212 protein-coding genes, 2 tRNA genes and 1 pseudogene (1 of these 215 cut by a window edge) are annotated in these 225,889 nt (G+C 63.0%); 91 read left to right on the forward strand and 124 right to left on the reverse strand.

What is annotated here, in order from left to right:
- Positions 1–351: 351 nt before the first annotated feature.
- Positions 352–549: a hypothetical protein gene (locus RTQ46_RS02990; protein WP_312434509.1), complete on the reverse strand. Its 198-nt coding sequence runs from the start codon at positions 547–549 to the stop codon at positions 352–354.
- A gap of 285 nt (positions 550–834) precedes the next feature.
- On the opposite strand from RTQ46_RS02990, the gene argH reads away from it, so the two are divergent.
- Positions 835–2,232: an argininosuccinate lyase gene (gene argH / locus RTQ46_RS02995; protein ID WP_312434510.1), complete on the forward strand. Its 1,398-nt coding sequence runs from the start codon at positions 835–837 to the stop codon at positions 2,230–2,232.
- A 74-nt stretch (positions 2,233–2,306) separates the two neighbouring features.
- Positions 2,307–3,563, forward strand: coding sequence for a Xaa-Pro peptidase family protein (locus RTQ46_RS03000; protein WP_312434511.1), 1,257 nt, complete (start codon positions 2,307–2,309; stop codon positions 3,561–3,563).
- A gap of 67 nt (positions 3,564–3,630) precedes the next feature.
- Here RTQ46_RS03000 and RTQ46_RS03005 read toward each other — a convergent pair whose 3' ends face one another.
- From RTQ46_RS03005 to paaA, 20 genes are all read right to left on the reverse strand, one after another.
- Complete coding sequence (locus RTQ46_RS03005; RefSeq protein WP_312434513.1) at positions 3,631–5,205, reverse strand: methyl-accepting chemotaxis protein; 1,575 nt, start codon at positions 5,203–5,205, stop codon at positions 3,631–3,633.
- 59 nt (positions 5,206–5,264) lie between these two features.
- Positions 5,265–5,672 carry a hypothetical protein gene (locus RTQ46_RS03010; protein WP_312434514.1) on the reverse strand — a complete coding sequence of 136 codons (408 nt, stop codon included), beginning with the start codon at positions 5,670–5,672 and terminating at the stop codon, positions 5,265–5,267.
- 9 nt (positions 5,673–5,681) lie between these two features.
- Positions 5,682–6,944, reverse strand: coding sequence for a hypothetical protein (locus tag RTQ46_RS03015; RefSeq protein WP_312434515.1), 1,263 nt, complete (start codon positions 6,942–6,944; stop codon positions 5,682–5,684).
- 366 nt (positions 6,945–7,310) lie between these two features.
- A complete protein-coding gene (gene paaZ / locus RTQ46_RS03020) occupies positions 7,311–9,362 on the reverse strand; it encodes a phenylacetic acid degradation bifunctional protein PaaZ (protein WP_312434516.1) in 2,052 nt (683 codons plus the stop codon).
- An 89-nt stretch (positions 9,363–9,451) separates the two neighbouring features.
- Positions 9,452–10,066, reverse strand: a complete 615-nt coding sequence (gene paaY / locus RTQ46_RS03025; RefSeq protein WP_312434517.1) for a phenylacetic acid degradation protein PaaY — start codon at positions 10,064–10,066, stop codon at positions 9,452–9,454.
- 129 nt (positions 10,067–10,195) lie between these two features.
- Positions 10,196–10,927, reverse strand: coding sequence for an ABC transporter ATP-binding protein (locus RTQ46_RS03030; protein WP_312434772.1), 732 nt, complete (start codon positions 10,925–10,927; stop codon positions 10,196–10,198).
- The gene (locus RTQ46_RS03035) at positions 10,927–11,682 is read right to left on the reverse strand and encodes an ABC transporter ATP-binding protein (protein WP_312434519.1); all 756 of its coding nucleotides are present in this window, start codon (positions 11,680–11,682) and stop codon (positions 10,927–10,929) included. The genes RTQ46_RS03030 and RTQ46_RS03035 overlap by 1 nt, the downstream gene beginning before the upstream one ends.
- Position 11,683: 1 nt before the next feature.
- Complete coding sequence (locus RTQ46_RS03040; RefSeq protein ID WP_312434520.1) at positions 11,684–12,688, reverse strand: branched-chain amino acid ABC transporter permease; 1,005 nt, start codon at positions 12,686–12,688, stop codon at positions 11,684–11,686.
- Positions 12,685–13,563, reverse strand: coding sequence for a branched-chain amino acid ABC transporter permease (locus RTQ46_RS03045; protein WP_312434521.1), 879 nt, complete (start codon positions 13,561–13,563; stop codon positions 12,685–12,687). The genes RTQ46_RS03040 and RTQ46_RS03045 overlap by 4 nt, the downstream gene beginning before the upstream one ends.
- A 95-nt stretch (positions 13,564–13,658) precedes the next feature.
- The gene (locus tag RTQ46_RS03050) at positions 13,659–14,810 is read right to left on the reverse strand and encodes an ABC transporter substrate-binding protein (protein ID WP_312434522.1); all 1,152 of its coding nucleotides are present in this window, start codon (positions 14,808–14,810) and stop codon (positions 13,659–13,661) included.
- Positions 14,811–14,900: 90 nt separating this feature from the next.
- Complete coding sequence (gene pcaF / locus RTQ46_RS03055) at positions 14,901–16,106, reverse strand: 3-oxoadipyl-CoA thiolase (RefSeq protein WP_312434523.1); 1,206 nt, start codon at positions 16,104–16,106, stop codon at positions 14,901–14,903.
- Between the two features lie 22 nt (positions 16,107–16,128).
- Positions 16,129–17,457, reverse strand: coding sequence for a phenylacetate--CoA ligase PaaK (gene paaK / locus RTQ46_RS03060; RefSeq protein WP_312434525.1), 1,329 nt, complete (start codon positions 17,455–17,457; stop codon positions 16,129–16,131).
- Positions 17,458–17,505: 48 nt separating this feature from the next.
- The gene (gene paaI / locus RTQ46_RS03065) at positions 17,506–17,958 is read right to left on the reverse strand and encodes a hydroxyphenylacetyl-CoA thioesterase PaaI (RefSeq protein ID WP_312434527.1); all 453 of its coding nucleotides are present in this window, start codon (positions 17,956–17,958) and stop codon (positions 17,506–17,508) included.
- Positions 17,948–19,516, reverse strand: a complete 1,569-nt coding sequence (gene paaH / locus RTQ46_RS03070; protein WP_312434528.1) for a 3-hydroxyacyl-CoA dehydrogenase PaaH — start codon at positions 19,514–19,516, stop codon at positions 17,948–17,950. The genes paaI and paaH overlap by 11 nt, the downstream gene beginning before the upstream one ends.
- Positions 19,516–20,307 (reverse strand): 2-(1,2-epoxy-1,2-dihydrophenyl)acetyl-CoA isomerase PaaG, encoded by a 792-nt coding sequence (paaG, locus tag RTQ46_RS03075; protein WP_312434529.1) that lies wholly within the window; start codon positions 20,305–20,307, stop codon positions 19,516–19,518. Before paaG ends, paaH begins: the two co-directional genes overlap by 1 nt.
- Before the next feature lie 51 nt (positions 20,308–20,358).
- On the reverse strand, positions 20,359–21,438 hold the full coding sequence (paaE, locus tag RTQ46_RS03080) for a 1,2-phenylacetyl-CoA epoxidase subunit PaaE (RefSeq protein ID WP_312434530.1): 1,080 nt from the start codon (positions 21,436–21,438) through the stop codon (positions 20,359–20,361).
- Between the two features lie 36 nt (positions 21,439–21,474).
- The gene (gene paaD / locus RTQ46_RS03085; protein WP_312434531.1) at positions 21,475–22,002 is read right to left on the reverse strand and encodes a 1,2-phenylacetyl-CoA epoxidase subunit PaaD; all 528 of its coding nucleotides are present in this window, start codon (positions 22,000–22,002) and stop codon (positions 21,475–21,477) included.
- On the reverse strand, positions 22,002–22,754 hold the full coding sequence (gene paaC, locus RTQ46_RS03090) for a 1,2-phenylacetyl-CoA epoxidase subunit PaaC (RefSeq protein WP_312434532.1): 753 nt from the start codon (positions 22,752–22,754) through the stop codon (positions 22,002–22,004). The genes paaD and paaC overlap by 1 nt, the downstream gene beginning before the upstream one ends.
- A gap of 14 nt (positions 22,755–22,768) precedes the next feature.
- Complete coding sequence (gene paaB, locus RTQ46_RS03095; RefSeq protein WP_070224239.1) at positions 22,769–23,053, reverse strand: 1,2-phenylacetyl-CoA epoxidase subunit PaaB; 285 nt, start codon at positions 23,051–23,053, stop codon at positions 22,769–22,771.
- Positions 23,054–23,086: 33 nt separating this feature from the next.
- On the reverse strand, positions 23,087–24,076 hold the full coding sequence (paaA, locus tag RTQ46_RS03100; protein ID WP_312434536.1) for a 1,2-phenylacetyl-CoA epoxidase subunit PaaA: 990 nt from the start codon (positions 24,074–24,076) through the stop codon (positions 23,087–23,089).
- Positions 24,077–24,310: 234 nt separating this feature from the next.
- Between paaA and paaX the strand changes: the two genes are divergently transcribed.
- On the forward strand, positions 24,311–25,240 hold the full coding sequence (gene paaX, locus RTQ46_RS03105) for a phenylacetic acid degradation operon negative regulatory protein PaaX (protein ID WP_312434537.1): 930 nt from the start codon (positions 24,311–24,313) through the stop codon (positions 25,238–25,240).
- Positions 25,241–25,259: 19 nt separating this feature from the next.
- Here paaX and RTQ46_RS03110 read toward each other — a convergent pair whose 3' ends face one another.
- Positions 25,260–25,514 (reverse strand): hypothetical protein, encoded by a 255-nt coding sequence (locus RTQ46_RS03110; RefSeq protein ID WP_312434538.1) that lies wholly within the window; start codon positions 25,512–25,514, stop codon positions 25,260–25,262.
- 141 nt (positions 25,515–25,655) lie between these two features.
- On the opposite strand from RTQ46_RS03110, the gene RTQ46_RS03115 reads away from it, so the two are divergent.
- Positions 25,656–26,780 (forward strand): M14-type cytosolic carboxypeptidase, encoded by a 1,125-nt coding sequence (locus RTQ46_RS03115; RefSeq protein ID WP_312434540.1) that lies wholly within the window; start codon positions 25,656–25,658, stop codon positions 26,778–26,780.
- Between the two features lie 137 nt (positions 26,781–26,917).
- Here the strand turns inward: RTQ46_RS03115 and pmbA are convergent, their stop codons facing one another.
- A complete protein-coding gene (pmbA, locus tag RTQ46_RS03120) occupies positions 26,918–28,270 on the reverse strand; it encodes a metalloprotease PmbA (protein WP_312434541.1) in 1,353 nt (450 codons plus the stop codon).
- 92 nt (positions 28,271–28,362) lie between these two features.
- Here pmbA and yjgA point away from each other — a divergent pair, with 92 nt between their 5' ends.
- The 3 genes from yjgA to RTQ46_RS03135 all read left to right on the forward strand — a co-directional run bounded on the left by yjgA (position 28,363) and on the right by RTQ46_RS03135 (position 30,380).
- A complete protein-coding gene (gene yjgA, locus RTQ46_RS03125; protein WP_312434543.1) occupies positions 28,363–28,965 on the forward strand; it encodes a ribosome biogenesis factor YjgA in 603 nt (200 codons plus the stop codon).
- Between the two features lie 120 nt (positions 28,966–29,085).
- Positions 29,086–29,715, forward strand: coding sequence for a molybdopterin adenylyltransferase (mog, locus tag RTQ46_RS03130; protein WP_312434544.1), 630 nt, complete (start codon positions 29,086–29,088; stop codon positions 29,713–29,715).
- On the forward strand, positions 29,712–30,380 hold the full coding sequence (locus tag RTQ46_RS03135) for an alpha/beta hydrolase (RefSeq protein WP_312434546.1): 669 nt from the start codon (positions 29,712–29,714) through the stop codon (positions 30,378–30,380). Before mog ends, RTQ46_RS03135 begins: the two co-directional genes overlap by 4 nt.
- Positions 30,381–30,389: 9 nt before the next feature.
- Here RTQ46_RS03135 and RTQ46_RS03140 read toward each other — a convergent pair.
- The 6 genes and pseudogenes from RTQ46_RS03140 to RTQ46_RS03165 form a co-directional block, all read right to left on the reverse strand.
- A pseudogene (locus RTQ46_RS03140) lies at positions 30,390–30,929 on the reverse strand (IS1595 family transposase); the annotation flags it as partial.
- Positions 30,930–30,951: 22 nt separating this feature from the next.
- The gene (locus RTQ46_RS03145) at positions 30,952–32,508 is read right to left on the reverse strand and encodes a trypsin-like peptidase domain-containing protein (RefSeq protein ID WP_312434547.1); all 1,557 of its coding nucleotides are present in this window, start codon (positions 32,506–32,508) and stop codon (positions 30,952–30,954) included.
- Between the two features lie 97 nt (positions 32,509–32,605).
- The gene (locus RTQ46_RS03150) at positions 32,606–33,172 is read right to left on the reverse strand and encodes a carboxymuconolactone decarboxylase family protein (RefSeq protein WP_312434548.1); all 567 of its coding nucleotides are present in this window, start codon (positions 33,170–33,172) and stop codon (positions 32,606–32,608) included.
- Positions 33,172–34,020 (reverse strand): fumarylacetoacetate hydrolase family protein, encoded by an 849-nt coding sequence (locus tag RTQ46_RS03155; RefSeq protein WP_312434550.1) that lies wholly within the window; start codon positions 34,018–34,020, stop codon positions 33,172–33,174. The genes RTQ46_RS03150 and RTQ46_RS03155 overlap by 1 nt, the downstream gene beginning before the upstream one ends.
- Complete coding sequence (locus tag RTQ46_RS03160) at positions 33,965–35,305, reverse strand: MFS transporter (RefSeq protein ID WP_312434551.1); 1,341 nt, start codon at positions 35,303–35,305, stop codon at positions 33,965–33,967. The genes RTQ46_RS03155 and RTQ46_RS03160 overlap by 56 nt, the downstream gene beginning before the upstream one ends.
- Position 35,306: 1 nt before the next feature.
- Positions 35,307–36,677, reverse strand: coding sequence for a lysine 2,3-aminomutase (locus tag RTQ46_RS03165; RefSeq protein ID WP_312434552.1), 1,371 nt, complete (start codon positions 36,675–36,677; stop codon positions 35,307–35,309).
- Positions 36,678–36,921: 244 nt separating this feature from the next.
- Here RTQ46_RS03165 and RTQ46_RS03170 point away from each other — a divergent pair, with 244 nt between their 5' ends.
- Both RTQ46_RS03170 and RTQ46_RS03175 read left to right on the forward strand, forming a co-directional pair.
- Positions 36,922–37,383, forward strand: a complete 462-nt coding sequence (locus RTQ46_RS03170; protein ID WP_312434553.1) for a cache domain-containing protein — start codon at positions 36,922–36,924, stop codon at positions 37,381–37,383.
- Positions 37,384–37,437: 54 nt separating this feature from the next.
- Positions 37,438–39,120, forward strand: a complete 1,683-nt coding sequence (locus tag RTQ46_RS03175) for a methyl-accepting chemotaxis protein (protein WP_312434555.1) — start codon at positions 37,438–37,440, stop codon at positions 39,118–39,120.
- Here the strand turns inward: RTQ46_RS03175 and RTQ46_RS03180 are convergent, their stop codons facing one another.
- Positions 39,121–39,693, reverse strand: coding sequence for a DNA-3-methyladenine glycosylase (locus RTQ46_RS03180; protein WP_312434556.1), 573 nt, complete (start codon positions 39,691–39,693; stop codon positions 39,121–39,123).
- 239 nt (positions 39,694–39,932) lie between these two features.
- Here RTQ46_RS03180 and RTQ46_RS03185 point away from each other — a divergent pair, with 239 nt between their 5' ends.
- The 3 genes from RTQ46_RS03185 (at position 39,933) to RTQ46_RS03195 (ending at position 43,003) form a co-directional block, all read left to right on the forward strand.
- Positions 39,933–40,811 (forward strand): HDOD domain-containing protein, encoded by an 879-nt coding sequence (locus RTQ46_RS03185; RefSeq protein ID WP_312434773.1) that lies wholly within the window; start codon positions 39,933–39,935, stop codon positions 40,809–40,811.
- Between the two features lie 89 nt (positions 40,812–40,900).
- On the forward strand, positions 40,901–42,109 hold the full coding sequence (locus RTQ46_RS03190) for a hypothetical protein (RefSeq protein WP_312434557.1): 1,209 nt from the start codon (positions 40,901–40,903) through the stop codon (positions 42,107–42,109).
- Between the two features lie 231 nt (positions 42,110–42,340).
- Positions 42,341–43,003, forward strand: coding sequence for a hypothetical protein (locus RTQ46_RS03195; protein ID WP_312434559.1), 663 nt, complete (start codon positions 42,341–42,343; stop codon positions 43,001–43,003).
- A gap of 719 nt (positions 43,004–43,722) precedes the next feature.
- Here RTQ46_RS03195 and RTQ46_RS03200 read toward each other — a convergent pair.
- The 10 genes from RTQ46_RS03200 to uxaC form a co-directional block, all read right to left on the reverse strand.
- Entirely contained in the window at positions 43,723–44,163 is a 441-nt protein-coding gene (locus RTQ46_RS03200) for a GNAT family N-acetyltransferase (RefSeq protein WP_312434560.1), read from the reverse strand.
- 265 nt (positions 44,164–44,428) lie between these two features.
- Positions 44,429–45,973 (reverse strand): methyl-accepting chemotaxis protein, encoded by a 1,545-nt coding sequence (locus tag RTQ46_RS03205; RefSeq protein ID WP_312434561.1) that lies wholly within the window; start codon positions 45,971–45,973, stop codon positions 44,429–44,431.
- Positions 45,974–46,072: 99 nt separating this feature from the next.
- Positions 46,073–46,795, reverse strand: a complete 723-nt coding sequence (locus tag RTQ46_RS03210) for a GntR family transcriptional regulator (RefSeq protein ID WP_312434562.1) — start codon at positions 46,793–46,795, stop codon at positions 46,073–46,075.
- Between the two features lie 61 nt (positions 46,796–46,856).
- Positions 46,857–47,807 carry a sugar kinase gene (locus tag RTQ46_RS03215; protein WP_312434563.1) on the reverse strand — a complete coding sequence of 317 codons (951 nt, stop codon included), beginning with the start codon at positions 47,805–47,807 and terminating at the stop codon, positions 46,857–46,859.
- A 106-nt stretch (positions 47,808–47,913) separates the two neighbouring features.
- On the reverse strand, positions 47,914–49,980 hold the full coding sequence (locus tag RTQ46_RS03220; protein WP_312434774.1) for a glycosyl hydrolase family 28 protein: 2,067 nt from the start codon (positions 49,978–49,980) through the stop codon (positions 47,914–47,916).
- 144 nt (positions 49,981–50,124) lie between these two features.
- Complete coding sequence (locus RTQ46_RS03225) at positions 50,125–51,396, reverse strand: porin (RefSeq protein WP_312434565.1); 1,272 nt, start codon at positions 51,394–51,396, stop codon at positions 50,125–50,127.
- Between the two features lie 111 nt (positions 51,397–51,507).
- Positions 51,508–52,800, reverse strand: a complete 1,293-nt coding sequence (locus RTQ46_RS03230) for an MFS transporter (RefSeq protein WP_312434566.1) — start codon at positions 52,798–52,800, stop codon at positions 51,508–51,510.
- A gap of 129 nt (positions 52,801–52,929) precedes the next feature.
- Positions 52,930–54,372 carry a tagaturonate reductase gene (locus tag RTQ46_RS03235; protein WP_312434568.1) on the reverse strand — a complete coding sequence of 481 codons (1,443 nt, stop codon included), beginning with the start codon at positions 54,370–54,372 and terminating at the stop codon, positions 52,930–52,932.
- An 11-nt stretch (positions 54,373–54,383) separates the two neighbouring features.
- Positions 54,384–55,982: an altronate dehydratase family protein gene (locus RTQ46_RS03240; protein WP_312434569.1), complete on the reverse strand. Its 1,599-nt coding sequence runs from the start codon at positions 55,980–55,982 to the stop codon at positions 54,384–54,386.
- A 29-nt stretch (positions 55,983–56,011) separates the two neighbouring features.
- Complete coding sequence (gene uxaC, locus RTQ46_RS03245) at positions 56,012–57,406, reverse strand: glucuronate isomerase (protein ID WP_312434571.1); 1,395 nt, start codon at positions 57,404–57,406, stop codon at positions 56,012–56,014.
- A 129-nt stretch (positions 57,407–57,535) separates the two neighbouring features.
- Here uxaC and RTQ46_RS03250 point away from each other — a divergent pair, with 129 nt between their 5' ends.
- On the forward strand, positions 57,536–57,970 hold the full coding sequence (locus RTQ46_RS03250; RefSeq protein ID WP_312434572.1) for a transcriptional regulator: 435 nt from the start codon (positions 57,536–57,538) through the stop codon (positions 57,968–57,970).
- Positions 57,971–57,975: 5 nt separating this feature from the next.
- On the opposite strand, the gene RTQ46_RS03255 is transcribed toward RTQ46_RS03250, so the two are convergent.
- Positions 57,976–58,497 (reverse strand): DNA-deoxyinosine glycosylase, encoded by a 522-nt coding sequence (locus RTQ46_RS03255; protein ID WP_409518293.1) that lies wholly within the window; start codon positions 58,495–58,497, stop codon positions 57,976–57,978.
- A 92-nt stretch (positions 58,498–58,589) separates the two neighbouring features.
- On the opposite strand from RTQ46_RS03255, the gene RTQ46_RS03260 reads away from it, so the two are divergent.
- Positions 58,590–59,018 carry an Mpo1-like protein gene (locus tag RTQ46_RS03260; RefSeq protein WP_312434575.1) on the forward strand — a complete coding sequence of 143 codons (429 nt, stop codon included), beginning with the start codon at positions 58,590–58,592 and terminating at the stop codon, positions 59,016–59,018.
- Positions 59,019–59,141: 123 nt separating this feature from the next.
- Positions 59,142–59,600, forward strand: coding sequence for a glycine zipper 2TM domain-containing protein (locus tag RTQ46_RS03265; RefSeq protein WP_312434576.1), 459 nt, complete (start codon positions 59,142–59,144; stop codon positions 59,598–59,600).
- Between the two features lie 3 nt (positions 59,601–59,603).
- Here the strand turns inward: RTQ46_RS03265 and RTQ46_RS03270 are convergent, their stop codons facing one another.
- Positions 59,604–59,735: a hypothetical protein gene (locus RTQ46_RS03270; RefSeq protein WP_312434577.1), complete on the reverse strand. Its 132-nt coding sequence runs from the start codon at positions 59,733–59,735 to the stop codon at positions 59,604–59,606.
- A 162-nt stretch (positions 59,736–59,897) separates the two neighbouring features.
- Here RTQ46_RS03270 and RTQ46_RS03275 point away from each other — a divergent pair, with 162 nt between their 5' ends.
- Positions 59,898–60,851 (forward strand): EamA family transporter, encoded by a 954-nt coding sequence (locus RTQ46_RS03275; RefSeq protein ID WP_312434578.1) that lies wholly within the window; start codon positions 59,898–59,900, stop codon positions 60,849–60,851.
- Positions 60,848–61,345, forward strand: coding sequence for a GNAT family N-acetyltransferase (locus RTQ46_RS03280; RefSeq protein WP_312434580.1), 498 nt, complete (start codon positions 60,848–60,850; stop codon positions 61,343–61,345). Before RTQ46_RS03275 ends, RTQ46_RS03280 begins: the two co-directional genes overlap by 4 nt.
- 540 nt (positions 61,346–61,885) lie before the next feature.
- Here the strand turns inward: RTQ46_RS03280 and RTQ46_RS03285 are convergent.
- The 9 genes from RTQ46_RS03285 to RTQ46_RS03325 all read right to left on the reverse strand — a co-directional run bounded on the left by RTQ46_RS03285 (position 61,886) and on the right by RTQ46_RS03325 (position 73,085).
- On the reverse strand, positions 61,886–63,361 hold the full coding sequence (locus RTQ46_RS03285) for a glycine betaine ABC transporter substrate-binding protein (RefSeq protein WP_312434775.1): 1,476 nt from the start codon (positions 63,359–63,361) through the stop codon (positions 61,886–61,888).
- A gap of 39 nt (positions 63,362–63,400) precedes the next feature.
- Positions 63,401–64,627: an imidazolonepropionase gene (gene hutI / locus RTQ46_RS03290; RefSeq protein ID WP_312434581.1), complete on the reverse strand. Its 1,227-nt coding sequence runs from the start codon at positions 64,625–64,627 to the stop codon at positions 63,401–63,403.
- 10 nt (positions 64,628–64,637) lie between these two features.
- Positions 64,638–65,213 carry a HutD family protein gene (locus tag RTQ46_RS03295; protein ID WP_312434583.1) on the reverse strand — a complete coding sequence of 192 codons (576 nt, stop codon included), beginning with the start codon at positions 65,211–65,213 and terminating at the stop codon, positions 64,638–64,640.
- Positions 65,213–66,583 carry a formimidoylglutamate deiminase gene (locus RTQ46_RS03300; protein ID WP_312434584.1) on the reverse strand — a complete coding sequence of 457 codons (1,371 nt, stop codon included), beginning with the start codon at positions 66,581–66,583 and terminating at the stop codon, positions 65,213–65,215. Before RTQ46_RS03300 ends, RTQ46_RS03295 begins: the two co-directional genes overlap by 1 nt.
- A complete protein-coding gene (gene hutG, locus RTQ46_RS03305) occupies positions 66,568–67,356 on the reverse strand; it encodes an N-formylglutamate deformylase (RefSeq protein ID WP_312434585.1) in 789 nt (262 codons plus the stop codon). Before hutG ends, RTQ46_RS03300 begins: the two co-directional genes overlap by 16 nt.
- A 16-nt stretch (positions 67,357–67,372) precedes the next feature.
- Positions 67,373–68,932 carry a histidine ammonia-lyase gene (gene hutH / locus RTQ46_RS03310; protein ID WP_312434587.1) on the reverse strand — a complete coding sequence of 520 codons (1,560 nt, stop codon included), beginning with the start codon at positions 68,930–68,932 and terminating at the stop codon, positions 67,373–67,375.
- Between the two features lie 6 nt (positions 68,933–68,938).
- The gene (gene hutU / locus RTQ46_RS03315; protein ID WP_312434588.1) at positions 68,939–70,642 is read right to left on the reverse strand and encodes a urocanate hydratase; all 1,704 of its coding nucleotides are present in this window, start codon (positions 70,640–70,642) and stop codon (positions 68,939–68,941) included.
- 92 nt (positions 70,643–70,734) lie between these two features.
- Positions 70,735–72,408: an amidohydrolase gene (locus RTQ46_RS03320; protein WP_312434589.1), complete on the reverse strand. Its 1,674-nt coding sequence runs from the start codon at positions 72,406–72,408 to the stop codon at positions 70,735–70,737.
- Between the two features lie 53 nt (positions 72,409–72,461).
- Positions 72,462–73,085, reverse strand: coding sequence for a GNAT family N-acetyltransferase (locus RTQ46_RS03325; protein ID WP_312434590.1), 624 nt, complete (start codon positions 73,083–73,085; stop codon positions 72,462–72,464).
- 121 nt (positions 73,086–73,206) lie between these two features.
- Between RTQ46_RS03325 and RTQ46_RS03330 the strand changes: the two genes are divergently transcribed.
- Genes RTQ46_RS03330 through RTQ46_RS03345 form a run of 4 tightly spaced genes read left to right on the forward strand, consistent with a single transcriptional unit; the run spans position 73,207 to position 75,263 of the window.
- A complete protein-coding gene (locus RTQ46_RS03330; protein WP_312434591.1) occupies positions 73,207–73,857 on the forward strand; it encodes a hypothetical protein in 651 nt (216 codons plus the stop codon).
- Positions 73,858–73,859: 2 nt separating this feature from the next.
- Positions 73,860–74,273, forward strand: coding sequence for a hypothetical protein (locus RTQ46_RS03335; RefSeq protein ID WP_312434592.1), 414 nt, complete (start codon positions 73,860–73,862; stop codon positions 74,271–74,273).
- Between the two features lie 37 nt (positions 74,274–74,310).
- Positions 74,311–74,736: a hypothetical protein gene (locus tag RTQ46_RS03340; RefSeq protein WP_312434593.1), complete on the forward strand. Its 426-nt coding sequence runs from the start codon at positions 74,311–74,313 to the stop codon at positions 74,734–74,736.
- 8 nt (positions 74,737–74,744) lie between these two features.
- Entirely contained in the window at positions 74,745–75,263 is a 519-nt protein-coding gene (locus RTQ46_RS03345) for a hypothetical protein (protein ID WP_312434594.1), read from the forward strand.
- 6 nt (positions 75,264–75,269) lie between these two features.
- On the opposite strand, the gene RTQ46_RS03350 is transcribed toward RTQ46_RS03345, so the two are convergent.
- The 3 genes from RTQ46_RS03350 to ada are packed head-to-tail and all read right to left on the reverse strand — an operon-like array spanning position 75,270 to position 78,696.
- Positions 75,270–76,910 carry a mechanosensitive ion channel domain-containing protein gene (locus RTQ46_RS03350; protein WP_312434595.1) on the reverse strand — a complete coding sequence of 547 codons (1,641 nt, stop codon included), beginning with the start codon at positions 76,908–76,910 and terminating at the stop codon, positions 75,270–75,272.
- 47 nt (positions 76,911–76,957) lie between these two features.
- Positions 76,958–77,644 carry a 2OG-Fe(II) oxygenase gene (locus RTQ46_RS03355; RefSeq protein WP_312434596.1) on the reverse strand — a complete coding sequence of 229 codons (687 nt, stop codon included), beginning with the start codon at positions 77,642–77,644 and terminating at the stop codon, positions 76,958–76,960.
- Entirely contained in the window at positions 77,641–78,696 is a 1,056-nt protein-coding gene (ada, locus tag RTQ46_RS03360) for a bifunctional DNA-binding transcriptional regulator/O6-methylguanine-DNA methyltransferase Ada (RefSeq protein ID WP_312434598.1), read from the reverse strand. The genes RTQ46_RS03355 and ada overlap by 4 nt, the downstream gene beginning before the upstream one ends.
- A gap of 172 nt (positions 78,697–78,868) precedes the next feature.
- Between ada and hutC the strand changes: the two genes are divergently transcribed.
- The 8 genes from hutC (at position 78,869) to RTQ46_RS03400 (ending at position 90,289) form a co-directional block, all read left to right on the forward strand.
- A complete protein-coding gene (gene hutC / locus RTQ46_RS03365; RefSeq protein ID WP_312434776.1) occupies positions 78,869–79,588 on the forward strand; it encodes a histidine utilization repressor in 720 nt (239 codons plus the stop codon).
- A 322-nt stretch (positions 79,589–79,910) separates the two neighbouring features.
- Entirely contained in the window at positions 79,911–83,225 is a 3,315-nt protein-coding gene (locus RTQ46_RS03370; protein WP_312434599.1) for a PAS domain S-box protein, read from the forward strand.
- Positions 83,226–83,236: 11 nt separating this feature from the next.
- Positions 83,237–83,662: a response regulator gene (locus RTQ46_RS03375; RefSeq protein ID WP_312434601.1), complete on the forward strand. Its 426-nt coding sequence runs from the start codon at positions 83,237–83,239 to the stop codon at positions 83,660–83,662.
- A gap of 191 nt (positions 83,663–83,853) precedes the next feature.
- On the forward strand, positions 83,854–84,180 hold the full coding sequence (trxA, locus tag RTQ46_RS03380) for a thioredoxin TrxA (RefSeq protein WP_312434602.1): 327 nt from the start codon (positions 83,854–83,856) through the stop codon (positions 84,178–84,180).
- 154 nt (positions 84,181–84,334) lie between these two features.
- Positions 84,335–85,597 (forward strand): transcription termination factor Rho, encoded by a 1,263-nt coding sequence (gene rho, locus RTQ46_RS03385; RefSeq protein WP_010401543.1) that lies wholly within the window; start codon positions 84,335–84,337, stop codon positions 85,595–85,597.
- 345 nt (positions 85,598–85,942) lie between these two features.
- A complete protein-coding gene (locus RTQ46_RS03390) occupies positions 85,943–86,212 on the forward strand; it encodes a type B 50S ribosomal protein L31 (protein ID WP_065309606.1) in 270 nt (89 codons plus the stop codon).
- A gap of 155 nt (positions 86,213–86,367) precedes the next feature.
- Positions 86,368–88,092: a glycosyltransferase gene (locus RTQ46_RS03395; protein WP_312434606.1), complete on the forward strand. Its 1,725-nt coding sequence runs from the start codon at positions 86,368–86,370 to the stop codon at positions 88,090–88,092.
- A gap of 274 nt (positions 88,093–88,366) precedes the next feature.
- Positions 88,367–90,289: an AAA family ATPase gene (locus RTQ46_RS03400; protein ID WP_312434608.1), complete on the forward strand. Its 1,923-nt coding sequence runs from the start codon at positions 88,367–88,369 to the stop codon at positions 90,287–90,289.
- 180 nt (positions 90,290–90,469) lie between these two features.
- Here RTQ46_RS03400 and RTQ46_RS03405 read toward each other — a convergent pair whose 3' ends face one another.
- Positions 90,470–90,943, reverse strand: a complete 474-nt coding sequence (locus tag RTQ46_RS03405; RefSeq protein WP_312434609.1) for a prepilin-type N-terminal cleavage/methylation domain-containing protein — start codon at positions 90,941–90,943, stop codon at positions 90,470–90,472.
- 304 nt (positions 90,944–91,247) lie between these two features.
- A complete protein-coding gene (locus RTQ46_RS03410) occupies positions 91,248–92,930 on the reverse strand; it encodes an AMP-binding protein (protein ID WP_312434611.1) in 1,683 nt (560 codons plus the stop codon).
- A 202-nt stretch (positions 92,931–93,132) separates the two neighbouring features.
- On the opposite strand from RTQ46_RS03410, the gene RTQ46_RS03415 reads away from it, so the two are divergent.
- A complete protein-coding gene (locus RTQ46_RS03415) occupies positions 93,133–94,737 on the forward strand; it encodes a response regulator (RefSeq protein WP_312434613.1) in 1,605 nt (534 codons plus the stop codon).
- A 17-nt stretch (positions 94,738–94,754) separates the two neighbouring features.
- On the opposite strand, the gene RTQ46_RS03420 is transcribed toward RTQ46_RS03415, so the two are convergent.
- Both RTQ46_RS03420 and RTQ46_RS03425 read right to left on the reverse strand, forming a co-directional pair.
- Positions 94,755–95,213 carry a response regulator gene (locus RTQ46_RS03420; protein WP_312434614.1) on the reverse strand — a complete coding sequence of 153 codons (459 nt, stop codon included), beginning with the start codon at positions 95,211–95,213 and terminating at the stop codon, positions 94,755–94,757.
- 9 nt (positions 95,214–95,222) lie between these two features.
- Entirely contained in the window at positions 95,223–97,475 is a 2,253-nt protein-coding gene (locus tag RTQ46_RS03425; RefSeq protein WP_312434616.1) for an ATP-binding protein, read from the reverse strand.
- 175 nt (positions 97,476–97,650) lie between these two features.
- Between RTQ46_RS03425 and RTQ46_RS03430 the strand changes: the two genes are divergently transcribed.
- The 3 genes from RTQ46_RS03430 to RTQ46_RS03440 all read left to right on the forward strand — a co-directional run bounded on the left by RTQ46_RS03430 (position 97,651) and on the right by RTQ46_RS03440 (position 101,801).
- A complete protein-coding gene (locus RTQ46_RS03430) occupies positions 97,651–99,999 on the forward strand; it encodes a DNA polymerase II (RefSeq protein WP_312434617.1) in 2,349 nt (782 codons plus the stop codon).
- Between the two features lie 245 nt (positions 100,000–100,244).
- Positions 100,245–101,567 (forward strand): enoyl-acyl carrier protein reductase FabMG, encoded by a 1,323-nt coding sequence (locus RTQ46_RS03435; protein ID WP_312434619.1) that lies wholly within the window; start codon positions 100,245–100,247, stop codon positions 101,565–101,567.
- Between the two features lie 147 nt (positions 101,568–101,714).
- Positions 101,715–101,801, forward strand: a tRNA-Leu gene (locus RTQ46_RS03440).
- Positions 101,802–101,871: 70 nt separating this feature from the next.
- On the opposite strand, the gene RTQ46_RS03445 is transcribed toward RTQ46_RS03440, so the two are convergent.
- The 3 genes from RTQ46_RS03445 to RTQ46_RS03455 form a co-directional block, all read right to left on the reverse strand.
- A complete protein-coding gene (locus tag RTQ46_RS03445; RefSeq protein ID WP_312434777.1) occupies positions 101,872–102,294 on the reverse strand; it encodes an STY0301 family protein in 423 nt (140 codons plus the stop codon).
- A gap of 29 nt (positions 102,295–102,323) precedes the next feature.
- Positions 102,324–102,710, reverse strand: coding sequence for a BPSL0067 family protein (locus RTQ46_RS03450; RefSeq protein ID WP_312434620.1), 387 nt, complete (start codon positions 102,708–102,710; stop codon positions 102,324–102,326).
- Positions 102,711–102,919: 209 nt separating this feature from the next.
- The gene (locus RTQ46_RS03455; RefSeq protein WP_312434622.1) at positions 102,920–103,312 is read right to left on the reverse strand and encodes an Imm10 family immunity protein; all 393 of its coding nucleotides are present in this window, start codon (positions 103,310–103,312) and stop codon (positions 102,920–102,922) included.
- Positions 103,313–103,416: 104 nt separating this feature from the next.
- On the opposite strand from RTQ46_RS03455, the gene RTQ46_RS03460 reads away from it, so the two are divergent.
- From RTQ46_RS03460 to RTQ46_RS03470, 3 genes are all read left to right on the forward strand, one after another.
- On the forward strand, positions 103,417–103,827 hold the full coding sequence (locus RTQ46_RS03460) for a GNAT family N-acetyltransferase (RefSeq protein ID WP_312434623.1): 411 nt from the start codon (positions 103,417–103,419) through the stop codon (positions 103,825–103,827).
- 94 nt (positions 103,828–103,921) lie between these two features.
- Complete coding sequence (locus RTQ46_RS03465) at positions 103,922–104,422, forward strand: hypothetical protein (RefSeq protein ID WP_312434625.1); 501 nt, start codon at positions 103,922–103,924, stop codon at positions 104,420–104,422.
- A gap of 87 nt (positions 104,423–104,509) precedes the next feature.
- Complete coding sequence (locus tag RTQ46_RS03470; protein WP_312434626.1) at positions 104,510–105,385, forward strand: hypothetical protein; 876 nt, start codon at positions 104,510–104,512, stop codon at positions 105,383–105,385.
- 57 nt (positions 105,386–105,442) lie between these two features.
- Here RTQ46_RS03470 and RTQ46_RS03475 read toward each other — a convergent pair whose 3' ends face one another.
- The 4 genes from RTQ46_RS03475 to RTQ46_RS03490 form a co-directional block, all read right to left on the reverse strand.
- The gene (locus RTQ46_RS03475) at positions 105,443–107,758 is read right to left on the reverse strand and encodes an NADP-dependent malic enzyme (RefSeq protein ID WP_312434627.1); all 2,316 of its coding nucleotides are present in this window, start codon (positions 107,756–107,758) and stop codon (positions 105,443–105,445) included.
- Positions 107,759–107,968: 210 nt separating this feature from the next.
- Positions 107,969–108,583, reverse strand: a complete 615-nt coding sequence (locus RTQ46_RS03480) for an SMI1/KNR4 family protein (RefSeq protein ID WP_312434628.1) — start codon at positions 108,581–108,583, stop codon at positions 107,969–107,971.
- Positions 108,564–109,160, reverse strand: a complete 597-nt coding sequence (locus RTQ46_RS03485; protein ID WP_312434629.1) for an SMI1/KNR4 family protein — start codon at positions 109,158–109,160, stop codon at positions 108,564–108,566. Before RTQ46_RS03485 ends, RTQ46_RS03480 begins: the two co-directional genes overlap by 20 nt.
- Before the next feature lie 39 nt (positions 109,161–109,199).
- Positions 109,200–110,393 (reverse strand): MFS transporter, encoded by a 1,194-nt coding sequence (locus RTQ46_RS03490; RefSeq protein ID WP_312434630.1) that lies wholly within the window; start codon positions 110,391–110,393, stop codon positions 109,200–109,202.
- A gap of 120 nt (positions 110,394–110,513) precedes the next feature.
- Between RTQ46_RS03490 and RTQ46_RS03495 the strand changes: the two genes are divergently transcribed.
- A complete protein-coding gene (locus RTQ46_RS03495) occupies positions 110,514–111,032 on the forward strand; it encodes a MarR family transcriptional regulator (protein ID WP_312434632.1) in 519 nt (172 codons plus the stop codon).
- Here the strand turns inward: RTQ46_RS03495 and RTQ46_RS03500 are convergent.
- Entirely contained in the window at positions 111,029–111,634 is a 606-nt protein-coding gene (locus RTQ46_RS03500) for a hypothetical protein (protein ID WP_312434633.1), read from the reverse strand. The genes RTQ46_RS03495 and RTQ46_RS03500 overlap by 4 nt on opposite strands.
- Before the next feature lie 79 nt (positions 111,635–111,713).
- Here RTQ46_RS03500 and thiL point away from each other — a divergent pair, with 79 nt between their 5' ends.
- On the forward strand, positions 111,714–112,694 hold the full coding sequence (gene thiL, locus RTQ46_RS03505) for a thiamine-phosphate kinase (protein ID WP_312434634.1): 981 nt from the start codon (positions 111,714–111,716) through the stop codon (positions 112,692–112,694).
- Between the two features lie 13 nt (positions 112,695–112,707).
- Here the strand turns inward: thiL and RTQ46_RS03510 are convergent, their stop codons facing one another.
- Together RTQ46_RS03510 and RTQ46_RS03515 are read right to left on the reverse strand one after the other, a co-directional pair.
- Positions 112,708–115,281 carry an EAL domain-containing protein gene (locus RTQ46_RS03510; RefSeq protein WP_312434636.1) on the reverse strand — a complete coding sequence of 858 codons (2,574 nt, stop codon included), beginning with the start codon at positions 115,279–115,281 and terminating at the stop codon, positions 112,708–112,710.
- The gene (locus tag RTQ46_RS03515; protein ID WP_312434637.1) at positions 115,278–116,402 is read right to left on the reverse strand and encodes an ATP-binding protein; all 1,125 of its coding nucleotides are present in this window, start codon (positions 116,400–116,402) and stop codon (positions 115,278–115,280) included. Before RTQ46_RS03515 ends, RTQ46_RS03510 begins: the two co-directional genes overlap by 4 nt.
- Positions 116,403–116,656: 254 nt before the next feature.
- Here RTQ46_RS03515 and RTQ46_RS03520 point away from each other — a divergent pair, with 254 nt between their 5' ends.
- Entirely contained in the window at positions 116,657–117,139 is a 483-nt protein-coding gene (locus RTQ46_RS03520) for a CinA family protein (RefSeq protein WP_312434638.1), read from the forward strand.
- On the opposite strand, the gene RTQ46_RS03525 is transcribed toward RTQ46_RS03520, so the two are convergent.
- Complete coding sequence (locus RTQ46_RS03525) at positions 117,122–118,897, reverse strand: diguanylate cyclase (RefSeq protein WP_312434639.1); 1,776 nt, start codon at positions 118,895–118,897, stop codon at positions 117,122–117,124. The two genes, RTQ46_RS03520 and RTQ46_RS03525, sit on opposite strands and share 18 nt — an antisense overlap.
- A gap of 224 nt (positions 118,898–119,121) precedes the next feature.
- Here RTQ46_RS03525 and RTQ46_RS03530 point away from each other — a divergent pair, with 224 nt between their 5' ends.
- From RTQ46_RS03530 to RTQ46_RS03545, 4 genes are read left to right on the forward strand one after another with little or no spacing between them, the layout of a single operon-like run.
- Positions 119,122–120,048, forward strand: a complete 927-nt coding sequence (locus RTQ46_RS03530) for a metallophosphoesterase (RefSeq protein WP_312434640.1) — start codon at positions 119,122–119,124, stop codon at positions 120,046–120,048.
- Positions 120,049–120,093: 45 nt separating this feature from the next.
- Positions 120,094–120,822, forward strand: a complete 729-nt coding sequence (locus RTQ46_RS03535) for a hypothetical protein (protein WP_312434641.1) — start codon at positions 120,094–120,096, stop codon at positions 120,820–120,822.
- Positions 120,822–121,175, forward strand: a complete 354-nt coding sequence (locus tag RTQ46_RS03540) for a hypothetical protein (RefSeq protein ID WP_312434642.1) — start codon at positions 120,822–120,824, stop codon at positions 121,173–121,175. Before RTQ46_RS03535 ends, RTQ46_RS03540 begins: the two co-directional genes overlap by 1 nt.
- 37 nt (positions 121,176–121,212) lie before the next feature.
- Positions 121,213–124,038, forward strand: coding sequence for a pitrilysin family protein (locus tag RTQ46_RS03545; protein WP_312434643.1), 2,826 nt, complete (start codon positions 121,213–121,215; stop codon positions 124,036–124,038).
- Between the two features lie 44 nt (positions 124,039–124,082).
- Here RTQ46_RS03545 and RTQ46_RS03550 read toward each other — a convergent pair whose 3' ends face one another.
- On the reverse strand, positions 124,083–124,484 hold the full coding sequence (locus RTQ46_RS03550) for a DUF2809 domain-containing protein (protein ID WP_312434645.1): 402 nt from the start codon (positions 124,482–124,484) through the stop codon (positions 124,083–124,085).
- 81 nt (positions 124,485–124,565) lie between these two features.
- Complete coding sequence (locus tag RTQ46_RS03555; protein WP_312434646.1) at positions 124,566–125,477, reverse strand: LysR family transcriptional regulator; 912 nt, start codon at positions 125,475–125,477, stop codon at positions 124,566–124,568.
- A gap of 97 nt (positions 125,478–125,574) precedes the next feature.
- On the opposite strand from RTQ46_RS03555, the gene RTQ46_RS03560 reads away from it, so the two are divergent.
- Positions 125,575–126,837: an SGNH/GDSL hydrolase family protein gene (locus RTQ46_RS03560; RefSeq protein ID WP_312434647.1), complete on the forward strand. Its 1,263-nt coding sequence runs from the start codon at positions 125,575–125,577 to the stop codon at positions 126,835–126,837.
- Here the strand turns inward: RTQ46_RS03560 and cysK are convergent.
- Entirely contained in the window at positions 126,834–127,766 is a 933-nt protein-coding gene (cysK, locus tag RTQ46_RS03565) for a cysteine synthase A (protein ID WP_312434649.1), read from the reverse strand. The two genes, RTQ46_RS03560 and cysK, sit on opposite strands and share 4 nt — an antisense overlap.
- A gap of 83 nt (positions 127,767–127,849) precedes the next feature.
- Positions 127,850–128,314, reverse strand: coding sequence for an FKBP-type peptidyl-prolyl cis-trans isomerase (locus tag RTQ46_RS03570; protein ID WP_312434650.1), 465 nt, complete (start codon positions 128,312–128,314; stop codon positions 127,850–127,852).
- A 97-nt stretch (positions 128,315–128,411) separates the two neighbouring features.
- On the opposite strand from RTQ46_RS03570, the gene RTQ46_RS03575 reads away from it, so the two are divergent.
- Positions 128,412–128,930, forward strand: coding sequence for a 2'-5' RNA ligase family protein (locus RTQ46_RS03575; RefSeq protein WP_312434651.1), 519 nt, complete (start codon positions 128,412–128,414; stop codon positions 128,928–128,930).
- Here the strand turns inward: RTQ46_RS03575 and tcdA are convergent.
- Positions 128,927–129,772 carry a tRNA cyclic N6-threonylcarbamoyladenosine(37) synthase TcdA gene (gene tcdA / locus RTQ46_RS03580; protein ID WP_312434653.1) on the reverse strand — a complete coding sequence of 282 codons (846 nt, stop codon included), beginning with the start codon at positions 129,770–129,772 and terminating at the stop codon, positions 128,927–128,929. The two genes, RTQ46_RS03575 and tcdA, sit on opposite strands and share 4 nt — an antisense overlap.
- A gap of 113 nt (positions 129,773–129,885) precedes the next feature.
- Here tcdA and pdxH point away from each other — a divergent pair, with 113 nt between their 5' ends.
- Positions 129,886–131,103: a pyridoxamine 5'-phosphate oxidase gene (gene pdxH, locus RTQ46_RS03585; RefSeq protein WP_312434654.1), complete on the forward strand. Its 1,218-nt coding sequence runs from the start codon at positions 129,886–129,888 to the stop codon at positions 131,101–131,103.
- A 127-nt stretch (positions 131,104–131,230) separates the two neighbouring features.
- Positions 131,231–132,478: a cyclopropane-fatty-acyl-phospholipid synthase family protein gene (locus RTQ46_RS03590; protein ID WP_312434656.1), complete on the forward strand. Its 1,248-nt coding sequence runs from the start codon at positions 131,231–131,233 to the stop codon at positions 132,476–132,478.
- A 3-nt stretch (positions 132,479–132,481) separates the two neighbouring features.
- Here the strand turns inward: RTQ46_RS03590 and msrA are convergent, their stop codons facing one another.
- Entirely contained in the window at positions 132,482–133,021 is a 540-nt protein-coding gene (msrA, locus tag RTQ46_RS03595; RefSeq protein WP_312434657.1) for a peptide-methionine (S)-S-oxide reductase MsrA, read from the reverse strand.
- 1 nt (position 133,022) lies between these two features.
- Between msrA and RTQ46_RS03600 the strand changes: the two genes are divergently transcribed.
- The 3 genes from RTQ46_RS03600 to RTQ46_RS03610 all read left to right on the forward strand — a co-directional run bounded on the left by RTQ46_RS03600 (position 133,023) and on the right by RTQ46_RS03610 (position 134,242).
- The gene (locus RTQ46_RS03600) at positions 133,023–133,238 is read left to right on the forward strand and encodes a hypothetical protein (protein WP_312434658.1); all 216 of its coding nucleotides are present in this window, start codon (positions 133,023–133,025) and stop codon (positions 133,236–133,238) included.
- On the forward strand, positions 133,235–133,651 hold the full coding sequence (locus RTQ46_RS03605) for a hypothetical protein (RefSeq protein ID WP_312434659.1): 417 nt from the start codon (positions 133,235–133,237) through the stop codon (positions 133,649–133,651). Before RTQ46_RS03600 ends, RTQ46_RS03605 begins: the two co-directional genes overlap by 4 nt.
- A gap of 84 nt (positions 133,652–133,735) precedes the next feature.
- Positions 133,736–134,242: a flavin reductase family protein gene (locus RTQ46_RS03610; protein WP_312434661.1), complete on the forward strand. Its 507-nt coding sequence runs from the start codon at positions 133,736–133,738 to the stop codon at positions 134,240–134,242.
- A gap of 50 nt (positions 134,243–134,292) precedes the next feature.
- Here RTQ46_RS03610 and RTQ46_RS03615 read toward each other — a convergent pair whose 3' ends face one another.
- The 11 genes from RTQ46_RS03615 to RTQ46_RS03665 form a co-directional block, all read right to left on the reverse strand.
- Complete coding sequence (locus tag RTQ46_RS03615) at positions 134,293–134,976, reverse strand: OmpW family outer membrane protein (RefSeq protein WP_312434662.1); 684 nt, start codon at positions 134,974–134,976, stop codon at positions 134,293–134,295.
- An 84-nt stretch (positions 134,977–135,060) separates the two neighbouring features.
- A complete protein-coding gene (locus RTQ46_RS03620) occupies positions 135,061–136,434 on the reverse strand; it encodes an SGNH/GDSL hydrolase family protein (RefSeq protein WP_312434663.1) in 1,374 nt (457 codons plus the stop codon).
- A gap of 255 nt (positions 136,435–136,689) precedes the next feature.
- Entirely contained in the window at positions 136,690–137,700 is a 1,011-nt protein-coding gene (locus tag RTQ46_RS03625) for an L-threonylcarbamoyladenylate synthase (RefSeq protein ID WP_312434664.1), read from the reverse strand.
- Entirely contained in the window at positions 137,697–138,908 is a 1,212-nt protein-coding gene (locus RTQ46_RS03630) for a 5-(carboxyamino)imidazole ribonucleotide synthase (protein ID WP_312434666.1), read from the reverse strand. Before RTQ46_RS03630 ends, RTQ46_RS03625 begins: the two co-directional genes overlap by 4 nt.
- A complete protein-coding gene (gene purE, locus RTQ46_RS03635) occupies positions 138,909–139,409 on the reverse strand; it encodes a 5-(carboxyamino)imidazole ribonucleotide mutase (protein WP_312434667.1) in 501 nt (166 codons plus the stop codon).
- Between the two features lies 1 nt (position 139,410).
- A complete protein-coding gene (locus RTQ46_RS03640) occupies positions 139,411–140,304 on the reverse strand; it encodes a phosphoribosylaminoimidazolesuccinocarboxamide synthase (RefSeq protein ID WP_312434668.1) in 894 nt (297 codons plus the stop codon).
- A gap of 117 nt (positions 140,305–140,421) precedes the next feature.
- A complete protein-coding gene (fba, locus tag RTQ46_RS03645; protein ID WP_308924218.1) occupies positions 140,422–141,486 on the reverse strand; it encodes a class II fructose-bisphosphate aldolase in 1,065 nt (354 codons plus the stop codon).
- A gap of 88 nt (positions 141,487–141,574) precedes the next feature.
- The gene (gene pyk, locus RTQ46_RS03650) at positions 141,575–143,023 is read right to left on the reverse strand and encodes a pyruvate kinase (RefSeq protein ID WP_312434669.1); all 1,449 of its coding nucleotides are present in this window, start codon (positions 143,021–143,023) and stop codon (positions 141,575–141,577) included.
- 226 nt (positions 143,024–143,249) lie between these two features.
- Complete coding sequence (locus tag RTQ46_RS03655; protein ID WP_312434670.1) at positions 143,250–144,470, reverse strand: phosphoglycerate kinase; 1,221 nt, start codon at positions 144,468–144,470, stop codon at positions 143,250–143,252.
- A 77-nt stretch (positions 144,471–144,547) separates the two neighbouring features.
- A complete protein-coding gene (locus RTQ46_RS03660; protein ID WP_409518294.1) occupies positions 144,548–144,898 on the reverse strand; it encodes an AzlD domain-containing protein in 351 nt (116 codons plus the stop codon).
- On the reverse strand, positions 144,891–145,604 hold the full coding sequence (locus RTQ46_RS03665) for an AzlC family ABC transporter permease (RefSeq protein ID WP_312434671.1): 714 nt from the start codon (positions 145,602–145,604) through the stop codon (positions 144,891–144,893). The genes RTQ46_RS03660 and RTQ46_RS03665 overlap by 8 nt, the downstream gene beginning before the upstream one ends.
- Before the next feature lie 259 nt (positions 145,605–145,863).
- Between RTQ46_RS03665 and RTQ46_RS03670 the strand changes: the two genes are divergently transcribed.
- From RTQ46_RS03670 to RTQ46_RS03685, 4 genes are read left to right on the forward strand one after another with little or no spacing between them, the layout of a single operon-like run.
- Positions 145,864–146,058, forward strand: a complete 195-nt coding sequence (locus tag RTQ46_RS03670; protein ID WP_312434672.1) for a zinc-finger domain-containing protein — start codon at positions 145,864–145,866, stop codon at positions 146,056–146,058.
- Positions 146,059–146,088: 30 nt separating this feature from the next.
- Entirely contained in the window at positions 146,089–146,514 is a 426-nt protein-coding gene (locus RTQ46_RS03675) for a nuclear transport factor 2 family protein (protein ID WP_312434673.1), read from the forward strand.
- A gap of 5 nt (positions 146,515–146,519) precedes the next feature.
- Positions 146,520–147,521, forward strand: coding sequence for an alpha/beta fold hydrolase (locus tag RTQ46_RS03680; RefSeq protein ID WP_312434674.1), 1,002 nt, complete (start codon positions 146,520–146,522; stop codon positions 147,519–147,521).
- Positions 147,514–148,104, forward strand: coding sequence for a DUF2946 family protein (locus tag RTQ46_RS03685; protein ID WP_312434676.1), 591 nt, complete (start codon positions 147,514–147,516; stop codon positions 148,102–148,104). Before RTQ46_RS03680 ends, RTQ46_RS03685 begins: the two co-directional genes overlap by 8 nt.
- Here RTQ46_RS03685 and RTQ46_RS03690 read toward each other — a convergent pair whose 3' ends face one another.
- Entirely contained in the window at positions 148,105–149,715 is a 1,611-nt protein-coding gene (locus tag RTQ46_RS03690) for a M48 family metalloprotease (protein ID WP_312434779.1), read from the reverse strand. It abuts the gene before it with no gap.
- A gap of 119 nt (positions 149,716–149,834) precedes the next feature.
- Between RTQ46_RS03690 and moaC the strand changes: the two genes are divergently transcribed.
- Positions 149,835–150,341: a cyclic pyranopterin monophosphate synthase MoaC gene (moaC, locus tag RTQ46_RS03695; protein ID WP_312434678.1), complete on the forward strand. Its 507-nt coding sequence runs from the start codon at positions 149,835–149,837 to the stop codon at positions 150,339–150,341.
- Here moaC and RTQ46_RS03700 read toward each other — a convergent pair.
- Positions 150,315–150,722, reverse strand: coding sequence for a DUF6713 family protein (locus RTQ46_RS03700; protein ID WP_312434679.1), 408 nt, complete (start codon positions 150,720–150,722; stop codon positions 150,315–150,317). The genes moaC and RTQ46_RS03700 overlap by 27 nt on opposite strands.
- Positions 150,723–150,857: 135 nt before the next feature.
- Between RTQ46_RS03700 and RTQ46_RS03705 the strand changes: the two genes are divergently transcribed.
- Positions 150,858–151,559 carry a flagellar brake protein gene (locus RTQ46_RS03705; RefSeq protein ID WP_312434681.1) on the forward strand — a complete coding sequence of 234 codons (702 nt, stop codon included), beginning with the start codon at positions 150,858–150,860 and terminating at the stop codon, positions 151,557–151,559.
- A gap of 13 nt (positions 151,560–151,572) precedes the next feature.
- Here the strand turns inward: RTQ46_RS03705 and RTQ46_RS03710 are convergent, their stop codons facing one another.
- The 7 genes from RTQ46_RS03710 to recA form a co-directional block, all read right to left on the reverse strand.
- Complete coding sequence (locus RTQ46_RS03710; RefSeq protein WP_312434682.1) at positions 151,573–152,037, reverse strand: pilin; 465 nt, start codon at positions 152,035–152,037, stop codon at positions 151,573–151,575.
- Positions 152,038–152,253: 216 nt separating this feature from the next.
- Entirely contained in the window at positions 152,254–153,135 is an 882-nt protein-coding gene (gene sucD / locus RTQ46_RS03715) for a succinate--CoA ligase subunit alpha (protein WP_308924206.1), read from the reverse strand.
- A gap of 13 nt (positions 153,136–153,148) precedes the next feature.
- Positions 153,149–154,318, reverse strand: coding sequence for an ADP-forming succinate--CoA ligase subunit beta (gene sucC, locus RTQ46_RS03720; RefSeq protein WP_312434684.1), 1,170 nt, complete (start codon positions 154,316–154,318; stop codon positions 153,149–153,151).
- Positions 154,319–154,394: 76 nt separating this feature from the next.
- Positions 154,395–154,955: a DUF2889 domain-containing protein gene (locus RTQ46_RS03725; protein ID WP_312434685.1), complete on the reverse strand. Its 561-nt coding sequence runs from the start codon at positions 154,953–154,955 to the stop codon at positions 154,395–154,397.
- A 288-nt stretch (positions 154,956–155,243) separates the two neighbouring features.
- A complete protein-coding gene (locus tag RTQ46_RS03730; protein ID WP_312434686.1) occupies positions 155,244–156,782 on the reverse strand; it encodes a class I SAM-dependent methyltransferase in 1,539 nt (512 codons plus the stop codon).
- Between the two features lie 92 nt (positions 156,783–156,874).
- Complete coding sequence (recX, locus tag RTQ46_RS03735) at positions 156,875–157,333, reverse strand: recombination regulator RecX (RefSeq protein WP_312434687.1); 459 nt, start codon at positions 157,331–157,333, stop codon at positions 156,875–156,877.
- Positions 157,334–157,542: 209 nt separating this feature from the next.
- Positions 157,543–158,634, reverse strand: coding sequence for a recombinase RecA (recA, locus tag RTQ46_RS03740; protein ID WP_312434688.1), 1,092 nt, complete (start codon positions 158,632–158,634; stop codon positions 157,543–157,545).
- A 205-nt stretch (positions 158,635–158,839) separates the two neighbouring features.
- Between recA and RTQ46_RS03745 the strand changes: the two genes are divergently transcribed.
- The 6 genes from RTQ46_RS03745 to RTQ46_RS03770 are packed head-to-tail and all read left to right on the forward strand — an operon-like array spanning position 158,840 to position 166,762.
- Positions 158,840–159,547, forward strand: a complete 708-nt coding sequence (locus RTQ46_RS03745) for a response regulator transcription factor (RefSeq protein WP_312434689.1) — start codon at positions 158,840–158,842, stop codon at positions 159,545–159,547.
- Entirely contained in the window at positions 159,544–161,082 is a 1,539-nt protein-coding gene (locus RTQ46_RS03750) for a sensor histidine kinase N-terminal domain-containing protein (protein ID WP_312434691.1), read from the forward strand. The genes RTQ46_RS03745 and RTQ46_RS03750 overlap by 4 nt, the downstream gene beginning before the upstream one ends.
- Entirely contained in the window at positions 161,075–161,368 is a 294-nt protein-coding gene (locus RTQ46_RS03755) for a DUF4212 domain-containing protein (RefSeq protein ID WP_312434692.1), read from the forward strand. The genes RTQ46_RS03750 and RTQ46_RS03755 overlap by 8 nt, the downstream gene beginning before the upstream one ends.
- Positions 161,365–163,428 carry a sodium:solute symporter family protein gene (locus RTQ46_RS03760; protein ID WP_312434693.1) on the forward strand — a complete coding sequence of 688 codons (2,064 nt, stop codon included), beginning with the start codon at positions 161,365–161,367 and terminating at the stop codon, positions 163,426–163,428. The genes RTQ46_RS03755 and RTQ46_RS03760 overlap by 4 nt, the downstream gene beginning before the upstream one ends.
- 55 nt (positions 163,429–163,483) lie before the next feature.
- Positions 163,484–165,514, forward strand: coding sequence for an alpha/beta hydrolase family protein (locus tag RTQ46_RS03765; protein ID WP_312434696.1), 2,031 nt, complete (start codon positions 163,484–163,486; stop codon positions 165,512–165,514).
- Between the two features lie 33 nt (positions 165,515–165,547).
- On the forward strand, positions 165,548–166,762 hold the full coding sequence (locus RTQ46_RS03770; protein ID WP_312434697.1) for a 6-phosphofructokinase: 1,215 nt from the start codon (positions 165,548–165,550) through the stop codon (positions 166,760–166,762).
- A 65-nt stretch (positions 166,763–166,827) separates the two neighbouring features.
- Here RTQ46_RS03770 and purM read toward each other — a convergent pair whose 3' ends face one another.
- Positions 166,828–167,871, reverse strand: a complete 1,044-nt coding sequence (purM, locus tag RTQ46_RS03775; protein WP_312434698.1) for a phosphoribosylformylglycinamidine cyclo-ligase — start codon at positions 167,869–167,871, stop codon at positions 166,828–166,830.
- A gap of 370 nt (positions 167,872–168,241) precedes the next feature.
- Between purM and hda the strand changes: the two genes are divergently transcribed.
- The 5 genes from hda (at position 168,242) to panB (ending at position 172,411) form a co-directional block, all read left to right on the forward strand.
- Positions 168,242–168,910 (forward strand): DnaA regulatory inactivator Hda, encoded by a 669-nt coding sequence (gene hda, locus RTQ46_RS03780; protein WP_312434699.1) that lies wholly within the window; start codon positions 168,242–168,244, stop codon positions 168,908–168,910.
- Entirely contained in the window at positions 168,910–169,581 is a 672-nt protein-coding gene (locus RTQ46_RS03785; RefSeq protein WP_312434780.1) for an HAD family hydrolase, read from the forward strand. The genes hda and RTQ46_RS03785 overlap by 1 nt, the downstream gene beginning before the upstream one ends.
- Positions 169,574–170,944, forward strand: a complete 1,371-nt coding sequence (gene pcnB, locus RTQ46_RS03790; RefSeq protein ID WP_312434701.1) for a polynucleotide adenylyltransferase PcnB — start codon at positions 169,574–169,576, stop codon at positions 170,942–170,944. Before RTQ46_RS03785 ends, pcnB begins: the two co-directional genes overlap by 8 nt.
- 8 nt (positions 170,945–170,952) lie before the next feature.
- On the forward strand, positions 170,953–171,432 hold the full coding sequence (gene folK, locus RTQ46_RS03795; protein ID WP_312434702.1) for a 2-amino-4-hydroxy-6-hydroxymethyldihydropteridine diphosphokinase: 480 nt from the start codon (positions 170,953–170,955) through the stop codon (positions 171,430–171,432).
- Between the two features lie 97 nt (positions 171,433–171,529).
- Positions 171,530–172,411 (forward strand): 3-methyl-2-oxobutanoate hydroxymethyltransferase, encoded by an 882-nt coding sequence (panB, locus tag RTQ46_RS03800; RefSeq protein ID WP_312434703.1) that lies wholly within the window; start codon positions 171,530–171,532, stop codon positions 172,409–172,411.
- 150 nt (positions 172,412–172,561) lie between these two features.
- Here panB and RTQ46_RS03805 read toward each other — a convergent pair whose 3' ends face one another.
- From RTQ46_RS03805 to RTQ46_RS03830, 6 genes are all read right to left on the reverse strand, one after another.
- Positions 172,562–173,413, reverse strand: a complete 852-nt coding sequence (locus RTQ46_RS03805; RefSeq protein ID WP_312434704.1) for an ABC transporter permease subunit — start codon at positions 173,411–173,413, stop codon at positions 172,562–172,564.
- Positions 173,410–174,339: an ABC transporter permease subunit gene (locus RTQ46_RS03810; protein ID WP_312434705.1), complete on the reverse strand. Its 930-nt coding sequence runs from the start codon at positions 174,337–174,339 to the stop codon at positions 173,410–173,412. Before RTQ46_RS03810 ends, RTQ46_RS03805 begins: the two co-directional genes overlap by 4 nt.
- 7 nt (positions 174,340–174,346) lie before the next feature.
- Positions 174,347–175,495: a polyamine ABC transporter ATP-binding protein gene (locus tag RTQ46_RS03815; protein WP_312434706.1), complete on the reverse strand. Its 1,149-nt coding sequence runs from the start codon at positions 175,493–175,495 to the stop codon at positions 174,347–174,349.
- Positions 175,496–175,628: 133 nt separating this feature from the next.
- Positions 175,629–177,089, reverse strand: a complete 1,461-nt coding sequence (locus RTQ46_RS03820; protein ID WP_312434707.1) for an aspartate aminotransferase family protein — start codon at positions 177,087–177,089, stop codon at positions 175,629–175,631.
- A 10-nt stretch (positions 177,090–177,099) separates the two neighbouring features.
- On the reverse strand, positions 177,100–178,470 hold the full coding sequence (locus RTQ46_RS03825; RefSeq protein WP_308924180.1) for a glutamine synthetase family protein: 1,371 nt from the start codon (positions 178,468–178,470) through the stop codon (positions 177,100–177,102).
- Positions 178,471–178,540: 70 nt separating this feature from the next.
- Positions 178,541–179,308, reverse strand: coding sequence for a gamma-glutamyl-gamma-aminobutyrate hydrolase family protein (locus RTQ46_RS03830; protein ID WP_312434708.1), 768 nt, complete (start codon positions 179,306–179,308; stop codon positions 178,541–178,543).
- 217 nt (positions 179,309–179,525) lie between these two features.
- Between RTQ46_RS03830 and RTQ46_RS03835 the strand changes: the two genes are divergently transcribed.
- Positions 179,526–180,677, forward strand: coding sequence for an MFS transporter (locus RTQ46_RS03835; RefSeq protein ID WP_312434709.1), 1,152 nt, complete (start codon positions 179,526–179,528; stop codon positions 180,675–180,677).
- A gap of 128 nt (positions 180,678–180,805) precedes the next feature.
- Here RTQ46_RS03835 and RTQ46_RS03840 read toward each other — a convergent pair whose 3' ends face one another.
- Genes RTQ46_RS03840 through RTQ46_RS03850 form a run of 3 tightly spaced genes read right to left on the reverse strand, consistent with a single transcriptional unit; the run spans position 180,806 to position 183,980 of the window.
- On the reverse strand, positions 180,806–181,435 hold the full coding sequence (locus RTQ46_RS03840; protein WP_312434711.1) for a hypothetical protein: 630 nt from the start codon (positions 181,433–181,435) through the stop codon (positions 180,806–180,808).
- Positions 181,432–182,001 (reverse strand): sigma-70 family RNA polymerase sigma factor, encoded by a 570-nt coding sequence (locus tag RTQ46_RS03845; protein WP_312434712.1) that lies wholly within the window; start codon positions 181,999–182,001, stop codon positions 181,432–181,434. The genes RTQ46_RS03840 and RTQ46_RS03845 overlap by 4 nt, the downstream gene beginning before the upstream one ends.
- 59 nt (positions 182,002–182,060) lie before the next feature.
- Positions 182,061–183,980, reverse strand: a complete 1,920-nt coding sequence (locus tag RTQ46_RS03850; protein ID WP_312434713.1) for a beta-propeller domain-containing protein — start codon at positions 183,978–183,980, stop codon at positions 182,061–182,063.
- 176 nt (positions 183,981–184,156) lie between these two features.
- Here RTQ46_RS03850 and gabD point away from each other — a divergent pair, with 176 nt between their 5' ends.
- A complete protein-coding gene (gabD, locus tag RTQ46_RS03855) occupies positions 184,157–185,635 on the forward strand; it encodes an NADP-dependent succinate-semialdehyde dehydrogenase (RefSeq protein ID WP_312434715.1) in 1,479 nt (492 codons plus the stop codon).
- A 58-nt stretch (positions 185,636–185,693) separates the two neighbouring features.
- Here the strand turns inward: gabD and RTQ46_RS03860 are convergent, their stop codons facing one another.
- Positions 185,694–186,311: a trimeric intracellular cation channel family protein gene (locus tag RTQ46_RS03860; protein WP_312434781.1), complete on the reverse strand. Its 618-nt coding sequence runs from the start codon at positions 186,309–186,311 to the stop codon at positions 185,694–185,696.
- Positions 186,312–186,452: 141 nt separating this feature from the next.
- On the opposite strand from RTQ46_RS03860, the gene RTQ46_RS03865 reads away from it, so the two are divergent.
- Positions 186,453–187,340: an HTH-type transcriptional regulator ArgP gene (locus tag RTQ46_RS03865; RefSeq protein ID WP_312434716.1), complete on the forward strand. Its 888-nt coding sequence runs from the start codon at positions 186,453–186,455 to the stop codon at positions 187,338–187,340.
- A gap of 51 nt (positions 187,341–187,391) precedes the next feature.
- Here RTQ46_RS03865 and can read toward each other — a convergent pair whose 3' ends face one another.
- From can to RTQ46_RS03900, 7 genes are all read right to left on the reverse strand, one after another.
- Positions 187,392–188,060, reverse strand: a complete 669-nt coding sequence (gene can, locus RTQ46_RS03870; RefSeq protein WP_312434717.1) for a carbonate dehydratase — start codon at positions 188,058–188,060, stop codon at positions 187,392–187,394.
- Positions 188,061–188,122: 62 nt separating this feature from the next.
- Complete coding sequence (gene dnaJ, locus RTQ46_RS03875) at positions 188,123–189,256, reverse strand: molecular chaperone DnaJ (RefSeq protein ID WP_312434718.1); 1,134 nt, start codon at positions 189,254–189,256, stop codon at positions 188,123–188,125.
- A gap of 160 nt (positions 189,257–189,416) precedes the next feature.
- Positions 189,417–191,363, reverse strand: a complete 1,947-nt coding sequence (gene dnaK / locus RTQ46_RS03880; RefSeq protein WP_312434720.1) for a molecular chaperone DnaK — start codon at positions 191,361–191,363, stop codon at positions 189,417–189,419.
- Between the two features lie 91 nt (positions 191,364–191,454).
- On the reverse strand, positions 191,455–191,991 hold the full coding sequence (grpE, locus tag RTQ46_RS03885) for a nucleotide exchange factor GrpE (protein ID WP_312434721.1): 537 nt from the start codon (positions 191,989–191,991) through the stop codon (positions 191,455–191,457).
- 324 nt (positions 191,992–192,315) lie between these two features.
- On the reverse strand, positions 192,316–193,425 hold the full coding sequence (gene hemH / locus RTQ46_RS03890; RefSeq protein ID WP_312434723.1) for a ferrochelatase: 1,110 nt from the start codon (positions 193,423–193,425) through the stop codon (positions 192,316–192,318).
- A 154-nt stretch (positions 193,426–193,579) separates the two neighbouring features.
- Positions 193,580–195,247: a DNA repair protein RecN gene (gene recN, locus RTQ46_RS03895; RefSeq protein ID WP_312434724.1), complete on the reverse strand. Its 1,668-nt coding sequence runs from the start codon at positions 195,245–195,247 to the stop codon at positions 193,580–193,582.
- 60 nt (positions 195,248–195,307) lie between these two features.
- The gene (locus RTQ46_RS03900; RefSeq protein WP_312434725.1) at positions 195,308–196,270 is read right to left on the reverse strand and encodes an NAD kinase; all 963 of its coding nucleotides are present in this window, start codon (positions 196,268–196,270) and stop codon (positions 195,308–195,310) included.
- Positions 196,271–196,559: 289 nt separating this feature from the next.
- Here RTQ46_RS03900 and RTQ46_RS03905 point away from each other — a divergent pair, with 289 nt between their 5' ends.
- The 4 genes from RTQ46_RS03905 (at position 196,560) to gloA (ending at position 199,230) form a co-directional block, all read left to right on the forward strand.
- Positions 196,560–196,832, forward strand: a complete 273-nt coding sequence (locus RTQ46_RS03905) for a hypothetical protein (RefSeq protein WP_312434726.1) — start codon at positions 196,560–196,562, stop codon at positions 196,830–196,832.
- Between the two features lie 15 nt (positions 196,833–196,847).
- On the forward strand, positions 196,848–198,182 hold the full coding sequence (locus RTQ46_RS03910; protein WP_312434727.1) for a sorbosone dehydrogenase family protein: 1,335 nt from the start codon (positions 196,848–196,850) through the stop codon (positions 198,180–198,182).
- Between the two features lie 105 nt (positions 198,183–198,287).
- Positions 198,288–198,710, forward strand: coding sequence for an OsmC family protein (locus tag RTQ46_RS03915; RefSeq protein ID WP_312434728.1), 423 nt, complete (start codon positions 198,288–198,290; stop codon positions 198,708–198,710).
- 112 nt (positions 198,711–198,822) lie between these two features.
- A complete protein-coding gene (gene gloA / locus RTQ46_RS03920) occupies positions 198,823–199,230 on the forward strand; it encodes a lactoylglutathione lyase (RefSeq protein WP_312434729.1) in 408 nt (135 codons plus the stop codon).
- A 5-nt stretch (positions 199,231–199,235) separates the two neighbouring features.
- Here gloA and RTQ46_RS03925 read toward each other — a convergent pair whose 3' ends face one another.
- Positions 199,236–200,147, reverse strand: a complete 912-nt coding sequence (locus RTQ46_RS03925) for a LysR substrate-binding domain-containing protein (RefSeq protein WP_312434730.1) — start codon at positions 200,145–200,147, stop codon at positions 199,236–199,238.
- Between the two features lie 89 nt (positions 200,148–200,236).
- On the opposite strand from RTQ46_RS03925, the gene RTQ46_RS03930 reads away from it, so the two are divergent.
- The gene (locus RTQ46_RS03930; RefSeq protein ID WP_312434731.1) at positions 200,237–200,704 is read left to right on the forward strand and encodes a DMT family transporter; all 468 of its coding nucleotides are present in this window, start codon (positions 200,237–200,239) and stop codon (positions 200,702–200,704) included.
- A 48-nt stretch (positions 200,705–200,752) separates the two neighbouring features.
- Here RTQ46_RS03930 and RTQ46_RS03935 read toward each other — a convergent pair whose 3' ends face one another.
- The 7 genes from RTQ46_RS03935 to RTQ46_RS03965 all read right to left on the reverse strand — a co-directional run bounded on the left by RTQ46_RS03935 (position 200,753) and on the right by RTQ46_RS03965 (position 206,753).
- Positions 200,753–202,093: a TolC family outer membrane protein gene (locus RTQ46_RS03935; RefSeq protein ID WP_312434732.1), complete on the reverse strand. Its 1,341-nt coding sequence runs from the start codon at positions 202,091–202,093 to the stop codon at positions 200,753–200,755.
- A 140-nt stretch (positions 202,094–202,233) separates the two neighbouring features.
- A complete protein-coding gene (locus RTQ46_RS03940; RefSeq protein WP_312434733.1) occupies positions 202,234–202,557 on the reverse strand; it encodes a rhodanese-like domain-containing protein in 324 nt (107 codons plus the stop codon).
- A 15-nt stretch (positions 202,558–202,572) separates the two neighbouring features.
- Entirely contained in the window at positions 202,573–203,223 is a 651-nt protein-coding gene (locus tag RTQ46_RS03945) for a protein-L-isoaspartate O-methyltransferase (RefSeq protein ID WP_312434734.1), read from the reverse strand.
- A gap of 179 nt (positions 203,224–203,402) precedes the next feature.
- A complete protein-coding gene (locus tag RTQ46_RS03950; RefSeq protein ID WP_312434735.1) occupies positions 203,403–204,053 on the reverse strand; it encodes a TetR/AcrR family transcriptional regulator in 651 nt (216 codons plus the stop codon).
- A 166-nt stretch (positions 204,054–204,219) separates the two neighbouring features.
- A complete protein-coding gene (locus RTQ46_RS03955) occupies positions 204,220–204,780 on the reverse strand; it encodes a TetR/AcrR family transcriptional regulator (RefSeq protein WP_312434736.1) in 561 nt (186 codons plus the stop codon).
- Positions 204,781–204,788: 8 nt separating this feature from the next.
- Positions 204,789–205,259 (reverse strand): nuclear transport factor 2 family protein, encoded by a 471-nt coding sequence (locus RTQ46_RS03960; RefSeq protein ID WP_312434737.1) that lies wholly within the window; start codon positions 205,257–205,259, stop codon positions 204,789–204,791.
- 456 nt (positions 205,260–205,715) lie between these two features.
- Complete coding sequence (locus RTQ46_RS03965; protein WP_312434738.1) at positions 205,716–206,753, reverse strand: alpha/beta hydrolase; 1,038 nt, start codon at positions 206,751–206,753, stop codon at positions 205,716–205,718.
- Positions 206,754–207,005: 252 nt separating this feature from the next.
- Here RTQ46_RS03965 and RTQ46_RS03970 point away from each other — a divergent pair, with 252 nt between their 5' ends.
- The 11 genes from RTQ46_RS03970 (at position 207,006) to rfbD (ending at position 218,968) form a co-directional block, all read left to right on the forward strand.
- A complete protein-coding gene (locus RTQ46_RS03970) occupies positions 207,006–208,511 on the forward strand; it encodes a DASS family sodium-coupled anion symporter (RefSeq protein WP_312434739.1) in 1,506 nt (501 codons plus the stop codon).
- A 142-nt stretch (positions 208,512–208,653) separates the two neighbouring features.
- Entirely contained in the window at positions 208,654–209,526 is an 873-nt protein-coding gene (locus tag RTQ46_RS03975; protein ID WP_312434740.1) for a GIN domain-containing protein, read from the forward strand.
- Between the two features lie 78 nt (positions 209,527–209,604).
- Entirely contained in the window at positions 209,605–209,877 is a 273-nt protein-coding gene (locus RTQ46_RS03980; protein WP_312434741.1) for a YkgJ family cysteine cluster protein, read from the forward strand.
- A gap of 67 nt (positions 209,878–209,944) precedes the next feature.
- Positions 209,945–210,718, forward strand: coding sequence for a DeoR/GlpR family DNA-binding transcription regulator (locus RTQ46_RS03985; protein ID WP_312434742.1), 774 nt, complete (start codon positions 209,945–209,947; stop codon positions 210,716–210,718).
- 33 nt (positions 210,719–210,751) lie between these two features.
- The gene (locus RTQ46_RS03990; protein ID WP_312434743.1) at positions 210,752–211,912 is read left to right on the forward strand and encodes an MFS transporter; all 1,161 of its coding nucleotides are present in this window, start codon (positions 210,752–210,754) and stop codon (positions 211,910–211,912) included.
- A gap of 170 nt (positions 211,913–212,082) precedes the next feature.
- Positions 212,083–212,928 carry an undecaprenyl-diphosphate phosphatase gene (locus tag RTQ46_RS03995; RefSeq protein ID WP_312434744.1) on the forward strand — a complete coding sequence of 282 codons (846 nt, stop codon included), beginning with the start codon at positions 212,083–212,085 and terminating at the stop codon, positions 212,926–212,928.
- 6 nt (positions 212,929–212,934) lie between these two features.
- Positions 212,935–214,758, forward strand: coding sequence for a DNA helicase RecQ (gene recQ / locus RTQ46_RS04000; RefSeq protein ID WP_312434745.1), 1,824 nt, complete (start codon positions 212,935–212,937; stop codon positions 214,756–214,758).
- Complete coding sequence (locus RTQ46_RS04005) at positions 214,758–215,222, forward strand: hypothetical protein (protein ID WP_312434746.1); 465 nt, start codon at positions 214,758–214,760, stop codon at positions 215,220–215,222. The genes recQ and RTQ46_RS04005 overlap by 1 nt, the downstream gene beginning before the upstream one ends.
- 68 nt (positions 215,223–215,290) lie before the next feature.
- Complete coding sequence (locus RTQ46_RS04010; RefSeq protein ID WP_312434747.1) at positions 215,291–216,259, forward strand: LysR family transcriptional regulator; 969 nt, start codon at positions 215,291–215,293, stop codon at positions 216,257–216,259.
- 385 nt (positions 216,260–216,644) lie between these two features.
- Complete coding sequence (locus RTQ46_RS04015; protein ID WP_312434748.1) at positions 216,645–217,931, forward strand: Glu/Leu/Phe/Val dehydrogenase; 1,287 nt, start codon at positions 216,645–216,647, stop codon at positions 217,929–217,931.
- Between the two features lie 164 nt (positions 217,932–218,095).
- The gene (gene rfbD / locus RTQ46_RS04020) at positions 218,096–218,968 is read left to right on the forward strand and encodes a dTDP-4-dehydrorhamnose reductase (protein ID WP_312434782.1); all 873 of its coding nucleotides are present in this window, start codon (positions 218,096–218,098) and stop codon (positions 218,966–218,968) included.
- On the opposite strand, the gene galE is transcribed toward rfbD, so the two are convergent.
- From galE to RTQ46_RS04035, 3 genes are all read right to left on the reverse strand, one after another.
- Entirely contained in the window at positions 218,965–219,984 is a 1,020-nt protein-coding gene (gene galE, locus RTQ46_RS04025) for a UDP-glucose 4-epimerase GalE (RefSeq protein ID WP_312434749.1), read from the reverse strand. The genes rfbD and galE overlap by 4 nt on opposite strands.
- A gap of 78 nt (positions 219,985–220,062) precedes the next feature.
- Positions 220,063–220,782 (reverse strand): tRNA (guanosine(46)-N7)-methyltransferase TrmB, encoded by a 720-nt coding sequence (gene trmB / locus RTQ46_RS04030; RefSeq protein WP_409518295.1) that lies wholly within the window; start codon positions 220,780–220,782, stop codon positions 220,063–220,065.
- 52 nt (positions 220,783–220,834) lie between these two features.
- Positions 220,835–220,908, reverse strand: a tRNA-Gly gene (locus RTQ46_RS04035).
- Between the two features lie 268 nt (positions 220,909–221,176).
- Here RTQ46_RS04035 and RTQ46_RS04040 point away from each other — a divergent pair.
- The 5 genes from RTQ46_RS04040 to rfbB form a co-directional block, all read left to right on the forward strand.
- Positions 221,177–221,437, forward strand: coding sequence for a hypothetical protein (locus tag RTQ46_RS04040; RefSeq protein ID WP_312434750.1), 261 nt, complete (start codon positions 221,177–221,179; stop codon positions 221,435–221,437).
- Positions 221,438–221,762: 325 nt separating this feature from the next.
- Positions 221,763–222,092 (forward strand): diacylglycerol kinase, encoded by a 330-nt coding sequence (locus RTQ46_RS04045; RefSeq protein WP_312434751.1) that lies wholly within the window; start codon positions 221,763–221,765, stop codon positions 222,090–222,092.
- Between the two features lie 253 nt (positions 222,093–222,345).
- A complete protein-coding gene (locus tag RTQ46_RS04050; RefSeq protein ID WP_312434753.1) occupies positions 222,346–223,764 on the forward strand; it encodes a mannose-1-phosphate guanylyltransferase/mannose-6-phosphate isomerase in 1,419 nt (472 codons plus the stop codon).
- A 78-nt stretch (positions 223,765–223,842) separates the two neighbouring features.
- The gene (wbaP, locus tag RTQ46_RS04055) at positions 223,843–225,306 is read left to right on the forward strand and encodes an undecaprenyl-phosphate galactose phosphotransferase WbaP (RefSeq protein ID WP_312434754.1); all 1,464 of its coding nucleotides are present in this window, start codon (positions 223,843–223,845) and stop codon (positions 225,304–225,306) included.
- Positions 225,307–225,430: 124 nt separating this feature from the next.
- Positions 225,431–225,889, forward strand: the beginning of a protein-coding gene (rfbB, locus tag RTQ46_RS04060; protein WP_312434756.1) for a dTDP-glucose 4,6-dehydratase. Its footprint extends 621 nt past the window's final position; 459 of the gene's 1,080 nt are visible here — the first part of the coding sequence; its start codon is at positions 225,431–225,433; its stop codon lies beyond the right edge, outside the window.

A 225,889-nucleotide genomic window follows, 5' to 3' on the forward strand; every position in this document is an offset into this window, starting at 1 on the left:
CACGATGGCGACAATGAAGAGTTCCATGTTTTTGGTGAGGTCCATGATGATGTCCTTGGTATCAGTGGTTTGTCTGCTGCGATGATGGAACTGTAAGCTTGCCTGCCCTTCATCGCCACCGGATTGCGACCAAACGCCGGAATGGCGGCACAAAATACGAACTGGCCGGACGGAACGGCGCACGTGTAGCCGATCGGGAAAGCGGTACTGGATATCGGTGCTGAAAAAACGGCGGTTCGTCAGGAAAATACCGGAACCGTGACTGCTGCCAGGGCTGGAGAGAACCGGGGGCGCCGCCCGTTCCGACTGCCTGTGGTGGATTGCTGCTCCTGCTGCTTGCTGGCGCCGGGCTTACAGCGCGGCTTTTTCTTCGGCGTTCAGGCGCTTGGCGCTGACATACACCACGTGCGTCGTGACAGCGTCGGCGCTGGCGACGACAGGGGCCGGTGCGGCGCGCAATTTCGGTACGGCGGCAGTGGACAGGCTGGTGGCGGCGGCGATGGCGATAATGGCGACGACGATGGCTTCCATGTGTTTGGCGATGTTCATGATGATGTCCTTTAAGTGAGTGGCTGGTGGTTTGTGTCCTGCGATGATAGAACTGTAGACCTGGGCACCTGCCGTCGCCACCGGATTGCGACCAAACGCACAAATCGCGGAACAGAATACAAACGGGCCGCGATGGAACGCAGAAATGGCGGATGAAGCGCATTTTGATGCAGATACGCGCCATTCCAGTCCCATTCCAGGCCCTTTCAGCAGCGTCCCGCCCCCTAAAAGCCCTGATGCCGGCCAACCTTGTTTATAATCGCCGTACACTAAAGGACCTCTTTCATGACTGATCAATTCTCCAAAAAGGGCGAAGCCTGGTCGGCCCGGTTTTCCGAACCGGTCTCGGACCTCGTCAAGCGCTATACCGCATCTGTATTTTTTGACAAGCGCCTGGCGCTGTTCGATATCGAAGGTTCGCTGGCCCATGCGGAAATGCTGCATGCGCAGGCCATCATCAGCCCGGCCGACTACGCTGAAATCCAGCGCGGCATGGCGCAGATTTCGCAGGAAATCGCCGCCGGCCAGTTCGAATGGCTGCTGGACCTGGAAGACGTCCACCTGAATATTGAAAAACGCCTGACCGAACTGGTAGGCGACGCCGGCAAGCGGCTGCATACGGGCCGTTCGCGCAACGACCAGGTCGCGACCGACATCCGCCTGTACGTGCGCGCCGCCATCGACGACATCACCGCCCTGCTGGGCACCCTGCGCGGCGCCCTGACGGATCTCGCCGAGCAGCACGCCGACACCATCATGCCGGGCTTTACCCACATGCAGGTGGCGCAGCCGATCACCTTCGGCCACCATATGCTGGCGTATGTCGAGATGTTCGGCCGCGATGCCGAGCGCATGGCGGACACCCGCAAGCGCGTCAACCGCCTGCCGCTGGGCGCCGCCGCACTGGCCGGCACCACCTTCCCGATCGACCGCCTGCGCGTGGCAAAAACGCTGGGCTTCGACGACGTCTGCCACAACTCGCTCGACGCTGTTTCGGACCGCGATTTCGCCATCGAATTCTGCGCCGCCTCCGCCGTGCTGATGATGCACGTGTCGCGCATGGCCGAAGAACTGGTGATCTGGATGAGCCCGCGCATCGGCTTCATCGACATCGCCGACCGCTTCTGCACCGGCTCGTCGATCATGCCGCAAAAGAAAAACCCGGACGTGCCGGAACTGGCGCGCGGCAAGACCGGCCGCGTCTACGGCCACCTGATCGGCCTGCTGACCCTGATGAAAGGCCAGCCGCTGGCCTACAACAAGGACAACCAGGAAGACAAGGAGCCGCTGTTCGATACGGTCGACACCGTCATCGACACCCTGCGCATCTTCGCCGACATGGCCGGCGGCATCACCGTCAAACCGGAAGCGATGCGCGCGGCCGCCCTGCAAGGCTACGCCACCGCCACCGACCTGGCCGACTACCTGGTCAAGAAGGGCCTGCCGTTCCGCGACGCCCATGAAGCGGTGGCACTGGCCGTGCGCGCCTGCGTCGACGCCGGCTGCGACCTGGCCGACCTGTCCTTGGCCCAGCTGCAGGCATTCTCGCCCTTGACGGGCGAAGACGTGTTCGAGGTGCTGACGCTGGAAGGCTCGGTCGCCGCGCGCGACCACGTCGGCGGCACCGCGCCGCGCCAGGTACGTGAAGCGATTGCGCGCGTGCGCACGCAGCTGGAAAAGTAATCCCCCTCCGCCGCCCCCTCTCCCGGGGCGGCTGCTATCATGCCTGCCTTCAAAACCATCTTTTGGGAGCAGGCATGGGTAGCGTCATGAACGTCGGCGGCATCGGTATCGGCGGCACATCAATCGAAGCAGCATTGTCCACATTGACGGACATGACGGCCGGCATGGCCGCCATCGGCAGGGACGAACACGCGCAGCGCATCGCCAGGGCGCAGACCTGCATGCGCGAGCAGGGCATCGCCGCCATCTACCTGAACGCGGGCGCCAACCTCACCTATTTCACGGGCACCAAATGGCATGCCAGCGAACGGATGGTGGGCGCCATCCTGCCGGCCAAAGGCGCGCTCGAATATATCGCTCCCGCATTTGAAGAAAGCACGCTGCAAGGTTTCATGCTGGTCGAGGGCAAGGTCAACTGCTGGGAAGAGCATGAAAGCCCGTACCAGCTGTTTGTCGACGTGCTGGCGCGCATGGGAATCAAGCAGGACGACGCCAAGCCGCCGCGCGTGGGCATTTGCGAAAGCGCCGCCTTCTTTATCTACGACGGCATCAAGCCGCTGGCATCGGGCTACGCGCTGGAAAACGCGCGCGCCGTCACGGCCTACTGCCGCAGCCGCAAGTCGCCGGCCGAAATCGCCCTGATGCAGCGCGTGATGGACATGACGCTGGCCGTGCATGTGGCCACGGCCAGCATCCTGCATGAAGGCATCACGACGCTGGAAGTGGAGGAATTCATCCAGCGCGCGCACCGCAAGGTGGGAGCGCCGCGCTCATATTTCTGCATCGTGCTGTTCGGCGAGGCCACCGCCTACCCGCATGGCGTGAACTATGTGCAGACGCTGAAGGCAGGCGACACGGTGCTGATCGACACGGGCTGCCAGGTGATGAACTATATTTCCGACATCACGCGCACCTATGTGTTTGGCGCCATCAGCGAGCGCCAGCGCAGCGTGTGGAACAGCGAGAAGAAAGCCCAGGCGGCGGCGTTTGCGGCAGCGCGGCTGGGCGTGCCCTGCGGCGACGTCGACCGCGCCGCGCGCGTGTCGCTGGAAGAAGACGGCTTTGGCCCCGGCTACAAGCTGCCCGGCCTGCCGCACCGCACCGGCCACGGCATCGGCCTCGATATCCACGAGTGGCCCTACCTGGTCGGCAGCGACAGCACGCCGCTCGATGCGGGCATGTGCTTTTCGAACGAGCCGATGATCTGCATCCCCGGCGAATTCGGCATCCGGCATGAAGACCATTTCTACATGACGAACGACGGGCCGCGCTGGTTCACGCAGCCGGCGCACAGCATCGATGATCCGTTTGGATTGCGCGTCCAGGCCTGATCCGACCTGCGCAGCGGCCGCAGGCCGGAATGGCGGGCCGCCAGGGTGCGGCCCGCGCCATCGCCCATCACCGCAACGCCAGATAGGCCGCAGGAACGCCTCGCGCGTCATCCGGCGCCATGCCACCCTGCGCCAGCTTGAATACCGCCAGCGCCGTACCCAGTTGCAGCGCCTGTTCCTGCAGCGATTCGGCGGCCGCCGACGCTTCTTCCACCAGTGCGGAATTTTGCTGCGTCATCTGGTCCATGCTGCCAATGGCAACGCCGATATCGCCAATGCCGGCGCTCTGCGCCTGGCTGGCCGCGCTGATATCGGCCATGATGTCGGCCACTTTTTTCACCGATGCGACGATCTGGCCCATGGTCAGTCCCGCCTCGTCGACCAGCTTCGAACCGATCTGCACTTTCGACACGGAGTCGTCGATCAGTTGCTTGATTTCCTTGGCCGCGCCGGCTGAGCGTTGTGCCAGGTTGCGCACTTCCGACGCCACCACGGCAAAACCGCGTCCCTGTTCGCCTGCCCTCGCCGCTTCCACGGCCGCGTTCAGCGCCAGGATGTTGGTCTGGAAGGCGATGCCGTCGATGACGCCGATAATGTCGACGATGCGCCGCGACGAGTTGTTGATCTCGCCCATGGTGGTGACCACCTGACTGACCACCTGCCCGCCCTTGACGGCCACCGACGACGCCGACACCACCAGTTCGTGCGCCTGGCCCGCGTTGGCCGCGTTATCGCGCACGGTGCCCGTCAGGCTGTCCATGGCGCGCGCCGTCTGGTCCAGGCTGCCCGCCTGCGACTCGGTCCGCGCAGCCAGGTCCGCATTGCCCTGCGCGATTTCCGCGCTGGCTACCTGGATCGTTTCGGCCGACGCCTTGATGCCGGACACCATGGCGCCGAGCTTGCCGCGCATGTCCTTCAGCGCCGCCAGCAAGCTGTCCTGGTCGCCGGCTTCGGTAGCGATCTGCATCGACAGGTCGCCATCGGCCACGGCACGCGCGATCTGGCGCGCATATTCGGGTTCGCCGCCCAGCTGCTGCCAGATCGCGCGTACGACAAAATGCGACACGGCCGCCAGGCAAATGATGACGGCCAGCGCCACCGCGATGCTGGTATTGAGCGCATGGCGCACGTTGGCCGCGCTGCGCGCGATGCCATCCTTGAACTGCCGCTGCGCCTGCTCATTGGTTTTGGCAAGATCCGTGTTCAGGATCGCCAGCGCACCCTGCATGCGCGTCACGGTGGCCTGAGGATCGCCTTGTTCCACTTCCAGCATGATGCGCGCCGCGCTCAGCGCCGGCGCATAGTAGGCATCGAATTCCCTGGCCAGGCGCTGGCCATGCTCGCGCTGTCCTTCGAGCGCAGCAAAGGCGGCCAGTTTGGCGCGCAGCTTGACAGCCTGGCCGTCGACCTGCGCGATACGCTCCTTGTCGCCCTCGCTGACAGCGTCGCGCAAGGCGTCGCCGACGGCGCCCACGTCCAGCACCAGCGACTTGACCATATCGAGCGCGGGATAGTCGGCACTCTCGGTGGCATGGATGGAATTGAGCGCGGCGGTGGACAGATAAGCACTGATCGCCAGTCCAAGGCCGAAAATCACGGCCGAGACGACGGGCAGCGCCCATATCTTGCGTTTGATACTCATGGGTGTCTCCTGATGGGAATACAGGCGGACCATGGTCTTGCGCATGGCCCGCCGCGAGCTTATGGCGCGGTCAGCACCACTTTCACGGTGCTGTCGACAGCGCTTTTCTCGATATAGCCGATGGCTTTCGGATCGGCGGCCACGGCCTTTTTCACGTCGGCGCTGCTGGCAACTTCGCGCGGCAAGGTCGCCTTGCCCGTAAAGACCAGCTTGGACCACAGCGCTTTCGCCTGCGATGGCTCCTTGTCCGTCACTTTTTTGTAGAACTCGGCCCTGACAGGCGCGCTTTCGGACTGGTCGATCGGCGTCATGGCCGTCGATTTACCAAGGAAAAACTGCGCCACCTGGTCATTCGTCATGGCGCTGGCAGCGCTCTTCGGATTGACCACCACGACCACTTCGGCCATGGCCGGCATGGCGAGCGACAGGGCCAGCAGGACGGCCGCATTGCGAAAAAATGAGTGCATGGTCGCTCCTTAGAAAACGAAATCGATGGCGGCGGCAGCGACCGTCACGGGGCCACGGAAACCGGTCTGCGCCTGCAGGAACAGGCCCTGGCCATTTTTTGGCTTGACGCGGTCGATTTGCACTTTCAGCGCGGCCGAGCGGTGGAAGTCCCAGCGCACGCCGATGCTGTCGGTCGATTGTTCAAGCTGGTTGCGGGTCGTGGCCATGGTATTGACGCCTGCCGACAGTGCGCGCAATGTTGGCGTGCAAGCGGCCGGGTAGCCCACCGGGCACGATGCCGGCACCGTGTTGTTGACGCGGCTGTCAGGCTTCAAACTGGCGTGGCTGTAGTAAGGCAAAAAGGCGCCGAAGCGATAGCCTGCCATCACGTACCAGGAAGTGCTGTCGCTCAGATAGCTGTCCGTCTTGCGCTTGGCGTACTCGGACTGCACCAGGATGCTGTTCCAGTCCAGGCCCAGGCCCACCGAGGTAAACGACGCCTTCTTGTCGTGCACCGCCAGTTCGTCGGCCAGCGCATTCAACTGGGTAAAGCGGTAGCCGGTTCCGGCTGCGCGCAGTGCGGCAAACAGGGTATTCTGACTGGTCGAATCGTTGATGGTCAGCTTGGTCTCGGCACGGCCGAAGCGCACCGTCACGGGACCGTTTTCTGCCACCACGTTCAGCGCGACGATCGACTTGCCTTCCACGTGCACGATCGAATCAGGACCGGTGGCCACTTTTGCCTTGGTCTCGCCCAGCGCCAGTTGCGTGGTCAGGCTGGTCTCGCCCAGGCTCATTTGATAGGTACCGTCGATACCGTCGATGCTGTTGAGCGGCACTTGCGAATACATTTCGCCGGGAGGACGCAGCAGGGTATTGGCATATCCGAGGTTGCGGTAATCGGAGATCATGAAGACGGGCAGGCCCATGCGGCCGACGCGCACGCTGAAGTTGTCCGAGACCTTGGCCTTGGCGAACGCCCACGCCAGTTCGGCGCCGAAATCGTCTTCGCCATCCTTGCGCGCCAGGCCCTGCACGGTGGCCGACAGCCAGGGATTGACGACCACGTCCGCCTGCAGGCCAAGATTGGAATCGACGCCGGTGCGCGCGGTCTTGCGCGCGCCGCTGGCCTGGTTCGGACGCGCAAACTGGGCGCTGTCGGTATCGGTGACGGTCAGCGCCGCCGTGCCGTAGCCGCTGATCTTGACGGTGGGGCCGGTGCTGTCCTGTGCATAGGCATGGCTGATTGCCAGCGGCATGGCCAGCAATAAAGTGAAGACGTGTTTGTTCATAGTAAATAAATACCCGTAACGTTAATTTGAGCGTTGATCGTGGAATGAGGCTTGCAGTCGGTAGCCGACGTGCCGTGAGGGAACGGGATGCGTTTGTTTGGCATCACCGAGCTGCAACAGATGCACAGGAGGTGGGCGTAACCAGTCAGTCAAACCATGCTACAGAGAAAAAGTTGGGAGTTGGAAAGTTTTTTTGAGGCAATGAATATTTTTGCCGTTTTCCAGGAAAAAACGCCGTTTTTAGAAAAAATTCTCTAAAAACGGCGTTTCAAAAACAACACAGTCGTTATGTTTTTAACACACTTGGCAAGGCCATCATTGCAGCCTGCAGGGACTGCCTGATTGACGTCAACGCCCGCGCCAGCCTTATTCGCGCTTCGACACCAAGGTCAGGATGTCATAGCTGGCCACCAGCTCATCGTGCTGGTTGGTCACCTGCACGTCCCACGCCACCACGCCCTGCCCGACGCCAAACACGTCCTTGCGGTTGCGGTCGACCTTGCGCTTGCAGGTCAGGCGCGCGCGGATGGTGTCGCCGATCGCCACCGGCGCCACGAAGCGCAGGTTGTCCAGGCCGTAGTTGGCCAGCACCGGACCCACGCCGGGCGAAACGAACAGGCCGGCGGCAGCCGACAGCACGAAGTAGCCGTGGGCGATGCGCTTGCCGAACTGCGATTCCTTCGCCGCGATTTCGTCGAAGTGCATGTAGAAGAAGTCGCCCGAAATGCCGCCAAAGGCGACGATGTCCGCTTCGCTGACGGTGCGGCGGTGCGTGAGCAGCGAGTCGCCGGTTTTCAGGTCTTCGAAATGCTTGCGGAACGGGTGGATCGGGCTTTCGTTGACTGCCGCGCCACGCACGTATTCACCGGTGACGGCTGCCAGCATGGTAGGCGAACCCTGCACCGCCGCGCGCTGCAGGTAGTGGCGCACGGCGCGCACGCCGCCCAGCTCTTCGCCGCCGCCGGCGCGGCCAGGACCGCCGTGCTTCAGCTGCGGCAGGGGCGAGCCGTGGCCGGTCGAGTCGACCGACGCCTCGCGTTCCAGGATATGTACGCGGCCATGGGTGGCGGCCACGCGTGGCACCACGCGCGCCGCCAGTTTCGCGTCGCGCGTGACCAAGGTGCTGACCAGGCTGCCCTTGCCGCGCGCGGCAAGCAGCAAAGCTTCGTCGATATCGTGATAGCCCATCATGGTGCTGACGGGGCCGAACGCTTCCACGTCATGCACGGCGTCGTTGCCAAACGCATCGCGGCACATCAGCAGGGTCGGCGAGAAGAAGCTGCCGTCCGATGCTCCATCGCCGAGCGGATTGAAGCCGTCGGCCGCACCGAACACCACTTCGTTCCCCTGCGACAGCGTGGCGACCCGTTCGGCCACATCGTTCTGCTGCTCTTTCGAGGCCAGCGCGCCCATGCGCACGCCTTCGATCGAGGGATCGCCCACTACCACCTTGGCCAGGCGTTCGCGCAGTCGCGTGCCGACCGCGTCGAGCAGGTGATCGGGCACGATCACGCGGCGGATCGCGGTGCACTTCTGGCCCGATTTGCCGGTCATTTCACGCACCACTTCCTTGACGAACAGGTCGAATTCCACGTCGTCGGGCGTCACATCCGGCGCCAGGATGGCGCAGTTGAGCGAATCGGCTTCGCCATTGAACGGCACCGAATTGGCGATCAGGTTCGGGTTGGTGCGCAGCTTGGCGGCGGTGGCAGCCGATCCCGTGAACGTGACCACATCCTGGCCGTTCAGGCGATCGAGCAGGTCGCCGGTCGAGCCGATCACCAGCTGCAGGCTGCCTTCGGGCAGCAGGCCCGATTCGTGCATCATGCGCACCACGGCCTGGGTCAGGTAGCTGGTGGCGGTGGCCGGCTTCGCGATGCACGGCATGGCGGCCAGAAAACTGGGCGCGAATTTTTCCAGCAGACCCCAGATCGGGAAGTTGAATGCATTGATATGCACGGCCAGCCCGCCGCGCGGCACCAGGATATGGGTGCCGGCAAAGCCGCCTTTTTTGCCCAAGGCGATGGCCGGGCCTTCGTGCAGCACGTTCGACGACGGCAGCTCGTTGCTGCCCATGCTGGCATAGGCAAACAGGGTGCCGGTGCCGCCTTCGATATCGACCCAGCTGTCGGCGCGGGTGGCGCCCGACAGGTGCGAGATCACATACAGTTCTTCCTTGCGCTCGACCAGGTACAGCGCCAGCGCTTTCAGGCGCGCAGCGCGCTGCTGGAAGTCCAGCGCCATCAGGCCAGGCACGCCCGTCCTGCGGGCATAGGTCACGGCTTCGTCGAAGTCGATCTTCTCGGCGTGCGTGTGATAGATGACGTTGTTGTTCAGGGCGCTGTGCAGCGGCACGGCGGCCGATTCGCCCAGCCAGCGGCCGGCGATCAGGCTTTGCAAGGTTGAAACATGAGCCATTGAGTTCTCCATAAATAGGTTGGCGGTGGCGCCGGATTACGCGGGGCGCGGCCCCGCTGATCCGACCTACGCCGAGCTGGTGGTGTTGGTTATTGCGCAGCCGCGTTCTTGTGCAGATGCAGCGGCAGCGCCGATTCAAAATTGAGGCGCTGGCGGTTCGCTTCGACTTGCGTCAGCGCCTCGACTTCGCGCATCGTGTGCATCGAGCGCACGGCCAGTTCGTGGTACTGGCTGGTGCCCGAGCTTTTCCATTTGATCTCGTCTTCGGTCAGCGAGCGGATGATTTTTGCCGGCGTGCCGACCACCATGCTGCGCGGCGCGACGATCATGCCGGCTTTTACAAAACTCATGGCGGCGACGATGGACTCTTCGCCGATGACGGCGTTGTCCATCACCACCGCATTCATTCCGACCAGCGCATTGCGGCCGATGCGGCAGCCATGCAGCACCGCGCCGTGGCCCACATGGCCGTCGGCTTCGACCACCGTGTCGCAGCCGGGAAAGCCGTGCATCACGCAGGTGTCCTGCAGGTTGGCGCCCTCTTCCAGGATCAGGCGCCCGAAGTCGCCGCGGATCGACGCCAGCGGGCCGATATAGCAGCGCGGACCGACGATCACGTCGCCGATCAGTACCGCGCTCGGGTGCACATAGGCGGACGGGTGGACCACGGGGGTGACGCCGTTGATTTCGTAGACTTTGACCATGGTATTTTCCTTTTAACTATCGTGCCATGTGCGCAGGTCGGATTAGCCGGAACGGCGTAATCCGACAAACACCTGTAGCGCCAACAATATTGTCGGATTACGCGCTACGCGCTAATCCGACCTACGTCCTTACATCCCCAGGTAGGCGCTCTGCACCTGCTCGTTATGCAGCAATTCCGGCCCGGGACCGGACAGGGTAATGGCGCCCGTCTCGATCACATAGCCGACATCGGCAATCGACAGCGCCGCGTGGGCGTTCTGCTCGACCAGGAAAATCGTGATGCCCTGGTCGCGCAGTTCGGCCACGATGCGGAAGATTTCGGCGATCAGGAGCGGCGCCAGGCCCATGCTGGGCTCGTCGAGCAGCAGCAGCTGCGGGCGGCCCATCAGCGCGCGCGCCATGGCCAGCATCTGCTGCTGTCCGCCGGACAGGGTGCCGGCCAGCAGCAGGCGCTTTTCCTTCAGGATCGGGAACAGGCCATACATGCGCTCCATGTCGCCGGCCACATCGGCAGGCGGGCGCGTAAAGGCGCCCAGGCGCAGGTTGTCTTCGACCGTCATCGGGCCGAAGACCTGGCGCCCTTCCGGCACCTGGCAGATACCGGCGCGCACGCGCCTGTCGGCGCTGCTGCGGCTGATGTCCTGGCCGGCAAACTGTATCGTGCCGGCGCTGACCGGCTGCACGCCCGAAATCGCGCGCAGCAAGGTGGTCTTGCCGGCGCCATTGGCGCCCACCAGCGCCACCAGCTGGCCCTGGCGCACCTGCAGGTCGATGCCGTGCAGGGCCTGGATGCGGCCATAGTGGCTGGTGAGGCCCTTGATATCGAGCACCAGCGGTGTCTGAGGTTTTTCCATCTTCATCATGCCGCCACTCCCAGATACGCCGCCACCACGTCGGGATTCGCGCGCACTTCGGCGGCGGTCCCTTCGGCCAGCTTCTTGCCATAGTCGAGCACCAGGATATGGTCCGACAGATTCATCACCAGTTTCATGTCATGCTCGACCAGCACCACCGTCACGCCCGATTGCGCCACCTTGCGGATCAAGGCTTCGATTTCGCCCGTCTCGGTGTGGTTCAGGCCTGCGGCCGGCTCATCGAGCAGCAGCACTTTCGGCTTGGCCGCCAGCGCGCGCGCGATCTCCAGGCGTTTTAACGCGCCATACGACATCTGCCCCGCTTCGTCGTCGACATGGCGGCCCACGCCGACAAATTCCATCAACTGCGCAGCTTCATCGCGGCAGGCCGCATCGGCCCGGCGCACCGACGGCAGGCGCAGCATGGAGGCGAACAGGTTCTGGTTCAGGCGCAGGTGCGCGCCCACCATCACGTTGTCGATCGCCGTCATGTTCATGCATACCTGCAGATTCTGGAAAGTACGGCTCATGCCGCGCCGCGCCAGCGCATCGGGCGGCATGGCGGCCACGTTCTCGCCATTGAGCAGGATCTCGCCTTTGGTCGGCGTATACACGCCCGTGATCAGGTTGAACAGCGTGGTCTTGCCGGCGCCGTTCGGGCCGATCACGGAATGGATATTGCCTTCCTTGACGGTAAAGCTGACATCCTGCACCGCGTGCACGCCGCCAAAGCTCTTGCTCAGGTTATTAATCGTCAGCATCTCAAGCCTCCTGTACCGGTGGTTTTGTCGATGTAGCCGGCGCCTGTGGCGCAGTTGGCGTGCTTGCCCGCTTGCGCGAACGGCTGGCCAGGCTCGGCACCAGGCCCTTGGGCATGAAAATCATGGTCGCCATCAGGATCACGCCGAACACCACCGTTTCCCAGCCCTCAAAGCTGGACAGCAGCTGCGGCAGTATCGTCAGCAGCGCCGCGCCGATGATCGAGCCGAAGATCGACGCCATGCCGCCCACCACCACCATCGTCACCAGCTCGATCGAGTGGAAGAAGCCGGCCAGGTTGGGCGTGATGAAGCCGATGTAATGGGCGCTGATGCTGCCCGCGATGCTGGCAATCACGGCCGACAGCACGAACACGCGCACCTTGAAGCGGGTGGTGTCGACGCCGACCACGCGCGCCGCCACTTCCGAGCCATGGATCGCCTGCAGTGCGCGGCCGACCGGTGAATCGATCAGGTTCAGCGCCAGCCAGGTCACCAGCAGCAGCAGCACGGCGCATACCAGGTACCACGATTTCTCGCCGGCGATTTCCAGCCCGGCCAAGCTGAAGGCGGACACGCCGATGCCGTCCGGGCCACCGGTCCATTGCGTTTCGTTGTTGATCACGATGGAGATGATGATGCCCAGGCCCAGCGTGGCCATGGCCAGCGTATGGCCCTTGAGTTTCAGGACCGGACGCGCCAGCAGCAGCGCCAGCAAGCCGGTCGCTACCGCGCCGGCAGCCAGCGCGGCCAGCGGCGGCCAGTTGTAATGCGTGGTCAGCACGGCCGACGCATACGCGCCCAGGCCATAGAAGCCCGCGTGGCCGAGGCTGATCTGGCCCGTGTAGCCCATCAGGAGATTGAGGCCGATGACGACGATGGCGTTCAATGCAATGCGGATCGCCACGTCATAGTAGAACGCGTTGGTCAGAAACAGCGGCAGGATGGCCAGCACCAGCGCCAGCACCAGCAGGCCGCCGTGGCGCGAACGTGTGAAGAAGTTGGTCATACACGCTCCGAATTTTTAGCGCCGAACAGGCCTTGCGGCAGGAAGAACAGGATCAGCAGGATCAGCACGAACGGTACCGCGTCCTTGTACGCCGACGAGATGTAACCGGCCGTCATGGCTTCGGCGATGCCGAGGATCAGGCCACCGGCAATCGCGCCCGCGCCGCCACCGAGGCCGCCCAGCACGGCCGCCACAAAGCCTTTCAGGCCCAGCATGATGCCCGCGTCATACGAGGTATAGGTGATCGGTGCGACCAGGATGCCGCCGGCGGCGCCCAGCAGGGCCGACAGGCCGAACGAGAACAGCAGCACCTTGCGGGTATTGATGCCCACCAGTTGCGCGGCCAGTTTGTTGTGCGAAGTGGCCAGCATGGCCTTGCCCATCAGGGTGCGGCCGAAGAACCAGCCCAGCACCAGCACGATCACCACCGTCACGCCCAGCACCCACAGGCTTTGCGGCAGCAGGCTGGCGCCGAGGAATTGAATCGATGTGTCGCCGGAAAACGCCGGCAGCGAATGCGTGTCCTTGCCCAGCCAGATCTGCACCAGGCCGCGCAGCACCAGCGAGGCGCCGATGGTGATGATCAGCAGCGTGATGACCTGCGCGTTCTGCGCCGGTTCGATCACGGTTTTTTCCATCAGCAGGCCCACCAGGCCCGTGGCGATGACGGCCAAAAAAATGGCCAGCGGCAGCGGCACGCCGGCGGCCGACATCACGGCGGCCAGCATCCCGCCCAGCATGATGAATTCGCCCTGCGCAAAGTTGATCACGCCGCTGGTGTTGTAGATGATGGTAAAGCCCAGCGCCGCCAGCGCATAGGCGGAACCGACCGTCATCCCGGAATACAGAAATTGTAGAAATTGTGCGACTTCCATGGTGTCTCCAATATGTTCGGCTGCACGCGGGCCGCCCTCGAGAGCGGCCCGCGCGGATACTTCTGGCTTACATTATTTCGAACTTATTGCGAACATTATTTCGACAATTGCCATTCGCCGTTCTTCACTTCGACCATGCGGAAAGCCGACAGATCCAGGCCCATATGGTCCTTGGCCGACATATTGAATACGCCAGTCGTTCCCACGAAGCCCTTGGTCGTTTCCAGCGCCGCGCGCACTTTTTCGCGGTCCGTGCCGCCGGCGCGCTTGATGGCGTCAACCGACAGGTTCAGCGCATCCAGCGCATAGCCGCCGAAGGTCGACGGATCGATCTTGTAGCGGTCCTTGTAGGTCTTGTCGTAGCCGACCACGATGGCTTTCTGTGCATCGGCGTCCGGCAGCATCGCGCCGATCAGGAGCGCCGGCGTCGGCAGGCGCACGCCTTCGGCAGCCTTGCCCGACAATTTGAGGTATTCATCCGATGCCACGCCGTGCGACTGGTACAGCGGCAGCGCCGTCATGCCCAGCTGGCCGTAGTTCTTGGTGACGACCGCAGGCCCTTGTCCCAGCCCGAACACGAACACGGCCTGCACGCCGGCGGTGTTCTTGATGCGCGTGAGCTGCGCCGTGATGTCGGTGTCTTTCGGGCCGTAGGTTTCATCGGACACCAGCGTGATGCCGTACTTGGAGGCGACGATCTGCGACTCCTTGCGTCCCGACGCGCCAAAGCCGCTGGTTTCCGACAGCAGGCCCACCTTGGTGATGCCGCGCTTTTTCATGTCCTCGAATACCTTCTCGGCCGCCATGCGGTCGGTATGCGGCGTCTTGAACACCCATTTCTTGACCGGGTCGATCACCACCACGGCGCCGGCCAGCGAAATGAACGGCAGGCTGGCGCGTTCCACCAGCGGCGCCATCGCCATCGTCGCGCCGGTAGTGGTGCCGCCGATCAGCACATCGACCTTGTCGGACTCGATCAGGCGCTTGGTAAAGCCGTTGGCCTTGGCCGCATCGCTGCCGTCGTCGTAGTGCACCAGTTCCAGCTTGCGGCCCAGCACGCCGCCGGCCGCATTGATTTTCTCGATATACAGCTGCAGGGTTTTCAGTTCCGGGTCGCCCAGAAAGGCGGCCGGCCCCGTGACGGACAGCACGGAGCCGATCTTGATATTGTCGGCCGCATAGGCGCCGGCGGCAGACATGGCCAGCACGCCGGCGATCAGGGTTTTCTTGAAGATATTGGCAATCATTTGAGTCTCCACCAGGTTGGCACTACGGTCAATTGTTGGTCGGCGCTTTTAACCAGCCTGCGCCTTTTTTTGTTATTACGTTTTATACGCTCAGACGCGTTCAATCACCACGGCAATACCCTGCCCCACGCCGATACACATGGTGCACAGCGCATAGCGCCCACCCGTGCGTTCGAGCTGGTTCAGCGCGGCCATCACCAGGCGCGCACCGGAAGCACCAAGCGGATGGCCGATGGCGATCGCGCCGCCGTTCGGGTTCACGTGCGCCGCGTCGTCCGCCAGGCCCAGGTCGCGCGTGACGGCGAGCGCCTGCGCGGCAAATGCTTCATTGAGTTCAATTACATCCATCTGTTCGATGGTCAGACCGGTCTGCGCCAGCACCTTGCGCGTGGCCGGCGACGGACCGAAGCCCATGATGCGCGGCGCCAGGCCGGCAGTGGCCATGCCCAGCACTTTTGCGCGCGGCGTCAATTTGTATTTGTCCACCGCCGCGCTGGAAGCCAGCAAGATCGCGCAGGCGCCATCGTTGAGGCCCGAGGCATTGCCGGCCGTGACGGTGCCGTCAACCTTGACCACGCCTTTCAGTTTCGCCAGCATCTCGATCGAGGTGTCCGGCCGCGGATGTTCGTCGGTGGTGACCATTTTCGGGTCGCCTTTTTTTTGCGGCACGGCCACCGGCACGATCTCGCGTTCGAACACGCCGGCCGCGTGGGCCGCCGCCCAGCGCTGCTGGCTGCGCAAGGCCAGCGCGTCCTGGTCGGCGCGGCTGATGCCAAATTCCACCGCCACGTTTTCCGCCGTTTCCGGCATGGTATCGATGCCGTACTGCGCCTTCATCTTGCCGTTCACGAAACGCCAGCCCAGGGTGGTGTCTTCGATTTTCGCCGCGCGCGAGAACGCGCTGTCGGCCTTGCCCATCACGAACGGCGCGCGCGTCATGCTTTCCACGCCGCCGGCGATGATCAGGTGCGCTTCGCCCGCCTTGATCGAGCGGGCGGCCAGCCCGACCGCATCGAGGCTGGAGCCGCACAGGCGGTTGATGGTATTGGCCGGCACGTCGACCGGCAGGCCGGCCAGCAGCGCGGCCATGCGGCCCACATTGCGGTTGTCTTCGCCGGCCTGGTTGGCGCAGCCATAAAATACATCGTCGATGGCGGACCAGTCGACGGTCGGGTTGCGGGCGATCAGCGCGGCGATCGGCAGCGCGCCCAGGTCATCGGCGCGCACGGTCGCCAGGGCGCCGCCATAGCGGCCAAATGGCGTGCGTACCGCGTCACAGATAAAAGCGTCGTTCATGTGTGTTTCCTTGTTCGGTATGTCAGGAGAAGATCTTCGGGCGCTGGTCGACCACGCGGCGGGCCTTGCCCGTCAGCGTGCGTTCGATGCCGGACGCGGCCACCAGGCGCACGCGCGTGCTCACGCCCACATGCGTCTTGATGCGGTGTTCCAGCTCGCGCGCCAGGCCGTCCGTTTCGCTGGCCGAGATGGTCGAGTTCAGGTCGATGCGCAGTTCGGCGATCACTTCCAGCTTGTCCAGGTGGCCGTCGCGCGTCACCACCAGTTGATACTGCGGCGCCAGTTTCGGCATTTTCAGGATCAGCTCTTCGATCTGCGTCGGGAACACGTTCACGCCGCGGATGATCAGCATGTCGTCCGAGCGGCCCGTGATCTTGCCGATGCGGCGCATCGAACGCGAGGTCGGCGGCAGCAGGCGGGTCAGGTCACGCGTACGGTAGCGGATGATCGGCAGCGCCTCTTTCGACAGCGACGTAAATACCAGCTCGCCCTCTTCGCCGTCCGGCAGCACTTCGCCCGTTTCAGGGTCGATGATCTCCGGGTAGAAATGGTCTTCCCAGATGACCGGGCCGTCCTTGCTCTCGATGCATTCGGAGGCCACGCCAGGACCCATCACTTCGGACAGGCCATAGATATCGACCGCGTCGATGCCGGCGCGCGCTTCGATTTCCGAGCGCATGGCGTCGGTCCACGGCTCGGCGCCGAAAATGCCGACCTTCAGCGACGAATCGGCCGCGTCCAGGCCCTGGCGCGTGAATTCCTCGATGATGTTGAGCATGTACGACGGCGTGACCATGATGATCGAAGGCTTGAAATCCTGGATCAATTGCACCTGCTTTTCGGTCTGCCCGCCCGACATCGGGATCACCGTGCAGCCCAGGCGCTCGGCGCCGTAGTGGGCACCCAAGCCGCCCGTGAACAGGCCGTAGCCATACGAGATATGCACCATGTCGCCCGCGCGGCCACCACCGGCGCGGATCGAACGGGCCACCACATTGGCCCAGGTGTCGATATCGTTCTGCGTGTAGCCAACCACCGTGGCCTTGCCCGTGGTGCCGCTCGACGCGTGGATGCGCACGACTTGTTCGCGCGGCACGGCAAACAGGCCGAACGGATAATTGTCGCGCAAGACTTTTTTATCGGTGAACGGGAATTTGGCCAGGTCCGACAGCGATTTCAGGTCGTCCGGATGCACGCCCGCTTCGTCAAAGGCGGCGCGGTAATGAGGCACGTTGTCATAGGCGTGCTTGAGCGTCCATTTCATGCGTTCGAGCTGCAGCGCCTGCAGTTCATCCTTGCTGGCGCGCTCGATCGGTTCGAGGTCATTCGGGGAAGGCGTACGTTGGACCATTTCTGTCTCCTAAATCGGTTCTATAACTTTGTAATTCCTACCGGCAGTTCAAACCTGCTCTTGGATCACTTCACCCGCCACGCGGATCGACTTGCCGCGGAACAGCGCGATGATGCGGCCTTCCTGGTTGCTGACCTTGACGTCGTACACGCCGCTTTTTCCCGCCAGCGCCTGCTCGACTGCATCGGCCGTCAGCACGTCGCCTTCGCGGCCCGGCGCCAGGTAGTCGATGGTGCAGCCGGCGCCGACCGTGTTCAGGTTGTAGCTGTTGCAGGCAAACGCAAACGCGCTGTCGGCCAGGGCGAAGATAAAGCCGCCGTGGCAGGTCAGGTGGCCGTTGAGCATGTCGCCACGCACGGTCATGGTCATGCGCGCATGGCCGGGGCCGACATCGACGAGGGCGATGCCCAGGGCGGCGGTGGCGCTGTCGCGCGACAGCATGGAAGCGGCGGCCGCTTCGGCCAAAGCCTGGGCACTCAGGTTGTGGTCTTCATTCGGCATGAAACTTGGCTCCATTGGCGAGTTTGCGGCGCAGCAGCGGCGAGACGCGGTAGCGGTCTTCGCCATAGCCTTGCGCCAGATGGTGCAGCACGGTCACGACATGACCGATGCCGACCGCATCGGCCCAGGCCAGCGGTCCGCGCGGATAGTTGACGCCCTTCTGCATGGCGATATCGACGGCGGCCGCCGTGCACACGCCCTGGTTGACGGCGTCGGCCGCTTCATTGGCCAGCATGGCGACGGTGCGCATCACGGCCAGGCCAGGCACATCGTCCAGGCGCGTGACCGTCAAGCCGGCCGCCTGGAACAGGCCGACGGCGGCGTGGTACGCTTCATCGCTGCACTGGTCGGCGCGCGCCAGCGCCACGCGCTTGGCAGTGGCGTAGTCGAGCGCCAGGTCGAACAGCACCGTGTCGGCATGCTGGTTGTCCTGCGCGCGCTCGGTGGCAGTGCGGCCGTCCGTCAGGTAGATCGCGGCGCCATTGCAATGCAGGGCCGGCGCCGTGTCGCTGACCTGGCCTTCGAGCGTAACGCGGCTGGTGACACTGATGCCGGACGCTTCCAGGCGCTGCACCAGTGCGTGCACGATGCCGCTGTGGCCACGGCCGTCGCTGCCGACAGCGCTGGACAAGGCCACCACGTCGGGGCGCACTTGCGGGCCTTCCTGCTGTGCTGCGGGAATGCTGGCGCCTTCGCCATACTGATAGAAGCCACGGCCCGACTTGCGGCCCAGGAAACCCGCGTTGACCATTTCCTGCTGCAGCACGGACGGCGTGAAGCGCGGGTCGTTGAAATAGGCGCCGAATACCGATTGCGTGACGGAGAAATTCACGTCGTGGCCGATCAGGTCCATCAGTTCGAAGGGGCCCATGCGGAAACCGCCCGCTTCGCGCAGCACCGCATCGATGGTGGCGGCGTCGCCGGCCTGTTCGTTCAGCAGGCGCCAGCCTTCCGCATAGAACGGACGCGCCACGCGGTTGACGATAAAGCCCGGCGTCGATTTCGCATGCACGGGCATCTTGCCCCAGGCGATCGAGGTGTCGTAGACGGTGGCCGCGACTTCTTCGCTGGTGGCCAGCCCACTGATGACTTCTACCAGCGCCATCAGCGGCACCGGGTTAAAGAAGTGCATGCCGACCAGGCGTTCCGGGCGGCGCAGTCTGGCGGCAATCGCGGTAACGGAGATCGACGAAGTATTGGTGGCCAGGATGCAGCCGTCGTCCACCAGCGCTTCCAGGTCGGCAAACAGGGTACGCTTGACGTCGAGGTTTTCCACGATGGCTTCGACCACCAGCGAGGCGTCGGCCACGTCACCGAGGCTGGCGGCCGCCTGCAGGCGCGCGGTGGCATCCTGGGCCTCTTGCGCCGTCATGCGGCCCTTCTCGGCCAGCTTCGAATACATCTTGCCGATATCCTGCAAGGCCTTGCTGACGGCTTCAGGACGCGTGTCGTACAGTTTCACGCGGTAGCCGGCGGCGGCGGCCACCTGCGCGATACCGGCGCCCATGGCGCCGCTGCCGATCACGGCGACGATACTGTTGTGTGCCAGAGCAGTCATTATTGTCCCTTGAATTGCGGTGCGCGTTTTTCCATGAAGGCGGCGACGCCTTCGCGGTAGTCTTCGCTGTTACCGAGTTCGCTCATCATGCGCGCTTCCAGCGCCAGTTGCTGCGGCAGGGTATTGGCGCCACTGAGAGCCAGCGCCTGCTTGGTGAACGCCAGGCCCTTGGTCGGCGCGGTGGAAAAATGCACGGCCAGCTTGCGGGTTTCTGCAGCCAGCTCGGCGTCGTCCACGCACTTCCAGATCAGGCCCCAGTCTTCGGCTTTTTCGGCCGACAGTTTTTCACCGAGCAGGGCCAGGCCCATGGCGCGCGCCGAACCGATCAGGCGCGGCAAAAAGAAAGTGCCGCCCGTGTCGGGAATCAGTCCCAGCTTGCAGAACACTTCGACAAAGCTGGCCGAGCGGCCGGCAATCACGATATCGCAGGCCAGCGCCAGGTTGGCGCCCGCACCGGCGGCCACGCCGTTGACGGCGCAGATCACCGGCATCGGCAGGGCCTTCAGGGCCAGCACCAGCGGCGCATAGTTTTTTTCCACCGATTCGCCCAGGTCCACGCCTTTCGAACCCGGTTCGACGGCGCGGTCGGACAGGTCCTGGCCGGCGCAGAAACCGCGGCCGGCACCGGTCAGCACGAACACGCGCACGGCGCTGTCGGCGTTGACCCTGGCAATCGCATCGCGCACTTCCTCGTGCATGGCCTGGGTGAAGCTGTTGAGCTTGTCCGGACGGTTCAGGGTGAGCGTGGCGATGCCCTGCTCGATGGTGAAGAGGATGTTCTGGTAGGTCATGGCGTCTCGCTTTTTTAATTGGTATCGCTGGGCGTCAGTGTGCGACCAGCGTTATTCGGCCTGGTCGAAATCGACAACCACCTTGTCGGTGACAGGAAAACTCTGGCAGCTGAGCACAAAGCCGCGCGCCACTTCGTAGTCCTCCAGTGCGTAGTTGACGTCCATCTCGACCTTGCCATCGAGGACCTTGCAGCGGCAGGTGGAGCACACGCCGCCCTTGCAGGAATAGCGCATGTCGATGCCCTGCCGCAGGCCGGCGTCGAGGATGGATTCCTTGTCCTTGTCCATCGTGAAAGTGGTGTGGTTGCCGTCCAGGATGACGGTCACTTCCGTCTCCTTGACAGCGGCCGCGTCGAGCTGGGCGCGCGGCTTGTGCGCGTTTTTCGGAATGCTGGCAGCGAACAGTTCGATCTTGATATTCTGCTTGGGCATGCCGGCCGCCTGCAGGGCGGCCGAGACGCCCAGCATCATGTCTTCCGGGCCGCAGATAAAGGCGTTGTCGTAGTCTTCGACCTTGATCCAGTGCTGCAAAAACTGCTCGCATTTTTCCTGCGTGATGCGGCCGTTGAACAGTTCGATGTCCTGCTGCTCGCGGCTCATCACGTAGACCAGGTTCAGCCGCTCCAGGTACACGTCCTTCAGGTCCGTCAGTTCTTCCTTGAAGATCACGGACGACGAGGCGCGGTTACCGTAGAACAGCGTGAAGCGGCTCAGGGGTTCCGTCAGCAGGGTGGTCTTGATGATCGACAGGATCGGCGTGATGCCGCTGCCCGAGGCGAAGGCCAGGTAGTGCTTGCGGTTGACGCAGTCGAGCGGCACGTTGAAGTGGCCCATCGGCGGCATCACTTCGATGGTAGTGCCGGCCTTCAAGGTATCGTTGGCCCAGGTGGAAAATGCGCCGCCGGGCGTGCGCTTGATCGCCACGCGCAGGGTGCCGTCCTGCACCGCCGAACAGATCGAATACGAGCGGCGCACGTCTTCGGCATTGATATTGGCGCGCAGGGTCAGGTGCTGGCCCTGCTGGAAGCGGAACTGCTGCTGCAACTCGGCCGGCACGTCGAACGTGACGGCGATGGTGTCGCGCGTTTCATTGCGCACGTGCGACACGGACAGCGGATAAAATTTACTCATGCTTCATCTCCAGTTTCTTCGGACTTCGTGCTTTTTTTAGTGGCACTTGAAGTAATCAAACGGTTCGCGGCAATCGATGCATTTGTACAGCGCCTTGCAGGGCGTGGAGCCGAACTGGCTGGTCAGCTGCGTGTGGCTGGAACCGCAGTTCGGGCAGATCACTTCCAGCTTCGGCATGGCCACGCGCTTGACGCCACCTTTCAGGCCGCTGATATCGATCACCTGCTGCTGCGGCGGGGCGATGCCATAGCCTTTCAGCTTGGCCTTGCCCTCGTCGCTCATCCAGTCCGTGGTCCAGGCGGGCGACAGCTGGTTCACCAGCGTCACCTTGCTCACGCCATGCTCGCGCAGCGCGTCCGTCACGGCATCGGCGATCACCTGCATCGCCGGGCAGCCGGAATAAGTGGGCGTGATCGTCACCACACAGGCATCTTCGCCCGTCACTTCGACGTCGCGCACGATGCCCAGGTCCACCACCGAAATGACAGGGATTTCCGGGTCCGGCACGTCGCCGAGCCAGGCCCAGACCTGCGCCGCATCGAGTGCGCCTGCCTGCGTGTTCATTACCACTCCGACCCGGGATAGGCGCGCTGCAGGAACTGCATCTCGGCCAGGATGAAACCCAGGTGTTCCGAGTGCGTGCCCTGCTTGCCGCCCTTTTGCATCCAGGCGTCCGGCGCCGGCATGGCCAGCGTGGCTTCGGCAAAGATCTCGGCCACGTGTTCCAGGAAACTGGCGCGCAGCAGTTCCGCAGGCGGCGCGATGCCGGCGGCGACCATGGCGTTGTCGACCGCGTCGTAGTTGAACATCTCGCCCGTGTACATCCACAGCGCGTCGGCGGCAGCCTGGGTTTTCCTGTGGCTTTCCGCGGTGCCGTCACCGAGGCGCACGATCAGGTCGCCGCTGCGGCGCAGGTGGTACGTGACTTCCTTGATGGATTTTTGTGCCACTTCGACGATGCGCGGGTCACTGGCCTTGGTCAGCTCGAGCAGCTGGAAGTAATGCCAGGTGTCGAAGAAGAACTGGCGCATCATGGTGTCGGCATAATTGCCGTTCGGCTGTTCGACCAGCAGGCAGTTCTTGAAATCATGGGCGTCGCGCAGATAGGCGATATCGTCCTCGTCGCGGCCCGCGCCTTCCAGTTCGCCCGCATGGCTGAACCACAGACGCGTCTGGCCCAGCAGGTCCAGCGCGACGTTGGTCAGCGCCATGTCTTCTTCCAGCGCCGGACCCTTGCCGCACAACTGCGACAGCTGCTGGCTCAGGATCAGGGCATTGTCGCCCAGGCGCAGAAGGTAATTGACTTTATCGTCCATTGCGATCGCTCCCGTCACAGGTTCTTGACTTCTTCCGGCATCGGGAAGAAGGTGGGATGGCGGTACACCTTGCTGTTCGACGGCTCGAACAGCGCGCCCTTGTCGCCGGGGCTGCTGGCGACGATATCGGCGGCGCGCACCACCCAGATGCTCACGCCTTCATTGCGGCGCGTGTAGACGTCGCGCGCATGATTGACGGCCATGGCGGCGTCGGAGGCGTGCAGGCTGCCCACATGCTTGTGCGCCAGGCCATGCTGGCTGCGGATGAAAACTTCCCACAAAGGCCATTCTTTGCTCATGATGCTGTCCCCTTACTGTTTTTATGTAGATTCTCAGGCTGCCGCTTTGACCGCGGTCTGCTTGTCGGCATAGGCGACCAGTGCATCGCGGAACCATTCGCCATCCTCGTACGCTTTCACGCGCGTCTGCAGGCGTTCGCGGTTGCACGGACCATTGCCCTTCAATACATTGTTGAACTCGGACCAGTCGATCTCGCCGAATTCATAGTGGCCGGTCTCGGCATTGAACTTCAGGTCGGGATCGGGCACGGTCAAGCCCAGGTATTCGATCTGCGGCACGGTCTGGTCGACCATGCGCTGGCGCAGTTCATCGTTCGAGAACAGCTTGATGCGCCATTGCGCCGATTGTGCGCTGTTGACGGAGGCCGCGTCGGACGGGCCGAACATCATCAGCGACGGCCACCACCAGCGGTTCAGCGCGTCCTGGGCCATGGCTTTCTGTTCGGGCGTGCCCTTGCACAGCGACATCATGATGTCGTAGCCCTGGCGCGCATGGAAAGATTCCTCCTTGCAGACGCGGATCATGGCGCGCGCATACGGACCATACGAGCAGCGGCACAGGGGGATCTGGTTGATGATGGCCGAGCCGTCGACCAGCCAGCCGATGGCGCCCATGTCGGCCCACGACAGGGTCGGATAGTTGAAGATGCTCGAATACTTGGCTTTGCCCGAGTGCAAGGCGGCCAGCAGCTCGTCGCGCGACACGCCCAGCGTTTCGGCCGCGCTGTACAGGTACAGGCCATGGCCCGCTTCATCCTGGATCTTGGCCAGCAGGATCGATTTGCGTTTCAGGGTCGGCGCGCGCGTCACCCAATTGCCTTCTGGCAATTGACCGACGATTTCCGAGTGGGCGTGCTGCGAAATCTGGCGGATCAGGGTCTTGCGGTAAGCGTCCGGCATCCAGTCCTTGGCTTCGATCTTGATGCCTTCGTCGATGCGTGCCTGGAATGCCTGCTCGTCCGCGCCCATGTCGTCGATGGAGCGAACGTTCTTGAGGCCGGTTTCAACCATTTGTGCGTACATGATGAGTCTCCCATGTCTGTGTTCTGCGCTGCTGCGCAAAGCGATCAACACATAATACGATACATAAAACTATTTGCATACACTTGATTTGAATCATTTGTAAAATCCGTATCTTATGTTCCTTTGGCAAGGGTATGATATGAAAAATAGTCCGTGCACCCGCGCGGGGCAAACGCTGCGTCAAGTAGACTGCTGCCTTTATCAAAATGACCGCTACGGCCAGACCAGGAACACATGAAGAACACCGCTTGCACCGCATGGATAGCCGATTTCCTCGCCAATGATCCGCCTCGTTCGAAGTCGCTGGTGATGACCATCTTTGGCGACGCCATCGTGCCGCGCGGCGGCGCCATCTGGCTGGGCAGCCTGATCGAGCTGCTGGCGCCGTTCGGCGTCAACGACCGGCTGCTGCGCACCAGCGTGTTCCGGCTGGCCCAGGAAGGCTGGCTCAGTTCGCAACGCGACGGACGCCGCAGCGCCTATACCATCCGTCCGGAAGCGCTGGCCCGCTTCGAGCGCGCCTACCGGCGCATCTACGCGCCGCTGGTAAAACACTGGGATGGCAGCTGGACGCTGGTGATCGGCGCGGCCGGCAATATCAATGCCAGCGAACGGGGCGCGCTGCGCAAGGAATTGCTGTGGGCAGGTTATGGACTGGTGGCGCCCGGCATCTTCGGCCATCCGGCCAGCAATGCCGATGCGCTGGAAGACATCCTGGTGCGCAACGAGGTGCAGGGCAAGCTGTATGTCTGCCACAGCACGGAGCTGCCTGGCGTGAGCGGGCGCCCGCTGCGCGAGATGGTGGCCGAATGCTGGGAATTGTCGGAAGTGATGGCCGGCTACGAAAAATTCATCGCCAGCTTCCAGCCCCTGCTGGCCATGCTGCAGGCGCAGCCGGCGATCGATGCGGAACAGGCCTTCGTGATCCGCTCACTGCTGACGCACGCGTATCGCCGGGTGCAGCTGCACGACCCGCAATTGCCGGTCGAGCTGCTGCCCGAACCGTGGCCCGGCTCGCAGGCCTACGCGCTGGCGCGCGCGCTGTACCGCATCACGTATGCGGCGGCCGAAGAGCATATCGTGGCCACCTTGCGGCGCGAGGATGAGCAGGTGCCGCAACTTGAGGCCTGGTTCTATGAACGGTTTGGCGGCCTGAATACCTGAAGGGGTTCGGTAAATATGACTACTGCTTCGACCCCACCTGCTTCGCCCCCGCCACCAGATCCTGTCCCAGCTTGTCGAGCGCATTGACCTGCAACTGCATGGTGTCGAGAATGGCATGGTTGAAGGTCAGTTCGGCCGGTGTGGTGTAGCCGGGATTGCGCAGCAGGCGCAGGAATTCCTCCAGGGTGGTGCCCTTGCCCAGGTGCGCCAGCGCGTCACTGAGGGCGCTGACTTTCTTTTCCAGTTCGCGGATATGTTTGCCGTTGTCGTCCATGATCTTCTCCCGGTAGTGGAGCTATCACGTTAGCAAAGCAATCCACACCGGGTTTGCGCCGGCACAAAGGCCCGGGCAAAACGGGTATCATCGCGCCATTGCACACGATGCAAACCCTCTTTGTTTTTACCAGGAACAATCATGACCATTAAAATCAGCCAGCAGTTCGACGCCGGCGCGATCGAGGTGCTGCGCGCCGACGATGCCCAATCCATCGAACTGAACATCCGCAAGGATTCCCACGCCGACATCACGCAATGGTTTTATTTCCGCCTGCAAGGCGCGCAGGGCGAAGCGTGCACGATCCGCTTTCTGAACGCCGGCAAGTCCGCCTACCCGGACGGCTGGAAAGACTACCAGGCCGTGGCCAGCTACGACCGCGAAACCTGGTTCCGCGTGCCGACCAGCTTTGACGGCAGCGTGATGACGATCGCACACACGCCGGAAGAAGAAAGCGTGTATTACGCCTACTTCGAGCCATATCCATGGGACCGCCACCTGGCGCTGATCGACAGCGCACAAGCCTCGCCGCTGGTGCGTTTGATCGACCTGGGCAGCACGGTGGAAGGGCGCGACATGAACCTGCTGGTGGTCGGCGACGCCGATGCCGAGAAAAAAGTCTGGGTCATCGCGCGCCAGCATCCCGGTGAAACGATGGCCGAATGGTTTGTCGAAGGCATGCTCGAAGCGCTGCTGGACCAGGCCAACCCGTTTGCCCGCCAGTGCCTGCAGGACGCCGTGTTCTACGTGGTGCCGAACATGAATCCGGACGGCTCGGTACGCGGCAACCTGCGCACCAACGCGGCCGGCGCCAACCTGAACCGCGAGTGGATGACGCCCACCATGGAGCGCAGCCCGGAAGTGTTCCTGGTCAAGCAGAAGATGCATGAAATCGGCTGCGACCTGTTCCTCGACGTGCATGGCGACGAAGGCCTGCCGTACGTGTTTGTGGCCGGCAGCGATGCGCTGGAAAACTTCACGCCGGCACAAAAAGCCGAGCAGGACCGCTTTATCGCCGACTTCAAGGTGGCCAGCCCCGACTTCCAGGACCAGCACGGCTACGAAGACGGCCCGTTCACGCCGGAAGTGCTGACCATGGGTTCGCCCCATATCACGCACGCCTTCGGCTGCCTGTCGCTGACGCTGGAACTGCCGTTCAAGGACAATGCCAACGACCCTGACCAGCAGACTGGCTGGAGCGGCGCCCGCAGCGCCGCCCTGGGTGCTGCTGTGTTGCAACCGATTTTGTCGACGCTGCGCGCTTGATAGCGGGGTCGCGGGTGTTGGGTTTTGTCGGGTTACGCTGTTCCAGCTAACCCGACCTACCCGACCTACGCGACCTGGGCCATCTGACGCAAGGCTGCCACCAGCTTTTTCGACAAGAAAATCAGGATGATGCCGTCTCAGCCGCCCGCCACCACCATGCTCTCGATCAGGATCGATCCCGTCTGCTTGGTGCCGCGGCGCAGCACGTCGGCGCCGATGGCGACGATATGGCGCAGCATGTCCTTCATGTTGCCGGCAATGGTGATCTCTTCCACCGGGTATTGAATCACGCCATTTTCCACCCAGAAGCCGGAAGCGCCGCGCGAATAGTCGCCGGTCACGTAGTTCGTGCCCTGTCCCATCAGTTCCGTTACCAGCAATCCGGTTCCCAGCTTCTTCAGCATCGCCACGAAATCATCGGTGGGCGCTGTCAGGCTGGACGTCAGGTACAGATTGTGCGAGCCGCCCGCATTGCCGGTGGTCTGCATGCCCAGCTTGCGCGCCGTATAGCTCGACAGGAAATAGCCTTGCACCACGCCATCCTTGACCACGTCGCGGCTGAAGGTCTTCACGCCTTCCTCGTCGAACGGCGCCGAACCGACGCCGCCGATCACGTGCGGGTCCTCAAAAATCTGCAGGTGATCGGGCAATACCTGCGTGCCCAGGGAATCGTTGAGGAAAGTGGATTTGCGGTACAGCGCCCCGCCCGAGGTCGCTTGCACATAGGTACCCAGCAGGCCGGCTGCCAGCGGCGCCTCGAACAGCACCGGGCAGGTGCGCGTGCCGAGCTTGCGCGCGTTCAGGCGCGACAAGGCGCGCTCGGCGGCGTAGCGGCCGATGGCTTCGGGCGAGGACATGGTGGCCGCGTCGCGCACCGACGAATACCAGTCGTCGCGCTGCATTTTGGCGCCCTTGCCGGCGATCGGCGCGACAGATAACGTGTGGCGCGAGAACGGATAGCCGCCGATAAAGCCGCGCGAATTGGCCGACACGAAGTGCGACTGCTGCACATGCACGCTGGCGCCTTCGCTGTTGGTGATGCGCGGATCGACGGCAAACGCGGCCGCTTCGGCGCGCTGCGCCAGCACCACGGCTTCTTCGGTGGAGATCAGCCACGGGTAATACAGCTGCAGGTCGCGCGGCGACATTTCCAGCATGTCGGCGTCGGCCAGGCCCGCACAATCGTCCTCGGCCGTAAAGCGGGCGATGTTGTAGGCGGCGTCCACCGTGGCGCGCAGCGCGGCCGGCGAGAAGTCCGAAGTGCTGGCATTGCCGCGTTTCTTGCCGACAAATACCGTCACGCCCATGCCCTTGTCGCGGTTCTGCTCGATCGTTTCGATCTTGCCTTTTCGTACAGAAACAGACAGCCCGCCGCCTTCGCTGACCTCGGCCACGGCATCGGTACCGCCGGCCTCGCGCGCAAAAGACAACACATCACGGGCAAGTTGCTGCAATTGCTCTTGACTATGGGTAAATACGGAGTCGTTCATGCTCTGTTTTCTTCGGAAAGCCGCTAAAAAGGTTATCATAGCAGTCGTTTACAGTTTACAGGTGCGGCCAACGAGGCCAATCCCGCCTTATCATGCCAAATCCAAACCGGGGAGCTTGCGGCTTCCAATCGTCCGAATTCGAACAGGAATATGAACGTCCGTCGAAGTCGGAACTCAAGCGCCAGATGACCGTCCTGCAAAAGCTGGGCGAAGAATTAGTCAATGAAGCACGCGACCGCGTCAAGCGCGTTCCGATGCCGGAAGACGTGCGCGACGCCATCCTCGAATGCCAGCTGATCAAGGATCACGAAGGCCGCCGCCGCCAGCTGCAATATGTCGGCAAGAAAATGCGCACGCTCGACGAAGACGAAGTGGCCGCCATCCAGCGCACCATCGACAGCTGGAAAGGCTTGTCGAAAGCCGACACCGCCGCCATGCACGCGATGGAACGCCGCCGCGACAAGCTGCTGACGGACGACAAGGCGCTGACCGTGTTGCTGTCGGAAAACCCGGAACTGGACGTGCAGCACCTGCGCACCCTGATCCGCAATGCCCGCAAGGAACAGGCCGAGAACAAGCCGCCGAAAGCCTACCGCGAAATCTTCCAGATCCTCAAGCAGATTGCCAAGAAGAACAATGGTGGCAAGGATGATGATGCGGATGAAGATGGCGTGGAAGCAGACGAAGACGAATAAACCCCAATTGCAAAAGCCGGGGTCGGTCCTTGAGGATCCGACCCCAGACTTTGCTTGGGGTTGGGAAAAAACCGGGAACCAACCCGGTTTTTTGGTTTTTACGACACTCACAGGCGCCCCATGACCACTCTTGAAGACGAACTGATTATCGGCCTCGTGTCGATCTCCGACCGCGCCAGCGGCGGCGTATATGAAGACCAGGGCATTCCCGCGCTGGAAAGCTGGCTGGCGGCTGCCCTGCGCACGCCGTACCGGCTGGAAAAGCGCCTGATTCCCGACGAGCGCTCGCAGATTGAAAACACGCTGATCGACATGGTCGACCTCAATCACTGCCACCTGATCCTGACCACCGGCGGCACCGGGCCGGCGCGGCGCGATGTCACGCCCGATGCCACCCTGTCGGTGGGCACCAAGGAGATGCCGGGTTTTGGCGAACAGATGCGCCAGATCAGCCTGCAATTCGTGCCGACCGCGATCCTGTCGCGCCAGGTGGCGGTGATCCGCGAAACGCCCGAGCGCGCCTGCCTGATCATGAATCTGCCGGGCCAGCCGAAAGCCATCAAGGAAACGCTGGAAGGGCTGAAAGACGCCGATGGCAGGCAGCTGGTCAGCGGCATCTTTGCCGCCGTGCCCTACTGCATCGACCTGATCAAAGGACCATATATGGAAACCGACCCGGCCGTGTGCAAGGCATTCCGTCCCAAATCGGCGCTGCGTCCGGCGCAACCTTTACCTGAGGAAAACACATGAGCACTTTGCTGGAAACCATCGAACTCGACAGCGCACCGAACCCGACCGTCTCCATTATCTGGATGCACGGCCTGGGCGCCGACAACACTGATTTCGTGCCGCTGGTGAAAGAACTGGACCTGCGCGGCTGTCCTGCCATCCGCTTCATCTTCCCGAACGCCGGCACCATGCCCGTTACCATCAACAACGGCTATGTGATGCGTTCGTGGTACGACATCGTGACGAGCGACCTGGTACGCCGCGAAGACGAAGGCGGCCTGCGTGCGTCGCAGGCACAGATCGAAGCGCTGATCGCGCGCGAGAAAGCACGCGGCATCCCCGCCAGCCGCATTATCCTGGCCGGTTTCTCGCAAGGCTGCGCCATGACCCTGCAGACGGGCTTGCGCCATCCGGAGACACTGGCCGGCCTGATGTGCCTGTCGGGCTACCTGCCGCTGGCCGACAAGACGGCGGCCGAGCGCACGCCCGCCAGCCTGGCCACGCCGGTCTTCATGGCGCACGGCACGGCCGACCCGGTAGTGCCGGTCGCCCGCGCCGAACAGTCGCGCGACCTGCTGGCCGGCATGGGTTACCAGGTGGAATGGCACGCTTACCGCATGCAGCATTCGCTGTGCCAGGAAGAGATCGATGCGATCGGCGCGTGGCTGAAAAAAGTGCTGGCTTAAAATAAAAGGCTATGTCACCGACAGATGGGGGAACATGCCCAAGGTAGCCCTGAGCAAGCTTTCTGGCGACATTATTCTCCTGGCGTCGAGTATCCAGCGCCAGCCGAGGTAGTTGGGCAGGTAGCGTGTCGCCACGCCATGAAACGGGCGCAGCCACTGCCGCAGACGGCTGTGGTAGGCGTTCACGTTTTGCACGTGAATCGCACCCCGCACCCGGATGCCGGCGCGCAGGTTTACTGCCTGATGCAAAATGCCGGCCTCCCTTGCAAACACGGGATAGGCCGGATGGCCATCGCTGACCAGCAGGATGTCGCGGTCGCTGAGGGGCGGCAGGCAACTGTGCAATTTTGCCTTGGTCAGCTGCCCCGCGCCGGTCACGAAGTCGACGGTTTGCCCGGTGCGGTCGCGCGCCACCAGCACGCAGATGTGATCGTTTGAAATGCCGCGTTGCCTCGCTTTGCCGCCACGCCGGCGCGCCGGCCGCGTCAGGTGCCGCGATCCTTTTTGCGACTCCAGCACATACATTTCATCGGCTTCGGCGATGCCATGCCTGCTGCATGACGACGGCAACTTACCGGTTGGCCGTCGTTTTTTCATTCCAGACTTTCAGCATGTCGGCCGACGCTTCCGAGCGGATGCCGTTGTCGCTCAATATCGCTTCCGTCGCCGCCAGCATCTCCTTGCGTGGCACCACCACCAGTTCCGCATCGCGCTGCTGGAAGCGGAACGTCAGCAGCTCATCGGTCTGGTCGCGCAGCAGAGTGACCAGATGCGCCAGGCTGCGTACCGGCACGCCATTGACGGAATCGACGACCGACAAGAAGCGGGTGTTGTAGCCACTCATCAGTTTATGGGGAAAAAATGGCGCGGCCACCACCACCAGTTCTTCGCGCTCGGCATCGGGCGCATCGCCGCGCCGCGTGGCCAGCGGATTGGCCGCAAAACTCATGCCCGCCAAGGTGGCGGCGTTGCCGCTCGGGCCTGCCATGAACTCGGTGGTGGCGCGTGAAAACACCATCGGGCCAAAGATGAAATAGGACGGATAATTGCCCTGCAGGCTGGGGATCAGCATCGGATGCTCGGCCGAGACGGGCAGGCTGACTGTCATGGGCGCACCCTGGCGCACCACCGTCAGCGGCAGCAGGCCGTTTTTCGCCAGCTGCTGCACGCGGTACTGGAAGCGCACGCGGCTGTTGGCATTGAGCTTGACCATGCCCTGATTGTCGACCGGATACTCGCCGATCTTCGTGATCACATCCCATTCCTTCAGTGGATAGCTTGCGTCCGTGCTGGCCGGCGTCATCACCACCGCACCTTCGATTCCCTTGGGCAGCTTCAGATAGGTACGCAGGGCCGGATTTTCCAGCGTCTGCGTCACGTCGCGCATGGCCGGCTTGCCTTTCGGCGCACCGCTGTCCTGGTCGCGCAGGAACAGTTCAATTTCCTCGTTGGGAATGATGTAGCCGATATTTTGCGCATTGAGCGCGCCGGCAAACGCCAGGCCGATCATCTTGTCGCCGGCGATCACGGGGCCGCCGCTGTTGCCCGGATTGATGGCGGCATCGATCTGGATGCGCAAGCCGGATACGGGGAAGTTGTAGCGCACAAATTCGATGCGCGACACGATGCCCTTGGTGATCGACAGCGAGGTGCCGCCGGTCGGATAGCCATACGCCAGCACAGCGTCGCGCACGTCGGGCATGACATTGGCGCGCGGCACCGGCTTGTGGTTGTCGAAGAAACTGTCGTCGTCCAGTTTCAGCAGGGCCAGGTCCATGCCCCGCGAAATGGCCAGCACGGTGGCCGGTATCTTGTCGCCGGCGCCATTGGCCTGCACCTGCACCTGGCTGGCGTAACCGACCACATGCGCATTGGTGAGGATGCGGCGGCCTTCGATGACGACGCCGGAGCCGGTCACGGACTGCGGCGCGGCCTTGCTCCACGGCTTGTAGGGATCGGGTCCGCGCAAGGTCGAGAACACCTTGACGACGGAGTTTTCCAGCGCCGGCGCGTTCGCCGTGCCAGTGGTCTCGGCGGCCATCGCCGGCACCGTCACCAATGCATAAAAAGAAAGGGCCAGCGCCAGCAAGGCGCGGCCCGTCAGGGACTGGCAAAGTCGAGTTTTCATGGGCAACCGGGCAATGGACAATGGGAAATAAAGTATATATTGCGCAACATCGACAAAAATTACAGTTTGTCCATCATCCAGGCCCGGCGCCCGAACACTACTCCGGCAACGGCGCCACTCCCAGCGACGGCACCGCCGTCTGCGCCCCGTTCATCACCATGGCCAGAAACGTGTAATAGCCGTTGATGCCCATCAGGTCGACCACGCCGTGCTCGCCGAACAGCGCCAGCGCGCGCGCATAAGTAGCGTCGCTGACGCGTTTTGACTGCTGCAGCTCGATGCAGAAATCATGCACGGCCTGCTCGTCGTCAAGCAGCGCGTCCGGCGCGCGCCGCTGCGCAATCGCCTCGATGGCCAACTGCGCGATGCCGTTCTGCGCCGCCAGCGGTGCGTGGATGGCCCACTCGACCTGCTGGTCCCACTGGCGCGCCGTCACCAGGATCGCCAGCTCGGACAGGCGCGTGCCGATGGCGCTGCGGTAGCGCAGGTACTCGCCCATGCGCTGCGCTGTTTCCATCAGCTCGGGGCTGCGGATCAGCGGCACGAAGGGGCCGTACAGCGCCCCGCGCGGGCCGTCGATAATCGCCTGTGCGGCAGCGCGCTGCTGGCTGTCGAGACGCTCCAGCGGCAGCGGCGGCAGGCGGTCGTGAGCTGACCCCGGCATCAGGCAGCCCAGGCAACCACGTCCTGTTGCTGCTCGCCAAGGCCGGCGATGCCCAGGCGCATGCTGTCGCCTTTTTTCAGGAAGCGCTGCGGCTTGCGGCCCTGGCCCACGCCAGGCGGGGTACCGGTGGCGATCACATCGCCCGGTTCCAGCGTCATGAATTGCGACAGGTAGCTGACGATCTGCGCCACCGTGAAAATCATGGTTTGCGTATTGCCGGTTTGCATGCGCTTGCCGTTCACTTCCAGGTACAGGTCCAGGTCCTGCTCGTCGATTACTTCATCGCGCGTGACCAGCCATGGGCCGACCGGGCCGAAAGTATCGCAGCCCTTGCCCTTGTCCCAGGTGCCGCCCCGTTCGAGCTGGTACGAGCGCTCGGAAATATCGTTGACGACGCAGTAGCCGGCCACGTATTGCAAGGCATCTGCTTCGCTCACGTATTGGGTGCGGGTGCCGATGATCACGCCCAGTTCCACTTCCCAGTCGGTCTTTTTCGAGCCCTTCGGCAGCACCACGTTATCGTCCGGGCCGTTCAGGCAGGTGATCGCCTTCATGAACACGATCGGTTCGGCCGGGATCGGCATGTTCGATTCGGCCGCATGGTCGGCGTAGTTCAGGCCGATGCCGATGAATTTGCCGACTTTGGCGACCGGCACGCCGAAGCGCGGGTTGCCGCGCACCAGGGGCAGCGTTTTTTCGTCGAGCCTGGCCAGCTTGCGCAATGCCTTGTCGGACAGCTGCGCGCCATCGATATCGGCAATGATGCCGGAGAGGTCGCGCAGTTTGCCTTCTTCATCGATCAGGCCCGGTTTTTCCTTGCCGGGACGACCATAACGAACGAGTTTCATATTCTTCCTTGGAGTTGATCATTGCCGCTGTGCAGGCCACCATTTTACCGGATGGCCCGGCACGCCTGTGGCGGCCGATGAAAAACATCGCAAGTCCCGGCAGTTGCAACGCTGCCAGCAAGCCGAATGCAGCCTGGTAGGCCTGCGCCGGATACTGATGGTGGACGTTGGCCGGCCAGCAGCCCAGCACCAGCCCGAATCCGGCCTGCACCATGAACGCGCCGGTAAAGATCAGCAAGTTCAGGCAGGTGGCGGCGCGCCCCGTCAGGCCTGCGGGCACGCTTTGCGCGACGATCGCGTATTCGAGTCCGGCCACCGTGCCCAGCAGGGTGAACAGCACCGACAGCAGCGGCAGGCCGGGCCGTGGATTGGCGGCCATGCCGAACTGCACCAGCACGAACAGCGCCACGCCGCAGGCCGCCACCTGCATCGGAGCGATGCCGCGCCGGCCGGCCCACTCCGTCAGCATGCCCATGCCGATGGCGCCAAAGATCACGGCCGCCATGCCCAAGTACAGCAGGTAGGCGACCGCATGGTCCGGCATGCCGCCCACGTCGCCGAGCCAGCGGCCTACCCACAGTCCCTGCACGCCGAAAAACACGCTGTGCGGCAACAGCAGCAGCGAGATGGTGCGGCGAAATGCCGGGTCGCGGTAGACATCGAGAATGCCGGTTTTCTGCACCTTCGCTGGCGCAACCGGCGGCGCTGGCGACAGCATGCGGATCAGCAACCCCACCGCCAGCACGGCCAGCGCCAGCCACAGGAACAGGCCGCGCCAGTCCGTGTAGTCGAGCGCCAGCTTGACCGGCATGGTGGCGCTGGCCGCGCCGAGTCCGCCAACGGCGATCAGATAGCCGTGCACGGACGGCAGGCGCGCCGGCGCCACGACGCCCGAGATGGCTTTCACGGCGGCCATGAAACAGCCGCCCAGGCCCGCCCCCATCACGGCCCGTGCGCACATCAGGTCGGCAAAGCCCTGCCCCCGGCTGAACAGCCACACGCCGAGCGCCGCCACGCTCATCAGCACCAGCTGGACCTTGCGCGGACCATGGCGGTCCAGCGCCATGCCGACCGGCAGCTGCACCACCGCAAAGGCCAGGAAGAAGGCGCTGGTCAGCAGGCCCAGCTGCGTGGCGTTCAGGTGCACCGAGGCCAGCAGTTCGGCCGTCAGCACGGCATTGACTCCGCGCAACAGGCACGACAGATAATGGCCGAGCGCGAACGGCAAAAATACCAGGCAGAAGATGGCCAGCGGACTGCGGCCGGCGCCAGCGTCGGCAGGCATGTCAGGCAGCCTGCGCCAGCTGGATCACGCGATGCGGCGTGTGCGGCACGGCTGCATCGTCACCCAGCTCAAAGAAGAATTTATCTTCGCCAAACGCCGGCTTCAGGTGGTCGAGCCAGGTCGCGTGCTCATCGAACTGGGCATAGAACGGCCGGCGCACCCAGTCGGGATTGCGCGCCTGCAGGAACTGCAGCGCAAACAGTTTTTCGCCATGGATGGTGACCACGCCATCGATCACGATCTTGCCCGGAAACGCGCTCATCGACGGCCCCCGTACCGTGCGCGACAGGCCCGATACCTGCCGATAGGCGGCCTGGAAAATCTCGTGCGCGCGCGCCAGAGGCAACTCGAAATAGCCGCGCGGCCCCGTGTCGCGCTCGACAAACATGTAATACGGAATCGCCCCCAGCCGCGTGCCCGTCTGCCACAGCTCGGCCCAGCTGTTCGGGTCTTCATTGATATGGCGGATCAGCGGCCCCTGCATGCGCAAGGTGGCGCCGGTGCCGACGATGCGCTTGACGGCCTGCCGCGCGATCTCGGGGCGCAGCTCGACCGCATGGTTGTAGTGGCCCATGATGGCCAGGTTCTTGCCGGCTTGCACGATGCGCTCGAACAGGCGCAACAGGTCGTCCGCATCGCGGTCGGACACAAAACGCTGCGGCCAATATGCCACCGACTTGGTGCCGATGCGAATGTTCTGGATATGCCCGAGCGCCGGGTCCAGCAGCGGCTCCAGGTAGGCCGCCAGCTGCCGCGTATTCATGATCATCGGGTCGCCGCCCGTGATCAGCACGTCGGTCACTTCGCGGTGCAGTTTCAGATACGCCACCAGCTCGTTCGATTCGCGCGCGTCGAACTTCATGTCGTCCATGCCGACAAACTGCGGCCAGCGGAAACAGAAGGTGCAATACGCGTGGCAGGTCTGGCCGGCGCTGGGAAAGAACAGCACCGTCTGCCCGTATTTGTGCTGCAGGCCGCGCACCGGCACGCCGTCCATGGTGGGCACGTTGTGCGTCAGCTGGCCGGCCGGATGGGGATTCATGCCCAGGCGTATGGTGCGCACATAGGCGTCGATGGCGGCCTGGTCCTGGCGCTCGAGCACCAGCTCGCGCAAGTGGGCGTACTGCTCGGGCGGCAGCATGTCACGGTGCGGAAACACCAGCCGGTAGATGGGGTCGTCGGGAATATTGTTCCAGTCGATCAGCTGGTCCAGCACATATTCATTGGTGCGAAATGGCAAGACAGTGGAGACCACCTGCACCGCTTCGCGCTGCTCTTCCGGCATCCACTCCCATTGCCGGGCCTGGCGGATGGTTTGCCGCGTATATGGCTTGAATTTGACTGGTAGCAAAGACGTCTGGGTAGTGGACATGGTTTCTCCGTCAGGGTGGATAGTTGGTGGCTTGAAAGATTCATCATAGGTTTTGCCTGAATGCATGAAATTGCAGTACATCAACAACGCCACCACAAGTCACGCGCGATGCTGTTGCCATCAATAAACCTTCATTGAGGCAAGAAAAACCTTGTGCTACCGCAATTTACAAAAGTCTTGCTCGAAGTAAATTGTGACTTGGCAACCTCGCCGCAACGCAGCACTCCCTCCCGAAGGAAACATCATGAAACGTGTACTGACCGGCACCATGCTGTGCCTGCTGTTTGCCCAAGCCGGCCTTGCCGGCGCCGCCGTGGAACCGACGGAAAAAGATGCGATCGCCATGGCCGAACGGGGCGCCGCCTTTATCAAGGCGCATGGCGAAAAAGAGATGATGAAAAAGCTCAGCGCGAAAGACCCCGAATTCGTGCAGGGCGAGCTGTATGTCGACATGCGCGACATCAAGACCGGCATCGTGCTGGCCCATCCGATCAATCCGTCCATCGTCGGCAAGGACCTGACCGACGTGCCCGATGCGAATGGCAAGAAATACCGCCGCGAGATCATCGAGCTGGCGCAAAAGCAGGGCAAGGGCTGGGTCGATTACCAGTATAAAAATCCCGTCAGCGGCAAGATCGAGCCGAAGACCACCTACATCCTGCGCGTCAACGATGTGGTGCTGGAAGCGGGCATCTATAAAAAGTAGACCGGGGCGTGCCGGCCCTGCGCCGGTCCCTTTCCATCACAGGCCGGAGGACATATGCTCGACAAATTACGCATCGGACCGAAGCTGCTGCTGGCGCCCACGCTGGTGCTGCTGCTGCTGATACTGAGTTCCGCCAGCGCCTGGTATGGCATGGTGCGCCAGAATGCCTCGATGGAAAACATGGTGCAGGTCCGCATGGCGCACCTGAAAGCGGCGCTCGACGTGGCCGGCGACGCGCGCTATGCGCACGGCAATATGTACCAGCTGCTGTCGTGGACCAACGGCAGCTTTGCCCGGGCCCGGCTCGACGCGCTGGAGCAGCAGATCAAGCAGCGCCACGGCGATATCGCCAAGCAATTGAGCACCCTGCGCGCCACCTCGACCGGTGCGGAGCTGAGCATGATCGACGGCGCCACCAGCGCGCTGGCGGCCTACCGCAAGGCGGTGCTGGAAACCATGGAAATGGCGCAGATGGACCTGTCGATCGCGGCCAACTCGATGATCAAGGCGGAAAGCCAGTTTGGCCAGCTCAATACGCAGCTGGGCAAGCTGGCGGCGCTGGAAACCGCCCTCAGTACGCAGGCGCACGCGGCTGCCGTCGAGCAGTTTCACAGCCTGGGCTGGACACTGCTGGTGACGGTGCTGCTGTCGATTGCCGTCTCGGTGCTGGCGACCTTCCTGGTGCGGCGCGCCATGCTGACGGAAATCCGTGGCATCGCCGAAGCGGTGCAGCAACTGGCGGCCGGCCAGCTCACGCCCGGCAAACCGAAACAGGGCAGTGATGAAATTGCCGCCACCTCGCGCGTGCTGGACCAGAGCATCGCCAAGCTGAACCAGACCTTGCGCACCATCCAGTCGGCCGTGCAATCGATCGATACCGCCTCGCATGAAATTGCGGTCGGCAATATGGACCTGTCGGCGCGCACGGAAATGCAGGCCAGCTCGCTGGAGCAAACGTCCAGTGCGATGGAAACCCTGACCGAAGCCGTCAACGACAATGCGGGCAACGCGCGCCGCGCCTGCGAACTGGCGGCGCAGGCGTCGAGCCTGGCGGTGCAGGGTGGCGTAGCGATGCAGCAGGCAGTCTCCACCATGGCTACCATCCGCGGCAACTCGCGCCAGATCGTCGATATCATCGGCGTGATCGACGGCCTGTCGTTCCAGACCAATATCCTGGCCCTGAACGCGGCGGTCGAGGCGGCGCGCGCCGGCGAACAGGGACGCGGCTTTGCCGTGGTGGCGGCTGAAGTGCGCACGCTGGCGCACCGCTCGGCACAGGCGGCAAAAGAGATCAAGACCCTGATCGCCACCTCGGTGGCCACCATCGACGGCGGCAGCGTGGCGGTGCAGCAGGCCGGCGACAGCATGGGCGCCATCGTCGCCTCGGTGCAGCAGGTCAACGACATCATCCAGCGCGTGGAACAGGCCAGCGCCGAGCAGGCCTCGGGCATTACGGAAGTGAACCAGGCGGTGGCGCAGATGGATGATGTCACGCAGCAGAATGCGGCGCTGGTGGAACAGGCGGCAGCGGCGGCGGCCAGCCTGCAGGAGCAGGCCGTGACCCTGTCGGCGGCGGTGACGGTATTTACGCTAGACCAGTCGCAGGCGGTGTCGACTGCGCTGGCGCTCGTGGCCGAGCCGGAAGCGTTCCAGGATCCGGCCGGCCATGCGGAGCGGCGTGCCGCAAACAGTCCGCTGCGCGGCAAGGGCCAGCCGGCGCGCCGGCGCAGTGCCTGATCAGCTTGCGCGCATCGGCTTGCTGAGAAACCTCGAGCCGCCCTCGACAAAGCGCCACGGCACCTCCATCGCCTTGGAGATGCCGATGCGGGGGCCGGCCAGCACCGCCACGTCTTCTTCCCTGGCCAGCAGCACGAACGGCGGCGCATCGAGCGGCAGGCCGTTGTGCGCATGCGTGACGCCGAGCGCCTGGCATACCTTGCCCGGTCCCGAGCACAGCAGCCGCTCATCGTCGACGCCGCGCCGCGCGCGCATGGCGTCCACGCCGAACAGCGGCTCGATGGCGCGGATCAGCACGCCCGCGCCGTGCTCCACCTCGCGGCAGACAAAATTGAGGCACCAGTGGATGCCGTACGAACGATACACATAGGCATGCGCGGGCGGGCCGAACATCGCGGCATTGCGCGGCGTCATGCCGCCAAACGTGTGCGAGGCCGGATCGAGCCGGTCATACGCTTCCGTTTCCACGATGCGGCCACCAACGCCGTCGATCAGCAGCGTCACGCCGATCAGCTCGCGTGCCACCACGCTGGAATCTCTGGAAAAATCGATATCGGCAAGAATGCTTTTCATCAGACAATTGTAGCGTGCCGGTCCTGGCGCACGTTTCACATTGATGTCTTGAAAACAAATAAAAATTGCACAGAAGGCCATGAAAACATGGCCTTGCGGCGTGTGAAAAATACCAATAAATCCGCTTGCCAGGAAAGAATCGCCGTTTTTTGCCAGAAATAAGCGCAGAGATGAACTATTGCCTTGGATAAACAGCGATAATCTTTCGCGAGTGAGCAACCAGCGATAGTGATGACATGATGATGAAAGCGGCATTGAAAACGGCAGAGCCGGCAAAGGCAGCAGACGGCGATCCGGTCGATGCATTGATGCGTTCCATCCGCATACCGCCGCGCCCCAGCCTGCTGGTCGACCTGCAGCGCGAACTGGCCGAGCCGGATCCGTCGCCGCGCAGGATCGCGCGCATTATCGCCGACGATGTCGGCATGTCGGGCGCCCTGCTGAAACTGGCCAATTCGCCGTTCTATGGCGCCGCGCGCAAGGCCAAGTCGGTCGAGCAAGGCATCAATTTCCTCGGCATCAACCAGTGCAGCGCCCTGATGACGGGCCTGCTGGCGCGCCAGGCGCTGGAAGCGGAAGGCGTGGAACTGAACAACTTCTGGGACGTGTCGGCCAAGCGCGCACGCGCCGTGGTATTTACCTCGCGCAAGCTGCGCATCGCCCCGCCCGACATCGCCCATACCTTCGGCCTGTTCTGCGATATCGGCGTGCCGCTGCTGATGAACCGCTTTCCCGACTACGTGAATACCTACGCGGCGGCCGCCAACGACGCGCACAACAGCTTTACCGACGTGGAAGACGCGCGCCACCAGACCAACCACGCGGCCATCGGCTGCCTGCTGGCACGCAACTGGGGCCTGTCGTCCGACGTGGCCTGGGCGATTTTGCACCACCACGACTACAGCGTGCTGGGCGATCCGTCCACCGACGACGCGATCCGCTCGCTGATCGCGCTGTCGCTACTGGCCGAAAAGGGCATACAGCGCTACCATGGCAACAGCAGCTCGCTGGAGTGGGACAAAGGCGGTGAACTGGCCTGCCAGCATCTCGGCCTGTCGGCCGAAGAAGCGGCCGATCTGCTCGACGAGCTGCACGAAATGTTCGACACAGATCACTAAGACCTTCGCAACCTGTATCATCGCGATGGGCGCCAGGCTTATGCCAAGGCGCCCTTTTTCCATTTTTCACTTGAAATCAATTACTCACCATGCCCAAGAACAAGCGCCCTGCCCCCCGCAAATCGTCCAACTCGCCCGAAGAGAAGGACGAAGCCGTCGCGCGCATGCTGAGCACGATGGCGCTCAACCTGGCGGAGCAGGAAGACAGCGAGTCGCAAGGCACGGTGCTGGCCGAGCAGGCCGTCGAGTTCGGCCGCCTGATCCGCAAGAGCCTGAACCAGAAGAAAGACGAAGTGCTGTACGACGCCATCGAGCGGGCCAAGTACGAAGACGTGGGCGCCTACCAGTACCTGCGCAGCCAGATCGAGGAAGCCTCGTCGGTGGTGGTAATCCGCCGCGAGAACGCGCCGGCGATGGAAATCAACGCCTTCGTGGTGCCGCTGCTGGTGCAAAGCACGGGCGGCCTGAAGGAAGCGGACGGTTTCCAGGACCAGGACGCGTTCGAGGCGCTGGTGAAAAGCTTCCAGGAGTCGGAACTGGAAAGCGCCAGGGCCAAGGTGGTGCTGATGAGCCATGCGTACGATCTCGACGAAATCGACCGCATTACCTACAGCCACCTGCACGAAATGGTGCGCGACGCCTACACCTCGATGACGGACAAGAAGATCGTGATCGCCGCTGGCCTGGAGCGCAGCATCGCCGGCTGGAGCGCCACCGAATTCGGCGCCGACGACACCGCCGTCGAACTGCGCTTCCTGCTGGGCTTTGCCCTCAAGCGCGTTGACGACCCGTTCTATGCGGAACCGAAAGACGAAGCAGCGCTCGACGCCTGGTTCGACGCGCGCATGGCGCGCTACCAGCAGTGGACGGCCAAGGTCGCCCCGCTGGTGCAGCGCTGCCTGGCGCCGGCCGGCAGCGCATTGGAAGTCAGTTTCCTGTACCAGGACCTGTTCCACGGCGGCAAGGAACAAGGCATGGCCGAATACGCGATGCTGCAGATGATGTCCGGCATCAACCACGCGCTGGCGGAAAACAATGCCGACGCCGGCGACGTGTCGGTGGTGGTCGGCCCGGCCGACGAGCACGGCGACATGCTGCTGCGCGTCAATGTCTACGCGGCTGGCGGCGCAGTCCTGCACAGCGCCGACAAGCCGCTGGACCTGGCGGCCGACCTGCAGGACGAAGTCAACGACGTGTGCGATGCGCTGGCAATCATTGGCGTGACGAACCTGTCGGTGGCGCTGAAGTTCGACGCCCAGGGCCAGCCACAGGAAGTGCACGCTTACGCGCCGGCGTAAATCGCCAGCATCTGCTGCCATACCCCCTGTTGTCATCTTTTTTTACCCCAAAAGCAAGATCTGGGGTCGGACCCTGAGGGTCCGACCCCGGCACTTTCGCCGTGCGGGTTCAGTGCAAACTATTCCGGGTCGCCTGGTTTTATCGCATAAACCAAGGACATAATCCGCTTGTTATGTGCAAACAGTAATTATCAAGTTACTATCTCCAGGCACCATTGCTTGGAGATACGCATGTCCCAGCCGCACCTGTTCAACCTTGCTGTACACATCCTGGCCGGCAGCCTCGCCATCGTGCTGGGCCTGTATCTGCTGGCAGTTGCCAAAGGCACGCCCCAGCATCGCCGCCGTGGCCGCTGCTTTGCCTGGCTGACGCTGGTCGTCTGCGCCACGGCCGCGCTCGGCAACCTGCTGTTCGGCTATCGCCCCGTATTTGCCGTGCTGACGGTGCTGGTGCTGTACCAGTTGCTGAGCGGCTGGCGTGCCGTCCATACCCGCGACACAGGCCCGGAAGCCATCGACGGCACCATGACGGCAATCGCGCTGGCGTGCGGACTGCTGATCCTGGCCAGCCTGCGGCAGGACCGCTCGGGCCAGCAAGTCATCGTGGTGCTGTCGTCACTGGGCGGCCTGGCCACCATCCTTATCTACGACAGCGCGCGCTGGCTGTTTCCCCACCGCTGGCACGGCGCGCTGTGGCGCTACGAACATATCTACAAACTGCTCGCCTCGCTGTTCGCCATGCTGTCGGCGGCCGCCGGCAACCTGATGCGCGTAGGCCAGCCATGGACTCAGCTGGCGCCTTCGGTGCTGGGGTTGCTATGCATTGTGTGGTGCTGGCGGCGGCAGTATGAAAGGGAGCGACAGTTGGCTGGTGGCCGAGCCAGAGCAGGCTGACCAGTCTCACGGCTTGTCGCTGCCTCGCCTGCGCACCGGCGGCGCGGTAGGCACAGGGAACGGATTTGACCTAGCTGGAGTGGCATGGGCGACTGGCCGCTGATTTGCCATCCTGCCGCACAGCATGGCAGGTGGCTGCATTCGCCCCAGAGCGGACTTTGGCGAACTCCAGCTTCTAAAGCCCTGCACACATGATCTGAGGCATATCGACTCGCTCCACGCCGGCCTGTTTGCTTGCAGGCATAAGGTTGACCCGCTCGATACATGTGTAAGGAAGAATTCCTTGACGTGTCTTTGTACAAGTAGTCCAAGGTGCAGCACTGACCGAGTCACAGGAAAATCCAATGGCTTCAAGGTTTCTTGTTGCACTTGCCATATCGAATCCAGGTTCGAGAAGCTTATGGATGTCAGCGGCAAACCGTTCATTGTTCACGGTATAGCATCCCCCCAGCAACAACAGACAACTCGTAATAAGCACGTATCGATACATGCAGTTGACCTCATCATGGAAATTCGCCGTAAAAAGTCCGCTTTTGGCCGCACCCGGCCGCTCGGCGCGTCCTCGGTTGTCAACCATTTCTGCGACCGCAATGTATCATCTTCGGCCACGGCACCAATAATTGCCCATCAACATGCTGTCACGTCCATCCCGATTCATACGTCAAGGCCTCCGCTGAATGCAGTCTTCCGCAGCTTGCACATCCATGCCGCAGTTTGCATTACATTTTCGGTGCAAATTGTGTATTTTTAAAGTTAGTTAAATCCAGAACCATTTCCCATTGGTCGAGTCCAGGTCCATATCCTTCCGGAATGATGCGTTCAGGTAAGAAGCCGAACTGCGCATAAAAACCTTCCGTATGCTGGCTGGTGTCGAGCCGGACTGTCGCTATGCCATGCAAGGCACTTGCCGCCTTCAGGCGAGCCAAAGTCAGCATCTTGCCGAGCCCAGTACCATGAAAGTTGCTTGCGACCATTCCCCAGCAGAAATTGACAGATTTAGCATCGCTGTCGATGGCATGTCCGCCACAAGCGACCAGCCTGCCGTTGCGTTCGATTACCTGGTATTCCCAAGCGACCGCATACTTAGTCAAAAACTGTTCAAATTCTGCACGCTCTGCAGGAGAGAAAAATTTCGGGGTATTTCCGTCGAAGATATCCAAACAGGCCTTCATGTCAGAAGGGCGATAAGGCCGAGTCATATCCATCAATTATATTTGTCAAAAATTGGATCGATGCGCCGTTGCGTTGAATAATCCCGGCCCTGATTCCTGGCGCCAGGAAAATTCAATGTTACGTCGTTTAAAAAACGTCTAATGTAAACCGATTCTGGCCGAGCGCTGTCGGTTTGCATCTCGCTTGGTTTATGCGAGAAATGACGGCATTTTATCTCGAAGGTCGTTACCCCTCTGTACAAGCAGGCGATGCTCAGGCATCCGCACCCTTCCCCTCCAGCCTGAACAACCCCACCACCTGCGCCAGCTGCCTCGCCTGCTCCTGCATCGCCTGCGCGGCAGCTGCCGCCTGCTCGACCAGCGCCGCATTTTGCTGCGTCACGTCGTCCATGCCGATAATCGCCTGGTTGACCTGCGCGATGCCGGTGTTCTGCTCGTGCGTGGCGGCGCTGATGTCGTGCATGTAGGCGCTCACCTTTGCGATGCCGTCGACCACGTGGCGCATGGCGTCGCCCGCTTCGCCGGCCAGTTCGCCGCCTTGCGCCACCTGGGCGCTGGAGACGCCGATCAGGTCCTTGATTTCCCTGGCGGCGGCGGCGGAGCGCTGGGCCAGGCTGCGCACTTCGCCGGCCACCACGGCAAAGCCGCGCCCCTGTTCACCGGCGCGCGCCGCTTCCACTGCCGCATTCAAGGCCAGGATATTGGTCTGGAAGGCGATCGCGTCGATCACGCCGGTAATGTCGGCGATGCGGTCCGATGACTGGCCGATGGCGCCCATGGTGTCGACCATGCGCGCGACCACGGCGCCGCCCTGCTGCGCCAGGTGCGAGGCGTCGGCCGCCAGCGTGCTGGCCTGGCGCGCGTTGACGGCGTTCTGGCTGACGGTGCCGGTCAGTTCCTCCATCGAGGCGGCTGTCTGTTCCAGCGCGGACGCCTGCGCTTCGGTGCGGGCCGACAGGTCCATATTGCCGTGGGCGATCTGCTGCGAGGCCGAGGCGATCGCCACCGCGTTGCCGTGGATCTGGCGCACGGTGGCGGCCAGGTCCTGCTGCATGCGGGCGATGCTGTGCAGCAGGCTGGCGCCATCGCCGGCGCGCACGGCCACCGGCTGCGACAGGTCGCGCCCGGCGATGCGGCGCGTGACGTCGACCGCATACGCCGGCTCGCCGCCGAGCGCACCGAGCACGCGCAAGATTACCTGCCAGCCCAGCGCCAGCAACACGGCCAGGGCGGCGAGAAAAAACCACAGGAACTGCAGCGCCGCGTCCCGGAAGGCGCGCTCGATATCGTCGCCGAAAAAGCCGGTGCCGATCCACCAGCCCCAGGGCTTGAAGGCGATGATGCCATTGAGCTTGGCCACCAGCTGGCCGTCGCGCCGGCTCTTGACCGACACCAGGCCCACTTCGCTGTTTGCCAGCGCTTCGAGATAGGCTTGCGAGTCGGGTCGGCCATCCATGGTTTCGCCCTGGGCGATCACGCCGATATTCTTCGGATTCGGATGCACCAGGTTCAGGCCGTCGGGCAGGCGCGCCCAATAATAACTCTTGCCGTCGTTGTTCAACTGGGTCAGCGCGGCCCTGGCGCTGGCCTGCGCCTGTTCGCGCGTCAGGCGGCCATCGACTTCCTGGCCGTGGTAGTACGCGACCAGGTGTTCGCCCATCTTGAGCATGTTGACGATCTGCGCTTCACGTTCGTGCAGCATGGTCTGGTGCAGGGTGCGCAGGCTGTAGGCGCCCAGCATGGCCATGGCCAGCAAGGCGGCGCCGACCAGCAGGGTCAGGCGGTGTGACACTTTCATGATGTTCCTTCAAAAGGCGCAGCGCATCTGCCATGGGCGTGACTGTCCCTGGCCGCGCGCGTGAGGAGGCCGATCAGGGACTGGCTGGCAGATTGGTGGCTAGCGCGGAGGTTTGGTAGCGAGGTGCGGCATGAAGTATTCAGGCCGCAGTTTGCGGGTAATTTCCAGCACCGGCAGCACGTGGTCGAGGTGGCTGCGCATGGCGGCGACGGCATGCTGCGGATTGCCCGAGGCCAGCGCCTCGATCACTTCGCTGTGTTCGTGCATCACGTCGCTCATGCGTCCGGCCAGCGGCAAAGTTAATTGGCGGTAGCGGTCCATCTGCGTCTTTGCCTGCAAGATCATCGGCCACACGCCCGGATAGCCGGACAGTTCGGCCAGCGCCGCATGAAAACTTTCATCGGTACGGTGAAAGCCGCGGATGTCGTCGTTGGCGATGCAGTCGGCCTGCGTGGCGAGAATGGCGCGCAGGCGGGCGATGCCTTCCGGCGTGGCCCGCTCGGTGGCTTTTTCGATGATCGCCGTTTCCAGCGCACAGCGCACCAGCATGGCTTCTTCGAGCGAGTCGAGCGGAATGCGCGCGACAAAGGTGCCGACCCTGGGCAGCACCTCGATCAGGCCTTCCTCGGCCAGGCGCTGCACCGCTTCATGCACGGGCGTGCGGCTGGTGCCCAGTTCTTCGGCCAGTTCCTTTTCCACGATGCGGGTGCCGGGCAGCATGCTCATCTCGACGATGCGCTGGCGCAGCAGTCCATACACGCGGCGCGCCGCGCTGATGCCCGTTTCGCCATCGGCAGGAGGAAGGGAAGACGTCAGGTTCATAGGCTAGGCAAAGTTAAACGGATAAACAACGGGGCAAGCGATCATACCCTGTCCAATCTCTTCAGGACGGCATCAGCGCGCGCGCAATGATGGCGCCGCGATGGCCGATCACGCAGCCGGCCAGGCGATGCCCTGCCCGCGCGGCGTCCACCGGCGGCTGGCCCGCCAGGCGCGCCGCAAAATAAGCCGCGCCGAACGAGTCGCCGGCAGCCGTGGTATCGACCACCCTGGCCACCGGCGGCGCCGCCACTTCTTCCACTACACCGTCGCGCCAGACGATGCAGGGCTGGCCGCCGCGCTTGAGCACGATCTCGGCCACGCCCAGCGCGCTGGTGCGCGCGATCACCTGTTCGATCGATGCCGGGCCGTACAGCGCCTCTTCATCGTCCAGCGTCAGCAAGGCCAGCGAAGACAGCTGCAATACGCGATGATAAACCTCGGCAGCCACTTGCGCCTCCCCCCAAAGGCGGGGTCGGTAGTTATTGTCGAACACGATCTGGCCGCCGTTGGCCTTGCATTGCGCCAGCGTGGCCAGCAGCAGGTCGCGGTCGCCGGGCGACAGGATCGCCAGGCTGATGCCGGACAAGTACACGTAAGGCGCTTGTGCCAGCTGTGCCAGGATGGCTGGCGCCTGCGCGCCGCGCAGCCAGTGGCGCGCGGCCGAATCGCCGCGCCAGTAGTGGAAGCGCCGTTCGCCGTCGGCATCGGTCTCGATCAGGTACATGCCGGGCAGCTTGTCGGCCAGGCGCTGCACGCAAGACGTATCGATGCCTTCGGCCTGCCAGCTGGCGGCCATGTCGTCGGACAGGCCGTCGGTGCCGAGCGCCGTCACATAGGCAATGCAGTGGCGGCTGGCGTCCGCCAGGCGCGCCAGGTACACGGCCGCGTTCAAGGTATCGCCGCCAAAGCGGTAGTCCATCGCCTGCGCGGTGCTGTCGCCTTGCGCGCGCTGCAGTTCGATCATGCATTCGCCGATCACGAAGACCGTCCCGGCGTTGTTGTTTGCATCCATTGCACTCTTCTCCAGTCAGGAAAGCCAGCGTGACACCGCGCCGGCATCCGTGAGGATGGCCGGCGCGGCGCGCTGTACATAAAGCTTACAGATTACAGCTTGCTGCTTACTTCTTGTCCCAGGTCGAACCGAACAGGTTGGACTGGCCGATGGCCGGGAAGTCGACGAAAGCACGGCTGCAATCGACTACCTTGTCCACGTCAATCGCCTGCGTGGCCGTACCGTTGACCGTCACGCGCTCGGCCGCATTGGCGAAGATCGGCAGGTTGGTGCCCTTGATCGTCAGGTTGGCATCCGACGAGATCATGGTGGTGCTGTTCGGCGCATCGGTTACCACGTTGTTCAGGTTCATCACCAAAGGATACTGCGGGTTGTCAAAACCGCCCGTATTGGCCTTGAAGCCCTGCAGCTTGATGGCAGTGTTACCCAGGATGCGCACATTGTCCAGCGTGATATCGTGGAAGTTCGGGTACAGCGGACCGGCCGCCGGCAGCGCCTTGGTGCTGTAGTAGGTGGTAAACAACAGCGCGTTCAGGGCGTCGCGGATGCAGATATTGCGGTAGTGGATATTGCTCACTTCGCCGCCGCGTGCATAGTCGGACTTGATGCGCAGCGCTTCTTCCGAGTGCGTAAACGAGTTGTCATACACTTCGACGTTGGTCACGCCCGCATTCGTTTCGCTGCCGACCGAAATGCCATGGCCCCAGTAGATATGGTTGTGGGCGATCACGATGCCGTGCTTGCGGTCCGAACGCACGTCGCGCTTGCCGTCGATGGCGAACAGGCCGGAACCGGCTGGCGATGGATTCGCGCTGCCTTTCAGTGCCACGTCGTCGTCGCCGGTGCTGACAAAGTTATAGGCAAACACGAAGTTTTTCAGGTAGCCGTCGAACGACATGGCGCCCGCCGAGGTGGTGCTGCTGCCGGTTGCCAGCTTGCCCGAAATCGCCTTGCCGGCCGCACCCGGGTCGAACGCGTCGGTGTTCTTGACGTTGTCCGCGTTGTAGGTTTCGCCGTTGTACAGCGGGTTGCCGTTACCGGCCGGATTGGCGAACGCCGCCAGGGTCGGGGTCTGCACTTTCACGCCCCATACGGTCAGGCCATCGACGCCGCTCGGCACGACGTGGAAGTTGGCGCTGTTGTTGAGCGAGATGCGGTACAGCGTCAGGTTTTTCGCGTAGTTAAACACCATCATGCGGAAGTTCGACTGCGAACCCGTGCCCGTCACGCCGTTCTGCACCATGTTGCCCAGGAACGCCAGGTCCCACCAGCTCATGTTGCGCGCCGACGATTTCGAGTCGACCGTGGTGCCGCCGTTATCGCACGACACGCCGTCCGCCGCCTGCTTGCCGGTGGCATAGGCTGCGTAGGTGTTCGAGCAGGTCATGTCGACCTTCATCAGCGGGTACAGCTTGTTGGTGGTGACGATTTCCGCATAGGCGCGGCTGTCGATCGAACCGTCGCCCATGACGGCCGAGTTGACCAGGTTGGAGCCGTTGATGAGTGCCGTGCAGTTGCCCGAACTGCCGGCCTTGGTCGAGCTGACGGCCGTATTGCCGCAGTAAGGACCGGCAGGGTTTGGCGAATAGGTGGTGACGTCGCGCGACGCGTACAGGGTCACGCCCTTGTCGATCCACAGGGTCACGCCCGATGGCAGGGTCAATGGGCCGCTGATAAAGCCGTCGCCCACGCCGGACTTGTTGACCACCAGGCGCACGGCGTACTTGGTGCCACGGTATTCGGGCTTGGCCAGCTCTTCGCCCGAGACGCCGGCGATATTGACGTTCTTGACGTTGGCGGTTTTCTGCGCGGCGGTGGCGGCGGCATCGGCGGCGGCGATCTTCGCGCCCACTTCGGCGTCGACGGCGGCGCCGCAGGCGTCGAGCGCGGCCTGGATGCGGGCCTGGTCAGGGTTGGCGGTGGCGGTGGTCACGGCCACGCCGACGCCGGCTTTCGACGGGTCGGCTTCCGGTGGCAGCGAGCCGTCCGGACGGCGCACCAGGTTGGTCGACGCTTCGAGCGTGGCGCACACCTGGGTGTCTGTCGGCAGCTTCGGTTCGGCCGGCAGGTCCGGATCGAACGAGGTGGTGCCGACCTGGAACACGCTGCCCGGCGTGTAGCTGGTGGCCGTGTCGCCCTTGGTGTCGCCACCGCCGCCGCACGCGGCCAGCATGACGGCCAGCGGCAGCGCGACGCATGCCTGCGTCCAGCCGGTATTGATTTGTTTGATACCTGATTTCATTGTGTGCATCTCCTGATAAAGCTGCGCTCTGGGGCGCGCTGATTGCCGGCTCGCGCCGGCTCTTTTACAAAATAGTTAGAAACGGGCGATCAGGCCGATGCCGAACGCGCGTGGCGAATTGCCCGGCGCGAGGAAGGCGTCGTCGGTGCCGGCCTTGTTGCTGTGCAGCGGCGACTGGCCCAGGTTGACGTTCTGCTGGCCCTTGTTGTTGATGCGCGTGAAGTACACATACGGCATGAACTGTTCGTCGATCTTGTAGGTCGCACCCAGCGACACTTGCGTGGCGCCGAAGTCGTCGGCACGGCCGAAGGTGGTGTTGTCCAGCTTGCCCAGCTTGCCGGCAGCCAGCATGACGTTCACGTCGTAGCCCACTTCCTGGGTCACGGACGCCATCACCGAGCGCTGCTTCATGCTGCCCGTCTGCAGCGCCGTGTAGATATTGCCGGGGGTCGGCAGCGCCTGCACCGCGTAGCCATAGCTGCCCGATTCAAAGCCCAGGCCGATGCTGGTCTTGGTCGGGAATTTGTAGGTGGCCAGCACCTTGTAGAACGAGGTGTTCACGCCGCTGACGGAAGTGTTGCGGAAGCCGAAGCCTTTCGACAGGTTTTCCACGTCGACGCCCGTATTCTGCTGGCGGTCGTAGCCAGCGCCGATCGAGAAGGCGCCGATGCTGTACTTGGCGGCCAGCGAATAGCGCGCGCGGTCGTCGCCGGTGTCGCGCACTTCGTCGAAGCCGTACGAGGCGCCAGCCTGGAAACCGTTCCATTCCGGCGACAGGTAGTGGGCCGAATTCTTGTAGCGCGCTTCGCCGCGGCCGAACAGGCTGTCGGCATTGCCGCTCAACTGGGCCGAGGTGTTGTTCCACACGTCCAGGCCCTGCACCGACAGGCCCAGGTTGCCGCCCAGGGCGCCGCCGGAGCCGACCAGGCTGCGGTAGACCGAGTCGTTGTTACCGATCACGAAGCGGCCGAAGCGCTTGCTTTCGATACCGACAAAGGTATTGCGCGATTCGATGGTCGACGATTTGCCCTGGCCATTGATGCCGCCTTCGTCGAAGTTGTTCAGGCTGCCTTCGATCTGCCACAGGCCGCGCACGTCGCCCTTGATGCCGATCGAGCCGGCAAAGCCGATGCGCGAATTGCCGTCCGAGACGCGGCCACGGCTGGCGTACGGGGTCGGGCCGCCTTCGGCCTTGACCGATTCGATCTCGCCGTTCAGGAAACCGTAGATGCGGGTTTCGACCTTGCGGCCTTCCAGGATACCGTCGGCCAGCACGCTGCCCGACAGGGCTGCCAGCACGGCTGCCGCCAGCACGCGGCGGGTCAATTTGTTGTTCAGTTGTTGCATGTCTTTCTCCTCTGGTCGCGCCTTAGGGTGGCGCTTTATTAACATCATTGAAAATGGTGATCCCTCCGCATTGCGCGGATACGAACAAGCGGAAGGATGAATGGGCTGGCGTCAGCCGAATGCCGGTTTGCCCAGCGAGACCGATGGCGCGATTTTTTCGCGGATCAGGATGCACACCACGGCGGCGGCCACCAGGTCGAACACGGCCAGCAGCATGAACAGCGGGCTGTAGCCGACCAGCGTCACCAGCACGCCGAACAGCAGCGTGAAGATGGTGGCGCCCAGGTAGCCGGACATGCCGGCCAGGCCAGTGGCAGTGGCCACTTCGTTCTTGCCGAAGACGTCCGAGGTGATCGAGTACAGCGCGCCGGACAGGGTCTGGTGGGCAAAGCCGCCCACGCACAGCAGGGCAATCGCCGCATACGGACTGGCGACCAGGCCGATGCAGGCCGGGCCGATCATGCAGACGGCGCCGACGATGACGACCAGCTTGCGCGAAGTGAACAGCGACACTTTCCAGTATTTGTGGAACCACGGGCTCAGGTAGCCGCCCAGCACGCAGCCGATATCGGCGGCCAGGAACGGCAGCCAGGCGAACATGGCGATTTCCTTGATGTTCATGTGGCGCTCGGTGGCCATGTACAGGGGAATCCAGGCATTGAAGGTCTGCCAGGCCGGTTCGGACAGGAAGCGCGGAATCGCGATCGCCCAGAAATTACGGCTGCGCACGATCTGGTGCCAGCGCGCCTTGGGCGCCACGCCGACGCCGTTCGCATCGCTCTGCTCCTGGCCTTCGAGGATGAAGTCGCGTTCCTTGTCGGACAGCAGTTTCTGGTCGCGCGGGTGCTTGTAGAACGCCAGCCACAGGCCGGTCCAGACGATGCCGATGGCGCCGACGATGACGAACGACATCTGCCAGCTGCCGTGCAAAATGGTCCACACCACCAGCGGCGGCGCGCACAGGGCGCCGATCGAGGAGCCGATATTGAACCAGCCGATGGCGATCGAGCGCTCCTTGGCCGGGAACCACTCGGTGGTGGCTTTCACGCCGGCGGGGATGCCGGCCGCTTCGGTCAGGCCCAGCATGCCGCGGAACAGCGCCATGCTTTGCCAGCCGGTCGCCATGGCGGCGCAGGCGCAGGCCACCGACCAGGCCAGCGCGAACATGGCAAAACCGAGCTTGGTGCCAACCGCGTCGATCACATAGCCGGCGATCGGCTGCATCAGCGCGTAGCAGACCTGCCAGGCCACCACGATATAGGAATACTGCTGGGTGGTGATATTCAACTCGCTCATCATCGTTGGCGCCGCCACCGACAAGGTATTGCGCGCCAAATAATTCACGATCAGTCCGGCCGTGACCAGCCCGACCATCCACCAGCGCATGCCGCGTATTTTAGTCATTTTGTCTCCCTCTATCATCCACGGCGGCGCAGTTGCGCCGCCACTTTGCGGGCCGTTCAGCCTTCCTTCTGGAAGTGCCTTCGGCCTCGGTTTTTATTGGTGCTGCGGTATTACTGAACTACTCAATCCTTACAAGGCCTGCAGCGCGCCGCGCATGCCATCGGCCGTGATGCGCACCAGCGCGTTGGTGACCGCCTGCGCCAGGCCCGGCACCGCATTCATGTCGCGGCCCCATAATTTTTCATTCGCCAGCCAGCCTTGCGCCAGCTGCGCCAGGCTTTGCTTGCCGCTGTCGACGTCGGCCCAGGCTGACGCAAACCAGTCCAGCGTGGCCGCATCGTCGGACAGCGCAATCACGTCGCCGCGGTACAGGCGGATGGTGGCGGCCAGGGCCAGCACCAGCCGTGGCGGCAGCTGGCCTTTCAGCTCTGCATAGCGCAGCAGTTGCGGCGCGATGCGGGCGGCAAACTTGCTCCAGCTGTTGAGGGCAATCGAGGCCAGGCGGTGCTGGATATACGGGTTGCGAAAACGCAGCAGCACGTCGCGCGCAAACTGCCGCAGCTCGTCCTGCGGCAGCGGCAGGGCGGGGATGATTTCCTGTTCCAGCGTGTCGGCCAGGTAGCCGCCAACCTGTTCGTCGTTGACGGCTTCGCCCACGGTTTCCAGCCCGGCCAGCAGCGCCACCGGCACCAGCGCGGTATGGCCGCCGTTCAGGATGCCGACCTTGCGCTTCTTGTACGGCGTGATGTCGTCAACCAGCTGGATATTCAGGTTGGCGCCGGCCAGTTTCAGTTCGTCGGCCAGCCATGCAGGGCCTTCGATCACGAACAGGTAGTAATACTCGGCGGCCACCAGGAACTGGTCGCGGTAGCCGAGACCTGCTTCGATGTCGGCCTCCTCGCCTTGCGGATAGCCGGTGACGATGCGGTCGACCAGGGTCGAGCAGAATACGCAGGCCGACTCGATCCACGCGGCAAAGCCGGCGTCGAGCTGCCACAGGCGCGCGAAGTGCAGCACGGCGGCTTTCAATGCCGGGCCGTTCTGCTCGATCAGTTCGCACGGCAGCAGCACCACGCCCTTGTCGGCGCTGCCATTGAAATGCGTGTAGCGGTCGAACATCAGGCGCGCCAGCTTGGCGGGGAAGGTCGAGGGCGGCGCGTCATCAAAGGCGTCGGTGTCGTTCACGGCGATCCCTGCTTCGGTGGTGTTCGAGACGATAAAGCGCAGCTCCGGCAATTGCGCCAGCGCCAGGTAGTCGACGTACATGGTGGCCGGATTGATCTCGCGCTGCACGCAGGCAATGGTGCGGCATTCGCTGACGGGCGTGCCGTTTTCATCGAGGCCGCGCACCACGGTGGTAAACAGGCCGTCCTGCACGTCGAGCAGCGGCGAGCCGCTGCCGCCGCGCGGACGCACGACCACCACGCCGGCGTTCAGGCCGCTGCGCTCGTTCAACAGGTCGATCTGCCAGTCGAAAAAGCCGCGCATGAAGTTGCCCTGGCCGAACTGCAGGAATTTGATCGGCAGCGCGAATGGCGCGCTGCGTTTCAACGCTGATACCGGTGCTTGCATGGGAGTGTGGCTCACAGTGAAATGTCGCGTTTCCAGAAAATGAAGTCGTACTGCTGCAGGCGGTCGGCCTTGGCCGTGTACTGGCCGCCGGCGGTGGCCACCACCATATCGAACAGGCCGTTGGCCACTTCCGGCAACGGCGTGCCTTCGATCACGGGGCCGCAGTCATAGTCGATCAGGTCCGACAGTTTTTTGGCGACGCGGGTGTTGCTGGAGATTTTCAATACCGGCACGATCGGGTTGCCGGTTGGCGTGCCCAGGCCGGTGGAAAACAGCACCACGTTGGCGCCCGAGGCAACGATGCCGGTCACCGACTCGACGTCGCCGCCCGGCGTGCACAGCAGCGACAGGCCGGCTTTCGGGCTTTGTTCGCCGTAGTCGAGCACCGAGACGATGGGCGAGGTGCCGCCCTTCTTGGCCGCGCCGGCCGACTTCATCGCGTCGGTAATCAGGCCATCGCGGATATTGCCAGGGCTCGGGTTGTCGGCGAAGTGCGTGCCGACCGCTTCGGCGCGCGCTTCGAAGTCGCGCATCAGGCCCAGGAAGCGGCGCTTGTCGTCGTCGTTTTCGCAGCGCTCGATCAGGTTCGCTTCCACGCCGCACAGCTCGGGGAATTCGGCCAGGATGGACGAGCCGCCAACGGCCACCACCATGTCCGATACCAGGCCCATGGCCGGGTTGGCGGAAATGCCGGAAAAGCCGTCGGAGCCGCCGCACTTGACGCCGATTTTCAGGTGTGACAGCGGCACCGGCTGGCGCGTGACCTTGTTCGCTTCCTTCAGCTGCGCCAGCGTGTCGGTCAGCACGGCCTTCATCATGGCGTCTTCGCTGTCCCACTTCTGCTGTTCGTAGATCAGGCAGGGCTTGTCGAAGTTCGGGTTCTGCGTGGCCAGTGCTTCCTTGAACATGGAAATCTGCGCGTTCTGGCAGCCCAGGCTGAAGACGGTGATGCCGGCCACGTTCGGATGGTCGGCATACGCCGACAGAATCTTGCACAGCGAGCGCGCATCGGCGCGCGTGCCGCCGCAGCCACCGTTGTGCGTGATGATGCGCACGCCATCAAGGTTAGGGAACGGGCGCACCACCGGCTTTGGCGCTTCCATGTCTTCGCCCAGCAGCGACAGCGTGAACGACGCCAGGTCGTTGCGCGTGTAGCCGAGCGGCGCTTCGAGCGCATTGCGCAGATGCTCGACGTTGCGGTTTTCGCAGAACACCAGCGGGAACACCAGCCAGTAATTGGCGGTGCCCACGCGGCCGTCCGGGCGCACCACGCCGGGGAAGGTGGCGCCATCGAGACGGGCCACGTCGGGCGGGGTCCAGGTGTACGGCGCTTGCGGCTCCAGCTCCACTTCCGCCGCATAGTGATGCAGGTTTTCGGTGGTGACGGCCTCGCCGCGGCGGATATCGACCGTGGCCTTGCCGACCGGCACGCCGTACAGGCGCAGGATCTCGCCGGCCGCAAACGCGCGCCTGGCCAGCTTGTGCTTGGTCTTGACGGCGCTGCTGATCAGGATGGATTCACCCTCCCAGTTGACGACTTCGCCGGCGGCCAGGTCGGACAGCGCGACCAGCATGTCGTCGTCGGGGTGAATACACAATACTTTTTGCATGACTGTTGTTCCTGGCGGCGGCTGAGGGATTAGAGCTGGAAGTATTTGCGGGCGTTGTCGTAGCAGATGCCGCGCACGATGGTCGACAGCGCCTCGAAGTCGTTCGGGTATTCGCCGCCGTGCACCCATTCGCCGATCTGGCGGCATACCAGGCGGCGGAAATAGTCGTGGCGCGGGTAGGACGCGAAGCTGCGCGAATCGGTCACCATGCCGACGAACACGCCCAGCACGCTGTGATTGCCGAAGCCGACCAGCTGCTGCAGGTTGCCTTCCTTATGATCGTTGAACCACCAGGCCGGGCCGAACTGCAGCTTGCCGGCGACGGTGCCGTCCTGGAAGTTGCCGACCATGGTCGACAGCACTTCGTTCATGTTCGGGTTCAGGCAGAACAGCATGGTTTTCGGCAGGCGGTCGTCCAGGTCCAGGGCGTTCAGCAAGGACGCCAGGCCGGCGCTGCAGCCCATGTCCGAGATCGAGTCGTAGCCGGTATCCGGGCCCAGTTTCGCGCGCATGCGGTCATTGTTGTTGCGCTGCGCGCCGATGTGCAGGCACATGGTCCAGCCGTAGTTGGCGTACACGCGGCCGATCGCCTCTAACAAACCGCGCAGATACAGGCCGTTTTCCGCGTCGGACAGCAAAGTGCCCTGCAGGCGCTTGGCGAACAGCGCTTCGAGTTCTTCCGGCGTGGCGCCGGCTACCGGCAAGGTGACGTCAACCGCGTGATCCGAGATGCGCGCGCCACGCGAGTGGAAGAATTCCACGCGCACGGCCAGCGCCGCGATCAGCGAGGCAAACGAGGTGACCGGCACCTGCGCCACGTCGCCCAGGCGTTTCAGGTATTCCACGAAGCGCGGCTGGTTGATGCGCATCGCCTTGTCGGGACGGTAGGCCGGCAGCACGCGCGTTTTCAGCTCGGAGCTGGCGATTTCCGCGTGCTGCAGCAGGTCGTCGGCCGGGTCATCGGTGGTGCAGGCGATTTCCACGCCGGCCTGCTGCAGCAGCGACCAGGTGTCCATCGTGGCCAGCTTGGCGTTGGCCTGTTCCCAGATCGCGTCGGCATTCGCTTCGTTGATGATCAGGTCGATATTGAAGATGCGGCGCAGTTCCAGGTGGCTCCAGTGATGAATCGGATTGCCGATCGCCAGCGGCAGCACCTTGCAGAAGGCGCGGAATTTTTCCTGGTCCGAGCGCTCGCCGGTGATGAATTCCTCGGCCACGCCCGAGGTGCGCATCAAACGCCATTTGTAGTGGTCGCCCGCCAGCCACAGCTCGGCGATATTGCGGAAGGTCTTGCGCGCGGCGATTTCGCCTTGTTGCAGGTGCGAGTGGTAATCGATGATCGGCAGGTCCGCCGCCACTTCGTGATACAGCTTGCGGGCTGTTTCCGTGGTGAGTAGAAAATCCTGATTCATGAACTCGGTCATCGTAGCCATCTCCTTGCTTGCGTGTTTTGTCGTGGCACCAACTTGGCGCACTCTGATATATCAGGATATTAAACGTAATATATCAGCGTAAGCAAGGGCAAAAGTGAAGAGGGAACAAAACAGATTGGCGTGGATACAACAGGCAAGGTGAGCAAACAGCCAGGATGCGCAAGCAGCTGGCGGGCTGGCAGCAAGGGAGCTTGTAAAAAAGTAATGAAACCGATTTTTATTGGCATCATGCCGCAAGAGAAAATTCGCGAGCGTGTGCTGGCGATCGCCAGTGGCACCTACCAGCCACAGCCTGACGAACCGAAAGTCTGGTTCGTCTCGATGAAGTCGCTGGCCGAAGTGCTCAGCGACGAGAACCGGGCGCTGTTGCACGTGATGATGGAGATGCAGCCGGAATCGATCTCCGCCTTGGCCGAGGTGACCGGGCGCAAGCAAAGCAATTTGTCACGCACGCTGAAAACCATGTCGCCTTACGGCATCGTGGAATTGAAGCGGGAGCGCAATCAAGTACGTCCCGTGGCCAAAGCCACCGAGTTCCGGATCGTGGCGCAATGATGCATCTATGAAGATGCTTGCAGGGTTTTCCATTGCTGCAATTTGGCCTCATATGCCAAAGTGTACGCCGGGCTGCTCGACGGCAGGCTGACGATACGGTAGCGCTGCGCGTGCTCACCGAGCACCTTCACTCCCAGTTTGGCCGCCGTGCCGCCATTGAACGCAATGGTGTGCAAATGTGGCAGGCCGGCAATCAACGCCACAAGGTCGTTGTCGTCGCGCTCGCGGATATTGCTGTCCAGGCTGCCTAAACGGTGCGCCTGCGCCACCACGTCCCACAGCCCGACGCCCTGCGCCAGCAACGTGGCCAGGCGTTCCTCGTACGGCTGGCTTTTCAGGTCGATGCCCAGCACCGCGCCCAGCAGCAGCCAGAATTTATTTTGCGGATGCGCGTAGTACTGGCTGTGCGCCAGCGATTTTTCGCCGGGCAGGCTGCCCAGTATCAGCAGCCGGGTGTCGAGGTTGACGACGGGATCGAAGCAGCGCTTGCGGGTGTCAAGTGTAGCGAGGGGGAAAGTCAACGGCATTCCTGCATGGGATAAGGAAGCCACCATTCTACGCGCTCGGTGCATGCACAATACGGTGTAGAATTTCCGGATAATTAATAACAGAGACTGCCATGCGTACCATCGACTCCCTGCTGGCGCAGTACGGCGACAGCCACCGCAATTGCGTCAACGAATGGGTGCATATTGTCTGCGTGCCGCTGATCGTGTTCAGCGTGCTGGGCTTGCTGTGGAGCCTGCACCCGGGCGTGGCGCTGGCAGGCTGCATGGCAGCATTGGCGTACTATATGAAGCTGTCGCGGCCGTTCGCGCTTGGCATGCTGGCGATGCTGGCCGTGATGCTGGCGGCGCTGGCGGCGATGCAGCCGATCGTGATCCTGCCGATGTCGCTGGTGCTGTTCGTGCTGGCCTGGATCGGCCAGTTCATCGGCCACCAGATCGAGGGCAAGAAGCCGTCGTTTCTCGACGATCTGCGTTTTTTGCTGATCGGGCCGCTGTTTGTCCTGGGCTTTCTGTACCGCCGCCTGCGGCTGGCGTATTAGGCAGGACGTAACAGATTATTACGATTTCCAGGCTATTTATCAGATGCAACTTGTCTTATCATCAAGGGGCAGCCGATGCCAAGCGACGCGATCGGCGCACCACCACTATCTCGGGAGTTGAACATGAACCCATCGATTATCGCCGTAGCCCTGGCCGCCACCCTGGCTACCCTGGCCGGCTGCGCCGTACAGCCGAATTCGGCCAGTGTCTACAAGGCGCGCCAGGCGCAAAATGAACAGTCCGTGCGCATGGGCACCGTGGAATCGGTACGCCAGGTGACCATCGACAAGGGTGAAAGCGGTACCGGCGTGCTGGCCGGCGCGGCGCTGGGCGGCGTGGCCGGTTCGGCCGTGGGCGGCGGCAAGGGCGCCATTGCGGCCAGCATCCTTGGCGCGGTGGCGGGCGGCATCGCCGGCCAGAGCATCGAAGCGAACTCGGCCAACAAGCCCGGCTTTGAAATCACCGTGCGCCTCGACAATGGCGACATGCGCGCCATCGTGCAGGATGCGGACGAGCAGTTCCGTCCGGGCGAGCGCGTGCGCTTGCTGTCGGATGGCCGCACCACGCGCGTCACCCATTAAGAGTCAGCCAAAGGTTCCGGTCGCCATCAAGCCGGCGGCCGGCGCCAGGCCTTCATGCAGCCAGATGGCAACCAGCGTCATCACCGCTACATACACGATCACGCTCCATACTTTGAGATGCAGCGAGGCTGGCATGATGGGCTCCCTGAAGCGTTGAAGTCGGAAAATATTTATTTAATAATAATACAAATATTTTCATAAATTCAACATTTCTCATGCACGCTGCGCTGCCTCAAGGCTGGTGTGTCGCCATTGCCACTGCTAGGCAAGCCACCGGCGACACCGTATACTGTCGCGATGCCTTCTTCCCTCCTCTTTATTACCGCCTGCCTGATCTGGGGCTCCACCTTCTGGGCCATTACCTTGCAACTGGGCGATGTCGCGCCTGCTGTTTCCGTGGTCTACCGTTTCGGCCTGGCGTCCGCCACGCTGTTTGCCTGGTGCGCCATCCGCGGCGACACCTTGCGCCTGCCGTGGCGCGCGCAAAAATGGATGATGCTGCAGGGCCTGGCCTCGTTCGCGCTCAGCTATGTGTGCACCTACAGCTCGGAGCAATACCTGGTGTCGGCGCTGGTCAGCGTGCTGTTTGCACTGATGGTGTTCTGGACGCCGCTCTTGAACCGCTTTGCCTTCGGAACAAAAATTACCCTCAGCACCTGCTTTGCAGGCGCGGTGGCGGTCTGCGGCATCGTGCTGCTGTTTTACCAGTCGATCGGCGCGGCCTTGAAGGAAATCCTCGGCGGCGGCAATGGCCACTTCCTGCTCGGCTTCATGCTGGCGCTGGTGGCCACCATGGCCAGCACGGTGGGCAATGCACTGGTCATGAAAGTGCGCGCGCATTCGAGCAACGTGATGCTGACCATGGCCTGGACCATGCTGTGGGGCACGTCGATGGTAGCCGTGTGGGCGCTGGCCACCGGCCAGGCGTGGAGCTTGCCGACGCGCGCCAGCTACTGGATGGGCCTGGTCTACCTGGCCCTGTTCGGCTCGGTCATCGCCTTCAGCGCCTATTTCACCCTGATCGCCCGCATCGGCACGCAGAAGACCGTGTATATCGGCGTGGTCACGCCCGTCATTTCCGTGCTGCTGTCGATCCAGTTCGAACACTACCGCCCGGCCGCCATCGAATGGCTCGGCATGGCGCTGTGCCTGGCCAGCGTGGCCTGGGCATTGACCTCCGGCGCGCGCAAGACCCGCATCGCTTCCTCGCTTTCCAGCGCACCTGCAGCACCTACAGCAAAGGCATCATGAGCAGCTCCCCTACCCTCGCCATCCGTCCTGCGCAAGCGTCCGACGTGGCCGCCATCTTCGGCATGATCCATGAACTGGCCGTGTTTGAAAAACTCGAACACATGATGATCGCCACGCCGGACATGCTGCACGACAGCCTGTTCGGCGCGCATCCCGCCTGCGAAGCGCTGGTGGGCGAGGAGAACGGCGAGACGGTTACTTTCGCCCTGTTCTTCCACAATTTTTCCACCTTCCTGTGCCGCAAGGGCCTGTACCTGGAAGACCTGTACGTGAAACAGGCCGCGCGCGGCAAGGGCTACGGCAAGCAGATGCTGGTCGCCCTGGCGCAACTGGCCGTCGAACGCAACTGCGGCCGCTTCGAATGGTCGGTACTGGACTGGAACGAAAACGCGATCAATTTCTACCAGGGCATGGGCGCCGACGTGATGCCGGACTGGCGCATCTGCCGGGTAACGGGAGAAGCGCTGATGAAATTGTCAGCAGGAACACCTTGATCTGCGCAATGACAGCTCACCTGTAACGTCTCGACGCATGACCAGACCGTTGCGAGCGGCAGGAAGAGGCGGCTAAGAAGCGCAACCGTGCTGATGCACGGTGAGCATCGCAGGCTGCCTATTACAACGCGCAGCAGGTATGGTCAGCGTCCACCCCTCAAAAAAAAACCTCACGGGCTAGCGGCACCGTGAGGTAGAACCCATTGTCAAGTGGGAGGGGGAGAATGCAATCAACGGATATGAATATAAACGTTGCACAATTGATTCAGGGCTTCCCTTACATTTGCTTACCGGCTCTTACATTTCCGTCGATGTTGGTTACTATTTCCTCGGTTCAATCAATGTACCGTGCAGGCCGATATGCTGTTGCCTTGCAGGGGTGTAGTTGTGCAATTTGTTATAAACGAACGCGAGACAGTGGGCAACAAAATGGCGAGCCATGCGAGATCTCCTTGACGTGTGAGGCCGGCATGCAACGTAGACGAATGCAGCGCGGAAGATTCAGTGTGGCATCTTCAAGCGCTGCGGCTTTGTGCACGATCAAGCTCCCAGCTTGCCTTTCACTGCCCAGCGCTCCACCAGTTCAAAGACCCCCTGCGTCAGCAGCGCCAGCACGGCGGCGGGAATCGCGCCGGCCAGCAGCATGTCGTTGTCGTTCAGCGCCAGGCCGATGGTGATGCGCTCGCCATAACCGCCCGCGCCGATAAACGCGGCAATGGTCGCCGTGCCCACGCTCATCACCGCGGCAGTTTTCACCCCTGCCAGGATCACGGGCAGGGCCAGCGGCAAGTCCACATGCAGCAGGCGCTGGCGGCCGGTGAGTCCCAGCGCCAGCGCCGCCATGCGCAGGCCGTGCGGTATCTGCAGGATGCCGGTGCAGGTATTGCGCACGATGGGCAGCAGTGCATACACGAACAGCGCCACCAGCGCCGGCACCATGCCGATCATGCCCAGCAGCGGAATCAGCATCGCCAGCAGCGCCAGCGACGGCACCGTCTGCAGAACGCCCACCACCGCCAGCACGCTCTGGCGCAGCGGCGCATAAAACGCCGCCAGCACGCCCAGCGGCACGCCGACCAGGCAGGCCAGCGCCACCGACAGCAGCACCAGCAGCAAATGCTGGCGCGTCAGCGTCCACAGATCGTCGCCGATGATCTTGTCGAGCAGCCCCGCGCGCGCGCCGCCTGCTGCCGGCTTGCCGCCGGACGACGCCAGAAACTGGCTGGCCACAGTGGCAAAGCTCTTGCCGTCGATTTCCACCGCCGCATTCATGCCGATCATGGCCTGCTCGCTGATGCGTCCTTCCAGCTTGTGCAGCGCCTGCCAGGCGGCGGGAAAGCGCGCAGGCATATCCAGGCGATACAGCAGCATGGCGTCGTAGCGGGGAAAATACTGATCGCTGTCGGCCAGCACGCGCAGGCCGTACTGGCGGATCTTGGCGTCGGTCGAATAGATATCGATCACGTCCACCTGCTGCTGCGCCAGCGCTTCATAGGCGATGCCATGATCGAGTCCGCGCGGGCGCTGCGGCAGGCCATAGCGCGCAGCCAGTCCGGGCCAGCCATCGACGCGGCCGATGAATTCATGCGACAGGCCGAATTTCAGCGCAGGATGCGCAGCCAGATCCGCCAGGCTGGCGATGGTTTTCTCATTTCCGCGCATGGCCAGCGCATAGGTGTTGTTGAAGCCCAGCGGCACGGCCACGCCCAGGCCCAGCGGCGCCAGCTCGTGCCGTATCTGCTCCACGCTGACCGGTTTGTCGTGCTTCAGCACTTCGCTGGCGATCGTGCCCGTGTATTCCGCATACACGTCGATGCTGCCCGCCTGCAGCGCAGCGAGCACGATGGCGGTATTGCCCAGGCCCTGGCGGTGCTCGGCCCTGACCTGGGGCGCGGCGGTTTGCCGCACGATCTCGCCGAGGATATACGATTCCGTAAAGCGCTTGGAGCCGACTTTCAGGGTGCCGCTGTCCCCCGCATGGGCCAGCGGCGTGGTGCAGAAAACAAGAAAAACCAGAAAATGAATGACGCGCACGCGGCGCTCCCGGACGAATGATCAATCCGGCAAGCTTACCACCGGCGTGCGCCATGCGCCGCCGTGCACCACGCCCACGCAGGGATTCAAACCCATCGCATACGACAGGTCGGCCGGACGCGCGATGCGCCACAGCGCAAAGTCGGCACGCTTGCCCACCGCCAGGCTGCCTGTCTCGTGCTGCAGACCCAGCGCGCGCGCCGCATGGATGGTGGCGCCGGCCAGCGCTTCCTGCGGCGTCAGGCGCCACAAGGTACAAGCCATGTTCATCGCCAGCAGCAATGAGGTCAGCGGCGAGGTGCCGGGATTGCAGTCGGTCGACACCGCTATCGGCACGCCCGCCGCGCGCAGGGCGGCAATCGGCGGCGCCTGCGTCTCGCGCAAAAAAAAGTATGCACCGGGCAGCAGCACGGCCACCGTGCCGTGGCGCGCCATGTGCTCTATTCCCTCTTGCGACAGGAACTCCAGATGGTCGGCAGACAGGCCGCCAAAGCGCGCCACCAGCGCCGCGCCGCCCTGGTCGGACAGCTGCTCCGCATGCAGCTTGACGGGCAGGCCCAGCGCCTGCGCCGCCTCGAACACCTGCTGCGTCTGCGCCGGCGTAAAGCCGATGCGCTCGCAAAAGGCATCGACCGCGTCGACCAGGCCATCGACCGCCAGCGCGGGCAGCATCTGCCGGCATATGGCATCGATATAATCATCGGCACGGCCCGCATACTCGGGCGGCAGCGCATGGGCGCCGAGAAAGCTGGTGCGCACCGTCACCGGCAAGCGTGCGCCGATCGTTCTCGCCACGCGCAGCATCTTCGCTTCGGATGGCTGGTCCAGTCCATAGCCGGACTTGATCTCCAGCGTGGTCACGCCTTCGGCCAACAGCGCCTGCACGCGCGGCAGGCTTTGCCGCAGCAGTTCGGCGTCGCTGGCCGCGCGCGTGGCGCGCACGGTGGACATGATGCCGCCACCGGCGCGGCTGATGGCTTCATAGCTGGCGCCATTCAGGCGTGCCTCGAATTCATCGCTGCGGTTGCCCGCGTGGACGATATGCGTATGGCAGTCGATCAGGCCCGGCGTCAGCCAGCATCCCTTGCCATCGATGGTGACAGCGCTGCTGGCCGGCAGCGCAGCGCCTGAGCCGATCCAGGCGATGCGGCAGTCCTTGACGGCAATCGCCGCGTCCGGCACTTCGCCGTAGCCATCTTCCATGGTGGCCAGATGGACGTTGTGCAGTACCAGGTCCCAGTCGTGCATGCGCCCTCCTTCAGGTAAACAGGTCGACGAGAAACACCGACGCCGCATCCGTTGCATCGAGCTGCCAGTGCGGTGCGTCATCGGCATCGAGCAGCAGGGCATCGTGGCGGCCCAAGGTGAACGCCTGCCGGCCGCCGCGCGCCAGCAGCGGGCCGTCGCCGGCCACGAACAACAGCGTGCTGGTGCTGCGGCGCACCAGCTGGCATGGCGCGGCAAGGGTCTCCAGCTGATGGCGGCAGCGGCTGCGGCGCGTCATCACATTGAAGTCCAGGGTGGCGCCGCTCACCTGCGCATCGACCTGCGCTTCGCCGGGAAACCACAGCATGGGATTTGCCGCATCGAGCAGCACCGTGCGCGCGCCGTCCAGCGTCAGGCGCACGCACTCGCCTTCGAGCAGCAGCAAGCTGCGGTCGATGCCGGGGAAGACTGAAAACGCGCCATCGGCGGTGATCGCCGCCACGCTGATGCGCCAGTCGAAATTGTCCAGCTGCGCGCCGGGCGGCGACACGGCCAGCTCGCGCGTGCTGCCGCCGCCGTTTTTCCACGGCGCCGCCACGAGGCTGGCATAGGCGATCAGGGTGGCCATCAGAGCGCCCGCAAGCGCGCCAGCGTGCGCTTGTAGGAAGCGGCAATCGCGTCCTGCGCCAGATGGCGCTTGTTACGCACCTGCCACCGTCCGCCGCACAGCACGTCGCGCACCAGATTGTCGTTGCCGCAAAACAGAAAGCTGCCCAGCACATCGCTGACCGCCACGCCGCACAGGTTCGGGTGCGCATCGTCAAGCACCAGCAGGTCGGCGCGGCAGCCGGCTGCCAGCGCCCCCAGCTTGCGCCCCGACGCCTGCGCGCCACCCTGCAGGGCCGTCTGCCACAGATAGTCGCCCACATGGCGCTGCTGCGGCGTGGCCGCGATATTGCGCTGCTGGCGCTGCAGGCGCTGGCCGTATTCGAGCCAGCGCAATTCCTCGACCGGCGACTGCGATACATGGCTGTCGCTGCCGATGCCGAAGCGCCCGCCGGCGGCAATGAATTCAGGCAGGGGAAACAGCCCGTCGCCGAGGTTCGCTTCCGTGGTCGGGCACAGTCCCGCCACGGCGCCGCTGTTGGCGATCAGCGCGATTTCATCGGCGGCCAGATGCGTCGCATGCACCAGGCACCAGCGCGCATCGACATCGAGTTGATCGTACAGATACTGCACCGGACGCCGGCCCGTCGCCGCCAGGCACTGCGCCACCTCGGCCTGCTGCTCGGCGATATGCATGTGCACCGGGCGCTCCGATGGCAAGGCCGCCAGCACCGCTGTTATCTGCTCGATGGAGGCCGCGCGCAGCGAGTGCGGCGCACAGCCCACCTCGACCTGGCCATCGCGCTGGGCTGCCAACGCTTCGACAATGCGCAGTACATCGTCGGCATCGGTGCGAAAGCGCGCCTGTTCCGGCTTCAAAGGCTGCGCGCCAAAACCGGCATGGCTGTACAGCACCGGCAGCATGGTGATACCGATGCCGGACAGGCGCGCCGCCTGCACCACGCGTTCGGCCGTTTCGGCCGGCCGCGCATACAGGCTGCCTGCCGCGTCGCGCTGCAGATAGTGGAATTCGCACACGGCCGTATAGCCGTGGCGCAGGCATTCGGCAAACAGCTGGGCGGCGATGGCTTCGATCTGTTCGGGCGTGATGCGGCCGGCAAAACGGTACATCAGCTCGCGCCAGGTCCAGAAGCTGTCAGGGCCAGATCCCGCCTTTTCCGCCATGCCGCCCAGCGCCCGCTGGAACGCATGCGAATGCAGGTTGACCATCCCCGGCAGCACATATTCGGCCAGCTCCACGCCATCGGGCGGCGCCGCATTGTCCGTCACGCTGGTCAGCTCGCCGGCCGCGTCCCAGCAGATCAGCACATCGCGGCGCCAGCCTTGCGGCAGCAGCGCGTGGCGCGCAAACAGGCTCACCGCCGCACCCACGCCACCGCCGCTTCCATCATGTTCTGCAGCAGCGGCTGCACCTGCGCCGCCAGATCCGGCCGGAACGCAAACGGCGCCGCTTCGTCCATATACAGGCACTGGCACATTTCAAGCTGGATCGCATGCACGCGCTGCTGCGGCTGGCCGTAGTGGCGCGTGATATGGCCGCCCTTGAAGCGGCCGTTCAGCGCCACCGTGAACTGATGTTGCGCACGCGCCAGATCCACCACGGCGCAGGTCAGGCCCGGATCGCAGCTGGCGCCATCGGCCGTGCCAAAGTTCAGGTCGGGCAGCTTGCCGTCGAAAAAACGCGGCACATGCGAGGCGATCGAATGCGCTTCCCACAGCACCACGGCGCCATGCGCGCGCAGCATGCGCGCCAGCTCCTGTTCCAGCTGGCGGTGATACGGCGCCCAGTAGCGCTCCAGGCGCTGGCGCACATCGTGCGCATCGGGTTCGCGGCCCGGCAGATACAAAGGCTCGCGGTGAAAAGTGTCGGCCGGCAGCAGGCCGGTGGTGTCCTGGCCCGGATACAGATTGGTGTCTTCCTGCGGCCGGTTCAGATCGATCGTGTAGCGCGACCAGCGCGCCGACAGCACCGACGCATCCATCTGCTGCAGGTAGCCATGCAGCTCGCGCAAATGCCAGTCCGTATCGGCCTTGAGCAGCGCCTGCGGCGTCATGCGCGCGGCGATCTCGTCGGGAATGTCGGTACCCACATGCGGCATCGACACCAGCAGCGGAATGCTGCCTGCATCAAATTGATAATCCATGATGGTCTCCTGGCGTTCAGGCGTACAGCGGCGCGAACAGCTGTTTGCAGGTCAGGCTCAAGTCGCCGGCAAGCACCATCTGCCGCGCCGCTTCGATATCGGGCGCAAAGTAGCGGTCGGCGTCGAAGAACGGCACCTTCTGGCGCAGCTGGTGGTGCACGTGTTCGAGCTGCGGCGAAGTTTTCAGCGGCCGGTGGAAATCGATGCCCTGCGCCGCGGCCAGCAGCTCGATGCCGATGATCACCGCCGTGTTGTGCGCCATGTCGTCGAGCCGCCGTCCGGCAAAGGTGGCCATGCTCACATGGTCTTCCTGGTTGGCGGAAGTGGGCAGGCTGTCGATGCTGGCCGGATGGGCGAGCGATTTGTTTTCCGACGCCAGCGCGGCGGCCGTCACGTGCGCGATCATGAAGCCGGAATTGATGCCCGGTTCGCGCACCAGGAACGGCGGCAGGCCGGAAAGCGTGGCGTCGATCAATAGCGCGATGCGGCGCTCGGCCAGCGCGCCGATTTCGGCGATCGCCAGCGCCAGCGTGTCGGCCGCAAACGCCACCGGCTCGGCATGGAAATTGCCGCCCGAGACGATTTCGGCCAGCTCGCCGGGACCGTCCTGGAACAGCAGCGGATTGTCGGTGACGGCATTGGCTTCGATCAGCAGCGTGCGGCGCGCATTGACGATCAGGTCCAGGCAGGCGCCCATCACCTGCGGCTGGCAGCGCAGGCTGTACGGGTCCTGCACCCGTTCGTCGCCTTCCAGGTGCGAAGCGCGAATGGTGCTGTGCGCCACCAACTGGCGGTACATCTGCGCCGCCAAAATCTGCCCCGGCTGGCCGCGCACCGCATGCACGCGCGCGTCGAACGGCGCATCGCTGCCCTTGGCCGCGTCGAGCGACAGGGCGCCCGTGACCATCGCCGCCTCCAGCAGCCGCTCGGCCATGAACAGGCCATGCAGCGCCAGCGCGGTCGATACCTGCGTGCCGTTGATCAGCGCCAGCCCCTCCTTGGCCGCCAGCACCACCGGCGCGATGCCGGCCTGCTGCAGCGCTTCCTGCGCCGGCACCAGCACGCCGTTGACGCGCACCTCGCCCACGCCCAGCATGGCCAGCGTCATGTGCGACAGCGGCGCCAGGTCGCCCGAGGCGCCCACTGAGCCCTTGGCGGGAATCGCCGGCATGATGCCCGCGTTGTACAGCGCGATCAGGGTATCGACGATCAGCGCACGCACGCCCGAATAGCCGCGCGCCAGGCTGCCGATTTTCATCAGCATGATCAACCGCACCACGGCGTCGGACAGCAGTGCGCCGGTACCGACCGAGTGCGACAAAATCAGGTTGCGCTGCAATTGCTCCAGCTTGTCGTCGGGGATGCGGGTTTTCGCCAGCAGGCCGAAGCCGGTGTTGATGCCATACGCCGCATCGCCCTTGGCGACGATCGCCTGCACGGCGGCGGCCGAACTTTCGATCACGCCATAGGCTTCGGCGGCGAGATTCAGGGTGGCCGGCGCGGCCCACACGGCGCGCAGGTCGGCCAGGGTCATCGCGCCCGGTTTCAGGGTCCAGCTTTTCATCGGTGGTGTCATGTTTTTTCAATCGATCATGGGCAGGTTCAAACCATTGCGCCTGGCGCAGGCGGCAGCCGTTTCATAGCCGGCATCGGCGTGGCGCATTACGCCCGAGCCGCTGTCATTGACCAGCACGCGCGCCAGGCGTTTTGCCGCGCTTTCCGTGCCATCGGCCACGATCACCATGCCCGCATGCTGAGAATACCCCATGCCGACGCCGCCGCCATGATGCAGCGAGACCCAGGTGGCGCCGCCGGCCGTATTGAGCAGGGCGTTCAGGAGCGGCCAGTCGGACACGGCGTCGGTGCCGTCCTTCATGCTTTCCGTTTCACGGTTCGGACTGGCCACCGAGCCCGTGTCGAGATGGTCGCGGCCGATCACGATGGGCGCCTTCAGCTCGCCCGTGCGCACCATCTCGTTGAAGGCCAGGCCGGCGAGATGGCGCTCGCCCAGGCCCAGCCAGCAAATGCGCGCCGGCAGGCCCTGGAAGGCGATGCGCTCGCGCGCCATGTCCAGCCAGTGGTGCACCTGCGCATGCTGCGGGAACAATTCCTTGATCTTCGCATCGGTCTTGTAGATATCTTCCGGGTCGCCCGACAGCGCCACCCAGCGGAATGGCCCGCGCCCTTCGCAGAACTGCGGGCGGATATACGCCGGCACGAAGCCGGGAAAATCAAACGCATTCTGCACGCCCTGGTCGAGCGCCACCTGGCGGATATTGTTGCCGTAATCGACCGTGTGCACGCCCATCGCATGAAAGTCCAGCATGGCCTGCACATGGGCCGCGCACGAGTCGGCGGCGGCTTGCACCAGCCGCGCATGGCGCTGCGGGTCCTGCTGCGCCGCCTTCCAGTCCGACACACTCCAGCCGCGCGGCAAATAGCCGTTGACCAGGTCATGCGCCGAGGTCTGGTCGGTGACCAGGTCCGGCACCGGGGCGCCCGCTTTCGCGCGCTTGACCAGTTCCGGCAGCACTTCGGCCGCATTGCCCAAGAGGCCGATGGAAATGGCTTGCCTGCGTTCGATGTGATGCGCTATCAGCGCCAGCGCGTCATCGAGGTTGGCCGCCTGCTTGTCCAGGTAGCGCGTGCGCAAGCGAAAATCGATGCTGCTCTGCTGGCACTCGATGGTCAGCGACACGGCGCCGGCCATGGTGGCGGCCAGCGGCTGCGCGCCGCCCATGCCGCCCAGGCCCGCCGTCAGTATCCAGCGCCCGGCCCAGTCGCCGCCGAAATGCTGGCGGCCTGCTTCGGCGAAGGTTTCATAGGTGCCCTGCACGATGCCCTGCGTGCCGATATAGATCCAGCTGCCGGCCGTCATCTGGCCGTACATGAACAGGCCCTGGCGATCGAGTTCGTTGAAGTGTTCCCAGTTGGCCCATTTGGGCACCAGGTTGGAATTGGCGATCAGCACGCGCGGCGCGTCCACATGCGTGCGGAACACGCCGACCGGTTTGCCGGACTGGATCAGCAGCGTCTGGTCTTCTTCCAGTTCGCGCAAAGACACCAGGATCTGGTCGAAACAAGCCCAGTTGCGCGCCGCGCGGCCGATGCCGCCGTACACCACCAGGTGCTGCGGATTTTCCGCCACCTCGGCATCGAGATTATTCTGCACCATGCGGTAGGCCGCTTCGATCTGCCAGTTCCTGCAGGCCAGTTCGGTGCCGCGCGGGGCGCGGATGCTGCGGCTGGCGTCGAAGCGCGGATCGCTGTCCATATCGTTCTTCATGCTGTCTCCTCACAGGGCCAAGCGGGCATGCGTGGCCCGCTCTTGTGTGACAAGCATAGGTTGTCTATACAAGCAAGTCAACCGCTTTTGGCTTACTTTTTCTCAAACACCCGCTTGCCCGCCAGCCACGTCTGCAGCACCTGCGTCTTGCCGATCACCGCCGGCGCCACGGTAAACAAATCCTGGTCCACCACGATAAAGTCGGCCCATTTGCCCCTCTCCAGGGTACCGATCACTTTTTCCTGGTGCCCCGCCCATGCCGCGTCGAGCGTAAAGCAGCGCAGCGCTTCGGTGACCGTCATCGCCTGCTGCGGATACCAGCCGCCAGCCGGCAGGCCTTCATTGTTCTGCCGCGTGACGGCCGCGTGGATGCCCTCGAACGGATTGGGCGACTCGATCGGAAAATCGGAGCCGCAGGCGATGCGCGAGCCCTGCTGGAGAAAGGTGCGCCAGGCATACGCGCCCTTGATGCGTTCGGGACCGACGCGCTGCTCGGCCATGTTCTGGTCGGACGTCGCATGCGTGGGCTGCATCGACGGCACGATGCCCAGGCTCCTGAAGCGGGGAATGTCGGCCAGCTGCACCACCTGCGCATGCTCGATGCGGTGGCGCAGTCCCACATTGTTGTACTGTTTGATCAGCGCCTGGTAGCCGTCGAGCAGCTGGCGGTTGCCGGCGTCGCCGATGGCGTGCACATTGACCTGGTAGCCGGCGCGCATGGCCTTGTCCATCCGCGCGCGCATGGCGGCGTCGTCATGAAACAGCAGGCCGCGCGTCTCGGGCGCGTCGCTGTACGGTTCGATCAGGGCCGCGCCGCGGCTGCCCAGCGCGCCGTCCGACAGCAGCTTCACGGCGCGCAGCGCATACAGGTCGTGCGCGTAGCTGTTCAGGGGGCCGTTCTGCGACAGCGCATCGAAGTCCGCCGTGGTGTCGAAGATCATGCCGTACACGCGCACCGTCAGCTTGCCGTGGTCGGCATAGTCGCGGTAGAGGCGGTCCTGCGCCACGTCGATGCCGGCGTCGTGCACGCTGGTCAGGCCCGCTTGCGCCAGCTGCGCCAATGCGCCGTCCAATGCCGCGCGATTGTCCGCCTCGCCCGGCTTCGGCAGCACCTTGTCCATCAGCTCCATCGCGTTATCGACCAGGATGCCGGTGGCATTGCCTTGACCGTCGCGCACGATCTTGCCGCCGGCCGGGTCTGGCGTGTCGCGCGTGATGCCGGCCAGCGCCAGCGCGCGGCTGTTGGCCCAGCCGGCGTGACCGTCGACGCGGCGCAGCCAGACGGGCCGCGCGCTTTCCGCCGCATCGAGTTCCAGGGCCGTGGGAAAACGGCCCAGCTTCCAGATTTCCTGGTTCCAGCCGTTGCCGATCACCCAGCCGCGTTCGGGATGCGCGCGCGCAAAGTCGCCGACTGACTTGACGGCGGCATCGAGCGACGAAGAACCGTACAGCATCACGCCGCTGGCAATCGCGCCCAGGCCAAATACGTGGCCATGCGCGTCGATCAGTCCCGGCAGCACGGTCTTGCCCTGCACGTCGATATGCGTGGCGCCTTTGGCCGCCTTGCGCGCCACCTGCGCACCAGTACCGACGGCAACGATCCTGCCGGCGTCGTCAAACGCCAGAGCACTGAAGCGCTGCAGCTTGCCGGCAGCAGTCAAGGTATAGCCGTTGGCGTTGTCGATCACGGTATCGGCGCGCGCGGCGCCAAAGGCGGCCAGGCAGGCCACCGCGATCAGGCTACGGTGCAGTTGCGGGACGGGCATGTCATCTCCAGGTCGTCAAAGAAAAGACGAGTGTATAGAAATGCACAAAATGGTCAATCAGGCATGGCAGCGCGCACGGGCTGGCGCAGCATCAGCCAGTAGTCTGCGCCCGTGATGGCTTCCGTATGGCGCCCCGCTACCTCGAAACCGAGCCGGCCGTAGAACGGCAGGCTGCGCTCATTATAGGTTTCCAGGAAACACACGGCGCCGGCCTGGTCGACGGCCGCCAGGCCGGGCGCCAGCACCGAGGCGCCCAGCCCCCTGCCCTGCGCCTCTGGCGCAATGCCGGCTATCGACAGGTACCAGGCGTGCTGCAGATCATGCTGCGCCAGCGCGTGCTCCATGTTCTCGACGATGGCCGCAAAGTTGGCGAAGCCCTGTGGTCCCAGCAGCTCGCGCAAGGCCGTTTCGCGCTGCGCATAGGCGGCCTGGCGCAGCGGCAGCGGCGTATTGGTGGTCCAGATGGCGGCACCATTGCCGGCACTGTCGGCCAGGTCGACGCGGCCAGCCTCGAACCCTTCGACCAGCGCCAGCTCGAAATAAGTGGTCAGCATGGCCAGGCGCGCCGCTGCGTCGTCACCGCACGCCACCGTCACGCTGCGGTAAAACGGGTCGCTGATCAGGGCTTGGGCCAAGCTGTTGGTGGCGGCATGGGTTTGCCGTGAGGTATCGGGCATGGACTGTCTCTTTCGTGTGGAGTGATGGCATCCATCTTAACGCAGCGCCTGGCCGCTTGCGCTGTATCAATGAGCCCTTGCCCTGCCCCGCCTACGCTGGCGTTTTACCACGGGGCACGCCATGACCCGGCACCACGTGATCAGTACCACCGGCTGCGATGTGTTTTACGCACTCGTCACGCACTACCGCGACAGCTTGGGCGCGCGCTTCGACAGCATGGTCGTCACGTATTCCGACGGCGGCAAGCCGGTGCTGGGCGCCGCCCTGCGCGATGCCACAAGCGGCTGCGAAATGCACCGGCGCGCCGGCCAGGCCGGTGAATGCTGGTGCTGCGGCCACGACGAGCAGCTGGAATTCGTGTCGCAAACGGGCGTGCCGCTGGCGCATGCCGATTACAGGATCAGCGTCAGCAATGGGGAGACGTGGACGGGAACGACGGATGCCAGGGGCCGCACGGAGCGCATTACGAGCAAGCAGGAAGAAAAAATTACGGCAGTAGAATTCTTTCCACCAGAAGACAGTTTTCAGTGCTGCGCCTCCTCGGCTAGCCAAGTGAAACCGGCGAGCGTCAAAGTAGAGTTGCAAGACATGATAACGACGGACACCGAGGTCGGAACATCAGTAAAAAAGATCAAAATCGACAGCAAGACCAGGTTACTGACTCAAGACGAGATCGACATGGCATGGATGATCTTCGAAGATGCTGTTGACTATAGCAAGGTCAAGATCATAGCAGACCATATTTATGGCTGTTTCAACCGGAAAACATAGTCATGACCCCGAATGGAGAAATGTATTTTCATGAGTCGCGTTCCCAGGAAGATTTTTCTATCACAGAGAACAAACTGCGTCATTTATTCATTCATGAAATGGTTCATGTTTGGCAATATCAAATGGGTTATCTGGTAAAAATGCGCGGTGCAATCCGGCTTGGACTGGACTACAACTACAAACTCTCGTCCAAAAACAAACTTGCTGACTACAACATGGAGGCACAAGGAGATTTATTAGCTGATTACTATGCGTTGAAATACTTGAAAGATCCTCCAACTATGCGCCAGGAGCAATATGCTAATGACCAAGCACTTTATGAAGAAGTTCTTAGTGATTTTTTTGTCGATAGGAAAAGTAAAAAAAACCTACCTGGTGGCAATATCGAGCGTCCTCCTATGGTCGATATCCCTTGATGCGCCAGCGAGATCTCGCATCGCTGATGCAGAAGTAATGTCGGTTGATGGCCTGCCATGCTTCACCATCTCCCGCGCAGAAGAAAGCCGCAATGGCCAGCCATTGTTGGGAGCATTAAGTATTTCAGATCTGTCGGGCAAACCAGCCAGGGATATATGGAGCTTTTTCATGACCGGTGGCAGAAAAATCCCCCTCTCATCGAAAAGCTGTCTGCGGTATGGCGAACTTCCCGAGGGAGCAACCACAGCGGCCGGCATGCCTGCGCCTGAATTGCACACTGGAAGGGTCTACAGCATCTTTCTCAATGGCAGACCAAATGATCCTTCCGATCCCACCTATGGCTACAGGGGAAAATTTTGCATTGCAACTAAGGCCGACGGCGGACAGCAAGTTATCATGATCACCAGCGATATGCAGGCGTGGCGAGACGAAGTCTGCCCAAATCCCACACCATTAAAATAAGGCCACCCATGCCCCTGCGTCCATCCCTGTTATTGACCCTCTTTTTCCTGGCCAGCATGAACGCCGGCGCCACCTCGCGCATGGGCGAAGCGGCAGTCGTCACCGAGGAAGGGCTGCCCTGCTTCAAGATTGCTGACGAGGAAGAACGAAAGCGCGGCAGAACCAGTCTGAAGATGCTGATCATCAGTGAAAAGTCGGTCGACGGCTGGCAGGATATCTGGACCGTCATGTTTCCGAACGAATCGTTTGGCGATCCGGCCTACCGCCTGCCCAAGAACGCCTGCCTACGCTACGGCCAGGCGCCGGCCGGGGTCGAGGCGAGCGATGCCAGGCCGCTACAGCCAGGCAGGAGCTACGATGTTTTCTTCATGGGACGACCACCTTCCGCCTCCGACCCCACCTCGCGTTATGGTACACAATTTTGTGTACTTGCCACCGCCACAGATGGCCTGCGCGCGGTACAGTTGACACACGATACGAGCACCAGCATGGACCCGGACTGCGCAAGGCACGCGGCGCCCAAATAAGCCGCGCTATTCGCTCTCCTGTTTCGCTGGCGCCCTGAACCACTCCTCCGGCGGCACCACCTGCGACTGCTGCGGGTCGGCCATATAGTGCGGCGACACCATCTGCACGCCGAATTCGTTGAACACATCGATGATATTCTGGTGCAGCTGGTTCAGCACTTCGGCGCGCTGGCGCGGCACCTCGGCGCTGGCACAAGCGACCAGCCGGTATTGCACATAGTAGTCGTGCAGCGCCAGCTGCATCACATAAGGTTTCGGCGTGCTGGACAATTCGGTGGTGCGGGCGGCGGCCAGCTCCAGCATGGCGTGCACCTGGCGCCAGGGCGTGGCGTAGCCGATGGTGACACTGGCGTCGAGCACGAAGCCGCCGCCGGGCTGGGCGCGCGAGAAATTTTTCGTCGTCTGCGACATGATCCAGGCGTTCGGCAGCGCCACTTCTTCGCCCAGGCCCGTGCGCAGGCGCGTCTCGAACATGCCGACCTCGACCACCGTGCCTTCGCTCTCGCCCACGCGCACGTATTCTCCCTTGCGCAGCGCGCGCGTGTACATGAGGATCAGGCCGCTCGCGCCCTGGCCGACGATGCTCGACGCGCCGATCGACACCATCAGGCCGACCAGCACCGACAGGCCCTGGAAGGCGGCCGTGTGCGAACCGGGCAGATACGGATACGCCATCGCCAGCGCGAACAGCCAGATCACCACGCTGGCGATGCGGCGCGTCGGCAGGGCCGTGTCCTGGTCCAGCCAGCCGATCTGCAATTGCCCGCTTTCCACGCGCTTGAACAGCGACGCGGCGGTGGCCGCCACCAGGCGCGCGATGGCGAAGATCACGCATACCAGCACCAGGCCCGGCAAGGCGCCGAAGATGGCCTGGGCCACATCGCCGGCCACCTCCAGCAGATAGCCACTGAGGCGCTCGCCCCAGGCGCGCGTGTACGGAATGCTGCCCAGCACGAAGGCCAGCCACAGGTAGATCGCCATCAGGCGCAGGCCCCACAGCACGGCGCTCAGCAGCTGGTAGGCAAACGCAATGTAATGTTCGGCGTCGAGCACGCGCACGTTTTTCAGGCGCACGTCGCGCAGGCGCGAAGCGAGCAATACGCCGCTGCGGCGCCGGGCCCAGCGGTGCAAGCGGGTCAGGCCCAGCCAGACCAGCCAGAACGCCACGGTGGCGGCCAGGCAGATGCCGGCGGCGATCGCCAGATAATGCCAGCTGTTCTGCTCGCGGTGATCCTGCACCGCCTTGGCCAGCTCGCCGGCAGCCGCCATGGCCACGCTTTCGGTGCTGTCGCCGGCCAGCTGGTTGATATCGCCGGGCAGCACCACAAACAGCTGCACGCCGTCGAGCAGCACTTGCGTGCCTTCGGGAATCATGTGGGTGGTGGCCTTGTAGGCGCCGTGCCTGGCTAGCACGCCGGCCAGCCTGCGCTGCGCACCGGCCGCCCGCTCTTCGGGCAGATAGCCGGCCAGGGTGGCGCGAAACACGAATACCTTGCGGTTGGCAAACATCAACGGCGCGGTTTTTTCCACCTTGGCTTCCGCCTTGCCGGCGGCCAGCGCCAGTGCCGGCGTCGACGACTCCTCGGCATGGACGCAAGGCAAAAGAAAAATGGTCAGTAAACACAGCAGGCGGAAAAACGCGGACATGGCAGGCAAAAAAATCAATACAGGGAAGCAGCCATCATGCCACGCCTTCAGCTGGCGTCATGAAAAATGACGCCCAGTGTATGGCGCAGTCCGCTGCGCACGCGCGACACGCCATGGCGCATGCTGACGCGGTAACTGCCGCGCACGCCATTGACGGGACGTTGCGCGACGGGAAAGATGACGGCGTCGCCCTGCTGCAAGGGCACCACTTCCACGCGCGACTGCATGCGCGGGCGCTGTTCCGTCAGCACGAACTCGCCGCCCGTAAAATCCTCGTGCGGGCGCGACAGCAGCACGGCCAGTTGCAGCGGAAACACATGCTCGCCGTACAGGTCCTGATGCAGGCAGTTGTAGTCATCGGCCCGGTAGCGCAGCAGCAAGGGCGTGGGCCGTGTTTGCCCCGCCGCATGGCAGCGCGCGAGGAATGCGTCATGCTCAAGCGGAAAACGCAGATCAAGGCCCAGGCCGGCCTGCCAGCGATTGGCGATCGCCGCCAGCGGCCCATACAGCAGCGTGCGCAGGGCGGCCACCGGCTCGGGCAGCGGATAGGCAAAATACTGATATTCTCCGCGCCCGTAGCCATGGCGCTCCATCACCACGCGGCTGCGAAAATGTTGTGGCTCGTCATACTGCGCCGCCAGTGCCGCACAGGCGGCCGGCGCCAGCAGATCCGGCACCACGGCGCAGCCATGGCGGTTCATGTCGTCTTCGATGCGCGGCCAGTCCAGTGTCATTTGCCCGCCTCGCGGTCGAGCAGCTGCTGCTTGCGCTCCACGCCCCAGCGGTAGCCGGACAGCGCGCCATCGTTGCGCACCACGCGGTGGCAGGGAATCGCCACCGCCAGTGGATTGGCGGCGCAGGCGCCGGCCACGGCACGCGCACCGGTGGGCACGCCGATGCGCCGCGCCAGTTCCGCATAGCTGACGGTGCTGCCGGCGGGAATCTCGCGCAGCGCCTGCCACACGCGCTGCTGGAACGCCGTGCCGCGCACGTCGAGCGGCAGGTCCAGTCCCAGGCCCGGCGCTTCGACCAGGCCGATCACCCTGGCGACCGTTTCTTCATAGTCCAGTTCGGCGCCGCGCAGTTCGGCCTGCGGAAAGCGGTCCTGCAGGTCGCGCAGCAATGCTTCCGGATCGTCGCCGAGCAGGATGGCGCACACGCCCCTGTCGCTGCTGGCCACCAGAATCGCGCCCAGCGAACATTCGGCAAGCGCAAAGCGGATCACGGCGCCGCTGCCGCCGGCGCGAAACGCACCCGGCGTCATGCCCAAGAGGCCCCGCGTGGCGGCATAGAAGCGGCCGCTGGAATTGAAGCCGGCCGCATACAGCGTGTCGGTGACGGAACCTGGCTGCGCCAGGCCCGCCTTGACCCGTTCGCCGCGGCGCGCCGCCGCGTAGGCTTTCGGCGTGATGCCCGTGTGCGCCTTGAAGATGCGGTGAAAATGAAAGCGGCTGATGCCGGCCGCCTGCGCCAGCGTGTCGAGATCCGGCATGGCGTCGCTGGCATCGATCAGGCGGCAGATGTTCGCCACCATGGCCGCCTGGCGCTCGGCCAGCGGTGGCTGGTCGGGCTTGCAGCGCAGGCAGGGGCGAAAGCCGGCCGCTTCGGCCTCGGCGCAACTGGCATGGAAGGCCACGTTGGCGCGCAGGGCCGGACGCGCCGCGCAGGAGGGGCGGCAATACACGCCGGTGCTGCGCACCGAGTAATAAAACCGGCCGTCGGCGCCGGCATCGCGCTGCTGCACCGCGGCCCAGCGCGTTTCGTCGTTCATATAAGGATGGTCCATGATGCGCTCCCTGCTTTATCGATGACTGGCCGCCATCATAGCCAGCGGCGCGCTGCGCCACACTCCGCCGCTTGCTTTTGAATTCCGGGGGCAGCGGCAAGGCGCGCCGGCGGTGCTAAAATCGGCCATCGCGCCGCCATGGGGCCACGCGGTGCGCTTCGGAGAGACAGCATTGGACGACCAGATTACACAAGAACATACGCCCATTTTCCAGCGCATCAAGGATTTTCTGCTGGCCGGCATCGCCGCAGGCCGCTGGAAGGAAGGCGACGTGATTCCTTCCGAACAGGCGCTGGTGAAACAGTTTGGCGTGTCGCGCATGACGGTCAACCGCGCCGTGCGCGAACTGACCAGCGAACAGGTGCTCACGCGCCGCCAGGGTTCCGGCACCTATGTGGCGCAGCAAAAATACCAGGCCACGCTGCTGGAAATCAAGAGCATCGCCGATGAGGTGCGTGCGCGCGGCCATGTCCACCGCAGCAACCTGCAACTATTGGAACGCGTCAAGGCGTCCGACCTGATGGCCAAGCAGTTCGGCCTGGCACCCGAGCAGCCGCTGTTCCACTCGCTGATCGTGCACTTTGAAAACGGCGTGCCGATCCAGGTGGAAGACCGCTGGGTCAATCCGGCCTGCGCGCCGGACTACATGACGCAGGATTTTTCCGTCATCACGCCGAACGAATACCTGATGGCGGCCGCGCCGCTGCAAGGCGCCAACTACAGCATCGAGGCGCTGTCGGCGCCACGCGATATTGCCGAGATGCTGGCGATCGACATGAAACAGCCCTGCCTGGTGCTGCGCCGCCAGACCCGCTCGGATGGCAAGATTGCCTCGATTGCCACCATGTGGCATCCGGGACACCGCTATCAGTTTGCCGGCTCGTTCACCTGAACTGGCGCTGTCAATACCATGAGTTGCCCTGTTTCTTTCTCTCCGAATCTCACCAAGGCATAAAAATTTGATGATTCCGTGAGGAAAAAAACGCCTTTCCCGCATTGTGTGAAGTTAAATAGTCGGCATAAATTTTCAGTGCTATAGTTGCCGCCAGAACGGCAGGCAGGCATGGCGCCATCCCGCCCTGAAGCACGATCCCGTCCAATCCAAGCCGCTGAAAGGGATGCATTTGCCGCATCGCAGCCTCACGAGATCCAGCGCACAACGCCTCTGCCGGCTTGCGCTGCGTCCGTTCGCCCGTACGCTGCTGGCGTGTGGCTTGCCGCTGCCGGCGCTGGCGAGCCCGGCGGGCGCGGCCGCAGCTGATGCACGGTTGTGGCCGTATGTGGCGGCCAGCGCCACGGCCCTGGCCGGCATCGCTTGCTGGCAAGCATGGCGGCTGCGCCGGCAACTGCAGGGCGCGCATGTCCAAGGCGCCGGCACGCAGGCGGCGCAAGCCTTGCAGGGCGCCGCGCTGGCCGGCTGGTCCTGGCAGCGCGACGGCGACCGGCTCAGCCTGTCCAGCCTGTACCGCACCATGCTGGGCGACAAGAAGGCCGGCCTCGAACATACCCTGGCCGACTGGCTGGCCGAAGTGCACCGCGACGACCGCACGCGCCTCGGCAACGCCTTCCGCCAGCATTTCGATGGCCAGGCAAGCGCGCCCATCAGTTGTGAATTCCGCCTGCGCCACAGCGACGGGCAATGGCGCTGGCTGCTGCTGCGCGGCGCGGTGCTGGTGCGCGCCTCGGACGGCACGCCGGTGCAGGCCAGCGGCATCGTCTGCGACATAGCCGAACGCAAGCTCGACGAACAGGCACGCATGCGCTGCATGCTGGAAGCGGCGCCCGAAGCGATGCTGATTGCCGATATCGACGGGCGCGTGCACTACGCCAACCAGATCGGCGCGCGCTGCTTCGGCTATCCGCTGGCCGACATCGTCGGCCTGTCGCTGGAACAGCTGGTACCGGAAGGCACGCACAGCCACGCGGCGGGCGATCCGCATTCGCGCTACAGCCTGCCCGGCCGGGTGATGATGGCGCGCCGCCGCGACGGCTCGCACTTCCCGGCCAAGGTCAGCCTGTCGCCGCTGCAGATGGCCGGCCATCAATATTCCATCGTCTCGCTGCGCGACATGACCCAGCGCCAGCGCGCCGAGGAAGCGCTGCACGCCAGTTCCGAACGCTACCGCCTGATCGTGCAGACGGCCGCCGAAGGCATCTGGATGACCAACAGCAGCGGCCTGACCACCTTTGTCAATCCGAAGATGGCGCACATGCTGGGCTATACGGTGCAGGAGATGCTGGGCCGCCCGCTGCTCGACTTCATGGACCGCGACAGCCAGTTGCTGATGCAGCGCCGCCTCGACAGCCTCGGCAACCTGTCCAGCCAGCCGGACCAGGTCGATTTCCGTTTCTTTCGCAAGGACGGCTCCAGCATGTGGGGTTTGCTGGCCAGCAGCAGCATCCAGTCGGACAATGGCGAGCCGGGCGGCACGCTGGCGATGATTACCGACATTACCGAGCGGCGCCAGGCGTCGATCGCGCTATCCAACTCCAGCCAGCGCATGGCTTCCGTATTCGGCGCCGTTACCAATGGCCTGGTGGTGCAGAACAGCGACGGCCATATTCTGGAAAGCAATGCGGCCGCCGAACGCATGCTGGCCGCCAGCCGCGCCGGCAGCAGCCTGTGGCAAGCCTGCCGCGAAGACGGCTCGCCGTTCGATCAGCGCAGCCATCCGGTGCATATCACCCTGTCGACCGGCCAGGCGATGCGCGATGTGGTAATGGGCGTGCAGCAGCTGGACGGCAATCTGTGCTGGCTGTCGGTGAATACCGAAGCCATCCGCGACGAATACGGCAAGGTGGGCATGATGGTGGCCAGCCTGACCGATATTACCTATCACAAGCGCAGCGAGAGCACCTTGCGCGAACTCAATGAACACCTGGAAGAGCGCGTGGCGCAGCGCACCAAGCAGCTGGACCAGGCCAAGCAGGTGGCCGAGGAAGCCAGCCTGGCCAAGGGCCAGTTCCTGGCCAATATGAGCCATGAAATCCGCACGCCGATGAATGGCGTGATCGGCATGGCCTACCTGGCCCTGAAAACCGATTTGGAGCCGCGCCAGCGCGATTATCTGGAAAAAATCCGCTTTGCCGGCGAGCACCTGCTGGGCATCATCGACGACATCCTCGACATTTCCAAGATCGAGGCGGGCAAGCTGAAGATCGAGCATGTCAACTTCAGTTTCGACCACGTCATGCAAACCCTCACTACCGTGGTGGCGCCGCGCGCGGCCGGCAAGAACCTGGAACTGGTGTTCGATATCGACCCGCAATTGCCGCCGATCCTGGTGGGCGACCCCCTGCGCCTGGGCCAGGTGCTGATCAACTACGCCAATAACGCCATCAAGTTCAGCGAAAAAGGCAGCATCACCGTGATCGTCAAAAAAGTGATCGGCGACGACAGGCACTGCCTGGTGCGCTTCGAAGTATGCGACCACGGCATCGGCCTGTCGCAGGACGAGATGAGCAGATTGTTCCAGTCGTTCCAGCAGGCCGACACCTCGACCACGCGCGAATATGGCGGCACCGGCCTGGGCCTGGCGATCAGCAAGCAGCTGGCCCAGCTGATGGGGGGCGAAGTGGGGGTCGACAGCCGTCCTGGCCTGGGCAGCACCTTCTGGTTTACGGCCCGCCTGGGCATCTCGACCCAGAGCGCGCCGGCCCTGCTCGACACCATGCTGCAGACGGCGCAGGCGATGCGCGCCAGCGCCGACGCGGCCCTGGTGATGAGCGCACTCAAGCATGCGCGCATCCTGCTGGTGGAAGACAATACCTTCAACCAGCAGGTGGCGCTGGAGCTGCTGGAAGAAGCGGGCGCCTCGGTATGCCTGGCCAACAATGGCGTGGAAGCACTGGACCTGCTGCGCCAGGCGCAGTTCGACTGCGTGCTGATGGACGTGCAGATGCCGCTGATGGATGGCCTGGAAGCCACCCGCCTGATCCGCGCCGATCCGCGCCTGGCCCAGCTGCGCGTGCTGGCCATGACGGCCACCGCCACCAGCGAAGACCGTGTACGCTGTCTCGACGCGGGCATGGACGACTTCATTTCCAAACCGATCCAGCCAGCCATGATGTACCAGACCATTGCCGGCTGGCTGCCCACGCGCGAGGCGCCGCCGGCGCCGGTGCGCCCACGCAGCGCGCCCGCGTTCAAGACCACGCTGGCCGGCGACCCGCAGGTGGTCGACCTGTCCATCCTGGCCAAGTTGCTTGGCTACAACCCGCAAAAAGTGCGCAAGTTTGCCTTCAAGTTCCTGCAGACCACGCAGGACGGCTTTGCCGACATCGAGGCGGCGCTGGCGCGCGGCGACGTGGCCCAGGCGCGCGAACTGGGCCACCGCATCAAGTCGTCGGCGCGCACGGTGGGCGCACTGGGCATGGCGGACCTGTGCCACAGCCTGGAAACGCTGCCGCCAGGCGAGCCAGCCGACGAAGCTGAACAGGCCGGCCAGATCGTCAGGCGCCTGTGGCCGCTGCTGGAGCAGATTACCGAGCAGATCATGAATAACACCAGCTTTGCCAACGACGACTGAAGGATAGTGCGATGAACGATGGTTCCCTGCCGACCTCACACACGCCGCTGCGCGTGATGCTGCTCGACGACGATATCTTCATGCTCGAGGTGCTGGGCGAGATGCTGGGCCAGCTGGGCCGGTTCGACGTGCGCTGCGAGCCGGACAGCGCGCAGGCGCTGGCCACCTTGCGCCAGCACCGGCCCGACCTGCTGATCTGCGACCTGTCGATGCCCGACATGGATGGCATCGAATTTTTGCGCCTGGCGGCGGAGGGTGGTTTCCACGGTGGCGTGGTGCTGGTATCGGGCCTGCATTCGGCGATCCGCCAGGCGGCCGAACGGCTGGCGCTGGCCAACGGCCTGCATATCCTCGGCTCCTTCCGCAAGCCGCTGGCCGCGGCCGAACTGCGGCAAATGATTGCCTTACAGCTACAGCGCCAAGTTTTTCCGCAATAATCGCCACGTTTTGAAAAAATGGGTTATTATTTCAGCCATCCCCGCCTGCATACCCCTGGTCGCACCTTCCAAGAAGATTGAATTTGTGCCCATCGCCCCCACCTGCCAGATGTACTTCAGGAAGCGTGGATGGCGAACCAGCGTATGGTTAATTCCAGGCATTATTGATCCCACCCTCATTTGAGGAAAATATGAGCGAAAATATCAAACACATTAGCGATGCTTCTTTTGAAGCAGACGTCCTGAAATCCGAATTGCCGGTCCTGGTTGATTTCTGGGCCGAGTGGTGCGGTCCATGCAAGGCCATCGCGCCGATCCTGGAAGAAGTGGCCAAGGAATATGCCGGCCGCATCCAGATCGCCAAGATGGACGTGGACGCGAACCAGGCAGTACCTGCCAAGTTCGGCATCCGCGGCATTCCGACCCTGATCCTGTTCAAGAACGGTGAAGCAGCGGCGCAGAAAGTCGGCGCCATGGCCAAAGGCCAGCTGACGGCTTTCGTCGAAAGCAACATTTAATGTATGATAGGCAGCGCTGCGCCCGCAGCGCCGCCTGATTGGATAGACCGGGAAGCGGCTTTCGTACCATACGCTGACCCTTCCCTGATAATTAATCAACGCCACGCAGTTCCCTCCCCTACCTTTACCTCCCGTCTCGGGACACTCAACATATATGCATTTATCCGAACTAAAGGCCCTACACGTATCCGCCCTGCTTGAAATGGCGATCGGTCTTGACATTGACAACGCAGCCCGCTTGCGCAAACAGGAGCTGATGTTTGCTATCCTGAAAAAGCGCGCCAAGTCCGGCGAACAGATTTTTGGCGACGGCGCCCTGGAAGTGCTGCCTGACGGCTTCGGCTTCCTGCGCTCGCCTGACGCCAGCTACATGGCGTCCACCGACGACATTTACATCTCCCCTTCGCAAATCCGCCGCTTCAATCTGCACACCGGCGATTCGATCGAGGGCGAGGTACGGACCCCGAAAGATGGCGAACGCTATTTCGCATTGGTCAAAGTCGACAAGGTCAACGGCGAATCGCCGGAAGCCTCGAAACACCGCATCCTGTTTGAAAACCTGACGCCGCTGCACCCGAACGAGCCGCTGCGCCTGGAACGTGAAATGAATGGCCAGGAAAACATCACCGGCCGCATCATCGACCTGATCGCGCCGATCGGCAAAGGCCAGCGCGGCCTGCTGGTGGCGTCGCCGAAATCGGGCAAGTCCGTGATCCTGCAGCACATCGCGCATGCGATCACGGCCAACCACCCCGATATCACCCTGATCGTGCTCCTGATCGACGAACGTCCGGAAGAAGTGACCGAGATGCAGCGTTCGGTACGCGGCGAAGTGGTCGCCTCGACCTTCGACGAGCCGGCCACCCGCCACGTGCAAGTGGCCGAGATGGTGCTGGAAAAAGCCAAGCGCCTGGTCGAAATGAAAAAAGACGTGGTGATCCTGCTCGACTCGATCACCCGCCTGGCGCGTGCCTACAACACCGTGATCCCGGCGTCGGGCAAGGTGCTGACCGGTGGTGTTGACGCCAATGCGCTGCAACGCCCGAAACGCTTCTTCGGCGCCGCGCGCAATATCGAAGAAGGTGGCTCGCTGACCATCATCGCCACCGCGCTGATCGAAACGGGTTCGCGCATGGATGACGTGATCTTTGAAGAATTCAAGGGTACCGGCAACATGGAAGTCCACCTGGAACGCCGCCTGGCCGAAAAACGCGTCTACCCGGCCATCAATCTGAACAAATCGGGTACCCGCCGCGAAGAACTGCTGATCAAGCCGAACGAGCTGCAAAAAATCTGGATCCTGCGCAAGTTGCTGTACTCGATGGACGAGATCGAAGCGATGGAGTTCATTCTCGACAAGATGAAAGCGACCAAAAACAACGCTGAATTCTTCGACATGATGCGTAGAGGCGGCTAAAACCTACTGCGCGGCCGTATTTGCGATCTCCGTTGCTCACCGTACTCTCGTACGGTTCCGCTACTCGATCGCAACTCCGGCCTGCTCGCTACGGTTTTATTCCGCCTCTCGCGCTAGCCGAAGAGCGTAGGTCGGATTAGGCCACAGGTCGTAATCCGACAACACCGCCGCCGCACGCAATCATGCAAAGCCGCTCCATGAGCGGCTTTTTTATTGCCCTCACCCGCAAAGCGCTATATAATCTGCGGTTGCATTTATTTAAACCCTGGCAAGTGATCGGCAATCGGGTCAAGAAGCAAGACGACCGACGAAGTGCTGTTTGGCTACCAAACCAGAGAGAAGACCATGAAAGTCGATACCCATCCAGATTACCGCGAAGTTGTTTTCCACGATCTGTCGTGCGATTTCAAATTCGTTACCCGTTCGACCATCCAGACCCGCGAAAAAATCACCCATGACGGTAAAGAATACCCACTGGTGAAAATCGAGGTGTCGGCTGAATCGCACCCATTCTTCACGGGCAAGCACAAAATCGTCGACACGGCTGGCCGCGTCGAGAAGTTCCGTCAGAAGTTCGGTTCGGTTGGTTCGAAAACCGCAGTCGCAGCAGGCTGATTTTTGCCGCTGTGCGGCAAAAGCAGGCAGCTTCGGCTACCAACAAAAAAGGCAGCCACGGCTGCCTTTTTTGTCTTTTACCGCTTTACTTTATACTGCCGCATACCCGACGCCATACGCATGCGTCTCACTATTTTTACTGATACCCACCATCGATGAAGCCAGTCCGCCTTCCCGCCGCTGCCACACTCGCGCTGCCACGATGGGCCTTGTTTGCGCTTGGCCTGCTGTACATCCTGCCTGGCCTGATCGGCCGCGAACCGTGGAAGAACGATGACGCCGCCAGTTTCGGCATCATGTGGACCATGGCGCATGGCGGCCTGACCGACTGGCTGTGGCCGAATATCGCCGGCCTGTCGATGCCCGACGAAGGTCCGCTGGCGTTCTGGCTGGGCGCCATCTTCATCAAGCTGTTCGGCTGGATCGGCAACGAAGTGTTTGCCGCGCGCATGTCGACCATCGGCATTTTCGTCATCAGCGCGTTATCTGTCTGGTACACCGCCTTCAACCTGGGCCGTCGTCCCGACGCCCAGCCGCTGCGCCTGGCCTTTGGCGGCCAGCCCGAGCCGGACGACTTCGGCCGCACCCTGGCCGACGCGGCCGTCCTGATCTATTTGGGCTGCCTGGGCCTGCTGCAGCACAGCCATGACATCACCGCCGAGGCGCTGTATGTGTCGCTGATGGCCTATATGCTGTACCGCGCCGTGCGCTATGTGGAACGCGCCTCGCTGCGCAACGCCGTCCTGCTGGGCCTGGCAATGGGCGGCCTGACCCTCACGCGCGGCTGGGTTGCGCCGGCGGCGCTGACCGTCTCGCTGGTACTGTGCTCGGTATTTTTGCGCCTGCCGCTGCTGCGCAGCCTGGGCCACCTGGCACTGGCCGTGCTGGTCGGCACGCTGCTGACCCTGGTCTGGCTGCTGCCGGGCGAACTGCTGCAGCCCTATGGCCACTCGCCGCTGCAAGCCTGGATGAACTGGAACTGCCGCCAGCTCAGCCTGCCGGACCGCCAGAGCATCGTGTATTTCTTCCGCGTCGGCATCTGGTTCTTCTGGCCCGCCTGGCCGTTCGCCGCCTGGGCCGTGTACGCCTGGCGCCGCCAACACCATGTGCTGCATATCGTGGTGCCGATGACCTTTGTCGCGATGCTGTCCATCCTGGCCATCTTCCATCCCGATCCCGATCCGGCGCAGCTGCTGCCGCTGCTGCCGCCGCTGGCCGTGATGGCCGCATTCGGCCTGCTGACCATGAAGCGCGGCGCCATCAACGCGATCGACTGGTTCTCGGTCATGGTGCTGACGATTTGCGCTTTTGTCTTGTGGCTGTTCTGGTTCGCCGCCCTGACCGGCTGGCCGGCCAAGCTGGCTCACAATGCGCTGAAACTGTTGCCAGGCTACAAACCTGAACTGGGCCTGATCGCCTTCTTTGTTGCCGCCTGCGCCACCGCCGGCTGGGTCGCGCTGGTGCACTGGCGCATCTCGCGCCAGCCAGCCGTGCTGTGGCGCGCCGTGGTGCTGTCCTCTGGCGGCCTGATCCTGATCTGGGTGCTGATCATGACCTTGTTCCTGCCGGAGCTGAACTACAGCAAGAGCTACGCCGGCGTGGCGCACCAGATCTCGGTGAACCTGCCGGCCGGCAATGCCTGCATCAACACCAATATCGGAGCAGCCCAGCGCGCCTCGTTTGCCTATTATGGCCAGCTGCCGTTTGCCGGTGTCGAGCACCAGCGCTGCGACTTGCTGCTGCTGCAAGACAACAGCAAGCGGCGCGACGGCAAGGACGCCATGCCGGAACACCACGGCGCCGACTGGATCAAGCTGTGGGAGGGCCGGCGCGCCACCGACGACGCCGAGCGCTTCAGGCTGTACCAGCGGGTGAAATAATCACCCCACATAACCCGGGAATTTCCCGGGTTTTTTTATGTCCTGCAACTCGTTGACAGACCGGCATTGGCACATCGCCAAGCTGTTGTTTAGCCTGCCTTTTTTTTCAGCAGCTCTGCCACAAAGCGTCTTGACGGCGCTATAGTCATGCGTAGTATGTTGCCTCGCAGCATGTCTTTTCGACACGCTGCCGCGACCTGCGCTTCGCACCAAACAACTGTCTGACGCTGCCGCTGCCTTGACCCGCCAGCCTGGCTTACCATCCGAGTCCTTCATGCCCTTTCTGTATCAACTCCGGCTTGCGCTCCGGAATACCTATGTCCGCCTGGCCCTGGCAGTCTGCCTGGTGGCCGGCGTCGGCGCCGCCCTGTACGTGTCCAATACCGTCGTGCAAGACGCCAGTCCCTTGCTGCGCTCGCAAAATATCGGCGAGATCACGGCCCTGCCCGCGCAGCGCGCGCGCCTGGAATATCTGCTGCTGGCCAGGCCGCTGTCGGAAACGCCGCGCTATGTGTTCAAGTTCAAGGATGCGCCGGCTATCCATGTGGTCAAGGTGCCGGCCACCTCGCACCTGAGCCTGGAGCGCGAGGTGCTGCTGAAGAATGGCTTGCCGTATGCGATCGCCACCGATGCGTTCCTGGCGTCGCACAAGGCGGTGCTGCAGGATGGCGACGACGGCGCCATGGCCGAGGCCGGTGCTTTCGTACAGCGCCATGCGGTCGATATCCTGCTGGTCGTGCTGCTGCTGTGCGTGCTGAAATTCGGCATTCCCGGCATGGGCTTGAACGCCAGCGTGATCGCGCCGGGCAAGCTCAAGGGCAGCCTGGACGACCTGATCGGCATGGACGACATCAAGCAGGAAGTGCTGCATCTGGAAGACATGATCCGCAACCGCAGCGTCTATAAATCGCACAATATCGACAAGCCGTTCAATGTCATGCTGACCGGCCCGGCCGGTACCGGCAAGACCAAGCTGGCCGGCTACCTGGCCAAGCGGCTCGACATTCCCCTGATCCAGGCCTCGGGCTCGGCGCTGGAATCGGGCTATGTGGGCGGCGGCGCCAAGGCCTTGAATGCCCTGTACCGCAAGGCCTGTGCGCGTGGCAACTGCATCATCTTTCTGGACGAAGCGCAGTCGCTGTTCATGCCGCGCGGACGCAGCGAACGCAAGTGGGACGACGATACGGCCAACACCTTGCTGGGTCTGCTCGATGGCGTAAAAAGCAGCGAAGGCGCGGGCGTGATCTGGATCGTGGCCTCGAACTTCGACGATGCATCGAGCCAGATGGACGAAGCCATGCTGCGCCGCTTCCCCGTGAAGATCAATTTCCGTTTGCCCAACAAGGCCGAGCGCGGCGCCCTGCTCAAGCATTTCCTGTCGCAAAAAGCCGACGGCTGCGTCGACTGGCCGAATCTGGAGGTGGCGCAGGTGGCCGAAGTGACGGCCAACCTCAGCCCGGCCCTGCTGGAAACCGTGGTCGAGCGCGCCAGCATGCTGGCGATCCAGGAAAAAGTGCTGATCGACACCGGCCTGCTGTTCCGCGCCTTCGAGCGCGCCACCATCGGCCTGGCCGACCGCGCCGCCACGGCGGAAAAACATTTGCAGCGCGAGCGCATCGCCTTGCACGAGCTGGGCCACTTCTTCATGCAGATCGACCCGTACCTGCGCACCGGCATGTCGCTGGAGCAGGTCAAGCTGAAGTCGCATCTGTTGAAAATCAGTACCGAAGCGGTGTCGAAGATCGGCGCGCTCGGCTATGTGCTGTCGTCGGGCGACGATCTGTCGCTGCGTACCCTGGAAGAGCTGGAACGCGACGTGATCGGCCTGTACGGCGGCGTGGCGGCCGAAGAACTGTTTTATGGCGCACGCGGCATTTCGGTGGGCAGCCAGAACGATATCGAAAAGGCCACCACCCTGCTCGACACCATGGTCAACAAGCTGTCGATGTATTCGCGCTCCAAGCTCGACTACCGCCAGCTGAAACACGACCACGGCGACGAGCGCACGCTGGCCATGGTGGAGGCCAAGGCGGATGAGCTGTACAGCTACACCTTGAACGCGATCGGCGACTACCGCAGCGCCATCGAAGCGATCAAGGTGGTGCTGCTGGAGCGTTATGTGCTTTCCAAGGATGAGGTATTCGTGCTGCTGGAAGAACATTTGCAGCCGATGCCGGTACAACTGCACGCGGCGTAATTGCCTGATCCGACACCATCACGGCGTTGCCAACAATGTTGTCGGATTACGCGGTGTTGCCGCTAATCCGACCCATGGGACTGCTGGCCGAGCATGTGCAGCCCACATTGCCGCAATTGCAGGCAGCATAACGGCATAGGTCGGGTCAGGCCGCAGGCCGTAACCCGACAACCTGCCGCTTCAGCAACCGCTATCGACGATATTCACCGCTGAAGGCGTCAGCACGGCGTTGTCAACCACGGCCTCGGAGTAGGTCGCCCTGCAACTGGCCGGTGTGCGGGCGCTTTTGGAGCGGATGTGCAGGTCGCGGCCGTTGACGACGATGGCCCAGTCGTCCGCCGTCAGGCCGGCTGCCGTGGCAGTGGTGGCGGCGGACGAGGGATAACCGTTGACGATGGCCACGCTGGTACCTTCCATATCGACGGTCCTGCTCGTTGAACCGGTGAGCAGCCACTTTGCATGGGTCATGACACTGACGCTGGCCAACGCACCGCCCGCCGCCCTGACGGTGGCCTTGCGGGCATCGCCGCCCAGATCGATAAACTTTGGCAATGCGGTTGCTGCCAGGATGCCCAGCACGACGAGGACCACCACCAGTTCGATCAGCGTGAAGCCGCCCTGGGCGGGAGTAATACGGAATTGCGATGCAGGCATGGAGGTTTTTCGACAAGAAAAATAAATGCAGTAAGCAATTTTACTGCATAAAAATGTTGCAAATTAGGAATGATTGATAGCCAGCGCGTAGGTCGGATTAACGGAGCCGCCGAGGCGCGAAGCCGCGTAATCCGACACCACCGGCGGCGCCAACAATGTTGTCGGATTACGGCCTGCGGCCTAATCCGACCTACGGTACTGCTGGAGCAGCATTTGCAGCCGATGCCGGCACATACACGCGACGTCGTTGCGTCATTGCGTCGGTCGGACTAGCGCGCGAGCGCGTCATCCGACGCCCCCAACCTCACTCCGATCCCAGCCCCAGATCCGTTGCCACCTGCTTGCGCAACACATACTTCTGGATCTTGCCCGTCACGGTCATCGGGAATTCCTCGACAAAGCGCACGTAGCGGGGAATCTTGTAATGGGCGATCTGGCCGTTGCAAAAAGCCCGGATATCCTCGGCCGTGGTGGCCTGCGAACCGGGGCGCAGGATGATGCAGGCGCACAGCTCTTCGCCGTATTTCGCGTCCGGCACGCCCACGCACTGCACGTCGAGCACGCCAGGGTGGCGGTACAGGAATTCCTCCACTTCGCGCGGGTAGATGTTTTCGCCACCGCGTATCACCATGTCCTTCGAGCGGCCGACGATGCTGCAAAAGCCGTTGGCGTCGATTACGGCCAGGTCGCCCGTGTGCATCCAGCGCGCCGCGTCGATCGCCTCGGCGGTCTTTTCCGGGTCGCCCCAGTAGCCCTGCATCACCGAATAGCCGCGCGTGAGCAATTCGCCCTTTTCGCCGCGCGGCACGATGCGCCCTTCGCCATCGATGATTTTCACTTCCAGGTGCGGATGCACGCGGCCGATCGACGAGACGCGCATCTCGCGCGGGTCTTCGATCGCTGTCTGGAAGCTGACGGGCGAGGTCTCCGTCATGCCATAGGCGATCGTGATTTCTTCCATGTGCATCAGCTCGATCACGCGCGTCATCACTTCCATCGGGCATGGCGAGCCGGCCATGATGCCGGTGCGCAAATTCGACAGATCGTATTGCTTGAAATCAGGATGGTCGAGAATGGCAATGAACATGGTCGGCACGCCGTGCAAGCCGGTGCAGCGCTCGGCCTGCACGGTGTCGAGCACGGCTTTCGGATCGAACCCTTCGCCCGGAAACACCATCGCCGCGCCATGCGTGACGCAGGCCAGGTTGCCCAGCACCATGCCGAAGCAGTGGTACAGCGGCACCGGGATGCACAGCCGGTCGTGTTCGGTCAGGCGCATGGCTTCGCCGATAAAGAAGCCGTTGTTCAGGATGTTGTGGTGCGTCAGGGTGGCGCCTTTCGGCGCGCCGGTGGTGCCGGAGGTGAACTGGATATTGACGGCGTCGTCGAACTGCAGTGTGCTGCTCACATCTTCCAGGTGCGCCAGGTCGGCTTCGGTAATGCCGTCCATCAATTGATCAAAATTGTGCATGCCGGGCGTGGCGTCCTGCCCCAGGCGGATCACATGGCGCAGCTGCGGCAGGCGATCCGAACGCAGCTGGCCGGCGCGGCTGGCGGCGATGTCCGGCACCACGTCCTGCACGATGGCCAGATAGTCGCTGGACTTGAAGCTCGGCGACAGGATCAGCGCGCTGCAGGTCACCTTGTCGAGCACGTATTCGAGTTCCGAGCGGCGATACGCCGGGTTGATATTGACCATGATCAGCCCCGCCTTGGCGGTGGCAAACTGCGTCAGCACCCATTCGGCGCAGTTTTGCGACCAGATGCCGACGCGCTCGCCCGGCTGCAGGCCCAGCTTCAGCAGGCCAGCGGCCAGGCGGTGCACGCGCTGCTGGAACTGGCCATAGGTCCAGCGCACGTTCTGGTGCGCCACGATCAGGGCGTCGCGCTCGCTGTAGCGCGCCGCGATGCCGTCCAGCCAGGCGCCGATGGTCGCGCCGATCAGCGGCGTCTCGTGGGCGCCGTGTACATAACTCATGTCTTGCATACCGTCTCCAGGTAGTGGGCGCTTCTGCGCTCTCAGGCTGAAAATTATAGCCGCATACCGCTCTGGCGCGCATCGACGTTGTCAAGCGGTCAAAAAGCGGCGCACCGCAGCATCAGTTGCCAGAACAATCAGTCACAGTCAGGTAAAATATTTATGCGCCGGCTTCGCAAGCTGGACATTGTCCTTTTACCCTGGCTGGCTTATGACCCAAGAATTCCCGCGCGTGTCCGTTTTGTTGATTGATGACGAGGCCATCGCGCTCGACCTGATTTCCCATGGCTTCGAACGTGAACCCGACGTCAGCCTGCATTACGACCCCCGTTCGGAAATGGCAGTGGCGCTGGCGGTCCAGGTGGCGGCCACCATCGTGGTGGTCGATCTGCGCATGCCGGGCGCCGACGGATTTGACGTGATCCGCATGCTGCGCGCCGACCCCGCTACCGAGCATATTCCGGTGGTGCTGCTGTCGTCCGAGGACGATCCGGCGATCAAGGTCAAGGCGTTTGCCCTTGGCGCCAATGATTACCTGGTGAAATGGCCCGATACGCGCGAGCTGCTGGCGCGCGTGCGCTATCACAGCGCCGGCTATATCGCGCGCCAGCAGCGCGACGCCGCCTTTGTCTCGCTGCGCCTGAGCCAGGAAGAGCTGGCCCTGAGCCAGTCCGCGCTGCACCAGGCGCAAAAGATGGAAGCGATCGGCCAGCTGACCGGCGGCGTGGCCCACGATTTCAACAATGTGCTGCAGATCATCGGCGGCAACCTGCAGCTGATCAAGCTCCTGGGTGGCGTCAGCGAAAAAGCCCATAGCCGCATCGAGATCGCGCTGGCGGGCGTGGAACGGGGCGCCAAGCTGTCGGCCCATCTGCTGGCCTTTGCGCGGCGCCAGCCGCTGCAGGCGCAACTGATCAATCCGGGCCGGGTGCTGCGCGACATGGGCGACATGATCCGCCGCCTGCTCGACCCGCGCGCCACCATCGTCACCGATATCGAAGACGGCCTGTGGAGCACCATGGTCGACGCCAACCAGCTCAACAATGTGCTGCTGAACCTGGCCATCAATGCGCGCGACGCCATGGCAAGCGGCGGCACGCTGACCATGCGCGCGCACAATATCGCCGCCGGTTCGCCGCTGCTGGCCGAAGTCGGCAATGACAACTATGTGATGCTGGAAATTGCGGACACCGGCATCGGCATGGACGAGGCGGTGCTGCAACGGGCGTTCGAGCCGTTTTTTACCACCAAGCCGACCGGCCAGGGCACGGGCCTGGGCCTGAGCATGGCGTATGGCTTCGTCAAACAGTCCGGTGGCGAGATCATCCTGAAAAGCCAGCCGGGGGTGGGCACCAGCGTGAAGATATTCCTGCTGCGCAATGAACAGCAGGCATTGGCGGCCGAGGAAACAGCCGCCATACCGCTCAGCCGTGGGCTGGAAACCATTCTGGTGGTGGAAGATGAGGAAGAGGTACGGCGCTCGACCGTCGAGCTGCTGTCGGCGCTGGGCTACCGGGTGCTGCAGGCCGCCCATGCGGGTGCGGCACTGAACCTGGTGCGCTCGGGCGTGCCGATCGACCTGGTGTTTACGGATGTGATCATGCCGGGCGAGATCAGCAGCCTGCAACTGAGCGAGGCCGTGCGCGAGCAGCTGCCCGACACGCAAATCCTGTTTACCTCGGGCTATGCGGAAGGCGTGCTGGCCCACGAAGGGCGGCTCGATCCGGGCGTCAACCTGCTGCAGAAACCGTACACCCCCGACGTGCTCAGCAGCCGTATCCGGCATCTGCTGCAGCGGCGCAAGGGCATCAACTAGCGCTGTTGCTGCGGCGTCTACTGCTGCGGCTTGATATAGCGGTGCGACCCGGGCGGCGGCTCATTGAGCACGGCCCAGAAGATGCCCAGGTCGGCAATCGCGCGCACGAATTCCTCGAAATCGACGGGCTTGACGACATAGGCGTTTACGCCCAGCTCATAGCTGCGCAGCAAATCCTGTTCTTCTTTTGACGACGTCAGCATCACCACCGGGATGCTGCGCAGCGCCTGCGTGCTGCGGATCTCCGCCAGCACTTCCAGGCCATCGACTTTCGGCAGCTTCAGGTCCAGCAGCACCACGGCCGGATTGCCAGCTTCACGGCCGGAGTACTGCTCACGGCACAGCAGGTAGTCGAGCGCCTCGGCGCCGTCGCGGGCAATGATGACTTCATTGGCCAGCTGGCTTTTGGCCAGGGCGATCAGGGTCAGTTCCAGGTCATGCGGATTATCTTCGACCAGTAAAATGGGTTTTAACATAGGCTTGCCTTACATATCAATGTCTTTGGGAATGCTGAACGAGAACGTGGCGCCCAGGCCGGGCCTGGACTCGGCCCACACCCGGCCGCCATGGCGCTCGATAATGCGGCGCACATTGGCCAGGCCGATGCCGGTGCCGGGAAAGTCTTCCATGCGGTGCAGGCGCTGGAACACGCCGAACAGCTTGTGCACGTAATCCATGTTGAAGCCGGCGCCATTGTCGGCCACGTGGAATACCACTTCGTCCGCATCTTCGGTAGCGGTAACGGCGATATGCGCCACTTCTTTATTGCTGGTAAATTTGACGGCATTCGACAGCAGGTTGTACAGCGCCAGCTGGATGAAGGTGGGGTCGGCCCGCACCGACGGCATGGCGTCGATCTGCCACTCCACCTGGCGCTCGCGGATATCGAGCGCCAGCTTCTGGATGCAGCTGCGCGCCAGTTCCGTCATGTTGACCGGACTCGGATGCAGGGCGGCGCGGCCCATCTGCGAAAAACTCAGCAGATCGTCGACCAGCTTGCCGGCCAGGCGTGCCGAGTCCTTGATATTTTTCAAAAAGCGGCGCCGCTTGTCCGGGTCTTCCGCACCCGCCGTTTCCATCAGCAGGTCGGCGAAGCCGGCGATATGGCGCAGCGGCGCGCGCAGGTCGTGCGACACCGAATATGAAAACGCTTCGAGTTCCTTGTTGATGCGGCCCAGCTCCTCGGCCAGCTCCGCCATCTGCTCGGCCCGTTCCAGCACGATGCCCAGCAAGGCGCCACGGAACTCGACCGCCAGTTCGATCTCGCCGTCGTGCCACGGTGCGCTGATGCCGTGGATGGTTTCGCGCCAGCTGTCGAAACTGCTGCGCGGCGTCAGCTGGCCCGGCCCCGTCTTGTTCTGCGGCTGGCCGGCCCAGTCGACCGTCTGCACTACCTCGGGCCGGAACCACAGCAGATAATGCGGATGGATGCGCGAGATCGACATCGACAGCAAGCCGCTGGCGTTGCGCGCATAGGCTTGCGCCGGCGGATAGACGCTGCCCAGATGATCGGTATGGAACACCTCGCCATGGCCATTGGCTTCCAGCCACTGCACCAGTTCGCCCAGTTCCTGTTCATTGGGCGTATTGCCATAGGTCGTGATGCGGTCGCCAACGACGATGGCGGCGCCGCTGGCGCGGGCAAAACTGAGCAGTTCGGGAAACACGCTGCCCAGGCTGTCGACAAAGTCGACGTTCTGCTGCGTCAGGCCGGCCAGCATGCTGACCATGGTGCGCCGCACTTCCAGCCGGAACTGCAGCTCGCCCGCATCGCCGCGCGACTCGATGCACAGCGCCAGAATCTGTCCCAGCTGTTCGCACACGGTGCGCTGCTCGAACGCCACCGGCAACGACGTTGCGTGATGGCAGGAAATCAGGCCCCACAACTGCCCCTTGACGATCAGCGACACCGACATCGACGCCAGCGTGCCCATGTTGCGCATGTATTGCAAGTGGATCGGCGACACGCTGCGCAGGGCCGCGTATGACAGGTCGTTCGGCACGCCCGTCACGGGATTCATGGCCGGCAGCAGACGCGCCGGCGTGTAATCGGCATCCTGGATCAGGCGGATGCGGTTGAGCATGTACAGCTCGCGCGCCTGGCGCGGAATGTCGGTGGCGGGAAAGCGCAGCCCCAGGTAGGAGTCATAGCCCTCTTCCCGGCTCTCGGCCAGCACCTGGCCATGGCCATCCCGGTCGAACTGATACACCATCACGCGGCCAAAACCGCTCACCTCGCGGATCTGCCGGGCCGCCAGTGTACTCATCTCGACAATATCCTGTATATCGTTGATTTTCAGCAGGAAACTGCCCACCTTCGGATACAGGTGGCGGAAATCGGGCGGCGTGGCGCGCGTCACTACTTCGAACTCGAGCAGCAGCAACTGGTCGAACACATGGGCCAGCACATCGAAATAGCGCGCGTTGCCGGCACGGACCGTGCCCAGATGGGTAGGCTGGGTGCCAAGCTCGGCACTGGCCAGTTCCGCTTCCAGCTGCGCCGCAGCCTGTTCGCCCAGCACGCATGACAAATCCTGGCCGACGACCTGTTCGGCAGCGGCACCGGTCAGCTGTGCCAGGTTGGCCGATGCCTGCAGGATACGGCGCTCGCCTTCATGCGGCAGCGTCAGCAAAAAGCCGTGCGGCTGGATGCTGCCGGGAATGCGGATCGGTTCCTGGTCGCAGGACGTGAGGTTCAGTTGTGGCGGGGCAGGCGTATCGGTAGCGGCTGGCATCATGGCGGGTATGTCGGCAACGCGGGCCGGTCAGGCGGTGAAAGTACCGCTATTTTACTAGAGGCCGGTGGCCTGTGCCGCACCGCATGGGCCTTGAGGCCATATTCACCACTACGCATTTGCATTACCATGCAGCCCAACGCCACGGCGCGCAGTCAATCAGGGAGCAAGGTCAACGGTGCATTCATTACAACAGGGTTTTATTTTGACCCGCCACTGGCGCGACACCAGTGCCGGCACGCAGGTCGATTTCTGGCTGGCGACCGACGCCGGTCCGCGCCTGGTGCGTTTGCCGCCGCAGACCTCGGTGGCATTTATTCCCGTCGAGCAAAAGGAACGGGCCGAACTGCTGCTGCGCGGCGAGCGTGATGCCGAACTGCGGCCCTTGGCCCTGTGCGACTTTCACCACCGCCCCGTGCTGGGCTTGTACTGCAAGCAATACCGGCACTTGCTGAAACTGGAAAAAGAACTGCGCGCGCACGGCGTCGATGTGTACGAAGCCGATATCCGCCCGCACGAGCGCTACCTGATGGAGCGCTTCATCACGGCGCCGGTAATGTTCAACGCCAGAACCCCGGACCAGGCACAGCTCAAACCGGCGCCCGGCTACCGGCCCAGTTTGAGGCTGGCCTCGCTCGATATCGAAACCACGGCCCATGGCGAGCTGTACTCGATCGCGCTGGAAGGCTGCGGCCAGCGCCAGGTGTATATGCTGGGGCCAAAGAACGGCGGCGACGAGGCGCTCGATTTCGACCTCGAATACTGCGCCAGCCGCGGCCAGCTGATCGAACGCCTGAACAGCTGGATGGAACGCCACGACCCGGACGCCATCATCGGCTGGAACGTGGTGCAGTTCGACCTGCGCGTGCTGCGCGAGCAGGCCCAGCGCCACCGCGTGCCATTAAAACTGGGGCGTGGCGGCGCGGAACTCGAATGGCGAGAACACGGCGGCAAGCAGGAACACTATTTTGCGGCCGCCGCCGGGCGCCTGATCATCGACGGCATCGAGGCATTGAAGTCGGCGACCTGGAATTTCCCGTCGTTCAGCCTGGAAAACGTGTCGCAAACCCTGCTCGGCGAGGGCAAGGCTATCGACAATCCGTACCAGCGCATGGCCGAGATCGACCGCCGCTTCCGCGAGGACAAGCCGGCCCTGGCGCGCTACAACCTCAAGGACTGCGAACTGGTCACGCGCATCTTTGCGAAAACCGAACTGCTGACTTTTCTGCTGGAGCGGGCCAGCGTGACCGGCCTGGCGGCCGACCGCAGCGGCGGCTCGGTGGCCGCCTTCGAACACCTGTACCTGCCGATGATGCACCGGCAAGGCTTTGTCGCGCCCAATCTGGGCGACGTCGCTGGCGAAAACAGCCCGGGCGGCTTCGTGATGGATTCGCGCTCGGGGCTGTACGACTCGGTGCTGGTGCTCGACTACAAGAGCCTGTACCCGTCGATTATCCGCACCTTCCTGATCGACCCGGTCGGGCTGGTGGTCGGCACGCAAGAGGGCGAGATCAACCCCGTGCCCGGCTACCGCGGCGCCCTGTTTTCGCGTGAAAAACACTGCCTGCCCGCCATCGTCAACCAGGTATGGCAAGGGCGCGAAGCGGCCAAGCGCGAGCGCAATGCGCCGCTGTCGCAGGCGCTGAAAATCATCATGAATGCGTTCTATGGCGTGCTGGGCGCGACTGGCTGCCGCTTCTTCGATCCGCGCCTGGCCTCGTCGATCACCTTGCGCGGCCACGACATCATGCACCGCACGCGCGAGCTGATTACCGAACAGGGCTACCAGGTAATTTATGGCGACACGGACTCGACTTTCGTCTGGCTGAAAACGGCGCACGACGAGGAAGCGGCCGCCACCATCGGCCGCGCACTGGTGGCACAGGTCAACCAGTGGTGGCAGCAGTATCTGCGCGAGGAATTCGGCCTCGACAGTGCGCTGGAGCTGCAATTTGAAACGCACTACCGGCGTTTCCTGATGCCCACCATCCGCGGCTCGGAAGAAGGCAGCAAGAAACGCTATGCCGGGCTGGTCGGCAAGAGCGACGGCAGCGAACAGATGGTCTACAAGGGCCTGGAAACCGTGCGCAGCGACTGGACCCCGCTGGCCCAGCAATTCCAGCAGGCCCTGTACCTGCGCATCTTCCAGCGCGCGCCCTACCAGGCTTATGTGCGCGACTACGTGCAGCGTACCCTGGCCGGCGAATTCGACGCGCTGCTGGTGTACCGCAAGCGATTGCGCCGGCCGCTGGACGACTACCAGCGCAACGTGCCGCCGCATGTGCGCGCGGCGCGCACGGCCGACGCCTACAACCTGGCGCAGGGGCGGCCGCTGCAGTACCAGAATGGCGGCTGGATCAGCTATGTGATCACGGTGGCCGGCCCGGAACCGCTGGAGACGCAGCGTTCGCACATCGACTATCAACATTATCTCGAGAAGCAGCTGCAGCCGGTGGCCGACGCGATACTGCCCTTCCTGGGCGACGATTTTTCCAGGCTGGTGTCGCCGCAACACGACCTGTTCTGACACGATTCTGCTTACCTGCGCCGCCAAGCTGAGGTAATATCGGCGCCTGTCCGGCCTCGGCCGCAGGCGCAAGCCGCAGCGCAGGCGTAAAATACGCCATGGCGAAAGAATAAGAGCTGTACCAGTTACAAGACGATGCGGCTGCAGTCACGAGTTTCCTGACTGAAGTGCACCCACTGTTGAACCAGCAACCAATGCGGCCGCTGCCTGCCGATTGTTTGCCATTTTTAGAATGAATTGACACCATGACCGAGATCACCTCCTTAAGAGACATTCCGCAAAAAAACATCTTCCGCAAAGGCGATACCTTTGTGCTGTTTGGCGAGCTGTTCGGCCGGGGCTATGTCAATGGCCTGCTGGACGAGGCGCGCAAGGCGGGCATGAATATCGTCGGCATGACGGTCGGTCGCCGCGATGAAAACCTGGCGCTGCGCCCGCTGAACGCGGAAGAGCTGGCCGAAGCCGAAGCCAACCTGGGCGGGCGCATCATCAACGTGCCGCTGATGGCCGGTTTCGACCTGGACGCACCGGAAGGCGAACCGACCCCGACCGCACTGCTGTCGGACCTGACGCTGAAAAGCTGGCAGGACGACAAGCTGGACTGGGAAAAGATCAATCGCTCGCGCGAAGCCGGCACCGCCCGCTTCACGGCCTCCGTGGCGAAAGCCATGGCCGAGCTCGACACGCTGATTCCTGACGGCAGCAATGTGTATTTCGCCCACACCATGGCCGGCGGCATTCCGAAGGTCAAGGTCTTCCTGGCGATCGCCAACCGCATCTACAAGGGACGCGGCGAGCGCTTCATGTCTTCGCGCGCCCTGCTCGACAGCGACCTGGGCAAGCTGATCCTGATGAACTTCGACGAAGTCACCGCCAACACCCTGCAGCACCTGATCGACGGCAGCGCCGCCATCCGCAACCGCATCGAGCAAGCCGGCGGCCAGGTACGCTACAGCGCCTACGGCTACCACGGTACCGAGATCCTGATCGACGGCAAGTACCAGTGGCAAACCTACAGCAACTACACCCAGGGCCTGGCCAAGATGCGCCTGGAAAACGTGGCCAAGGCCGCGTGGGACAAAGGCATCAAGGCCACCGTCTTCAACTGCCCGGAAATCCGCACCAATTCGTCCGACATTTTCGTCGGCGTGGAACTGTCGCTGTTCCCCCTGCTCGACGCGCTGAAAAAAGAAGGCGGCGGCGCCTGGGCCGAACAGCAATGGGAAACCTGCCAGGCCCTGCTGGAAGACGGCACCTCGCTGCAGGACCTGCTCGACCGCATCGCTGCCTACAACGGCGACGCCACCAGCGTGCACTTCCGCAACTTCGCCGCCTGGCCGATGGACAACACGCCGGAACTGGCCGAAGTGATGATCGGCACCTCCGACGACATCACCAAGCTGCACAAGGACCGCAAGGAACTGATCACCGACCACCTGAGTTCGCTGGTACTGGAAGGCACCGGTCCGCTGATGTTCCATGAAATGTCGGACCCGCAAGCACCGGTCATCTGGCTCAACCACGACATCATCGCGCGTCAACTGAGCTCGGTACATAACCCGGCCTAAGCTGCAGCGCCCACGACGCCGCCCCGGGTTCGCGCCTGCGGCGGCGTTTTTCATGGCCGGCAGGGCTGGCGCGCAAACGATATAAATGATAGGCAAAGCAAAAAACTTGCCGGATCATGATAAATCAGTGATAATGCGTCTCGCGTTGCCGGGATGGCGGAATAGGTAGACGCACGGGACTCAAAATCCCGCGCTGGAAACAGCGTGCCGGTTCGATTCCGGCTCCCGGCACCACGCAACATATTTTGGCAGCACCGCCTAGACCCGCCCATCGCCAGATGACGGCGGGTTTTTTGTTTCTGCGCTAGCGGCAATCAATGCCGATCTCGTTCTGTCCCGCCTTGCTGCCCTTCTTGTAGCTGACCTCACAGCGCCTGACACTGTCCTCCATTCTTTTCGACAGCGTCACCTGGCCATATTCGCCGTAGCTGCACTGCAACCATTTCCCATCCGGAAAAGCCCCCTCCAGCTGCCAGACAAAAATAGTCTGTCCTTTTGCCTTGCGCTCTGCCGTGGGAACCAGTTCCCCCTTGCGTTGCGGCGGTCCGTCGATTGGCGCAGCCGAGTTCAGGTAAAGCGGGCCGGCGATATACGCAGTCCAGCCGGCAGGCACGGGATCGAGCTTGATGGAGGTGTCAGCAATACTGCTTGGGCAGATGGCTAATGACATGGCGCCAGCGAGTACGGGAATGAAGCAGCAGGCGCCAGCAAGGATGGCCTTGCGCACGTGCAAGCAATGATTCTGCATCGCGGCCCCTATTCGATAACGAAAAAGGCGTCAGCATTATTGCTGGGATCGATATACAAGCCATTTTTGTGTTTCCCTTTGGCCCGCAAGGTGCGAGAAGAAATAACCCCTTGCCGTTTTCCTGCCCATTGATCCATGACGAGTATGCCCGAAGGTATCTGGCCCATGTAAATCGCGGCGTGATTGCCGTATGAGCGATTGGCATATCGGCCGTCCACGAAGGTGGCGATGGCAGTCCCTTTCCTGATCAGGCTACTGCCCAGTACTGCCTCGCCCTGCCGCCATGCCAGCGTATGCGGCGCACCGGCATATTCCCTGACCAGTGCCACGCATTGGTGGTTACCAACCATTGTGGCTTTTTCAAGCTCATCGACTCGCGTATAGATGTAAGGCATCTTGCTCTCCCTGTCATGAAGAAGTGCCTTACGGTACAGCCCGGTAACGAAGTCTCGTTTGAAGAAAAACAAACTACCGGTGATTTGCCGGCCTGCGCCATGCCCTCCCTCACCGCCGCCTGCGCCGTATCGATGAACGCCAGGGACGCAGCTCGACCAGCGTACCTGTCAGGGTCGGTTGCGGTATCGGCGCATCCATGCGGACTTCCTCAGCGCTCTTCGCGGTAATACTCGCAGCCCTCGAACGTCGTGCGCAGCGCCTGTTGCAGCTGGGCATAGCGCTCCGGCGCGAGGTTGAAGCGCACGTCGATCTGGCCGTCGTCGTCCATCTGCATGGCGGCCTCGGCGTCCATCTGCACCGACAGGCGGTTGGCGTGCAGGATCACGGCGTGCATATGGCCGTACCACGAGAATTCCTGGCCGCAGTATTCGATATACGGCTCGTCCATGCCGAGCGCCACGTCCTGCTCGTCGTACTCGTCGGCGCGCTGGAACATCAGATAGACGGTCTCGCCGTTGGCGGCCGGGGCGGCCAGGGTGGTGATCAGGGCGTCGTCCTCGGCGAGGACGGAGAGGTCGGTGGCGGTAAATCCTGCGGACATGGCGTGCTTTCAAAGAATCGATGCCGCCACCATAGCGCAATTGGCAGCGCGAGAACAGGCAGATTTATAATTGCCTGTCATCCACCCACCTCCAGGAGCCTGCCTTGTCCACGCCTTACACCACTGTTCTCGCCATTCCCGATGCCGCCACCTATTGCCATCTGCGCAGTGCTTCCGGACTCAGTCCGAAGACGGCGGAAGCGGCGGCCAGGGGATTGCCGAACTCGCTGTTTGCGGTGCAGGTGCTGCAGGGCGACGAGATCGTCGGCATGGGCCGCATCATCGGCGACGGCGGCTGCTTTTACCAGGTGGTCGATATCGCCGTGCTGCCGGCGCACCAGGGGCGGGGACTGGGCAAGCTGATCATGCGCGAGATCATGCGCTATATCGAAGAACAGGTACCGGCCAGCGCTTACGTCAGCCTGATCGCCGACGGCCAGGCGCAAAATCTGTACGCGCAGTTCGGTTTCACGCACACGGCACCAAAGTCGGTGGGCATGGCGATGAAGCGCTAGCCATTCAGGCATGGCGGCCGGGGAGGCGGCTTGCTATAGTGTCGGCAGCGCGTGCCGCCAGCGGCAACGTCCCCTTCGAATTCAGAGAGATACCATGCTTTACCTGCTTGCCATCGCGACCGTGATCGCCCTGCTGTATTACGTTTTCAGCGGCCGTACGCCCGTCAAGCCGCTGGACAAGGCGCTGCTGTCGATCCGCCAGTATGTGCCGGCGATCCCGCCCGGCGCACCAGCGCACCACTGGACCGATGGCGGCCGCTATGCGTCCGAAGTGGACAACGATTCGATGTACCAGCCGGCCATCGCGAAACTGGCCGGCGAACATGGCCCGGGCAACGCCGATGAGCAATGCCTGGCGCTGCTGGTGTGCGACGACGCCAATCCGTTCCAGGACAAGGCCGTGGCCGTTTTTATCGACGGCCAGCTGGTTGGTTTCCTGGCGCACAACGATGCGCTGAAGCTGCACCGCAACCTGGGCCATCTGGACCTGGCCGGCCAATTGACCTCGTGCGATGCGGTGATTCGTGGCGGCGGGCTGTGGAATGGCAAGCGCCTGTCCTATGCCGTCTGGCTGGACCTGTCACCGTTCAATTAATCGCGTTTCACGCGCCTCTTCAAGCGTGCAGATGTTGCATTGCGAAAAGGTTATACTTGCCTGATTATTCACAATCAAGGCAAAGCGATGAATGCACAACTGCTCAACTGGGGCAGCAGCCTGGCGCCATTCGGCAGCGACCTGCTGTGGACCGCCCTGCCATGGATGCTGCTGTATGGCGTGCTCGGGTTTGTCATCGCCGCGATCATCTGCTACCAGCTGGCCAGGAAATGCCTGCTGGTACGCCGTCCGCGCGCCTGGCATGTGGCGGCCAAGCTCAGCTATGTTCTGATCCTGCTGGCGCTGCCGGTGCTCGGCGGCGCGTTTGGCGCCGTGCACAGCGTGCACCGCGTGGTCAACCAGGCGCTGGTGCGCGACCTGCAGCCGGTGTTCGAAGCGCAGGCGCCGGTGCTGCGCCGCTACCTGGAAACACAGGCCAGGCTGATCGCGCCGGGCCAGCCGGTCAGCATGCGCAGCCTGATCGAACCGTATGTCAAAGGCATGTATTACCAGCCGACCTCAAGCAGCTACTGGGAACGCAGCAAGGCGCGCTGGATCAACGACTTCATCCTGCGCCGCGGCAGCGTGCTGCTGACCGATGTGCTGCAGGAGCAGCTGATCAGCAAGGCCAGCGTGCTGGGCGAGGCGCTGAAGGGTTCCGACTTCCGTGGCCAGCCCACCAGCGAACTGGCCAAGCTGGGCACCGACCTGGCCGTGCGCGTGACTACCGATGTCACGCGCCAGGCCGACTTCAGCAAGCTCGACAAGTCCTTGCCGATGATCTTTATCGACGCCATCAAGCACCAGGCCAGCGCCTACTTCAATTCGCTCAAGATCACGATCGGCCTGTTCGCGCTGGCAGCGCTGCTGCTGGTATGGGGCGAGATCATGCTGTACCGTCACTATTACCTGCGCCGCTATCCGCTCGCCACGGCCATGCCCGTCACCATGCCGCCCCTGTAAAAAAGCCGCCCCTCCTTGCGGATGGGGCGGCTTTCGCTCAGCGCGAACACTCAGCCATTACAGCCGTTGTGCCACTGCATCGACCACGCACAGCGCCGTCATGTTGACGATGCGGCGCACGGTGGCCGATGGCGTCAGGATGTGCACCGGCTTGGCGCAGCCGAGCAGGATCGGGCCCACCGCGATGCCGTTGCCGGCAGCCGTTTTCACCAGGTTGTAGGCGATATTGGCGGACTCGATGTTCGGCATCACCAGCAGGTTGGCGTCGTGTTTCAGATCCGAATTCGGCATCAGCTTGTGGCGCAGCTTGCTGTCGAGCGCCGTGTCGCCGTGCATTTCGCCGTCGATTTCCAGCTCCGGCGCGCGTTCCTTGATGATGGCCAGCGCGGCGCGCATCTTCTGCGCCGAGGCGCTGTCGCTGGAACCGAAGTTCGAGTGCGACAGCAGGGCCGCGCGCGGCGACAGGCCGAAACGCGTCATCTCTTCGGCTGCCATGATGGTGATTTCGGCCAGCTGATCCGCGTCCGGGTTTTCATTGACGTGGGTGTCGACCATCACCAGCTGGCGCTCGGGCATGATCAGCACGTTCATGGCCGCATATACATTGCTGCCGGCGCGCTTGCCCAGCACCTGGTCGATATATTTCAGGTGCAGCTGCGTGGTGCCGAAGGTGCCGCAGATCATGCCATCGGCGTGGCCCTTGTGGATCATCATCGAGCCGATCAGGCTGTGGCGGCGGCGCATTTCCAGCTTCGCGTATTCCTCGGTGACGCCCTTGCGGCTGGTCATCTCGTAGTACGTGGTCCAGTAGTCGCGGTAACGCTCGTCGAAGTCCGGATTGATGATGTCGAAGTCGACGCCCTGTTTCAGGCGCAGGCCGAACTTCTGGATGCGTGCTTCCAGCACGGCCGGGCGGCCCACCAGGATAGGACGCGCCAGTTTCTCGTCGACCACTACCTGCACCGCGCGCAGCACGCGCTCTTCTTCGCCTTCGGCGTAGACGATGCGTTTGAGTTCGTTTGCGGTTTTCTTGGCCACCTGGAACAGCGGCTTCATGAAGGTGCCGCTGCGGTACACGAATTGCTGCAGGCTGTCGGCGTACGCTTGCAGGTCGGCGATCGGACGCGTCGCCACGCCGGAATCTTCGGCCGCCTTGGCCACTGCCGGCGCGATCTTGATCAGCAGGCGCGGATCGAACGGCATCGGGATCAGGTATTCCGGACCGAACGACAGGCTGGTGAAACCGTAGGTGGTGGCGACGATGTCGGACTGCTCGGCGTGCGCCAGTTCGGCGATCGCGTGCACCACCGCGATCTCCATTTCGCGCGTGATGGTGGTCGCGCCGCAATCGAGGGCGCCGCGGAAGATGTACGGGAAGCACAGTACGTTGTTGACCTGGTTCGGGTAGTCCGAGCGGCCGGTGCAGATGATGGCGTCGCCGCGCACTGCTTTCACGTCGTCGGGCAGGATTTCCGGATTCGGATTGGCCAGCGCCAGGATCAGCGGGTTCTTGGCCATGGTCTTGACCATGTCCTGTTTCAGCACGCCGCCGGCCGACAGGCCGAGGAAGATGTCGGCGTCCGGGATCACTTCGGCCAGGGTGCGGGCGTCGGTGTCGCGCGCGAAGCGTTCCTTGTCCGGATCCATCAGTTCGGTGCGGCCCTTGTAGACCACGCCGGCCAGGTCGGTGACGAAGATGTTTTCGAGCGGGAAGCCCAGGTCGACGATCAGGTCCAGGCAGGCCAGCGCGGCGGCACCGGCACCCGACACCACCAGTTTGCAGTTCTTGATGTCCTTGCCGACATACTGGATGCCGTTCAGGATGGCGGCGCCGACGATGATGGCGGTGCCGTGCTGGTCGTCATGGAAGACGGGAATCTTCATGCGCTCGCGCAACTGGCGTTCGATATAGAAGCACTCGGGCGCCTTGATGTCTTCCAGGTTCACGCCGCCGAAGGTCGGTTCCAGCGCGGCGATGATGTCGACCAGCTTGTCCGGATCGAGCTCGTTGATTTCAATATCGAACACGTCGATGCCGGCGAACTTCTTGAACAGCACGCCCTTGCCTTCCATCACCGGCTTGGCCGCCAGCGGACCGATATTGCCCAGGCCCAGCACGGCGGTGCCGTTGGTAATCACGGCCACCAGGTTGCCGCGCGCCGTGTATTTGTAGGCGTTGGCAGGGTCGATGACGATTTCTTCGCAGGGAGCGGCCACGCCGGGTGAGTAGGCCAGCGCCAGGTCGCGCTGGTTGGTCAGTGTCTTGGTAGGCGTCACGCTGATCTTGCCGGGGCGCGGGAACTCGTGATATTCGAGTGCGGCCGAGCGCAATTGTTGACGCAATTCTTCTTTTTTATCAGATGACGAATCCATGCTGTGCTGCCTTCCTGTTTGGTCGATCGGGGTGTTCGCGATTTTATCAGACCGCTACTTTCAAGCCGCTAGGTATTTTCCGCAAGCATAGTCTGTTATCACGAAACCGCATAACCCACCATTGTAAAGGCGTGCGACGGCGCAAACCGAAACGATGCAAAAAACTATCGATTTTTTAATATCAATAATTTTTTTCGATCAAAAACGGCCTTATTCAAAGTTGTCTTCGATCAGAAAGCCGTAGTCTTCATCGATCAGCATCTGCAGGTACTCGTCAAAACTGTTGGCGATCACCTGGTAATTGTCGGGGTCATGCAGGAAGCGCACGATCTGGCCGCTCTTGCCGGCGGCCGTCGGCGAGAAATCGACATACAGCTTCGAGCTGCCGCCATTGTTCATGCAGTGGGAGAAACACAGGCGCTGCCCCTGCCTGACCGTCGCATCGATGCGCGCATCGACGATGCCGGGGTCCTCCTCAAGATAATGGCCATAGATGTCGGCGATGCTGCGCTGATCGGCTTCCTTGTCTTCGAGTATCTGTTTGACCGAGCTCAGGTAATACGGATACTCGAAAACATCCGAGCCCAGCAGGTACACCAGCACCATGCCGCCAGGATATGCGTCGTAATACGTGCCGTTATAGGTGGCCAGCAGGCGCAACAGGCTGTCCGGGCATAGCGGATAAGCCTGGCGCAGCTGATCGAGCTGCTGCGCACTGGCGCCGCTGGCCAGCGCCAGCTCGTCCAGGCTTTCCTGCGGCAAGCGCTCACGCACGCCGGCGAGGTAGGTTTCAAGAAGGGGGGATTTATTGCTCGGGGTCGACAAACGCATACTCCTGGTTGATCTGCAGTTGCAGGTAATCGTCAAAACTGGCGGCAATCACGCGGTACTCGTCCGGGTCGTGCACAAAACGGATCACCTGTCCCGCCACGCCGCCAGAGCCTGGCGCAAAATCCAGGTACAGCATCGAGGTGCCGCCATTGTTCATGCAGTGCGCAAAGCACAGCCGTTCCTTGCCGCTGGCCTGCGCATCGATGCCGCTGTCCAGCACGACGCTATCGTCGTCCGCCAGCTCGCCATATATCTCGACTATGCTGTCGGGATACAGTTGCCTGTCTTCCAGTATCTGCTCGACCGAGCGCAGGAAATACGGATAGCTGCCCATGCCCGGATCGGCGCCCAGCACCAGCACGGCCGTGCCGACGCCGTCTTCGTCATCGTCCCAGTGCGTGCCGTTGAGCTGGCTCAGCAGGGCAAGCAGGCTGGCCGGGCAAGCGGGAAACGCCTGCAGCAAGGTCTGCAATTGCGCCGCGCTGGCGCCACCGGCAACAGCCAGCCGTGCCAGCGGGGTGGGCGGCAAAACCTGGCGCAGTCCTGCGAGATAGTGATTGACGATATCCATGCGTGCGTGGCTTCCGGGATGTCAAGACGGCAAAATATATCAGCTTGCGGCGCGCAGCCGGCGCACGCCAGCACCGGGCGCAAAACGCAGTGTGATCAGCAGCAACACCACCACCCCGCCCGCCATCACCATCCACGCCTGCGCCAGGCTGGCCGAATGCTGGCGGATCAGGCCGGCGATAAACGGCATGGCGCTGGCGATGATATAGCCGCCGCCCTGCACAAAGCCGAGCAAGGCGCCCGCGCCGGCCGGTTCCGTCACATGGTCCATGCTGACAATCAGCGATAGCGGAAACAGCGCGCCGATGCCGCAGCCGAGCAGGATCACGGCGGGAATCGCCAGCGGCACGGGCGCGACAATCAGGCAGGCCAGCCCCGCCAGCACGGACAGCAGCACCGACAGCAGCAGAGGACGGCGGTCCGGGAAGCGGTGGAGGATGCTTGAGACCACCAGACCGGCTGCCACCTCCACCAGGGTCAGCGCGCCCAGCAGCAGGCCGCTGCGCGCGGCGCTCCAGCCCAGCTCGGTGTAGAACGGCGGCAGCCAGGCCAGCACCAGCGTGTAGGCGCCGGTGCCGATGCCGAAGAACACCATCAACAGCCAGGCACGCGGCGCGCGCACGGGCAGGCTGGCGTTGCTGCCGCCCGCCACATCAACGCGTGCGGCGGTCGCGCGGCGCCACAGCAGCAGCGCGGCGGCGGCCGGCAGCGCCCACAGCGCCAGCAGCGTTTGCCAGCCCAGGAGTTGCCCCAGCGGCGACGCGGAGGCGGCCGCCAGCGCCGCGCCACCCATGATGCCGGTGGTATACAAGCCCATCAGCTGGCCGGCGCGCTCGGGGAAGTGGCGCTTGATAAACGCCGGCAGCAAGGCCTGCACCAGCGCGATGCCGAGGCCGCCGAGCGCGGCGGTGGCGATCAGGCCGGCGCTGCCGTGCAGCGGCCAGCGCAAGGAACAGGCCAGCGCGATGATGCCAATGCCCAGGCCGACACCGCGCACCACGCCCAGGCGCCGCTGCAACTGCGCGCCGGCCAGCGCGCACAGTCCCATGGCAAACACGGGCACGGTGGTCAGCAGGCCAGCGTCCGCGCTGCTGATGCCGGTGCCAGTCTGGATGGCGTCCAGCAGAGGCCCAATGGCGGCCAGGATCGGACGCAGGTTAAGGCCCAGCAAAAGTATGGCGGCCACCAGCAGGGCGGAGGAAGGAGAACGCAATGTGTCGCTTTTCGATGGCATGGATAGTCCTTGCCCCGCAAGGAGGCACATGGTTTAATACTTCAAGGAGAAATAACTCGATGAAAAGTATCTTAACATGAAGATATAAAATCGTCTCGACGTCAAGATAAAAGGATTGCCATGACCGATACGCCCGACGAACATCAGCGCGCTCAATTTGCAGCGGAACAATGGCAGCGCGAACTGCCGCAACTCGATACCAAAGCCATGCAGCTGGTGGGGCAGCTGGGCACCGTGGCGCAGCTGATGGCGCGCGACTGGCTCAACCCGCTGTTTGCCGAACACGGCCTGCAGCCCGGCGAATTCGACGTGCTGGCGACCCTGCGCCGCTCGGGCGCGCCGTATGCCTTGACGCCGACCGCGCTGTACGAGGCGGCCATGCTGTCCTCGGGCGGCATGACCAATCGCATCGACCGGCTGGAGATGGCCGGCCTGATCGAACGGCAGAAACACCCGACCGACCGGCGCGGCGTGCTGGTGGCGCTGACGGGCGCCGGGCGCGAACTGATCGACAGGCTGGTGCTGCTGCATGTGGACAACGAACGCAAGATGCTGGGGTCATTGACCGCGCGCGAACAAACCCAGCTGGGCCAGTTGCTGGGCAAGCTGCTGCAGGGCATGGCGCAGGCGAAAAACTAGCGCAAGCTGCGCAACTCACGGATCAGCTCGCGCAGCGGCGCATGGCCGCGATGCGCCAGGCGCTGCAGTTCGGCCGGCGCATAGGTCGCATACAGCACGTCGGCATGCGCCTGGCTGGCGGCGCGCAGGTCCAGTTCGCTATCAGGCGGCGCCGGCACGCTCCCTTCGACGATCGTCAGGAAATAATGGCGCGGCGTGCCGCGCAGGTTGGCGGCAAAATGCAGTACCAGGCCGTTGTCGAACAGCAGCGCGCCCCAGCTTGCATCGCGCCGCAGCAGCACCTTGAACGGCGGCAGCGCCTGGCCGCGCGCGGCGCGCAGCACGCCCGCCAGCCGCAGCTGATAGCCCAGATCGAGCCCGTTGCCATGGAAATGGCCCTGTTCCAGAAACACCTTGAACGACCCCTGCACCACCCTGCCCGCGCGGCGAAAGCGGCGCTGCTCTTCATACAGGGCCAGCCCCTGCGGCGGGCCGATGATGTCAAACCCGCGCACGGCCAGTTCGGCGTGCTCGAAGCTGCGCAGGCCGGCCATCGCGGGGTCGCGCAGCCAGCCATCGGCAAGATACGCCAGCACCACGGCGTGCAAATCGGGAAGCAACATGGCAAAACCTCGTCCAGGCAAAGACGGCCATTGTAGGCCAGCCTATAATCGAGGCCCGGCACAACTCACGCACCCCACCATGGCCTTGCCCGACACCCTTTCCGAATTCGACCTGATCAAACAATACTTCGTGCGCCAGCGCCCGGGACGCGCCACCTTGGGCATCGGCGACGACTGCGCGCTGCTGACACCCACGGCCGGCAAACAGATCGCCATCTCGTCGGACATGCTGGTGGAGGACCGGCATTTCTTTGCCGGTGCCGATGCGCGCAAACTGGGCCACAAAAGCTTGGCCGTCAATCTGTCCGACCTGGCCACGATGGGCGCCCGCCCGGTGGCATTTACGCTGGCGCTGGCGCTGCCGCAAGCCGAACGGGCCTGGCTGGCCGGCTTTGCCGAAGGCCTGTTTGCGCTGGCCGATGCGCATGGCTGCGAGCTGATCGGCGGCGACACCACCAAGGGCCCGCTGAACATCTGCATCACCGTGTTTGGCGAACTGGCCCCGGGCCAGGCGCTGCGCCGCAGCCGCGCCGTGGCTGGCGACGATATCTGGATCAGCGGCACCCTGGGCGACGCGCGCCTGGCGCTGGCCGGCTACCGCATGGAGCAGTCGCTGTCGGCCGAGCAACTGGCCAGCGCGGCGGTGCGCATGCATACGCCGACGCCGCGCGTGGCGCTCGGCTGTGCCTTGGCCGAATCGAACCTGGCGCACGCCGCCATCGATATCTCGGATGGCCTGGTGGGCGACCTGGGCCATATCCTGGCAGCCTCGCAGGTGGGCGCCACCCTGAACGTGGACGCGCTGCCGGCCGGCCCCATCCTGGCGCAGCAGGAAACCGGCCTGCGCCGCCGCTACACGGCCGCCGGCGGCGATGATTATGAATTGTGCTTTACGGCGCCGGCCTCGTCGCGCGGGGCGATTGCCGCGCTGGCCGGTCAATGCCGCACGCCCGTCACGCGCGTGGGCCGCATCGAGGCCGGGGCAGGCCTGCGCCTGGCCGATGCGGCAGGCGCGGCGCTGGATTTGCAGCTCAGTTCATTCGATCATTTCAGCGATTAGCTGACGAAGCCGCCTAGCGCACAACCGCCCTTGCCAGTCCCGGCTGATTGACCATCCAGTAATGCTGGAATGCCAGCCGGATATTGTCGCGCAGCGTGGTGTCGTCCCACGGTTTCGTGTAAAACCGGTAGATGGCGCCGCGGTTGATCGAGTCGAGCACGGCTTCGAGGCCCGTGTAGCCGGACAGGATGATGCGGATGGTTTCCGGGTACAGTTCCTTGACCTTGCTGAGGAACTCGGTGCCGCTCATGCCGGGCATGCGCTGGTCGCAGACGATCACGTGCACGCGGTGCAGGGCCAGCATTTCAAAGCCCTCGGCCGGCGTGCTGGCCGTCAGGATCTGGTAGCCGTCGGGACGGAACAAACGGTGCAGGGACGACAGCACGTTGACGTCGTCGTCGACGATCAGCAGGGTCTGCGCCGGCTGCGCGGCCGGATCGTGGCCCGGCGGCAGGCCGGCGCCGGCGGTGATGATCTGGCCCAGTTCCAGCGCCGGCAGGGCACGGCTGAAATAAAAGCCCTGGATTTCGTCGCAGCGGTTGCGGCGCAGGTATTCGAGCTGCGGGCGCGACTCGACGCCCTCGGCCACCACGCTCAATTTCAGGCTGTGCGCCATGCTGATGATGGCCAGCGCGATGGCCGCGTCGTTGGGGCTGCTGGTAATGTTGCGCACAAAAGCGATATCGATCTTCAGCTTGTCGATCGGGAAGCGCTGCAGATAGGCCAGGCTGGAGTAGCCGGTGCCGAAGTCGTCGATCGCCACCTTGACGCCGATTTTCTTCAGTTTGCCCAGCACGACGATGGTGCGCTCGGCGTTCGACATCAGCGCCGTTTCCGTCAGTTCCAGCTCCAGCAGTTCGGCCGGCACCTGATGCTGCGCCAGCGCGCGCGTCACCTCGCCTTCCAGGTCGCCTTCGGCAAACTGGCGGCTCGACACATTGACGGCCACGCGCACCGGTCCCACGCCCTCGTCGCGCCACTGCGCGATCTGGCGGCAGGCGGCGCCGATCACCCACGAGCCGACGCGCCCGATCAGGCCCGTGTCTTCCAGCACCGGCACGAATTCGGCCGGCGCCACCAGGCCATAGCCGGGACGGCGCCAGCGCAGCAGCGCTTCCACGCCGCTGATGCGGCCGGTGCGCAGGTCGACCTTGGGCTGGTAGTGCAAAATGAATTGCTCGTGCTCCAGCGCATGGCGCAGCGCCAGTTCCAGGTCCAGCCGCGCCAGCACCTGCACGTTCATGCCGGCCGTGAAAAAACGGTAGCCGTCGCGCCCGGCCTGCTTGGCGCCGCCCATCGCCGTGTTGGCGTAGCGAATCAGGGTTTCCGGGTCGAGCGCGTCGTCGGGATACATGGCGATGCCGATGCTGGCCGTCAGCGTGGCCGCATGGCCGCGCAGGTCGAATGGCGCGCGCAGGGCGTCGCGCACCTGGTTGGCCACCGCCACCGCTTCCTGCTGGTTGCGGCTCATGGTGAGGATCAGCGCAAACTCATCGTCGCCCAGGCGCCCGACCGTGTCGCGCAGGCGCACACAGGCGACCAGGCGGTTGCTGAACTGGCGCAGCAATTCGTCGCCCAGCGCCGCGCCCAGCGTGTCGTTGATGCTCTTGAAGCGGTCGAGCGCAATGAACAGCACCACGATGCGCCAGGATTTTTCCTGCGCCAGCTCGACCGCCTGCGCCAGCGTCTGGTAGAACAGGCTGCGGTTGGGCAGTCCCGTCAGGCTGTCGTAATGGGCCAGGTGTTTCAGCCGCTCCTGCGCCTGGCGCCGCTCGCTGATGTCGCGCGCCACCGCGATCAGCAGCGGCGCGCCGGTACCGGCAGTGGCGTCTTCGGGCGCTTGCGCATACCAGTGCGAGCCCAGTTCCACCGGCACCGTCGACAGGTCGCGCCGCAGCAGGTCGCATTCGCCCGCTTCGAGCGCCAGATGCGTGGCGCCCTCGGGCAGCGTCGTCAATGGCAGGACCGGCGAAGGCAGCACGCTGCCGGGCGGCAGCGCCAGCAGTTCCTGGCGCGTATGGCCGAGCAAGCGGCAGGCGCCGTCGTTGACATCGACCAGCGCCATGTCCGGCATGTCGACCAGGAAGATGGCGTCGCTGGTGGCGTCCATGGCGCCGCGAAAGCGCCGCAGCTCGGCCGTGCGCTGGCTGACCATCGTTTCGAGACGCGCGCTGTAGTTGCGCGCGGCCCGGTGCAGCAGCCGCACTTCGAGCATGTTGTGGATGCGCGTGAGCACTTCCAGTGCATCGAACGGCTTGCTGATGAAGTCGCGCGCACCCGACGCCAGCGCCGCCAGCCTGGCGTCGGGGTCGGCGGCGATCACCAGCACCGGCAGGTAGCCTTCCAGTTCCAGCGGGCGCAGCGCATCCATGACCGCATAGCCGCTCATGGCCGGCATCACCAGGTCGAGAATGATCAGGTCATATTGATGCTGCTGGTGCAGCGCGGCCACGGCATGCGCATCGAGGGTACTGGTGAGCGAGGTATAGCCGCCGCTTTCGAGCAGGTGCTCGAGCAGCTGCAGATTGACTTGCTGATCGTCGACGATCAGGATGCGCGCGCCATAGATGTCGGCCTGGCTGATCATGGCGCCGCATCCAGTTCGATCCAGAAGGTGCTGCCCACGCCTGCGCTGCTGTCCACGCCGATGCTGCCCTCCATTAATTCGGCCAGCCGCTTGCTGACCACCAGGCCGATGCCGCTGCCCTCCTGCGCCCCCCTTTCCTGGCCCAGGCGGTTGAACGGCTGGAACAGCTGCGCCTGGCGCGCGCTGTCGAGACCCGTGCCGGTATCGCTGACGCTGATGCGCACCCGTCCGCCAGGCTGCACGCTGCAGCCGACGTTCACGCTGCCCTGGTCGCGGTTGTATTTGAGGGCGTTCGAGAGCAGGTTGAGCAGGATCTGTTTCAAGCGCGTGCGGTCGGCCAGCACCTGCAGCCGGCAATCATCGGCAAACGCCATGCTGATGCCGCGCCCGGCGGCCAGCGGCGCCGTCATGTCGCGGCACTCGTGCAGCAGCATCTGCAGGCTGACCGCTTCGAGCGACAGGCTGACGGCGCCCGCTTCGATCCTGGCCAGGTCGAGGATGTCATTGATCAGGGTCAGCAGGTGGCGGCCCGACTTCAGGATATGGCCGGCAAACTCTTTTTTCTGTTCCAGCGTCGAGGGCAGGCGGTCGGAGCTGAGGATTTGCGAAAAGCCGAGGATGGCGTTGAGGGGCGTGCGCAATTCATGGCTCATCGATGACAGAAAGGCCGACTTGGCCTGGTTGGCGCTGCGCGCCTCTTCCATCGCCAGCGCCAGTTCGCCATTGCGCAGTTCCAGCTGCATCGTGCGTTCATGCACGCGTGCTTCCAGCTCCCGATTCAGGCGCATCACTTCCTGCTGCGCCTGCGTGCGCTGCTCGACGTCCGACTGCATCCGCGTGAACGCCTCGGCGAGGATGGGGTCGATGATCACCTGCCGCAGGCGGCGCAGCAGCAGCCAGGCCAACAGCAGCGCCAGCAACGTCACGCCCAGCGCAATTGCCAGGTAGTCCGCCCCCGGCTTGCGCTGGCCGCCGTACCAGTCATGGACAACGACGGCACCCATGGCAATGCCCAGCGTTGCCATGGTGCTCAGCAGGCCCAACAGGGCCAGCTTGTGGCGGATGGCACGCAGCCTGGCCTGATTGATCTGCTCGTCATCGTGCTGATTGAAAAGTGCCATGACAGCCAATGCGAAAGAAAGGTTGATTCAAAGGTTGATTCAAAGGTCGATCCGGATCGATACCAGAATATTGCCGAGCTGCACTAGCAGCCACTGCAACAATTGTGCAGCTCAATTGCTGGCAAATACACAAATAAGTGTACGCAGTTTTCGCTATCAAAGGGGAAACTTTCATCTATCGCGCGCGCCTGCCAGCCTGCCCGTCCGCACTGCGCCATGCTACAGTCGGCACTTGAACTTTCCACGGTCATACCATGAACGACGACATTTTTGAATTGGCACGCCAGGTGGGCCAGGCCCTGCATGCCAGGAGCCGGTTGCTGGCCACGGCGGAATCGTGCACGGGCGGCGGCGTGGCGCAAGCCATCACCGACGTTGCCGGCTCGAGCGCCTGGTTCGAGCGGGGCTTTGTCACCTACACCAACGTGTCGAAGACGCAGATGCTGGGCGTGCCGGCGCCGCTGATTGCGGAACGCGGCGCCGTCAGCGAGGAGGTGGCGGCCGCCATGGCGCGCGGCGCGCTGGCGCACAGCGAGGCGCAGGTTGCCGTCGCCACCACCGGCATCGCCGGTCCGGGTGGCGCCGTGCCCGGCAAGCCGGTCGGCACCGTCTGCTTCGGCTGGGCCACGCCTGACGGCGTGCAGACGGAACGCTGCGTGTTCGCCGGCGACCGCCAGGCCGTGCGCGCGCAGGCGGTGGCGCATGCCTTGCAGGGCTTGCTACGCTTGCTCGTGTAGCGCGATCACGGCGCGGTCGCGTCCGGCCTGCTTGGCCGCATACAGGGCGCTGTCGGCGCGCATCAGCAGTTCATGGCGGCCGGCGCCATGCAGCGGATACTCGGCTATGCCGGCCGAAAACGTGCAGCCCGACAGGCTGTGCGGCGCCTGCTTGATCAGCAGCTGGCGATAGCGCGCGGCGATATCGTCGATCTTGTGCGCGGCCACCACGCTGTCGGCCTCGCGCAGCAGCAGGCAGAACTCCTCGCCGCCGTAGCGGCACACCATGTCGCTGCCGCGCAGCTGGCCTTCGACCAGGCGCGCGAACTGGATCAGCACTTCGTCGCCAAAGTTATGGCCATAGGTGTCGTTGATGCGCTTGAAAAAATCGAGGTCGATGATGATGATGGCGACCGGCTCGTCGGCATTGGCCTCGTGCAGGATGGCGTTCAAACAGGTTTCGAAATGGCGGCGGTTGTACAGGCCGGTCAGGTGGTCGCGCATGGCCTGCTCCTTCAGGCTGTCCTGCAGCGAATTGACATGCATGATCTGGTGCGCCAGCTCGCGGTTCAGGTGTTCGAGCTTGACGTTTTCCGACTCGCGCGCGGCCTGCAATTCCAGCGCCTTGTCGCGCTCGGCCTTCAGGTTGCGCATTTCCTTTTCCAGGTTGCGCATCAGCACGCGCGAGGCGCGCGCCGAGCGGCTGCTGGCCTCGAAGGCGGTGTGATACTGCTGCAGGAAACCATACGCCTGCTGCCAGTGGCCCAGCTGCGCGTTGATGTCGGACAGCCCGCGCAGGATCTGCTGCTGGTGGAACGGATTGCGCGTCCAGCTGAGCAGGCTGTGCGCCTGCGTCAGCGACACCAGTGCCGTGGCCGGGTCGCCCGCATGCAGGTCGAGCTTGCCGCGCACCAGCCACACATGCATCTGCTCTTCCAGGTCCTGCGCCTGGTTCGCATAGTCGCTGGCACGCTGCAGCAGCTGCAGGGCGCTGTCGGGCTGTCCCAGCGAGATGGCGGCATGGGCGGCAATGCAGAACAGGAAGGCGCGGATCGCCAGGTCGTCTTCGGGCCACTCGTAGAATGGCTCGACCAGCGCCAGCGCTTCGGCCGGCTTGCCGGTGGCCAGCAAACACATGGCCAGGTTGGCCGAGACGATGGTGTGCTGGTACTTGAGTTTTTGCGTGCCGATGATGTCGAGCGCTTCGTACAGCAGCGGAATGGCGTCTTCGTCATTGCCCAGGTCATGCTGCGACGAGGCCAGGTTCGACAGGCTGTTGACGCGGTGCGCGGGCGTGCCGAAGCGCTCGGCGATATCGAGCGCCAGCAGGAAATTGCGCGGTCCTTCCTGCGTGTCGCCGCGGTTCAGCGCATCGACACCGAGGCGCGCATACAGCATGAATTTATGCAGGGAATCGGGGATCTGTGCGGCGAGCTTGCGCGCCAGGAAGAAAAACTGCTCGGCTTCGGCAAACTCGCCGCGCCGGCTGGCGTACGCGCCCTGCAGCGCGGCCACTTCCATCCCGCCTTCGAGGTCATAGCCTTGATGAAAATACTGCTGCAGCCCGGCACAGGTCGGCTCCGCTTCGCCGCCGTAATAGGCCAGCCAGCACTGGTTCAGTTCGGCATACGCGCGCCCGCGCGCATAATCGAGGCGTTCGGCGGCCGCCAGCGCCAGCTGCGTCAGGCGCCGGGCCTGGCGGCGGTTGCCGACCAGGCAGGACAAGCCGTGCAGGTTCAGGCGGTCTATGTCGGCTTTGTCGAGACTGGAGAGCGGCACGGCATCCTTATTCACACTCTGGGGTGGATTCTTCACACAAAAATTGCTTTGCATCAATGATATTCTTTCCCATCATCATAACCAGATTTGGCCATCAACATGGCATCTTTGCAAAGCATTGTGGTAAAAATGCCAGTCAACATGCCGCACCCGGCCAGTCATGGGCGGTTGCCTATCGGGCAAAAAAGAACTATTCTCAACAATCGCCAGCCGCCGCCCCTTCCATGACCCTGTCTTCGCCGTTTACCGCCCTTGCCTGCCCCACGCTGCTGCTGTTGTCCGCTTGCACCGGCACGCCGTACACGGCTGCGCTGGCGCCCGCCGACCTCGATGGCCCGGCCTACACCGTGTATGCGGCGGGCGATATCGCCGACTGCCGCCAGCGCGGCTGGCAATATACGGGGGCGGCGCTGACGGCCGAACTGATTGCCGGCGAACTGAAGGACAAGCCCGATGCAGCCGTGCTGAGCCTGGGCGACCATACCTATCCGGTGGGTCTGGCGGCCGAGTTTCGCGACTGCTACGCCCCGACCTGGGGCCGCTTCAAGCAGCGCACCTACCCTACCCCCGGCAACCACGAATACTATGGCTCGAAAGCGGCCAGCGGCTACTTCGATTACTTCGGCCGGCCCGACTACTACAGTTTTCAACTGGGCAGCTGGCATGTGATCTCGCTCAACAGCCATCTGCCGGCCGCGCGGCGCGGCGAACAGCTGGCGTGGCTGAAGGACGACCTGGCGCGCCACCCTGCGCGCTGCACGCTGGCCTACTGGCATGCGCCCTTGTACAGCTCGGGCGGGCACCGCGCGCCGAACACCATGCAGCCAGCCTGGCAGGCGCTGCATGACGCCGGCGCCGAGCTGGTGCTGTCGGGCCACGACCACGATTACGAGCGCTTCGCGCCGCAGGACGCCAACGGCAACGTCGACGAAGCGCGCGGCCTGCGCCAGTTCGTGATCGGCACCGGCGGCGCCTTCCTGACGCCGTTCTTTTATTTCATGCCGCACAGCGCAATGCGCGACAACAGCAGCCATGGCGTGCTCAAGCTGCGCCTGCATGAGGCCGGATACAGCTGGCAATACCTGGCAGTGCCGGACGACGGCAGCGTGCCGCGGCCAGCGACCGACAGCGGTGCGGCCGCTTGCCACTGATCTTTTTTTTACCTGTCACAGACGCAATCACTTGGAGTAGTCGCAATGCAAAACACGGTACATTTCATCCTGCAGGGCAAGGGCGGCATCGGCAAGACGCTGGTCTCGACCCTGCTGGCGCAATGGATGGGCGGCAAGGACGATATTCCCCTGCGCTGCTATGACACCGACCAGGAAAACGCCACCTTCTCGCGCTACAAGGCGATGAACGTCAAGCATGTGCCGGTCATGACGGAAGGCCGCATGATCGACCCCAAGCGTTTTGATGCGCTGATGATCGATATCCTGGAAGCGGACGGCAACTGCGTGATCGACAACGGCGCCAATACTTTTTCGCCGCTGATGGGCTACCTGCTGGAAAACGACTGCTTTGCGCTGCTGGAGGAGTCGGGCCGCAAGGTGTATATCCACACCATCGTCGGCGGCGGCGACACCCTGCACGACACGGCCACCGGCTTTGTTGCCACGGCGCAGTCGACCAGGGTGCCGCTGGTGCTGTGGCAGAACGAACACTTTGGCCTGCTGCAATCGGCCTCGGGCAAGCAGTTCATCGAGTCGCAGTCGTACAGCGATCACCGCGCGCGCGTCAAGGGCAGCATCACCCTGTCGCAGCGCAATCCGGACACCTTCGGCGCCGATGTGAAAAAGATGAACACGGCGCGCCTGACGATGCAGGAAGTGCTGCAGAACGACAAGTTCAACATCATGGAAAAACAGCGCATCAAGGTGGTGTACCGCGATATTTTCGAACAACTCGACAAGGTGCAATGGTAGTGGACCAGCATAAACTGCGCAGCCATGTCTTTGACAAGACCGGCATCAAAATCGACACCGACGACCCCATCTTCGCCCTGGTGGCCCTGAACGAAGCGGTACTGGCCGAGACCATCGAGCGCCAGCTCGCCTTGCTGCATGCCGCCACCGACGCGCTGGCGGCGCAGGCCTGTGCGGCGGGCGGCCTGCCGCCGCCGGCTGCACCCATCCCCTTGCCGGCAGCACCGCCCGCCAGCGCTGCCGCCAGCAACGGCTTGACGCCGCGCGAATGGCGCTTGCTGGGCGCGGCCGCCATCGTCTCGCTGGCCTCGTCGCTGCTGGTGCTCGGCGGCGCCGCGCTGCTGTGGCGCTGACCCGACAATTCCTTACCACTCTCAACCGGAAGCACGCATGAAACCGATCAAACTGCTGGCCATACCTGCCCTGATGCTGTCGCTGTACGGCGCCCCGCTGACGCTTGCCCATGCTGCCGAGGCAGCGGCCGCCACGCCTGCGGGCGCCACCGCCGTGCCGAATATCGCCTACGAAAAATACACGCTGCCCAACGGCCTGGAAGTGATCCTGGTCGAAGACCATAAATTGCCCGTGACCGCCGTCAATATCTGGTACCACGTGGGACCGGCCAATGAAGCGCCGGGCCTGACCGGTTTTGCCCACCTGTTCGAACACATGATGTTTGCCGCCACCAAGCACGTGCCGCGCGGCCTGGCCGACCAGCTGCTCGAAGGCGCCGGCGCCACCGACTCGAACGGCAGCACCGATTTCGACCGCACCAACTATTTCGACACGGTGCCGTCGAACCAGCTGGAACTGGCGCTGTGGACCCATTCCGACCGCATGGGCTACCTGCTCGACGTGCTGGACCAGACGGCGCTGACCAACCAGCAGGACGTGGTGCGCAACGAGCGCCGCCAGAGCGTGGAAAACGCGCCGTACGGCATCGTGCAGGAAGCGCTGTTCCACCAGCTGTTCCCGAAGAACCACCCGTACTACGCCAGCGTGATCGGCTCGCATGCCGACATCCAGAACGCCAAGCTGGACGACATCAAGGAATTCTTCACCAAATATTACGGCCCCAACAATGCCAGCCTGGTGATCGCCGGCGATATCGACAAGGCGAAAACCAAGGAGCTGGTCAACCAATACTTCGGCAGCTTCAAGAGCGGCCCGGCGGTGGAAAAGCCGAACGTGGTGACGCCGGCGATTACAGAAGAGCGCCGCGTGGTGGTGCAGGACCGCGTCGAATTGCCGCGCGTGTATTTCGGCTGGCTGACGCCTCCGGCCTACACGAAAGACGATGCGGAGCTGAAGATCGCCGCGCAAATTTTGGCTGGCGGCAAATCGAGCCGCCTGTACAAGTCCCTGGTGTACGACAAGCAGATCGCCCAGGACGTGGGCGCCGACCAGGGTTCGGCCGCCTTGACCTCGATGTTTACCATCGACGCCACGGCCCGCCCGGGCCAGACACCGGAAGCCATCGAGCAGGCCTTGAATGCGGAACTGGAAAAACTGCGCGTTGAAGGTCCGACCGCGAAGGAAATCGAGCGCGCCCGCAACAGCATCGAAACCGTCATGCTGAGCCAGCTGGAAAAAGTCGGCGGGCGCGGCGTGGCCAACCTGCTCAACGAATACAACCAGTACACGGGCGACCCCGGCTACCTGGCGAAAGATATCGAACGCTACCGCCAGGTAACGGCAGCCGGCGTGCAGCGCGCGGTCGACACCTATCTGAAAACGCAGGCGCGCGTGGTGGTGTACGGCGTGCCGGGCAAGCCCGACCTGGGTCCGGAAGTGGCCACGCCCGCGCCGGGCAAGGTCAAGCCCGCACCGGGCACGGCCATCAATGCGGACGAGCCATGGCGCAGCAAGGTGCCGGGCGCCGGCCCCGCGCCGGCCATCAACCTGCCGCAGGGCAAATCGTTCACCCTGGCCAATGGCCTGACCGTGATCCACAACTACAACCCGGCCGTGCCGCTGGTGTCGAGCCAGCTGGTGGTGAAAAGCGGTTCCGGCGCCAACCCGCTGGCGCAACCGGGACTGTCGAGCTTTACGGCGCAGTTGCTGCAGGAAGGCACGGCCACGCGCAGCGCGCCGCAGATCGCCGATGAAGTGGCGCAGCTGGGTGCGTTTCTCGGCACCGGCTCCGGCGCCGACAGCTCGTTTGCGCAGATGACGTCCTTGAAAACCACCTTCCCGCAGGCGCTGGACCTCTTGGCCGACGTGGTGCAGCATCCGCAGTTTCCCCAGGAAGAAGTCGAACGCCAGCGCGCCAGCCGCATCGGTAACCTGGCGCAGCAGCGCGAGAATGCGGGCGCGGTTGCCGCCCGCGTCGAAGCGGCCGCGCTGTACGGCCCGAAGCACCCGTACGGCTATATCCAGCTCGGTACCGAAGCGGCCCTGAAAGCGACCACGCGCGCCGACCTGCAGCGCTTCTGGCAGCAGCATTACGTGCCGAACAATGCGGCGCTGATCGTCTCGGGCGATATCACCGAAAGCGAACTCAAAGCCCTGGCCGAAGCGAAATTCGGCGCCTGGAAAGCGGGCGAGGTGGCGCCGTCAGTCACGGCCCTGCCTGCCACCAGCAAGGCCAGACTGATTTTGGTCGACAAGCCCGGCGCGCCGCAGACGGCGCTGCGCCTGTCCACCATCGCGGTGGACCGCAAGACGCCGGACTACGCGCCGCTGCAGGTGATGAACGCGGCGCTGGGCGGCCTGTTTACCAGCCGGCTGAACACCAACCTGCGCGAGGAAAAGGGCTATACCTACGGCGTGCGTTCGCAGTTCCAGTACCGCAGCGCGCCGGGACCGTTTGCGATCGCCGCCAGCGTGCGCACCGATGTGACGGGTCCGGCGGTATCGGAAACGCTGAAGGAAATCCGCGCCATGATCGCCAAACCGCTCAGCAGCAAGGAACTGTCGAACGCGCGCAATTCGCAGGTGCTGTCGCTGCCGGGCCAGTTCGACACCAACGCCAGCATCAGCGCCAGCATGGCCAACACCTATGTGTACAACCTGGGCCTGGACTACTACACCACCCTGCCGCAGCGCTTTGCCAGCGTGACGGACAAGCAGGTGCAGCAGGCGGCCAGGAAATACCTGCAGCCTGAAAAACTGACCATCATCGGTGTCGGCGACCAGGCGAAGATCGCGCCGCAACTATCGAAGCTGAAGCTGGTGCCGTTGGAAGTGCGCGACACGGAAGGGAATGTGAAGTAAAACCTTGGGGTCAGTCCCGCTGGGCCTGACCCCACATTTCAAGCTCAGCGGCGCTTGAACAGCGCCACGTTATCGACGATCGCCGCCACGGCCACCCCGGCCGCGTAGGCGATCAGGTCGAACCAGCCGAAGAACGAGCCCAGCACCAGATGGCCCAGCGTGTGGCTGCGCAGCTCGACGATCCACGCTGCCTGGTAGAGCTGGCTGAACTCGACCGCAAAGCAGATCAGCAGCGACCACAGCGCCAGCTGCCAGGTGCGCATGCGGGTGGCAATCATGCCAAGAGCAAACACGATCATCATGGCCCACAGGGCGTCGCCCGGATATTTGCCGAGCGAATCGGGCAGCCATTGCGGAAAGGCGCGCGAGGCCAGGCCCAGCGCGATCACAAGCACGGTCGCGGCCAGCTGCAGCAGCGGGCGGCGTTCAGGTTTTACCAGGAACATATTTCCATTCACAGACAGGAGACGGGCCGAATCATTGCGGCCCGTGCCGTATTGTACTGCGCAGCAACACGTCCCCGGCGGCTATCTGGGCGCCAGCTTGACATTCGCCACCAGGAAATCAAGCAAAACCCGCACGCGCAGCGGCAGATGGCCGCCCTGCCCCACATATACGGCGTGCACCGCTTCGGTGTCGCCCGGATTGCACTCTTCCAGCACCGCCTGCAGGCGGCCCGCCGCCAGGTCATCGCGCACCTGGAACGCGGCCAGGCGCGCCAGGCCCAAGCCGGCCAGCGCCAGCTGGCGCACGGCTTCGCCATCGCTGGCCTGCACATTGCCCAGCACCGGCACGCTGATCTCGCCGCCATCGTGGCGCAGCGGCCAGCCAGTGCTGGCGCGCGCGTAATTGGCGTCGAGCAGGTTGTGCTGCGCCAGGTCGCCTGGCGTGGCGGGCAGGCCGCAGCGCGCCACATAAGCGGGCGAGGCCACGATCACCATCGGCGTCTGGCCCAGCTTGCGCGCCATCAGCGCCGAGTCTTTCATGGGACCGGCGCGCACCGCCACGTCGGTACGCTGCTCGAGGATATCGACCACCGCGTCGGTCAGCACGATATCGAGCGTGACCTCGGGATGCTGCGCCAGGAAGGCGGGCACCAGCGGCAGCAGGAAGTGGTGGCCGAACGGCACATTGGCATTGATGCGCACGCGGCCGCGCGGCGTGTCCTGCAGGCCGGCGCAGCGCTCGGCTTCGTCCAGCGCCGCCAGCACCTGCACGCCCCGTTCATACAGGCCGCAGCCTTCGGCCGTCAGCTGCAACTGGCGCGTGGAGCGGTTCAGCAAACGCGCGCCCAGGCGCTGCTCGAGCCGCGACACCAGCTTGCTGACGGCCGACGGTGTCATGCCGCAGGCGCGCGCCGCGGCCGAAAAGCCGCCCAGTTCGATCACCCGCACGAACACCTCCAGTTCGCCGGAGCGGTTCACATCCAGTCTTGCCATGATGAATTCAACTCACAAATGTTCTTCGTTCATATAGTCTAGTGCATCAGTGGCGTTGGCGGCATCATCGGGCCTTTCCATCACCCAGGCCATCGCCATGAAACTGCCCTGCTTTCTCCCCCTGCTTTTTTCTGCCTGCGTGGCCGCGCCCGCATTTGCCGCCGACACCGGCTGGCTGGCCAGCTGGAGCGCCAGTCCGCAAGCCGTCTGGCAGCCGGGCTTTATCCTGCCCGCCAATGTACCGGCGCGCCTGCGCGACCAGACCGTGCGCCAGGTAGCGCGCATCAGCGCCGGCGGCACGCGCGTGCGCCTGGTGCTGTCGAACGCCCATGGCGACACGCCGCTGCAGCTGGGCGCTGTCGCGCTGGCACTGGCGGCTGAAGGATCCGCGATCGAACCGCACAGCCTGCGCGCGGTGACATTTGCCGGCCGCAATACCGCCACCATCGCGCCGGGCGCGCCGCTGCTCAGCGATCCGGTTGCGCTGGCCGTGCCCGACCTGGCGCGCCTGACAGTGAGCATCCATCTGCCGCACGCTACCGCCATCACGACTTTCCACTGGGACGGCCGCGAAACGGCCTGGATCGCGGCGGGCGATCAGACCGGCGCCCCCGTCATCGATGCCAGGCAGCCGGCGCTGCAGACCACCACGGCGCGCCTGCTGCTGTCGGGCATCGAGGTGGAAGCGGCGCCAGCAGCCTCGGCGGTAGCGGTGCTGGGCGACTCGATTGCCGATGGCGCCAGTGCCAGCCAGGGACGCGATACGCGCTGGCCCGACGTGCTGGCGCAGCGGCTGGCGCCGCATGGCGTGGCCGTGCTCAATGCCGGCATCTCGGGCGCGCGCCTGCTGACGGACGGCATGGGCGTCAATGCGCTGGCGCGGTTCGAACGCGACGTGCTGGGCCAGGGCGGCGTGCGCACGGTGATCGTGGCGCTGGGGATCAATGACATCAGCTGGCCCGGCACGGCGTTCGAGCCGCATGGCCGGCGCCCGACCTTGCAGGAACTGACAGGCGGCTATCGCCAGTTGCTGGCGCAGGCGCGCAAGCGTGGCGTGCGCGTGATCGGCGCCACCCTGACGCCGTTTGAAGGCGCCCTGCCCGGCACCCCGCTGGCCAACTATTACCAACCAGAAAAGGAAGCGCTGCGCCAGCAGCTCAATGCATGGATACGCAGCAGCGGCAGCTTTGACGCCGTGCTCGACGCCGATGCCTGGCTGCGCGATCCGATCCAGCCGCGCCGGCTGCTGCCCGCGTTTGATTCGGGCGACCATCTGCATCCGGGAGACGCCGGCAACCGCGCGCTGGCCGAGGCGATCGACCTGCGGTTGCTGCTGCCTGCATCAGCGCAGCAAAACTAGTCGCCCAGCCCCGCGTACAGCGCCGTGCTCAGGTAGCGCTCGCCAAACGACGGAATGATGGTGACGATGGTCTTGCCGGCATTTTCCGGCCGCTTGGCGACCTGCAGCGCGGCCCACAGGGCGGCGCCCGATGAAATGCCGACCAGCAAGCCTTCGTCGCTGGCGGCCAGGCGGGCAGTGGCGAATGCATCGTCGTTTTTTACGCAGATGACTTCGTCGTAGACCGCGGTGTTCAATATCTGGGGGACGAAACCGGCGCCGATGCCCTGGATCGGGTGCGGCCCCTTGGTGCCTTTCGACAGCATCGGCGACGCTTCCGGTTCCACCGCGATCACTTGCAGGCCCGGTTTGCGTTCCTTCAGCACTTCGCCGATGCCGGTAATCGTGCCGCCCGTGCCAACGCCTGCAATGACAATGTCCACTTGCCCATCGGTATCGCGCCAGATTTCCTCGGCCGTCGTCTGGCGGTGGATGGCGGGATTGGCGGGATTATTGAATTGCTGCAGCATCAGGTAGCGCGGATCGGACGCCACCAGTTCTTCGGCGCGGCGGATGGCGCCCAGCATGCCTTCGCTGCCGGGCGTCAACACCAGTTCGGCGCCATAGGCGCGCAGCAGGATGCGCCGTTCGCGGCTCATGGTGTCGGGCATGACGAGGGTGCAGCGGTAGCCGCGCGCGGCGCAGACCATCGCCAGCGCAATGCCGGTATTGCCGCTGGTCGGCTCGACGATAATGGTGTCGGCATGGATCAGGCCGGCGCTTTCGGCGGCAGCGACCATGGCCAGGCCGATACGGTCCTTGACGCTGTGGGCGGGATTGTAGAATTCGAGTTTGGCCAGGATGGTGGCCACACTGCCGGCAGCGATGCGGTTGATGCGCACCAGCGGGGTATTGCCGATCAGTTCGGTGACGTCGTTGGCGATCTTCATGGGAGGAGTCTCCGCTGTTTCAGGAGACCCCAGTCTACCGCCTTTGACCGCAACGCGCGAGGGCGTTGCTGTCAAATGATTAATTACTTAACGTCAAGCAATTCGACGTCGAAGATCAGTGCCGAGTTCGGCGGAATATCGCCATTGCCGGCGCCTTTCGCGCCATAGGCCAGCTCGCCTGGAATGATCAGCGTGCGCTTGCCGCCCACCTTCATGCCGGCCACGCCCTGGTCCCAACCCTTGATGACCATGCCCTTGCCCAGCGGGAAATCAAACGGGCCACGGCCAACCGAGCTGTCGAACTGCTTGCCGCGCGAGTTTTTCGCCAGGGGACGATACAGCCAGCCCGTGTAATGCACGGTCACGTTGGCGCCAGCCAGCGCTTCCTTGCCGGTGCCGACCTTGTTATCGATCAGGATCAATTTGTCGGCGGCAGGGCCGGGGCTCATCGACACGGCCGACGCCGGTACCGGAGCAGGCGCTTGTGCATGCGCCAGCGAAGCGGCGACGGAACAGATCAGGGCAAACAATACGGAGCTACGCGTCATGATGATTACTTTCCTTGAGTTTCAGTGAATTTCAGTACGACCCTGCCATCGATATCGGGCAGGATGCGCGACAATAATAGCAAACCACGGGAGCGCCATGAAAAACTTGTCTGCACAGCCACGCCTGTTTTACGGCCCGTGGCCCGATCCGGCCACGCGCGGCGCACTGGCCGCGCTGCAGCCGGCCGTGGGCGGCACGCCGTCGCGGCCCGGCAAACTGCACCTGACCATGGCCTTCCTGGGCCAGCGCGACGAACATGAATTGCCGGCATTGATCACCATCCTGCAGACCTTGCCGGCGCAGGCCATGACCCTGGTGTTCGACCACTACAGCCATTTTCCCAAGGCGGAACTGAGCTGGGCTGCCCTGCGCACCGTGCCGCCGGCACTGCTGGCGCTGCGCGCCGAACTGATGGCGCGGCTGGCCGCGGCCGGCCTGGCGCCGGCGTTTGAACACGACCGTTTCACACCGCACGTGACGCTGGCGCGCAAGGCGGGGCCGCCGCCAGCAATCCCGTTTGCGCCCGTCACCTGGCACGCCGCGCAACTGGTGCTGGTGGAATCAGACAAGCGCAGCGGCGAGTATCATGTTCTCGCCAGCCGCGAACTGAACTAGGCGGCGTCCGGCAGCGTTGCGGCGCGGGGCTGGCGCAGGCTTTTCAAGGCGTGCGAGGCGGCCACCATGCCGAAGCTGGCGGTGACCACCACGCTGGAACCGAAACCGGCGCAGTTCAGGCCAGTCACGCCAGCGGACGCGGCGCCATCGATCTCGCACGCTTCGCCCGTGTCGGGCGTCGTCAACGGCTCCATCGAAAACACGGCATCGACGTTGAACTTGTTTTTCACGCCGCGCGGAAAGCCGTAGTCGGTGCGCAGGTGCTTGCGCACGCGCTTGAGCAGCGGTTCCTGTTCGGTTTTCGCCAGGTCGCGCACGGCGATCAGGGTCGGGTCCGTCTGGCCGCCGGCGCTGCCGATGGTCAGCATCGGCAGGTTGCGGCCGCGGCACCAGGCGATCAGCGCCGCTTTCGAGCGGGCATTGTCGATCGCATCGATCAGGTAGTCGAAATCCTGGCCACCGAGCAACTGTTCCAGGTTATCGGGCGCAATGAAATCTTCCACTTGCGTGACCCGGCAAAACGGGTTGATCAGGCTGATGCGTTCGGCCAGGGCCGTGATCTTGGCCTTGCCGATGGTGTCGCTCATGGCCTGGATCTGGCGGTTGATATTCGATTCGGCCACGTTATCGAGGTCGATCAAGGTCAGATGGCCGACCGCGCTGCGCGCCAGCGCTTCGACAATCCAGGAACCGACGCCGCCCACGCCGATCACACACACATGGGCGGCGCGAAAACGCGCCAGCGCCGGTGCGCCATACAGGCGGGCAATGCCGCCAAAACGCCGGTCAAAATCGATCTCGGTCAAGTCCGGGGAAATAAGTTCATTGGTGGAGGTATGCATGGCGCCATTTTAACGGACACGGCGCTGACGGATATTCTAAAATGGCTGACCAGACCAGGCGACAGCCCACAACTGTCGCCACGCCCCAACACTGTCCACCACGAGAGCACACCATGACCGCCCCTCTGTTCGCCTCCGTTCCCGGCTTTGACCAGCCGATTGCCGTGCTTAAACATTGTCACGACAAAATCCGCAAACAGCTGACCACCTTGCAAAACCTGCTGGCGCACCTGCCCGAGCAGGGCAATACGGCAGAGGCGCAGCAGGCGGCCAAGGCGGTATTGCAATATTTCAACAAGGCCGCCCATCTGCATCATGACGATGAAGAGCAGGACCTGATGCCGATGCTGCAGGCGACCGCCACCGGCGAGGACGCCATCCTGCTGGGTACGCTGGTGCCGGAAATCCTGGCCGACCACCAGCGCATGGACCAGGCCTGGTCCGCGCTGCGCCCGCAACTCGATGCGATCGCCGACGGCGCCAGCACCGAACTGTCCGCCGGCAACGTCAACGCTTATGTGGACGCGTACCACGCGCACATGGGCAAGGAAGAGGGGCAGCTGGCGCCGATGGCCAAGCGCCTGTTCAGCCCGCAGCAGATGGCGCAATTGGGCACGGCCATGCAGCGCCGGCGTGGCATTGCGCCGGAGGAAGCACCGGTCCCGGCAGCCACCACCGCCCCGGTGCACGACGCTGCCACCCTGGCCGCCATGCGCATCGACTATGTCCAGTCGCTGCTGACGGAAGAGCAGGTATTGCGCGATCCGGTCGCCCAGTTCGAAAAATGGTTCGATGAAGCGCTCAAGGCCCAGGTCAGCGAACCGAACGCCATGAGCCTGTCCACGGTCAGCGCGGACGGCAAGCCCAGCTCGCGCATCGTGCTGATCAAGCAGTTCGACGAGCGCGGCTTTACCTGGTACACCAATTACCACAGCGACAAGGGGCAGCAGTTGCAGGACAACCCCAACGCCGCACTGCTGTTTTTCTGGCGCGAACTGGAGCGCCAGGTACGCATCGAAGGCACGGTGGTCAAGACCTCGGCCGCCGAGAGCGATGAATATTTCAATGTGCGTCCCCTGCTGAGCCGCCTGTCGGCGATCGCCTCGCAGCAGAGCGCGCCGATAGCCAGCCGCGCCGAGCTCGAAGCCAATTACGAGGCGGTGGCCGCCGTCGCCGGCGAGACGCCGGCGCGCCCCGAACACTGGGGCGGCTACCGCCTGCAGCCCGAGCGCATCGAATTCTGGCAGGGCCGTCGTTCGCGCTTCCACGACCGCATCGTGTTTACGCGCGGCGCCGATGGCGCGTGGAGCATGGAGCGCCTGCAACCGTAGTCTTGCCGACCTGGCTGCAGGCACAAGGCAGACTGGTCAATATGGGTGTAGGCTAGCTGAGTTAGTTCTAAATGACATTGTTGTTCAATTTACGGCCGCGACAGCGGCCGCTTCATTGGAGGCCATCTTGTTTATTCAAAACCAACTCAAGTCCTGGATCGCCGGCATGCGCAGCAAGGCTGCCCTGCCGCTGCGCATCGAATTGTGGAACGGCCAGCACATCGACCTGTCCACCGAAGCGCCACGCGTCACCATCCGCCTGCCGACGGCCGCCTCGGCACGCTACCTGCTCAACCCCTCGCTGGCCAATCTGGGCGCGGCCTATGTGGAAGGCAATATCGAGGTCCGGGGCAAGGCGCAGGACATGATTTCCATCTGCAATGCGCTGGCGCGCAATACCCTGAAGCCGCAAGGCAAGCTGGCCCGCATCGTGCGCAGCTTTACGCACGACAAGAGCAAGGATGCCGAAGCGATCCGCTACCACTACGATGTGTCGAACGCGTTCTACCAGCAGTTTCTCGACCCGGCACTGGTCTACTCCTGCGCCTACTTCGAGCACGGCGATGAAACGCTGGCGCAGGCGCAGATCAAGAAGATCGACCATATCCTGACCAAGATCCAGTTGCAGCCGGGGCAAACCCTGCTCGATATCGGCTGCGGCTGGGGCGCGCTGGTGATCCGCGCGGCGCAGCAGCATGGCGCGCGCTGCGTCGGCGTGACCCTCTCGGAAAACCAGTATGCACTGGCGCGCGAGCGCGTGGCGCAAGCGGGGCTGGAGCACCTGATCGAAATCCGCCTGCAGGACTACCGCGACGTGACGGGCCAGTTCGACCGCATCACCAGCGTCGGCATGTTCGAGCACGTGGGCCTGAAACACCTGCCCGATTATTTCTCCATCATTAACAAGCTGCTGGCGCCAGACGGCATGGCAATGAACCACGGCATTACTTCCACCGACCCCGACAATGGCGAAACGCCCTATGGCGGCGGCGAATTCATCGAAAAATATGTGTTTCCGCATGGCGAGCTGGCGCATATCGGCAATGTGCTCAAAACCATGCAGCAAGGCGGACTGGAAGTGCTGGACGTGGAAAACCTGCGCCGCCACTATGCGCGCACTTGCGCCCTGTGGACGGAAAACTTCGAGGCGCATGCGGAACAGATCCGTCCGCTGGCGGGCGAACGGCGCTTTCGCATCTGGCATGTGTATCTGGCCGGCTGCAGCTACGCCTTCGAGCAGGACCTGATCAGCCTGTACCAGATCGTCTGCGTCAAGGCGGGCCGGCGTTCTTCGACCCTGCCGTGGTCGCGCAATTACATGTACGAGGCCAAGCCGCCGGCGCTGCCGCCGCAGTCGCCAGCGCTGGTCAACTGAATCTCACGCCACCTTGGCCAGGCGGGCGTACATGGCGCGAAACCGGTCGACCTTGGGCGCGGCCAGCAGCGCGCAATAGCTGAGCAAGGGATGGCGGGCGACATAGTCCTGGTGCGCGTCGTCCGCCCGGTAAAATGGCTGATCCGGCAGCACCTGCGTGACGATGGGGCCATCCCAGACGCCGGCCATTTCGGCAATCACCTTGTGCGCCACCGCTTCCTGCTGCGGCGACTGGGCGATGATCAGGGAGCGGTATTGCGTGCCCACATCATTGCCCTGCCGGTCGACGGTGGTCGGATCGTGGATGGTAAAAAACACTTCCAGCAAGTCGTGATAGCCGACGACGGCCGGATCGAACTCCAGACGCACCACCTGTGCGTGGCCGGTCGCGCCACTGGCCACCTGCTCGTGGCCGGGGTGTGCCAGCTGGCCGCCCGCATAGCCGGTCTCGACGCTGGTCACGCCGCGCACCTGCCGGTACACCGCATCGAGGCACCAGAAGCACCCGCCGCCCAGTATCGCCACGTCCATTTCCGCACTCATCTTGAATTCCCTCCAGTTTATCGGGCATGAGGACAATGTTGCCCGTTACGCCACTGTAATCCAAACCGCCGGCGCCTGCCTTGCTGCGGCATGGAACATTTTACAAATTGACGATCAAGAAAGCGCACGCTACAGTGGCTTGAACTTTCCCATACGCAATACTTACAATAATTTATTTACCCAAGCATTTTTTTTCTTTTTCAAAGGCACTCCATGAAAGCATATGCTGGCGATCAACTTGAAATGGGGCCGAGCAAGCCCAGCGGCAAGTGGCGCCATTACAGTTACATCAAGGTCGGCACCGACACCATCAAGAATGTCTACATCAATGACAGATTCGACGTGATCCTGCGCGACCAGGTGCGGCGCGAAGGCCAGGCAACCTTGTGGATCATCCAGTGGGCATTCAGGCCGCTCATCATCGGCATCACGCAAAGCGATGGCCAGACCTTCCGCCAGAGCCTCGCCACGCAGTACGGTTTTGCCGCCCTGTGCGTGGCCGTCACCCTCGGTTGCCTGCTCGCATGGGAAGGGGGAAAATTCCTCCTGCCGCTCGCGCTGCTGGGCGCCTGGCTGACCATCAGCCTGATCAGCAAGATCAGGAAAATCCCGGCCGACCATATTTATTGAAAGCAGCGTTCAGGACCTGGCATGACGTCCATGCACTGGCAAGGCCGTTTTTTGGCATAATGGCTGCAAACAGACAGGTCTCCCATGAACACACTCTCTCCCCGCGCGCCAGCGCAAGCATTCGATGCACCCCATTTTCGGCAGGCATTGTCGCAATTTGCCACCGGCGTGACGGTGATCACCACGCGCCTGGCTGACGGCAGCTTTCGCGGACTGACGGCCAGCTCCTTCAATTCCGTCTCGCTGTCGCCGCCGCTGGTGCTGTGGAGCCTGGGCGAAGCGGCCAACAGCATGCCCATCTTCAGCGGCAACTCGCACTATGTGATCAATGTATTGGGCGCCGGCCAGGCCGAGCTGGCGCAGCGTTTTTCGCGCCGCACGCCCAATCCCTTCGACGACGTGGAATACGAGCTGTCGCGTACCGGCCAGCCGATCCTGAAAGGCGCATCGGCCTGGTTCGAATGCCATAACCGCAGCCGCTATCCGGAAGGCGACCATGTGATCTTTGTGGGCGAAGTGGAACAATGCGCCTACACGGCCCAGCCGCCGCTGATTTTCCATCACGGCAAATTCAGCACCCTGCCTGAATAAGCGGGCCAAAAAAAATCCGCCAGCTGGCGGATTTTTTTGTTGAGGCAAGATCAATAAAACTTGTAACCGATACCGACGCTGACGGCGGTCGGGTCCAGCTTGATGTTCTGCGTCTGGCCGGTCGAAAACTTGGCAGTGGTTTTCAGGTAGGTCTTGATCACGCCCACGTCGGCGAACCAGCGCTCGTTGAACGCCAGGGTCGCGCCCAGCTGGATGCTGCCGGCCAGCTTGTTTTTCAGGCGATACGACGATGGTTCTCCACCCGGATCGAGCAGGGCCGTCATCGCGCCCGAACCGCGTTCCTTCTGGAAGTAGGCATAGGTCAAACCGGCGCCCACGTAAGGACGGATCATGGTGTTGGCTTCGAAGAAGCGGTACTGCATCAGAAACGTCGGCGGCAGCACTTCCGACGTGCCCAGCTTGCCCGTACCCTTGATGGCGCCATCGCCGACCAGGTCATGCTTGTACGGCACGCCCAGGTGCAGCTCGGCCGAGATATTGTCGGTGACCATGTAGGCCAGCGTCAGGATCGGCTTGGTGTCGGACTCGACATCGGCCTTGGTGTTCGGCAAAGCCGGCGCCGTCATGTCGCCACTGGTGACGTGCGGCGTGATCTTGTTGACGCCGACCTTGGCCGTGAAAGTGCCGGCGCTTTGTGCCGAGGCGGCAGACGCCAGCGTCATGGCGGCAATGGCCGCCAGCACCTGGGCCGCGCTGTTGAAACGTTTGTTCATCTTGTCTCCTGATTCATTATGTGCGGATAGTGGTCTATCCAGTCGTCCCTTCATGCGCCCCGGCATGGCCGGGGCGGTGCCCGATTACAGCCAGCCGCGCGTGACCATGTCCTTGGCGACATAACGTGCCAGCAACAGGTTGTTGAACGGCGAAGGATGCACATCGTCGGCATAGGAGTAATGGCTGACGTCGCCAGCAATCAGGTTGCTGCCATTGCACACCAGCGAGCTGCCCAGCGGATTCTTGGCGGCATCGGTCAGGTTGCACGCCGGCTCCTTGACGTTGGTCAGGCCGTACGGGCCAGGATTGGTGCTCTGGTCATTGCTGACGGCAAACACGTCGACGATCAGCACCTTGTCATTGCCGGACAAACCAGTCTTGATCTGGTTATTGAAGGCGCTGACCATGGCGTTGATCAGGGCGCGGGTCGACGCATCCTTGCTCAGGCCCGATGGCGTGTTGGCCACATCCGGCAGATTGTTGACGACCACATGGGTCGCACCCTTGGCAATGATCTGGTCTTTCACCAGTGCAACCAGCTCCGAACCGGCCGCGCCCATGGCGGTAACCAGCGCAGGGCCATTCGCAGTAGCGTAGTCGGCGCCGGCCTTGGCGCCGGCAGCGGTAGCGGCGGTTTGCGCCGTCACCACCATCGGGCCATACACGGCGGCCGAAGCGACAGCCGAATTGCCTGGCTGGACGGCGGCAGTACCGACGGCGGCCTGCACGATGGTGGTCGAGGTGGCGCCTGGGGCGGCGCTGGCCGTACGCACGGCGGCACCAATGGCGGCGGCGGCGGTCGATGGATTGGTGGCGCCGGCGGCCAGCAGCGGTACCAGCGTGCTGGCAAACGTGGCGCTGCCGGCAGCCGTACCGGCGGCGGTGGCAGCCGCCTGCAGCGAGCCCAGCTGGAACAGCGCATCGTTACCGCCGGCCATCACGAACACCACTTCGGTGCCGCTGAATTTACCGCCCGACACGGCCAGGTGATTGGCGATCTGCGTGGCAACCGGTACGGTCAGTGCACCGAGTGCGCTGCCCGTCAGCCGGTTGTTCGGGCCGACCGGATTGGTCACGCGCGAGCCGCCCATGGCATAGCCATAGCAGCCGGTGTGCTTGACGCGGGCCACCGAAAAGCCCTGTGCCGCATTGCCTTCGAGCCCGGTTTCGGCGGCGCATGGCGCCGGCAGGCCGAATTGCGCGGCCAGGTGCTCGGTCCAGTTCTTGCCGGTCAGCTCGGGATTGATGGCGGTATTGTCGCCGTTGATGGTGAATTTGCCGCCTTTCAGGGCAGCAACCGTGCCGACCGCATACGAGCCGACATCGGACAGGCTGTCGCCGAACGAGACTTGTGCCGTGTATTTGACTTTCAGTGTCTGGTCGCCGCCGCTGGAGCCGCCGCAACCGGCCAGGACGGCCGCTGTCAGCGCGGCAAGCGCGAATTTGGTGTAGTGCATTTTGTCTCCTAGTGGGTCTTTTTTTGGTTTTACAAACGAACGGGCGTGCTATTCGCTACCCAACTAATATGCCATCGTTCCGTACGCTTGTATAGAAATTACGGTTGAAAAAACAGCCAAATTACAACAACTTTTTCCATCGCGGCAAGGTCGGGCGATGGCGATAATTATGGCGGAAGAGTCATGATCCGTGGCAATGTTTTGTATTGCGCTGCATCAAGAAAAAGCCCCTTGCGGGGCTTGGGAGGACGTGAATCAGTAGTCGAGGAATTGCTGCAGGATGCCGGTCGAGCCAAAGGCGGCACGCCGCAGGCGGTCGTTGACACCCAGCCAGTCGGGACCGGTGGGCGGCGCTTCGACCAGGATCAGTTCGGCGCCGACCTGGTCCATCGTGCGCAGCGAGGCGTACAGCGCATGGGCGTACGATGCGGGCTCGGCTTCCAGGCGCACGCTGGCCGATGCTGGCGGCAAATCGGAATAGTGTATCAGCGCCACCCGGCGTCCTGCGTTGAGCAGCTGGTTCAGTGTTTCACCGAGCAGATCGCCGTGCTGCATCGCAACAGGAGTATGTGGCGCATAGTGCGAATCGAGCGTGCCGGAGGCGCGCGGCGCAGCCGCATCGGGCAAGGCTGGCAGTTGGCCGATCACAGCAGCGATCTGCTCGCTGCTGATATGGCCGGGACGCAGCAGCACCGGACCGTGCGTGGCCAGGCGCGACAGATCGACGATGGTCGACTCGATGCCGACCTCGCTCTGGCCGCCATCGAGCACCGCGCCCAGCAAACCGCTGTCCAGTTCAGCCTGAAATTCATCGCGCACATGCTGCGCCGTGGTCGGGCTGACATTGCCGAATTTGTTGGCCGACGGCGCCGCCACCCCGCCCTGCCCGCCTTTAAACGCGCGCAATAAATCGATCGCCACCGGATGCGACGGGCAGCGCAAACCCACCGTGTCCTGCCCGCCGGACACCGCATCGGGAATCCGCGCGGCGCGCTTGACGATCAGGGTCAGCGGACCGGGCCAGAAGGCGGCCACCAGTTGCGTGGCCTCCAGCGGCAGGTCGTCGCACCAGTGCGCCAGGTCGGCGCCCGGCGCCACGTGCACGATCACCGGATGGTCGGACGGCCGGCCCTTGGCTTCATAGATGCGCGCCACGGCGGCCGGGTTTTCCGCATCGGCCCCCAGGCCATACACGGTCTCGGTCGGGAATGCGACCAGCGCGCCCGCTTCCAGCAAGGCAGCCGCTGCGCTAATCACGTCGCTCACGGCGCGATCCCCAGGATCAGGCAGGCGGCATGCAATTGCTGCTGCGCTTGCTGCAAGGTAGCGGCCACCAGCGTCAGGTGACCCATCTTGCGGCCACGGCGCGGATCGTCCTTGCCATACAGATGCAGGCAGGCGCCGGGCAGCGCCAGCACCTGGTCCCAGGCCGGTTCGCGCGTGGCATCGCTCTCGTCCACAAACCAGGCGTCGCCCAGGATATTGAGCATCACGGCCGGCGAGTGCTGGCGCGTGTCGCCCAGCGGCAGGCGCGCCATGGCCCGTACCTGCTGCGCAAACTGGCTGGTGACGCAGGCGTCCATCGTGTAGTGGCCGCTGTTGTGCGGGCGCGGCGCCATTTCGTTGACCACCAGGGAACCGTCGGCCAGCACGAAAAATTCGATGCACAGCACGCCTACATAACCGAGCTCGGCCACCATGGCCTGCGCCGCGCGCTGCGCCTTCACGGCACAGTCGGCGGACACGTTCGGCCCTGGCACGGTGGTGGTAAACAGGATGCCGTCGCGGTGCACGTTCTCGGCGATCGGATACACGACCGAGACGCCATCCGCGCCGCGCGCCGTCAACACCGACACTTCATAGGCCAGCGGCAGCATTTTTTCCAGCAGGCAGGTGACCTGGCCCATGTCGGCAAACGCGGCACGCACCTCGTCGCGCGACTTCACGCGGACCTGGCCCTTGCCGTCATAGCCCATGCGCACGGTTTTCAAGATACCAGGCAGCAAATCGTCGGCAATCGCGGCGATGTCCTGCTCGCTGGCGATCACCTGATGCGGCGCCGGCAGCACGCCGGATTTCCCGGCGCAATCGACAAAGAAACGCTTTTCGGCGATGCGGTCCTGTGCCACCGACACGCCATGGGCGTTCGGCGCGACAAAGACTTTTTCGGCCAGCCGCGACAGGCTGTCGGCCGGCACGTTTTCAAATTCGGTGGTCACCGCCAGGCAGCGGGCAGCGAGCGCATCGAGACCGGCGGCGTCCTCATAGCCGGCGTTCACCAGTTGCTGCGCCACCTGCCCCGCAGGGCAGGCGTCGGACGGTTCAAGGACAGCCACCTGATAGCCCATGCTCTGGGCGGCCTGGGCAAACATGCGGCCCAGCTGGCCACCGCCCATCACGCCCAGCCAGGCTGGCGGATTGGCGGCTGGCAAGATCGCAGGCGACTGCGAAGATTGCAAAGAAGAATTACTCATTTATTCCAGCGGTAAAGTCATGGCCTTGGCGGCGGCCGTTTGCGTGGCACGGAACGCTTCAAGCTGTTCGGCCAGCGCGTCGTCGTTGGCGGCAATCATCGCCACCGCCGTCAGCGCGGCATTGGCGGCGCCCGCTTCGCCGATGGCAAAGGTAGCGACCGGCACGCCCTTGGGCATCTGCAGAATCGACAGCATCGAGTCTTCGCCGCGCAAGTATTTCGATGGCACCGGCACGCCCAGCACCGGCACGATGGTCATCGCGGCCACCATGCCAGGCAGGTGGGCCGCGCCGCCGGCGCCGGCGATGATCGCGCGCAGGCCGCGCGCGCGCGCGCTTTTCGCATACGCATACATTTCGTCGGGCATGCGGTGCGCGGAAATGACCTGCGCCTCGAACGGCACGCCGAACTGTTTCAGGATGGCCACGGCGTGCTGCATCACGTCCCAGTCCGAAGACGAGCCCATGATCACGCCGACCAGTGGTTTTTGTTGATCAGTCATCTCAGGCCTTCAGCTTTTCGCCGGTCAGGCGCTCGATCGCTTCGAAGTACTTGGCCTGGGTCTTGTCGATCACGTCGGCCGGCAGTGCCGGCGCCGGTGCCGTCTTGCCCCAGGTCAGTGTTTCCAGGTAATCGCGCACGAACTGCTTGTCGAACGATGGCGGCGACATGCCGGGCTGGTACGAGTCCGCCGGCCAGAAGCGCGACGAATCGGCCGTCAGCACTTCGTCCATCAAATGCATCACGCCATTGTCGTCCAGGCCGAATTCGAACTTGGTATCGGCAATGATGATGCCGCGCGTGGCGGCGTAGTCGGCAGCCGCCTTGTAGAGGGCGATGCTGACGTCGCGCATCTTGGCGGCCAGTTCCGCGCCGATGCGCTGTTCCATCTCGGCAAAGCTGATGTTTTCGTCATGCTCGCCCAGCTCGGCCTTGGCGGCCGGGGTAAACAGCGGCTCCGGCAGTTTTTCAGCCTGTTGCAGGCCTGCCGGCAGCTTGATGCCGCAGATGCTGCCCGTATCCTGGTAGTCTTTCCAGCCCGAGCCGATGATATAGCCGCGCACTACGGCCTCGACCATGATGGGTTTGAGACGCTTGGCCACCACCGCGCGGCCTTGCACCTGCTCCACTTCCTCGGGCGCCACCACCGATTCAGGCGCCACGCCCGTCAGGTGGTTCGGCACGATATGGCCCAGTTTCTCGAACCAGAAGTCGCTCATCTGGTTCAGGACCTTGCCCTTGCCGGGAATCGGCTCGTTCATCACGACGTCGAAGGCCGACAGGCGGTCAGTCGTGACGATCAGGATCTTGTCGTCGCCGACGGCGTAGTTGTCGCGCACCTTGCCGTGGCCGAGCAGTGGCAGGGAATGGATGGAGGTCTGATAGAGGCTGTTCATAGCGGAGGGAGTGGTTTGAATGAAACGAAACAGAAGCGTAACCGGTGCGCAGGACAGTCGCCCACCGGCCGGGAACAACGGGCCGGCGGTTGCGCGCGGCCCGTTCCAGACAAGATTTTACTTCACAATCTGCGACAGCTCGCCGGCCTTGTAGCGTTCGGCCATTTTTTCCAGCGGAATCTGTTTGATTTTCGACGCCTGGCCTTCGCAGCCAAACTGCTGGAAGCGGGCGCGCACGATCTGCTCGGCAGCCAGGCGGGCTGGTTTCAGGTAGTCGCGCGGATCGAATTTCGACGGGTTCTGGAACATGAACTGGCGGATCGCGGCCGTCATCGCCAGGCGGATATCGGTATCGATATTGATCTTGCGCACGCCGTGACGGATGCCTTCCTGGATTTCTTCGACTGGCACGCCGTAGGTTTCCTTCATGTCGCCGCCGAATTCACGGATGATCGCCAGCAATTCCTGCGGCACCGACGAGGAACCGTGCATCACCAGGTGGGTGTTCGGGATGCGCGCGTGGATTTCCTTGATGCGGTCGATCGCCAGGATTTCGCCGGTCGGTTTGCGGGTAAACTTGTAGGCGCCGTGCGAGGTGCCGATGGCGATCGCCAGCGCGTCGCACTGGGTGCGCTGCACGAAGTCGGCTGCTTGCGCCACGTCGGTCAGCAGTTGCTCGCGCGTCATGGTGCCTTCGGCGCCGTGGCCGTCTTCCTTGTCGCCCTTCATGGTTTCCAGCGAACCGAGCACGCCCAGTTCGGCTTCCACGGTGACGCCGATGGCGTGCGAGAATTTCACCACTTCGCGCGACACTTCGACGTTGTACTCGTACGAGGCGACCGACTTGCCGTCCGCTTCCAGCGAGCCGTCCATCATCACCGACGAGAAGCCGGAACGGATGGCGGCCATGCAGATCGCCGGCGACTGGCCGTGATCCTGGTGCATCACGACCGGAATGTGCGGATAGGCTTCGATGGCGGCATCGATCAGGTGGCGCAGAAACGCTTCGCCGGCATATTTGCGGGCGCCGGCGGACGCCTGCATGATCACCGGCGAATTCAGCGCGTCGGCGGCAGCCATGATGGCCTGCACCTGCTCCAGGTTGTTGACGTTGAAGGCCGGGATGCCATAACCGTTTTCGGCGGCGTGGTCCAGCAATTGACGCATGGATACGAGAGACATGGTATTACTCCAGATAACAATAGAAACTGTGGCGACGCTTCGCGGCAGGATAAGCCGCGCCGGCGTCTGAATTTACCTCACGCGTGGCTCAATCGTATTCACCCACGCGTACAATTTTCAATGCATTCGTGCCGCCGGCCTGCCCCATCGGCGAGCCCCAGGTGACGACGATCATGTCGCCCTTTTTGACGATGCCATTGGCAACCAGCAAATCTTCGGCCTGTTTCAGCACTTGCGCGCTGCTGCCGTTTTGCAGCAGGTGGTAGGCGCGCACGTTGCGGTACAGGGCGGCCTTGCGCTGCGTGGTCACGCTGGGCGTCAGGGCAAAAATCGGCGTGTCGATGCTGTGGCGGCTCATCCACAGCGGGGTCGAACCGGATTCCGTCATCGCCACGATGGCTTTCACGCGCAGGTGGTGCGCGGTAAACAGCGCGCCGTAGGCGATCGACTGGTCGATGCGGGTAAACGTGACGTTCAAAAAGTCAGCGTCGAGCTTGTTGTATTCGGACTGTTCCGCTTCGACGCAGATGGCGGCCATCATTTCCACCGTCTCGATCGGGTAGCGGCCCGAGGCGGTTTCGGCCGAGGTCATCACGGCGTCGGTGCCGTCCAATACGGCGTTGGCCACGTCGGACACTTCGGCGCGCGTCGGCACGGCGTTGACGATCATCGATTCCATCATCTGCGTGGCCGTGATGGCCAGCTTGTTCGAGGCGCGCGCCATCTTGATCATGCGCTTTTGCAAGGCCGGCACGGCCGCATTGCCCACCTCGACCGCCAGGTCGCCGCGCGCCACCATGATGCCGTCGGAGGCGTCGAGGATTTCTTGCAGCACAGGAATCGCTTCGGCGCGCTCGATCTTGGCGATCATCATCGGCTTGTGGTGGTACGGCTCGCCGGCGATATTGGCCAGCGTGCGCGCCATTTCCATGTCGGTCGCGCTTTTCGGGAAGGAAATGGCCAGGTAGTCGGCCTGGAAGCTCATCGCCGTCTTGATGTCTTCCATGTCCTTGGCCGTCAGCGCCGGCGCCGTCAGGCCGCCGCCCTGGCGGTTGATGCCCTTGTTGTTCGACAGTTCGCCACCGATCTTGACCACCGTGTGGATCTCGTTGACCACGATGCGCTCGACGATCAGCACGATCAGGCCGTCGTTCAGCAGCAGTACGTCGTCCTTGTTCAGGTCGCGCGGCAAGGCCTTGTAGTCGAGGCCGACGCGTTCCTGGTTGCCCAGCTCGCCATTCTCGCCCCACTTGGCGTCGAGAATGAACTTGTCGCCCGCTTCAAGCTGGATGCGGCTGTTTTCAAACTTGCCAACGCGAATCTTCGGACCCTGCATGTCGGCCATGATGGCCACTTCGCGGCCGCATTCCGCCGCTGCCTGGCGCACCAGCGCCGCGCGGTCGATATGGTCTTGTGCCTTGCCATGGGAAAAATTCAAACGCACCACGTCGACGCCCGCCCGTATCATCTTGACCAGGATCGCCAGGTCGGTGGAGGCAGGGCCGATGGTTGCTACGATTTTTGTACCGCGTGGCATAGTATTCCTTGTGCGTGAGCAAGAGGTTAGAGCATATTGACCGGGCGCTTGCGCGGCCCGGCAAGGTAAAAGCGCAGCGGTCAGGCTGCGCTTGGTGCAATAATTATTTCATATATCAAGACACCTGAGAAAACCGTAGCGAGCGGCAATGAGTTGTGGCTGAGAGGCGGAGCTGTGCGCAGGCACAGTGAGCATCGGAGGCCGCAAATCATGACGCGCAGTAGGTTTAATCAGGTGTCGTGGCGCGCTGCATCAGGACCTCGACTGCTGGCAACGTTTTGCCTTCCAAGAATTCCAGGAAGGCGCCGCCGCCGGTCGAGATATAGCTGATTTTATCGGTAATGTCGTATTTTGCAATCGCCGCCAGGGTGTCGCCGCCACCGGCGATCGAGAACGCTTTCGACTCGGCAATGGCCAGCGCCAGCGTCTTGGTGCCATGGCCGAACTGGTCGAATTCGAATACGCCGACCGGGCCGTTCCAGACGATGGTGCCGGCCGCAGCGATCTGATCGGCCAGCAGGGCCGCCGTTTTCGGGCCGATATCGAGGATCATGTCGTCGTCCGCCACGTCGGCCACGTCCTTGACGGTGGCCGTTGCGGTTGGCGAAAATTCCTTGGCGCACACCACGTCGACCGGAATCGGCACCTGCGCGCCGCGCCGGGCCATGATGTCGATGATGGCTTTCGCTTCATCGACCAGTTCCGCTTCCACCAGCGACTTGCCGACGTTCAGGCCAACGGCCTTCATGAAGGTGTTGGCGATGCCGCCGCCGACGATCAGGTTATCGACCTTGTCGGACAGGGCCTTGAGGATGGTCAGCTTGCTCGACACTTTCGAGCCGGCCACGATGGCCAGCAGCGGCCTGGCCGGCGCGTGCAGCGCCTTGCCCAGTGCGTCCAGTTCGGCGGCCAGCAGCGGGCCGGCGCAGGCGATCGGAGCGAACTTGGCGATGCCGTGCGTCGAGGCTTCGGCGCGGTGCGCGGTGCCAAACGCGTCGTTCACGTAGATATCGCACAGCTTGGCCATTTTTTGCGCCAGCTCATCGCTGTTTTTCTTTTCGCCCTTGTTGACGCGCACGTTTTCCAGCAGCACTACCTGGCCGGCTGCCAGGGACTCCAGGCCGGCGCCATCGATCCAGTCCTGTTTCAATGCCACTTCCTGGCCCAGCAGTTCGGACAGGCGGGCCGCGACGGGCGCCAGGCTGTCGGCCGGCTTGAATTCGCCTTCGGTCGGACGGCCCAGGTGCGAGGTCACCATCACGGCAGCGCCAGCGTCGAGCGCGGCGCGGATCGCCGGCACCGAGGCGCGGATGCGGGTGTCTTCGGTAATCTTGCCACTGTCATCCTGCGGAACGTTCAGGTCGGCGCGGATGAACACGCGCTTGCCTTGCAGGGCGTTTTGGTCGATCAAATCTTGCAGACGGATGAAGTTGAGAACAGCTGACATGGCGATCCAGATGACGAGTGGAAGGAAGTGCGCTATTTTACCGCAAGCACCAGCGCAATTCGCCGATTTGTCCCGCTTTACTGAAAAACATGCAACAAACGCAATCCCGTGAAAACCAGCATGCCAAACACGATGGTTTGCAGCATATTGCGGCGTAACAGATAAAAAATCGTGGCGGCGATGCCGGACAACAATTTCAAATTGAGCGGGTCGAACTGCATCTGCGCGCTGTCCATCAGCAGGTCGGGCGCGATAATCGCCGCCAGCGCACAGGCCGGCGCAAAGCGCAGCATCTCGTTGACACGCTTCGGGATCGTGATGTGATGCCCCACCAGCCAGAAAGTGCTGCGGGTGGCGGCCGTGGCCAGTACCAGCACCACGATGGTGGCCCACACGTCAAAGGTATTCATGTCGATGGCATCAGGCATGTTTTTTCGTCCATTTTTCCGTCAGTTCTTCCACCGCCATGGCCGTGACCATGCCGGCCAGCACCGCCACCAGCAGGCCCAGTTTATACGGCAGGCGGAAGGCGGCCACCGCCACCGCGCCCGACACCAGCACGCCGCACAGGGCCGCGCGGCCCAGCACCAGCGGCACCGTCACGCAGATGATGGCCAGGGTACCGGCAAAGCCCAGGCCCCATTCGGCGGGAATCGCGGCGCCCAGGAAAATGCCGGCCAGCGAGCCCACCTGCCAGGCGGTCCAGTTCGGATAGATCAGGCCCTTCAGGAACGGCACCTTGCCCGGATCGGGCGTTTCCAGCGGGTAGCGCTGCAGGAACAGGCCGACCGCGATATCGCCGGAAATATAGCCGAGCGCAAAGCGCTGGCGCCATGGCAGGTGGGCAAAATGCGGCGCCAGCAGCGCGGAAAAGATCACGAAGCGCAGGTTGACCACCAGCGCGGTGGCAAAGATCACCCAGATCGGCGCATGCGCGGCCAGCAGCGGCAAGGAGGCCAGCTGGGCCGAGCCGGCAAACACCAGCAGAGTCATCACGCTCGCTTCCATGACGCTCAGGCCGCTTTTGACCATGGCGATGCCGACCACCATGCCCCAGGCCGCAATCCCGACCAGGGTCGGCGCGCCCAGCAGCAGGCCTTCGCGGAACGACTGGCGTTGCAAGGAGGTGCTCAAAGGGCACCTCCGGCGGGAAAGTGTAGTATTTGCACAACGATGGTGCAGGCCAAAGGCATCGTGCGCGGCGATGAAAAGACGGTATCAGGGTTCATGGTGGCGGCCCGCGCGCCCGCTTTTCGTCTGAAAACGGCGGCTTGCCCTAGCGGATCAAGCCGCCATTCTACGGATGAATTTTACTGGCTGCGCGAATCCGTTAAAATCGTGGTTTTCGCAGACGCCTTACCCATATAACTTTAGCCTCACGGAGCATGACAAGATGACAAACACCACCCAGCCAGCGGTCGAACTCGACGGTAAAGACCTGCCAGCCCACTGCCCTAACCCGGCCATGCCGCTGTGGTCGTCGCATCCGCGCGTGTTCCTGGAGTTTAACAACCACGGCGTGGCCAAGTGCCCGTACTGCGGCACGGCCTACACTCTCAAGGCAGGCGCCAGCGCCGGCCATCACTAATCCGCCCAGCCGCCCAGACCGGAGTCGTCCATGAAAAGTGTGAAGGAATTGAATGGCAGCGCCGCCGAAGTCGAAGCGGCTTTCTACGATGCCCTGAACCGCGCCGACCTCGAGGCGCTGATGGCGCTGTGGGCCGACGATGAAGAAATCGTCTGCATCCACCCCGGCGGCGCGCGCCTGATCGGCCATGCGGCCATCCGCGCTTCGTGGGAAACCATCCTGCAGGGCGGCGGCCTGCATATCCGCGCGACCCAGCTGCACGAAACCCATAACCTGATGAGTTCGGTCCACACGGTGGTCGAAGGCACTACCGCCAGCGAAGGCACGCCGGCGCACTTGCTGGCCACCAATGTCTACGTCAAGACGCCGCGCGGCTGGCGCATCGTGCTGCACCATGTCTCGGTCGCCCCCGGCGGCGCACCATCGGACACGGCCGGAGCGCAGATCCTGCACTAACCCCCATGAATTACAGCGCGCCACTCTGGTTGCCTGGCGGCCATCTGCAGACCATCGTGCCGGCCCTGTGGATCGCCAAGCCGGCCGTAGCTTTCCGGCGCGAGCGCTGGCAGGCGCCCGATGGCGACTTTGTCGATGTCGACCTGGTTGACGGCCAGCCGGGCCAGCCTTTCGTGGTGCTGTTCCATGGCCTGGAAGGCTCGTCGAACAGCCATTACGCACGCGCCCTGATGGCGCAACTGGCGGCACGGGGCTGGTCCGGCGCCGTGCCGCATTTTCGCGGCTGCTCGGGCGAGGCGAATCTCGCGCCCCGCTTCTATCATTCGGGCGACGCCGAGGAAGTGGACTGGGTGCTGCGCCGCCTGCATGCGCGCGCCACCGGCAAATTTTATGCGGCCGGCGTCTCGCTGGGCGGCAACGCCCTGCTGTGCTGGCTGGGCCAGTTGCAGCACGCGGCGGACTTTGTCGATGCGGCTTGCGCCGTGTCGGCTCCGCTGGACCTGGCGCAAGGCGGCAAGGCGCTGTCCTCGGGCGCCAATCGCCTGTACACGCGCATGTTTTTGCAAACATTGAAACCGAAATGCCTGGCCAAGCTGGACCAATTTCCCGGCCTGTTCGAGCGCGAGGCGATGCTGGCCGCGCGCGACCTGCATGCGTTCGACAATGCGGTCACCGCCCCGTTGCACGGCTACCGCGACGCCGACGATTACTGGCACCGCGCCAGCGCCAGGCATGTGTTGCATGACATCACCGTGCCGACCCTGGTGCTCAACGCCCTGAACGACCCGTTTTTGCCAGGGATACACCTGCCGCGCAGCGCCTCGCCCGCTGTCACGCTGGACTACCCGCGCCATGGCGGCCATGTCGGCTTTGCCAGCCACCACCTTGAATGGCTGCCCCGGCGCCTGCTGCACTTCTTCGAACACGGCAGCGCGGCGACACCGCCCGCGCAAAGCTGTCAGGATGACGCCATCGACCACCCCAAGGAAGCGGCGCTACATGGATGACCTCGTTAAACAGGCGATGGCCAAATGGCCGAACGTGCCCCACTGCTATGGCTGGCTGGCGCTGGACGCGCGCGGCAACTGGCGCATGCGCGACGAGCGCGCCCAGCATCTGGATCTGCCTGGCGACAAGCTGGCGCACGCCGCCCTGATCGGCTTTATCAACCGCAACTACGACCATGACGAGCGCGGCTGCTGGTTTTTCCAGAACGGCCCGCAGCGCGTCTACCTGAACCTGGAAGCGACGCCGTTTATTGCCCGCAGCGATCCGCAGCACGGCTACCTGCTGCAGACGGGCGCGGCGCTGGAGATAATCGAGTCGGCATTTTTATGCGAGAACGGCGCATTGATCCTGCAGCAGGGCGAGATCGTGGCACAGGTCGACGACCGCGATATGGCGCAGGCAATGACGCAACTGCGCCTGGACGGCAACGCCCTCGGCGACGAAGCCCTGCTGGCCTGGCTGGACAGTGGCGCCGGCGACCTGAGCTTGCAGCAAGGCGGCCTGGCGATCCCGGTGCAACGCCTGGCCTACGCCGAGGTGCCGCGGCATTTCGGTTTCCAGAGAGTACCGCAGCCAGCCTGACTACGATTTCTCCGCCTTGAGCTGCTCGCGGCGTTTTTCCTGCAGCTCGCGTTCGCGCGCATCGATTACGGCGTGATCGTAAAAGGTGGCGTCGGTCGACTTGCGCGCAATCGTCAGCTGGTCCAGCGCGGCCATGGTGGCGCCCTGCAGCACATACGATTCGGCCAGCGCGATATGCTGCAAGGTCATCTTGCCCTGCGATGAATAGGCCTTGGCCAGCAGGTCGTACAGCTCCGGCTCTTCCTTGTACAGCTGCACCTGGTCGCGCAGATAGACGGCGGCCTGGTCCAGCTTCTTGTCGGCAATCAGCGCTTCCGCATACTGATAGGCGATGCCGCGCGACAGCGGAAACTGGTGGCGCGCCGCCTCGGCCGCCTTCACGGCCTGCGGCGCCACTTCCGGTTTTTGCTCCGGCATTAGCAGCACTTCCAGCGCCATCGCCGCCAGCAGCGAGTTGGGCGCTTGCGTGCCGCTTGACGTCAACACGTTCGGGCCGGCCGGCTTGTGCAGGGCCGTGTTGGCCGCATCGAGTTCGGCCTGCGCCTCGGCAGTCTTGCCCTGCTTGATGGCGACAAACGCCAGCCCATAGTGGGCGGCCGTCACCTGGAAACGGCTTTGCTGTTCCAGCTGGGTCTTGAAGGTCGCCTTCGCGTTCAGCAAGCCCTGCATGCTTTCATCCTGCAGCACGCGGGCGCGGGCGCGCGCCAGGTGGAAGTTCAGGCTGTCCGGCCGCTGTTTATAGGGCTGCTCGCGGATGCGCGCCTGGATGTCGGCGATGCGGTCGGTGGTCAAGGGGTGGGTCTGCAGATAGGCCGGCATCAGATCGCTGTACGAGCGGCTGGCAGCCTGCATGCGGCCAAAGAAATTGACCATGCCGGTGGTGTCGAATCCGGCTTCGCCCATGATCTGGAAACCGATGCGGTCCGCTTCGCGCTCGGCGTCGCGGCCAAAATTGAGCTGGCGCTGGATCGCCAGGCCCTGGCCGGCGGCAAACACGCCCATCGCCACGTCACCGCCCGCGCGCGACGCCAGCGCCGCCAGCAGGATCGCGGCCAGCGGCATCAGCGCGTCCTGGCGCTGCTGGCCCAGCATGCGCGCGATATGGCGCTGCGCCACATGGCCGATCTCGTGCGACAGCACGGACGCCAGCTCGGCCTCCGTCTGCGCTGCCAGCAGCAGCGCCGAATGCACGCCGATAAAGCCGCCCGGCAAGGCAAACGCGTTCAGCTGCGGATCGCGCACGGCAAAGAAGAAATAATCGTAGCTGGTTTCGCCGCGCACGCTGGGCCGCGCCGCCACCAGCGCATTGCCGAAGGTGTTCAGGTATTCCAGCAGCGGCGCATCGTCGAGATAATCGCGGTCGCCGCGGATGCTGCGGATGATCTCCTCGCCGATCTTGCGCTCCATCGCTGGCGACAGGTCTTCGCGCGACGTGTCGCCCAGGTTGGGCAGATTCGGCACCGGCGCCACCGGCAGCGGCGTCCACTTGCTCTCGGGCTTGGCCGGCGGCGTGGCGGCGGCGCCAAACACGCCAGGCTTCGGCTCTTGCGCCAGCGTCCATGGAACGGCCAGCAGCAGCGCGGCCAGCACACTGGCCCGTAACGGAATCATGGGGGAAAGAAGTTTGGATTTCACGGCTGCTATCATAACCTGTAAGCGGCGCCGTTTTCCACGCGCCTGGCGCACTCTATAATGGAGCCAAGAATAACGCCAGAAATCGACCCGACACCATGAGCACACCAGAGCAGGACACCCTCGCCGCAGGACTCACCCACTTCGACGCCACCGGCCAGGCCCATATGGTCGATGTGGGAAACAAGGAGGACACGCGCCGCAGCGCCGTGGCGGCCGGCACCATCCGCATGCAGCCGGCCACGTTGGCGATTATTATCCAAGGCAATGCCAAAAAGGGCGACGTGCTGGGCATCGCCCGCATCGCCGCCATCATGGGCGCCAAACGCACCAGCGACCTGATCCCCCTGTGCCACCCGTTGGCCATCACGCGCGTGACGGTCGACTTCGAGGTCGACGAAGCGGCCAGCAGCGTCCACTGCCGCGCGCAGGTCGATACCACCGGCAAGACCGGCGTGGAAATGGAAGCGCTGACCTCGGTGCAGATCGGTTTGCTGACCATCTACGACATGTGCAAGGCGGTCGACCGCGGCATGGTGATGACCAATGTACGGGTGCTGGAAAAGCATGGCGGGAAGTCAGGCGACTGGACCGCTGCGCTGTAATGGCAAACGGGCGCCGCGCAGGTCATTGAGCAGCCACGCACCACACCCCAGGCACAGCACGATAATCGCCATCGACAGCGGCAAATGAAACTGTTCCATCCCCGCCAGCGCAAAGCCGGCGTGGATCAGGAAGGTAGCCACGCCCAGCGCGCCGCAGATGCCGGCGTACAGGCGCGCACGCGGCAAGGCCAGCAGGACCTGCCGGTAGCCGGCCAGCACCACCGCGATCGCCATCAGGTTAAACACCAGGAAGCCCTGCACGCCGCCGGGCAGGTAGAACATTTCCCATTCGCGCCAGTAGGCGGCGTCGATCTGGTGCAGGATCAGGCATAACATGGTCCAGAAGTAGCTGCGCGCCATGGTGTCTTTCAGGATGAACAAGGTTGGCTGGATTGTAAAACAGATGGGCCGTCCATCGGCATTTTTTGATCCACATGCTTTTTCGACCAGAGTCATGCATACTGCGTTTTGGCCATCCCCTGAGAAAGAACGCGCATGACAGGCAAGGAAACACCTATGGAAACCAAGCTCGAACAGTTCGAATTCGACGCGATGAATCTGCAGGTGGGTGGGCGCATCCAGTTCATCACGCATCGCACCATCAAGCCGGTGCGGCATTTTTCCACCTTGATCGGCTATATCCGCGACGAGTACCTGATCGTCAAGACGCCACAGGAAAACGGCAAGCCGGTCGGGCTCGACGAGGGCGACAAGCTGACCATCCGCGTGTTTTCCGGCGTCAGCGTGTGTTCGTTTGCATGCAGCGTGCTGCGCGTGTTCGGTCGCCCCTTGCACTATGTGCACCTGAGTTTCCCCGACGCCATCTCCGGCACCAGCCTGCGCGGGGCGATGCGGGTCAAGGTGGAGCTGCTGGCGCAACTGATGTGCCGCGACCAGCCCGAAGTGCCCGTGTGTATCGTCAACCTCAGCGTCACGGGTGCGCTGATCGAGTCGCCCGGCGTGCTCACGCCCGACGACAGCGGCGTCACCCTGGTGTTTACCCTGCTGGCGCCGCCGCACCAGCAGCCGCTGCGCATTGCCACGCGGGCGCGCATCCAGAATGTCAGCACGGGCAAATCCACTTCCGCCATCGTTGGCGGCGAAGACGATGTCTACACCTATGGCCTGCAGTTCATCGACCTGGAATCGGCGCACTATACGCTGCTGCAGAACCTGATCTATGAAGCCCTGATTTCCGACCGCCAGAAAATCGTCTAGCGCCACGCACCTGTCACAAAGACGCCGCCGCCTGCGGAATATTACTGCGCAGAATCGCTTCGCGCGCCGCCACATTGGTAATGGTGGTCGAGTTGAACCAGGTCAGGCTGCTGCTGCCGGTGCGCAAGGCCATGGTGATGGTCTGCCCACCGAGACCGGTGCCCAGGTCATTGGCCAGGGTCAGCGTGATATCGCCATTGGCGACGGTGGCGCCGGCCACTTCGCGCGTGGCGCTAAAGGCGGGAATGGTGCTCGGCGCCGCTTCGCTGGAGGTGCTGCAGGCGGCCGCTTCGCCGCCGTTTTCCTGCACGCACAAGGCCACCGCCGTTTTCAGCGGGGCGGCGGCAGCCAGCACATTGCTGATCCTGGCCCGCATCGTGTAATCGCTGTATTGCGGAATCGCCACGGCCGCCAGGATGCCGGCGATGGCCACCACGATCATCAGTTCTATCAGGGTAAATCCGGACTGCGTGCGCATGGTTTCCTCCTGTTGTGCGACATGATCACGACGACAGGGGTGCAAACGCCATGCCAGAACGGCGCACGGGCAGCGGCAGGCAGCAAGGCAACAAACGCGACGCATTGTGTCCGCTTGCGACCACGGCGGTCGCTGCGCGACAAGAATGGACGTGGCCGCCAGACAATAAAAAAAGGAGCCGAAGCTCCTTTTTTGTACTGCATCAAGCGCGCTGTATTACAGCATGGCTTTCAGCAGACGCGCCATTTCCGACGGGTTTTTGGTGACGGTGATGCCGCACGCTTCCATGATTTCCAGCTTGGCTTGTGCCGTGTCGGCGCCGCCCGAGATCAGCGCGCCGGCGTGGCCCATGCGCTTGCCTGGAGGAGCGGTGACGCCAGCGATAAAGCCGACCACCGGTTTTTTCATGTTGTCCTTGATCCAATAAGCAGCATTGGCTTCGTCAGGACCGCCGATTTCGCCGATCATGATGACTGCGTCGGTATCCGGATCATCATTGAACATCTTCATGATGTCGATGTGTTTCAGACCGTTGATCGGGTCGCCGCCGATGCCGACTGCCGACGATTGGCCCAGGCCCAGTGCGGTCAGCTGACCGACTGCTTCATAGGTCAGGGTACCCGAACGCGAGACCACGCCGATGCGGCCTTTTTTATGGATGTGGCCTGGCATGATGCCGATCTTGATTTCGTCTGGCGTGATCAGGCCTGGGCAGTTAGGGCCCAGCAGCAGGGTTTTGCTGCCCGACTTGGCCATGCGGTCTTTCAGCGCCATCATGTCGCGCACTGGAATGCCTTCGGTGATGCAAATGGCCAGATCCATTTCAGCTTCGACAGCTTCCCAGATCGCCGCTGCCGCGCCTGCTGGCGGAACGTAGATCACGGACACATTGGCGCCGGTTTCTTTTTTCGCTTCGGTAACGTTAGCGAAAATAGGAATGCCTTCGAAGTCTTCGCCGGCTTTCTTTGGGTTCACGCCTGCCACGAAGGCAGCTTTGCCGTTCGCGTAGTCGCGGCAACCGCGGGTGTGGAACTGGCCGGTCTTGCCGGTGATCCCTTGGGTAACGACTTTGGTATCTTTATTGATCAGAATGGACATGTTGATTCCTTAATTAAGCTTGACCGGCAGCAGCGGCAACGACGCTCTTGGCTGCATCTTCCATGGTGTCGGCTGCGATGATAGGCAGACCGGAATCGGCCAGCATCTTTTTGCCCAGGTCTTCGTTGGTGCCCTTCATGCGCACCACCAGCGGGACGTTCAGCGACACGGCTTTCACCGCGGCGATCACGCCTTCGGCGATCACGTCGCAACGCATGATGCCGCCGAAAATGTTGACCAGGATGGCTTTCAGGCCTGGATTTTTCAACATGATCTTGAACGCTTCGGTCACTTTTTCTGCCGTGGCGCCGCCGCCGACGTCCAGGAAGTTGGCTGGCTCGCCGCCGAACAGTTTGATGGTGTCCATGGTGGCCATGGCCAGGCCGGCACCGTTCACCAGGCAGCCGATATTGCCGTCGAGCGAAATGTAGGCCAGGTCGAATTTCGACGCTTCGATTTCAGCTGGATCTTCTTCGTCCAGATCGCGCAGGGCGGTGATCTCTGGATGACGGAACAGGGCGTTCGGGTCGAAGTTGAACTTGGCGTCCAGGGCGATGACTTTGCCGCTGCCGGTGACGATCAGCGGGTTGATCTCGGCCAGCGAGCAGTCGGTTTCCCAGTAGGCTTTGTACAGGCCTTGCAGGTTGACGCGCGCGTCGGCGATGGAACCGGCAGGCACGCCGATTTTGGTCGCGATGTCGTCTGCCTGGGCATCGGTCAGGCCAACGCTCGGCTCGATCGTGACGTGGTGGATCTTCTCAGGGTGGCTCTCGGCCACTTCTTCGATGTCCATGCCGCCTTCGGAGGATGCCATCAGGACGATTTTCTGGGTCACGCGGTCGGTGACCAGCGACACGTACAGTTCCTGTTTGATGTCGGCGCCTTCTTCCACCAGCAGGCGGTTGACTTTCTGGCCTTCGGCGCTGGTCTGGTGCGTGATCAGCTGCATGCCCATGATCTGGTCAGCGTATTCCTTGACCTGTTCGATCGATTTTGCCACTTTCACGCCGCCGCCCTTGCCGCGGCCACCTGCGTGGATCTGCGCCTTGACGACCCACACCGGGCCGCCCAGCGTTTCCGCAGCCTTGACGGCCTCGTCGACGGACATGCACGCGATACCGCGTGGTACCGTCACTCCGAATTGCCGGAGGATTTCTTTGGCTTGATACTCATGGATTTTCATGCTGGCTTCCCTTCTGATACTGATTTGTAAAAATACGGTTAGTGGTGCAAAAAAAACAGGAAAAACAGCGCCGGGATCACGCTTTGGCTACCCAGCGCGGGTAATACTGTGCAACTGCCCCGCCATCGGTGCGCAGGGCGTGGCATTTGTCGAGTTGGAACGGCTTTTCATGCGGCAAATCAGCATTCGCACCGTCACGGGTCGACCAGACATCGCCGGCAAATGCCTGAACCGTCGCAGTCGGCAAGACTTGCGCCAGTTCGGTCAAATGGGTACAGCCGGCGATTCCCGCCAGGCGCTGTTTCAAGTCGCGGCGGAAATTCTTCAACAGGTTCAGACCGATCAGCGCCTGGTAAGCGGGGCTGATGGTATCGCAAAAGCCGGGATAGGGAACGGCATCGGAGGCAGCTTCGGCCTCGACAATGGTCAGCTCGCGATCAACGGTAATGCGCAAATGGAGGTCATGCAGGGGAGCGCCGGCGGGACGCGGGCCGGAGGCCAGGGTCGCATCGAACGATTTGATGTCGGTGATGCGGGCGTCAATATCCCACAGGCCGTCGTCGCGTACATACGCTTGGACGTCGATAACGCGGGTGTGCCGTAAGGCGCGCCGGGATACGGGAGTTGACAGGGGCATAGACCGATGCCGCTTGCGCGGCGTAATTTAGTAAGCAGCCATGTGCATAAAGCACGCCGTTCGCAGCTTCTACGAACAGCAACCGCACCTGCGGCGCCGCAAAAACCCTAAAAGTGTAGCACATTGCGCGCTGGTTGCGCCGCAACATAATTTTTCAGTGCTTAGTTAAAAACATTTCAAATTATAAATATAAAACCATGACTTTCATAAAGTCATACACTTTGTGAATGATCGTTATCATGAGAGCCACGGTTCCTGCCGCCACCTCGCCGACTTGTCGGACAGCGATCAGTCAGCTATGCCCAGCGCCTGCAGGATCGGCAACACAGTATGGCGGAAGCTTTCCGCATGCACGGCCAGTTCGGCCAGGTTGTCTTCCTCGGTCGTCAATACCGTGCCGTTGCGGACCACGGTTTGCTGCAGTGCGCGGAAAGCCTGCCAGGCGAACCCCGCCCACGCATCCGGGGTCGGGTGTCCTTCCAGCCTGGCCAGCAGGAACAACTGTTGCAAATGCAACACACCGATGCCGCCGCCGGTCACCGGACTGGCCAGCGCGGCCAGGTCGTTACGCCCCAGCGCCTTGTCCAGCAGGTGCCGGTTCAGCCTGGCTGTCGCCGGCCGCGCCAGCGCGATCGCGGCGTCATCCTGCACCGGTGAAATGCAGGATTTGTGCGCCAGCACCAGCAGCATCTGCAGCAAATTGCCCAGTTCGGCCACATCGGCAGGCAAACGCTGTTGCAGCTCGCCTATCGTATGGGGCTGATAATCAGCCAGCACGTCCAGCAGCGGACCATAGATGGCCTGGTCCATGTCTGCCTCGCCCAAGGCGCCCACCACCTTCATGGTGATATGCTCGATCGGCGCCACCAGCAGGACGCGCACGGCGCGCAGTGCGCCAGCCTGCTCATGGGCGGTCAGCTTGCGGGCGCCCTTGACCCAGTAATCCTGGCGGAACTGGCGGTTGACGATAAAGTCGGCAGTGTTCTCGCGGAACGTGGGATCGGGAATCTGCGCCAGGAACGCCAGGTGTTCGGGTGTCAGATTGAGCGGCGCCACATGATCGGGATAGGCGGCCGAGCCGGCAAACTCGAGCTTGGCGGCAGCGAGCACCGGCTTGATGGCCGAAAACGACACCGGCTGCCAGTAATGATTGAAGTATTCGTGCGACAGGTAATTCGGATCCTGCTCGCCGATCTGCTGCAGGCGCACGGCAATGGTGGGATTGGCCTGCAGGTAGCGCGGCTTGGTTTCCATCATGCGATTGATGAAGGACAAGGCGCTGCCCACGCGCGTCAGCGAATCCTGCCCCGGCGCGCTCATGACGCGGCTATGCTGTTCCATCAGGTCGCGGATCGGCGCCATCGCCGCCCAGCCTGCCTGCGTGTTGTAGCTGATATACACCACGCCGCCCGGCTTGAGCTTGCGCGCCAGGAAGTCGGCGATATGCGCCTGGTTTTCCGGCGAGATCCAGCTCCAGATACCGTGCAGGGCGATGAAATCGAAGTCAGGCAGGTCGCTGCGGGCGCAAAAATCCTGGAACGATTGTTCCGACAGCATCGCGCCATTGCCGGAGGCCTCGGCCAGTTCCTGCGCAAAGGCAGTCTGGGCCGGATTGAAATCCGTGCCATGCCAGCGTACGCCTGATGCGGCGGCATGGATATTGACGGTCATGCCCTGGCCAAACCCGAGTTCACATGCGGTGCCGACTCTGGGCGGCTGTATCCCCCAGCTCAGCAGCAGCAACTGCGTGCGCAAGGGGTTCAACTCCGTGTAATAGCCGTAGGTGTATGCGGTTTCGGCGGTGTAGCCGGCATGCCAGTTGCTCATCAGGTATCCGTATCCCATGTCAGAAGTGCCGGTGCGCACCATGCGCCACCGTGTATGGGCAGAATAACTGATCCTTGCATGCAAGTTAACAATTATTCCCCGTCCTCCGGCTCCAGGCCCTTGATGGCCACTTGCACCGCGCGCTGCGAGAAGCCGCGCTGCATCAAAAAACGCATCTGCTTGCTGCGCTGTTCGGCGTCCGTTGCCACGGTGCCGAACTTGCGGCGCCAGACTTCGCAGGCACGCTCGGTTTCGCCTTCGGCCAGGCCGGCCTTCAGTTCCTGCAGCGCCTCGCCGGCGATACCGTGGCTTTGCAGCTCGGCCATGATGCGGCTGTTGCCGAAACGGGCCGAGCGGCGATGGATCAGCGACTCGGAAAAGCGTTCCTGCGACAGCCAGTTGGCCTGCTCCAGGCTGTCGAGCAAGGCTTCGACGTCGTCGCCCTCCTCCGCATGGCGCTGCAGCTTGCGCCGCAATTCCATGCGGCTGTGCTCGCGCATCGACAGAAAGCGCAGCGCCCTGCCCTTCAGGCTTAATTGCACTTTGGCCATATACCCACCTTGTTTCTGATTGAACTGTGACTGCGATCCAAACACAATCGCCGCCCGGCGCATTGGCGCGAGGCGGCGATTGTGGTACTGCGTCTTGCGCGTATGGTGCGTAGGTCGGATTAGGCCCTTCGGGCCGTAATCCGGCAACATTGTCAGCGCCGGTGGTGATGTCGGATTACGCGCGAAGCGCCAATCCGACCTGCTCCGCCCTACTCTGGCTTGGCTTCGGCTGCCTTGGCAGCCTTGTCGGCCTTTTCAGGCTTCTCGGCAGCCAGCGGCGGCAACTCGCGCACGCCCAGCGACGCGCGTACCTTGTTTTCGATTTCACGGGCCAGCGCCGGGCGCTCTTGCAGGAAGGCGCGGGCGTTGTCCTTGCCCTGGCCGATGCGTTCGCCGTTATAGCTGTACCACGAACCCGATTTCTCGACGATCTTCGCGTCCGAACCCAGGTCCAGGATCTCGCCTTCGCGCGAAGTGCCAGCACCGTACAGGATGTCGAAGTGCGCTTCCTTGAACGGTGGCGCAATCTTGTTCTTGACGACCTTGACCTTGGTTTCGTTACCGATCACTTCGTCGCCGGACTTGATCGAACCGGTGCGGCGGATATCGAGGCGCACGGAGGCGTAGAATTTCAGCGCATTGCCGCCGGTGGTGGTTTCCGGACTGCCGAACATCACGCCGATCTTCATGCGGATCTGGTTGATGAAGATGACCAGGGTATTGGTGCGGTTGATCGAACCGGTCAGCTTGCGCAGCGCCTGCGACATCAGGCGGGCCTGCAGGCCTGGCAGCGAATCGCCCATGTCGCCTTCGATCTCGGCGCGTGGCGTCAGCGCCGCCACCGAGTCGATCACCACCAGGTCGACGCTGCCCGAACGGACCAGCGCATCGCAGATTTCCAGCGCCTGCTCGCCCGTATCCGGTTGCGAGATCAGCAGTTCGTGCAGGTTCACGCCCAGCTTCTGTGCATAGCCGACGTCCAGCGCGTGCTCGGCATCGATAAAGGCGCAGGTGCCGCCCAGTTTTTGCATCTCGGCGATGGTTTGCAGGGTCAGCGTGGTTTTACCCGACGATTCCGGACCGTAGATCTCCACCACGCGGCCGCGCGGCAAGCCGCCCACGCCCAGCGCGATATCGAGGCCGAGCGAACCGGTCGACACGACTTGCACTTCTTCGATCGGTGCGCTGGCATCCATGCGCATGACCGAACCTTTGCCAAACTGCTTCTCGATCTGCGCCAGCGCGGCGGCGAGCGCCTTGGCTTTTTCCGATGCGGGTACTACAGCTTTTTTATCGTCCATTTTGTTCTTTCAGCCCGAACTGGCGCGTGGGGGGGTTAAATTCATCACAGACACTACTGTATAAAAAAACAGTGCTTAATGCAAGCGGAACGTGCGTTTGAATTGAAACAGATCATTACAAAGCGGGTTTTTCATAAATATTCGCCACCTTGCGCAAAATGAAACACAATACACACTTCTGATGTCGCAAGCTTAGGAATCTGCCATGCGTATTTTACTTGCCGAAGATGACAGCGTGCTGGCCGACGGGCTGACCCGCTCGCTGCGCCAGTCCGGCTATGCCATCGACTGCGTCAAGAATGGCCAGGAAGCCGACACGGCCCTGTCTACCCAGGAATTCGACCTGCTGATTCTCGACCTGGGCTTGCCCAAGCTGAGCGGCCTGGAAGTGCTGCGCCGCCTGCGCGCCCGCGCTTCCTTGCTGCCGGTGCTGATCCTGACGGCCGCCGATTCCATCGAACAACGCGTCAACGGCCTCGATCTCGGTGCCGATGATTATATGGCCAAGCCGTTCGCCTTGTCGGAACTGGAGGCAAGAGTGCGCGCCCTGACCCGCCGCGGCGCCGGCGGCGGCGCCACCGTCATCAAGCACGGTCCGCTCAGCTATGACCAGGTGGGCCGCAGCGCCTATATCAACGAGCAGATGATCGACCTGTCGGCGCGCGAACTGGGCCTGCTGGAAATCCTGCTGGGCCGCACCGGCCGCCTCGTTTCCAAAGAGCAACTGGTGGACCACCTGTGCGAATGGGGCGAAGAGGTATCGAACAACGCCATCGAGGTGTATGTGCACCGGCTGCGCAAGAAGATTGAAGTGGGCGGCGTGCGCATCGCCACCGTGCGCGGCCTCGGCTACTGCCTGGAAAAATATTCGGAAGCGCGCGTCAACGCCGAGACTGGCGACGCGGCCAAGTGAAGCCGCGCGCTGCGCCAGCCGACGAGGTGGCGGACGACGACTGGTACGAGCCGCCCACCAGCGAGCAGGACGAGACCATCCAGCATTCGCTGTTCGGCGAAATCCTCGACTGGATGCTGGCGCCGCTGCTGCTGCTGTGGCCGATGAGCATCGCCATCACCTATCTGGTGGCCAAGGGCATCGCCAACCAGCCGTTCGACCACGCGCTGGAAGACAATGTCACCATGCTGGTGCAGCAATTCAAGCAGACCGATGGCGCGCAAGCCGGCCCCGCGCCCGGGCAAGGCAAATCGGCGCGCGACATGCTGCGCGGCGACGATGTCGACGCCGTGTATTACCTGGTGCTCGACCAGCAGGGCCGCTATGTCACGGGCGACCGCGACCTGCCGCCGCCGCAGGATGCCGAGCGCTACCGCAGCGGCATGGTGCTGTTTCGCAACGACAATGTACATGGCACGCCCGTGCGCGTGGCCTTTTCGTATATCGACACGCCCGATGCGGCCGCGGATGCCGGCGATGACGGCCGTGCGCTGGTGCAGGTGGCCGAGACGCTGGAAAAGCGTGCCCAGCTGGCCAACGAAATCATCAAGGGCGTGATCCTGCCGCAGTTCATCATCCTGCCGATCATCCTGGCGCTGGTCTGGTTTGCGCTGGCGCGCGGCTTGTCGCCGCTGGCGCAATTGCAGGAACGCATACGCGCGCGCCCGCCCGACGATCTGTCGCCGATCGACTCGGGCCAGGTACCCGAAGAAATCACGCCGCTGGTCGGCTCGCTCAACGACATGCTGTCGCGCCTGTCGCTGTCGATCGACATGCAGAAGCGCTTTATTGCCGACGCCGCGCACCAGATGAAAACGCCGCTGGCCGGCATGCGCATGCAGTCCGAACTGGCCCTGCGCCAGACCGACCAGGACGAAATCCACCGTTCGCTGCTGCAGCTGGCGAAAAGCTCGGAGGCGGCCACGCGCCTGGTCAACCAGCTGCTGGCGCTGGCGCGCGCGGAAAACCAGCCGCAGGCAGGCACCGCCTTCGAGGCCATCGAACTGAGCGAGCTGGCGCGCGCCGTGGTGCACGACTGGGTACAAGCCTCGTTTGCCCATCAGATCGACCTGGGTTTCGAGCAGCCCGCGCATCCGGTCATGATTTCCGGCAATTCCATGATGCTGCGCGAACTGCTGGGCAACCTGATCGACAATGCGCTGCGCTACACGCCGCTTGGGGGCAGCGTGACGGTGCGCGTGCGCGCCACGCCGGACATGGCGATCCTGGAAGTGGAAGACACCGGGCCCGGCATCCCGCAAGCCGAGCGCGCCCACGTGTTCGAACGGTTTTACCGCATTCTTGGCAGCAATGTCGACGGCAGCGGCCTGGGCCTGGCGATCGTGCGCGAAATCGCCCAGCAGCACGGCGCCGACGTTGATATCTTCAACAATCCGCGCGCGCAGACGCCGAAATGGCCGGGCACCCTGCTGCGCCTGTCGATCGCCCTGCTGCCGCCGGAAGCACCGCACGAGGACGACATCACGTATGGGTAAGCAACAACTGGCGCCGGACGCGCGCGCCATCCTGCTGACGCGCCGCGCCGCGCACTGGCAGGCCACGCAGCGCCTGACGATCGTCCTGCTGCTGGTGTGGCTGCTGACGGGTTTCCTGACCGTGTTTTATGCGCGCGAACTGCTGCACTTGCAGCTGTTCGGCTGGCCGCTGCCGTTCTACATGGCGGCCCAGGGCGCCTCGCTGGTGTACCTGGCCATCATCGGCTGCTATGCCTGGCGCATGCGCCGGCTCGACCAGCAGTTCCATGCCGGAGACGCACCATGAAGACCGGTACGACTGCGCAGCGCAGTTTCTTCCAGCGCCTGTGCCGCTACTATCTGCTGTTTGCCGCCGGCTTTGCCGCTTTTCTATTGGCGCTGACGGTGCTGGAACAGGAAGGCATGTCGCGCGTGTGGATCGGCTATCTGTTCATGTTTGCCACGATTACCCTGTATGCCACCATCGGCGTCATCAGCCGCACCTCGAACGTCACCGAATACTATGTGGCGGGGCGGCGCGTGCCGGCCCTGTTCAACGGCATGGCCACGGCCGCCGACTGGATCTCGGCGGCCAGCTTCATCAGCCTGGCCGGCGGCCTGTACCTGAACGGCTTCGACGGCCTGGCCTTCATCATGGGCTGGACCGGCGGCTACTGCCTGGTGTCGCTGCTGATCGCGCCCTACCTGCGCAAGTTCGGCCAGTACACGATTCCCGATTTCCTCGCCGCCCGCTATGCCGGCGGTATGGACGGACGTGGCGCGCCCGTGCGCGTGCTGGCCGTGGCCGCCACCATCGTGGTGTCGTTTACCTATGTGGTGGCGCAGATCTATGCGGTCGGCCTGATCGCCTCGCGCTTTACGGGTGTCGATTTTTCGGTCGGCATCTTCTTGGGCCTGGCCAGCATCCTGGTCTGCTCGTTCCTGGGGGGCATGCGCGCCATTACCTGGACCCAGGTGGCGCAATACATCATCATCGTGGTGGCCTTTCTGATTCCCGCCATGTGGCTGTCGGTCAAGCATGCCGACAATCCCGTGCCGCAGATTGCCTACGGCAAGGTGCTGACGCAGCTGAGCGCGCGCGAACAGGTGCTGAGCAGCGATCCGAAGGAACAGGAGGTGCGCGACATCTACGCCCAGCGCGCGCGCAACTACCAGGCCAGCCTCGATGGCCTGCCCGCCGCGTGGGACGAGGGCCGCCTGGCCATCCAGCGCCAGCTCGACATCCTGCGCAAGCGCAACGCTTCGCTGTTCGATATCCGCAATACCGAGCGCGCCCTGATCGCCTATCCGAAGAGTCCGGAAGAAGCGCGGCTGCAGTGGCAGGCCTCGCTGGCGCTCAACCTCAAGCGGGCCGAGCCGATCACGCCGCATGCGCAGCCGTTTCCCGCACCCGACCGCGCGCAGTCCGATATCAAGCGCAACAATTTCCTGGCGCTGGTGTTCTGCATGATGCTGGGCACGGCCGCGCTGCCGCATATCCTGATGCGCTCATACACCACGCCATCCGTGCACGAAACGCGCGTCTCGGTGTTCTGGACCCTGTTCTTCATCCTGCTGATCTACCTGACGATTCCCGCGCTGGCGGTGCTGGTCAAATACGATATCTATTCGGCCCTGGTCGGCACGCAATACGCGCACCTGCCCACCTGGGTCTCGTACTGGGCCAATGTCGACAAGCTCAGCCCCCTGATCAGCATCGTCGACGTCAACCGCGACGGCGTGGTGCAACTGGCGGAAATTGCCATCGACGCCGACGTGCTGGTGCTGGCCACGCCCGAGATCGCCGGCCTGCCCTACGTGATTTCCGGCCTGGTGGCGGCCGGCGGCCTGGCCGCCGCCCTGTCCACCGCCGACGGCCTGCTGCTGGCCATTTCCAACGCGCTGTCGCACGACATCTATTACAAGGTGGTCGACCCGACCGCCTCGACGCAAAAACGCGTGACGATCTCCAAACTGCTGCTGCTGGCGGTGGCTTTTATCGCCGCCTATGCGGCGTCGCAAAAGCCGGCCGATATTCTGTCGCTGGTGGGCATCGCCTTTTCGCTGGCCGCCTCGACGCTGTTCCCGGCGCTGGTGCTGGGCGTGTTCTGGAAGCGTGCCAACCACCATGGCGCCGTGGCCGGCATGCTGGCCGGCTTTGGCGTGTGCCTGTACTACATGCTGCAGACCAGTCCGATGCTGGGCGGCGGGCCTGCCGGCCAGTGGTTCCATATCGCGCCGATCGCGGCCGGCATCTTCGGCATGCCGGCCGGCATGACGACGGCGGTCCTGGTCAGCCTGCTTACACCGGCACCCAACAGGCGCAGCAGCAGCGGACTGGTCGACCATATCCGGGCCCCGGAGTAGCCAATAATTTATATATTTGATAATATATATCTTTTTATCAATTCAAAAGGACACCATGCTGCTCCAGCATCTGCGCCGCCTTGTATTTGGCGGTTTCTGCCTGCTAGCCACCTGCGCGCTGGCAAGCGGTAATGCATTGGGTAACGCTGCAGCACCGCCGCCGCTGGCCGACTTCTTTGCCAATCCGGAATTCGGTTCGGTCCTGCTGTCGCCCGATGCACGCCACCTGGCCGTGCGCGTGCTGGGACCGAACGGACGCGAGCGGCTGGCCGTCGTCAATGTGGCGGACAACAGCATCAAGGTGGTGGCGCAGTTCGACGATGTCGACGTGGGCGAGGTGGAATGGGTCAATCCGCAGCGCCTGGTGTACGCCACGCGCGACCGCCAGAGCGCGCCGGGCGACCTGCGCTATGCGCCCGGCCTGTACGCCGTCAACCGCGACGGCAGCGAGTTTCGCCAGCTGGCCGAGCGGGGCTTCGCGCCCAACCTGTCGACCTCGATTTACAAGCCCTTGCCGTGGCACACTTACCTGACGGGCCAGCGCGGCGCGCAAAATTCCAACTTCATCCATGTGCGCAGCACCGTCTACACGGCCACGCGCGAGGTCGACTACACGGCCCTGCTGCGCCTTGATACGACGACCGGGCGCAGCACGCCCGTGACGCCGCCCGGCAAGGTGCGCCGCTGGCTGCTGGACCAGGATGGCGAACCGCGCCTGGCGGTGACCAAGGAACGCAATCTCGACACGATCCATTACCGCGACCCGGCCAGCGGCGCCTGGCGCCAGCTGGCCCGGTTCGATGCCTATCTCGGTGGCAAGGATGCGTTTACTCCACTCGCCTTCGGCCCCGACGGCACGCTGTTCGTCAGTGCGCGCCTGGGCAGCGATACGCTGAACCTGCATGCATACGACCTGGCCGCCAACCGCATCGATCCCGCGCCCGTGATGGCACTGCCCGGCTATGATTTCAAGGGCAGCCTGCTGCTGCGCCAGGGCAAGCTGCTCGGTGTGCGCTACCTGGCCGAGAAGACCGGCACGCGCTGGTTCGACCCGGCCATGGCCGCCACCCAGGCCGGCATCGACCGTGCGCTGCCGCAGACCGTCAACCTGATTTCCGTGGCGCCGAAAGGCGAGGCGCCGTTCATGGTGGTGACCTCATATGCGGACGTGCAGCCGGCCACCTTTTCCCTGCTCAACAGCGAAACTGGGCAGCTGACGCCGATCGGCGCATCGCAGCCACGCATCAGGCCCGACCAGATGAGCACGCAACAGCTGGTGCATTACCCGGCGCGCGACGGCTTGCGCATTCCCGCCTGGCTGACGGTGCCGAAACACAGCAGCGGCAAGAATCTGCCGCTGGTGGTGCTGGTGCATGGCGGCCCGTATGTGCGCGGCACGTCCTGGGAATGGGATGGCGAGGTGCAGTTCCTGGCCTCGCGCGGCTACGCCGTGCTGGAACCCGAGTACCGTGGCAGCACCGGTTTTGGCAGCAAGCATTTCCGGGCCGGCTGGAAGCAATGGGGCCTCAAGATGCAGGACGATATCGCCGACGGCGCCCGCTGGGCCATCGCACAGGGCGTGGCCGCCAGCGACCGCATCTGCATCGCCGGCGGCAGCTATGGCGGCTATGCCGCCCTGATGGGACTGGTCAACGATCCTGACTTGTACCGCTGCGGCATCGACCTGGTGGGCGTGACCGATATCGGCCTGCTGTACAGCGGTCACTGGAGCTTCGCCTCGGACATGAGCGACGACTGGAAGCAGTACGGCATGCCCGAGCTGATCGGCGACCCGCTCAAGGATGCCGCGCAGTTCAAGGCCACTTCCCCGCTGGCCCAGGCGGCGCGCATCACCCAGCCGCTGCTGCTGGCCTATGGCGCGCAGGACCGGCGCGTGCCGCTGTACCACGGCAAGCAGTTTTATGCGGCGGTCAGGGAACATAATCCGCAGGTGGAATGGGTGGTGTACGAGGAAGAAGGCCATGGCTGGTCGCTGCCGAAAAACCGCAACGACTTCTGGCGCCGCGCAGAACTTTTCCTGGACAAGCACATCGGAAAAGACCGCCCGGCGGCCAAACAGGAGTAGGCTGGAGGGCCGAACCACTTGCAAGGAAATGCCATGCCGTCCGGAAAAATTCTTGTTGCGCAAGGTGGCGGACCCACCGCCGTCATCAACCAGTCGCTGGTGGGCGTGGTGCTCGAATCGCGCCGTTTCCAGCACGTCACGCGCGTGTATGGCGCGCTGCACGGCGTGCGCGGCATTATCAACGAAGACTTTGTCGACCTGACGCAGGAAACCAGCCACAACCTCGAACTGGTGGCCGCCACGCCGTCGTCGGCGCTGGGCTCCACGCGCGACAAGCCCGATATCGCCTACTGCCAGCAAATCTTCGAAGTGCTGCGCGCGCACGAAATCGAGCACTTCTTTTATATCGGCGGCAATGATTCGTCCGACACGGTGCGCATCGTCAGCGAAGAGGCGCAAAAGGCCGGCTATCCGCTGCGCTGCATCCATATCCCGAAAACCATCGACAACGACCTGGTCGGCAGCGACCATACGCCAGGCTTCCCCTCGGCCGCGCGTTTCGTGGCGCAGGCGTTTGCCGGCGCCAATCTCGACAACGCCGCCCTGCCCGGCGTGTACGTGGGCGTGGTAATGGGCCGGCATGCGGGCTTTCTGACGGCCGCCTCCGCGCTGGGCAAGAAATTTCCCGACGACGGCCCGCACCTGATCTACGTGCCGGAGCGCACGTTCGTGCTGGAACAGTTCCTGGCCGATGTAAAAGCCGTGTACGAAAAACACGGCCGCTGCGTGATCGCCGTCTCGGAAGGCATCCACGATGCGTCCGGCGAGCCGATCGCCAGCCTGCTGGCCAAGGAGGTAGAGCGCGACGCGCACGGCAATGTGCAGTTGTCCGGCACCGGCGCGCTGGCCGACCTGCTGTGCGACGAAATCAAGGTCAAGCTGGGCATCAAGCGCGTGCGCGGCGACACCTTCGGCTATCTGCAACGCTCGTTTATCGGCTGCGTGTCGGATGTGGACCAGCGCGAAGCGCGCGAGGTCGGCGAAAAAGCGGTGCAATACGCGATGTGGGGCGAGCGCGACGGCTCGGTCGCCATCAAGCGCACGGGCTTTTATTCGGTCGACTACGAATTGCTGCCCCTGACCGATGTGGCGGGCAAAACGCGCACCATGGACGACGCATTCATCAGCGACAGCGGCACCGATGTGACGGACGCGTTCCGCCTGTACCTGCGTCCGCTGCTGGGCTCGAAAATGCCGGATGCGTTCCGGCTGCGCTGCGCCAGGGTGGCGAAGATCCTCAAGCCCTGAATGCTGCAGGCGTAAAAAAAGCAGGCTGTTTCAAAGCCTGCTTTTTTCATTGACGCGTGGAACGCTCAGATCACAATCGTTTGATGCTCGTCGCCCACTTGCGCGCGGATCTTGCCGATGGTGTAGACGATCTCGCCCGCTTCTTCCAGCTGCTCGATGGCCGCTGCGGCGTTCTCGGCCGAGACGATCACGGTCATGCCGATGCCGCAGTTGAAGACGCGGTGCATTTCGGCATCGGCCACGCCGCCATGCTGTTGCAGCCAGGTGAACAGCGGTGGCATGGTCCACGATGTGGAGTCCAGCTCGGCCACCAGGCCAGGCTGCAGCACGCGTGGAATGTTTTCCACCAGGCCGCCGCCGGTGATGTGCACCATGCCCTTGACTTCCATCGAAGCCATCAGCGCCAGCAGCGGCTTGACGTAGATGCGCGTTGGCTGCATCAGCACGTCGGCCAGCTTGCGGCCGTGGAAGTCGCCTTCCAGGTCCGGTTTCGCCACTTCGATGATCTTGCGCACCAGCGAGTAACCGTTCGAGTGCACGCCCGACGAGGCCAGGCCCAGCACCACGTCGCCCGGAGCGATCTTGGTGCCGTCGATGATATTGGCTTTTTCCACTGCGCCCACGGCAAAGCCCGCCAGGTCGTATTCACCGGCCGGGTACATGCTCGGCATTTCCGCCGTTTCGCCGCCGATCAGCGCGCAGCCGGCCTGTTCGCAACCCTGGGCGATGCCCTTGATGACGTCGGTGGCGATCGCCACGTCGAGCTTGCCGCAAGCGAAGTAGTCGAGGAAGAACAGCGGTTCGGCGCCTTGCACCAGGATGTCGTTGACGCTCATGGCGACCAGGTCGATGCCGACCGTGTCATGGCGGTTCAGTTCGAACGCCAGGCGCAGCTTGGTGCCCACGCCGTCGGTGCCCGACACCAGCACCGGCTCCTTGTACTTCTTGCTGATTTCGAACATGGCGCCGAAACCGCCCAGGCCGCCCATCACGCCTTCGCGCATGGTGCGCTTGGCGTAAGGCTTGATTGCTTCGACTAAAGCGTCGCCTGCGTCGATATCGACGCCAGCGTCACGGTAGGAAAGGGAAACATTAGAGGTCTGGTTCATGGTGTGGTGGCAGCGGAGGCGGTAAAATAGAAGGCGGAATAGAAGGCGGATATCGAAGGACACGCCCGCGCATGCAAGGCCTGAAACAGGACTTCAAATCTCATGCGAGCGGCGCGCCAGCCGGTCAATCCGGTCGATCAAGACGCTATTTTATCAAACTGACCCCTGAGTTTGTAATTAACTGCCTTTTTTTAACGCAAAATCGGAAACTTCATTGCCGTGGCTGCGACGGATGGCCGCTTTCACGCATCTAAGACGCCACTACCTGTCGTGCAGCTTCTATAATGCATGATTAAAAGCGTCTATCATATCAACATCACAACACTCGCGATGCATACGCAGTAATGAAAAACAGGACAAGGCGTACGCCATGAAACAACTGGTGCTCGATCTAGGCACAGAGCAGGCGCACAGCCTCGATACCTTCGAGGTGGGACAGAATGCCGAAGTGGCGCAGCTGATGCGCCAGTTCGCCGCGCGCACGTCGCGCGAACATTTTGCCTATCTGTGGGGCGAACTGGCGGCCGGCAAGAGCCATCTGCTCAAGGCCCTGGCCAGCACCGAGCGCGCGCGCTATATCTCGCCGTTCTCGATCGAGTCCGAATTCGTGTATTCCCCCGAGGTCGACCTGTACCTGCTCGACGACTGCGAAAAACTCTCGCCGCTGGCGCAGATCGACGCGTTTGCCCTGTTCAATGAAATCCGCGCCAACCAGGCCTACATGGTGTGCAGCGGCGCCGTGCCGCCGGCCGTGCTGCCGGTGCGCGAAGACCTGCGCACGCGCATGGGCTGGGGCCTGATCTACCAGATCCATGGCCTGACGGACGATGAAAAGATCGCCGCGCTGACCCAGGCTGCCACCACCCGCGGCTTGACCTTGTCGCCGGGCGTGTTACCCTATCTGCTGTCCCATTTCCGGCGCGACATGCGTTCGCTGTCGACGATGCTGGACTCACTCGACCTCTACTCCCTTGAAACCCAACGTCCGATCACCTTGCCCTTGTTGCGCGAGTTGTTGCAGGCGGAAGCGAAAGAATGATGAATCTGGCCCTGTTTGACCTCGACCATACCCTGCTGCCCATCGACTCCGATCACGAGTGGGGCGAATTCCTGGTACGCGCCGGCGTGGTGGACGCCGCCGAATTCACCCGCCGCAACGACGGCTTTTTTGCCCAGTACCAGGCCGGCACGCTGGACGCCGTGGAATACCTGGAATTCGCGCTGGGCAACCTGGCGCAATTCCCGCGCGCGCGCCTCGACGAACTGCATGCGCAGTTCATGCAGGAAGTGGTGCTGCCGGCGATCCGTCCCGAAGTGCTGGCGCTGCTGAAACAGCACCAGGACGCGGGCGACCTGATCGCCATCGTCACGGCCACCAACCAGTTCGTCACCAAGCCGATCGCCGCCGCGCTCGGCGTCGAGCACCTGATCGCCGCCATGCCGGAATACGACGAAGCCGGCAATGTCACGGGCAAACTGATCGGCACGCCGACGCTGGGCGCCGGCAAGCTGACCCACACCCACGCCTGGCTGGAAAAGCTGGGCAAGGAACTGGGCCATTTCGAGCGCAGCTATTTCTACAGCGATTCGCATAACGACATTCCCCTGCTGTCGGTGGTGACCCATCCCGTCGCGACCAACCCCAACGCCGCCTTGAGCGCACACGCATCCCTCCACGGCTGGCCATCACTTCACTTATTCAATGATTAAAAAATTCATCCGCAAGATCCTCGGCGTTAAAAAAGAGGCAGCGCGCGACACCACGGTAGCCACCGTGCTCGGTCCCGCGCAACACGGAATCGATCCGAAACTGGTGACCTCGAACGCCATCCGCGTCACCAGCAGCCTGCAGGAAGCGGGCTTCGAAGCGTTCGTGGTGGGCGGCGCCGTGCGCGACCTGCTGCTGGGCGTCAAACCCAAGGACTTCGACATCGCCACCAACGCCACGCCGGAACAGGTCAAGCGCTTGTTCCGCCGCGCCTTCATCATCGGCAAGCGCTTCCAGATCGTGCACGTGATGTTCGGCCAGGACCTGCTGGAAGTGACGACCTTCCGCGGCGCCGGCGCCGACTCGGCGCCGAAAGATGAACATGGCCGCGTGCTGCGCGACAATACCTTCGGCCTGCAGCACGAAGACGCGCTGCGCCGCGACTTCACCATCAACGCCATGTACTACAACCCGGCCACGCAGGAAGTGCTGGACTACCATGGCGGCGTGGAAGACATCCGCGCCAGGACGCTGCGCATGATCGGCAAGCCCGAAGAGCGCTACCGCGAAGACCCGGTGCGCATGCTGCGCGTGGTGCGCTTTGCAGCCAAGCTCAAATTCGACATCGAACCGCATACGGCCGAACCGATCGCCATCATGGCGCCGCTGATCAACAATGTGCCGGCGCCGCGCGTGTTCGACGAAATGCTCAAATTGCTGATGAGCGGCCATGCGCTGGCCTGCCTGCAGCAGCTGCGCAAGGAAGGCCTGCATCACGGTCTGCTGCCGCTGCTCGACGTGGTGCTGGAGCAGCCGCTGGGCGCGAAATTCGTCACGCTGGCGCTGGACGCCACCGATCAACGCATCGCCGCCGGCAAGACCGTGTCGCCGGGCTTTTTGTTTGCCTCGCTGCTGTGGCACCAGGTGCTGGAAAAATGGACTGCCTACCGCGCCGCCGGAGAGTCGACGATACCCGCGCTGCACCTGGCGGCCGACGACGTGCTCGATTCGCAGACGGAAAAACTGGCGCTGCAGCGCAAGATCGGCTCGGACATGCGCGATATCTGGTCGATGCAGCCGAGATTTGAACGCCGCGTCGGCAAGGCGCCGCATAAATTGCTCGAGCATTTGCGCTTCCGTGCCGGCTACGACTTCCTGCTGCTGCGCTGCGCCTCGGGCGAGATCGAGATGGAAATCGGCGAGTGGTGGACCGCGTTCTACGAAGGCGATGAAGAGACGCGCGAAGCGCTGCTGGCCAGTGCCAATGCCGCACCCGGCGCCGTCAAGAAAAAGCGTCCGCCACGCCGCGGCACGCGCAGCAAGACCAGTGCGGCCAGCACCAGCGGCAGCACCCACGAGGAGTAATCAGCGTCATGGCGCAGGTAACCGCTTACATCGGCATCGGGGCCAACCTGGGCGATGCGCGCGCGAACGTCGCCGACGCCATCGCGCGCCTGGCGCACCTGCCCGGCGCCACGCTCGTCGCTGCCTCGGCCAGCTACCGCACGGCGCCCATCGATTCGAGCGGCGACGACTATATCAACGCCGTGGCGCGCATCACCACTACCCTGCCGGCCGAAGCACTGCTGCTGGCGCTGCACGCGATCGAAGCGGCGCACGGCCGCGAACGCCCCTACCGCAATGCGCCCCGCACGCTGGACCTGGACCTGCTGCTGTATGGCGCGGAACAGATTGCCAGCACCACCTTGACGGTGCCGCATCCGCGCCTTACCGAGCGCGCCTTCGTGCTGGTGCCGCTGCTGGAGCTGGCGCCGGCGATTACCGTGCCGGGCAAAGGTGCGGCCAGCGATTATCTCGCTGGCGTGGCCGGCCAGGCCATCAGCCGGCTCTGACATTCCCGTCAAGCTTGCTCTACAATGCCGCCCTGCGCGGCGCGGCATAAAGGTCTACACTAGCGGCGTCGTACCCCTTTTACTCTAGAGAATACCTATGTCCGCTTATTTGCAAGGAACCGATCTGGCCGCCAAAGAGAAGGCCGGTGCACCTGCGCCCGCCCCGGCGCCATCCAAGCCTGTCGCCAACAAGGCCGTGACCATCCACACGCTGGCCACCCTGCGCGCCGCCGGCGAAAAGATCTCCATGCTGACCTGCTACGACGCCAGCTTCGCGTCGCTGATGGACCGCTGCGGCGTCGAGATCCTGCTGATCGGCGATTCGCTCGGCATGGTCTGCAATGGCCACAATTCCACCCTGCCCGTCACGGTGGCCGAAATGGCGTATCACACGGCGTCGGTGGCGCGCGGCAGCAAGAGCGCCATGGTGATGGCCGACCTGCCGTTCGGCGCGTATGGCACGCTGGAGACGGCCTACGCCAACGCCGTGATCCTGATGCAGGCCGGCGCGCACATGATCAAGATCGAAGGCGGCGCCTGGCTGGCCGACACGGTCAAATTCCTGACCGAGCGCGGCATCCCCATCTGCGCCCATATCGGCCTGACGCCGCAGTCGGTGCACCAGCTGGGCGGCTATAAAGTGCAGGGCAAGAGCACGGAAAGCGCCACGGAACTCAAGAACGACGCGCTGGCGCTGCAGAACGCGGGCGCCGCCATCGTGCTGATGGAAGCGATGCCGGCGCAATTGGGCAAGGAAGTGACCGAGATGCTGACGATTCCGACCATCGGCATCGGTGCCGGTCCCGACTGCTCGGGCCAGGTACTGGTCATGCACGACATGCTGGGCGTATTCCCGGGCCGCAAAGCGCGCTTCGTGCGCAACTTCATGGAAGGCGCGAGCAGCATCGACGAGGCCGTGATCGGCTATGTCAAAGCCGTCAAGGATGGCAGTTTCCCGGCGCTGGAACACTGCTTCTGATGTAGCTTGCCTGTCGGCTTGCGCGCTGCGCGCCAAGCCGACCTGCGAAACCATCCATGCCGTAGGTCGGGTAGGTCGGATTAGGCCGCAGGCCGTAATCCGACACCACCACCAGCCTCAAACAACACACTTCCCCCGCCCGATAGCAGCCTACCCCTGGTCGAGCATATACGCCGCCGACATCTGCCGCCGGCGCCGGCGCTCGCTGCGCGCCAGCATCACGGCATAGATAATCACGGCAATCGTCACCACCAGGATCGTCAGCGCGGCAATCGCGTTCACCCGCGGATCGAGCCCCAGCCGCGCGCGCGAAAAGATCACCAGCGGCATGGTGGTGGAACCGGGGCCAGACAAAAACGCCGACAGCACCACGTCGTCCAGCGACAGCGTAAATGTGAGCAGCCAGCTTGATGCCAGCGCCTGCGTGATATTGGGCAGCGTCACCAGGAAAAACACCTGGTGCGCGCGGCAGCCCAGGTCCATCGCCGCTTCGCTCAGGGACTTGCTCATCTCCTGCAGCCGCGACTGCACCACCACGGTGGCATAGGCCATGCCCAGCAGGGTGTGGCCCAGCCAGATGGTCGCCACGCCGCGTTCAGGGAAGCCGAACACCTTCTGCATCGACACCAGCATCAGCAGCAGCGACAGGCCGATAATCACTTCGGGCATGACCAGCGGCGCGCTGACCATGGACGAGAACAGCGTGCGGCCCCTGAAGCGCTGGTAGCTGGTCAGCGCAAAGGCGGCAAAAGTACCGAGGATGACAGACGACGTGGCCGACATGAAGGCGATCTTCAGCGACAGGCCGAAACCCGAAATGATCTCCGTATCGCTCATCAGCTCCTGGTACCAGCGCAGGGAAAAACCGGTCCATACCATGTCCTGGCGCGAGCTGTTGAACGAGAACACGACCAGCACGATGATGGGCAGGTAGAGGAACAGATAGCCGAGCGACAGCCAGCCACGGCCGAACCAGCGCTGCAGGAAAGTACGCCCGTTCATTGCTTCTCTCCCTGGTTCTGGTCCGTCTTGTATTTGTTAAAGATCGCCATCGGCACCAGGATCAGCAGGATCACCAGCACCGTTACCGACGAGGCCATGGCCCAGTCGTTATTGGTGAAATATTCGTCCCACAGCACGCGGCCGATCATCAGCGTTTCCGGGCCGCCGAGCAGCTCGGGAATCACGTATTCGCCCACCGACGGAATAAAGACCAGCATGGCGCCGGCGATAATGCCCGACTTCGACAGCGGCACCGTGATGCGCCAGAACGCCTGCAGCGGCGTGGCGCCCAGGTCGGCCGCCGCTTCCAGGAAGCGCATGTCCATTTTCACCAGGTTGGCGTACAGCGGCAGGATCATGAACGGCAGGTAGGCGTAGACCATGCCGACCACCAGCGAGAACGAAGTGTTCATCATCTGCACGGGTTCCGTCACCGCGCCCAGCGCGATCAGCAGGTCGTTCAGCAGGCCGTGGTTGGCCAGGATGCCCTTCCACGCATACACGCGCAGCAGGAACGAGGTCCAGAACGGCAGCATCACCAGCATCATCAGGATCGGCCGCGTCGACGGTTTGGCGCGCGCCATGAAGTAGGCAAACGGGTAGCCGACCACCAGGCAGATGGCGGTGGTGATGGCCGCATACTTGATCGAACTGAGATAAGTGAGCAGGTACAGTTCATCGGCGGCGATAAACAGGTAGTTTGCCACTTTTACCTTCAGCACCACGATGCCGTCGACATACGACAGCAGGCCGCCGAACGGGCTGCCGGCCGTGTCCATGTCGGACAGGCTGATGCGCAGCACGATCAGAAACGGGATCAGGAAGGCGGCGGTCAGGAACAGCGCCGGCACGGCGATAACGGCATTGCGCCCGGTGGCCCAACGCAGGGTCAGCAGATTGCGCAGCGAATGCAGAAGAGAATTCATGCAGGCCTCAGCTGGTCAGCACGACGATGTCGGCGCCATCCCACCAGACCCAGACGCGCTGCTCGCGCTCGAGGCGCGACACGTCATGGCGCGCCGCATTGGTGCGCGACACCTTCACCACCGTGCCGCTGTCGAGGCGCACATGGTAGCTGGTCTCGTTGCCGAAATACGCCATGGCGACGATCACGCCCTGGGCGCAGTTGTAGCCATGTTCCGCCGCCGAGGCGCGTTCCTCCAGCGAGGGCGCGTCGGGCTGGATACCGATTTTTTCGGGGCGCACCGCCACCGACACATCCATGCCCAGGTTGCCGGTGATGCCGTGCGCGACGTAATGGCGCCCTTCCGGCGTATCGACCACCACGTGATCGGGTTCGTCTTCCGTGATGCGGCCGTCGAACAGGTTGACGCTGCCGATAAAGTCGGCCACGAAGCGGCAGTTCGGCGTCTCGTAGATTTCGCCGGGCGCGCCCACCTGCAGGATGCGCCCTTCGCTCATCACGGCGATGCGCGTGGCCATGCTCATCGCCTCGTCCTGGTCGTGCGTGACCATCACGCAGGTAACGCCTACCTGCTCGATGATATTGACCAGTTCCATCTGCGTGCGCTCGCGCAGTTTTTTATCCAGCGCGCCCAGCGGCTCGTCGAGCAGCAGCAACTGCGGCCGCTTGGCCAGGCTGCGCGCCAGCGCCACGCGCTGCTGCTGGCCGCCGGACAATTGATGCGGCTTGCGCTTCGCATACGGCGTCAGCTGCACCAGCGCCAGCATCTGCTCGACGCGCGCGCTGATGTCCCCCTTCGGCAGGCCGTCGCGGCGCAGGCCGAACGCGATGTTGTCCCATACGGACAAGTGCGGGAACAGCGCATACGACTGGAACATCATGTTGATCGGCCGCTGGTGCGGCGGCACGTCGACGATGCTGCTGCCTCCAAGCTCGATGCGGCCGGAGGTCGGCGTCTCGAAACCGGCCAGCATGCGCAGCAGGGTCGACTTGCCGCAGCCTGAACTGCCCAGCAGGGCAAAGATCTCGCCCTGGTTGATGCTCACGGAAATATCATTGACCGCGCGCACGCCGTCGAATTCCTTGACCAGCTGGTCTATCAGCAGGAATGGCGCTCGGGCGTCGCTGGCCGACGCGGCAGATGTTGCTATCGTCATGGGTGGGTAGCTTGGAATGGGGTGAACAATGAAAAACTGGCCGCTACAAAGAGCGGCCAGGATGGAAGTTTAGCGGAACTGCTGCCAGAGCGCTCCAGAAAATGCAGTAAGCGCCCTGATTTTGGTGTAAATCCTACACCCAGCCCTTGGCCTGCACATCCGCATAGGTCTGGTCCAGGCAAACCCGGATCAGGTCCGTCATCTCGTCGATCTGCGCGCGCGTCATCACCAGCGGCGGCGCGACGATCATGCGCTCGCCCACGGCGCGCATGATCACGCCGTTGTCGAACATGTGGCCGCGGCAGATCATGCCCACGCCCTGCTCCTCGTCGAACAGTTCGTTCTCGTGCACGGTGGCGCCCTTCCTGCGCACCAGGTTCAGGCCTGCCACCAGGCCGCAGCTGTCCGCATACCCCACCAGCGGATGGTCAGCCAGCGCGGCGAAGCGCTCTTTCAGATACGGCCCCGTATCCTCTGCCACCTTCTGCACCAATCCTTCTTCTTCGATGATGCGGATATTTTCCAGCGCCGCCGCGCACGCCACCGGGTGGCCCGAGTACGTGTAGCCGTGCGTGAATTCGCCGCCCTTCCCGATCAGAACGCGCGCCACGCGCTCGCCCACCATCACGCCACCCAAAGGCACGTAGCCGGAGGTGACGCCCTTGGCGAACGTGATCAGGTCCGGCTTGATGCCAAACAGTTCGGAGCCGAACCAGCGGCCCAGGCGGCCGAAGCCGCAGATCACTTCATCGGCGATCAGGAGGATGCCGTACTTGTCGCAGATACGCTGGATTTCGGGCCAGTAGGTCGACGGCGGAATGATCACGCCGCCCGCGCCCTGCACCGGTTCGCCGATAAAGGCCGCCACCTTGTCGGCGCCCACTTCCAGGATCTTTTCTTCCAGCCAGCCGGCAGCCTTCAGGCCGAATTCCTCGGGCGTGAGACCCTGGCCCGCTTCCAGGTAATTGGGCTGGCCGATATGCACGATGCCGGGGATCGGCAGGCCGCCCTGCGCATGCATGCCATCCATGCCGCCCAGCGACGCCCCTGCCACCGTGCTGCCGTGATAGGCGTTGTGGCGGCTGATAATGGTGTGGCGCTCCTTGTAGCCGAGCAGGTCCCAGTAGCGGCGCACCATGCGCAGGTTGGTGTCGTTCGCTTCCGAGCCGGAGCTGGTAAAGAACACATGCTCGAACTGCGGCGGCGAGATCTGCGCCAGCTTGGCCGCCAGCTGCGCGGCCGGCAGGTTGGTAGTGCCAAAGAAGCTGTTATAGAACGGCAGCGTTTCCATCTGCTGGTAGACCGCTTGCGAGATCGAGGTGCGGCCATAGCCGACATTGACGCACCACAGGCCCGACATGCCGTCGACGATCTTCTTGCCCTGGCTGTCCCACAGGTAGACGCCCTCGCCGCGCACCATCACGCGCGCGCCCTTGGCGGCCAGGTCCTGGAAATCGGTAAATGGATGCAGGTAGTGGGCCGAGTCCATCTTCTGGATGGCGGCCGTGTCATACACCTGCGGCGTGGCGTTTTTCTGCGCCACCGAGGCGATAAAGGCGGCGCTCGGCGCCAGCGGATTGTTATTTGTATTCATAGGTGATTCCTTATACGTGCAATAACAGGTGTTCGCGTTCCCACGGACTGATGACGGTCATGAACTCCTGGTGTTCCAGGTCCTTGATGGCCGCATACACGTCGATGAATCGGTCGCCCAGCACCGTGCGCAGCTTGTCTTCGCCGCGCAGCAGCTGCAGCGCTTCCGGCAGGCCTTGCGGCAGTTCGAACTTCATGTCGTAGGCGCTGCCGACCATCATCGGCGTCGCTTCCAGCTGTTCCGTCATGCCCAGGTAGCCGCAGGCCAGCGTGACGGCCAGTGCCAGGTAAGGGTTGGCATCGGCGCCGATAATGCGGTTTTCCACGCGCCGGTCCTGCACCCCCGATTCGGGCACGCGGAAACCGACAGTACGGTTATCGAGGCCCCACTGGATATTGATCGGCGCTGCCGTATGGCGCACGATGCGGCGATACGAATTCACATACGGTGCGACGATCGCCATGGCCGACGGCATATAGCGCTGCAGGCCGGCGATATAGTGCTTGAAGATCGGCGCGGCCGAGCCGTCCTCGTTGCTGAAGATGTTCAGGCCCGTTTTCGCATCGACCACGCTCTGGTGCACATGCATGGCCGACCCGGGCTCGCCGGCCATCGGCTTGGCCATGAAAGTGGCATACATGTCGTGCTTCAGGGCCGCTTCGCGCAGGGTGCGCTTGAAGAAGAACACCTTGTCGGCCAGGCCCAGCGGATCGCCGTGCAGGAAGTTGATTTCCATCTGGCCGGCGCCGATCTCGTGGATCAGGGTGTCGACGTCGAGGTTCATCAGTTCGCAGTAATCGTAGATATCTTCGAACAGCGGATCGAACTCGTTGACGGCATCGATGCTGTACACCTGGCGGCTGGTCTCGGCGCGGCCGCTGCGGCCGATCGGCGGTTTCAGCGGCAAGTCCGGATCGGTATTTTTCGCCGTCAGGTAGAACTCGAGTTCGGGCGCCACCACCGGCTTCCAGCCCTTGTCCGCATATAGTTTGAGCACGCGGCGCAGCACCGATCTCGGGGCGAAATCGACCAGCGCGCCATCGGCAAAATAGCAATCGTGGATCACCTGGGCGGTCGGGTCGGTGGCCCACGGCACCATGGTGATGGTGGTGGGGTCGGCCTTTAAAATCATGTCGCGGTCGGTGCTGGAAATGGCGCGGTCATAGCCGCCGTCGTCGACCGGGTAATTGCCCGTTACCGTCATGCCCAGCACGGCCTCCGGGATGCGCATGCCGCGCTCCTGGGTGAATTTCCCGCGCGGCAGGATCTTGCCGCGCGCCACGCCCGTCAGGTCGGGCACCAGGCATTCGATTTCCGTGACCCGCTTTTCATTGAGCCACAGGTCCATATCGGTATAAGTGAAGTTCTCGCGTATCGCCATCTCGTCCATCCTCTCGCCGGTCTTGATCAAGCGCCGCCCATCACCGCTGCGGCGCGCTTTTTTTGCTTCCTTATTCTGTCTGTCCGTGTTGCGCATGCCGGTAGTCGCGGCAAGCCTGGCCGAAAGCTTCGAACAGCCGCATCGATTGCGGGTTGTCCGCTACCTGCCATTCAGGATGCCACTGCACGCCCAGCGCAAAGCCGGGCGTGCCCGCCACCGTCCAGGCTTCCACCAGGCCGTCGTCGGCCAGCGCTTCCACCAGCAGGCCGTCGGCCAGCCGGGCAATACCCTGGCCATGCAGGGAATTGACCATCATCTCGCTCTCGCCACCAAGGATGCGAGACAGCAGCGCGCCGGGCGTCAGGCGGACCCGGTGCGCCGGCGCATACTGGCGCGCCAGGGTGTCATGGATATTTTCGCGGTGGTCCTGCATGCCGGGCACCGCATGCACGGCCTGGTGCAGCGAGCCGCCGAGCGCCACGTTGACCTCCTGGAAGCCGCGGCAGATCGCAAACAAAGGCAGCTGGCGCGCCAGCGCGGCGTGGATCAGGGGCATGGTGGTGGCATCGCGCGCCGGGTCCTGCGGCAGTTCGGGCAATTCGATCTGCTGGCCGTACAGCCGCGCATCGACATTCGAGGCGGAGCCGGTCAGCAGCACGCCGTCGGCAATCTGCAGCGCCGCGTCCAGGTCGGCGTCCTTGCCGAAGGCAGGCAGCACCAGCGGCATGCAGCCGGACGCATGCAACACCGCATGCAGGTATTTATCCTGCACCGTGTGATACGCGTGGCTGCCCAGCTGGCGGTGGCAGGCGGGAACAAGGACGATGGGACGGCGCATGGGTTTTGCTCTCGATAGCGTGATGATCCTGTTGGTTGGCTGCACGATGCAGCGCCTTCGCCCCTACTCTACAGGATAGAGTTGCTAAACAGCCACACCAATGGCCGCGAGCATGGGCATGATCAACCGCGTGATCAATGGCGCGGCAGCGGCTACACTACCGCCTTTATTATTGCTACAAGTGAATTAATCATATGCCCGTCTTGCGAGAAACGCCATGAAAAGCATGCCCTGGCGTGACTTCTTTGCCCTGGTGGTCAGCATCGGCGTGGTCGGCCTGGGGCTGGGCGCCACCATGCCGCTGACCGCCCTCACACTGGACCGGCGCGGCGTCGGCACCGACGTGATCGGCATGATCACGGCCTTCAGCGCGCTGGGCATCCTGGCCGCTTCGCCCTTCGTGTCGCGGTGGGTGGGACGCTACGGCGCGCGCGCCACCATGCTGGGCGCCGTGTGGGCGGCATCGCTGGCCACCATCGCCATGCAGTGCAGCGACAGCCTGGTAGCATGGAGCGTGCTGCGCTTCGTGTTCGGCGGCGCCATGGGCGTGCTGTTTACCATCGGCGAGGCGTGGGTCAACCGCCTGGCGCCCGATCATGCACGCGGCAAGGTGGTGGCCATGTACACCACCAGCTTTACCTTTTTCCAGCTGATCGGCCCCGCGCTGGTGGCCGCTTTCAACGACAAAATTCAATGGAGCTTTGCCGCCTGCGGCCTGCTGTTTTTGCTGGCGCTGCCCGGGCTGATGCTGATCTCGAACAGCGGCCCGGAACATGATGCCGGCGAAGCGAACGAGCCGGGCTTGAAATGGAGCCTGATTTTGCCGCGCATGCCGATGATCGTGCTGGGCGCCGCCTTCTTTGCGCTGTTCGACACCTTGGCATTGAGCCTGCTGCCGCTGTACGCGATACGGCACGGCATGGGCACCGAGCTGGCGCTGCTGTCGGCCACCGTGGTGCTGGTCGGCGACACGGGTTTGCAGTTCGCGCTGGGCTGGATGGCGGACCGCTATGGCCGCGCAAGAGTCCACACCGGCTGCGGCGTGGCCGTCTGCCTGCTGCTGCCGCTGCTGCCGTTTGCCGTCGGCACGCCGTGGCTGTGGTGGAGCGTGCTGCTGTTGCTGGGAGCAGCGGCCGGCGGCATCTACATGCTGGCGCTGGTAGCCTGCGGCGAGCGTTTTACGGGCCTGCCGCTGACCAGCGCCAGCGCCATCGTCAACGCTACCTGGGGCGCGGCCAGCGGCGGCGGCCCGCTGCTGACGGGCGTGCTGATGCAGTCGGCGGGCGTCAATGCGCTGCCGGCCGTGATGTGGGTGTGCGCCGCCGTATTTGTCGGCAGCGCGGTGTGGGAAAAGAAAAAAGGAATCTGAAGCGCGCAGGTCGGGCAGGTTGGGCAGGTTGGGCAGGTCGGATTAAGCGCAAGGCGCCGTAATCCGACACCACCGCCGACGCCAACAATATCGTCGGATTACGCGCGGCTTCGCCGCGCTAATCCGACCTACGGTTCCAGCTGGCGTTGCAGCTGCTTTTCTACCGGATAATCGGGATACGCCTGGCGGAACGCGGCCCACTCCTGCTTCGCCGCCGGCGCCTGGCCGGCCTTGAGCAGGCCGTCGATTTTCACCAGCCAGACGGAGGCGTCGAGCTTTGGCGGCGCCGGCATCGGCGCAGGTGCCGTCATCGCAGGTGCCGTCATCGCGCGCCGCACCGAGGGTTCGGCACGCATGGCTTCGGCCTGCACCGGCGGCGCGGGCTGCGCCATGTCGGCCGCAGACGGCGCCACAGGAGGATCGCGCGGTTCGCCAACCACGGGGAACTGCGCCTGCTTGTGCCCGAAGAAATCGCCGCCAACCAGATTAAAGGTCAGCAGCACGGCGGCGGCCAGGCCCAACGGAATGCGCCAGCGCGCCAGATAATCAAGCGGCTTTTTGGCCGGCAAGGTGCGCACGGCGCCATCGGCGCTGTCGTTGGCGGCCATAGCATTTGCCACCGGGACCACGGCCACCGGCGTGGCCAGCGCCGTTTCGGCATCGGCCAGGATCGCCGCATCGAGTTCTGCGGTTGGCGAGGGCTGCGGCAGGCTGGCCAGCAGCGCAGTCAGTTCTTCGTCTTGATGTTCGATAGTCATGCTCGTCCTCCCGCGCCGCTGGCGTCAAACTGCGCGCGCAATTTCTGCATCGCGTAGCGCAGCCGGCTTTTCACCGTTTCCGGTTCGGCGCCCGTCACCACGGCGATCTCGTTGACGCTCATGGCGCTGAACTGCTGCAGCACCAGCGCTTCCTTCTGTTCCACCGGCAGCAGCGCAATGGCCGCATGCAGCAGTGCGTGGCGCTGCTTCTGCTCGAACGTCTGCTGCGGCGTGTGCGCCTCGTGCGGCACCTCGGCCAGCACCTCGATATCGAGCGGCAGCGGTTCCTTCTGGCGCAGCATGTCGATCAGGCGGTTGCGCGCAAGCTGGTACAGCCAGGTGCGAAACGCCGCCTGCGGCTGGTAGCTGGCGCGCGCCGCATGCAGGCTGGCCCAGGCGTCCTGCACGATCTCGTCAACCCAGGCGCGGCGCGGCGAACGCCACGCCACGAAACGGTACAGCCCCTGGCTGTGGCGCCGGTACAGTTCGCGAAACGACGGCAGGTCGCCGCCGCCGTAGCGCAGCATCAGCTCTTCATCGGTGGTGCTCTGTAGGGTATCTGGCATGCGAACCAGTGTAGCCGAAGCGGGCGGCGGCCACAATCGCCGCGCGTGCATCATCGTGCCTACCTCTGGGCCCGCACCGGCGGCGCATAGCTGATGCGGCGCGTCTCGCGGATTTTGCCATCGGCCACCGCCCCTTCCACCAGTTCATAGCCGAGCAGGGCAAATACCCGGCCCTGCAGGAACAGCGGACGCGCATTGCCGTACCAGTCCACGCACGAGGCGCGGCAGCCGTCGTCCGGCTGCGCCGTGTTCCTGGCCGCCAGCGCACCGAGTTCCGTCAGCGCCAGGCTGCTGTTGCGCAGGTACAGCACGGAGGCCGAGCTGCTGCGCGGATTGGCGCTTTCGTCGCCGCCCAGTATCGGCAGGCCGACCACGCCCTCGCTGGCCGTTTGCGGCTTGTAGAAGAACCCGTGGCTGCGCGTCTCGCCCTGGGCAGCATCGGCCCGCACATAGCTGCCGGCGACCGCTGCCTGTGAACCCAGGCGGATGCTGGTGAAGTGCAGGTCCTGGTCCTTGCTGCCGACTACCACCGCGTCATTGCCCAGCGCCTCGATGCGCTCCACGCCGTGCGGCAGCGCCAGCGCCTGCGCGTCGCCCCTGTCAGCCCAGCGCAGCGCCTGCAGTGGCTGCAAAGGCCAGTTCGGATCGACCTGGCGCTGGCCCGGATTGCCCGGATAGCCGTACAGCAGGTACGATCCCACATAGCGATTCTGCAGGCCGTAGTCGCCGCTGCCCGGCAAGCTGCGATAGCTGGCGGCCGGCGCGCTGTCGCGGCCATCGGAAAAACTGTTCAATGGCACGCGCAGCAGCGCCAGCGCACCACGGCCACGGTCGGATTCCCACATGGCGTCGCCCCGGCCCTCCTTGCGCAGCAGGACATTCAGGTGGCCGTCCGCGCTTTCCAGGAACGAGAACTGGTCGACCGGCGCGCCCGAGGTTTTCAGGGCGCTGGGCGCGCTGCCGTCGAACGGCATGCGGAACACCGCCGAACCGCCGCCACGGCGCGTGGTCCACACATACACGGATTGGCCCGACACATAGAACACGCGGCCGGCCGGGCCCATCACGGCGCTCGCTTCGCAGCGCATTTCGCGGCTGGCCAGGTCGCAGCTGGTGACGGTATGCAGGGTCAGGCCGGCGCCAGGCGCGATCTCTTCATCGGTGCGATAGATGCGCGTGGCCCGCGCGATGCGCTGGAAGTCCTGCGGCACCGCCTCGGGACGCCAGCGGCGCAGCGCGGGAAAGCCGCCGAACGGATCGCCGCGGCGCACATTCATCGACAGCGGCGAATAGAACACCAGTTTGGTGCCGACCAGGCGGCTCGCATAATTGCGCGCCGAATAATAGTCGTTCGAGCGCAGATGATAGGTGGAGCGGTAGGCCAGGCGGCCGGCGGCATCGATATCGAACAGGCCCACTTCCGTGCCGCCGCGGCTGTAGCTGTAGCCGATCACCACCACGGTGTCGCCCGAGATCAGCATCTCGTCGTACCAGCTGCCGGACGGATCGCTGCCCGGCGCAAACGCGTCGATCGACGCCACCGGCCGCAGTGCCTGCCGGTCCACGTTGACGGTAAACAGCTTGCCGCGCCTGAGCATTACCAGATGCTTGCCATGCACCTTGACGATGCCGCCTTCGTCGACGCCGGCCGTCTGGGTATTGGTGACCGATTCATCTGCCGCGATGGCAACCGAGCCGGCCACCTCGCTCGATTTCGACGACGACGCTTCGGCCACCGGCGCCGGCATGGGCGCCGATTTTGCCATGGGCTGAATCTCGGCGCGCCGCAGCCGCTGGATTTTTTCCTGCTGCGCGAGCAGCTTGTCCAGGTAGGCCGTCAGCGCCTGTTCGCTGGCAAACGGGGCCAGGGTCTTGCGCGGCGCCGTGTCGGTGGCGGGAGCGGCGGCATGCGCGGCGAACGACAATAGCAGGGGCAAGCTCAGGGATAACATCAGGCTGGTTTTCAGGACGGTGGGCATCGCATTCTCTCCGGTGGCGGCAAGGGTCATGCATCATGAAACGGCGCGGCAATCGAAACGGGGTTAAAGCGCGTGAAAACAATCATACGGTGAGCCAGCTCACACCGGCGCAATCGTGCGCGCAGCGAAAAAGGACTACCATCGAAGACCTTGCAACCACTTGCCGAAAGACTGCCATGCCGACCACCACGCCACCGACCACGCTGACATTGAACGATCCCGCACTGCTGCGCCAGCAATGCTATATCAACGGCCAGTGGCTGGACGCAGGCAGCGGCAAGACCACGGACGTGAGCAACCCGGCCACCGGCGAGATCATCGGCACGGTACCGACCATGGGCACACAGGAAACGGCGCACGCGATCAGCGCGGCCAACGACGCCTGGCCCGCCTGGCGCAAGAAAAGCGCCAAGGAACGCGCCGGCTATCTGCGCCGCTGGAATGACCTGATGCTGGAACACGCCGACGACCTGGCGCTGCTGATGACGGCCGAACAGGGCAAACCCCTGAGTGAATCGAAGGGCGAAGTGCAGTATGCGGCTTCGTTCATCGAATGGTTTGCCGAGGAAGGCAAGCGCGTCTCGGGCGATACCCTGCAGTCGCCGTGGCCGGACCGCCGCATCGTGGTGACCAAGGAGCCGATCGGCGTGTGCGCCGCCATCACGCCGTGGAATTTCCCGGCCGCGATGATCACCCGCAAGGTGGGCCCGGCGCTGGCGGCCGGCTGCCCGATCATCGTCAAACCTGCCGGCATGACGCCGTTTTCCGCGCTGGCGCTGGCCGTTCTGGCCGAGCGCGCCGGCATCCCGCCGGGCGTGTTCAACGTGATCACCGGCTCGTCGCAGGAGATCGGCGACGAACTGACGGCCAATCCGCTGGTGCGCAAACTCAGTTTCACCGGATCGACCGAAGTGGGCCGCAAGCTGATGGCGCAGTGTGCGCCGACCATTAAAAAACTGTCGCTGGAACTGGGCGGCAATGCGCCGTTCATCGTGTTCGACGATGCCGACCTCGATGCGGCCGTGGAAGGCGCGATCGCCTCGAAATACCGCAATGCGGGCCAGACCTGCGTGTGCGCCAACCGCCTGTATGTGCAGGATGGCGTGTATGACGCATTCGCGGAAAAACTGGTGGCGGCGGTGGAAAAGCTCAAGGTCGGCAATGGCGTTGACGACGGCGTGACGCAAGGTCCGCTGATCGAAGAAAAAGCCGTCAAAAAAGTCGAACAGCATGTGGCCGACGCGCTGGCCAAGGGCGGGCGCCTGCTGACGGGTGGCAAGCGCCACACACTGGGCCACAGCTTCTTCCAGCCGACCGTGATTGCCGATGTAACGGCCGACATGCTGGTGGCCAGGGAAGAAACCTTCGGTCCGCTGGCGCCGCTGTTCCGCTTCACCACCGACGAGGAAGCCGTGGCGCTCGCCAACGACACCGAATTCGGCCTGGCCGCGTATTTCTACTCGCGCGATATCGGCCGCATCTGGAAGGTATCGGAAGGGCTGGAATCGGGCATGGTGGGCGTCAACACGGGCCTGATCTCGACCGAGATGGCACCGTTTGGCGGCGTCAAGCAGTCAGGCCTGGGCCGCGAAGGATCGTCGTACGGCATCGACGATTATCTGGTCATCAAATATATCTGCATGGGCGGGATCTGACGATAACGTAGGTCGGGTTAGCGCTGCGCGCGTAACCCGCCCCCATCCCCCACAAACGTCACTCAAACCCGCGAACCTGGTCCCCATTAAAATTCGGCAACCGCCACGAAAAATGCAGCGCCAGGAAGCGGAACAGCAGGCCGGCGGCGATCGATACCAGTTGCGCCACCGAACTGTCCACCTTGAAGTGCAGCAGCGCCACATACAGCGCACCGGTAAACACCGCCACGGTGGCGTACACTTCGCGCTGCAGCACCAGCGGAATCTGGTTGCACAGAATATCGCGCAGCAGGCCGCCGAACACGCCCGTGATCATGCCGGCCAGCACCACGATGGCCGGATGCATGCCGGCCGACATGGCGATATCGCAGCCGATCACGCAGAACGCCACCAGTCCCAGTCCATCGACGATGAGGAATACCGAGCGCAGGTGGTGCAGATAGCGCGCCACAAACGCCGTCACGACGGCCGCGCCACCGGTAAACAGCAGGTATTCCGGGTGGGCGATCCAGCCTAGCGGATAGTGGCCCAGCAGCACGTCGCGGATGGTGCCGCCACCCAATGCGGTGACGGTGCCGATCATCACGATGCCGAACAGATCCATGCCACGGCGCATGCCCATGATGGCGCCGGACATGGCTTCAGCGCTGATTGCCACCAGGTAGATCGTATACAGCAGCATATTTTATTCTTCCAGATAAGGCTGGCGCGCAAGGAAACCGCGCGAAAACGCCATTGTGCATTGCAACACGCCGTTCCTTATCAAAAGTAAGTATTATTTGGGAATGATAAATTTTCCTAATGTAAGGCAGCCTTCATGGACCTGAACCCGAAGCATACGGATGCGTTTCGCGCCGTGGTCGAGACGGGCAGTTTCGAGCAGGCGGCGCTGCAGCTGCACCTGACCTCGCCCGCGATTTCCCAGCGCGTGCGCGCGCTCGAAAGCCAGCTCGGCAATGCCTTGATCGTGCGCAGCCGCCCTGCCCGCGCCACGCGCACGGGCCAGCGCCTGATGCAATACCTGAAGCGGGCCAAGCTGCTGGAAGCGGACCTGGAAGCGGAACTGGCGGTGCAGCAGGATGCGCCGCTGACCCTGGTGCTGGCGCTGAACGCCGACTCGATGGGCACCTGGTTTTTCCCGGCCTTGTCAAGCGTGCTGATCCGGGAACGCGTGCTGCTGGACCTGACCGTGGAGGACCAGGATCACACCTATACCTTGCTGGAAACGGGGATGGCGATCGGCTGCATCAGTACCGAGCCGAAACCGATGCGCGGCTGCACGGCCGAGCTGCTGGGCGTGATGCGCTACTGGCTGGTGGCCACGCCGGCCTTTCGCCAGCAGTGGTTTGCCCACGGCATGACACGCCAGGCGGCACGCACGGCGCCGGTGGTCGCCTACACGCGCAAGGACACCTTGCAATCGTCCTACCTGCAGGAAGCGCTGGGCCTGCCTGAAGGCGCCTACCCCTGCCACTACGTGCCGGGCGCCACCTCGCACTTCAATGCGATCCGCTATGGACTCGGTTATGGCATGGTGCCGGAACTGCTGCTGCAGGCCAACCCCGATGGCAAGCTGGTGGAGATGCTGACGCCGGACCAGCCCGCCGACGTGGCGCTGTACTGGCATACCTGGAAGGTACAGTCGCCGCGCATGGAGCAGCTGTCGCGCCAGATCGTGGCGGCGGCGCGCACGGTGCTGAAGTAAAAACGCAAGAGGAAAAGCGGCCCGCCGTGATGGCGAACAGCCAGGCAATGATCAGGCTTCTTCGTAGCTGGCCAGGCGGGCCGCCATGCGCGGCGCCAGTTCGTGGCCGGCCGTGATGGTGACGTTCAGGTCGTTCAAGACGCCGTCTTTCAGGCCATATACCCAGCCGTGCACGCTGACTTCCTGGCCGCGTTCCCAGGCATCCTGCACGATGGTGGTCTGGCAAACGTTGAGTACCTGTTCGGCCACGTTCAGCTCGCACAGGCGGTCGCTGCGCTGGCGGCTGGTCAGCACGTCGCCCAGGTAGCGCTCATGTTTCTGGCTCACGTCCTGCACGTGGCGCAGCCAGTTGTCGACCAGGCCGATACGGGTACCGGTCATGGCGGCATGCACGCCTTTGCAGCCATAATGGCCGACGATGATGACATGCTTGACCTTCAGCACGTCGACCGCGAACTGCAGCACGGACAGGCAGTTCAGGTCGGAATGCACGACCACATTGGCGATATTACGGTGCACGAACACGTCGCCTGGCGGCATGCCCAGCAGTTCGTTGGCCGGCACCCGGCTGTCGGAGCAGCCGATCCACAGATACTCGGGCGAGGTCTGCGCTTCCAAGTTCTTGAAGTAGTCGGGATTCTTTTCCACCATCGAATCGGCCCAGCGCTTGTTGCGCTGTAGCAGTTCTGACAGGGCCGGGCCGGTTGTCACTTCGGTCATGATGTCATTTCCTTAAAAAAAAGCCGGGATGTTTGGGGCATCCCGGCGATGATTACTGGTGCTTATTCAAAAAAATCCTTGACCTTGTCTTTCCAGGTCTTGCTTTGCGGGCTGTGCTTGGCACCACCTTCGGTGGTCGACTTCTCAAAGTCGCGCAGCAGGTCTTTTTGCTTTTCCGTCAGCTTGACGGGTGTTTCGATCGCCACGTGGCAGAACAGGTCGCCGGCATAACCGGAACGCACGCCCTTGATGCCCTTGCCTTTCAGGCGGAAGGTCTTGCCCGACTGGGTGCCTTCAGGAATCGTAAACGATACCTTGCCGTTCAGGGTCGGCACCTCGATGTCGCCACCCAGTGCAGCCTTGGTAAACGAAATCGGCATTTCGCAATGCAGGTCGTCGCCTTCGCGCTGGAACACGGCGTGCGGCTTGATGTGGATTTCCACATACAGGTCGCCCGACGGGCCGCCATTCGTCCCCGGTTCGCCGTTGCCGGACGAGCGGATGCGCATGCCGTTGTCGATACCGACCGGAATTTTCACTTCCAGCGTCTTGTTGCGCTTGATGCGTCCCGCGCCGGCACAGGTGGTGCACGGCTCGGGGATGACCTTGCCGCTGCCATGGCATTTCGGGCAGGTCTGCTGGATGCTGAAGAAACCTTGCTGCATGCGTACCTGGCCATGACCGGCGCAGGTGCCGCAGGTCACCGGCTGGGTGCCTGGCTTGGCGCCGCTGCCGTGGCAGGTTTCGCACTTGTCCCAGCTCGGCACGCGGATGGTCGTGTCGAAGCCGTGCGCAGCTTGCTCCAGTGTAATTTCCAGGTTGTAGCGCAAATCGGCGCCACGGTACACTTGCGGCCCCGCATTGCGGCTGCGTCCACCGCCACCGCCAAAGATGTCGCCGAAGATATCGCCGAAGCTGTCGGCGAAACCGCCGGCGCCGCCCCCAAAGCCGCCACCGCCACCCATGTTCGGATCCACGCCGGCGTGACCATAGCGGTCATACGCTTCGCGCTTTTCCGGATTGGTCAGCATTTCGTAGGCTTCTTTGACTTCCTTAAACTTTTCTTCCGATTCCTTACTGTCCGGATTGCGGTCCGGATGGTATTTCATCGCCAGTTTACGGTAAGACTTTTTGATCTCTTCTTCCGAAGCATTTTTTGCGACACCGAGTGTCTCGTAAAAATCACGCTTTGCCATGTTGTCGGCACCTTGCAGTCTATCTACTGATGTAAAAATTACACGAAAAAGCCGAGTCGAGTGCCGCGCTGGGCGGCGACTCGGCTCGGCCGGTCTTCGCGGCTAATCCCGCGATGTAGCGTTCAGCCCGGCTGCCCCCAACTGTCGGGAGCGCAAGACATTACTTGCTGTCTTTGACTTCCTTGAAGTCAGCGTCAACAACGTCGTCCTGCTTGGCGCCTGCATCCGATGCGCCGCCAGGGGCTTGCTGTGCACCTTCCGCACCGCCGGCAGCTTGCTGCGCTTGCATGTCGGCGTACATTTTTTCGCCCAGTTTCTGCGATGCGGTCGACAGTGCTTCCACCTTGGCGTCGATCTCGGCTTTGTCGCCGGCCTTGATGCTCGCTTCCAGGTCGGTGATCGCCGCTTCGATCTTCTCTTTCTCGCCGGCATCCAGCTTGTCGCCGTATTCGGTCAAGGATTTCCGGGTCGAGTGTACCAGAGCATCAGCCTGGTTGCGCGACTCGGCCAATTCTTTCACCTTCTTGTCTTCTTCCGCGTTCAACTCGGCGTCTTTGACCATCTTCTGGATTTCAGCCTCGGTCAAGCCGGAGTTGGCCTTGATCGTGATCTTGTTTTCCTTGCCGGTGGCCTTGTCTTTCGCGCCGACGTGCAAGATGCCGTTGGCGTCGATGTCGAAGGTCACTTCGATCTGTGGCGTGCCACGCGATGCTGGCGGGATGCCTTCCAGATTGAATTCGCCCAGGCCTTTGTTGCCGGCCGCGATTTCACGCTCACCCTGGTAGACCTTGATGGTCACGGCAGGCTGGTTGTCATCGGCGGTCGAGAACACTTGCGAGAACTTGGTCGGAATCGTCGTGTTTTTGTGAATCATCTTGGTCATCACGCCGCCCAGGGTTTCGATACCCAGGGACAATGGCGTCACGTCCAGCAGCAACAAGTCCTTGCGCTCGCCCGACAGGACCGAGCCCTGGATCGCGGCGCCCACTGCCACGGCTTCGTCCGGGTTCACGTCCTTGCGTGGATCCTTGCCGAAGAATTCCTTCACTTTTTCCTGCACCTTCGGCATACGGGTCATGCCGCCGACCAGGATGATGTCGTCGATGTCCGACACCTTCACGCCGGCATCCTTGATGGCCATGCGGCAAGGCTCGATGGTGGCGCTGATCAGCTCTTCCACCAGCGACTCCAGCTTGGCGCGGGTCATCTTCAGGTTCAGGTGGACCGGAGCGCCATTGGCCATGGCGATGTACGGCTCGTTGATTTCCGTCTGCTGCGACGACGACAGTTCAATCTTCGCGCGCTCGGCCGAAGCCTTGATGCGCTGCAAAGCGATCGGATCTTTTTTCAGATCGATGCCGTTGATCTTCTTGAACTCGTCGATGATGTAATCGATGACGCGCTGGTCGAAGTCTTCGCCGCCGAGGAAGGTGTCGCCGTTGGTGGCCAGCACTTCAAATTGTTTTTCGCCATCGACGTCAGCGATTTCGATGATCGACACGTCGAACGTACCGCCGCCCAAGTCGTACACGGCGATCTTGCGGTCGCCCTTTTCGTTCTTGTCCAGGCCGAACGCCAGCGCTGCCGCGGTTGGTTCGTTGATGATGCGCTTGACGTCCAGGCCAGCGATACGGCCGGCATCCTTGGTTGCCTGGCGCTGCGAATCGTTGAAGTAAGCGGGAACCGTGATGACGGCTTCAGTCACTTCTTCGCCGAGGTAGTCCTCAGCGGTTTTTTTCATTTTGCGCAGCACTTCAGCCGAAATTTGCTGTGGTGCCAGTTTTTTGTCGCGCACGCCGATCCACGCATCGCCGTTGTCGGCTTTGGTAATCTGGTAAGGCATCAGACCGATGTCTTTTTGGACTTCTTTTTCGTCGAACTTGCGACCGATCAGACGCTTGACTGCGAACAGCGTGTTTTTCGGATTGGTCACGGCCTGGCGTTTGGCCGGCGCGCCGACGAGGATCTCGCCATCTTCCTGGTAAGCGATAATCGACGGCGTCGTGCGTGCGCCTTCGGCGTTTTCGATTACCTTTGGTTGACCATTTTCCATGATGGAAACGCAGGAATTCGTGGTTCCCAGATCGATACCGATAATTCTACCCATGATTTATTTCCTTTTATTCGCTAGATTTCAGATGGTTCTTATATGTGGCAAAGCGGCACGGTTTCAAGGCTTGCTTGATGCCGCACTCTGATTATTTTGCTTGCGCGGTGGTCACGATGGCCGGACGCAGCAGGCGGTCGGCAATCATATAACCTTTTTGCAACACTGACACAACCGTATTGGCTTCCTGGTCAGCTGGCACGACAGCAACAGCCTGATGCTTCATCGGGTCGAGCTTGTCGCCTTGCGCCGGCAACACTTCCACCAGGCGGTTGCGCTCGAACGCCGAGCTCAGCTGTTTCAGGGTCATTTCGACGCCTTCCTTCAGCGATTCGATCGTCGGCGCATCGACCGTCAGTGCCATTTCCAGGCTGTCCTTGACGGGCACCAGGGCTTCGGCAAAGCTTTCAACTGCAAATTTATGTGCTTTAGCAACATCTTCCTGGGCGCGGCGGCGGATATTTTCACCGTCGGCCTTGGCGCGCATGAAGGCATCGTGCATCTCTGCAAGACGCGCTTCGGTACTGGCCAGCTGCTCTTCCAAAGTAGGCTCTGCGGGAGTCGATGGTGCAGCCGCCGCAGCGTCCGCTTGCTGATTAGGTACAGCTTGGTTTTCCTGATCTTGCATCTGAAAAGCTCCTACAATCAATGACTTAATATTAGTTAGGCTACATCGCTCTACAACACTGAGCGGCAGATGGGGCTATATCCCTCTCTTTCAAGGGGTATTAACAACATCACCAGAAATTACGTCTTTCCATGTTACAGCGGATTACGGATCGCTTCCTGCTTTCTGCAAGCGACCTGTGCATGATCCGCGAAGCCCGGCATTCTAACAGTCCGGCACCGGCCACCACCAATCAACTGTTGCCATTTCGCAAATCCAGCCAGGCTACACAAGACAAAGCCGCGCAAGCGCGGCCTTCGATCTCAACTATTAATGCTGACAGGTTCAGTTGGTGGCGCCCAGCGCCAGCGCCGCCGCGCGCGCCTGCTCGCCAGCGCGCTGGTTCGCTGCGCGTTGTTCCGGCGTGGTGTGCGTTGGCCAGCCGGTCATATGTTCTTCGGCAATCTCGGCCATGCCGGCGATCCAGCCCGGCGACTCGTTCAGGCATGGGATATAGTGAAACAGCTGGCCGCCGGCAGTCAGGAAATCGTGCTTCGCTTCCATCGCGATTTCTTCCAGCGTTTCCAGGCAGTCGCTGGTAAAGCCCGGGCACAGCAGATCAACGCGCTTGATGCCCTGTTGCGCCAGCGCGATCAATGTCGGCGCGGTATACGGCTGCAACCACTCGGCCTTGCCGAAGCGCGACTGGAAGGTGACCATATATTGATCTTTACTCAGATTTAACTGTTCGGCCAGCAGCCGCGCCGTTTTCAGGCACTGGCAGTGATACGGGTCGCCCAGCAGCAAGGTGCGCTTGGGCACGCCGTGAAAACTCATCACCAGTTTTTCGGGACGGCCATTCGCTTCCCAATGGGCCAGCACCGAGTCGCGCAGGGCGGCAATATACGTGGCGTGCTCGTGGTACTGCTTGATAAAGCGCAGTTCCGGCACATTGCGCACCGTGGCGTAATGGCTGAACACGGCGTCATAGATCGAGCCGGTGGTGGTGCCCGAGTACTGCGGATAGGCCGGCAAAATGGCGATGCGCTCGCAGCCTTCGCTTTTCAGCTGGGCCAGCACTTCCGGCAGCGACGGCGAGCCATAGCGCATGGCCATCGCCACCGTCACGCCATCATGGCCGCGTTCGGCCAGTGCGGCGCCCAGCAAGCTGGCCTGCTGCTGCGTATGGATTTTTAAAGGGGACCCCTGTTTGGTCCAGATCGACGCGTATTTCTTGGCCGACTGGCCGGAGCGGAACGGCAGAATGATCAGGTTCAGGATAAACCACCAGACCAGGCGCGGGATTTCCACCACGCGCGGGTCGGACAGGAATTGCTTCAGGTAGCGCCGCACGGCCGGCGCGGTGGGTGCATCGGGCGTACCGAGGTTGACCAGCACCACAGCGCTGCGTGCGACGGTGCCATGCTTATAGGTTGGTTCGGGCTGGAATGGCATGGGTTCGTTGGGAGTGTTGGACGGGTAGCCAGTTATTATAGTGGCATTGGGTGCATGCTCCGCGCTAACGCGGCCGGAGTCCGGGGTCAGACCCTCAATGCCGCCAACTCAAAGGCTTGCGCCAGCGGGCGCGGGGGTCTGGCCCCGGCTTCGATTACGTCGCGAGAAGTTCTCGGGCATGCTTGCGCGTGGTGGCCGTGATTTCCAGTCCGCCCAGCATGCGCGCCACTTCTTCGACCCGGGCCTTGGCGTCGAGCATGTCGATGCGCGAAGCGGTCTTGCCGTTGTCCAGGGTGCCTTTGGCCACCTGGAAATGCTGGTTGGCCTGGCTGGCCACTTGCGGCAAGTGGGTCACGCACAGCACTTGGCGGCCCTGCCCCAGGCGTTTGAGCAGGCGCCCCACCACTTCGGCCACGGCGCCGCCGATGCCGCTGTCGACCTCGTCGAAGATCAATGTCGGGGTGGTGGTGGCGTGCGAGGTAATCACGGAAATGGCCAGCGCGATACGCGCCAGTTCGCCGCCGGACGCCACCTTGGCCAGCGGCTTGGGCGCTGTGCCCGCGTGGCCGGCGACCAGGAACTCCACCTGCTCCAGGCCATGCGCGGCCGGCTCGCAAGGATTCAATGCGATTTCAAAGCTGCCGCCCGTCATGCTCAGTTCCTGCATGGCGCGCGTGACGGCCTGCCCCAGTTCCAGCGCGGCTGTCTTGCGCGTGCTCGATAACCTCCCTGCGACGGCGCGGTATTCGGCTTCGATCTTTTCTTCCTGGCGGCGCAAGCCCTCGATATCGCTGGCGTCGGCCAGGTGCTGCAGTTTTTCCGACAGCTTGGCGTGCTCTTCCGGCAGTTCCTCGGGCGTGACGCGGAACTTGCGCGCCGTGCTGTGCATCGCTTCCATGCGCGCATCGAGCTGGTGCAGACGGTCCGGATCGAGCTCGACCCGGTCCAGGTAATTGTTCAGCGCATACACGGATTCCTGCAACTGGATGCGCGACGATTCGATCAGGTCGACGATAGGCTGCAGTTCCGCGTCGACCGACACCAGCTTGCCCAGCTTCTGGTTCAGCGTGGCCAACTGCGAAATGACGGGATGTTCTTCTGCTTCGGAAATAATGGACAGCGCTTCTTGCGCCCCTTCCAGCAGGCTGGCCGCATGCGACAGGCGGCTGTGCTCGTTGGTAATTTCGGTCCACTCGCCGGGCTTGGCGGCCAGCTTTTCCAGTTCACCCACCTGCCATTCGAGCCGTTCGCGCTCGTACAGCACATTGGCGGCATTGGTTTCGAATTCCTCGCGCTGGCGCACCAGCGCGCGCCAGCGCTTGTGCAAGGCCGCCACCTGGCGCGCATCCTGTTCCGCGCCCGCTTCGCGCGCCGTCGCCTGGCCGTCGAGCAGAGCGCGCTGGGCTTCGCTTTTCAGCAGCGACTGGTGCGCATGCTGGCCGTGGATATCGACCAGCATGTCGCCCAGTTCGCGCAGTTGCGCGGCGGTGGCGGCGATGCCGTTGATATAGGCTTTCGAGCGGCCCGCGTTGTCGATCACGCGGCGCATCAGCGCGCCGCCGTCTTCGTTGGCAAATTCATTGGCCACCAGCCAGGCCTGCGCCACCTCGCTGACGGAAAAGTCGGCCGTGATATCGGCCTTGGCCGCGCCTTCGCGCACCACGCTGGCGTCGCCGCGCCCGCCCAGCGCCAGCGTCAGCGCATCGATCAGGATCGACTTGCCGGCGCCCGTTTCGCCCGTGAGCACACTGAAACCGGCGGAAAATTCCAGTTCAATCGAATCGACAATGACAAAATCGCGGATGGACAGGGTATGGAGCATGGTGTCAGTGGTTGGGCGGCAGGCGTACAGCGCACCGCGGGGTTGGCGTCAATAACGTGCTTAAACGAGCTTGCCCTCGCCGGACGGGTACTCGTTCCAGTGCAGTTTTTCACGCAGGGTGTTGTAATAGCTCCAGCCTTCCGGATGGAGGAAAGTAATCGTGTGCGGCGAACGGCGGATCAGGATACGGTCTTGCTGCAGCAGGCTGGCAAAGGTCTGCATGTCGAAGTTCACGCTGATATCGCGCCCGCGCACGATTTCCACCACGATCTGGCTCGAATCGGGCAGGACGATGGGCCGGTTCGACAGCGCATGCGGCGCGATCGGCACCAGCACAATGCCGCCCAGGGTCGGATGCAGCAGCGGGCCGCCGGCCGACAGCGCATACGCGGTCGATCCGGTTGGCGTGGAGATAATCAGCCCGTCCGAGCGCTGGTTGTACATGAAGTGGCCATCGACCTCGACCCGCAGCTCGGCCATGCCGGCACCGGCGCCGCGCGACACCACCACGTCGTTGACGGCCATGCCGACATGAATCGACTTGCCATCGCGCAGCACGCTGCCTTCGAGCAAGGTGCGGCGTTCGGCTTCGAAATTGCCACCTAAAATATCGGCCAGCACCGGCAGCATGCGCTCCAGCGGAATATCGGTCATGAAGCCCAGCCGGCCCTGGTTGATGCCGATCAGGGGTACGTCGAAGGGCGCCAGCTGGCGCGCAATGCCGAGCATGGTGCCGTCGCCGCCCATGACGATGGCGCAATCGGCGGCTGCGCCGATCTCGGCCGGCGTCATCGATGTGACGCCCTGCATGCCAAGGTGGGCCGCCGTTTCCGCCTCGAACACCACGGTATGCCCCTTGCCTTGCAGGAAATCAATGATGCTGCGCACCGGCTCGGCAATGCCATCGGTATTCTGGCGCACGACCAGGGCGATGGTCTTGGCGCCGGTATTGAAACTGGCGCCTGCTGGCAACAAGGCTGGCGAGGTGGCTGGCAAATCAGCGGCGTGGTGTTCGACGGGCATAAAAATCTCGGCAAAATAATCGGTGGCAAGTCGCCCCGGCTGTCGCGATCACTGCACTCATACAACAATGATACTGTATATATGCACAGTATAGTGCGGTCGCGCTCCAGCGGCAAGGGGCGTTCGGTAAGTCGTGCATGCAGTGTAATCGGGATAAAGCAGCCGGAGGAAAAGAAAACATGCGCCGCTGCGTGCGCCAGCGCGCGCTGGGCAAGGAAACGCGCTTGCGTGGCGCCGGCAGTACAGGGAAACTGACATCATTGTCTATTCATCCATCCCGGGAGGTCATATGGTTACCGAACACAGCGAGCGCAAGATCAATACCGACGAGAAGGTAAAAAATGATGGTGTGGACCGCATGCCGCATGAGCGCGACGAGTCGCCGGACGCGCAGAATGTCAAGCCGCGCGACATCATGAAACAGGCCGCCAGCGACCTGGAGCAGGGCCTGGTCGATACCGACCTGCGCAACCAGCCCGGCGTGGAGAAGGTCAATCCGACCGCGCCCGGCCAGGCCAGGCCTGATCCCGACCTGACGTCCAAGAAAACCCGCCAAACCTGATACCCGGAGCATTCCATGTCCCTGCCCTACCCTACCCGACGTCTGCGCGTTTCCCTGATTGCCATCGCGACCCTGGGCGCACTGTCCGGCGCCGGCAGCGCCCTGGCGCAAACCATGCCGCCCGGCTTCGGCCCGCAACCGGTGCTGCCGGCGCCTTCGAAGCAACTGATTCCGACGGTACAAGTCGCTCCGGTCGAGCGCTGGGCCGGCGATGCCAAACCGACGGTGCCGGCCGGGTTTGCCATCCATGCGCTGGCGCGCGATCTCGACCATCCGCGCTGGATCCATGTGCTGCCGAATGGCGACGTGCTGGTGGCCGAAACCAATGCCCCGCCGAAGCCGGAGGACAGCAAGGGCATCAAGGGCAAGATCATGAAGATGACCATGAAAAAAGCCGGCGCCGGCACGCCCACCGCCAACCGCATCACGCTGCTGCGCGGCATTGACGCGAACGGCGTGGCGCAGACGCGCACGGTGTTCATGCAAGGCTTGAATTCGCCATTCGGCATGGCGCTGGTCGGCAAGGACCTGTATATCGCCAATGCCGACGCGCTGGTGCGCGTGCCGTATGAAGAAGGCCAGAGCGAAATCACGGCAAAGCCCGTCAAGGTGATGGACCTGCCGGGCGGCCCGATCAACCATCACTGGACCAAGAACGTGGTGGCCAGTCCCGACGGCAAGTTTTTATATGTGTCGGTCGGCTCGAACAGCAATGTGGCCGAGAACGGCATGGGCGCCGAAGAGGGCCGCGCGGCCATCTGGCAATACGAGATTGCCACCGGCAAGCCGCGCATCTTTGCCAGCGGCCTGCGCAATCCGAACGGCATGGCCTGGCAGCCGACCAGCAAGGCGCTGTGGACCGCCGTCAATGAGCGCGATGAACTCGGCGACGAACTGGTGCCCGACTACATGACCTCGGTCAAGGATGGCGGCTTCTATGGCTGGCCTTACAGTTATTACGGCCAGCATGTGGACAAGCGCGTGAAACCGCCGCGCCCGGAACTGGTAGCGAAAGCCATCGCGCCCGACTATGCGCTCGGTGCGCATACGGCGTCGCTGGGCCTGGCGTTCTATGACGGCAAGCTGTTTCCGGACAGCTATCAAAACGGCGCCTTTATCGGCCAGCACGGCTCGTGGAACCGCAAGCCGTTCAGCGGCTACAAGGTAATCTTCGTGCCGTTTGCCGATGGCAAGCCGTCCGGCCCGCCGCAGGATTTCGTCAATGGCTTTCTGGATCGCAAGGGCAATGCACAGGGCCGGCCGGTGGGCGTGGCGGTCGACAAGGCTGGCGCGCTGCTGGTGGCTGACGATGTCGGCAACGTCATCTGGCGCGTGACCACCGCGCCTTGATGCCGGACACCAGGGGGATGATCGTCCCCCTGTGTGGCGCACCGAACAGTGGCATGGCGCCCCTTCGCGCATGATGGTTGCTCGAACCACGCACAGGAGCACATCATGAAAAAATCAGGATCAGCCGTCTGGAGTGGCGGCCTCAAGGATGGCAAGGGTTTCATTTCCACCGAAAGCGGCGCGCTCGACAATATTGCCTATGGCTTCAATACACGCTTTGAAGACGGACCGGGCAGCAACCCGGAAGAATTGATCGGCGCCGCCCACGCAGCCTGCTTCACCATGGCTCTGTCGGGCAAGCTGGGCGAATCGGGCCTGCGCGCCACCGCCCTGAAAACCACGGCCCAGGTCAGCCTCGACAAGGTCGATGGCGAATATGCGATCACGGCGATCCACCTGACCCTGGTGGCCACCATCCCCGGCGCCAGCAATGAAGCCTTCCAGGATGCGGCGCTGCGCGCCAAGCTGGGCTGCCCGGTATCGAAATTGCTGGTCGCAAACATCACGCTCGACGCCAGACTCGAGTAACCGAGCTGGGCCGTTCCATGCCGCCTGCTGCCAGGGCGGCGGGAGCGGTTTCTGCAGGAAGCTCGTAAAACGCCTAAAATCCTGCCATTCACCACCATCCTCAGGATACAAGATGCGTATTTTGCACACCATGTTGCGGGTCGGCGACCTGCAACGCTCCATCGATTTCTACACCAACGTACTGGGCATGAAGTTGCTGCGCACCAGCGATAATCCGGAATACCAGTACACGCTGGCGTTTGTCGGCTACGGCTCGAACCCGGACCACGCGGAACTGGAACTGACCTACAACTACGGCACCACCAGCTACGAGCTGGGCACGGCCTACGGCCATATCGCCATCTCGGCCGACGATATCGTCACCGCCTGTGACGCCGCGCGCGCCAACGGCGGCAACGTCACGCGCGAACCGGGTCCGGTCAAGGGCGGCAGCACCGTGATCGCCTTTATTACCGATCCGGACGGCTACAAGATCGAACTGATCGAGCGCAAGTTCGACGGCCAGGGCGGCGGACTGTAAGTCAATCAGCTGACTGCCGCGGCAATCGCCGCGCGCAGCCAGGCAATACCGGCATCGCCGTCCGTACGGTGATGCCGCACCAGCTCGAAGGAAAATGGTGCGATCGCAAACGGTGGCGCCTGTACCATCACTCCCGGCTGTTCACAGCCCTGCAGGGCGCGCTGCGCCACCGTCAGGATCAGATCCGTCCCCTTCAGTAATTCCGGAGCCACCGTCCAGTGCGGCAATCGCACGGCGATGCGCCGCGTCCGGCCCAGCTTGGCCAGCGCCGCATCGACTTCGGCTGCCATGCCGCCATCGGTGGACGCCACCAGTACATGGGGTCGCGCCAGGTAAGTTGCCAGACTCAGCTGCTCGCCCGCCGCCAGGCTGGCCGGATCGAGCGCGCAGCTGAACGTTTCCTCGAACAGCACCTCGCTGTGCAACTGTTCCGGCAGCTGCGCAAATACGCCGAGCGCCAGGTCCAGCTCGCCATCCTGCAAACCGGCCAGCATGGCCGGGCGGCTGGCGCTGCTGATGACCAGGTCGATGCCGGGCGCCTGCGCACGCAGCCGGCACAGCAAGGCAGGCAGCACCAGTGCCGCGCCATAATCGGACATGGCCAGCCGAAACGCGCGCTGCGCGCTGGCGGCATCGAACCCGGCGCCGCCCAGCACGCAGCGCACGCTTTGCAAGGCCTCGGCCAGCGGCCGCGCCAGTTCCAGCGCGCGCGACGTGGGCCGGAAGCCACCCTTGCCGCGCAACAGCAGCGGATCGTCGAGCAACTGGCGCAGGCGGCCCAGCGCATGGCTGACCGCCGGCTGGCTCATGTGCAAGCGTTTGGCCGCACGCGACAGATGGCGCTCGGCAAGCAACGCTTCCAGGATGACCAGCAGGTTCAGGTCGACGCTGCGCAGATGCGTGGCTATATTATTCATCCGGTGCATGATTTGATGACAAAGTACGAATTGGATTTTATGTTCACGTAATAATACGCTGTCTCCATCAATCAACGATGGAGACTGACATGCAAGGATGGATTACTTTATTTGCCCCGTTGGCAATACTGGCCGGCGCCGTGGTGCCGTTCCAGGCCGGCGCGAACGCTGCATTGGGCCGCAACCTGGGCCACCCGCTGTGGGCCACCGTAGCCTCGCTCGGCGTCAGCGCCGTGCTCGCTTCGCTGGTGATGCTGGTATTGCGCGTGCCGGCGCCCGACGTATCGCTGTCGCTGCGCGCGCCGGGCTGGACCTGGCTGGGGGGCGCGGCAGGCGTGTTCTACATCACGGCCGCGCTGATGCTGGCGCCGCGCATGGGCTCCGGTCCGTTCATGGCGGCCGTCATCGGCGGCCAGGTGCTGGCCGCGCTGGCGATTGACCGCTACGGCCTGCTCGGCTTTGCCGTGAAACAGATCACGCCGCTGCACTGGGCGGGAGCAGCGCTGGTGGTGAGCGGCGTTGCCGTCATGCAAATGGCCAGCGCGCGCGCCAGCTGACAAAAAAAAGGCTATGTCAGCGCTGGTTTTTCTGACGCTCAGGGCCGCTTAACGGTCGAGCAAGGCATTGACGGGCACCAGGTCGGTTTCCTTCAGGGTGCCGGCGGCCGACTTCAGGCGCAAGCCATTCATGATGGTGTCGTAGCGCGCTTTCGACAGGTCTTTCTGCGTCGAGAACAGTTGTTTCTGCGCGTTCAGCACGTCGATATTGATACGCACGCCCACCTGGTAGCCCAGTTGGTTCGATTCCAGCGCCGACTTGCTCGACACCTCCGCCGCTTCCAGCGCCTTGACCTGTGCCATGCCGCTGTTGACGCCGAGGAAAGCCTGGCGCGCGTTTTGCGAGGCCGAACGGCGCGCCGTTTCCAGGTCGTTGCGGGCCTTGTTTTCCAGCGCGATCGATTCGCGTACGCGGCTGGTGACGGCAAAACCGCTGAAAATCGGGATGCTCCACTGCACCCCGATGGCGTTGTTGTTATTGCCGCTGCCGCTGCCGCCACCCGATGTATAGGTATGACCGGCATTGGCCACCAGGTCCAGCGTCGGGTAGTGGCCGGCGCGGTTGCGGCCGATGTCGCGCTTGGCCGACTCCACATTGAACTGGGCCGTGACGACGCCGAAGTTCTGCTCTTCGGCCGAGCTGACCCACGGTTCGATGGTGGCCGGCTGCGGCGCGCTGAGCGTGACGCCGGTGCGCATCGGCGCCAGGCTGGCCGGTGCTTCGCCGATAATCGTTTGCAAGGCGCTGCGCTTGTTGGCCAGGTCATTGATGGCGGCAAACTCCTGCGCCACCACCAGGTCGTACGCCGCCTGCGCCTCATGCGTGTCGGTAATGGTTTGCGTGCCGACTTCGAAGTTGCGCTTGGCCGACGCCAGCTGCTCGGTCGTCGCCGCCTTTTGCGACTGCGTCGCGCCCAGGTTGTCCTGCGCACTGAGCACGTCGAAATACGCCTGCGCCACACGCGTGATCAGGTCTTGCTGCACCTGCGCGAACTGGGCTTCGGCGATCGATTGCGCCAGCTTGCTTTGCTGATAGGTTTCCCAGCGGTCCCAGCGGAACAATGGCTGGGCAAGGGTCACGTTGTAGCTGTTGGTGCGCACATTGACGGAGGGTGAGGTAATCTTGTTGCCGCCCAGGTTCTGCGAAATCAACTCGTTGTCGCCGCGCGTATTGCTGCCCGAGGCCGACACTTGCGGCAGCAGCCCGGCCAGGCCCTGCGGCACCCTTTCCATCCCGGCCGACAGGGCCGCGCGCGCGCTGGCGTACTGCGCGTCATTGGCCAGCGCCTGCTGGTATACCTGGATGAGATCGGCCGCCTGTGCTTGCAGCGAGCATGTCATCGTGACCAAGGCGCTGGACATCAGTACGGCGATAAGGGGTTTCCGCATTGCATTTCTCCGTGGGAGTCGTCAAAAGTTGATGGATACAAAAATCGGGTACTGCCTGCGCCCCCTCCGGATCAGACGGGTGCAGCTCTCCTCGGGCCTGCGCAATGCACAGGCCCGGGCTTGCGTCTACAAGAAATTACTTAGTATTTTGCCATGCTGGCGTCGACCTGCAACGCCCAGGCGTGCATGCCGCCTGTCAGATTACTGACCTTGCCAAACCCATTACGTTCCAAAAAGGCCGCCACCTGCATGCTGCGTGCGCCGTGATGGCAGATGCAGACGATCTCGGCGTCTTCATCGAGGTCGTCGATGCGTGCCGGGATCGAGTTCATCGGCATCAGAGTCGCGCCGTCGAGCCGGCACAGGTCGAATTCCCACCCTTCGCGCACATCGAGCAGGAAGGGACGCGGACGGGAAGGATCAGCCAGCCATTCGGCCAGTTGCGGTGCACTCAGGATCTCCATCGATTGCCCGCCGCTTCAGAACTGGAAGTGCGATGGCGGCACGGCTTGCAATTGCGCCACATTGGTTTCAAACACCTTGCGCGTATCGTAAGTCAGGTCCGAGGTACGCGTGATCAGGTGGGCCGACATGATCGGGGCTTCACCGATAATGGCCAGGATGCGGCCGCCCACCTTGACCTGTTGCAAAACCGCCTCAGGCAGCACCGGCAGCGCGCCGGACATGACGATCACGTCATACGGAGCACCGATGTTCCAGCCCTGTGCGCCATCGCCGAGCACGACGTTGACATTCGTTACGCCATTCGTGGCCAGGGTCTGTTCGGCTTGTGTCTTGATTTGCGGCAGGATTTCCACGGTCGTCACGTGACGCGCCTTGTGCGCCAGCAGAGCGGCCATGTAGCCGCTGCCAGTACCGATTTCCAGGACATTTTCGTGCTTTTTAACGGCGACTTCCTGCAAGATGCGGGCTTCGAGCTTCGGCGTAAACATGCTTTCGCCGCCGCCCAGCGGAATTTCGGTATCGATGAAGGCCAGGTTTTTATAGGCAGCCGGAACGAAATCTTCACGTTTCACCACGTTCAACAGCTCCAGCACGTCGATATCCAGCACGTCCCATGGACGGATCTGCTGTTCGATCATATTGAAGCGGGCTTGTTCGATATTCATCTTTGGACTCGGTAAGTGAAGTAATAATCCGCCATTTTATCGTTGAACTGGCTGAAAGCACATGTTAACCATAAAGAGAGGCGATGGAGGAAATTTGCGACGATCTGCAGATTTAAGGGGGTGAACCTTGCAAAGGCGTAACTGAACGGTAGCTAATACGCATGGCGTTCCGTTGCTGCTCAGCGGTTTACACCTGGCTCCAGTTGCAGGCCGCGCAGGCTCATGTCGATAAAGGTGTTCAGATAGGCGATCGGATCGATATTGTTGACGTCACACGGCAGGAAAGAATGGGTCCACATCATCAGCATGGTCATCGGCGCGCACAGGATGGCGCTGACCAGTACCGGGTCGACCTGGCGAAATTCACCGCGCCGCATGCCGCGCTCGACCAGGCTGGCAATCAGCGCATTGCCCCGCTGTACGACTTCTTCGTTGTAAAACTGCGCCAGTTCCGGAAAATTGTTGGTTTCAGCCATCATCAGCTTGGTCAGGCCGGCCAGCTTGGTGGCGCCGAATTCTTCCCACCACTGCATCATCAGGCTGCGCAGCAGCTCGCCACTGCCGGCATCCGATGCCGCCATGCTGTTTTCCGCTTCGCCGATCGAATGGACAATATTGTCACGCACCACGGCCTTGAACAGCTCCTGCTTGTTTTCAAAATACAGGTACAAGGTGCCCTTGGAGACTCCGGCCCGCTTGGCCACGTCCTCCAGCCGGGTAGAGGCAAAGCCCCGTTCGACAAACAGGTCGAGCGCCGCGGCCAGCAGTTCCTGCGGCCGCGCATCCTTGCGCCGCTCCCAGCGCGGCTTGGTATCCATCGGGACTTGCATGTAGTGTGATTCCGGGTAACTTACTTTTGAGTCATTAATCTTAGACTTGTATACAGGCAAGGTCAAGACTGAAGTGGACGCCTTGCACGTCGGCGTATCGCGGGCGGGAAGTCGTCAACGCGCTTGACATGGCAGCGCTGTGCGAAGCGTTATCGCGTGCGTGCGTTCAATCAGTCAGCAAACGCTGTCGGAGGCGATGCAACGTTTCGGCAAAGACATCCGTCCGATCAAGAGCACGGGCCAAAACTAACGCACCCTGGATACCGCCTACCACTTCTTCGGCCAGCGACTTGGCTACTTTCGGCTCGCGCCCGGCGCGTACCAAGGCGCCTGCAAGCGCCTCGATCCAGGCTGCAAAGTAATCGCGGATCCTGGCAGCAAAGCGGTCGCGCTCATTGCCAAGCGCAAATATGCCAACCAGACAGACGCGACGGCCAGAAAGGAAATAACGACCTACATCGTCGAACATCGCCGTAATGCCTTGTACCGCATCCGCACGTTCGTTCAGCGACTCAAAGACATTCCGCTTGAACCAGTCATCCACCTGCGTCAGCACGGCTTCCGCCATTTCCTCTTTGCCGCCCGGGAAAAAGTGATAGATGCTGCCCTTCCCCAGATTGGTCCCTTCGGTGATGCGAGCCAAGCTCGCTCCCTCGAAACCATAGGTGCGGAACACTTCCGCCAGCCTCGGGATCACATCCTCCCGCTCCGCAATTACTCTCGCCATAATCTTCCCTAGAAACCGAAATCGCTCAGGCCTGGATAACCAGCCGGGCGTGGGCCGCTATTGTCCCACAGGAACTTGCGTTCCTCAGGCTTGATCGGATGTTCGTTGATGCACGCGTGGCGGTGATGCATCAAGCCATTTTCATCGAATTCCCAGTTTTCGTTGCCATAGGCACGATACCACTGGCCGCTATCATCGTGGTATTCATAGGCGAAACGTACGCCGATGCGGGCGCCATCGAAAGCCCACAGCTCTTTGATCAGACGGTAGTCGAGTTCCCGCGTCCACTTGCGCTTGAGCAGCGCGACAATGGCGTGGCGGCCTTGAACGAACTCGGCGCGATTGCGCCACCAGCTCTCTTCGGTATAGGCCAGGGCGACTTTTTCTGCATCGCGGGTATTCCAGCCGTTTTCGGCAAGACGGACTTTTTCCACTGCGGTTTCGCGGGTGAATGGCGGCAATGGCGGGCGGGTAGACATGTATTTCTCCTTGAATGTACCGATCAGAACACAATGTACCGATCGGTAAAGTAACTGTAGCCCGCTTGGCTGCGCATTGCAAGCGATTTTTTTTGGGTGGGTAAATGATGGGGCCGCCTCGACGACGCCAGGCGATGGTGTTTTCACCTCCCCCAACCGATATCGGCAAGCGCGACTTGGGCGATGGCACTGCTGCCCAGGCCGCCCTGCTCCTTGCCGGGCGTGGCATTTGGCTGCGGCCGATGCCGCCTGCTTGCCGATAGCCGTCATGCCCGGCCGTCAAATGATCGTGTCACTCATCGGGGTTGTGACACAACCGATGTGTGTCTCAACCTCACATCAGGCTGGCCATGTATGCGCGCTCATGCAGCGTTCAGCGAGCGCAGGGGTTGTTACATGGAAGGAGGAAGAGCGGCATCCAGGACGTTCCGGATGCCGTATTGATGGAAACAACGGTTACTGTGTGGCTGCCGCAAACGCCTTCTTCAACGCATCGGCCGCAAACTGCTGCGCATCCTTCGCCTTTTTCACCACCGCACCCATGCCGAAGAACTCGTGCGTGACACCCTTGTATTCCTGGTACGAGACCGTCACGCCGTCCTGTTTCAGGCGCTCCGCATAGGTCTTGCCTTCCGACAGCAACGGGTCGATTTCGGCGGCCACGATGGTGGCCGGCGGCAAGCCTTTCAGCGAAGGCGCCTTCAGTGGCAGCGCGTACGGGTTGGCCGGATCGCCGCCGTAGTGCTTGAAGAACCAGCCCATCATCGGCTTGTTGAGCGGCTTGGCGTCGGCATTTTTCACGTACGACGGCGTCGTCATGTCGTCGCTGACCACCGGATACACCAGCAGCTGCATCAGCGGCAAGGTCGCCTGCTTGTCGCGCGCCATCATCGACACCACGGTGGCCAAGTTGCCGCCCGCGCTTTCGCCGCCGACCGCCACGCGCGACGGGTCGCCATTGAATTCCTTCGCGTGCGCCAGCGTCCACTCGTAGGCGGCATAGGCATCTTCCGGCGCGGCCGGGAACTTGTGTTCCGGCGCGCGGTGATAGTCGACCGAAACCATGATGGCGTTGGCCATTTTTGCCAGCGCGCGCGGCGAGGCGTCATAGGTCTTGGTGTCGGCAATCACGAAGCCGCCGCCGTGGTAGTACACCATTACCGGGAAAGGGCCGGTGCCTTCCGGCGTGTAGATATACACGGAGAAATCGCCCGACGGACCCTTGACCGTCATCTGCTTGACCGTCACGCCCGCTTCCGGCGCGGCCGATTTGCCCATGTCGGTCAGTACTTTCTTCACCGCGTCGGCAGGCGTGGGCTGCTGGCGCGCTTCTTCCGGCGTCAAGGTTTCGATCGGTTTGCCGCCCAGCGACGCCAGTGCGTCGAGCACTTTTTGCATGTCGGCATCGGCCTTCGGTGGCGCGGCGTGCGAGTACAGGGCGACGGTGGCCAGCGCCGCGGCGGCGAGGGAAGTGAGCAGCAGTTTCTTGTTCATGGATTTTTCCTTGGTTGGCAGCGTTCGATAATGAGGTGTCTGACTGCCAACAGTAGTGAATATTCTGCCATGCGTATGTGCAGTGACCCGCTTAGCACCGTGTTCGCTTCAGAGAGATAAAGTCGCTCAAAATTGACTTGAGGGAATACATTCGGTATCCACGTCCCATCCCTGCCATCCCCTGCATTATGATGGTTGCAATATTGCCAAACTGCATGCCTGCCCGGGCAAGCGGGTCATGAAAGGATCAAGATGTTCAAGTCTGTCGGCGAGCTGTTGCGCCATTTCAAGGAAGCCGTACCGTTCAAGCTGGGCCCGGCCGTCATATCCACCATCGTGCTGATTACCCTGCTGCTGCTGCCGACACCGGACGGCCTGACGCCGAAGGCCTGGGCGCTGGTGGCGATCTTTCTGACCACCATCGTTGCCATCATTTTGAAGGTGATGCCGATCGGGGTGATGGCCATGATGGCGATCGTGATCGTCTCGCTGTCGCAGGTCACCTCGACCTCGTCCAAGGGCGCCATCACGGACGCGCTGAGCAGCTTTGCCAATCCGCTGATCTGGCTGATCGTGGTCGCCATCCTGATTTCGCGCGGGCTGAAAAAGACCGGGCTGGGCAGCCGCATCGGCCTGCTGTTCATCTCGCTGCTGGGCAAGCGCACCATCGGCATCGGCTATGGCCTGGCGATCTGCGAACTGGTGCTGGCACCGTTTACGCCCAGCAACACGGCGCGCGGCGGCGGCATCGTCCATCCGATCATGAAGTCGATCGCCAACGCGTTTGACTCCGACCCGGCCAAGGGCACCGAGCGCAAGGTGGGCACCTACCTGGCGCTGGTCAATTACCACGCCAATCCGATCACCTCGGCCATGTTTTTGACGGCCACCGCACCCAATCCGCTGGTGGTCGATTATGTGGCCAGAGTCAGCAACCAGAACTTTCATTTGAGCTGGACCACCTGGGCGCTGTGCATGCTGCTGCCGGGGCTGGTGTGCCTGCTGGTGATGCCGGTCGTGATTTACTGGCTGTCGCCGCCCGAACTGAAAGCCACGCCGGACGCGGTCGACTACGCCAAGGCGGAACTGAAAACCATGGGCCCGCTGTCGGCCGCCGAAAAAGTCATGCTGGGCACCTTCGGCCTGCTGCTGGTGCTGTGGGCCAACGTGCCCGCCATGCTGTTCGGCCCGGCGTTTTCGCTCGACCCCACGGTGGTGGCCTTTGTCGGGCTGTTCGTGCTGATCATTACCGGCACCATCGACTGGGACGACGTGCTGTCGGAAAAAAGCGCCTGGGACACGCTGGTGTGGTTCGGTGCGCTGGTGATGATGGCCGAGCAACTGAACAAGACGGGCGTGATTGCCTGGTTCTCAGCCGGCATGAAGGGCGCCATCGTCGCCAGCGGCATGGACTGGCTGCCGGTGGCATCCGTGCTGGTACTGGTATTTGTGTTTTCGCACTATTTCTTTGCCAGCACCACCGCCCATATCAGCGCCATGCTGCTGGCGTTCCTGACGGTGGGCGCACAGCTGATCCCGCCCGAGTACCTGATTCCGTTCATGCTGATGATGACGGCCGGGTCGGCCATCATGATGACCCTGACGCACTACGCCACCGGCACCTCGCCCATCATCTTTGGCAGCGGCTTTGTGACGATGGGCAACTGGTGGCGCGTGGGCCTGGTCATGTGCCTGGTGGAACTGGCGATCTTTGCGGTGGTGGGCAGCACCTGGTGGAAAGTGCTGGGCTACTGGTAAATCACGCTTCACCCCCCGTTTTATGCAGTTCATCGCATTTCGCTACAGGCAACAGGAGGACTTTGTTATCTTGCCATCGACAGCACGGCAGCCGCAGCGCGGCCGCCGGCTTTTTTCATTCAACGATCACAAAGGAACTAACATGCGTGCTTTGCTGGCCCTGTGCTGCGCCGTCGCCCTTGGCGGCTGCGCCATCGTCATCAACCCCAACGATGGCGACGTGCGCTACAGCACGGATTCGGGCGGCAAGGCCGTCGAAGGCAACCAGCAACTGAGCCGCGACACGCGCGCCATCGGCAATGCGACCACGCTCGATGTCGGCGGCCTGACCGGCACCAATGCCCGCATCGACGTGCGCGTCGGCCCGGCGTCCTCGCTGGTGATCGAGGCGGACAGTAACCTGCTGCCACTGATACAGAGCGAAGTGAGCGGCAATACGCTGCGCATCTGGAGCGATGCCAATCTGCGCCGCGCCAGCGATATCCACATTATCTACACCACGCCGCACCTGCTCAAGATCAGCACCCTCAGCGGCGGGCGCCTGGTGGCCAGTGGCTTCAATGGCGACGACCTGACGCTGCTGCAGCACGGCTCGATGAAGAGCGAATTGTCGGGCAAGGTCGGCCGTCTCGACGTGGCCAACTACGGTTCGGGCAGCATCAACGCGGCGGGCCTGGTCAGCGGCAACAGCGACGCCGTGCAGAATGGCTCGGGCCGCATTCATCTGGGCCAGGTACGCGGCGAACGCGTCAACGTGGCCGTCAATGGCTCGGGCAGCATCAGCGCCAGCGGCAGCGTGCAACGGCTGGACGCCAACGTCAACGGCTCGGGCGACATCAACCTGGCGCCGTTGAGCAGCGATATCGCGTATTTGTCGAGCAATGGCTCGGGCGATATCGATGCGACCGCCACTGGCGAAGTCAACGCGCGCGCCAGCGGTTCGGGCCGCATCACCGTGCATGGCGCACCGGCCAGGCGTACCCTGTCGGGCACGCGCGTGCGCGTGGTGCAATAAACTTGCGCAGCTGGTAGCAAGTCCTGGCGGCGGGGCTTGCTATACTGTCGGCCCCTTCCCGCTTTTCACATCACCGCCATGCCCTCTCCCGCCCCTCTGGCATGCCGCCCTTCGTGCGGCGCCTGCTGCACCGCTCCCTCGATCACCAGCCCGATACCGGGCATGCCGAACGGCAAGCCGGCGGGCGTGCGCTGCGTGCAGCTGGCCGACGACAATCTGTGCCGCATCTTTGGCCAGCCCGAGCGCCCGGCATTTTGCGGCGGGCTGCAGCCCTCAACGGAAATGTGCGGCGACAGCCGCGAATACGCGGTGCACTGGCTGGGCGAGCTGGAGCGCCTGACGGCGCCGTAAAACAGGCGTTGACGATCTCTGCACGTTTGCGTATATTCATGCACATTCCTGCACGATTAAGAAAGTCATGACCGCCAACCTGCTTCTCAAACAGCGCCACGCGCTGATCCAGCAACAATTGCAAGCCGATGGCCGGGTGCTGGCGCTCGACCTGGCGCGCCAGCTTGACGTATCGGAAGACACGATACGGCGCGACCTGCGCGAGATGGCCTCGGCCGGCCTGTGCCAGCGCGTGTATGGCGGCGCCCTGCCGCTGGCGCCCGATGGCGGCACGTTGAGCCAGCGCCAGCACGAGGCGCCCGAGAGCAAGGCGCGCCTGGCGCAGGCGGCCGTGTCGCTGGTGCGCGCGGGGCAGGTACTGTTTCTCGATGCCGGTTCGACCAATCTGGCGATTGCCAGCGCATTGCCGCCACTGGCACTGACCGTGATCACCAATGCGCCGGCGATCGCGATGGCACTGATGGAGCGTCCCGAGATCGAGCTGATCATGGCCGGCGGACGGGTCGACCGGCGCGCCGGCGCCAGCCTGGGGCCGCAGGCGCTGCGCACGGTCGAGCGCATGCATCCGGACCTGTGCTTTCTGGGCGCTTGCGGCGCCGACGCCGAGGCGGGCGTGACCGCCTATAACTATGACGAAGCCGAATTCAAACGCAGCATCGCCGGCGCCAGCCGCGCGGTGGTGGTCGCCAGCACGAACGACAAGCTGGGCACGGCCGCGCCGTTCGGCGTGCTGGCTACCGGCCTGCTGCAGCACCTGGTGCTCGAAGCGAGCGCCGATGCGGCGCACGTGGCCGCCTTCGAACGGCTGGGCGTGCAGGTATTGCGCGCCCGCGCCCGCTGAATTTCTTTCCCCATTTTCCTGAAAAGATTTCCCATGCACCCTACCGGTACCTTGCAACAACGCGCCACGCGCCTGGTCTTTTTCGCCGCCGGCCTCGGCATGGCGGCCTGGGCGCCATTGGTGCCCTATGCCAAGATCCGTCTTGGCCTCGATGAAGCCACCCTCGGTTTCCTGCTGCTGTGCCTGGGCGCGGGCTCCCTGTGCGCGATGCCGTTTACGGGCGTGCTGGCTGGCCGCTTTGGCTGCCGCAGCGTGATCCTGTGGGCCGGCGCGCTGCTGATCGCCATCTTGCCGGGACTGGCGCTGGCCGCCACCCCGTTGCAGCTGGGGCTGGTGTTGCTGGCCTTCGGCGCCGCCATGGGCACCATGGACGTGGCCATGAATATCCAGGCCGTGATCATCGAAAAAGCCAATGGCGGCGCGATGATGTCGGGCTTTCATGCGCTGTTCAGCGTGGGCGGCTTTGCCGGCGCCGCCGTCATGGCCCTGCTGTTGTGGCTGGGCCTCACGCCCGCCTGGTCCTGCGTGGTGCTGATGGCCTTGCTGGCTGTGGTAATCGGGGCTTCGCAAGGCCATTTGCTGCGCACGGTATCCCCGAGTGGCGAAAAGACGCCGCTGTTCGTCATGCCGCACGGCGCCGTCATCCTGATCGGCCTGCTGTGCTTTATCGTGTTCCTGGCCGAAGGCGCCATCCTCGACTGGAGCGCGCTGTTCCTGACCACCACGCGCGGCGTCGATGCCAGCCAGGGCGGCCTCGGTTATGCGGCGTTTGCCATCGCCATGACGGTCGGCCGCTTTACGGGCGACAAGGTGGTTGGCCGCTTCGGCGGCAAGCGGGTACTTGCTTTTGGCGGCCTGTGTGCGGCCGGGGGTTTCTTCCTGGCGGTACTGGCGCCGGGTGCGGTGCTGGCGCTGCTGGGCTTCGTGCTGATCGGCCTGGGCGCCGCCAATATCGTGCCCATCCTGTTTACGGCGGCCGGCAGCCAGACGGCAATGCCGGCCAGCCTGGCGGTGGCGGCGATTACCACCATCGGCTATGCGGGCATCCTGGCCGGACCAGCCTTGATCGGCTTTGTCGCCCACGCCACCAGCCTCAATATCGCGTTTGCCATCCTGGGCGGCGCGCTGCTGCTGGTGGCCGCCAGCGCGCGCCTGGCCGCATCGCCGGCAGCAGCGGCCAGGCAGCCGGCCTGATTTTTTCCACACAAGCCGGGCGGTGGCAAAAAAACCACCGCCCGCCACTGCCCCGTTCGGATCCGCGAGCCGCTCTCGTGGTAAGCTTCGACCCCGCGCACCATCGCGCCACAGCGTGACGCCGCGGTCTCCCCTCCTCTTGCTGCTTACCCACACTTACATAGCGATTCATGGATCTGATTCTTGCATTTAAAGCCATCATCATGGGGCTGGTCGAAGGTTTTACCGAATTCCTGCCGATTTCTTCCACCGGCCATCTGATTCTTGCGGGCAGCCTGCTCGACTTCACCAACGATGTGTCGAAAGATGTGATGGATGTGTTCGAGATCGCAATCCAGGCCGGCGCCATCCTGGCCGTGTGCTGGGAATACCGCGCGCGCATCGCCTCGGTGCTGTCGACCTTCGGCACCCAGGCCAAGTCGCGCAAGTTCGTGCTGAACGTGGCGATCGCCTTTCTGCCGCTGGCCATTATCGGGCTGGCGATCGGCAAGATGATCAAGCACGCGCTGTTCAAGCCGGTACCGGTGGCACTGGCCTTTATCATTGGCGGCGTGATCATTTTGCTGGTCGAGCGCCGCGCGCGCCTCAACCCGGTCACCGTGCGCGTCAATTCGGTCGACGACATGACCGCGCTCGACGCGCTGAAAGTGGGCTGCGCGCAGGCGTTCGCCCTGATTCCCGGCACCAGCCGCTCGGGTTCGACGATTATCGGCGGCATGCTGCTGGGCCTGTCGCGCAAGACGGCCACCGAATTCTCGTTCTTCCTGGCCATCCCGACCCTGCTGGCCGCCACCTTCTACTCGCTGTACAAGGCGCGCGACATCCTGTCGGCCACCGACCTGCCGCTGTTCACATTGGGCACCCTGGCCGCGTTTGTCTCCGCCTTCTTGTGCGTGCGCTGGCTGCTGCGCTACATCAGTTCGCACGACTTCACATTCTTTGCCTGGTACCGTATCGTATTTGGCGTGCTGGTGATCGCCAGCGCCCATTACGGCTGGGTTGTCTGGGCAGAATAAGGCACCATGAATCAAGACCTCAACGCGCAAGCCCTGCAGACGCTGCAAACCGTCTTCGGCTACCCGGCCTTCCGCGGCCAGCAAGCCGATATCGTCGACCATGTCAGCCACGGCGGTGACGCCCTGGTGCTGATGCCCACCGGCGGCGGCAAGTCGCTGTGCTACCAGATTCCCGCGCTGCTGCGCGATGGCGTGGGCGTGGTCATCTCGCCGCTGATCGCGCTGATGCAGGACCAGGTCGATGCGCTGGCCGAGGTCGGCGTGCGCGCCGCCTTTCTGAACTCCACCCAGACCTACGAAGAAGCGAGCCGCATCGAGCGCCTGGTGCGCACCGGCCAGATCGACCTGGTCTACGTGGCGCCCGAGCGCCTGATGACGCAGCGCTGCCTGGACCTGTTCCAGGCCTCGAAGATCGCCCTGTTCGCGATCGACGAAGCGCACTGCGTGGCCCAGTGGGGCCATGACTTCCGTCCCGAATACATCAAGCTGTCGGTGCTGCACGAGCAGTTCCCGGACGTGCCGCGCATTGCATTGACCGCCACGGCCGACCCGCAGACGCGCGCCGAAATCGCGCTGCGCCTGCAGTTAGATGATGCGCGCCAGTTCGTCTCCTCGTTCGACCGCCCGAACATCCGCTACCAGATCGTCGAAAAGGCCAATGGCCGCAAGCAGCTGCTCGACTTCATCACCACCGAGCACGCGGGCGACTGCGGCATCGTCTACTGCCTGTCGCGCAAAAAAGTGGAAGAGACGGCGGAGTTCCTGAACCAGAGCGGCATCCGCGCGCTGCCGTATCACGCCGGCATGGAATATGCCAAACGCAGCGCCAACCAGGCGCGTTTCCTGCGCGAGGAAAACATCGTGATGGTCGCCACCATCGCCTTCGGCATGGGCATCGACAAGCCCGACGTGCGCTTCGTGGCCCACCTCGACCTGCCGAAAAGCATCGAGGGCTATTACCAGGAAACCGGGCGCGCGGGCCGCGACGGCATGGCCGCCAACGCCTGGATGGCGTATGGCCTGCAGGACGTGGTGCTGCAGCGGCGCATGATCGACGAGTCGGAAGCCGACGAAACCTTCAAGCGCGTGCTGGGCGTGAAACTCGACGCCATGCTGGGCCTGTGCGAAACCCTGAGCTGCCGCCGCATGCGCCTGCTCGAATACTTCGGCGAACCGGCTTCGCCGTGTGGCAACTGCGACACCTGCCTGGTGCCGCCGGTCTCGTTCGATGGCACGGTGCCGGTGCAAAAGCTGCTGTCGGCCATCTACCGCGTCGACCAGCGCTTTGCCGGCGGCCACGTGATCGACGTGCTGCGCGGCGTCGAGTCCGAACGCATCAAGACCTGGCACCACGATTCGTTATCCGTGTTCGGCATCGGCGCGGACCTGGGCGAAGCGGAGTGGAAGGCGATTCTGCGCCAGGCCATCGCGCTGGGCCTGGTGGCGGTCGACCATGAACAATACAGCTCGCTGAAGCTGACCGACGCCTCGCGCCCGGTGCTCAAGGGCGGCCAGAAAGTGCAGCTGCGCCAGTACCAGAAACCGGTCAAAACCAGCAAGCGCAGCACCAGTGTCGCCAAGGGCTATGTCGAGATGGACCTGTCGGCCAGCGAACAGGCGATCTTCGACAAGCTGCGCTGGTGGCGCGTGGAGACGGCGCGCACCCACAACGTGCCGGCCTACGTGATCTTTGTCGACGCGACCCTGCGCGAAATCGCCAAGGCCAAGCCCACTTCGCTCGAACAGATGCGCGGCGTGAGCGGCGTCGGCGAGAAAAAGCTGGCGTCCTACGGCGATGAAATCGTTGCCATGATCCTGGAGATGATCTGATGGAAGAGTTATCGCCCGGCCTGATCTACCAGGCGGTGCAAATCCTGGGCGCGCAGCAAGCCACGGCCGCCAACGACATTGCCGAAGAAAAAATCGGCACGCTGGTGCGCGATGCGGTCACCGTGCGCCGCCTGGCCGACGTGATTCCGGAAGCGTTCGGCCTGGTGCTGGCGTCGCATATTCCCGGCGCCGAAAACATGAGCTTGCCCGACACCTTTCGCGCACAGGACGACAGTGGCGAGTGGGTCGAGTTTCCCATGCGTTGCGAACCGATTTTTGTCGTCGCAGTCGATATCGCCCAGCACACCTTCCACAACGGCCCGCGCGCGCTGATGCAAAACCTGGCCGACCGCAGTTCGCTGCTGTCGGCCACCAGCCAGGCGCTCGATACCGGCGCGTCGCTCGACGGCACGAGCCTCGGTCCGCCGTCTTTCTTCGGCTTGCCCGCATCGCTGTACCGGTAGCCCCGGATGCAGGCCTGGCAAACCTTGGTGCGCTATGCATTCATGATGAAAAACGGTACCATCCTGCGATGGAAACCAAATGGCTGGAAGACTTCATTTCGCTCGCTGAAACGCATAATTTCAGCCGTTCCGCGGCCCTGCGCCACGTTACCCAGCCGGCCTTTTCGCGGCGCATCCAGTCGCTGGAAAACTGGCTCGGCATCGACCTGGTCGACCGCACCTCGTATCCCACGCGCCTGACGCCGGCCGGCGCCGTGTTCTACGAGCAGGCGCTGGAAATGCTGGGCCAGATCAATGGCGTGCGCGCCCTGCTGCGCGGCAAGCGCGCCGCCACCCAGACCAGCGTCGACTTCGCCGTGCCGCATACCCTGTCGCTGACCTTCATGCCGAAGTGGCTCACCGTCCTGGAACAGGGTTTCGCACCGATCAACAGCCGCCTGATGGCGCTCAACGTGCATGACGCGGTGCTGCAGCTGGTCGACGGCGGCTGCGACCTGCTGCTGTGCTATCACCATCCGCGCCAACCGGTGCAGCTCGATCCGGGCCGCTACGACATGCTGGTGATGGGCCGCGAAACCGTGCGCGCCTACGCCCGCTGCGGGGCCGACAAGATCCCCGACTTTGTGCTGCCCGGCAGCGCGAAAGATCCGGTGCCCTTCCTCTCGTACACCAGCAACGCCTACCTGGGGCGGATGGTCGAACTGCTGATGGCCGACGCGAAGACGCCCTTGTACCTCGACACCTGCTACGAAACCGACATGGCCGAAGGCCTCAAAATGATGGCGCTCGAAGGGCGCGGCATCGCGTTCCTGCCCGAATCGGCGGTGCTGCGCGACGTGAAATACAAGCACCTGGCGCGCGCCGACGGTGGCGCCCCCGGCTGGGAAATCGAACTGGAAATCCGCCTGTACCGCGAGCGGCCGAACGGCCAGCGTCCCGGCAAGGCGATCGTCGAAAGCCTGTGGCAATACCTGGTGCAGCAGCAGGAAAGCGCGGCGCGCAGCGGCCGCCGGCGCAGGTCCCCTGCAGCCTGCTGAATTCCCCTTGCAGCGAGTTTTCCTGCTTCATAAGCAGACCAACAAAATCGGTCATCACCCAAGTCGCCAACCCAGGCTCCCCGGGCCAAGCGGGCCTGAAAAATGTCGAGGGCAAGGCGCAGCGACGAAGACAGTACGCATGTACGGCGAGGAGCTGCAACGCCGCCATCGGCATTTTCTCAGGCCCGCGTCTCCGGCCCGCTGTTCAAAACGTATGCACCAGCGCCGGAAATGGTCAAATCTATCTATGCAATAAATGCATAACCGGATGCATACAAAGCATTGGCCGGGGCATGCGGCCATCGCCTACGATGCGGTTCCGCTGCGCGCAGCTGCATTCGGCTGCGCCTCTCACGTATTCGTATTGTCCAGGAGCTTATCAAGCATGACCAGCAAGCACGCACTGCCTTCCTACCTCAACCCCGAAGATCTCGGCCCATGGGGCGTCTACCTCGAACAGATCGAGCGCGTCACGCCTTACCTGGGCAGCCTGTCGCGCTGGGTGGAAACGCTGAAGCGCCCGAAGCGCATCCTGACGGTCGACGTGCCGATCGAGCGCGATGACGGCAGCATCGCCCACTACGAAGGCTACCGCGTGCAGCACAATATGTCGCGCGGCCCCGGCAAGGGCGGCGTGCGCTTCCACCAGGACGTGACCCTGTCCGAAGTGATGGCGCTGTCGGCCTGGATGACGGTCAAGAACGCGGCCGTCAACGTGCCCTACGGCGGCGCCAAGGGCGGCATCCGGGTCGACCCGAAGACCCTGTCGCGCAACGAGCTGCAGCGCCTGACCCGCCGCTACACCAGCGAAATCAGCATGATCATCGGACCGAACAAGGATATCCCGGCGCCGGACGTCAACACCAATGAACAGGTGATGGCGTGGATGATGGACAGCTACTCCATGCTCAACGGCAATATGTCGACCGGCGTGGTGACCGGCAAGCCGATCTCGCTCGGCGGCAGCCTGGGCCGCCGCGACGCGACCGGCCGCGGCGTGTACGTGATCGGCTGCGATGCCGCCGCCCGCATCGGCGTGCCGATCGAAGGCGCGAAGGTTATCGTGCAAGGTTTCGGCAACGTCGGCGGCGTGGCCGCGCGCATGTTTGCCGAAGCGGGTTCGAAGATCGTTGCGGTGCAGGACCACAAGACCACCGTCGTGCACAGCGGCGGCCTGGACATCCCGCAACTGCTGGCCCACGTGGCCGAAGCGGGCAGCGTCGAAGGCTTCCCGGGCGCCGAAGCGTTCGTGCCGCGCGACGACTTCTGGGGCATCGACTGCGACATCCTGATCCCGGCCGCGCTGGAACAACAGATCACCGCCGAGCGCGCACACATTATCAAGGCGAAAATCATCCTGGAAGGCGCCAACGGCCCGACCATGCCGGCCGCCGACGACATCCTGAACGACAAGGGCGTCTTGATCGTGCCGGACGTGCTGGCCAACGCCGGCGGCGTGACCGTCAGCTACTTCGAGTGGTCGCAAAACTTCTCGAGCTTCTTCTGGACCGAAGAAGAAATCAACAGCCGCCTGACGCGCATCATGCGCGAAGCGTTCGACGCGGTCTGGCAAGTGTCGCAGGAGAAAAAGGTGTCGATGCGTACCGCCACCTTTATCCTGGCCTGCACGCGCGTGCTGCAGGCGCGTGAGGTGCGCGGTCTGTACCCATAATACTCCGCTCACCAAGCGATAAAAAAAATCCCGCTGCACAGTGATGTGCAGCGGGATTTTTTATGCTGAAGCAGTACCGCTATGCACTCAGAACTGACAAGCGCTATTACTCGCTCTGGCCACCTTCAGGCATACTATCGACAACGAAATCAACAGGAATATTCATGAGGCGTATTTTAATCACTGGAAAAACTGGCCAGGTCGGCTACGAACTTGAGCGCAGCCTGCAGGGCCTGGGCGAAGTCATCGCAGTAGACCGCAGCCAGATGGATCTGAGCAATCTGCAGCAGGTGCGTGACGTCATTCGCAGTGTCAAGCCAACGCTGATCGTCAACCCTGCCGCCTATACCGCAGTCGATCAGGCGGAACGCGAGCCGGAACTGGCGCAGCGCATCAATGGCGAAGCCCCTGGCGTGATGGCGGAAGAAGCCAAAAAGCTGGACGCGACGCTGATCCACTACAGCACCGATTACGTATTCGACGGGAGTAAGGAAGGTGCTTATGTGGAAACGGATCCTACCTGCCCGGTGAATGTGTATGGCAGCAGCAAGCTGGCGGGTGAGCAAGCGATTCTGGCCTCGGGCGCCAAACATCTGATCCTGCGCACCAGCTGGGTCTACAGCACGCACGGAAAGAACTTTCTGCTGACCATGCGCCGCCTGGCCCAGGAGCGCGATGCGCTGAACATCGTGTCAGATCAGTTCGGCGCACCGACCTGGAGCCGCACGATTGCCGACACCACCGCGCATATCGTCGCGCAAAGCCTGGCAGCCGCCGACCAGCAAGCCTGGTGGGAACAGCACTCAGGGCTGTACCATCTGACGGCGCAAGGAAAAACCACCTGGTTTGGTTTTGCCGAAGCGATCATGGCGCATGCATCGGTGACGAAAAAGCCGCAACTGACGCCGATACTTGCCTCGCAATACCCGGTACCGGCACAGCGCCCTGTCAATTCGGTACTCTCGTCGCAGAAACTGATCGATACTTTCTGCGGCTTGCCGAACTGGCAGGATGCCTTGGAACTGTGCCAGAACTAGGCAGCATAGCCTTGCGGATTCTGGTGCTGCCAGCGCCAGTGATCCGCACACATGTCATCGATGTTCTTTTGCGCCTTCCAGCCCAGCAGTTCGCGCGCCTGATCGGCCGACGCATAGCAGCTGGCGATATCGCCGGGGCGGCGCGGCACGATCTGGTATGGCACCGGACGGCCGCTGGCCGCCTCGAACGCGCGCACGGTATCGAGCACGCTGTAGCCGTGGCCCGTGCCAAGGTTGACGGTAAAGCCGCCCTCAAGGGAAAACAGCCGGTTCAGCGCCGCCACATGCCCCAGCGCCAGGTCGACCACGTGGATGTAGTCGCGCACGCCGGTACCATCGGGCGTCGCGTAATCATCGCCGAAGACCGACAGCTTGTCGCGGCGGCCGACGGCCACTTGCGCGATGAATGGCATCAGGTTGTTCGGAATTCCGGACGGGTCTTCACCGATCAGGCCGCTGGCATGCGCGCCCACCGGGTTGAAGTAGCGCAGCACGCCGACCTGCCACTGCGTATCGGCATGCACCAGGTCGCCAAGGATCTCTTCGACCATCAACTTGGAGCGGCCATACGGATTGGTCACCGACAGGCGCGACGTTTCCAGGATAGGCAGCGCTTCCGGATCGCCATACACGGTAGCGGACGAGCTGAACACAAAGCGTTTCACGTTCGCCTCGGCCAGCACCTCGAGCAGCGCCACGGTGCCGCTGACATTGTTATCCATGTACATCAATGGCTTGGCCACCGATTCGCCCACGGCCTTGAGGCCCGCGAAATGGATCACCGCATCGATGGCGTGCTCTTGCAGCACGGCAGCCATGGCGGCACGGTCGCGCACGTCGGCTTCATAAAACGGCACGCTCTTGCCGGCAATGCGCTCGACGCGGCGCATCGCCTCGCGCGCGCTGTTGCACAGGTTATCCACGGCAACCACCTCAAACCCTGCCGCCAGCAACTCGACGCAGGTATGCGAACCGATGAAACCGGAGGCGCCGGTCACGAGAATCTTCTTGGCCATAATCTCATTCAATGCTAAAAAGTCAAGCTTAGCGCAATTGTGCAGGCTTGACCAGCGAGCCCGCTCCCGTGCACCGGTTTATTTCTTGATGAAGACCAGGTCCCACACGCCATGGCCAAGTTTGATGCCGCGGTTTTCAAACTTGGTCAGCGGACGGTAGGCCGGCTGCGGCGCGTAGCCTTCGGCGCTATTCTGCAGCTGCGGTTCGGCACTGAGTACTTCCAGCATCTGCACGGCATAGTCTTCCCAGTCGGTGGCGCAATGCAGATAGCCGCCCGGCGCCAGGCGCTCGGTCAGCTGCTGCACGAATGGCGACTGGATCAGGCGGCGCTTGTTATGGCGCGCCTTGTGCCATGGATCGGGAAAGAATACATGGATGCCGGCCAGCGAATTGGCGGGAATCATGTGCGTCAGCACTTCCACCGCATCGTGCTGCAACAGGCGCAGGTTCGTCAGCGACTCTTCGCCAATCAGCTTGAGCAAGCTGCCCACGCCCGGCGTATGCACTTCGACGCCGATAAAATCCTTGTCCGGCATGGCCTTGGCGATATGCGCGGTGGTCGCGCCCATGCCGAAGCCGATTTCCAGGATCACCGGCGCCTGGCGGCCGAATACCTGTTCAAAGTCCAGCGCGTCCTTGGCGAACGGCAGCAAAAACTGCGGTCCCAGCGTTTCAAGCGCGCGCGCCTGCGCCACCGACAGGCGGCCCGCGCGCGTGACGAAACTGCGGATGCGGTGTTCGGTCGGATCGTACATCATCGGCCGCGCCGGGCCGTTTGCTGGGGTATCAGAAGACATGGGAATGAAAGAAAAGTAGCTGCGCCACGCGACTGTCGCACGGCAGCGAAAATGGAGCGGGTGAAGGGAATCGAACCCTCGTCGTAAGCTTGGGAAGCTTCTGCTCTACCATTGAGCTACACCCGCGATGCCTGCATTTTACGCGGGATGGGGAGTAGTTGGCAAACCGCACTAGTGGCCAAGTGTTACAAATAAGCTCCGTCATATTTGTTAACTTGACACAACACTCTATAGAAAACGCTGGAAAATGCTTTAGTATTGGTGTGGATTGCCTCTGAAGTTTCCATCACCAAGCGTGCATGCAGACTAACACGCCGAATGTTGCTACAATCGCGTACCTTAGTTTCATAATTTATAGCGTTTTTCCCCTGTTAAACCAAAAAAGGATACTCCCATGAAAAAAATTCTGATCGCTTCGGCAATCCTGTTCGCTTCGACACAAGCGTTTGCTCAAACCACCGCTCCAGTTGGCGGCGCTCCAGTACCACCAGCAGCAGCTCCTGCAGCTGGCGCAACCGGCGCAGCTGCCGGCGGCACCGTTGCTGGCCTGAGCACCAGCGCCCTGATCGCTATCGGCGCAGCCGTTGCTGTTGTTGCCGGCGCAGCAAGCTCGGATTCGACCACCACCCACCACGCTGCTACGACCCACCGTTAATCGGTTGCTGCCAAGGCAGCGACATGCAGGCCCCGCAAGAGGTGAAATCTAGCCGATGGCGATGGGCCTGATGTAGCGAGAGTTCGACATCATCATGGTGACTTACTCTTCAAAGAGCCCCTTTCATAATGAAACGGGCTTTTTATTTTTCTGCACGCAGTAGCGTAGTAACTAGGCTGGTAGCATGCGCTTCCGAAAAATGCTGGAACAGCGCTACCCAGTACAGGCAATGTTCACTTTGCAATAAAAAATTCGTAGTCATGCACGCCATACATCTAGCTCAAGCGCGTTCTTCCCAATGAAGAATCAGCCATTTCACAAACGCATGGTTTTTGCCCTGCAAGGCATTCATGCAGCTGTTTGTCTGGAATCGAGCTTCCGCCTGCAGTGCCTTGCGGCGCTGACCGTGGTAGCGGTGCTCATCTACAGCAAGCCAACTTTCATATGGTGGGCATTGCTCCTGATGAACTGTGGCATGGTGCTGGCGGCGGAGCTGTTCAACACGGCGCTGGAACATCTGATTGACCATCTGCATCCGGCGCTACACCCCAGTATCAAAATTGCCAAGGACTGTGCGGCGGGCGCCGTACTGCTCCTCAGCATCAGTGCGGCAGGCGTGTTTGTTGCTTTTTTGGTCGAAACAATGTCAATCTGAGAAAAAATTACTTCTCAAATGACAATATAGCTAGTAGCCACGGGAATTTCTGGTATTCAACAGCGGCGAAGCAAATAATGCCACCAGAATTACCAGCGCTCTCCAGGATTTATTAAAGTTCTGGCCTTTAGAAATACTCAGGAATAAATCTTTCGGCACATCTTTTTTATAATTTTAGAAATATATTTTTTAAATAAATTGAAAACCCGAGCCTATCCGATAAAGTTGTTTTAAATTTTGAATTGATGCATAGATGAATCATTCCCTCGTTCCAGTCGTTCTTTGTGGTGGTTCTGGTACACGTCTTTGGCCACTTTCACGCGAAGCATTCCCCAAGCAATTTTTGCGTTTGTCTGGTGAAACCAGCATGTTGCAGCAAACGTTACAGCGCCTCAATGGTATTGGCAGCTTGGGGCCAGCTTTGCTGGTCTGCAATGAATCGTCGCGTTTTATCGTCGCCGAACAGCTGCGCGAAATCGGCATGGGCAATGCCCGCATGGTGCTCGAACCCATGCGCCGCAATACCGCCCCTGCCATCGCCACGGCCGCCTTGCAAGCCATGGAAGACGGCAATGACCCGATTTTGCTGGTACTGCCTTCAGACCATGTGATTCTGGATGCACCGGCATTCCACCAAGCGATCAGCCTGGCGCGCGAAGCAGCCGAGCAAGGCAAGTTGCTCACCTTCGGCATTACGCCAAGCAGTCCGGAGACGGGCTATGGCTATATCCGTGCCGAAGGCAAGGAAGCGGGGAAGGCGCAGCGCATTGTCGAGTTCGTTGAAAAGCCGGCCCTGGCCTTGGCCGAGCAATACATCGCAAGTGGTGATTATTTCTGGAACAGCGGCATGTTCCTCTTCCGCGCCAGCCGTTATCTGGAAGAACTTGAACGCTACCAGCCTGCCGTCGTGGCAGCCTGCCGCGAAGCGGTCGCCAAAGCGAAAACCGATCTCGACTTCATTCGCCTCGATCACGACGCCTACGCCGCCAGCCCTGACATCGCGGTCGACTATGCCGTCATGGAACGTACTGCGGATGCCGCGACCGTCACCCTTGATGCTGGCTGGAATGATATCGGCTCGTGGGCCGCCGTATTCGATGTCGCGAAAAAGGATGCCGATAACAATAGCGCCCATGGTGATGTATTGCTGCAAGATTGCGGCGATTGCCTGGTGCACAGCAACAACCGCCTGGTCACCGCCATCGGCATGCGCAATACCGTCATCGTGGAAACGGCCGATGCAGTGCTGGTCATGGATGCGTCGCAAGCACAGCATACCAAGACTCTGGTGGCGCAGCTCGTCAAGCAGGATCGCTCCGAAGCGACCATGCACCGTGAAGTGTTCCGTCCATGGGGCTCGTACGACTCGATTGGCAATGGCGAGCGCTTCCAGGTCAAGCGCATCACGGTCAAGCCGGGCGCCAAGCTGTCGCTGCAGATGCACCACCACCGCGCCGAGCATTGGATCGTCGTCTCGGGCACGGCCCAGATCACCAACGGCGACAAGGAATACCTGCTGACGGAGAACCAGTCGACCTATATTCCGCTAGGCGTAGTGCACTCGCTGGCCAACCCTGGCAAGGTACCGCTGGAACTGATTGAAATCCAGTCGGGCAGCTATCTGGGCGAAGACGACATCGTGCGCTTCGAAGATCGTTACGGCCGGGTTTGATCAAGCAATTTTGCAGGATAGGAAACCCCTTATCCCGCAACAACTCATATTGAAGTTTATAAGGTTCAGCAAGTCATCATGAAACCTATCGAAGAAATTTTTGTACAAGATGTCAAATGGTATTGCAGCGCAGTGGCGGAAAAATATTTCCTGACCATTGCTGACGCCCTCGCCATGTTCTGTGCGCTGTGGCTGGCAGGCATGCTGACACTTGATACAAGCGATTTGAATAGCTGGGGCCTTGACAGTTCCCGCCTGCTCAGCTTTTTCCTGCTGTCGCTGATCACGCTGGCCCTGTTCAAATTGAAGGGGCATCATGCCAAGCGCCGACCATACTCCAATGAAATCCGGGAAGTGCTGAAAATTGTTGTGACCATGGGCCTGATCGATGCCGCCCTGCTGTTCCTGGGCAAGCGCGAGTCCTCCCGCGAAGCACTGCTGGTAACCTGGCTGCTGGTGCCGTGTTTCGTGCTGCTGCTGCGTGGCCTGGTCAAGTATCTGTTGTTGAAGGCCGGCGGCTGGCTGCGCCCGATGGTCATCATCGGCTGGGGCGAAAACGCCTTGCAAACCGCACGCGCCTTTGATGAAGAGGCCCTGATGGGCTATCGCCTGATCGCTTTCCTGATCCCCGAAGGCCGGGAGCGCTTTGAAAACAACTATCTGAACCGCCGCAAGCAGTCCGTTCCCTGCATTTCACTGGGAACTGACCCGGAACAGACGCTGAAAATGCTCGGTGATCCGCATGCGGTGGTGGCGCTGGAACAGGGCGGCATCGATGCGTATCAGGGCATGATCCAGCAGGTTAGCCGCCGCGTTGCCAACATGCAGGTAGTGCCGGCCGTGCGTGGCTTGCCGCTGTACGGCATGGAAGTGAACCATTTCTTCACGCACGAAGTACTGCTGCTGACCATGCGCAACAACTTGGCGCGCCCCGGCCTGCAGCTGATCAAGCGCTGTTTCGATCTGACTACAGCGATTGCTGTACTTATCGTCGGTTCGCCGATCTTGCTGTGGATCGCCGCGAAAGTGCTGGCATCGGGCCGCCCCATCTTCTTCGGCCACCGGCGCGTGGGCCAGAACGGAAAACATTTCCTGTGCTACAAGTTCCGTACCATGGCAGTCAATGCCGACGTGCTGCTGAAGGAACTGCTCGAGCGTGATCCGCAAGCCCGTGCCGAATGGGACCGCGATTTCAAGCTAAAAAACGATCCGCGCATTACCTCGATCGGCCATTTCCTGCGCAAGACCAGTCTCGATGAACTGCCCCAGCTGTGGAACGTGCTGAAGGGCGAGATGAGCCTGGTCGGCCCGCGTCCGGTCGTCGACGCCGAGCTCGAACGCTACGGCAACCAGGTCGACTTCTACCTGGAAGCCAAACCCGGCGTGACGGGCCTGTGGCAAGTCAGTGGCCGGAACGATGTCAGTTATGATACGCGCGTTTATCTTGATGCCTGGTACGTCAAGAATTGGTCGCTGTTCAATGACATTGTCATTCTGCTCAAAACGGTCAAGGTCATTTTCAAGAAAGATGGCGCGTACTGACCGAACAGGTCGTTCCGGTCACGATCCAGAAATAGCTTTCCATAAACTTCTTGTATTCATGTTTTCCGGAATGTTGAAATGTGAATACATTATTAATATGCTCAAGTAAGAAAAGGATAACAGCATGATTTTAGTTACTGGCGGCGCCGGTTTTATCGGTTCCAACTTTGTTCGCGATTGGCTGGCACTCAACGATGAGCCCGTCATTACTCTTGACAAGCTGACCTACGCTGGCAATCTCAGCAACCTGGCCAGCCTGGAACACGATCCACGCCATATCTTCGTGCGCGGCGATATCGGCGACACGGCCTTGGTCTCGCGCCTGCTGGCGGAACACCAGCCGCGCGCGGTGGTGCACTTTGCAGCTGAAAGCCACGTCGACCGCTCGATCCACAGCCCGGGCGAATTCATTTCGACCAACGTCAACGGTACCTTCAGCCTGCTCGAAGCGTCACGCGCCTACTGGTCCGGCCTGACCGGCGAGGCAAAGGACGCTTTCCGTTTTCTGCACGTTTCGACCGACGAAGTGTATGGCACGCTGGGACCACAGGATCCGCCTTTCACCGAAACGACGCCCTATGCA

Origin of the sequence: Janthinobacterium sp., from assembly GCF_031995485.1 — a bacterium.
Classification (GTDB): Bacteria; Pseudomonadota; Gammaproteobacteria; order Burkholderiales; family Burkholderiaceae_D; genus Janthinobacterium.

What these genes read in the sequence shown, in the direction of transcription:
- recN (WP_312434724.1), bottom strand. Translation starts at nt 195,247, where the DNA reads ATGCTCCATACCCTGTCCATCCGCGATTTTGTCATTGTCGATTCGATT.
- pyk (WP_312434669.1), bottom strand. Translation starts at nt 143,023, where the DNA reads ATGCCACGCGGTACAAAAATCGTAGCAACCATCGGCCCTGCCTCCACC.
- RTQ46_RS03985 (WP_312434742.1), top strand. Translation starts at nt 209,945, where the DNA reads ATGACCGCCAACCTGCTTCTCAAACAGCGCCACGCGCTGATCCAGCAA.
- RTQ46_RS03765 (WP_312434696.1), top strand. Translation starts at nt 163,484, where the DNA reads ATGCTGCTCCAGCATCTGCGCCGCCTTGTATTTGGCGGTTTCTGCCTG.
- RTQ46_RS03805 (WP_312434704.1), bottom strand. Translation starts at nt 173,413, where the DNA reads ATGAACGGGCGTACTTTCCTGCAGCGCTGGTTCGGCCGTGGCTGGCTG.
- rfbD (WP_312434782.1), top strand. Translation starts at nt 218,096, where the DNA reads ATGAGGCGTATTTTAATCACTGGAAAAACTGGCCAGGTCGGCTACGAA.
- RTQ46_RS03165 (WP_312434552.1), bottom strand. Translation starts at nt 36,677, where the DNA reads ATGTCCACTACCCAGACGTCTTTGCTACCAGTCAAATTCAAGCCATAT.
- RTQ46_RS03610 (WP_312434661.1), top strand. Translation starts at nt 133,736, where the DNA reads ATGAACACACTCTCTCCCCGCGCGCCAGCGCAAGCATTCGATGCACCC.
- paaZ (WP_312434516.1), bottom strand. Translation starts at nt 9,362, where the DNA reads ATGGCTCATGTTTCAACCTTGCAAAGCCTGATCGCCGGCCGCTGGCTG.
- RTQ46_RS03910 (WP_312434727.1), top strand. Translation starts at nt 196,848, where the DNA reads ATGTCCCTGCCCTACCCTACCCGACGTCTGCGCGTTTCCCTGATTGCC.
- RTQ46_RS03255 (WP_409518293.1), bottom strand. Translation starts at nt 58,497, where the DNA reads ATGCCGTTGACTTTCCCCCTCGCTACACTTGACACCCGCAAGCGCTGC.
- RTQ46_RS03500 (WP_312434633.1), bottom strand. Translation starts at nt 111,634, where the DNA reads ATGTTGCTTCCCGATTTGCACGCCGTGGTGCTGGCGTATCTTGCCGAT.
- dnaJ (WP_312434718.1), bottom strand. Translation starts at nt 189,256, where the DNA reads ATGGCAAAGCGTGATTTTTACGAGACACTCGGTGTCGCAAAAAATGCT.
- RTQ46_RS03215 (WP_312434563.1), bottom strand. Translation starts at nt 47,807, where the DNA reads ATGGATGCAAACAACAACGCCGGGACGGTCTTCGTGATCGGCGAATGC.
- RTQ46_RS03535 (WP_312434641.1), top strand. Translation starts at nt 120,094, where the DNA reads ATGCAAAACACGGTACATTTCATCCTGCAGGGCAAGGGCGGCATCGGC.
- RTQ46_RS03465 (WP_312434625.1), top strand. Translation starts at nt 103,922, where the DNA reads ATGCTTTACCTGCTTGCCATCGCGACCGTGATCGCCCTGCTGTATTAC.
- gloA (WP_312434729.1), top strand. Translation starts at nt 198,823, where the DNA reads ATGCGTATTTTGCACACCATGTTGCGGGTCGGCGACCTGCAACGCTCC.
- RTQ46_RS03950 (WP_312434735.1), bottom strand. Translation starts at nt 204,053, where the DNA reads ATGCAAGTCCCGATGGATACCAAGCCGCGCTGGGAGCGGCGCAAGGAT.
- RTQ46_RS04045 (WP_312434751.1), top strand. Translation starts at nt 221,763, where the DNA reads ATGGTTTTTGCCCTGCAAGGCATTCATGCAGCTGTTTGTCTGGAATCG.
- RTQ46_RS03630 (WP_312434666.1), bottom strand. Translation starts at nt 138,908, where the DNA reads ATGAGTAATTCTTCTTTGCAATCTTCGCAGTCGCCTGCGATCTTGCCA.
- RTQ46_RS03905 (WP_312434726.1), top strand. Translation starts at nt 196,560, where the DNA reads ATGGTTACCGAACACAGCGAGCGCAAGATCAATACCGACGAGAAGGTA.
- gabD (WP_312434715.1), top strand. Translation starts at nt 184,157, where the DNA reads ATGCCGACCACCACGCCACCGACCACGCTGACATTGAACGATCCCGCA.
- RTQ46_RS03175 (WP_312434555.1), top strand. Translation starts at nt 37,438, where the DNA reads ATGCTCGACAAATTACGCATCGGACCGAAGCTGCTGCTGGCGCCCACG.
- RTQ46_RS03180 (WP_312434556.1), bottom strand. Translation starts at nt 39,693, where the DNA reads ATGAAAAGCATTCTTGCCGATATCGATTTTTCCAGAGATTCCAGCGTG.
- RTQ46_RS03615 (WP_312434662.1), bottom strand. Translation starts at nt 134,976, where the DNA reads ATGAACAAACGTTTCAACAGCGCGGCCCAGGTGCTGGCGGCCATTGCC.
- dnaK (WP_312434720.1), bottom strand. Translation starts at nt 191,363, where the DNA reads ATGGGTAGAATTATCGGTATCGATCTGGGAACCACGAATTCCTGCGTT.
- paaB (WP_070224239.1), bottom strand. Translation starts at nt 23,053, where the DNA reads ATGAGCAAAGAATGGCCTTTGTGGGAAGTTTTCATCCGCAGCCAGCAT.
- RTQ46_RS03335 (WP_312434592.1), top strand. Translation starts at nt 73,860, where the DNA reads ATGACCCCGAATGGAGAAATGTATTTTCATGAGTCGCGTTCCCAGGAA.
- recQ (WP_312434745.1), top strand. Translation starts at nt 212,935, where the DNA reads ATGAATCAAGACCTCAACGCGCAAGCCCTGCAGACGCTGCAAACCGTC.
- RTQ46_RS03350 (WP_312434595.1), bottom strand. Translation starts at nt 76,910, where the DNA reads ATGTCCGCGTTTTTCCGCCTGCTGTGTTTACTGACCATTTTTCTTTTG.
- RTQ46_RS03210 (WP_312434562.1), bottom strand. Translation starts at nt 46,795, where the DNA reads ATGAACCTGACGTCTTCCCTTCCTCCTGCCGATGGCGAAACGGGCATC.
- RTQ46_RS03035 (WP_312434519.1), bottom strand. Translation starts at nt 11,682, where the DNA reads ATGCTGACGATTAATAACCTGAGCAAGAGCTTTGGCGGCGTGCACGCG.
- RTQ46_RS03520 (WP_312434638.1), top strand. Translation starts at nt 116,657, where the DNA reads ATGAACGACGACATTTTTGAATTGGCACGCCAGGTGGGCCAGGCCCTG.
- RTQ46_RS03900 (WP_312434725.1), bottom strand. Translation starts at nt 196,270, where the DNA reads ATGCCCGTCGAACACCACGCCGCTGATTTGCCAGCCACCTCGCCAGCC.
- RTQ46_RS03320 (WP_312434589.1), bottom strand. Translation starts at nt 72,408, where the DNA reads ATGCCCGTCCCGCAACTGCACCGTAGCCTGATCGCGGTGGCCTGCCTG.
- RTQ46_RS03110 (WP_312434538.1), bottom strand. Translation starts at nt 25,514, where the DNA reads ATGGACGACAACGGCAAACATATCCGCGAACTGGAAAAGAAAGTCAGC.
- RTQ46_RS03575 (WP_312434651.1), top strand. Translation starts at nt 128,412, where the DNA reads ATGAAAAACTTGTCTGCACAGCCACGCCTGTTTTACGGCCCGTGGCCC.
- RTQ46_RS03785 (WP_312434780.1), top strand. Translation starts at nt 168,910, where the DNA reads ATGAATCTGGCCCTGTTTGACCTCGACCATACCCTGCTGCCCATCGAC.
- RTQ46_RS03045 (WP_312434521.1), bottom strand. Translation starts at nt 13,563, where the DNA reads ATGGAAGTCGCACAATTTCTACAATTTCTGTATTCCGGGATGACGGTC.
- RTQ46_RS03450 (WP_312434620.1), bottom strand. Translation starts at nt 102,710, where the DNA reads ATGCCTTACATCTATACGCGAGTCGATGAGCTTGAAAAAGCCACAATG.
- RTQ46_RS03420 (WP_312434614.1), bottom strand. Translation starts at nt 95,213, where the DNA reads ATGTTAAAACCCATTTTACTGGTCGAAGATAATCCGCATGACCTGGAA.
- RTQ46_RS03840 (WP_312434711.1), bottom strand. Translation starts at nt 181,435, where the DNA reads ATGACTATCGAACATCAAGACGAAGAACTGACTGCGCTGCTGGCCAGC.
- RTQ46_RS04040 (WP_312434750.1), top strand. Translation starts at nt 221,177, where the DNA reads ATGAAAAAAATTCTGATCGCTTCGGCAATCCTGTTCGCTTCGACACAA.
- RTQ46_RS03675 (WP_312434673.1), top strand. Translation starts at nt 146,089, where the DNA reads ATGAAAAGTGTGAAGGAATTGAATGGCAGCGCCGCCGAAGTCGAAGCG.
- RTQ46_RS03390 (WP_065309606.1), top strand. Translation starts at nt 85,943, where the DNA reads ATGAAAGTCGATACCCATCCAGATTACCGCGAAGTTGTTTTCCACGAT.
- RTQ46_RS03265 (WP_312434576.1), top strand. Translation starts at nt 59,142, where the DNA reads ATGAACCCATCGATTATCGCCGTAGCCCTGGCCGCCACCCTGGCTACC.
- RTQ46_RS03340 (WP_312434593.1), top strand. Translation starts at nt 74,311, where the DNA reads ATGTCGGTTGATGGCCTGCCATGCTTCACCATCTCCCGCGCAGAAGAA.
- trxA (WP_312434602.1), top strand. Translation starts at nt 83,854, where the DNA reads ATGAGCGAAAATATCAAACACATTAGCGATGCTTCTTTTGAAGCAGAC.
- RTQ46_RS03160 (WP_312434551.1), bottom strand. Translation starts at nt 35,305, where the DNA reads ATGCCTGCCGACGCTGGCGCCGGCCGCAGTCCGCTGGCCATCTTCTGC.
- hutI (WP_312434581.1), bottom strand. Translation starts at nt 64,627, where the DNA reads ATGCACGACTGGGACCTGGTACTGCACAACGTCCATCTGGCCACCATG.
- paaE (WP_312434530.1), bottom strand. Translation starts at nt 21,438, where the DNA reads ATGAGTAAATTTTATCCGCTGTCCGTGTCGCACGTGCGCAATGAAACG.
- RTQ46_RS03725 (WP_312434685.1), bottom strand. Translation starts at nt 154,955, where the DNA reads ATGCCCCTGTCAACTCCCGTATCCCGGCGCGCCTTACGGCACACCCGC.
- trmB (WP_409518295.1), bottom strand. Translation starts at nt 220,782, where the DNA reads ATGTCTTCTGATACCCCAGCAAACGGCCCGGCGCGGCCGATGATGTAC.
- RTQ46_RS03145 (WP_312434547.1), bottom strand. Translation starts at nt 32,508, where the DNA reads ATGAAAACTCGACTTTGCCAGTCCCTGACGGGCCGCGCCTTGCTGGCG.
- paaC (WP_312434532.1), bottom strand. Translation starts at nt 22,754, where the DNA reads ATGGACGATAAAGTCAATTACCTTCTGCGCCTGGGCGACAATGCCCTG.
- RTQ46_RS03825 (WP_308924180.1), bottom strand. Translation starts at nt 178,470, where the DNA reads ATGGCGATACGCGAGAACTTCACTTATACCGATATGGACCTGTGGCTC.
- RTQ46_RS03000 (WP_312434511.1), top strand. Translation starts at nt 2,307, where the DNA reads ATGGGTAGCGTCATGAACGTCGGCGGCATCGGTATCGGCGGCACATCA.
- hutH (WP_312434587.1), bottom strand. Translation starts at nt 68,932, where the DNA reads ATGACACCACCGATGAAAAGCTGGACCCTGAAACCGGGCGCGATGACC.
- tcdA (WP_312434653.1), bottom strand. Translation starts at nt 129,772, where the DNA reads ATGCATACCTCCACCAATGAACTTATTTCCCCGGACTTGACCGAGATC.
- RTQ46_RS03705 (WP_312434681.1), top strand. Translation starts at nt 150,858, where the DNA reads ATGGAAACCAAGCTCGAACAGTTCGAATTCGACGCGATGAATCTGCAG.
- pdxH (WP_312434654.1), top strand. Translation starts at nt 129,886, where the DNA reads ATGACCGCCCCTCTGTTCGCCTCCGTTCCCGGCTTTGACCAGCCGATT.
- RTQ46_RS03405 (WP_312434609.1), bottom strand. Translation starts at nt 90,943, where the DNA reads ATGCCTGCATCGCAATTCCGTATTACTCCCGCCCAGGGCGGCTTCACG.
- RTQ46_RS03150 (WP_312434548.1), bottom strand. Translation starts at nt 33,172, where the DNA reads ATGCCGGGGTCAGCTCACGACCGCCTGCCGCCGCTGCCGCTGGAGCGT.
- RTQ46_RS03810 (WP_312434705.1), bottom strand. Translation starts at nt 174,339, where the DNA reads ATGAATTCTCTTCTGCATTCGCTGCGCAATCTGCTGACCCTGCGTTGG.
- RTQ46_RS03945 (WP_312434734.1), bottom strand. Translation starts at nt 203,223, where the DNA reads ATGAATATCGAACAAGCCCGCTTCAATATGATCGAACAGCAGATCCGT.
- RTQ46_RS03435 (WP_312434619.1), top strand. Translation starts at nt 100,245, where the DNA reads ATGACCGAGATCACCTCCTTAAGAGACATTCCGCAAAAAAACATCTTC.
- sucC (WP_312434684.1), bottom strand. Translation starts at nt 154,318, where the DNA reads ATGAAAATCCATGAGTATCAAGCCAAAGAAATCCTCCGGCAATTCGGA.
- RTQ46_RS03515 (WP_312434637.1), bottom strand. Translation starts at nt 116,402, where the DNA reads ATGGCACTTTTCAATCAGCACGATGACGAGCAGATCAATCAGGCCAGG.
- RTQ46_RS03710 (WP_312434682.1), bottom strand. Translation starts at nt 152,037, where the DNA reads ATGCGCACGCAGTCCGGATTTACCCTGATAGAACTGATGATCGTGGTG.
- msrA (WP_312434657.1), bottom strand. Translation starts at nt 133,021, where the DNA reads ATGAGTGCGGAAATGGACGTGGCGATACTGGGCGGCGGGTGCTTCTGG.
- RTQ46_RS03485 (WP_312434629.1), bottom strand. Translation starts at nt 109,160, where the DNA reads ATGGATATCGTCAATCACTATCTCGCAGGACTGCGCCAGGTTTTGCCG.
- RTQ46_RS03555 (WP_312434646.1), bottom strand. Translation starts at nt 125,477, where the DNA reads ATGGCAAGACTGGATGTGAACCGCTCCGGCGAACTGGAGGTGTTCGTG.
- RTQ46_RS03655 (WP_312434670.1), bottom strand. Translation starts at nt 144,470, where the DNA reads ATGTCAGCTGTTCTCAACTTCATCCGTCTGCAAGATTTGATCGACCAA.
- RTQ46_RS03375 (WP_312434601.1), top strand. Translation starts at nt 83,237, where the DNA reads ATGAACGATGGTTCCCTGCCGACCTCACACACGCCGCTGCGCGTGATG.
- RTQ46_RS03170 (WP_312434553.1), top strand. Translation starts at nt 36,922, where the DNA reads ATGAAACGTGTACTGACCGGCACCATGCTGTGCCTGCTGTTTGCCCAA.
- paaI (WP_312434527.1), bottom strand. Translation starts at nt 17,958, where the DNA reads ATGCCGAATGAAGACCACAACCTGAGTGCCCAGGCTTTGGCCGAAGCG.
- RTQ46_RS03510 (WP_312434636.1), bottom strand. Translation starts at nt 115,281, where the DNA reads ATGATCAGCCAGGCCGACATCTATGGCGCGCGCATCCTGATCGTCGAC.
- recA (WP_312434688.1), bottom strand. Translation starts at nt 158,634, where the DNA reads ATGGACGATAAAAAAGCTGTAGTACCCGCATCGGAAAAAGCCAAGGCG.
- RTQ46_RS03195 (WP_312434559.1), top strand. Translation starts at nt 42,341, where the DNA reads ATGTCCCAGCCGCACCTGTTCAACCTTGCTGTACACATCCTGGCCGGC.
- paaD (WP_312434531.1), bottom strand. Translation starts at nt 22,002, where the DNA reads ATGAACACGCAGGCAGGCGCACTCGATGCGGCGCAGGTCTGGGCCTGG.
- recX (WP_312434687.1), bottom strand. Translation starts at nt 157,333, where the DNA reads ATGGCCAAAGTGCAATTAAGCCTGAAGGGCAGGGCGCTGCGCTTTCTG.
- RTQ46_RS03865 (WP_312434716.1), top strand. Translation starts at nt 186,453, where the DNA reads ATGGACCTGAACCCGAAGCATACGGATGCGTTTCGCGCCGTGGTCGAG.
- RTQ46_RS03745 (WP_312434689.1), top strand. Translation starts at nt 158,840, where the DNA reads ATGCGTATTTTACTTGCCGAAGATGACAGCGTGCTGGCCGACGGGCTG.
- RTQ46_RS03155 (WP_312434550.1), bottom strand. Translation starts at nt 34,020, where the DNA reads ATGAAACTCGTTCGTTATGGTCGTCCCGGCAAGGAAAAACCGGGCCTG.
- RTQ46_RS03845 (WP_312434712.1), bottom strand. Translation starts at nt 182,001, where the DNA reads ATGCCAGATACCCTACAGAGCACCACCGATGAAGAGCTGATGCTGCGC.
- pmbA (WP_312434541.1), bottom strand. Translation starts at nt 28,270, where the DNA reads ATGAACGACTCCGTATTTACCCATAGTCAAGAGCAATTGCAGCAACTT.
- RTQ46_RS03220 (WP_312434774.1), bottom strand. Translation starts at nt 49,980, where the DNA reads ATGCTGGCCGCGTGCGGCGGCGGTGGCGACACCAAGGGCGACACGGCC.
- RTQ46_RS03965 (WP_312434738.1), bottom strand. Translation starts at nt 206,753, where the DNA reads ATGAACAAGAAACTGCTGCTCACTTCCCTCGCCGCCGCGGCGCTGGCC.
- RTQ46_RS03560 (WP_312434647.1), top strand. Translation starts at nt 125,575, where the DNA reads ATGAAACTGCCCTGCTTTCTCCCCCTGCTTTTTTCTGCCTGCGTGGCC.
- RTQ46_RS03850 (WP_312434713.1), bottom strand. Translation starts at nt 183,980, where the DNA reads ATGCCCACCGTCCTGAAAACCAGCCTGATGTTATCCCTGAGCTTGCCC.
- RTQ46_RS03495 (WP_312434632.1), top strand. Translation starts at nt 110,514, where the DNA reads ATGACCGATACGCCCGACGAACATCAGCGCGCTCAATTTGCAGCGGAA.
- fba (WP_308924218.1), bottom strand. Translation starts at nt 141,486, where the DNA reads ATGTCTCTCGTATCCATGCGTCAATTGCTGGACCACGCCGCCGAAAAC.
- RTQ46_RS04050 (WP_312434753.1), top strand. Translation starts at nt 222,346, where the DNA reads ATGAATCATTCCCTCGTTCCAGTCGTTCTTTGTGGTGGTTCTGGTACA.
- RTQ46_RS03260 (WP_312434575.1), top strand. Translation starts at nt 58,590, where the DNA reads ATGCGTACCATCGACTCCCTGCTGGCGCAGTACGGCGACAGCCACCGC.
- yjgA (WP_312434543.1), top strand. Translation starts at nt 28,363, where the DNA reads ATGCCAAATCCAAACCGGGGAGCTTGCGGCTTCCAATCGTCCGAATTC.
- RTQ46_RS03050 (WP_312434522.1), bottom strand. Translation starts at nt 14,810, where the DNA reads ATGATTGCCAATATCTTCAAGAAAACCCTGATCGCCGGCGTGCTGGCC.
- RTQ46_RS03275 (WP_312434578.1), top strand. Translation starts at nt 59,898, where the DNA reads ATGCCTTCTTCCCTCCTCTTTATTACCGCCTGCCTGATCTGGGGCTCC.
- RTQ46_RS03815 (WP_312434706.1), bottom strand. Translation starts at nt 175,495, where the DNA reads ATGACGATAGCAACATCTGCCGCGTCGGCCAGCGACGCCCGAGCGCCA.
- RTQ46_RS03830 (WP_312434708.1), bottom strand. Translation starts at nt 179,308, where the DNA reads ATGCGCCGTCCCATCGTCCTTGTTCCCGCCTGCCACCGCCAGCTGGGC.
- hemH (WP_312434723.1), bottom strand. Translation starts at nt 193,425, where the DNA reads ATGCCATTCCAGCCCGAACCAACCTATAAGCATGGCACCGTCGCACGC.
- RTQ46_RS03955 (WP_312434736.1), bottom strand. Translation starts at nt 204,780, where the DNA reads ATGGCGAGAGTAATTGCGGAGCGGGAGGATGTGATCCCGAGGCTGGCG.
- mog (WP_312434544.1), top strand. Translation starts at nt 29,086, where the DNA reads ATGACCACTCTTGAAGACGAACTGATTATCGGCCTCGTGTCGATCTCC.
- RTQ46_RS03835 (WP_312434709.1), top strand. Translation starts at nt 179,526, where the DNA reads ATGAAAAGCATGCCCTGGCGTGACTTCTTTGCCCTGGTGGTCAGCATC.
- RTQ46_RS03545 (WP_312434643.1), top strand. Translation starts at nt 121,213, where the DNA reads ATGAAACCGATCAAACTGCTGGCCATACCTGCCCTGATGCTGTCGCTG.
- RTQ46_RS03670 (WP_312434672.1), top strand. Translation starts at nt 145,864, where the DNA reads ATGACAAACACCACCCAGCCAGCGGTCGAACTCGACGGTAAAGACCTG.
- purE (WP_312434667.1), bottom strand. Translation starts at nt 139,409, where the DNA reads ATGACTGATCAACAAAAACCACTGGTCGGCGTGATCATGGGCTCGTCT.
- RTQ46_RS03190 (WP_312434557.1), top strand. Translation starts at nt 40,901, where the DNA reads ATGCCCAAGAACAAGCGCCCTGCCCCCCGCAAATCGTCCAACTCGCCC.
- RTQ46_RS03280 (WP_312434580.1), top strand. Translation starts at nt 60,848, where the DNA reads ATGAGCAGCTCCCCTACCCTCGCCATCCGTCCTGCGCAAGCGTCCGAC.
- purM (WP_312434698.1), bottom strand. Translation starts at nt 167,871, where the DNA reads ATGAACCAGACCTCTAATGTTTCCCTTTCCTACCGTGACGCTGGCGTC.
- RTQ46_RS03015 (WP_312434515.1), bottom strand. Translation starts at nt 6,944, where the DNA reads ATGAACAAACACGTCTTCACTTTATTGCTGGCCATGCCGCTGGCAATC.
- hutG (WP_312434585.1), bottom strand. Translation starts at nt 67,356, where the DNA reads ATGGATTATCAATTTGATGCAGGCAGCATTCCGCTGCTGGTGTCGATG.
- RTQ46_RS03395 (WP_312434606.1), top strand. Translation starts at nt 86,368, where the DNA reads ATGAAGCCAGTCCGCCTTCCCGCCGCTGCCACACTCGCGCTGCCACGA.
- RTQ46_RS03455 (WP_312434622.1), bottom strand. Translation starts at nt 103,312, where the DNA reads ATGTCCGCAGGATTTACCGCCACCGACCTCTCCGTCCTCGCCGAGGAC.
- RTQ46_RS03425 (WP_312434616.1), bottom strand. Translation starts at nt 97,475, where the DNA reads ATGATGCCAGCCGCTACCGATACGCCTGCCCCGCCACAACTGAACCTC.
- RTQ46_RS03925 (WP_312434730.1), bottom strand. Translation starts at nt 200,147, where the DNA reads ATGAATAATATAGCCACGCATCTGCGCAGCGTCGACCTGAACCTGCTG.
- RTQ46_RS03330 (WP_312434591.1), top strand. Translation starts at nt 73,207, where the DNA reads ATGACCCGGCACCACGTGATCAGTACCACCGGCTGCGATGTGTTTTAC.
- RTQ46_RS03755 (WP_312434692.1), top strand. Translation starts at nt 161,075, where the DNA reads ATGGGTAAGCAACAACTGGCGCCGGACGCGCGCGCCATCCTGCTGACG.
- RTQ46_RS03660 (WP_409518294.1), bottom strand. Translation starts at nt 144,898, where the DNA reads ATGCCTGATGCCATCGACATGAATACCTTTGACGTGTGGGCCACCATC.
- RTQ46_RS03620 (WP_312434663.1), bottom strand. Translation starts at nt 136,434, where the DNA reads ATGCACTACACCAAATTCGCGCTTGCCGCGCTGACAGCGGCCGTCCTG.
- can (WP_312434717.1), bottom strand. Translation starts at nt 188,060, where the DNA reads ATGACCGAAGTGACAACCGGCCCGGCCCTGTCAGAACTGCTACAGCGC.
- paaX (WP_312434537.1), top strand. Translation starts at nt 24,311, where the DNA reads ATGAAGAACACCGCTTGCACCGCATGGATAGCCGATTTCCTCGCCAAT.
- RTQ46_RS03990 (WP_312434743.1), top strand. Translation starts at nt 210,752, where the DNA reads ATGCACCCTACCGGTACCTTGCAACAACGCGCCACGCGCCTGGTCTTT.
- hda (WP_312434699.1), top strand. Translation starts at nt 168,242, where the DNA reads ATGAAACAACTGGTGCTCGATCTAGGCACAGAGCAGGCGCACAGCCTC.
- RTQ46_RS03930 (WP_312434731.1), top strand. Translation starts at nt 200,237, where the DNA reads ATGCAAGGATGGATTACTTTATTTGCCCCGTTGGCAATACTGGCCGGC.
- RTQ46_RS03960 (WP_312434737.1), bottom strand. Translation starts at nt 205,259, where the DNA reads ATGTCTACCCGCCCGCCATTGCCGCCATTCACCCGCGAAACCGCAGTG.
- RTQ46_RS03570 (WP_312434650.1), bottom strand. Translation starts at nt 128,314, where the DNA reads ATGACGCGTAGCTCCGTATTGTTTGCCCTGATCTGTTCCGTCGCCGCT.
- RTQ46_RS03975 (WP_312434740.1), top strand. Translation starts at nt 208,654, where the DNA reads ATGCGTGCTTTGCTGGCCCTGTGCTGCGCCGTCGCCCTTGGCGGCTGC.
- RTQ46_RS03185 (WP_312434773.1), top strand. Translation starts at nt 39,933, where the DNA reads ATGATGAAAGCGGCATTGAAAACGGCAGAGCCGGCAAAGGCAGCAGAC.
- RTQ46_RS03760 (WP_312434693.1), top strand. Translation starts at nt 161,365, where the DNA reads ATGAAGACCGGTACGACTGCGCAGCGCAGTTTCTTCCAGCGCCTGTGC.
- RTQ46_RS03205 (WP_312434561.1), bottom strand. Translation starts at nt 45,973, where the DNA reads ATGAAAGTGTCACACCGCCTGACCCTGCTGGTCGGCGCCGCCTTGCTG.
- RTQ46_RS03115 (WP_312434540.1), top strand. Translation starts at nt 25,656, where the DNA reads ATGACCATTAAAATCAGCCAGCAGTTCGACGCCGGCGCGATCGAGGTG.
- sucD (WP_308924206.1), bottom strand. Translation starts at nt 153,135, where the DNA reads ATGTCCATTCTGATCAATAAAGATACCAAAGTCGTTACCCAAGGGATC.
- folK (WP_312434702.1), top strand. Translation starts at nt 170,953, where the DNA reads ATGGCGCAGGTAACCGCTTACATCGGCATCGGGGCCAACCTGGGCGAT.
- cysK (WP_312434649.1), bottom strand. Translation starts at nt 127,766, where the DNA reads ATGAAGATCGCCAACGACGTCACCGAACTGATCGGCAATACCCCGCTG.
- RTQ46_RS03530 (WP_312434640.1), top strand. Translation starts at nt 119,122, where the DNA reads ATGACCCTGTCTTCGCCGTTTACCGCCCTTGCCTGCCCCACGCTGCTG.
- RTQ46_RS03770 (WP_312434697.1), top strand. Translation starts at nt 165,548, where the DNA reads ATGCCGTCCGGAAAAATTCTTGTTGCGCAAGGTGGCGGACCCACCGCC.
- RTQ46_RS03550 (WP_312434645.1), bottom strand. Translation starts at nt 124,484, where the DNA reads ATGTTCCTGGTAAAACCTGAACGCCGCCCGCTGCTGCAGCTGGCCGCG.
- RTQ46_RS03410 (WP_312434611.1), bottom strand. Translation starts at nt 92,930, where the DNA reads ATGCAAGACATGAGTTATGTACACGGCGCCCACGAGACGCCGCTGATC.
- RTQ46_RS03240 (WP_312434569.1), bottom strand. Translation starts at nt 55,982, where the DNA reads ATGCAAAAAGTATTGTGTATTCACCCCGACGACGACATGCTGGTCGCG.
- RTQ46_RS03235 (WP_312434568.1), bottom strand. Translation starts at nt 54,372, where the DNA reads ATGCAAGCACCGGTATCAGCGTTGAAACGCAGCGCGCCATTCGCGCTG.
- RTQ46_RS03295 (WP_312434583.1), bottom strand. Translation starts at nt 65,213, where the DNA reads ATGGCCACCCTGATCGCCTATGCCAGCCTCGTGGCGGCGCCGTGGAAA.
- RTQ46_RS04005 (WP_312434746.1), top strand. Translation starts at nt 214,758, where the DNA reads ATGGAAGAGTTATCGCCCGGCCTGATCTACCAGGCGGTGCAAATCCTG.
- RTQ46_RS03730 (WP_312434686.1), bottom strand. Translation starts at nt 156,782, where the DNA reads ATGAGCAACTGGCATGCCGGCTACACCGCCGAAACCGCATACACCTAC.
- RTQ46_RS03690 (WP_312434779.1), bottom strand. Translation starts at nt 149,715, where the DNA reads ATGATTCCGTTACGGGCCAGTGTGCTGGCCGCGCTGCTGCTGGCCGTT.
- RTQ46_RS03475 (WP_312434627.1), bottom strand. Translation starts at nt 107,758, where the DNA reads ATGGATTCGTCATCTGATAAAAAAGAAGAATTGCGTCAACAATTGCGC.
- grpE (WP_312434721.1), bottom strand. Translation starts at nt 191,991, where the DNA reads ATGCAAGATCAGGAAAACCAAGCTGTACCTAATCAGCAAGCGGACGCT.
- argH (WP_312434510.1), top strand. Translation starts at nt 835, where the DNA reads ATGACTGATCAATTCTCCAAAAAGGGCGAAGCCTGGTCGGCCCGGTTT.
- RTQ46_RS03640 (WP_312434668.1), bottom strand. Translation starts at nt 140,304, where the DNA reads ATGAACAGCCTCTATCAGACCTCCATCCATTCCCTGCCACTGCTCGGC.
- RTQ46_RS03490 (WP_312434630.1), bottom strand. Translation starts at nt 110,393, where the DNA reads ATGCCATCGAAAAGCGACACATTGCGTTCTCCTTCCTCCGCCCTGCTG.
- RTQ46_RS04010 (WP_312434747.1), top strand. Translation starts at nt 215,291, where the DNA reads ATGGAAACCAAATGGCTGGAAGACTTCATTTCGCTCGCTGAAACGCAT.
- RTQ46_RS03005 (WP_312434513.1), bottom strand. Translation starts at nt 5,205, where the DNA reads ATGAGTATCAAACGCAAGATATGGGCGCTGCCCGTCGTCTCGGCCGTG.
- pcnB (WP_312434701.1), top strand. Translation starts at nt 169,574, where the DNA reads ATGATTAAAAAATTCATCCGCAAGATCCTCGGCGTTAAAAAAGAGGCA.
- wbaP (WP_312434754.1), top strand. Translation starts at nt 223,843, where the DNA reads ATGAAACCTATCGAAGAAATTTTTGTACAAGATGTCAAATGGTATTGC.
- paaG (WP_312434529.1), bottom strand. Translation starts at nt 20,307, where the DNA reads ATGACCTACCAGAACATCCTCTTCACCATCGAGCAGGGCATCGCCACG.
- RTQ46_RS03940 (WP_312434733.1), bottom strand. Translation starts at nt 202,557, where the DNA reads ATGGAGATCCTGAGTGCACCGCAACTGGCCGAATGGCTGGCTGATCCT.
- RTQ46_RS03270 (WP_312434577.1), bottom strand. Translation starts at nt 59,735, where the DNA reads ATGCCAGCCTCGCTGCATCTCAAAGTATGGAGCGTGATCGTGTATGTA.
- RTQ46_RS03680 (WP_312434674.1), top strand. Translation starts at nt 146,520, where the DNA reads ATGAATTACAGCGCGCCACTCTGGTTGCCTGGCGGCCATCTGCAGACC.
- RTQ46_RS03010 (WP_312434514.1), bottom strand. Translation starts at nt 5,672, where the DNA reads ATGCACTCATTTTTTCGCAATGCGGCCGTCCTGCTGGCCCTGTCGCTC.
- RTQ46_RS03030 (WP_312434772.1), bottom strand. Translation starts at nt 10,927, where the DNA reads ATGAAGATGGAAAAACCTCAGACACCGCTGGTGCTCGATATCAAGGGC.
- RTQ46_RS03980 (WP_312434741.1), top strand. Translation starts at nt 209,605, where the DNA reads ATGCCCTCTCCCGCCCCTCTGGCATGCCGCCCTTCGTGCGGCGCCTGC.
- RTQ46_RS03935 (WP_312434732.1), bottom strand. Translation starts at nt 202,093, where the DNA reads ATGCGGAAACCCCTTATCGCCGTACTGATGTCCAGCGCCTTGGTCACG.
- paaK (WP_312434525.1), bottom strand. Translation starts at nt 17,457, where the DNA reads ATGGTCCAACGTACGCCTTCCCCGAATGACCTCGAACCGATCGAGCGC.
- moaC (WP_312434678.1), top strand. Translation starts at nt 149,835, where the DNA reads ATGAGCACACCAGAGCAGGACACCCTCGCCGCAGGACTCACCCACTTC.
- RTQ46_RS03355 (WP_312434596.1), bottom strand. Translation starts at nt 77,644, where the DNA reads ATGACACTGGACTGGCCGCGCATCGAAGACGACATGAACCGCCATGGC.
- RTQ46_RS03230 (WP_312434566.1), bottom strand. Translation starts at nt 52,800, where the DNA reads ATGACTAAAATACGCGGCATGCGCTGGTGGATGGTCGGGCTGGTCACG.
- RTQ46_RS03915 (WP_312434728.1), top strand. Translation starts at nt 198,288, where the DNA reads ATGAAAAAATCAGGATCAGCCGTCTGGAGTGGCGGCCTCAAGGATGGC.
- rho (WP_010401543.1), top strand. Translation starts at nt 84,335, where the DNA reads ATGCATTTATCCGAACTAAAGGCCCTACACGTATCCGCCCTGCTTGAA.
- RTQ46_RS02990 (WP_312434509.1), bottom strand. Translation starts at nt 549, where the DNA reads ATGAACATCGCCAAACACATGGAAGCCATCGTCGTCGCCATTATCGCC.
- RTQ46_RS03225 (WP_312434565.1), bottom strand. Translation starts at nt 51,396, where the DNA reads ATGCAACAACTGAACAACAAATTGACCCGCCGCGTGCTGGCGGCAGCC.
- uxaC (WP_312434571.1), bottom strand. Translation starts at nt 57,406, where the DNA reads ATGACCGAGTTCATGAATCAGGATTTTCTACTCACCACGGAAACAGCC.
- RTQ46_RS03685 (WP_312434676.1), top strand. Translation starts at nt 147,514, where the DNA reads ATGGATGACCTCGTTAAACAGGCGATGGCCAAATGGCCGAACGTGCCC.
- RTQ46_RS03820 (WP_312434707.1), bottom strand. Translation starts at nt 177,089, where the DNA reads ATGAATACAAATAACAATCCGCTGGCGCCGAGCGCCGCCTTTATCGCC.
- hutU (WP_312434588.1), bottom strand. Translation starts at nt 70,642, where the DNA reads ATGAAGAACGATATGGACAGCGATCCGCGCTTCGACGCCAGCCGCAGC.
- RTQ46_RS03325 (WP_312434590.1), bottom strand. Translation starts at nt 73,085, where the DNA reads ATGCCCGATACCTCACGGCAAACCCATGCCGCCACCAACAGCTTGGCC.
- RTQ46_RS03345 (WP_312434594.1), top strand. Translation starts at nt 74,745, where the DNA reads ATGCCCCTGCGTCCATCCCTGTTATTGACCCTCTTTTTCCTGGCCAGC.
- ada (WP_312434598.1), bottom strand. Translation starts at nt 78,696, where the DNA reads ATGGACCATCCTTATATGAACGACGAAACGCGCTGGGCCGCGGTGCAG.
- RTQ46_RS03970 (WP_312434739.1), top strand. Translation starts at nt 207,006, where the DNA reads ATGTTCAAGTCTGTCGGCGAGCTGTTGCGCCATTTCAAGGAAGCCGTA.
- RTQ46_RS03995 (WP_312434744.1), top strand. Translation starts at nt 212,083, where the DNA reads ATGGATCTGATTCTTGCATTTAAAGCCATCATCATGGGGCTGGTCGAA.
- RTQ46_RS03135 (WP_312434546.1), top strand. Translation starts at nt 29,712, where the DNA reads ATGAGCACTTTGCTGGAAACCATCGAACTCGACAGCGCACCGAACCCG.
- paaA (WP_312434536.1), bottom strand. Translation starts at nt 24,076, where the DNA reads ATGTACGCACAAATGGTTGAAACCGGCCTCAAGAACGTTCGCTCCATC.
- paaY (WP_312434517.1), bottom strand. Translation starts at nt 10,066, where the DNA reads ATGGTCAAAGTCTACGAAATCAACGGCGTCACCCCCGTGGTCCACCCG.
- RTQ46_RS03470 (WP_312434626.1), top strand. Translation starts at nt 104,510, where the DNA reads ATGAATGCACAACTGCTCAACTGGGGCAGCAGCCTGGCGCCATTCGGC.
- paaH (WP_312434528.1), bottom strand. Translation starts at nt 19,516, where the DNA reads ATGACTGCTCTGGCACACAACAGTATCGTCGCCGTGATCGGCAGCGGC.
- pcaF (WP_312434523.1), bottom strand. Translation starts at nt 16,106, where the DNA reads ATGAACGACGCTTTTATCTGTGACGCGGTACGCACGCCATTTGGCCGC.
- panB (WP_312434703.1), top strand. Translation starts at nt 171,530, where the DNA reads ATGTCCGCTTATTTGCAAGGAACCGATCTGGCCGCCAAAGAGAAGGCC.
- RTQ46_RS03400 (WP_312434608.1), top strand. Translation starts at nt 88,367, where the DNA reads ATGCCCTTTCTGTATCAACTCCGGCTTGCGCTCCGGAATACCTATGTC.
- RTQ46_RS03605 (WP_312434659.1), top strand. Translation starts at nt 133,235, where the DNA reads ATGAAAGCATATGCTGGCGATCAACTTGAAATGGGGCCGAGCAAGCCC.
- thiL (WP_312434634.1), top strand. Translation starts at nt 111,714, where the DNA reads ATGGCCTTGCCCGACACCCTTTCCGAATTCGACCTGATCAAACAATAC.
- RTQ46_RS03415 (WP_312434613.1), top strand. Translation starts at nt 93,133, where the DNA reads ATGACCCAAGAATTCCCGCGCGTGTCCGTTTTGTTGATTGATGACGAG.
- RTQ46_RS04015 (WP_312434748.1), top strand. Translation starts at nt 216,645, where the DNA reads ATGACCAGCAAGCACGCACTGCCTTCCTACCTCAACCCCGAAGATCTC.
- RTQ46_RS03040 (WP_312434520.1), bottom strand. Translation starts at nt 12,688, where the DNA reads ATGACCAACTTCTTCACACGTTCGCGCCACGGCGGCCTGCTGGTGCTG.
- galE (WP_312434749.1), bottom strand. Translation starts at nt 219,984, where the DNA reads ATGGCCAAGAAGATTCTCGTGACCGGCGCCTCCGGTTTCATCGGTTCG.